The organism is Oscillospiraceae bacterium MB24-C1 (genome assembly GCA_030913685.1).
GTDB lineage: Bacteria > Bacillota > Clostridia > Oscillospirales > Ruminococcaceae > Yanshouia.
On sequence record CP133187.1, the window covers coordinates 115,344 to 346,029 of the forward strand.

General features: G+C 47.6%; 222 protein-coding genes, 6 tRNA genes and 2 pseudogenes (2 of these 230 only partly in view). 160 read left to right on the forward strand and 70 right to left on the reverse strand.

Annotation, left to right across the window (positions count from 1 at the left end):
* The 9 genes and pseudogenes from RBH76_00580 to RBH76_00620 form a co-directional block, all read left to right on the forward strand.
* Positions 1–9 carry the final stretch of an SH3 domain-containing protein gene (locus RBH76_00580; GenBank protein ID WMJ83954.1) on the forward strand. 987 nt of this gene lie to the left of the window's left edge, so the window shows 9 of its 996 coding nt (coding positions 988–996); the start codon falls outside the window, past its left edge; its stop codon occupies positions 7–9.
* 385 nt (positions 10–394) lie between these two features.
* A complete protein-coding gene (locus tag RBH76_00585) occupies positions 395–1,480 on the forward strand; it encodes an ABC transporter ATP-binding protein (protein ID WMJ85174.1) in 1,086 nt (361 codons plus the stop codon).
* A complete protein-coding gene (locus RBH76_00590; protein WMJ83955.1) occupies positions 1,467–2,282 on the forward strand; it encodes an ABC transporter permease in 816 nt (271 codons plus the stop codon). The genes RBH76_00585 and RBH76_00590 overlap by 14 nt, the downstream gene beginning before the upstream one ends.
* On the forward strand, positions 2,279–3,091 hold the full coding sequence (locus RBH76_00595; protein WMJ83956.1) for an ABC transporter permease: 813 nt from the start codon (positions 2,279–2,281) through the stop codon (positions 3,089–3,091). The genes RBH76_00590 and RBH76_00595 overlap by 4 nt, the downstream gene beginning before the upstream one ends.
* Before the next feature lie 208 nt (positions 3,092–3,299).
* On the forward strand, positions 3,300–4,529 hold the full coding sequence (locus RBH76_00600) for a spermidine/putrescine ABC transporter substrate-binding protein (protein WMJ83957.1): 1,230 nt from the start codon (positions 3,300–3,302) through the stop codon (positions 4,527–4,529).
* A gap of 125 nt (positions 4,530–4,654) precedes the next feature.
* A complete protein-coding gene (locus RBH76_00605) occupies positions 4,655–5,539 on the forward strand; it encodes a radical SAM protein (protein ID WMJ83958.1) in 885 nt (294 codons plus the stop codon).
* Positions 5,540–5,624: 85 nt separating this feature from the next.
* Positions 5,625–6,266, forward strand: a complete 642-nt coding sequence (gene cysE, locus RBH76_00610) for a serine O-acetyltransferase (GenBank protein WMJ83959.1) — start codon at positions 5,625–5,627, stop codon at positions 6,264–6,266.
* A gap of 186 nt (positions 6,267–6,452) precedes the next feature.
* Positions 6,453–6,538: transfer RNA gene (locus RBH76_00615), tRNA-Leu, on the forward strand.
* A gap of 104 nt (positions 6,539–6,642) precedes the next feature.
* Positions 6,643–6,932 (forward strand): annotated as a pseudogene (locus RBH76_00620) (CPBP family intramembrane glutamate endopeptidase).
* Positions 6,933–7,369: 437 nt separating this feature from the next.
* Here RBH76_00620 and RBH76_00625 read toward each other — a convergent pair.
* The 4 genes from RBH76_00625 to RBH76_00640 form a co-directional block, all read right to left on the reverse strand.
* Positions 7,370–7,735 (reverse strand): DUF1667 domain-containing protein, encoded by a 366-nt coding sequence (locus RBH76_00625; GenBank protein ID WMJ83960.1) that lies wholly within the window; start codon positions 7,733–7,735, stop codon positions 7,370–7,372.
* Positions 7,736–7,737: 2 nt separating this feature from the next.
* Positions 7,738–9,003 (reverse strand): FAD-dependent oxidoreductase, encoded by a 1,266-nt coding sequence (locus RBH76_00630; GenBank protein ID WMJ83961.1) that lies wholly within the window; start codon positions 9,001–9,003, stop codon positions 7,738–7,740.
* Positions 9,004–9,018: 15 nt separating this feature from the next.
* The gene (locus tag RBH76_00635) at positions 9,019–10,458 is read right to left on the reverse strand and encodes an NAD(P)/FAD-dependent oxidoreductase (protein WMJ83962.1); all 1,440 of its coding nucleotides are present in this window, start codon (positions 10,456–10,458) and stop codon (positions 9,019–9,021) included.
* Between the two features lie 163 nt (positions 10,459–10,621).
* A complete protein-coding gene (locus tag RBH76_00640; GenBank protein ID WMJ83963.1) occupies positions 10,622–11,188 on the reverse strand; it encodes a glycerol-3-phosphate responsive antiterminator in 567 nt (188 codons plus the stop codon).
* Between the two features lie 679 nt (positions 11,189–11,867).
* Between RBH76_00640 and RBH76_00645 the strand changes: the two genes are divergently transcribed.
* From RBH76_00645 to RBH76_00750, 22 genes and pseudogenes are all read left to right on the forward strand, one after another.
* Positions 11,868–12,617 (forward strand): HAD-IIA family hydrolase, encoded by a 750-nt coding sequence (locus RBH76_00645; GenBank protein WMJ85175.1) that lies wholly within the window; start codon positions 11,868–11,870, stop codon positions 12,615–12,617.
* A gap of 456 nt (positions 12,618–13,073) precedes the next feature.
* On the forward strand, positions 13,074–14,147 hold the full coding sequence (locus tag RBH76_00650) for a C4-dicarboxylate TRAP transporter substrate-binding protein (protein ID WMJ83964.1): 1,074 nt from the start codon (positions 13,074–13,076) through the stop codon (positions 14,145–14,147).
* Between the two features lie 46 nt (positions 14,148–14,193).
* Positions 14,194–14,697: a TRAP transporter small permease gene (locus RBH76_00655; GenBank protein ID WMJ83965.1), complete on the forward strand. Its 504-nt coding sequence runs from the start codon at positions 14,194–14,196 to the stop codon at positions 14,695–14,697.
* Positions 14,697–16,001 (forward strand): TRAP transporter large permease, encoded by a 1,305-nt coding sequence (locus tag RBH76_00660; protein ID WMJ83966.1) that lies wholly within the window; start codon positions 14,697–14,699, stop codon positions 15,999–16,001. Before RBH76_00655 ends, RBH76_00660 begins: the two co-directional genes overlap by 1 nt.
* Before the next feature lie 145 nt (positions 16,002–16,146).
* Positions 16,147–16,884 carry an MgtC/SapB family protein gene (locus RBH76_00665; protein WMJ83967.1) on the forward strand — a complete coding sequence of 246 codons (738 nt, stop codon included), beginning with the start codon at positions 16,147–16,149 and terminating at the stop codon, positions 16,882–16,884.
* Between the two features lie 17 nt (positions 16,885–16,901).
* A complete protein-coding gene (locus RBH76_00670) occupies positions 16,902–17,594 on the forward strand; it encodes an MgtC/SapB family protein (GenBank protein WMJ83968.1) in 693 nt (230 codons plus the stop codon).
* 271 nt (positions 17,595–17,865) lie between these two features.
* Positions 17,866–18,354 carry a hypothetical protein gene (locus RBH76_00675; GenBank protein ID WMJ83969.1) on the forward strand — a complete coding sequence of 163 codons (489 nt, stop codon included), beginning with the start codon at positions 17,866–17,868 and terminating at the stop codon, positions 18,352–18,354.
* Between the two features lie 10 nt (positions 18,355–18,364).
* Entirely contained in the window at positions 18,365–20,515 is a 2,151-nt protein-coding gene (locus tag RBH76_00680; GenBank protein WMJ83970.1) for an NHLP family bacteriocin export ABC transporter peptidase/permease/ATPase subunit, read from the forward strand.
* A gap of 12 nt (positions 20,516–20,527) precedes the next feature.
* Complete coding sequence (locus tag RBH76_00685) at positions 20,528–22,720, forward strand: NHLP bacteriocin export ABC transporter permease/ATPase subunit (protein WMJ83971.1); 2,193 nt, start codon at positions 20,528–20,530, stop codon at positions 22,718–22,720.
* Between the two features lie 90 nt (positions 22,721–22,810).
* On the forward strand, positions 22,811–22,960 hold the full coding sequence (locus tag RBH76_00690; protein WMJ83972.1) for a hypothetical protein: 150 nt from the start codon (positions 22,811–22,813) through the stop codon (positions 22,958–22,960).
* 57 nt (positions 22,961–23,017) lie between these two features.
* Positions 23,018–23,236 (forward strand): hypothetical protein, encoded by a 219-nt coding sequence (locus tag RBH76_00695; GenBank protein WMJ83973.1) that lies wholly within the window; start codon positions 23,018–23,020, stop codon positions 23,234–23,236.
* A gap of 95 nt (positions 23,237–23,331) precedes the next feature.
* Positions 23,332–23,571 carry a hypothetical protein gene (locus RBH76_00700; protein ID WMJ83974.1) on the forward strand — a complete coding sequence of 80 codons (240 nt, stop codon included), beginning with the start codon at positions 23,332–23,334 and terminating at the stop codon, positions 23,569–23,571.
* Positions 23,572–23,652: 81 nt separating this feature from the next.
* On the forward strand, positions 23,653–23,874 hold the full coding sequence (locus RBH76_00705; GenBank protein WMJ83975.1) for a hypothetical protein: 222 nt from the start codon (positions 23,653–23,655) through the stop codon (positions 23,872–23,874).
* A gap of 608 nt (positions 23,875–24,482) precedes the next feature.
* Positions 24,483–25,526, forward strand: a pseudogene (locus RBH76_00710) (transporter substrate-binding domain-containing protein).
* Positions 25,527–25,556: 30 nt separating this feature from the next.
* The gene (locus RBH76_00715; GenBank protein WMJ85176.1) at positions 25,557–27,377 is read left to right on the forward strand and encodes an ABC transporter permease subunit; all 1,821 of its coding nucleotides are present in this window, start codon (positions 25,557–25,559) and stop codon (positions 27,375–27,377) included.
* Positions 27,374–28,453: an ATP-binding cassette domain-containing protein gene (locus RBH76_00720; protein ID WMJ83976.1), complete on the forward strand. Its 1,080-nt coding sequence runs from the start codon at positions 27,374–27,376 to the stop codon at positions 28,451–28,453. Before RBH76_00715 ends, RBH76_00720 begins: the two co-directional genes overlap by 4 nt.
* A 242-nt stretch (positions 28,454–28,695) precedes the next feature.
* Positions 28,696–28,995, forward strand: a complete 300-nt coding sequence (locus tag RBH76_00725; protein WMJ83977.1) for an STAS domain-containing protein — start codon at positions 28,696–28,698, stop codon at positions 28,993–28,995.
* Complete coding sequence (locus RBH76_00730; protein WMJ83978.1) at positions 28,992–30,719, forward strand: MATE family efflux transporter; 1,728 nt, start codon at positions 28,992–28,994, stop codon at positions 30,717–30,719. The genes RBH76_00725 and RBH76_00730 overlap by 4 nt, the downstream gene beginning before the upstream one ends.
* A gap of 27 nt (positions 30,720–30,746) precedes the next feature.
* On the forward strand, positions 30,747–31,577 hold the full coding sequence (locus RBH76_00735) for a formyltransferase family protein (protein WMJ83979.1): 831 nt from the start codon (positions 30,747–30,749) through the stop codon (positions 31,575–31,577).
* A gap of 8 nt (positions 31,578–31,585) precedes the next feature.
* The gene (locus RBH76_00740) at positions 31,586–33,193 is read left to right on the forward strand and encodes a SpoIIE family protein phosphatase (GenBank protein ID WMJ83980.1); all 1,608 of its coding nucleotides are present in this window, start codon (positions 31,586–31,588) and stop codon (positions 33,191–33,193) included.
* Positions 33,194–33,604 carry an ATP-binding protein gene (locus RBH76_00745; GenBank protein WMJ83981.1) on the forward strand — a complete coding sequence of 137 codons (411 nt, stop codon included), beginning with the start codon at positions 33,194–33,196 and terminating at the stop codon, positions 33,602–33,604.
* A gap of 83 nt (positions 33,605–33,687) precedes the next feature.
* Complete coding sequence (locus RBH76_00750) at positions 33,688–34,572, forward strand: GGDEF domain-containing protein (protein ID WMJ83982.1); 885 nt, start codon at positions 33,688–33,690, stop codon at positions 34,570–34,572.
* A gap of 369 nt (positions 34,573–34,941) precedes the next feature.
* Here the strand turns inward: RBH76_00750 and RBH76_00755 are convergent, their stop codons facing one another.
* The 5 genes from RBH76_00755 to RBH76_00775 all read right to left on the reverse strand — a co-directional run bounded on the left by RBH76_00755 (position 34,942) and on the right by RBH76_00775 (position 40,353).
* Positions 34,942–35,418, reverse strand: a complete 477-nt coding sequence (locus RBH76_00755; protein ID WMJ83983.1) for a hypothetical protein — start codon at positions 35,416–35,418, stop codon at positions 34,942–34,944.
* 501 nt (positions 35,419–35,919) lie between these two features.
* Entirely contained in the window at positions 35,920–37,029 is a 1,110-nt protein-coding gene (locus RBH76_00760; protein ID WMJ83984.1) for a hypothetical protein, read from the reverse strand.
* A gap of 167 nt (positions 37,030–37,196) precedes the next feature.
* Entirely contained in the window at positions 37,197–38,201 is a 1,005-nt protein-coding gene (locus RBH76_00765; GenBank protein WMJ83985.1) for a Nif3-like dinuclear metal center hexameric protein, read from the reverse strand.
* Positions 38,202–38,277: 76 nt separating this feature from the next.
* A complete protein-coding gene (locus tag RBH76_00770) occupies positions 38,278–39,009 on the reverse strand; it encodes a hypothetical protein (GenBank protein WMJ83986.1) in 732 nt (243 codons plus the stop codon).
* Between the two features lie 177 nt (positions 39,010–39,186).
* Positions 39,187–40,353, reverse strand: coding sequence for a PucR family transcriptional regulator ligand-binding domain-containing protein (locus tag RBH76_00775; protein ID WMJ83987.1), 1,167 nt, complete (start codon positions 40,351–40,353; stop codon positions 39,187–39,189).
* A gap of 207 nt (positions 40,354–40,560) precedes the next feature.
* On the opposite strand from RBH76_00775, the gene RBH76_00780 reads away from it, so the two are divergent.
* The 6 genes from RBH76_00780 (at position 40,561) to RBH76_00805 (ending at position 47,371) form a co-directional block, all read left to right on the forward strand.
* Positions 40,561–41,583, forward strand: coding sequence for a hydroxyacid dehydrogenase (locus RBH76_00780; protein WMJ83988.1), 1,023 nt, complete (start codon positions 40,561–40,563; stop codon positions 41,581–41,583).
* A 17-nt stretch (positions 41,584–41,600) separates the two neighbouring features.
* Entirely contained in the window at positions 41,601–42,605 is a 1,005-nt protein-coding gene (locus tag RBH76_00785) for an NAD(P)-dependent oxidoreductase (GenBank protein WMJ83989.1), read from the forward strand.
* Positions 42,602–43,792 carry a pyridoxal phosphate-dependent aminotransferase gene (locus RBH76_00790; GenBank protein WMJ83990.1) on the forward strand — a complete coding sequence of 397 codons (1,191 nt, stop codon included), beginning with the start codon at positions 42,602–42,604 and terminating at the stop codon, positions 43,790–43,792. Before RBH76_00785 ends, RBH76_00790 begins: the two co-directional genes overlap by 4 nt.
* Before the next feature lie 80 nt (positions 43,793–43,872).
* Positions 43,873–44,544 (forward strand): hypothetical protein, encoded by a 672-nt coding sequence (locus tag RBH76_00795; protein ID WMJ83991.1) that lies wholly within the window; start codon positions 43,873–43,875, stop codon positions 44,542–44,544.
* 94 nt (positions 44,545–44,638) lie between these two features.
* Positions 44,639–45,916, forward strand: a complete 1,278-nt coding sequence (locus tag RBH76_00800) for an FAD-dependent oxidoreductase (GenBank protein ID WMJ83992.1) — start codon at positions 44,639–44,641, stop codon at positions 45,914–45,916.
* 48 nt (positions 45,917–45,964) lie between these two features.
* Positions 45,965–47,371, forward strand: a complete 1,407-nt coding sequence (locus RBH76_00805; protein ID WMJ83993.1) for a hypothetical protein — start codon at positions 45,965–45,967, stop codon at positions 47,369–47,371.
* A 68-nt stretch (positions 47,372–47,439) separates the two neighbouring features.
* Here the strand turns inward: RBH76_00805 and RBH76_00810 are convergent, their stop codons facing one another.
* Complete coding sequence (locus tag RBH76_00810; GenBank protein WMJ83994.1) at positions 47,440–48,888, reverse strand: sigma 54-interacting transcriptional regulator; 1,449 nt, start codon at positions 48,886–48,888, stop codon at positions 47,440–47,442.
* 730 nt (positions 48,889–49,618) lie between these two features.
* Between RBH76_00810 and RBH76_00815 the strand changes: the two genes are divergently transcribed.
* The 4 genes from RBH76_00815 (at position 49,619) to RBH76_00830 (ending at position 54,381) form a co-directional block, all read left to right on the forward strand.
* On the forward strand, positions 49,619–50,032 hold the full coding sequence (locus tag RBH76_00815; protein WMJ83995.1) for a heme-binding protein: 414 nt from the start codon (positions 49,619–49,621) through the stop codon (positions 50,030–50,032).
* Between the two features lie 293 nt (positions 50,033–50,325).
* Positions 50,326–50,814: an NAD(P)H-dependent oxidoreductase subunit E gene (locus RBH76_00820; GenBank protein ID WMJ83996.1), complete on the forward strand. Its 489-nt coding sequence runs from the start codon at positions 50,326–50,328 to the stop codon at positions 50,812–50,814.
* Between the two features lie 46 nt (positions 50,815–50,860).
* Positions 50,861–52,684: an NADH-ubiquinone oxidoreductase-F iron-sulfur binding region domain-containing protein gene (locus tag RBH76_00825; GenBank protein WMJ85177.1), complete on the forward strand. Its 1,824-nt coding sequence runs from the start codon at positions 50,861–50,863 to the stop codon at positions 52,682–52,684.
* A gap of 17 nt (positions 52,685–52,701) precedes the next feature.
* Positions 52,702–54,381: a [FeFe] hydrogenase, group A gene (locus RBH76_00830; GenBank protein WMJ83997.1), complete on the forward strand. Its 1,680-nt coding sequence runs from the start codon at positions 52,702–52,704 to the stop codon at positions 54,379–54,381.
* Positions 54,382–54,813: 432 nt separating this feature from the next.
* Here the strand turns inward: RBH76_00830 and RBH76_00835 are convergent, their stop codons facing one another.
* The 8 genes from RBH76_00835 to RBH76_00870 are packed head-to-tail and all read right to left on the reverse strand — an operon-like array spanning position 54,814 to position 62,225.
* On the reverse strand, positions 54,814–55,950 hold the full coding sequence (locus tag RBH76_00835) for an ABC transporter substrate-binding protein (GenBank protein WMJ83998.1): 1,137 nt from the start codon (positions 55,948–55,950) through the stop codon (positions 54,814–54,816).
* Between the two features lie 59 nt (positions 55,951–56,009).
* Positions 56,010–56,789, reverse strand: coding sequence for an ABC transporter ATP-binding protein (locus RBH76_00840; protein ID WMJ83999.1), 780 nt, complete (start codon positions 56,787–56,789; stop codon positions 56,010–56,012).
* Positions 56,786–57,850, reverse strand: a complete 1,065-nt coding sequence (locus RBH76_00845; protein ID WMJ84000.1) for an iron ABC transporter permease — start codon at positions 57,848–57,850, stop codon at positions 56,786–56,788. Before RBH76_00845 ends, RBH76_00840 begins: the two co-directional genes overlap by 4 nt.
* A gap of 3 nt (positions 57,851–57,853) precedes the next feature.
* Complete coding sequence (locus tag RBH76_00850) at positions 57,854–58,597, reverse strand: DUF364 domain-containing protein (protein WMJ84001.1); 744 nt, start codon at positions 58,595–58,597, stop codon at positions 57,854–57,856.
* Positions 58,587–59,180 carry a nucleoside-triphosphatase gene (locus tag RBH76_00855; protein ID WMJ84002.1) on the reverse strand — a complete coding sequence of 198 codons (594 nt, stop codon included), beginning with the start codon at positions 59,178–59,180 and terminating at the stop codon, positions 58,587–58,589. Before RBH76_00855 ends, RBH76_00850 begins: the two co-directional genes overlap by 11 nt.
* Complete coding sequence (locus RBH76_00860) at positions 59,177–60,190, reverse strand: XdhC family protein (GenBank protein WMJ84003.1); 1,014 nt, start codon at positions 60,188–60,190, stop codon at positions 59,177–59,179. Before RBH76_00860 ends, RBH76_00855 begins: the two co-directional genes overlap by 4 nt.
* Positions 60,187–61,260, reverse strand: a complete 1,074-nt coding sequence (locus RBH76_00865) for a histidine phosphatase family protein (GenBank protein ID WMJ84004.1) — start codon at positions 61,258–61,260, stop codon at positions 60,187–60,189. The genes RBH76_00860 and RBH76_00865 overlap by 4 nt, the downstream gene beginning before the upstream one ends.
* 41 nt (positions 61,261–61,301) lie before the next feature.
* On the reverse strand, positions 61,302–62,225 hold the full coding sequence (locus RBH76_00870; GenBank protein ID WMJ84005.1) for an NTP transferase domain-containing protein: 924 nt from the start codon (positions 62,223–62,225) through the stop codon (positions 61,302–61,304).
* A gap of 385 nt (positions 62,226–62,610) precedes the next feature.
* Between RBH76_00870 and RBH76_00875 the strand changes: the two genes are divergently transcribed.
* A complete protein-coding gene (locus RBH76_00875) occupies positions 62,611–63,591 on the forward strand; it encodes a TylF/MycF/NovP-related O-methyltransferase (protein WMJ84006.1) in 981 nt (326 codons plus the stop codon).
* 238 nt (positions 63,592–63,829) lie between these two features.
* Here the strand turns inward: RBH76_00875 and RBH76_00880 are convergent, their stop codons facing one another.
* Positions 63,830–64,081 carry a hypothetical protein gene (locus tag RBH76_00880; GenBank protein WMJ84007.1) on the reverse strand — a complete coding sequence of 84 codons (252 nt, stop codon included), beginning with the start codon at positions 64,079–64,081 and terminating at the stop codon, positions 63,830–63,832.
* Positions 64,082–64,223: 142 nt separating this feature from the next.
* Between RBH76_00880 and RBH76_00885 the strand changes: the two genes are divergently transcribed.
* The 9 genes from RBH76_00885 (at position 64,224) to RBH76_00925 (ending at position 74,504) form a co-directional block, all read left to right on the forward strand.
* On the forward strand, positions 64,224–66,965 hold the full coding sequence (locus RBH76_00885) for a molybdopterin-dependent oxidoreductase (protein ID WMJ84008.1): 2,742 nt from the start codon (positions 64,224–64,226) through the stop codon (positions 66,963–66,965).
* A gap of 108 nt (positions 66,966–67,073) precedes the next feature.
* Positions 67,074–69,365: a 4Fe-4S dicluster domain-containing protein gene (locus tag RBH76_00890; protein WMJ84009.1), complete on the forward strand. Its 2,292-nt coding sequence runs from the start codon at positions 67,074–67,076 to the stop codon at positions 69,363–69,365.
* Positions 69,366–69,381: 16 nt separating this feature from the next.
* Positions 69,382–69,600 carry a hypothetical protein gene (locus RBH76_00895; protein WMJ84010.1) on the forward strand — a complete coding sequence of 73 codons (219 nt, stop codon included), beginning with the start codon at positions 69,382–69,384 and terminating at the stop codon, positions 69,598–69,600.
* A 2-nt stretch (positions 69,601–69,602) separates the two neighbouring features.
* Complete coding sequence (locus tag RBH76_00900) at positions 69,603–70,148, forward strand: class I SAM-dependent methyltransferase (GenBank protein ID WMJ84011.1); 546 nt, start codon at positions 69,603–69,605, stop codon at positions 70,146–70,148.
* Positions 70,132–70,557 (forward strand): C-GCAxxG-C-C family protein, encoded by a 426-nt coding sequence (locus RBH76_00905; GenBank protein ID WMJ84012.1) that lies wholly within the window; start codon positions 70,132–70,134, stop codon positions 70,555–70,557. The genes RBH76_00900 and RBH76_00905 overlap by 17 nt, the downstream gene beginning before the upstream one ends.
* Positions 70,557–71,687: an aminotransferase class V-fold PLP-dependent enzyme gene (locus RBH76_00910; GenBank protein WMJ84013.1), complete on the forward strand. Its 1,131-nt coding sequence runs from the start codon at positions 70,557–70,559 to the stop codon at positions 71,685–71,687. The genes RBH76_00905 and RBH76_00910 overlap by 1 nt, the downstream gene beginning before the upstream one ends.
* Positions 71,684–71,965, forward strand: a complete 282-nt coding sequence (locus tag RBH76_00915) for a hypothetical protein (protein ID WMJ84014.1) — start codon at positions 71,684–71,686, stop codon at positions 71,963–71,965. The genes RBH76_00910 and RBH76_00915 overlap by 4 nt, the downstream gene beginning before the upstream one ends.
* On the forward strand, positions 71,965–73,296 hold the full coding sequence (locus RBH76_00920; GenBank protein WMJ84015.1) for a radical SAM protein: 1,332 nt from the start codon (positions 71,965–71,967) through the stop codon (positions 73,294–73,296). Before RBH76_00915 ends, RBH76_00920 begins: the two co-directional genes overlap by 1 nt.
* A complete protein-coding gene (locus RBH76_00925; GenBank protein ID WMJ84016.1) occupies positions 73,293–74,504 on the forward strand; it encodes an AMP-binding protein in 1,212 nt (403 codons plus the stop codon). Before RBH76_00920 ends, RBH76_00925 begins: the two co-directional genes overlap by 4 nt.
* 209 nt (positions 74,505–74,713) lie before the next feature.
* Here the strand turns inward: RBH76_00925 and RBH76_00930 are convergent, their stop codons facing one another.
* Positions 74,714–75,604: a succinylglutamate desuccinylase/aspartoacylase family protein gene (locus tag RBH76_00930; GenBank protein ID WMJ84017.1), complete on the reverse strand. Its 891-nt coding sequence runs from the start codon at positions 75,602–75,604 to the stop codon at positions 74,714–74,716.
* Between the two features lie 238 nt (positions 75,605–75,842).
* On the opposite strand from RBH76_00930, the gene ggt reads away from it, so the two are divergent.
* The 5 genes from ggt to RBH76_00955 all read left to right on the forward strand — a co-directional run bounded on the left by ggt (position 75,843) and on the right by RBH76_00955 (position 81,024).
* The gene (gene ggt, locus RBH76_00935; GenBank protein ID WMJ84018.1) at positions 75,843–77,639 is read left to right on the forward strand and encodes a gamma-glutamyltransferase; all 1,797 of its coding nucleotides are present in this window, start codon (positions 75,843–75,845) and stop codon (positions 77,637–77,639) included.
* A 119-nt stretch (positions 77,640–77,758) separates the two neighbouring features.
* Positions 77,759–78,382, forward strand: a complete 624-nt coding sequence (locus tag RBH76_00940; protein WMJ84019.1) for a DUF6305 family protein — start codon at positions 77,759–77,761, stop codon at positions 78,380–78,382.
* 44 nt (positions 78,383–78,426) lie between these two features.
* Positions 78,427–79,704: a TRAP transporter large permease subunit gene (locus RBH76_00945; protein WMJ84020.1), complete on the forward strand. Its 1,278-nt coding sequence runs from the start codon at positions 78,427–78,429 to the stop codon at positions 79,702–79,704.
* Positions 79,705–79,720: 16 nt separating this feature from the next.
* Complete coding sequence (locus RBH76_00950) at positions 79,721–79,867, forward strand: hypothetical protein (protein WMJ84021.1); 147 nt, start codon at positions 79,721–79,723, stop codon at positions 79,865–79,867.
* 11 nt (positions 79,868–79,878) lie between these two features.
* Positions 79,879–81,024 carry a succinylglutamate desuccinylase gene (locus RBH76_00955; protein WMJ84022.1) on the forward strand — a complete coding sequence of 382 codons (1,146 nt, stop codon included), beginning with the start codon at positions 79,879–79,881 and terminating at the stop codon, positions 81,022–81,024.
* Positions 81,025–81,103: 79 nt separating this feature from the next.
* Here RBH76_00955 and RBH76_00960 read toward each other — a convergent pair whose 3' ends face one another.
* Genes RBH76_00960 through pgsB form a run of 5 tightly spaced genes read right to left on the reverse strand, consistent with a single transcriptional unit; the run spans position 81,104 to position 85,824 of the window.
* Positions 81,104–81,721 carry a response regulator gene (locus RBH76_00960; protein ID WMJ84023.1) on the reverse strand — a complete coding sequence of 206 codons (618 nt, stop codon included), beginning with the start codon at positions 81,719–81,721 and terminating at the stop codon, positions 81,104–81,106.
* Positions 81,711–83,114 (reverse strand): HAMP domain-containing sensor histidine kinase, encoded by a 1,404-nt coding sequence (locus RBH76_00965; protein ID WMJ84024.1) that lies wholly within the window; start codon positions 83,112–83,114, stop codon positions 81,711–81,713. Before RBH76_00965 ends, RBH76_00960 begins: the two co-directional genes overlap by 11 nt.
* A 25-nt stretch (positions 83,115–83,139) precedes the next feature.
* Positions 83,140–84,246: a poly-gamma-glutamate system protein gene (gene pgsW / locus RBH76_00970; protein ID WMJ84025.1), complete on the reverse strand. Its 1,107-nt coding sequence runs from the start codon at positions 84,244–84,246 to the stop codon at positions 83,140–83,142.
* Complete coding sequence (pgsC, locus tag RBH76_00975) at positions 84,243–84,677, reverse strand: poly-gamma-glutamate biosynthesis protein PgsC (GenBank protein ID WMJ84026.1); 435 nt, start codon at positions 84,675–84,677, stop codon at positions 84,243–84,245. Before pgsC ends, pgsW begins: the two co-directional genes overlap by 4 nt.
* A complete protein-coding gene (gene pgsB / locus RBH76_00980) occupies positions 84,667–85,824 on the reverse strand; it encodes a poly-gamma-glutamate synthase PgsB (GenBank protein ID WMJ84027.1) in 1,158 nt (385 codons plus the stop codon). Before pgsB ends, pgsC begins: the two co-directional genes overlap by 11 nt.
* A 202-nt stretch (positions 85,825–86,026) precedes the next feature.
* On the opposite strand from pgsB, the gene RBH76_00985 reads away from it, so the two are divergent.
* The 3 genes from RBH76_00985 (at position 86,027) to RBH76_00995 (ending at position 88,302) form a co-directional block, all read left to right on the forward strand.
* A complete protein-coding gene (locus RBH76_00985; protein WMJ84028.1) occupies positions 86,027–86,770 on the forward strand; it encodes a MerR family transcriptional regulator in 744 nt (247 codons plus the stop codon).
* Positions 86,771–86,839: 69 nt separating this feature from the next.
* On the forward strand, positions 86,840–87,559 hold the full coding sequence (locus RBH76_00990; protein ID WMJ84029.1) for an ABC transporter ATP-binding protein: 720 nt from the start codon (positions 86,840–86,842) through the stop codon (positions 87,557–87,559).
* Positions 87,559–88,302 (forward strand): ABC transporter permease, encoded by a 744-nt coding sequence (locus RBH76_00995; GenBank protein WMJ84030.1) that lies wholly within the window; start codon positions 87,559–87,561, stop codon positions 88,300–88,302. The genes RBH76_00990 and RBH76_00995 overlap by 1 nt, the downstream gene beginning before the upstream one ends.
* Positions 88,303–88,577: 275 nt before the next feature.
* On the opposite strand, the gene RBH76_01000 is transcribed toward RBH76_00995, so the two are convergent.
* Positions 88,578–88,652 (reverse strand) — tRNA-Thr (locus RBH76_01000).
* A gap of 346 nt (positions 88,653–88,998) precedes the next feature.
* Here RBH76_01000 and RBH76_01005 point away from each other — a divergent pair.
* The 10 genes from RBH76_01005 to RBH76_01050 all read left to right on the forward strand — a co-directional run bounded on the left by RBH76_01005 (position 88,999) and on the right by RBH76_01050 (position 100,842).
* Positions 88,999–90,354, forward strand: a complete 1,356-nt coding sequence (locus RBH76_01005; GenBank protein ID WMJ84031.1) for a hypothetical protein — start codon at positions 88,999–89,001, stop codon at positions 90,352–90,354.
* Positions 90,351–91,469 (forward strand): glycosyltransferase, encoded by a 1,119-nt coding sequence (locus RBH76_01010; GenBank protein ID WMJ84032.1) that lies wholly within the window; start codon positions 90,351–90,353, stop codon positions 91,467–91,469. Before RBH76_01005 ends, RBH76_01010 begins: the two co-directional genes overlap by 4 nt.
* A 35-nt stretch (positions 91,470–91,504) precedes the next feature.
* Positions 91,505–92,683 carry a glycosyltransferase family 4 protein gene (locus RBH76_01015; GenBank protein ID WMJ85178.1) on the forward strand — a complete coding sequence of 393 codons (1,179 nt, stop codon included), beginning with the start codon at positions 91,505–91,507 and terminating at the stop codon, positions 92,681–92,683.
* Positions 92,661–92,888: a hypothetical protein gene (locus tag RBH76_01020; GenBank protein WMJ84033.1), complete on the forward strand. Its 228-nt coding sequence runs from the start codon at positions 92,661–92,663 to the stop codon at positions 92,886–92,888. The genes RBH76_01015 and RBH76_01020 overlap by 23 nt, the downstream gene beginning before the upstream one ends.
* On the forward strand, positions 92,842–93,552 hold the full coding sequence (locus RBH76_01025; GenBank protein ID WMJ84034.1) for a sugar transferase: 711 nt from the start codon (positions 92,842–92,844) through the stop codon (positions 93,550–93,552). The genes RBH76_01020 and RBH76_01025 overlap by 47 nt, the downstream gene beginning before the upstream one ends.
* Before the next feature lie 189 nt (positions 93,553–93,741).
* Complete coding sequence (locus RBH76_01030; protein ID WMJ84035.1) at positions 93,742–94,257, forward strand: RNA polymerase sigma factor; 516 nt, start codon at positions 93,742–93,744, stop codon at positions 94,255–94,257.
* A 34-nt stretch (positions 94,258–94,291) separates the two neighbouring features.
* Entirely contained in the window at positions 94,292–96,583 is a 2,292-nt protein-coding gene (locus RBH76_01035; GenBank protein ID WMJ84036.1) for a beta-propeller domain-containing protein, read from the forward strand.
* A 245-nt stretch (positions 96,584–96,828) separates the two neighbouring features.
* Positions 96,829–97,278 (forward strand): MarR family transcriptional regulator, encoded by a 450-nt coding sequence (locus tag RBH76_01040; GenBank protein ID WMJ84037.1) that lies wholly within the window; start codon positions 96,829–96,831, stop codon positions 97,276–97,278.
* Positions 97,275–99,005 (forward strand): ABC transporter ATP-binding protein, encoded by a 1,731-nt coding sequence (locus tag RBH76_01045; protein WMJ84038.1) that lies wholly within the window; start codon positions 97,275–97,277, stop codon positions 99,003–99,005. Before RBH76_01040 ends, RBH76_01045 begins: the two co-directional genes overlap by 4 nt.
* Positions 98,998–100,842, forward strand: coding sequence for an ABC transporter ATP-binding protein (locus RBH76_01050; protein ID WMJ84039.1), 1,845 nt, complete (start codon positions 98,998–99,000; stop codon positions 100,840–100,842). Before RBH76_01045 ends, RBH76_01050 begins: the two co-directional genes overlap by 8 nt.
* 76 nt (positions 100,843–100,918) lie before the next feature.
* Here RBH76_01050 and fabZ read toward each other — a convergent pair whose 3' ends face one another.
* The 9 genes from fabZ to RBH76_01095 form a co-directional block, all read right to left on the reverse strand.
* Positions 100,919–101,332, reverse strand: coding sequence for a 3-hydroxyacyl-ACP dehydratase FabZ (gene fabZ, locus RBH76_01055; protein ID WMJ84040.1), 414 nt, complete (start codon positions 101,330–101,332; stop codon positions 100,919–100,921).
* Between the two features lie 5 nt (positions 101,333–101,337).
* The gene (fabF, locus tag RBH76_01060) at positions 101,338–102,567 is read right to left on the reverse strand and encodes a beta-ketoacyl-ACP synthase II (GenBank protein ID WMJ84041.1); all 1,230 of its coding nucleotides are present in this window, start codon (positions 102,565–102,567) and stop codon (positions 101,338–101,340) included.
* A 13-nt stretch (positions 102,568–102,580) separates the two neighbouring features.
* Entirely contained in the window at positions 102,581–103,681 is a 1,101-nt protein-coding gene (locus tag RBH76_01065; GenBank protein ID WMJ84042.1) for a nitronate monooxygenase family protein, read from the reverse strand.
* Positions 103,682–103,729: 48 nt separating this feature from the next.
* Positions 103,730–104,470, reverse strand: coding sequence for a 3-oxoacyl-[acyl-carrier-protein] reductase (gene fabG / locus RBH76_01070; GenBank protein WMJ84043.1), 741 nt, complete (start codon positions 104,468–104,470; stop codon positions 103,730–103,732).
* A 3-nt stretch (positions 104,471–104,473) separates the two neighbouring features.
* Positions 104,474–105,391: an ACP S-malonyltransferase gene (locus tag RBH76_01075; GenBank protein WMJ84044.1), complete on the reverse strand. Its 918-nt coding sequence runs from the start codon at positions 105,389–105,391 to the stop codon at positions 104,474–104,476.
* Positions 105,379–106,323 (reverse strand): enoyl-[acyl-carrier-protein] reductase FabK, encoded by a 945-nt coding sequence (gene fabK / locus RBH76_01080; protein ID WMJ85179.1) that lies wholly within the window; start codon positions 106,321–106,323, stop codon positions 105,379–105,381. The genes RBH76_01075 and fabK overlap by 13 nt, the downstream gene beginning before the upstream one ends.
* A gap of 7 nt (positions 106,324–106,330) precedes the next feature.
* Entirely contained in the window at positions 106,331–106,558 is a 228-nt protein-coding gene (locus RBH76_01085) for an acyl carrier protein (GenBank protein ID WMJ84045.1), read from the reverse strand.
* A gap of 80 nt (positions 106,559–106,638) precedes the next feature.
* Complete coding sequence (locus tag RBH76_01090; protein WMJ84046.1) at positions 106,639–107,601, reverse strand: beta-ketoacyl-ACP synthase III; 963 nt, start codon at positions 107,599–107,601, stop codon at positions 106,639–106,641.
* 4 nt (positions 107,602–107,605) lie between these two features.
* On the reverse strand, positions 107,606–108,106 hold the full coding sequence (locus RBH76_01095) for a MarR family transcriptional regulator (GenBank protein ID WMJ84047.1): 501 nt from the start codon (positions 108,104–108,106) through the stop codon (positions 107,606–107,608).
* Positions 108,107–108,310: 204 nt separating this feature from the next.
* On the opposite strand from RBH76_01095, the gene RBH76_01100 reads away from it, so the two are divergent.
* Together RBH76_01100 and RBH76_01105 are read left to right on the forward strand one after the other, a co-directional pair.
* On the forward strand, positions 108,311–108,856 hold the full coding sequence (locus RBH76_01100) for a hypothetical protein (GenBank protein WMJ84048.1): 546 nt from the start codon (positions 108,311–108,313) through the stop codon (positions 108,854–108,856).
* A 72-nt stretch (positions 108,857–108,928) separates the two neighbouring features.
* The gene (locus RBH76_01105; GenBank protein WMJ84049.1) at positions 108,929–110,404 is read left to right on the forward strand and encodes a nicotinate phosphoribosyltransferase; all 1,476 of its coding nucleotides are present in this window, start codon (positions 108,929–108,931) and stop codon (positions 110,402–110,404) included.
* Positions 110,405–110,584: 180 nt separating this feature from the next.
* On the opposite strand, the gene ptsP is transcribed toward RBH76_01105, so the two are convergent.
* Together ptsP and RBH76_01115 are read right to left on the reverse strand one after the other, a co-directional pair.
* A complete protein-coding gene (gene ptsP, locus RBH76_01110) occupies positions 110,585–112,318 on the reverse strand; it encodes a phosphoenolpyruvate--protein phosphotransferase (GenBank protein WMJ84050.1) in 1,734 nt (577 codons plus the stop codon).
* Positions 112,319–112,375: 57 nt separating this feature from the next.
* Positions 112,376–114,859 (reverse strand): sigma 54-interacting transcriptional regulator, encoded by a 2,484-nt coding sequence (locus RBH76_01115; GenBank protein WMJ84051.1) that lies wholly within the window; start codon positions 114,857–114,859, stop codon positions 112,376–112,378.
* Between the two features lie 453 nt (positions 114,860–115,312).
* On the opposite strand from RBH76_01115, the gene RBH76_01120 reads away from it, so the two are divergent.
* From RBH76_01120 to RBH76_01145, 6 genes are all read left to right on the forward strand, one after another.
* Positions 115,313–115,735, forward strand: a complete 423-nt coding sequence (locus RBH76_01120; GenBank protein ID WMJ84052.1) for a hypothetical protein — start codon at positions 115,313–115,315, stop codon at positions 115,733–115,735.
* 26 nt (positions 115,736–115,761) lie between these two features.
* Positions 115,762–116,238, forward strand: coding sequence for a PTS sugar transporter subunit IIB (locus RBH76_01125; GenBank protein WMJ84053.1), 477 nt, complete (start codon positions 115,762–115,764; stop codon positions 116,236–116,238).
* An 87-nt stretch (positions 116,239–116,325) separates the two neighbouring features.
* Positions 116,326–117,084 carry a PTS sugar transporter subunit IIC gene (locus RBH76_01130; protein WMJ84054.1) on the forward strand — a complete coding sequence of 253 codons (759 nt, stop codon included), beginning with the start codon at positions 116,326–116,328 and terminating at the stop codon, positions 117,082–117,084.
* Entirely contained in the window at positions 117,077–117,922 is an 846-nt protein-coding gene (locus tag RBH76_01135; protein ID WMJ84055.1) for a PTS system mannose/fructose/sorbose family transporter subunit IID, read from the forward strand. Before RBH76_01130 ends, RBH76_01135 begins: the two co-directional genes overlap by 8 nt.
* A 73-nt stretch (positions 117,923–117,995) precedes the next feature.
* On the forward strand, positions 117,996–118,802 hold the full coding sequence (locus RBH76_01140) for a BtpA/SgcQ family protein (protein ID WMJ84056.1): 807 nt from the start codon (positions 117,996–117,998) through the stop codon (positions 118,800–118,802).
* 12 nt (positions 118,803–118,814) lie between these two features.
* Positions 118,815–119,078: an HPr family phosphocarrier protein gene (locus tag RBH76_01145; GenBank protein ID WMJ84057.1), complete on the forward strand. Its 264-nt coding sequence runs from the start codon at positions 118,815–118,817 to the stop codon at positions 119,076–119,078.
* A 219-nt stretch (positions 119,079–119,297) separates the two neighbouring features.
* Here the strand turns inward: RBH76_01145 and deoC are convergent, their stop codons facing one another.
* The 3 genes from deoC to RBH76_01160 are packed head-to-tail and all read right to left on the reverse strand — an operon-like array spanning position 119,298 to position 121,971.
* Positions 119,298–119,957, reverse strand: a complete 660-nt coding sequence (gene deoC / locus RBH76_01150) for a deoxyribose-phosphate aldolase (GenBank protein ID WMJ84058.1) — start codon at positions 119,955–119,957, stop codon at positions 119,298–119,300.
* Between the two features lie 18 nt (positions 119,958–119,975).
* Positions 119,976–120,962 carry an ATP-binding protein gene (locus RBH76_01155; protein ID WMJ84059.1) on the reverse strand — a complete coding sequence of 329 codons (987 nt, stop codon included), beginning with the start codon at positions 120,960–120,962 and terminating at the stop codon, positions 119,976–119,978.
* Positions 120,963–120,972: 10 nt separating this feature from the next.
* Positions 120,973–121,971, reverse strand: coding sequence for a DnaD domain protein (locus tag RBH76_01160; protein WMJ84060.1), 999 nt, complete (start codon positions 121,969–121,971; stop codon positions 120,973–120,975).
* A 293-nt stretch (positions 121,972–122,264) separates the two neighbouring features.
* Between RBH76_01160 and RBH76_01165 the strand changes: the two genes are divergently transcribed.
* The 8 genes from RBH76_01165 (at position 122,265) to RBH76_01200 (ending at position 126,677) form a co-directional block, all read left to right on the forward strand.
* A complete protein-coding gene (locus RBH76_01165) occupies positions 122,265–123,104 on the forward strand; it encodes a PHP domain-containing protein (protein ID WMJ84061.1) in 840 nt (279 codons plus the stop codon).
* A gap of 6 nt (positions 123,105–123,110) precedes the next feature.
* On the forward strand, positions 123,111–123,365 hold the full coding sequence (locus RBH76_01170; protein ID WMJ84062.1) for a TIGR03905 family TSCPD domain-containing protein: 255 nt from the start codon (positions 123,111–123,113) through the stop codon (positions 123,363–123,365).
* Between the two features lie 18 nt (positions 123,366–123,383).
* Positions 123,384–123,950: a hypothetical protein gene (locus RBH76_01175; protein ID WMJ84063.1), complete on the forward strand. Its 567-nt coding sequence runs from the start codon at positions 123,384–123,386 to the stop codon at positions 123,948–123,950.
* A 36-nt stretch (positions 123,951–123,986) separates the two neighbouring features.
* A complete protein-coding gene (locus RBH76_01180) occupies positions 123,987–124,583 on the forward strand; it encodes a DUF4364 family protein (GenBank protein ID WMJ84064.1) in 597 nt (198 codons plus the stop codon).
* 109 nt (positions 124,584–124,692) lie between these two features.
* Positions 124,693–125,166, forward strand: a complete 474-nt coding sequence (locus RBH76_01185; protein ID WMJ84065.1) for a YbaK/EbsC family protein — start codon at positions 124,693–124,695, stop codon at positions 125,164–125,166.
* 60 nt (positions 125,167–125,226) lie between these two features.
* Positions 125,227–125,541, forward strand: coding sequence for a hypothetical protein (locus RBH76_01190; GenBank protein ID WMJ84066.1), 315 nt, complete (start codon positions 125,227–125,229; stop codon positions 125,539–125,541).
* A 76-nt stretch (positions 125,542–125,617) separates the two neighbouring features.
* Positions 125,618–126,106, forward strand: a complete 489-nt coding sequence (locus RBH76_01195) for a hypothetical protein (protein ID WMJ84067.1) — start codon at positions 125,618–125,620, stop codon at positions 126,104–126,106.
* A gap of 64 nt (positions 126,107–126,170) precedes the next feature.
* On the forward strand, positions 126,171–126,677 hold the full coding sequence (locus RBH76_01200; protein WMJ84068.1) for a GNAT family protein: 507 nt from the start codon (positions 126,171–126,173) through the stop codon (positions 126,675–126,677).
* Between the two features lie 81 nt (positions 126,678–126,758).
* Here the strand turns inward: RBH76_01200 and glmS are convergent, their stop codons facing one another.
* The 3 genes from glmS to murC all read right to left on the reverse strand — a co-directional run bounded on the left by glmS (position 126,759) and on the right by murC (position 131,605).
* Entirely contained in the window at positions 126,759–128,576 is a 1,818-nt protein-coding gene (gene glmS / locus RBH76_01205) for a glutamine--fructose-6-phosphate transaminase (isomerizing) (protein WMJ84069.1), read from the reverse strand.
* A gap of 429 nt (positions 128,577–129,005) precedes the next feature.
* Complete coding sequence (locus RBH76_01210; GenBank protein WMJ84070.1) at positions 129,006–129,869, reverse strand: fumarylacetoacetate hydrolase family protein; 864 nt, start codon at positions 129,867–129,869, stop codon at positions 129,006–129,008.
* A gap of 356 nt (positions 129,870–130,225) precedes the next feature.
* Positions 130,226–131,605 carry a UDP-N-acetylmuramate--L-alanine ligase gene (murC, locus tag RBH76_01215; protein WMJ84071.1) on the reverse strand — a complete coding sequence of 460 codons (1,380 nt, stop codon included), beginning with the start codon at positions 131,603–131,605 and terminating at the stop codon, positions 130,226–130,228.
* Between the two features lie 224 nt (positions 131,606–131,829).
* Between murC and spoVG the strand changes: the two genes are divergently transcribed.
* The 12 genes from spoVG (at position 131,830) to RBH76_01275 (ending at position 143,609) form a co-directional block, all read left to right on the forward strand.
* Positions 131,830–132,132, forward strand: a complete 303-nt coding sequence (spoVG, locus tag RBH76_01220; GenBank protein ID WMJ84072.1) for a septation regulator SpoVG — start codon at positions 131,830–131,832, stop codon at positions 132,130–132,132.
* A 62-nt stretch (positions 132,133–132,194) separates the two neighbouring features.
* Entirely contained in the window at positions 132,195–132,611 is a 417-nt protein-coding gene (locus RBH76_01225; protein ID WMJ84073.1) for a hypothetical protein, read from the forward strand.
* Positions 132,612–132,798: 187 nt separating this feature from the next.
* Positions 132,799–133,671 carry a MurR/RpiR family transcriptional regulator gene (locus RBH76_01230; protein WMJ84074.1) on the forward strand — a complete coding sequence of 291 codons (873 nt, stop codon included), beginning with the start codon at positions 132,799–132,801 and terminating at the stop codon, positions 133,669–133,671.
* The gene (locus tag RBH76_01235) at positions 133,671–134,933 is read left to right on the forward strand and encodes an NAD(P)/FAD-dependent oxidoreductase (protein WMJ84075.1); all 1,263 of its coding nucleotides are present in this window, start codon (positions 133,671–133,673) and stop codon (positions 134,931–134,933) included. The genes RBH76_01230 and RBH76_01235 overlap by 1 nt, the downstream gene beginning before the upstream one ends.
* On the forward strand, positions 134,934–135,605 hold the full coding sequence (cmk, locus tag RBH76_01240) for a (d)CMP kinase (protein WMJ84076.1): 672 nt from the start codon (positions 134,934–134,936) through the stop codon (positions 135,603–135,605).
* 1 nt (position 135,606) lies between these two features.
* On the forward strand, positions 135,607–136,224 hold the full coding sequence (locus tag RBH76_01245; protein WMJ84077.1) for a lysophospholipid acyltransferase family protein: 618 nt from the start codon (positions 135,607–135,609) through the stop codon (positions 136,222–136,224).
* Positions 136,214–138,175 carry a bifunctional 4-hydroxy-3-methylbut-2-enyl diphosphate reductase/30S ribosomal protein S1 gene (locus tag RBH76_01250; protein WMJ84078.1) on the forward strand — a complete coding sequence of 654 codons (1,962 nt, stop codon included), beginning with the start codon at positions 136,214–136,216 and terminating at the stop codon, positions 138,173–138,175. Before RBH76_01245 ends, RBH76_01250 begins: the two co-directional genes overlap by 11 nt.
* Before the next feature lie 230 nt (positions 138,176–138,405).
* Positions 138,406–138,963 (forward strand): sigma-70 family RNA polymerase sigma factor, encoded by a 558-nt coding sequence (locus tag RBH76_01255; GenBank protein ID WMJ84079.1) that lies wholly within the window; start codon positions 138,406–138,408, stop codon positions 138,961–138,963.
* Complete coding sequence (locus tag RBH76_01260) at positions 138,960–140,180, forward strand: hypothetical protein (protein WMJ84080.1); 1,221 nt, start codon at positions 138,960–138,962, stop codon at positions 140,178–140,180. Before RBH76_01255 ends, RBH76_01260 begins: the two co-directional genes overlap by 4 nt.
* Positions 140,181–140,347: 167 nt before the next feature.
* On the forward strand, positions 140,348–140,902 hold the full coding sequence (locus tag RBH76_01265; protein ID WMJ84081.1) for a DUF4358 domain-containing protein: 555 nt from the start codon (positions 140,348–140,350) through the stop codon (positions 140,900–140,902).
* A gap of 193 nt (positions 140,903–141,095) precedes the next feature.
* On the forward strand, positions 141,096–142,472 hold the full coding sequence (locus RBH76_01270; protein ID WMJ84082.1) for an MBOAT family O-acyltransferase: 1,377 nt from the start codon (positions 141,096–141,098) through the stop codon (positions 142,470–142,472).
* A 12-nt stretch (positions 142,473–142,484) separates the two neighbouring features.
* Positions 142,485–143,609 carry a DHHW family protein gene (locus tag RBH76_01275; protein WMJ84083.1) on the forward strand — a complete coding sequence of 375 codons (1,125 nt, stop codon included), beginning with the start codon at positions 142,485–142,487 and terminating at the stop codon, positions 143,607–143,609.
* An 80-nt stretch (positions 143,610–143,689) separates the two neighbouring features.
* On the opposite strand, the gene RBH76_01280 is transcribed toward RBH76_01275, so the two are convergent.
* Positions 143,690–144,670 (reverse strand): serine hydrolase, encoded by a 981-nt coding sequence (locus RBH76_01280; GenBank protein ID WMJ84084.1) that lies wholly within the window; start codon positions 144,668–144,670, stop codon positions 143,690–143,692.
* A 300-nt stretch (positions 144,671–144,970) separates the two neighbouring features.
* Here RBH76_01280 and RBH76_01285 point away from each other — a divergent pair, with 300 nt between their 5' ends.
* A complete protein-coding gene (locus RBH76_01285; protein WMJ84085.1) occupies positions 144,971–145,180 on the forward strand; it encodes a DUF378 domain-containing protein in 210 nt (69 codons plus the stop codon).
* A 218-nt stretch (positions 145,181–145,398) separates the two neighbouring features.
* Here RBH76_01285 and RBH76_01290 read toward each other — a convergent pair whose 3' ends face one another.
* Positions 145,399–146,259 carry a patatin-like phospholipase family protein gene (locus RBH76_01290; protein WMJ84086.1) on the reverse strand — a complete coding sequence of 287 codons (861 nt, stop codon included), beginning with the start codon at positions 146,257–146,259 and terminating at the stop codon, positions 145,399–145,401.
* Positions 146,260–146,386: 127 nt separating this feature from the next.
* Here RBH76_01290 and rmuC point away from each other — a divergent pair, with 127 nt between their 5' ends.
* The 12 genes from rmuC (at position 146,387) to thrC (ending at position 156,737) form a co-directional block, all read left to right on the forward strand.
* Complete coding sequence (rmuC, locus tag RBH76_01295) at positions 146,387–147,748, forward strand: DNA recombination protein RmuC (GenBank protein WMJ84087.1); 1,362 nt, start codon at positions 146,387–146,389, stop codon at positions 147,746–147,748.
* Positions 147,745–148,311, forward strand: a complete 567-nt coding sequence (locus RBH76_01300; protein ID WMJ84088.1) for a phosphohydrolase — start codon at positions 147,745–147,747, stop codon at positions 148,309–148,311. Before rmuC ends, RBH76_01300 begins: the two co-directional genes overlap by 4 nt.
* Positions 148,312–148,315: 4 nt before the next feature.
* Positions 148,316–148,798: a Cys-tRNA(Pro) deacylase gene (gene ybaK / locus RBH76_01305; protein WMJ84089.1), complete on the forward strand. Its 483-nt coding sequence runs from the start codon at positions 148,316–148,318 to the stop codon at positions 148,796–148,798.
* 62 nt (positions 148,799–148,860) lie between these two features.
* Complete coding sequence (locus RBH76_01310; GenBank protein ID WMJ84090.1) at positions 148,861–149,331, forward strand: peptidylprolyl isomerase; 471 nt, start codon at positions 148,861–148,863, stop codon at positions 149,329–149,331.
* Between the two features lie 290 nt (positions 149,332–149,621).
* The gene (locus RBH76_01315) at positions 149,622–150,686 is read left to right on the forward strand and encodes a PTS sugar transporter subunit IIC (GenBank protein WMJ84091.1); all 1,065 of its coding nucleotides are present in this window, start codon (positions 149,622–149,624) and stop codon (positions 150,684–150,686) included.
* A gap of 302 nt (positions 150,687–150,988) precedes the next feature.
* The gene (locus RBH76_01320; GenBank protein ID WMJ84092.1) at positions 150,989–151,795 is read left to right on the forward strand and encodes an HAD-IIA family hydrolase; all 807 of its coding nucleotides are present in this window, start codon (positions 150,989–150,991) and stop codon (positions 151,793–151,795) included.
* A 254-nt stretch (positions 151,796–152,049) separates the two neighbouring features.
* Positions 152,050–152,394: a 50S ribosomal protein L19 gene (gene rplS / locus RBH76_01325; GenBank protein WMJ84093.1), complete on the forward strand. Its 345-nt coding sequence runs from the start codon at positions 152,050–152,052 to the stop codon at positions 152,392–152,394.
* A gap of 179 nt (positions 152,395–152,573) precedes the next feature.
* Positions 152,574–153,179, forward strand: a complete 606-nt coding sequence (gene lepB, locus RBH76_01330; protein WMJ84094.1) for a signal peptidase I — start codon at positions 152,574–152,576, stop codon at positions 153,177–153,179.
* Positions 153,180–153,277: 98 nt separating this feature from the next.
* Complete coding sequence (ylqF, locus tag RBH76_01335) at positions 153,278–154,171, forward strand: ribosome biogenesis GTPase YlqF (protein WMJ84095.1); 894 nt, start codon at positions 153,278–153,280, stop codon at positions 154,169–154,171.
* Positions 154,158–154,784, forward strand: a complete 627-nt coding sequence (locus RBH76_01340; protein ID WMJ84096.1) for a ribonuclease HII — start codon at positions 154,158–154,160, stop codon at positions 154,782–154,784. The genes ylqF and RBH76_01340 overlap by 14 nt, the downstream gene beginning before the upstream one ends.
* 37 nt (positions 154,785–154,821) lie before the next feature.
* Positions 154,822–155,196, forward strand: a complete 375-nt coding sequence (locus RBH76_01345) for a YraN family protein (GenBank protein ID WMJ84097.1) — start codon at positions 154,822–154,824, stop codon at positions 155,194–155,196.
* A gap of 44 nt (positions 155,197–155,240) precedes the next feature.
* Positions 155,241–156,737 (forward strand): threonine synthase, encoded by a 1,497-nt coding sequence (gene thrC / locus RBH76_01350; GenBank protein WMJ84098.1) that lies wholly within the window; start codon positions 155,241–155,243, stop codon positions 156,735–156,737.
* 115 nt (positions 156,738–156,852) lie between these two features.
* On the opposite strand, the gene RBH76_01355 is transcribed toward thrC, so the two are convergent.
* The gene (locus tag RBH76_01355) at positions 156,853–157,056 is read right to left on the reverse strand and encodes a DUF1540 domain-containing protein (GenBank protein ID WMJ84099.1); all 204 of its coding nucleotides are present in this window, start codon (positions 157,054–157,056) and stop codon (positions 156,853–156,855) included.
* Between the two features lie 73 nt (positions 157,057–157,129).
* On the opposite strand from RBH76_01355, the gene RBH76_01360 reads away from it, so the two are divergent.
* From RBH76_01360 to RBH76_01480, 25 genes are all read left to right on the forward strand, one after another.
* A complete protein-coding gene (locus RBH76_01360) occupies positions 157,130–157,813 on the forward strand; it encodes a metallophosphoesterase (protein WMJ84100.1) in 684 nt (227 codons plus the stop codon).
* Between the two features lie 84 nt (positions 157,814–157,897).
* The gene (gene tig, locus RBH76_01365; GenBank protein ID WMJ84101.1) at positions 157,898–159,331 is read left to right on the forward strand and encodes a trigger factor; all 1,434 of its coding nucleotides are present in this window, start codon (positions 157,898–157,900) and stop codon (positions 159,329–159,331) included.
* A gap of 295 nt (positions 159,332–159,626) precedes the next feature.
* On the forward strand, positions 159,627–160,208 hold the full coding sequence (gene clpP / locus RBH76_01370) for an ATP-dependent Clp endopeptidase proteolytic subunit ClpP (GenBank protein ID WMJ84102.1): 582 nt from the start codon (positions 159,627–159,629) through the stop codon (positions 160,206–160,208).
* A gap of 58 nt (positions 160,209–160,266) precedes the next feature.
* The gene (clpX, locus tag RBH76_01375) at positions 160,267–161,586 is read left to right on the forward strand and encodes an ATP-dependent Clp protease ATP-binding subunit ClpX (protein ID WMJ84103.1); all 1,320 of its coding nucleotides are present in this window, start codon (positions 160,267–160,269) and stop codon (positions 161,584–161,586) included.
* A 212-nt stretch (positions 161,587–161,798) separates the two neighbouring features.
* Positions 161,799–164,228, forward strand: coding sequence for an endopeptidase La (gene lon, locus RBH76_01380; protein WMJ84104.1), 2,430 nt, complete (start codon positions 161,799–161,801; stop codon positions 164,226–164,228).
* Positions 164,229–164,259: 31 nt separating this feature from the next.
* A complete protein-coding gene (gene yihA, locus RBH76_01385) occupies positions 164,260–164,904 on the forward strand; it encodes a ribosome biogenesis GTP-binding protein YihA/YsxC (protein ID WMJ84105.1) in 645 nt (214 codons plus the stop codon).
* Positions 164,905–165,080: 176 nt separating this feature from the next.
* Positions 165,081–166,379, forward strand: a complete 1,299-nt coding sequence (lysA, locus tag RBH76_01390; GenBank protein WMJ84106.1) for a diaminopimelate decarboxylase — start codon at positions 165,081–165,083, stop codon at positions 166,377–166,379.
* A gap of 113 nt (positions 166,380–166,492) precedes the next feature.
* Positions 166,493–166,792, forward strand: a complete 300-nt coding sequence (locus tag RBH76_01395) for a YerC/YecD family TrpR-related protein (GenBank protein ID WMJ84107.1) — start codon at positions 166,493–166,495, stop codon at positions 166,790–166,792.
* Positions 166,779–167,525, forward strand: coding sequence for a methyltransferase domain-containing protein (locus tag RBH76_01400; GenBank protein WMJ84108.1), 747 nt, complete (start codon positions 166,779–166,781; stop codon positions 167,523–167,525). Before RBH76_01395 ends, RBH76_01400 begins: the two co-directional genes overlap by 14 nt.
* A 4-nt stretch (positions 167,526–167,529) precedes the next feature.
* Positions 167,530–168,399 (forward strand): Hsp33 family molecular chaperone HslO, encoded by an 870-nt coding sequence (gene hslO / locus RBH76_01405; protein WMJ84109.1) that lies wholly within the window; start codon positions 167,530–167,532, stop codon positions 168,397–168,399.
* Positions 168,400–168,539: 140 nt separating this feature from the next.
* Positions 168,540–168,615 (forward strand) — tRNA-Val (locus tag RBH76_01410).
* A gap of 5 nt (positions 168,616–168,620) precedes the next feature.
* Positions 168,621–168,697: transfer RNA gene (locus tag RBH76_01415), tRNA-Asp, on the forward strand.
* 68 nt (positions 168,698–168,765) lie between these two features.
* Positions 168,766–168,841, forward strand: a tRNA-Phe gene (locus RBH76_01420).
* A gap of 3 nt (positions 168,842–168,844) precedes the next feature.
* A tRNA-Gly gene (locus RBH76_01425) sits at positions 168,845–168,920 on the forward strand.
* A 133-nt stretch (positions 168,921–169,053) separates the two neighbouring features.
* Complete coding sequence (locus tag RBH76_01430; protein WMJ84110.1) at positions 169,054–170,412, forward strand: MATE family efflux transporter; 1,359 nt, start codon at positions 169,054–169,056, stop codon at positions 170,410–170,412.
* Between the two features lie 185 nt (positions 170,413–170,597).
* A complete protein-coding gene (locus RBH76_01435; protein WMJ84111.1) occupies positions 170,598–171,341 on the forward strand; it encodes a YebC/PmpR family DNA-binding transcriptional regulator in 744 nt (247 codons plus the stop codon).
* 852 nt (positions 171,342–172,193) lie between these two features.
* A complete protein-coding gene (locus RBH76_01440; protein WMJ84112.1) occupies positions 172,194–172,916 on the forward strand; it encodes a GntR family transcriptional regulator in 723 nt (240 codons plus the stop codon).
* 247 nt (positions 172,917–173,163) lie between these two features.
* A complete protein-coding gene (locus tag RBH76_01445) occupies positions 173,164–174,246 on the forward strand; it encodes a DctP family TRAP transporter solute-binding subunit (protein ID WMJ84113.1) in 1,083 nt (360 codons plus the stop codon).
* A 175-nt stretch (positions 174,247–174,421) separates the two neighbouring features.
* A complete protein-coding gene (locus tag RBH76_01450) occupies positions 174,422–174,829 on the forward strand; it encodes a TRAP transporter small permease (GenBank protein ID WMJ85180.1) in 408 nt (135 codons plus the stop codon).
* 43 nt (positions 174,830–174,872) lie between these two features.
* Positions 174,873–176,153, forward strand: coding sequence for a TRAP transporter large permease (locus RBH76_01455; protein ID WMJ84114.1), 1,281 nt, complete (start codon positions 174,873–174,875; stop codon positions 176,151–176,153).
* Between the two features lie 67 nt (positions 176,154–176,220).
* A complete protein-coding gene (locus tag RBH76_01460; protein WMJ84115.1) occupies positions 176,221–177,369 on the forward strand; it encodes an iron-containing alcohol dehydrogenase in 1,149 nt (382 codons plus the stop codon).
* 72 nt (positions 177,370–177,441) lie between these two features.
* Positions 177,442–178,809 (forward strand): aldehyde dehydrogenase family protein, encoded by a 1,368-nt coding sequence (locus RBH76_01465; protein ID WMJ84116.1) that lies wholly within the window; start codon positions 177,442–177,444, stop codon positions 178,807–178,809.
* A 105-nt stretch (positions 178,810–178,914) separates the two neighbouring features.
* Positions 178,915–179,892, forward strand: coding sequence for a glutaconate CoA-transferase subunit A (gene gctA / locus RBH76_01470; protein WMJ84117.1), 978 nt, complete (start codon positions 178,915–178,917; stop codon positions 179,890–179,892).
* A complete protein-coding gene (locus RBH76_01475) occupies positions 179,889–180,656 on the forward strand; it encodes a CoA-transferase (protein ID WMJ84118.1) in 768 nt (255 codons plus the stop codon). The genes gctA and RBH76_01475 overlap by 4 nt, the downstream gene beginning before the upstream one ends.
* Positions 180,657–180,911: 255 nt before the next feature.
* Positions 180,912–181,910 carry an NADH:flavin oxidoreductase gene (locus RBH76_01480; protein ID WMJ84119.1) on the forward strand — a complete coding sequence of 333 codons (999 nt, stop codon included), beginning with the start codon at positions 180,912–180,914 and terminating at the stop codon, positions 181,908–181,910.
* Positions 181,911–182,097: 187 nt separating this feature from the next.
* Here the strand turns inward: RBH76_01480 and RBH76_01485 are convergent, their stop codons facing one another.
* The 6 genes from RBH76_01485 to RBH76_01510 form a co-directional block, all read right to left on the reverse strand.
* Positions 182,098–182,949, reverse strand: coding sequence for a DegV family protein (locus RBH76_01485; GenBank protein WMJ84120.1), 852 nt, complete (start codon positions 182,947–182,949; stop codon positions 182,098–182,100).
* Positions 182,950–183,102: 153 nt separating this feature from the next.
* Positions 183,103–184,389, reverse strand: a complete 1,287-nt coding sequence (locus RBH76_01490; protein WMJ84121.1) for a sodium ion-translocating decarboxylase subunit beta — start codon at positions 184,387–184,389, stop codon at positions 183,103–183,105.
* 43 nt (positions 184,390–184,432) lie between these two features.
* Positions 184,433–184,840 carry a biotin/lipoyl-containing protein gene (locus RBH76_01495; GenBank protein ID WMJ84122.1) on the reverse strand — a complete coding sequence of 136 codons (408 nt, stop codon included), beginning with the start codon at positions 184,838–184,840 and terminating at the stop codon, positions 184,433–184,435.
* Between the two features lie 59 nt (positions 184,841–184,899).
* Positions 184,900–185,157 carry an OadG family protein gene (locus tag RBH76_01500; protein WMJ84123.1) on the reverse strand — a complete coding sequence of 86 codons (258 nt, stop codon included), beginning with the start codon at positions 185,155–185,157 and terminating at the stop codon, positions 184,900–184,902.
* A gap of 15 nt (positions 185,158–185,172) precedes the next feature.
* The gene (locus RBH76_01505; protein ID WMJ84124.1) at positions 185,173–186,717 is read right to left on the reverse strand and encodes a carboxyl transferase domain-containing protein; all 1,545 of its coding nucleotides are present in this window, start codon (positions 186,715–186,717) and stop codon (positions 185,173–185,175) included.
* Positions 186,718–187,086: 369 nt separating this feature from the next.
* Entirely contained in the window at positions 187,087–187,731 is a 645-nt protein-coding gene (locus tag RBH76_01510) for an aromatic acid exporter family protein (protein ID WMJ84125.1), read from the reverse strand.
* A 235-nt stretch (positions 187,732–187,966) separates the two neighbouring features.
* Here RBH76_01510 and RBH76_01515 point away from each other — a divergent pair, with 235 nt between their 5' ends.
* Positions 187,967–188,803: a MoxR family ATPase gene (locus RBH76_01515; protein WMJ84126.1), complete on the forward strand. Its 837-nt coding sequence runs from the start codon at positions 187,967–187,969 to the stop codon at positions 188,801–188,803.
* 16 nt (positions 188,804–188,819) lie between these two features.
* Complete coding sequence (locus RBH76_01520) at positions 188,820–190,001, forward strand: VWA domain-containing protein (GenBank protein ID WMJ84127.1); 1,182 nt, start codon at positions 188,820–188,822, stop codon at positions 189,999–190,001.
* Positions 190,002–190,334: 333 nt separating this feature from the next.
* Here the strand turns inward: RBH76_01520 and RBH76_01525 are convergent, their stop codons facing one another.
* The 10 genes from RBH76_01525 to clpB all read right to left on the reverse strand — a co-directional run bounded on the left by RBH76_01525 (position 190,335) and on the right by clpB (position 200,978).
* Complete coding sequence (locus RBH76_01525) at positions 190,335–190,796, reverse strand: YhcH/YjgK/YiaL family protein (protein ID WMJ84128.1); 462 nt, start codon at positions 190,794–190,796, stop codon at positions 190,335–190,337.
* Positions 190,796–191,203 (reverse strand): RbsD/FucU family protein, encoded by a 408-nt coding sequence (locus RBH76_01530; GenBank protein ID WMJ84129.1) that lies wholly within the window; start codon positions 191,201–191,203, stop codon positions 190,796–190,798. Before RBH76_01530 ends, RBH76_01525 begins: the two co-directional genes overlap by 1 nt.
* Positions 191,204–191,216: 13 nt before the next feature.
* Positions 191,217–191,828 carry an SIS domain-containing protein gene (locus RBH76_01535; protein WMJ84130.1) on the reverse strand — a complete coding sequence of 204 codons (612 nt, stop codon included), beginning with the start codon at positions 191,826–191,828 and terminating at the stop codon, positions 191,217–191,219.
* Between the two features lie 2 nt (positions 191,829–191,830).
* Positions 191,831–192,844 (reverse strand): ribokinase, encoded by a 1,014-nt coding sequence (locus tag RBH76_01540; protein ID WMJ84131.1) that lies wholly within the window; start codon positions 192,842–192,844, stop codon positions 191,831–191,833.
* A gap of 12 nt (positions 192,845–192,856) precedes the next feature.
* Positions 192,857–193,783: a dihydrodipicolinate synthase family protein gene (locus tag RBH76_01545; GenBank protein ID WMJ84132.1), complete on the reverse strand. Its 927-nt coding sequence runs from the start codon at positions 193,781–193,783 to the stop codon at positions 192,857–192,859.
* 59 nt (positions 193,784–193,842) lie between these two features.
* Complete coding sequence (locus RBH76_01550; protein WMJ84133.1) at positions 193,843–195,138, reverse strand: TRAP transporter large permease; 1,296 nt, start codon at positions 195,136–195,138, stop codon at positions 193,843–193,845.
* Positions 195,135–195,713, reverse strand: a complete 579-nt coding sequence (locus RBH76_01555; protein ID WMJ84134.1) for a TRAP transporter small permease — start codon at positions 195,711–195,713, stop codon at positions 195,135–195,137. The genes RBH76_01550 and RBH76_01555 overlap by 4 nt, the downstream gene beginning before the upstream one ends.
* A gap of 119 nt (positions 195,714–195,832) precedes the next feature.
* Positions 195,833–196,870: a sialic acid TRAP transporter substrate-binding protein SiaP gene (locus RBH76_01560; protein ID WMJ84135.1), complete on the reverse strand. Its 1,038-nt coding sequence runs from the start codon at positions 196,868–196,870 to the stop codon at positions 195,833–195,835.
* 75 nt (positions 196,871–196,945) lie between these two features.
* Complete coding sequence (locus tag RBH76_01565) at positions 196,946–197,953, reverse strand: LacI family DNA-binding transcriptional regulator (protein WMJ84136.1); 1,008 nt, start codon at positions 197,951–197,953, stop codon at positions 196,946–196,948.
* A 418-nt stretch (positions 197,954–198,371) separates the two neighbouring features.
* The gene (gene clpB, locus RBH76_01570; protein ID WMJ84137.1) at positions 198,372–200,978 is read right to left on the reverse strand and encodes an ATP-dependent chaperone ClpB; all 2,607 of its coding nucleotides are present in this window, start codon (positions 200,976–200,978) and stop codon (positions 198,372–198,374) included.
* A gap of 216 nt (positions 200,979–201,194) precedes the next feature.
* On the opposite strand from clpB, the gene RBH76_01575 reads away from it, so the two are divergent.
* The 9 genes from RBH76_01575 to purD all read left to right on the forward strand — a co-directional run bounded on the left by RBH76_01575 (position 201,195) and on the right by purD (position 210,126).
* Positions 201,195–202,139 carry an NAD(P)-dependent oxidoreductase gene (locus RBH76_01575; protein ID WMJ84138.1) on the forward strand — a complete coding sequence of 315 codons (945 nt, stop codon included), beginning with the start codon at positions 201,195–201,197 and terminating at the stop codon, positions 202,137–202,139.
* Between the two features lie 373 nt (positions 202,140–202,512).
* Positions 202,513–203,013, forward strand: coding sequence for a 5-(carboxyamino)imidazole ribonucleotide mutase (purE, locus tag RBH76_01580; GenBank protein WMJ84139.1), 501 nt, complete (start codon positions 202,513–202,515; stop codon positions 203,011–203,013).
* Positions 203,014–203,069: 56 nt separating this feature from the next.
* Positions 203,070–203,789, forward strand: coding sequence for a phosphoribosylaminoimidazolesuccinocarboxamide synthase (locus RBH76_01585; GenBank protein ID WMJ84140.1), 720 nt, complete (start codon positions 203,070–203,072; stop codon positions 203,787–203,789).
* Positions 203,790–203,822: 33 nt separating this feature from the next.
* Positions 203,823–205,256, forward strand: coding sequence for an amidophosphoribosyltransferase (gene purF, locus RBH76_01590; protein WMJ84141.1), 1,434 nt, complete (start codon positions 203,823–203,825; stop codon positions 205,254–205,256).
* 27 nt (positions 205,257–205,283) lie between these two features.
* Positions 205,284–206,321 (forward strand): phosphoribosylformylglycinamidine cyclo-ligase, encoded by a 1,038-nt coding sequence (purM, locus tag RBH76_01595; protein ID WMJ84142.1) that lies wholly within the window; start codon positions 205,284–205,286, stop codon positions 206,319–206,321.
* Positions 206,315–206,929, forward strand: a complete 615-nt coding sequence (gene purN, locus RBH76_01600; GenBank protein WMJ84143.1) for a phosphoribosylglycinamide formyltransferase — start codon at positions 206,315–206,317, stop codon at positions 206,927–206,929. The genes purM and purN overlap by 7 nt, the downstream gene beginning before the upstream one ends.
* Complete coding sequence (locus RBH76_01605) at positions 206,929–207,642, forward strand: IMP cyclohydrolase (GenBank protein ID WMJ84144.1); 714 nt, start codon at positions 206,929–206,931, stop codon at positions 207,640–207,642. Before purN ends, RBH76_01605 begins: the two co-directional genes overlap by 1 nt.
* 21 nt (positions 207,643–207,663) lie before the next feature.
* Positions 207,664–208,839 carry a phosphoribosylaminoimidazolecarboxamide formyltransferase gene (locus RBH76_01610; GenBank protein WMJ84145.1) on the forward strand — a complete coding sequence of 392 codons (1,176 nt, stop codon included), beginning with the start codon at positions 207,664–207,666 and terminating at the stop codon, positions 208,837–208,839.
* An 18-nt stretch (positions 208,840–208,857) separates the two neighbouring features.
* Positions 208,858–210,126, forward strand: a complete 1,269-nt coding sequence (purD, locus tag RBH76_01615) for a phosphoribosylamine--glycine ligase (GenBank protein ID WMJ84146.1) — start codon at positions 208,858–208,860, stop codon at positions 210,124–210,126.
* A 134-nt stretch (positions 210,127–210,260) separates the two neighbouring features.
* Here purD and RBH76_01620 read toward each other — a convergent pair whose 3' ends face one another.
* The 6 genes from RBH76_01620 to RBH76_01645 form a co-directional block, all read right to left on the reverse strand.
* Positions 210,261–210,791, reverse strand: a complete 531-nt coding sequence (locus tag RBH76_01620) for a hypothetical protein (GenBank protein WMJ84147.1) — start codon at positions 210,789–210,791, stop codon at positions 210,261–210,263.
* 15 nt (positions 210,792–210,806) lie between these two features.
* The gene (locus RBH76_01625; GenBank protein WMJ84148.1) at positions 210,807–211,430 is read right to left on the reverse strand and encodes a DnaJ domain-containing protein; all 624 of its coding nucleotides are present in this window, start codon (positions 211,428–211,430) and stop codon (positions 210,807–210,809) included.
* Positions 211,423–212,262 carry a DUF5685 family protein gene (locus RBH76_01630; GenBank protein WMJ84149.1) on the reverse strand — a complete coding sequence of 280 codons (840 nt, stop codon included), beginning with the start codon at positions 212,260–212,262 and terminating at the stop codon, positions 211,423–211,425. The genes RBH76_01625 and RBH76_01630 overlap by 8 nt, the downstream gene beginning before the upstream one ends.
* Before the next feature lie 212 nt (positions 212,263–212,474).
* Complete coding sequence (locus RBH76_01635; protein WMJ84150.1) at positions 212,475–215,192, reverse strand: N-acetylmuramoyl-L-alanine amidase; 2,718 nt, start codon at positions 215,190–215,192, stop codon at positions 212,475–212,477.
* A gap of 23 nt (positions 215,193–215,215) precedes the next feature.
* On the reverse strand, positions 215,216–215,434 hold the full coding sequence (locus tag RBH76_01640; GenBank protein WMJ84151.1) for a hypothetical protein: 219 nt from the start codon (positions 215,432–215,434) through the stop codon (positions 215,216–215,218).
* Between the two features lie 181 nt (positions 215,435–215,615).
* Positions 215,616–216,653 (reverse strand): hypothetical protein, encoded by a 1,038-nt coding sequence (locus RBH76_01645; protein WMJ84152.1) that lies wholly within the window; start codon positions 216,651–216,653, stop codon positions 215,616–215,618.
* A 108-nt stretch (positions 216,654–216,761) separates the two neighbouring features.
* Here RBH76_01645 and RBH76_01650 point away from each other — a divergent pair, with 108 nt between their 5' ends.
* From RBH76_01650 to RBH76_01695, 10 genes are all read left to right on the forward strand, one after another.
* On the forward strand, positions 216,762–217,061 hold the full coding sequence (locus RBH76_01650) for a YabP/YqfC family sporulation protein (protein ID WMJ84153.1): 300 nt from the start codon (positions 216,762–216,764) through the stop codon (positions 217,059–217,061).
* A 9-nt stretch (positions 217,062–217,070) separates the two neighbouring features.
* Positions 217,071–218,243: a sporulation protein YqfD gene (locus RBH76_01655; GenBank protein WMJ84154.1), complete on the forward strand. Its 1,173-nt coding sequence runs from the start codon at positions 217,071–217,073 to the stop codon at positions 218,241–218,243.
* Positions 218,244–218,420: 177 nt separating this feature from the next.
* On the forward strand, positions 218,421–219,386 hold the full coding sequence (locus tag RBH76_01660; GenBank protein WMJ85181.1) for a PhoH family protein: 966 nt from the start codon (positions 218,421–218,423) through the stop codon (positions 219,384–219,386).
* A 28-nt stretch (positions 219,387–219,414) separates the two neighbouring features.
* The gene (ybeY, locus tag RBH76_01665) at positions 219,415–219,924 is read left to right on the forward strand and encodes an rRNA maturation RNase YbeY (protein ID WMJ84155.1); all 510 of its coding nucleotides are present in this window, start codon (positions 219,415–219,417) and stop codon (positions 219,922–219,924) included.
* Positions 219,925–220,818, forward strand: a complete 894-nt coding sequence (gene era, locus RBH76_01670) for a GTPase Era (GenBank protein WMJ84156.1) — start codon at positions 219,925–219,927, stop codon at positions 220,816–220,818.
* A 185-nt stretch (positions 220,819–221,003) separates the two neighbouring features.
* Positions 221,004–221,177: a hypothetical protein gene (locus RBH76_01675; GenBank protein WMJ84157.1), complete on the forward strand. Its 174-nt coding sequence runs from the start codon at positions 221,004–221,006 to the stop codon at positions 221,175–221,177.
* The gene (gene recO, locus RBH76_01680) at positions 221,153–221,902 is read left to right on the forward strand and encodes a DNA repair protein RecO (GenBank protein WMJ84158.1); all 750 of its coding nucleotides are present in this window, start codon (positions 221,153–221,155) and stop codon (positions 221,900–221,902) included. The genes RBH76_01675 and recO overlap by 25 nt, the downstream gene beginning before the upstream one ends.
* A 138-nt stretch (positions 221,903–222,040) precedes the next feature.
* Positions 222,041–224,431, forward strand: a complete 2,391-nt coding sequence (locus tag RBH76_01685; GenBank protein ID WMJ84159.1) for an endonuclease MutS2 — start codon at positions 222,041–222,043, stop codon at positions 224,429–224,431.
* Between the two features lie 162 nt (positions 224,432–224,593).
* Positions 224,594–225,520: a polymer-forming cytoskeletal protein gene (locus RBH76_01690; GenBank protein WMJ84160.1), complete on the forward strand. Its 927-nt coding sequence runs from the start codon at positions 224,594–224,596 to the stop codon at positions 225,518–225,520.
* Between the two features lie 199 nt (positions 225,521–225,719).
* Positions 225,720–226,142, forward strand: coding sequence for a hypothetical protein (locus RBH76_01695; GenBank protein ID WMJ84161.1), 423 nt, complete (start codon positions 225,720–225,722; stop codon positions 226,140–226,142).
* A gap of 111 nt (positions 226,143–226,253) precedes the next feature.
* Here the strand turns inward: RBH76_01695 and RBH76_01700 are convergent, their stop codons facing one another.
* Together RBH76_01700 and RBH76_01705 are read right to left on the reverse strand one after the other, a co-directional pair.
* Positions 226,254–227,426, reverse strand: a complete 1,173-nt coding sequence (locus RBH76_01700; GenBank protein WMJ84162.1) for a DUF3810 domain-containing protein — start codon at positions 227,424–227,426, stop codon at positions 226,254–226,256.
* Between the two features lie 79 nt (positions 227,427–227,505).
* Positions 227,506–227,847 carry a Smr/MutS family protein gene (locus tag RBH76_01705; GenBank protein WMJ84163.1) on the reverse strand — a complete coding sequence of 114 codons (342 nt, stop codon included), beginning with the start codon at positions 227,845–227,847 and terminating at the stop codon, positions 227,506–227,508.
* A 179-nt stretch (positions 227,848–228,026) separates the two neighbouring features.
* Between RBH76_01705 and RBH76_01710 the strand changes: the two genes are divergently transcribed.
* From RBH76_01710 to RBH76_01725, 4 genes are all read left to right on the forward strand, one after another.
* Entirely contained in the window at positions 228,027–229,163 is a 1,137-nt protein-coding gene (locus RBH76_01710) for an AI-2E family transporter (GenBank protein ID WMJ84164.1), read from the forward strand.
* 172 nt (positions 229,164–229,335) lie between these two features.
* Positions 229,336–229,710, forward strand: a complete 375-nt coding sequence (locus RBH76_01715) for a GntR family transcriptional regulator (protein WMJ84165.1) — start codon at positions 229,336–229,338, stop codon at positions 229,708–229,710.
* 2 nt (positions 229,711–229,712) lie between these two features.
* Positions 229,713–230,573, forward strand: a complete 861-nt coding sequence (locus RBH76_01720) for an ABC transporter ATP-binding protein (GenBank protein ID WMJ84166.1) — start codon at positions 229,713–229,715, stop codon at positions 230,571–230,573.
* Positions 230,570–230,686, forward strand: partial view of an ABC-2 transporter permease gene (locus RBH76_01725; protein ID WMJ84167.1) — the start only. The gene runs 507 nt beyond the window's last position; 117 of the gene's 624 nt are visible here — the first part of the coding sequence; its start codon is at positions 230,570–230,572; the stop codon falls past the right edge of the window. Before RBH76_01720 ends, RBH76_01725 begins: the two co-directional genes overlap by 4 nt.

A 230,686-nucleotide genomic window follows, 5' to 3' on the forward strand; every position in this document is an offset into this window, starting at 1 on the left:
TACTATTAATTTTGTTAACAGGGCGGTGAAATGCATGTCATTTTGCCGCCCGATTGCTTGTTTTTAAGAAAACTTTATTCGTAAACGTAAGCATAAGCGAATAAAAGCGACATAAAGCGCAGATTGCGAGGGAAAAGCGCCTAAAATTCGTTAAAATAAAGAAATTTGATTAGATCATTGACAAACATCATGGATATGTTATAGTAATGATTGTATTTTAATGTAATATTTTCAACACAGTGTCGTATGTGCCGACCTACATTTCGCCCGGGCTTTCGCTTGTGCGGGATAGGAAAACCTTTTGCGGGTGGCGGCATGAAAAGGGCTGTGGGGTCATATGGCGACCGACTAAAAACGACCGCCGCTAAGACTTTAATTCCGCAAAGGGGAAATGATCATGGATAATTTAATCGTCCTTCGGGACATCGCTGTGTCGTATGACGGGGAACAGGTTTTAAACCACATCAACCTCGAAATTCGGGACAAAGAGTTCATCACACTATTAGGGCCTTCGGGGTGTGGAAAAACCACCACACTGCGAATCATCGGCGGTTTCGTCGAGGCCACTGAGGGTGATATTTTTTTTGACGGCGTGCGAATCAACGACCTGCCGCCTTACAAGCGCCCAGTCAACACTGTCTTTCAGCGCTATGCACTATTCCCGCATCTCAATGTTTTTGAAAACGTTGAGTTCGGCCTTAAAATTAAAAAAATACCGCAACCTGAGCGCCGCGCCAAAGTTAAGGAAATGCTTGAACTTGTGGGGCTTAAAGGTTTTGAGCGCCGCAATATTAATCAACTTTCAGGTGGTCAGCAGCAACGCATCGCTATTGCGAGAGCGTTGGTCAACCACCCCCGCGTGCTGCTGCTCGACGAGCCGCTTGGTGCGCTGGATCTAAAACTGCGCAAGGAGATGCAGATCGAGTTAAAGCGCATCCAGCAGTCAACTGGTATCACGTTTGTATATGTCACCCACGATCAGGAAGAGGCGCTTACCATGAGTGATCGCGTGGTTGTTATGAAGAGTGGTAACATTTTGCAGATCGGCACACCGCAGGATATTTACAATGAGCCAGTCAGCGCCTTTGTCGCTGATTTTATTGGCGAGAGCAACATCATCCCCGGAATCATGCGCCGTGACTACTGCGTCGAGTTTGCCGGCAACAGCTTTCAATGTGTCGACGTGGGCTTTGACCCCGACCAGCTCGTCGACATTGTGGTGCGCCCAGAGGATATTAAGATTGTCGATGCTGAGCAGGGCATGCTGACGGGCGTGGTCGAGTCGGTCACCTTTAAGGGCGTGCATTATGAGATGCTCGTCGAGGGTGCGGGTACGCGCTGGCTGATTCAAAACACGTTGGCGGCCGAACCCGGCCAGCTGATTGGTATGAACATTCTGCCAAACGACATCCACATCATGGACCGTGAGGAGGATCAGCTGGCTCTGGATATGACGGAGGGCGGCAATGAAAAACAGTAAAATAACAGCCGTTCCTTACCTGATCTGGATTGTACTTTTCACCGTTGTACCGTTGATGCTCGTGACCTATTTTGCGTTCACTACTGAGGACGGTGCCTTTACCTTTGCCAACATTTCGGCGGTCAATGAATATGTTGCGGTGATCTTTCGCTCGATCTGGCTGGCGTTTATCGCCACCATTATCTGTTTGATAATTGCCTATCCGCTCTCTTATATGATTTCGCGCATGGCACCCCGTCGCCAGAGAAGCTGTCTGATGCTGGTGATGCTGCCAATGTGGATGAACTTTTTGCTGCGCACCTACGCGTGGATGACCCTATTAGAGAATACTGGCATCATCAATAAGCTGATGGGCTTATTTGGTGTTGGCCCATTCGCAATGATCAACACACAGGGTGCAGTGGTGCTGGGCATGGTTTACAATTATTTGCCTTTTATGATTTTACCGCTTTATTCGGTGATGACCAAGATTGACAACAGCTTGATTGAGGCCGCGCAGGATCTAGGCGCGTCGTCGCACACCGTATTTTCAGACGTGGTGCTACCACTGTCGATGCCCGGCATCATGACCGGAATCACAATGGTGTTTGTGCCGGCTGTTTCGACCTTTATCATCTCCAGAATGCTGGGCGGTGGCTCCAATATGATGATTGGCGATCTCATTGAGCTGCAATTCTTGGGCAATGCCTATAACCCGAATTTGGGTGCGGCTATTTCGCTGGGTCTCATGATACTCATTTTGTTCTGCATGAGTATGCTCAACCAACTCAATGAAGAGGACAAGGAGGGCATGATTATATGAGACGTCGCAATTCGCTGCTGGGTCGCGGTTATCTTGGCCTGGTCATGGCTTTTCTGTATGCGCCGATTGCGGTACTGATTGTTTTTTCGTTTAACTCCTCAAAGTCACGTGCGCTTTGGACAGGCTTTACACTGGACTGGTATAAAAAGATGTTCACCAACGAGTTGATTTTGTCCTCATTGGCCAACACTCTGATTATTGCGGTAATTTCCGCTGTTTTTGCGACGATTATTGGCACATTGGCGGCCATTGGTATCAACGCAATGAATCGCTGGGTCAAATCGCTGGTTTTAAACATTACCTATATGCCGATTATAAACCCCGAGATTGTCACCGGCGTTTCACTTATGTTGCTGTTCGTCTTTGCGCGCGACCGTTTTGGACTGCCAATTGAGATGGGTTTTCTGACGCTTGTTCTGGCGCACATCACTTTTTCGATTCCATACGTCATTTTAAACGTGCTGCCCAAGCTGCGTCAGATGGATAAAAACATCTACAATGCCGCACTGGACTTGGGGTGTAATCCGTCGATGGCGTTTACAAAGGTGGTCATCCCAGAGATTATGCCGGGCATTATATCGGGTTTTCTGATGGCGTTTACCTTTTCGCTGGATGATTTCATTATCAGCTATTTTGTGTCCGGCACAACCTTTTCGACGTTGCCGATCACGATTTATGCCATGACTCGCAAAAAGGTTTCGCCTGAGATCAATGCGCTTTCTACCGTGGTGTTCATTGTGGTTATGCTCATTCTGATCGCTTCTAATTACGTGGATGCCAAGCGCGATGCTGAGAAAAAGCCATATTGACGTGAAACTGTAAATAATCGCTTGTGATACTGACAACCTACTAAATAGTTGATAACTTTGCAGCAGTTTTTCCGTTGTGCATCGTCTTTGTTGTCGGCGGGCACTAGCCCGCTGTCCTCATCGTTCTTGCGGGACAAAAAAGCTACTCGCCAATTATCGCCTTTTTAGTGGAATATCAGTTTAGCGACAAAGAAATGGAGATAGATAGATGAAAAAAATTTTTGTGCTCATGCTTTCGCTGATGATGGTAGCGCTTTGCAACCTGTCTGTACTTGCCTATGATAATGCCGAGCTGTTTGCCGAACTGGACATGGATTATTACAGCCGCTTTAAGGGGCAGGAAATCAGCATCAATGTTTATAACTGGGGAGAGTATATTTCCGACGGAGCGGATGACTCACTCGACGTCAATGAGGCGTTTGAAGAACTCACCGGCATCAAGGTCAATTACACCTTTTATGCGACAAATGAAGAGCTTTACGCCAAGCTGCGTGCGGGTGGTTCGAGCTATGATGTGATCATTCCCTCCGAGTATATGATTGGCCGTATGGTCAAAGAGGATATGCTAGAAGAGATCAACAAGGATAACATCCCCAATTTGAAGAATATAGATCCCACGCTGCTTAATATGAATTTTGACCCGGACAACGCACATTCCGTCCCCTATACCTGGGGTACGGTTGTGCTCATCTACAACACGGATCTGGTGTCCGCGGATACCGATGTTGAAACATGGGATTTGCTTTGGAACGAAAAGTATAAGGGTAACATTCTTATGTTCAATAACCCCCGCGACGCTTATGGCATCGCGCTTAAAAAACTGGACTTTGGCACCAATCCAGAGAATCAGGAGCAGATCGACAAGGCTACTGCATTGCTGAAGACTCAAAAGCCCATTGTTCAGGCTTATGTCATGGATGAAATCTTTGATAAGATGGGGGCAGGAGAGGCCGCTATTGCACCTTATTATTCGGGTGATGCGATCACCATGATGGATGAAAATCCTGCGCTGGCCGCCGCCTTCCCTCGTGAGGGTACCAACATCTTTATTGATGGCATGTGTATTCCTAAGGGCGCCAAGCAGAAAGAAGCCGCCGAAATGTATATCAACTTTATGTGCGAACCCGCTGTGGGTGCCGCCAACTGTGAGTATATCGGTTATTCCACCCCGAACCTTGCCGCGCTTGAGCTGCTCGACGATGAGATTAAATCCAATATGATAGCCTACCCGACCGAGGAGGTGCTTGCCAAGACTGCCTATTTTGTTCCGCTTGATGACACGCTGAACAAGGCGCTTGATGCCGGTTGGAAACAGCTTTTGGCGGACGATGAGAGCTTTACCTTCTGGCTGGTACCTGCGTTACTGTTGCTTGCGGTGGTCACCAGCATTGTGATTGTAGTGCGAAAGGCTGTTAGGAAAAAACGCGATAATTACTAAGAACCAATAGTTACAGACGGTGGCATGCGACCGTCTGCTTGAAAACAGAGGGAGCCGTTGCTTTAGGCATCGACGCCCTCTTGTTTTTACTTAATGCATGAGACTAGCTGATAGGAGTGGCGGATTTGATTACGATACCGGCTAAAACAATTGTAACCCGCAATAAAAGCACCGCGTGGTTTGGCAGCGAATATAATATGAATATTTACCGCGGATGCTCGCATGGCTGTATTTATTGCGATAGCCGCAGCGCCTGCTACGGAGACGACAATTTTGATACGGTAAAGGTTAAAGAAAATGCCCTTGAAATCATCAAAAACGATTTAAGGCGAAAGGTCAAAAGTGGGGTGGTTGCCACTGGCGCGATGAGTGATCCCTATAACCCCCTTGAAAGAGAGTTGCAATTGACCCGCCACGCGCTGGAGCTTTTGAGCGCTTATGGCTTTGGGGTGACAATCGCGACCAAAAGCGATTTGATTACCCGGGATATTGACGTTCTCAGCGAGATAAAAGAGAGTGCGCCGGTATTATGTAAACTGACGGTGACAACCTGTAACGATAGCCTTGCCCAAAAGCTTGAACCACGCGCACCGGTCAGCTCATGTCGTTTTACCGCCATTGAAGCATTGTCACGGGCCGGTATTTTTACTGGTATTTTGTTGATGCCAGTGCTGCCGTTTTTGGAGGATTCAATTGAAAATATCGAAGGTATTGTCAACCGTGCGGCTGAGAGCGGCGCGCGCTTTATCTATCCTGCGTTTGGCGTGACGCTACGACAAAATCAGCGCGAATGGTATTTTGATGCACTGGAGCAGCTTTTCCCTGGGGCAGGGCTAAGGGTGCGATATACCCGGCGCTATGGCAACAGCTATGAGTGTCGCTGCCCTAATGCTGCTGCGCTTTGGCAACGTTTTACAATGCTTTGTGACCAAAAAGGTATTCTTTATAACATGAAAGATATTATTCGCAGTTATCGCCAGCCCTATCAACAGCAAATGTCACTGTTTTAGTATAGGTTTGTTGCATTGTCGGTAAAAATATGATATATTACGAAGGTTAGCCTTTCTAAGAATATTGAAAGAAGGAGGTTTTACGGTGTTTGAAGGGATAAAACAAGATATCAGAGCTGTTAAGGAGCGCGATCCCGCAGCGAGAAATTCCATTGAAGTACTGCTGCTGTATTCCGGTATACACGCCATTATATTGCACAGGCCGGCGCACTGGCTTTATAATCGCAAAATGTATTTTGCTGCGCGCTTTATTTCTCAGCTATCCCGTTTTTTGACCGGTGTTGAAATTCACCCCGGCGCAAAAATGGGACGTGGTATTTTAATCGATCACGGTTCCGGTGTCGTCATTGGCGAGACGGCGGAGGTGGGAGATAACTGTACCATTTATCAGGGCGTCACCCTTGGCGGAACCGGCAAGGAAAAAGGCAAAAGACATCCCACAATTGGCTCTAACGTAATGATTGGAGCGGGCGCACGTGTGCTGGGCCCGTTGACGGTGGCAGACAACTGTAAAATTGCTGCTAACGCCGTACTCCTCCATGACTTGGCCGAATGCTCCACAGCAGTGGGCGTGCCCGCAAGAACAGTCCGAATTGCGGGGGAGAGGCTCGACCCCTCTAAGCTAGATCATACCCACACGCCGGATCCTATAGCTGCAGACCTGCAAAAGGCGCTTGAGCGTATTACACAACTTGAAAAGCGTATTGGCGAACTGGAAAAAATGTAGCGACCTGCTGGGGGTTTAACAACACTGCTTACTTGATTAAAATTGTATTGCCGGACGCACGTTCCTGTGTCCGGCAATTATTTCTTTTCAAATAAAGTTTTGCTTGCAACTGAAGGCATTTTATTGTATAATACTATTCGTGCTGATGCGATCGAGAGGTTAATTCACCACCCAAATAGTTGGTGTGCCGGCGTGTCGGAATGGCAGACGAGGCGGACTCAAAATCCGTTGGCGGCGACGTCGTGTGGGTTCAAGTCCCACCGCCGGCACCAAAAGAGACATATTTTCCACTAAGGGGAAGGTATGTCTCTTTTTTTGTTGAAATTATGATATAATCATTTATATTTTGTGCGGAGCGCAATAAGGTGATAAAATCATGACAGATAAAAGAATTACAGTACAGTTTACGGTACTGACCTTTTGTATAGCCTATTGTGTCAGGTATTTTGATTTTCTTTAGTCAATTTGGATATAGGGTTTATAATTGAGTTAATACATTACAGCAATTTGGTATGAATATACCTTTTGCAATCTATATCTTATCTCCTGCGATTGCTTCATATATCGTTTAGAAGAAATTATAAAACAGCAGATTCTAAGGAATGGTTAAAAACTGTTTTCTACATTAAAAGTAACATATATCCACATTGGTTCGTTGTTGCAGGGTGTAACCGGCATAATCTCCATCGAAGGGCAAATGACTATATAGCGGATTTTGGCTTGAAAAGCATCAGCTTACAATGGACGCCTATTCTCCTGAAGTATATTTTGATAGCTCTCCAGAAGGAACTTATATGGAGCTTTGGATGCCTGTTGAAAGGAGAATTCCGCGATGAAAATTAATTGGCAATATGGCGTGCACAAATGACTGAAAAAAAGCCCTTTGAGCATATCCATTTGAATGAGCGGTAAAACCTTGTAGGGGTGTAAGTTTTCCTTATGACACATCACCGTTTTCTTTCATGTGGCTGAAACGGCTCTCGTTGCTCAAATAAGCGAATAATAAGGGTGGCAATAGCCACCCTTATTATTATTCACCTTTGAAAACTGCAAATAGCCAGACTCGCAGTTTGAAATTTTGTTTATGGTTACTGAAAAGAAAATTAAAGCACGTTTTTAGTGGCGACTATATTTACACCGGTTTCGGCTACGTTTGTTTTAATTACATCACCAATTCGTATCGGAGCAGAAACAGTGAGATTCTTTATATCTTTGATACAGTCAAATATCTTGTTTTTAGGAATATCCGAAGTTGTTTTTACAGAAACGGTACCGATGTAATTCTTGCTACCTTTAACGCGCACTGTACTGGTTACAATTCGGGTGGGGTTGATGACCTCCTTACGGGCGTATGCGTCACCGCGGGGACAGGTGTGACCCTCAACCTTAACAACGGCAGCGTCATCCATTGTAACCTGCAAGGGACAACCAAGCGGACAGCCGATGCAGGTGAGATTTTGTAATTTCATATTTAGGCCTCCTCTACCCGAATGGTAATTTTGGTGAGGTTAGGATGTCTGTCGAACATCTTTTTAGTAAGGTGCAGCTCCTCCATCTCACCCGGTGCCATCACAGGCCGCTTACGGTTCATCACCTGATCATTATCGAAATAAACGTTGACAAAACGGTTTCTAATAATATTGCCGACGCGAAAACGAACTGTCAGCTGTTCGGGCATGTGAGCCGGATCAATGGTGCTGGGTACCGAGTAGCGAGGGCCGTTCTCGCAGGATATAGGAACTTCATGACGCACTAACTTACATTCCCCAGCAGTCACATATGCCCAAGCATTGCGGCCTGCGGCTGTCGCTTCCTCCGATACAAAGTCGACCAAATCATGAACATGAAGCACATTTCCAGCTGCAAATACACCAGGGATGTTTGTCTCGAGGCTTTCGTTAACGGTAGGGCCATTTGTGACCGGGTTTAGAGAAACACCCATTCCGCGGGAGAGCTCGTTTTCGGGGATGAGACCGCAGGAGAGAAGCAGGGTGTCGCAGTCGTAGTGTTCTTCGGTTCCTGGTATGGGTTTGTTGTGGCTATCCACTTTGGCAAGGGTGACGCCTGTCACGCGGTCTTTTCCTTCAATGTTAACCACGGTATGGCTGAGCTTTAAGGGAATGTCAAAATCGTTAAGACATTGTACAATGTTTCGTTTAAGGCCGCCTGAGTAAGGCATCAGCTCTGCCACAACAAGAACTTTCGCACCTTCAAGCGTCATGCGGCGTGCCATAATAAGGCCAATGTCGCCCGAACCAAGTATGACGACACGTCTACCGGGCAAGAATCCCTCCATGTTAACAAGACGTTGCGCAGTGCCGGCGGAATAGATGCCTGCGGGACGGTATCCCGGAATATTGAGCGCGCCACGGCTACGCTCGCGGCAACCCATTGCAAGAATAATGGCCTTTGCCTGAATCTCAAAGAGGCCATCTTCGCGGTTCATGGCGGTAATAACCTTATCTTTACTAATATCCATGACCATTGTTGTGAGCTTATATTCGATTTTCCGGTCAAGAACCTGCTTTATAAATCGAGTCGCGTATTCGGGGCCTGTAAGCTCTTCTTTAAATGTGTGCAGGCCAAAACCGTTATGTATACACTGGTTTAAGATACCCCCAAGTTGGTCATCACGCTCCAGTATGAGAATGCTGCGTGCGCCCGAATTATATGCTGAAACAGCAGCGGCAAGACCGGCAGGACCACCGCCAATAATAACAATATCGTAGTTCTCCATATTTTATCCCCTTCTTTAAAGCCTGTCTTTGCTGGTGCCGACTATGAGCTTGGAGGCGCCTCCGCATTTGGTTATTTCACTCTGTGGCAATCCTAGCTCGCGGGACAGGATTTCGAGGGTGCGGGGGCTGCAGAAGCCAGCCTGACAGCGACCCATTCCGGCACGGGTTCTGCGTTTAATGCCGTCCAGGCTTTTTGCCCCGAGCGGGCGATGGATTGCATCTAAAATCTCCCCTTCGGTTACGTTCTCACAGCGACAGATGATGTTACCGTAGGCCGGGTTCTCCTTGATGAGTTTTGCATACGCATCCTTCGAAAGGGTTTTGGGGTCTAAAACGCTTTTACGTTTGCCATTAAAGTTGGGATTAAGGTTAAGGTGCAGCTTTTTGCAAAGCAAATTACTTACCAAGATGCCGATGGCGGGAGCAGAGGAGAGACCGGGCGATTCTATTCCGGCGCAGTCAATAAAACGGGGCGCATCTTCTACCTCGCCGATAACAAACTCGTGGCCGTCCTCATGGGCGCGTAGGCCGGCAAAACTGGTGATGACCTGGCGAATGGGCAAATTATTCACCGTGATATTTGCCTTGTTTATTAGATCATTAATTCCTTCCGCCGTGGTATTTGTACCCTCGCGGTCTTGAATATCAATGGCGGTGGGGCCAACAATGGTGTTGCCGTGAATAGTGGGGCTGACCAGTACACCCTTGCCGTATTTATCAGGTAGTTGGAAAATGGTTTTTTCAACAAAACCGACGGTGGATTTGTCGAGGAGGCAGTAATCGCCGCGCCGCGGCGTTATGTGAATTTTCTTGGCGGAAACCATATTATGTATGAAATCTGCGTAGACACCGGCTGCGTTAACCACATATTTAGTCTGAATTTTTCCATGGTTAGTCTCGATGCTCCATACGTTTTCATTATTAGACGCTAATCGCAAAACCTCAGTGTTAAATTTAAATTCAACGCCATTTATATGCGCGTTTTCAGCCAGTGCAATTGTTAATCCAAAAGGACAAACGATGCCGCCGGTGGGAGCGTAGAGTGCAGCAACCGCATAGGGGCTTATATTTGGCTCTAGTGACCGCAATTCTTCTTTGCCGATAATACGAAGTTGCTCAACGCCATTGGCCAAACCGTTCTGGTAAAGTTCGTTGAGGTTGGGGAGTCCATCTTCACTCATGCAAACGACCAGCGAACCGTTGCGGCGGAAAGGAAAATCCAAGTCTTCGCTGAGCGAGCCCATAAGCCGATTCCCCTCAACGTTGAGTTTTGCCATAAGGCTGCCGGAGGCGGCGTCGTAGCCTGCATGTACAATGGCGCTATTAGCTTTAGATGTACCGCAGCAAACGTCCTCACATTTCTCAACCAAACAGATACTTGCGTTGTAGCGAGAAAGCTCACGAGCGATGGCACACCCGGTGACACCGGCGCCTATAATGACGATATCATACACAAACTGTCACTCCTTACAGTAGTTTAAAGGTGAATTGCAAAACTGTATTGTAAAATAAAAAGCCAGGCAGCCCCGTTAACACTTAAAACGGGACTGCCTGACTCACAGCTTTCTCATACTCTGAATGAGAGTCAGAAACAAACAATATATAATTTTTAAAAATTCACATTTGCCAAACCTGTTGATTGGTTGTAGAAATGGCGGTAGCACCAGCTTCAAGAGCGTTCATAACGTCCTCTTTATCTGCAATAAGCCCGCCTGCTAGAACTGGAATTGATGTGATGGCGCAAACCTTACGAATAGTTTTGGGCATAACCCCGGGCAGAATCTCAATAAAATCAGGCTTGACACAATCAAGCTTTTCAAGACTTGAAAGGGCAATCGAATCAATGACAAAAACACGTAAAATGGTGTACATATGTAAATCACGCGCACGGCGAATGAAGCTTTGGCGGGTCGATACGATGCCGTCGGCTGAAGTATTTCGACGGATAAAATCAACAGCTACTTCTTTATTCGATAGTCCGGTGATGAGATCCACATGCACCAACGCAATCTTTCCAACGGCTTTAACTTGCTCAGTAATTTCGCTAATGTTACAAATATCACCAAACAAGATCAACACTACTTGAATGTCTTCCTCAGCTAAGCACTGCTCTAACCCTTCGGGGTCTTTGATGGCTGCAATGACTGGGTTGGCAGCAACCGTATCGTAAAAAAGCTGATCCAAGCCCCATGGCCCCCTTTGATAAACGGCGGTACCGTTATAAAATTAAATAGTTTATTTCTAAGGTACGCTAAGGCAAAATAAAAAGAGTAGCCTGATTAAACGACTTTGTATCGTCGCTTAACCCATGCTCTCTTCTCTGGGTTTACCTTATTTTAAACTAAAACGCCCAATACAAAGCGCCATGTCGCATTAGAAATTAAGCGAACAACTTTTATTTACTTTATCATGTATTAAATAGAAAATCAACACTTCTTTTTAAAATTCTTAAAATAAAATTTTTATTATCTTTGTAATTTCTAACGAATTATAGCCCTTTTAATTTTAAGCCGTTGCAAAAAATGATATATTTGACAATTTAAAATTCATGTGCTAGCATAAAACAAATAGTGAGCGAATGACTGTTTGCTCCAACATAATGAAAGCCTTAGAGTATGAGCAGGGCAAACACGAACGGAACTATTCTGGTGTGTTTGGTCTGCTTTTTAAGTGGGTGCAACAAAAATCAAAGGCGAGAGATAAAAGAAGCTTATTATCACCTAGCCATGAAGGCAGCTGTAACTAGATTGTGATTATGAGACAGTCAATGTTAAAACTGAAACCGGGCTACGCCTGCAGGGAGGAACAACTATTGGACAAGAAACATCTGCTTTTAAGGGAAACGCAGTTATTTGTGCTGGATATGGATGGTACATTTTATCTTGGTGACAATATTTTAGAGGGCGCGCTGGATTTTCTTGATGCAGTAAAAAAGACGGGTAAAGATTATGTTTTCTTTACAAACAATTCTTCAAAATCTCCTGAAATTTATATTCAAAAACTGGCTAAAATGAACTGCCATATTGCGCGCGATCAGATTATGACATCGGGTGATGTGACTATCCGCTATATCAATACCCACTATCCCGAAAAGACAGTTTATCTTGTGGGGACTGAACCACTGGTGAAAAGTTTTAGCAATAACGGTATTAAACTGACCAATGAGATGCCGGATATTGTAGTAGTGGCGTTCGATACCACTCTTACCTATGAAAAACTTGAGCGTGCCTGCACCTTTATTCGGAATGGCGCTATTTTTCTTGCCACCCATTTGGATATCAACTGCCCTGTTGAAGGCGGTTTTATTCCGGATTGCGGCGCTTTCTGTGCAGCGATTTCACTTTCTACAGGCAAACAGCCAAAATACTTAGGCAAGCCATTTGGCGAGACTGTTGATATGGTGTTGGATAAGACCGGTGAAAAGCGTGAGCGAATCGCTTTTGTGGGCGACCGTATATATACAGATGTGGCCACAGGCGTGAATAATGGCGCCAAGGGCTTGTTGGTGTTAACTGGCGAGACAAAATTAGATGATGTCGCCACCAGCAAGGTGAAACCTGATGGTATATATGATTCTCTTGGCGAGATGGGGCGGATGCTGCTGGAGCTTTAAGTAGGAATAACCTCTTGTCATTTCATATTTTTTCCATAAAGAGGAAACAAAACTCGTGAACTGGATTTTCACGAGTTTTACATTTTTGTTTTTGTAGGCAAAAACTGCATTAGAATGCGGGTTTGTGTAAGTTTATGTTAAATTAATGTAAAATATATCCAATTTTTTTTTGTGCAACAAGCCAAAATCATATAATTAAACAAAAAAACATTGCCATTAATTAGGTGATATGATATGATAAAAAATGTTAAGAGAATATGACTTATGCGGAATTTGCTTTAGAGTTGTGAGAAGAGGCAAAATGCAAAAGTGGATCTATTGATGCTCCGCTAATGCGTTTTGCTTTTTTTGTGCGCCATATTGCGCCGTATACCGAATATTCTTGAAATTGCAAATAGATCTCTCTAAAAAGCCGTTTGCAAAAGCAGAAAAACAGATTAAGAAAGGGACGATTACATGAAAAGATTTGCAAAAGCGATCAAATGTTCTGTAGCATTTGTACTTTGCGCAGCTTTGTTGGCGGGGTGTGGCTCCGCAGCAAGCAACAATGTAGCTTCCACTGCCTCTGGCACTGATTCTTCCGCGACAGCCAACGATGATTTTAAGATTACGCTAAAGTTAAGCCACGTTTTCCAACCGGACGAGCAGATTTATAAATCTATGGAGCTGATTGGAAAGCGCATTACCGAAAAGACCAATGGACATGTTACGGTTGAAGTCTTTGGTCAGGGCCAACTTGCTGTTTATGAGGATGCACTCGAACAAGTTGTGCGTGGTGCAAACTTTATTTCTGTAGAAGAACCATCTTATCTGGGCGCTTATGTCCCCGATTTTTCTGCACTTGTAGGCCCTTGCTTATACCAGAGTTATGACGAGTGGGAAGCGATGGGCGAGACCGATCTCGTTAAGGATTTGACCGCTAAGGCTGAAGAAAAGGGTATTCACATTCTTTCCTTGAACTATGAGTTCGGCTTCCGCAGCCTGTGCACCAACAAGGAAATACGTAACCCTGAAGATCTCAAGGGCACCAAGTTGCGCAGCACAAAGAGCCCTCTGTTCATTAACACCATTAACGCTATGGGTGGTGTTGCAACGCCTATGTCCTTTACCGAGTGTATTTCTGCTATCCAGTCTGGTGTTGTTGAAGGGTTTGAAGGTTCAGAATCCACCCTGCAGGATACCGGCGCATGGGAAGTTGTTAAGAAGGTTGCTCTGACTCGTCACTTTATCGCTGTTCGTGGCGTTTATATTAACTCTGATATTTACAACAGCATTCCTGAGGAATATCGCAAGATTATTGATGAAGAATTCGAGTATGGCGCTAAGGAGTGCCGTGCAGCCGTTGAAGCAAGTCATGACTCTACCGTTGAAAAACTCAAGAGTGAAGGCGTTGTGTTTAACGACGTAGATGCCGAAGCTTTTGCTAAAGCCTGCAAACCTGTTTATGATGACCTTGTAAAGAACTCTGGCTGCACCGAAGGCATTTATGAGACTTTATTGAGCGAGCTTGCTAAGATTCGCAAGGCGTAAAAGTAAAGTAAAAATATTTGATTCCGAATCGGAAATGAGTTGAACTATGAAGAAAAACTGGCCTAAACTGATTCTAATGAATCTGGATGCCATTATTACAGGCGGCGGTCTCATCGCCACAACGTCACTGGTGTTGCTCAACGTGTTTATGCGTTATTTCCTCAACAGCCCGATTACATGGTCGGAAGAGGTCGCCACCGCCTGTTTTGTATGGACTATATTTATGGGCGGCGCCGTAACATTCCGGAACAAGGCGCATCTTGGTGTGGATATAGTGGTTAAGCACTTGCCACCCAAGACGCACGCTGTTGTTACGCTTTTTACACATATCAGCACCATTTTAATTCTTGGCGCTCTGACTTACAACAGTATTTTGTATGCTATAAACTCTGCAAATAAGCTGTCAAACATACTGCAGGTAACCATTTTGTGGACTACTGTTCCTGTGGCGCTGGGCTTTGGCCTGTCCCTGATGTGGGCCGCTATCTTTATGGTGCAAGATATTTTGGGGTTTGTTCAAAAGCGTAAGCAGGAAGAGGGGGTGGTGTGATGTCTGAGTTTATTGTTTATCTGCCAATAGTACTGGTGTTTGTCCTGTATTTTGCAGGCATTCCCATCGTATATTCGTTGTTGGGCTCCACCTTCTTTTATTTTATGTTTATTGATACCACCTCGCCGATGGATTTGATTTTGCAAAAGGTGCTAACAAGTTCGCAATCCTTCTCTTTACTAGCAATTCCGTTCTTTGTTATGGCAGGATCCATTATGAATTACTCCGGTATCAGTGAGAAAATGATGGAGTTTGCCGAAGTATTGACCGGCCATATGCGTGGTGGTTTAGCTCAGGTAAATGTGCTCTTGAGCATGTTAATGGGCGGTTGCTCCGGCTCCGCAAATGCAGATGCTGCAATGCAGAGTAAAATGCTTGTTCCTCAGATGGAAGAGCGTGGTTACTCCAAAGCATTTTCAACAGCAATTACAGCGGCTTCATCTGCTGCAACACCTGTTATTCCGCCAGGAGTTAACCTGATCGTTTATGCGCTTTTGGCAAGCTGCTCACTTGGTCGTGTATTTGCATCGGGCTATGTGCCCGGCCTTTTAATGGGACTGGCTTTGATGCTTGGGGTTGCTTATATTTCTAAAAAGCGTAACTATCGGCCCTCTCGTACTAAGCGTGCTAGCCTAAGAGAAATTGGCAAGCAAGCGCTGATCTCTTTCTGGGGGTTGGCATTTCCCTTTGGCATCATCCTTGGCATGCGCATTGGATTGTTTACGCCATCTGAGGGCGGTGCTGTGGCTGTGTTATACACAATAATCATTGGCAAATTTGTGTACAAAAAACTGAGCTTTCGTAAGCACTTTATCCCCATCATGAAGGAGACGATTTCAGGTGCTTCTTCGGTTGTAATGATCATGGTATCCGCAAGCGTGTTTGGCTACTACCTTACATGGCAGAGCATTCCGCAGATGGTTACCCGTGGACTCACTTCTCTCACCACGAATGTTTACGTCATGCTGTTGCTGTGCAACGTAATTTTGCTCATTATGGGTATGTTCCTTGAGGGCGGTGCCGCATTAATGATCATTGCGCCGCTTCTGGTTCCTGTTGTCACCGCAATGGGGGTAGACAAGGTTCATTTTGGTATGATTTGCATTGTCAACATCATGCTGGGCGGTTTAACGCCTCCCTTTGGCTCGATGATGTTTACTACATGTGGCATAACAGGGTGTAAGATCAGCGACTTCTTGCGTGAAAGTTGGATATTCATGTTCGCGCTGTTTGTCGTTTTGATCCTTATAACAATGTTTCCGGCGCTTAGTTTGGCTCTGCCAAATCTTATTTACGGCGCATAAGAGAAGATTCCGGCGGGTGGTTTTAGTTTGTGTACGCAGATTAAAACCAACCGCCGGAATATTAATATCAGACATATTAACCGGTGTGCCATTAACCGAAAGAGATAACACAAAACAATCCCCTATCTTGAAAGGAGGAGTCTCAGTGATAGACACCCCAGCGGAATTACTTACCTACTTAAGGGACATTAATGCAGCATCAACGGCGCTGAGGCTCACCTGTGCCATGCTTTTTGGCGGCTTGATCGGAATTGAACGCGAACGAAAGCGCCGCCCGGCAGGGTTTCGTACATATATGATTGTCTGCCTTGGTGCCACGCTGACAATTTTACTGGGTCAGTACGAGACACTGATGCTGCACACGCGGTGGGCGGCACAGCTGGATATGGTCGGCATTAGCACGGACGCTTCTCGCTTTGGCGCTCAGGTTATAAATGGCGTAGGATTTCTTGGCGCGGGAACCATTATTGTCACGGGACGCCAGGAGGTCAAGGGGCTGACCACAGCGGCTGGGTTATGGGCATCGGCTTGTATGGGGCTCGCCATCGGTGCGGGTTTTTATGAGTGCATGATCGTCGGGTTCATCCTGATTTTCTTGAGCATCAAGGTGTTTCCAATCATCGAAAATGTGTCCCTTACTACGGCGAGATACATGAACATCTATGTAGAGTTTGCGTCGTTGGACGGCATAGGCTCCTTTATACAGTGCATTAAAGGGAACAATATCAAGATATTCGACGTTGATCTTGAAAAGGGGATGGGCGTGGACTTGAGACGTCCGAACGCGGTATTTTCCATCTACCTGCCACGTAAGACGTTGCACACCGAGGTTCTGGCGATGTTGTCTTTGGAGAGCAACGTTTATCTCATCGAAGAAATTTGAGGGAAGGGGGAGATGGAATGTTACCGTGGTTTGATTTCTTACGTGATTTAACGACGGTGTCTGTGACAGCTCGGATGCTTTTAGCGGTCTTTTGCGGCGGGCTCATCGGAATAGAAAGGGAGCACCGCAGGCGGCCCGCAGGCTTTCGTACGCATATTCTAATTTGTTTGGGCGCGGCTATGACGACACTGACCAGCCAGTATTTATTTTTAAATATGGCATATTATACGGATATCGCCCGCCTTGGCGCGCAGGTCGTTGCCGGTATTGGCTTTATCGGCGCAGGTACCATTATTGTGACGCGGCGCAGACGTGTTAAGGGACTGACCACAGCGGCTGGGCTCTGGGCTTGCGCTATCATTGGCCTTGCCTGCGGCGCAGGCTTTTATGAGGGTGCACTGTTTGCAACCTTTCTGGTTCTGCTGGCCGAGATTATCTTTTCAAAGCTGGAATACTGGATGTTGCGTAACTCTCCTGAAGTTAACCTCTATATAGAGTATTCGCAGGGTCATTCGCTGGAAGGTGTGATTAATCATATACGAGAATGTAACATCAAGATTACCGATCTAGAAATCACGCGGGATTCTGAAAGTGAGGGACACCGGGCTTGTGCCATCTTTACCCTTCAGGTTGGCAAGCGGTCACATTGTAAGCAGATGCTGGTGGATGTCATGAGGATGGATGGCATCCTAACCGTGGAGGAATTATAGGCGTAATAAATAGTGATTGATGATAAAGTAGTTAGAACAAATAGTAGGGGGACAGGTTACGCACATCCCTAATGCTTTATAAAAAGTGTATATTTCATTAGCTCCACACGCTTTGAAAAAGGACTGGTTTATACCAGTCCTTTTTTTATTTGAATTATAAACTCAATGAAAATTCACTAAAAATGACAAATATAATACTTTTATGGCCAAATAATGGGTTTTTATGTTATATTAGAATAATAGATAAGTTGTATAATTCTGGAGGGGACTTATGAATCGTTCACTTTTCCGTAAATCTAGCATTCAACGAATAAGCGCACCTGAGCAGCTGAATGATTATATACGTGTATCAAATCCCAGCGCATTTTTAGTTCTTGGCGCTATCATAATTTTGTTTGTCTCCCTTATTACGTGGGGGATTATGGGCAGTTTACCGACCAGTATTGCAACAGTGGGAATTGTCAAAGATGAAAAGCTCCTGTGTTATGTGCCAAGTGATGAGGCCGCTAAAATTAATGTAGGCATGTCGGTAAAAATGCGTAATGATGTAATAGGAACGGTCCGTTCTATATCACGTATCCCAATGTCAGCGGAAGAGGTTGCTGTTGCGATCGATAGTGATTATATTGTTAACGTGCTTTCGCTTTCAGATTGGAACACAGAAGTCAAAATAGATACCCCAGAACCAGATGTGGACAAAATATATAAATTATCAATTATAACAGATGAAATACGGCCAATTGATTTTTTGTTGAACTAGAGGTTAACTTATGAGCAAAGGTTATGTAAAGGTTCCAATAATAATGCAAATGGAGGCTTTGGAATGTGGTGCGGCCTCTCTTGCAATGATTCTTGCATATCATGGTAAATGGTTGCCTTTAGAAAAGGTTAGATTAGATTGTGGTGTATCGCGGGATGGTTCTAACGCTAAAAATATCATTCTGGCAGCTAGAAGCTATGGCTTAACTGCTGCGGGCTATCGATTTGAAATAGAAGATTTACACAACATAAAATTCCCATGCATTATTCACTGGAATTTCAACCATTTTGTAGTATTGTGCGGTTTTAAAAAGAATAGTGCGCTTTTAAACGATCCGGCAAGAGGTATTGTGGAAGTATCAATGAAAGAGTTTGATGAATCCTTTACCGGAATCTGTATTCAGTTTAACCCGACTGAGCATTTTGTTCCTGAAGGCAAGCCCCGCAGCATGATTGCATTTGCCCAAAAGCGCCTTAAAGGAACGCTCGTTCCAATTCTTTTCGTGATGATTACAGGGATGCTGGCTGCAATTATCGGTGTTATCAACCCTGTCTTTTCTCGTGTGTTTATGGATCGCATTTTATCGGGTGAAAGTCCGGATTGGCTATTTTCGTTGCTATTGTCCATGTCCGGTGTCTTGATTATACATATTATAGTTTCGCTCATCAGCACATTTTACATGCTCAAAATACAAGGGAAGTTTGCAATTGTAGCAAATGCGACATTTATGTGGCATGTTCTTAGACTACCAATGGAGTTTTTTGCGCAGCGGATGGCGGGTGATATCGCGACAAGGCAAAACTCAAACGAAGGAATCGCTGCCTTTCTTATGAATCAGCTTGCGCCTGTTTTATTGAATCTTATTATGCTCATTTTTTATCTGACGGTCATGCTGAAGTATAGCTTGCTTTTATCGGCGGTTGGGATTATAACCGTTTTGCTAAATAGCATTGTCGCGCAGATTATTTCCAATAAGAGAATCAATATTACACGGGTTCAAATGCGCGATGCCGGGAAACTAGCCGGAACAACAGTGGCTGGAATTGAAATGATTGAAACGATAAAGGCCAGTGGCGCTGAAAACGGCTTTTTTGAGCGTTGGGCAGGCTATCAGGCGTCCGTTAATACGTCTTCTGTCAATTTCGCCAAGCTTAATCAATATCTAGGCGCAGTACCGACTTTTTTGCTGAGCCTTGCTAATGTTATTGTTTTATTATTAGGCGCAATGCTTATAATGAAGGGCGCATTTACAGCAGGTATGCTGCTCGCATTTCAGGGATTTATGCTGTCTTTTATGACGCCAGTCAATTCAATCATCACAGCGGGACAAAGCATTCAGGAAATGCGTACATCAATGGAACGCGTTGAAGATGTTATGAATTACGAAACCGATGTGACGTACACAGATATTGATCCAAATACTGATACAGAATATGCCAAGCTTTCGGGTGATATTGTTTTAAAGAACGTTACATTTGGTTATTCTCGTTTGGCAGAACCGCTGATTAAGGATTTTAATTTAACACTAAAGCAGGGTTCACGAGTTGCCTTTGTCGGTTTTTCTGGTTGTGGGAAATCAACCCTCAGCAAATTAATTTCGGGGCTCTATAAGCCGTGGAGCGGTGAGATTTTATTTGACGGAAAGCCAATAAATGCAATCACGCGCGAGGTGTTTACAGGCTCCGTCGCAGTTGTCGATCAAGATGTCATCTTGTTTGAGGATACCATTGCTAATAATCTGAAGATGTGGGATAGCTCGATTGAAGATTTCGAAATGATTCTTGCGGCTAGAGACGCGCATATTCATGATATCGTCATGGAGCGTGACGGCAGCTATAATTCAAAAATACTTGAGGGTGGAAAAAACTTTTCCGGGGGACAAAGGCAGCGTTTTGAGATTGCACGTGTTTTGGCGCAAGACCCAACGATTGTTATATTAGACGAAGCGACATCCGCCCTGGATGCAAAAACAGAATTTGAAGTTGTGAAGTCGATAAAGGACAGAGGAATTACTTGCATCATTGTGGCGCACCGGTTATCCACAATTCGTGATTGCGATGAAATAATTGTGATGGACAACGGTATAGTCGTAGAACGCGGAAAACACAGCGACCTTTTTTCGGAAGGCGGGTTATATGCAAAGCTCGTATCCAATGAATAGGATGGTGCAGGTATGGGTTGGTTTGACGAACAAATAAAAACAAGAATAAAAAAAGATAATGAAAACTTTGAAAGTTCATTTATAGATTTATCTTCGGTTGTTATGGGCAAAGGCATCGTTGTATCCACTATAAACAACAACCGTAAAAAGACTAAAAATGCAATAGACGAAATACTCCGGTACTATCACGTGAATTCTACGGACCTGCCGGAACAGATTAAGGACTTAAATGCGCAGCTTGAATATCTTATGCATCCATCCGGTATCATGCGGCGCGAGGTAAAGCTTGAAGGAACTTGGTATAAAGATAGCATCGGCCCTCTTTTGGGGTATACGCAGGATGGCGACACGATTGCCCTTCTTCCAAAGAAAATATCAGGCTATGAATATTTTGATTGGAAAAGCGGAAAAAAGGTTAGCGTTACTAAGAAAAATGCTAGCACGATAAAGCAGGGGGCTATTTGCTTTTATAAGTCCTTTCCAATTAAAAAACTTGCGACTTCTGATTTATTCAAATTTATTTTAAAAGCACTTTCACCGGCGGATTACGCAATGGCAATTCTATCTACTTTAACAGTTACAATCTTGGGTTTATTTATGCCATACGCAAGTCAATTGGTTTTTGAAAAGGTTATTCCCAGTGGAAAAACCAGTGCGCTCTTACCGATCGCTATTTTACTTTTTGGTGTAACATTATCCTCGTCCATGATAACTGTTGCAAAGAGTCTTGTTATGACGCGTATACAGACCAAGGTCAGCGTTGCAGTAGAGTCTGCATCCATGGCAAGAATACTATCGCTACCGGCTGAGTTTTTTAAAAACTATAGCGCAGGTGATCTAACAAGTCGCATCCAGAATGTAAACTTATTATGCGAAATGCTTGCAGAAGTTTTTTTAACGACAGGGTTATCTTCAATTTTATCCATTGTTTACATAGGCCAAATTTTTATATTTGCACCATCACTGGCAATCCCCGCTTTGGCTATTATTCTAACTTCTATTACGTTTTCTGTGGTGTCAACTTTTACGCTATTAAAAGTTAGCCGAAAGAAATTGAAAATTTCAGCGAAAATTCAAGGCTTGGTATTTTCGCTATTTTCCGGTGTCCAAAAAATTAAAATCGCTGGGGCAGAGCGACGGGCTTTTTCAAAATGGGCAGAGACCTATAAAGAGGAAGCGAGGTTGCAGTACGATCCGCCATTATTAATTAAAATAAGCCCTGCTATAACAACAGCCATTGCTATGGCGGGGACAATGGGGCTTTTTTATCTTGCGGCAGTCTCTAAGGTTTCTGTGGCAAATTATTTGGCCTTTAGCGCTTCGTTTGCACTGGTTTCAGGGGCTTTAAATTCGGTATCCGCTATGTCGTTAACCATTGCCAATATAAAGCCTGTGGCTGAAATGATTGAGCCAATTCTTAACGCGGAACCTGAGTTGGCGGCTGGAAAACAGGTATTAGCCCGACTTTCTGGCACAATTGAATTGAATAAGGTGTCTTTTCGTTATAATGAGAAAATGCCATTGGTTATTGATAACCTTTCTTTAAAAATAAGGGCCGGTCAATACGTGGCCATTGTGGGCGAAACTGGATGCGGAAAGTCCACGTTATTGAGGCTTGTGCTTGGGTTTGAAAAACCGCAAAAGGGTGCTATTTATTATGACGGAAAGGATATTCAAAAGATAGATTTAAAGTCGTTAAGACAAAATATTGGTGTGGTAATGCAAAACGGCAAGCTTTTTACCGGTGATATTTATTCTAATATAGTCATATCTGCGCCGTGGCTTCCGCTGGATTCTGCTTGGGAAGCGGCCGAGCTTGCAGGTATCGCCAATGATATACGCAACATGCCGATGGGAATGCATACCATCATTACAGAGGGTAGCGGTGGCATTTCCGGAGGTCAGCGCCAAAGACTTATGATTGCCAGAGCCATTGCTCCAAAGCCCAAAATTCTCATGTTTGATGAAGCGACGAGCGCTCTCGATAATATTACACAACGACAGATTTCTGATTCTCTTGAGAAATTGAAAAGTACCCGAATCGTCATTGCTCATCGTCTTTCAACAATCAAGCAATGTGATCGCATCATTGTGTTTGAAAAAGGGAAGATCGTGCAGGATGGTACTTACGAGGAATTGATGCAAACAAAGGGATATTTTTCAGACTTAGTACGGCATCAGTGCCTTGATGTAGAATATAGTTAAATTTTACAATAATACAATATATTTTTTAATTGAATAAATTATCATATTATTTTATAATTACAGGTAAAAAGTGGATAAGGAGGAAATTAAATGTCAGAAGATAAAAAAACGGCTGAAAAAGTAAAACCGGAACAATCAGGAGCACAGTTAGAGCATATTAAACAGCAGGGTAAGCTTTCGGACGATGAGGTTGAAAATGTTGTGGGCGGCAGAATTCCTTATTATAGAAGATCGGAATAGTAACAAGGCTAATTGTTTATGACGCTTAATATCTACCTATATCAAAAGGAAAATATCATGAAAGAATTGAAAGAGATACTTAAAAATTTAACTCCCGATCAGGTTAGGGAATTAAAAGAATGCAAAACAGTTCAGCAAATACTGGATGTTGCAAAAGGAGTAGAAGTAGTAATTACGTCAGAACAAGCAGGTGAAGTACTGCAAATGATTACACCGCCGGATCGACAGCTTTCAGATGAGGAGATAGAAAACATTACAGGCGGTTGCAGATGGTAGGCACTCTTCCCTCCGGTGATCATAAACAATACTAACAACGAATGCCTGCTTTATGTATAGCAGATGCATACACGCCATAATCTGAAAGGAACACCATGAAAGAATTAAAAGAGATGTTTGAAAATTTAACTCCGAATCAGAAAATCAAATTAAAAGAATGCAAAACGGTTCAGGAAATACTGGGTGTTGCGAAAGTAGAAGAAATAGTAATTACGCCAGAACAGGCAGAAATAGCACTGAAGTTGATAGCGCAGCCACATGAACAGCTTTCGGATGATGAGATTGAAAAAGTAACAGGTGGCTATAACTTTTCAATTGGCGCTCGCGCGCTTTAACAACCTTACTTGCACAATTGACGACATTATTCAATACCTGACCTACATAAAGTGTGTGCAACCATATAAAAGGAGGATGTTATGGGAGAACTAAAAGAAATACTTAATAATCTTACGCCTGAGCAGACAAGCAAAATAAAAGGGTGCAGAACCGCTCGGGAAATACTGGATGTTGCAAAAGTAGAAGCAATAGACATTACGCTTGAGCAGGCAGAAGGCATTCTGAGAATGGCGGCACCATCCTCTAGACAGCTTTTGGACGATGAAATTGAAAAAGTTACAGGCGGCTGTACCTGGATATAGTCAATTTTATTCTGAAGGGTTAAAGATTTATTAAGGAGAGTATTATGAGAGAATCAAAAGAAATGCTTAATAATCTTACGCTAGAGCAGATAAGTAAAATAAAAGGCTGTAAAAATAATGACGGCACCGCATGGACAGCTTTTTGATGATGATATTGAAAAGGTAACAGGCGGCGGTCCTTTTCCTTTTAGAAGGAAGTATCCGGACGGTGAATTTCATTTGGTAACAGAATAGAGAGCTTGTTTTTACTCTTAAATATATGTAAGAAATTACCCTGTGATAAATCATCATGGGGTAATTTTGTAATTTTGGACAATATTATGTATTTTTAGCAAAAATTATTTATTTTTATTAACATTATTGTTATAATAAAAAAATAAAGAATCCATAAAAGCAGTCATTCTTTCTTTAAATTCAATTAATAGTGCGGGGAGTCGATTAATGCTTAATGATTCTGTCGAGAGAAATATTGCTGAAAAGCATGTTAAAACAGCGATAACTATCAGACAGAATTGGTGAAAAGTTGATGAGAGGTGTCGTTTTTGAAAAAAATATGTACTTTTGTGTTGGCCGTTACAATAGCAGCTTTACCGCTCTTTACCGGGTGTATGAACAGCAACGATCAAGGGATCCGTAATGTAGAAGCACTGAATTCATCAAAGTATAAAATTGGTTTACCGCAGGGTGCGGCTGCGATGTATGCAGGCGAAGAATACTTTGATAGCGCTAAAATTACATATTACGCCTCACTGACGGATGGATATACAGCCGTTGAATATGGTAAGCTCGACGGGTTTGTATTCGACAGCCATGCTCTTGAATATGTAGCTGCCAACAATAATAAACTCGCAATTCTTCCTGAATCTATCGGAGATGAAAACATTGTTATTGGTGCTCCGTTCGGAAAAGAAAAGCTTATTGAGCAAGTCAACGAGTTTATCAAACAGTACAAATCAAATGGCACCTATGAAGAAATGTATAATCGATGGATTAAGGGTAAAAATCCGCAGATGCCAGAAATTCAGCACCCTAAAAATCCTGAAATGACTATTGTTGTAGGAACAGAAGGACTCAACGAACCAATGTCTTTTTATGGTAAGGGCGGAAAGTTGACAGGCTTTGATGTTGAATTTTGCGCGCGACTGGCTCTTTATCTTAATGCAGATGTTCAGTTAAAGGCAATGACATTTGATTCGCTTATCGCCTCTGCATCAGGCGGGAAAATTGATTTGCTAATCTCCAACCTTAATGGAACACCGGCGATTCAGGAACAAATGTTGATTTCTGATAGCTACATAGCATCGAAAATATCGGTTCTGGTGCAGAAAGAAAAGATGGCCGCAGATTATTCTGCCATTGATGCATCTGGTATAAAAGGTCAGAAAATCGGAATTGTTACAGGGTCGCCTTATGACAAGCATATCAGCGCACAGTTTCCTGAAAAAGAACTTGTTTACTTTGAAAGTGATACTGATATGATTCAGGCCTTAAAAAGTAAAAAAGTAGATGCGCTTATTACTGAAAAATCGATTGCAAACGGTTACCTTGATAATGCAGATGATCTTAAGGTGTTAGATCATGTCTACGGCGAATAAAAAACGTCGATTGCTCTTGAGAAGAGCAACGCGGCGCTTCGGGACGAACTCAACACAGCAATCACAGAATTAAAAAAAGATGGAACATTGCTGGAGATTCAGAATAAATGGTTTTCGGATGATGACTCAGCAAAAAAACTATCAGATATCGCTTTAACAGGCGAAAAAGGCACAATCATCATGGCGGACGACTTCACATTTTATCCTTATGCTTATGTCAAGGATACGCAAAAGGTCGGATACAGCGTTGATCTTATGCGCAATCTTTGCTTTAAGCTTGGGTATAAGTTGGAAATTAAAAATGTTGACTTTATAGGTATTATTCAAGGATTAAAAAGTGGTCTATATGATGTTTGTTGCTTAACCGAAACAGAGGAACGTGCCGAAAACGCAATTTTTACGGATGTCTGTGCTACATCACCGGTTGTCGCTGTTGTGCGTGATGACGAGAACGGCGCCGTTGCTGTTCCAAAATATTCTGATATTAATGAGCTTGAAGGAAAAAAGTTAGGCGCACAGTCAGGAACCGTTTTTTTTGATACAACGGATAAATATATTAAAAACACCGAGCATGTTTTCTTCAATGATATCACCGGTGAAATTGAAGCTTTGCGTTCGGGCAAGGTGGATGCGCTTACGCTGGACGAGCCTGTTGCAAGGCTATTGGTATCAGAGGTAAAAGAGTTTTCTATGATTTGCGAACCGCTTGAGGGCGATGAATATGGTATTGCTTTAGCAAAAAACAGTCCGCTTACAGATGATGTTAGTCGCGTGATTGAACAGTTTAAGGATGATGGCACGCTAGATGTGATGGCAGAAAAGTGGTTCGCAGCGGATGAAAGCATTAAAGTAATGCCTGAGCTTGACTTTTCAAAGGCAGAGGGCACCGTAAGGTTTGCCCACGACAACGTATTGGTTCCAATGTCGTATGTAGGCGAAGGCGGAATATCTAAGGGATATGATGTTGAGCTTGCAATAAGAATTGCACATGCCTTGAATAAAAAAATTGAGCTTATTCCAACCAGCTTTGATTCCTTGATTCCGATGCTTGCAAGCGGGAAAGCGGATATGGTTGCAGGATGCATGTCAATTACGGACCAGCGAAAAGAGAGCGTTGATTTCGCGACCTCTTATTACAAGGGTGGCATCGTTTTGGTTGTGAAGAATGTTGCCGTGAATACCGCTGATTCAAAAACAAACTTCCTTGCATCGGTTGCTCAAAGCTTTGAGAAGAACTTTATCCGTGAAGACCGTTGGAAGTTGATTGTAGATGGAATTGGCGTGACACTTTTCATTTCTATTTTGTCAGCCTTATTCGGTAGCGTTCTCGGCTTTGCTATTTGTATGCTTCGACGTATGAAAAGCAAGCTGCTTTCGGGTGCTGCCAGGGTGTTTGTTCGTGCAGTTCAAGGCACACCGATTGTGGTATTCTTAATGATTCTATATTACGTTATCTTCGGATCAAGCAATATTAGTGCGACATGGGTGGCTGTGATCGGATTTACGATCAATTTTGCTGCATATGTCTCAGAAATGATTCGCACAGGTATCGATGCTGTGAACAAAGGACAAATAGAAGCCGCTGAAGCAATCGGCTTTAATAAGAGAAAAACCTTTGCCAAAATAACCTTCCCGCAGGCGGCAAAACATTTCCTGCCAGTTTATAAAGGGGAGTTTATTTCGCTTGTCAAGATGACATCGGTTGTCGGGTACATCGCGATTCAGGACTTGACAAAGATGAGCGATATTATCCGCAGCCGTACTTACGAAGCGTTTTTTCCGTTAATTGCTACGGCGGTTATTTACTTTGTCATTGCATATGTTCTGACTTTGCTTATAGATTTTGTAGAATTTAAAATTGATCCAAAACGGAGGAAAAGAATTGTAAAAGGAGTGACTGTAAAATGATTTCAGTTAAAAACCTTAAAAAATCATATGAAAACATCACTCCGCTAAAGGATATTACAACCGAAATCAACCGCGGTGAGGTTATTTCGATTATAGGCCCATCAGGTACGGGCAAATCGACCTTGCTTCGCTGCCTTAACCGCTTAGAAACCCCCACCGCCGGTGAAATAATCATAGATGGCATCAATATCACCCAAAAGGATTGCGATATTTATAAAGTGCGCCAAAAAATGGGGATGGTGTTTCAGTCCTTCAATTTATTTGCGCACTTAATGGTAATTGAAAATATTATGCTTGGCCCTACCAATTTATTAAAGATAAGCCAGCAGGAAGCATTTGACGAAGGAATGCGCCTGCTTCGAATGGTTGGTCTGGCTGATAAAGCATACGCATACCCGGATGAACTTTCTGGTGGGCAAAAGCAACGTGTTGCAATTGCTCGTACGCTTGCTATGAAGCCCGAAATCGTACTGTTTGACGAGCCGACCAGTGCTCTCGACCCCACTATGGTGGGTGAAGTTTTGTCGGTCATACGTTCTCTTGCAAACGAGGGCCTCACGATGATGATTGTCACACATGAAATGAAGTTTGCCCGTGACGTTTCTACAAGAGTTTTCTATATGGATGAGGGGGTTATTTATGAAAATGGAACGCCCCAGCAAATTTTTGAAAACCCTCAGCGTGAAAAAACAAGAGCATTTATTAAACGGCTCAAGATTTTTAAATACGAAATTACGTCACATGATTTTGATTTTATCGGGCTCAATACCCAGATCGAAGAATTTGGTAGAAAGCAACTGATCTCACAAAAACAAATTCATAATATACAGTTATGCTTTGAGGAACTTTGCGTTCAAAACATTTTGCCAACTCTTCCAAAGGCATTCCAGATCACTTTTAGCATTGAATATTCAGAGAACGAAGGTAGCCTTATTCTGCAAATAGCGTATGATGGCGACACGCTTAATCCCATGGAATCCGGCGACGAGATTTCCATTATGCTGATCAAAAATCTAGCCAAGGAGATTGTATATGATTGCTCCGATGGTCGTAATAGTTTGAAAATCAAAATTTGAGGAGCAGCTATATGAGTAATTGATGCTATAAACAATTTGAATCAAAAATACTGCAGCGTGGTCGATGTTAGCCTACATGAATGCGGTGACACACAAGAACAGGAGCAAGCATGGGACGGAATGGAAAAATCGATCATTGCTAATTTTGCGGATGATATCATTATCGGTGTGCAACATAAAAAGGCGGAAATGATTATTAAAAAGTCATTTAAATAGAATATTTTTACTGGAGGAAATTCATTATGACCATCAACAAAAAAGCAAACGGAACTGAATGTGTACTTACTCTGGCAGGGCGTCTGGATACTACGACTGCACCTCAGCTGGAAGCAGAAATAAAGTCATCTGTTGACGGCATCACTTTATTGGTTCTTGATTTTGAAGCACTCGAGTATCTGTCATCTGCCGGGCTCCGTGTGATTCTTGCAGCACAAAAAACGATGAATAAGCAAGGCGAGATGGTGGTTAAACACGTAAATGAAACAATTATGGAAGTGTTCGAGGTCACGGGGTTTACGGATATTCTGACCATTGAGAAATGAGTGGCAAGGACGCATTTACAAGTAAAATATTCCGGAGCCTGTGGATTCCGGCCATCCTGTCCTCTGTGGGATGGGCGCTGAGTGACATTGCCGACGCCGTGGTGGTAGGGCAGCGGATGGGCACGACTGGTCTTGCGGCCATTGCGCTGATACTGCCGGTGTACATGATCAACTGTATGTTTGCACACGGTTTTGGTATTGGGGGCTCGGTGCGCTATTCCAAGCTGCTAGGGGCGGGAAAACCACTGGAAGCGGTGCAGGGTTTCAACCGCATTATGCAGGCGGCGCTGGCCCTCAGTGTACTGACTGCCGTGTTAGGGAACATCTACATCGTTCACTTGCTACGGCTTCTGGGCACGGTGCCAGCTGATGGGGCGCTCTTTGTGGCGACCAAAAGCTATTTGCGGATTTTGCTGACCGCTACACCCCTTTTTTACCTTTCCAACCTGCTTAACTACTATCTGCGTAACGATGACAACGGCAAGCTGGCGGGAATCGGGTCGGTAGCTGGAAATTTAAGCGATATTGGCCTGAACATTTTATTTGTGTTGGTTTTAGACATGGGTACGGCCGGAGCTGCTCTTTCTACTGCTATTGGGCAAATAATAGCGATCCTTCTCTATCTACCGGGAGTGTTTGGCAGGGCGAATATCCTTCAGGTAAAATGGCAAAAGCCGTCGGTTGAATATGCCCTTGGGGTGTTTAAAGAAGGGCTTTCCGGGTCAGCCACCTACCTATTCCAACTTATTTTTCTGTTGATGTGCAACCGTGTGTTAATTCGAGCAGGAAATGAAACGGCGGTCGCGGTATTCGATTTGCTTCAAAACACCTCCTACTTACTTTTGTACTTATATGAGGGTACCAATAGAGCGATGCAGCCACTGGTGAGCACCTACCACGGGGAGCACCGGGAGGCGGGAAAACGTACAGCGCGCAATCTCGCTTTTTTATACGGCGGGACGGTGGGTGTACTTTCTGCGTTGCTGATCTTTTTGTTCCCGGAGCTTGTCTGCCGTTTGTTCGGTATACCCGGCGGCGAGGCAGCAGCCATGGGTGCGTCTGCCTTGCGGCTTTACGCGGTGGGCGCCGTGTTTGCGGGAATCTCACTGCTGTCAGCGGGATATTTACAGTCCTGTAATCGGGAAAAGGAAAGTTTGTTGATTGCTACGCTACGGGGTGGTGCGGTACTGCTCCCCGTGACCTTGCTGTTTTCATGGCTGGGCTTGGCGTGGTTTTGGTGGCTTTTCCCGGTGACGGAAATTCTTTCGCTGATGATTTGGCTGCCTGTCTTACTTCGACACGGCGCAAAGCAGGCACAGCCAGGAATATGGTATGGCGCGGTACGTGGCGGAAATGAGAATATCAGCGTATTGACCGCCGAAGTGGAGGCGTTTTGTGAAACCAAAAATGCGGATATGAAACAAATTTACTATATCACTTTGACCATCGAGGAGATATGCCTAGCGATTCTACAAAATGGTTTTGAAGAACCGGAGAATTGCTGCATTGAGTTGACGCTGGTCGCGGAACAGGACGGTGTGTTCGTCCTGCACATCCGTGACAACGCCGCTTCTTTTAACCCCTTTGCCTTGAACACCCAAAAAGCCAGCGAGGACGGCGCGTTTGATATGGACGCGATGGGGATGATGGTGATTAAAAAGAGGGCACGAGAATTTTTTTATCGACGATATGGTGGGTTCAATTCGTTGGTAGTAAAAATTTGATGGGTTTTAAAGGAAAGAGTCACAAGTATGAAGATCGTTTATTTTGGTTCAGATGTTTTTTTAGATGTGTTCCGCTATCTGCTAGAGCGGCACGAAATTTTGGCGCTCTATACCTACCACAAGGGAGAGGATTACTTCAACGAGGAGAATATTGTGCATTTGGCTCGGCTTCATGAGATTCCGGTGCACTATACTCAAATCAGCGAGGAGGAAATGGTGGAGCGCATAGAGCGGGATGGCTGCAATCTGTTTTTTGTGGCGGAGTATAGCCATAAACTGGCACTTCCAAATAACCCGGGCTTTCGCGGTGTCAATATCCACAGCTCGCTGCTGCCGGAAGGGCGAAGCTATTACCCCATTGAGTGCGCCATGGATCGGGAGTACGCGGAAAGCGGCGTGACGATTCACAAGTTGGCCTCCCATCTGGACTGCGGGGATATTTTGGCGCAGCGGTGCTACACCATTGAGCCAAAGGACGACAGTATCGATCTCTATTTGAAAAGTGCTCAGGGAGCGCTGGAGATGGTGAAAGAAGTGATGGAGGATTTTGAATGGTCATGGCAAAATGCAAAACCCCAGCCGAAAACGTTGTCCTACTGGTATAGGCCTCAGCCGGAGGATATGACCATCCGGCACGAAATGACGGTTGAGGAGGCGCAGGTGGTCTATCGAAAATTCAATAAAATGACAATGGTGGACATCAGCGGGCAGCGCTATTTCGTAGACAGCTTCGCCATGGGGAATTTTTATCTGGGTACCGACGACCAAGATGTTATTTATGTGCGGCACGACCGCGTCCTCTACGGCGTTGCAGATGGACATGTACGGCTTGACCTTCGGGTTGTGCCGACGGAATAGAGGTAGGTATGAAACAAAAACAACGAAAAAAAGGAAAGCTGCAAACCAAGTTCCTTCTAGGTCTTCTGGCACTGGCGGTGGTGCTAAGCCTGGCGCTGGGTACAGTGATTACCCAGAAATACCGATCCAGCATGGAGAGGTATTACGCCAAAGTAGCGTTTGACGAAGCCAAAATTGCGGCAGACACCATAGACGGCGACACCATTCCTAGATATGCTCAAACGTTGACAAAAGACAACTATTATAATGAAATTAACAAATACCTGCTGCGTATTAAGTCTACTGTGGGTTTGAAGTATTTTTATGTAGTCATTCCATATGAGGATCAGATGTACTACATCTGGGATGCAGGAACGGATAATGAGGGTGGAATCTGCGAGATTGGCACCCGGGAGGACTACTATGGAGGCGGCCGGGAAATTATGCGCGGCGCTTTTTTAAATCCTGGAGAGGAAACCATCCTCATCACCAACAATGAGGAGTATGGGTATCTGGCCTCTGCTTATGTAGCCATCCTTGATTCCGCCGGAAACGCGGTTGGCCTGTCCTGCGTGGATGTCTCTATGGATATGATTAATGAGCAGATTAGCGGCTTTATCGCGGCCATTGTATTGATCATAGTCGGCGTGATGCTTTTATTTGTGGTGGGCTATTTCTTCATGATTCGCCTGACGGTGTTACGCCCAATCTATCTTCTGAATCGGGCGGCATCCACCATCACCAGTGAGGAGGTGGAGGCGCTCTCAGACTTTACGGTGGGCATTCAGACCGGTGATGAGTTGGAGTCCCTGTCGGAGGCCTTTGAGCACATGGCCCGCGACTTGTACCACTACATCACAAATCTCACCGCCGTCACCGCTGAAAAGGAGCGGATCGGCGCTGAGCTTAATGTTGCCACTCATATACAGTCAAGTATGCTGCCATGCATTTTTCCCGCATTTCCTACGCGGGAGGAATTTGATATTTACGCTACCATGCAGCCTGCAAAAGAGGTTGGTGGAGATTTTTACGACTTCTTTTTGATTGACAACGATCATCTTGCAGTTGTAATGGCAGATGTTTCGGGGAAGGGTGTTCCAGCAGCACTGTTTATGGTTATTGCGAAGACTTTGATTAAAAATTATTCTCAAGCAGGCCTTACACCTGCAGATGTTTTTACAGCTGCAAATCGGCAGCTTTGCGAAAACAACGAAGCTGGACTTTTTGTTACGGCATGGATGGGTGTACTGGAAATTAGTACAGGAAAGTTCACCTATGTCAATGCTGGACATAATCCACCACTTATTAAACGCCACGACGGAAAATTTGAATATTTGAAATGTCGACCAGGCTTTGTGCTTGCAGGTATGGAAGATATTAAATATCGTCAAAATGAATTAGAGCTGCATGCCGGAGATACCATCTATCTTTACACCGACGGCGTAACCGAAGCCACCGACACATTGAATGCGCTTTATGGTGAAGAACGTCTGCAGAAAATTTTAAACCAAAATGCTTCTGTTGCACTTGTTGATTTGCTCCCGATTGTGAGAGCTGATATTGATCTATTTGTAAAAGGAGCGCCGCAATTTGATGATATCACGATGCTGGGCTTAAGAATCAGTGGAGGAAAGTGAATGAAAGAATTAACAGTAGCAGCCAGCACCGACAAGCTTGAGCATGTTCTGAATTTTATCAATCTAGAGCTTGAATCACATGATTTTCCCATGAAAGCTCAGATGCAAATAGCTATTGTAGTGGAAGAAATATTTATTAATATTGCAAATTATGCTTATTACCCTGCGCAAGGATATGCAACGGTATATTGTAAGATTGAGAGTGATCCACTTTCAGTTACAATTCAGTTTTTAGACAGCGGCAGGCCATATAATCCGCTTGAAAAAAGCGACCCTGATACAACGCTTTCAGCAGAAGAACGCAGCATTGGGGGTCTGGGGATTTTCATGGTGAAAAAAATTATGGATGAAATATATTATCAATATAATGATCAAAAAAATATTTTAACTCTCAAAAAAGTTTGCAGTTAGCAACCAGAAAACGGTTCTGCTGACGAAAAAGACTTATTTTTATGAGTCCCACAAGAATACTATCGATATACGGAGTGCGACAAATGTTCAAAAAAGACGATCTGTTTTTTGAAAAGCTTGAACAGAGTATTGGTTATCTTTATGTGATTGAAGAAAGCACATATTCACTCGTATATATGAGTGAAGCAATGCAATTTTTCGGACAGATGACAAATCGCAATAATAAGTGCTGCTTCGAGATTCTGCATGGCAGAAGTTCGCCATGCCCTTTTTGCCCGCAATCAGTTTCAGAGCAAAAAAGCATGTGTCTTGATGGCTATATATCCAGCAAGAAAAAATGGTTCCAGTATAAAATGATAACATATTCTCCTGCTGAGCAAAAATATCGAATTGTCCTCATGGATGAGGTTGAAAATATGATGAGCCTTAGTTGTGAGGCTGTTGGTCAAATATCAACCTATAAGAATCTATATGAAGATAATATCAAAATAAAAAAACAACTGCTATATGATGCATCACATGATGGCATGACTGGTCTTTACAACAAAGCAAGTTACCTTCGGGATGTTGAGCAGATTGGGTTTCTCAATCAATCATTCGGAATTATTGTCTGCGATGTTAACAACCTGAAATATATCAATGATAGTGTTGGCCACGTGGCGGGGGATAAAATTATTCGAATAACAGCTCGAATTTTGAAATTTGCAGAAAATGACAGCACGAGATGTTACCGGATCGGTGGCGATGAATTTGTCATATTACAAACCCCCTGTAATGCAGAAACAATTGAGAAGGTGGCTGTTGATGTCGAGAAGAGAGTAAAAAAATATTGTGATAACAAACTGTCTGTTGCGGTTGGATGGGCAGCTGGCAAACCAGAAGATGATTTTCAAACGGTTTTTAAATTTGCTGATAAACAAATGTATAAGAATAAAGAAGATAAAAAGAGAATCATGGGTATCCTCTAACAATCAAACCAGCGTACAAAGTGATAATCCATAAATGAAAAGCCGGTCAGCATCTTGAAGATATTAGTGTTTCTATGTGGCAGACCAGTCCTTCGGATTGGACAATATGCCACCCAAAAACGGCACATACAATATGGGCGGTTTTGATATCGTTACACAAAGAGCTTGTCTATGTGATGGATGAACAGGCGGCTAGATCGTCTGTGTACCAAGCCCTATCAGTGGCCCTATACCATGTTGTAAAGACCGGCACTGGGGGGATCGGTGTTGAGATGAACCGATTTCCCCAGTGCCGGTCACTTTTGCTCCTAGGCTAACCGTTGCAGCCGATCGTCTTTTTGATGATCGGCTGCTGTATCAGTTTTCTTTTTAGGCAGTATGTTTTTTAGCAATTATATTGCATATGGATCCTACATCTATGTTAAATATTCCTAAGCCGTCCCAGCTAACGCGCAAAAGCTGTCTCTTTAAAGGCAAAAGGAAGGTCCTGTCGTCTATATGACAGCGAAGGCTGTAAAAGCTCTGTAGAATTTCCTGGGAAAGGATGAGGTTGGTATCAATGTTAACAACAAGGTTTTCAAAATCTCCATCCTCTAAAAGTGGAACCTCAACTGCAACGCCGCCAATGCCCTTCAAGCCTTTTAGATCAGGTTCATAATTGTGGGTAGCATTTCTTCCTGTCGCTGCAATTGGTTGCCCCGGCAGCACCATTGCGTTGTAGTTATAACAATCGCTACCGCAGGTGGTAGATATCTCTGTGCCGGCCTTAATTAAAGACATGCGAAATCGGTGGTGGGGTGCGATGTGGGTTGCAAGATCGGGCACAAGTTCAAAAGCCAGATTCATAATGGTTTAACCCCTTTCATAATTGACACTCTCACTATTGCCAGTATATGAAATAGGCTAAAAGATGTTATAAATTTGCCGGTTTTCAAAATAATATTTTAACTTTATTAAAATTTATTGGATATTTAAAAGTTTGAATATCGCATATATATAATCCTTTTTATCGTGATAATAAAGGCATAGCATGTCGAATTCACAAGTGTTTTTATGCTTTTAGAAGCGGTCTTAATGAGGAATATTCTTAATACAACAAAGGCCACAGGGAGGTTTTCTCCCTGTGGCCTTTGACACTTTGATGATTGTTCCACAACAAATCTCAAAACTATGTATTACATACTATGTCCAAATAACAGCCCTGTGGCGTATTTCCCATTAATTGTGGCACAGAAATTTCCGCTGTTTTTCTCGCTTAACTGAGAATAAATTAGAGGAAATTGTACTTACAAGGAATTACGCGCAAATAGGTAGAGCTGGACAGAAACCTTTAACGATCGTTCTCAATTAAAAGAACAAACCGAATATCTGAGCAAAGATGGCCGCATAAATAAGGCGAACAACACAACCAATAAAAGCAACGCGCATGATTTCACCGTTTTTCAAATCAACAATGCCATTCCATACTGCCGGAACCTGTCCAAGAGGTACCTGAATGGGCCATGCGGAGTTTGCAAGGATGAAGGAACCGACTATTAGTTTCTTAACTTCGGCGGTCGCCGGGACAATGGTTCCGTCGTTGAGATAGGTTCCAAGATTTCTCATTGCAAGTGTGCCGGCAGTGACGATAGTATCAACACCTGTCTGAGGCTCGATACCGATCGCAGCAAGGAGACCGCCGAGGCTTCCGGTGATAATTGGCCAAATACCGAAATACTCCAGTACGCCAATAAGCGCGAACACGACGCATCCGGCGGGGAGTATGAAGAGGAATACCAACTGTGCGCCTTCACGAGCGGAGCCAAAAAGGGTTTCCATCACGCCAGTTTCAGGAGTAAAGCGGGGAAGATCCTTGATATTGGCAGCTTTGGTATCACGCCAGAAAAGTCTTAACAAAGCGGGAATAAGGACAATCGGCAAAAATAATCCTGCAATTAGTACAGGGAAAGGATTGATTCCCGCAGCAGACAACGCGATGATGCCCAACACGATGATGGAAAAAGAGCAGGGGGCATTACACATGGTTGCAATTGCTATCTTCTGCTCATCTTTAGTGCAGCCTGCCTTCATAACAACAGGGCCTGCGATACGGCCGGCAGCATTGACATCGCCCAAAATGTTATAAATAGTGCCAACCACAACTGCGGCGTTAACCTTTAAGACCTTCATGATCGGCAGGAACAAGCGCATGAGAGCATCAGTCATTCCGCAGCGCTCCAAAATGCGTCCTGTCATAACCGAAACAATGATGGCGGCACCAAGCTTTGCACCTCCAAATAGATAGAATTCAAACATTTTGTAGGCGCGAGTGAACATTGCATCGAACATCCCGGAAAACTGCTTGTCAAAGAAGAAGATGCAGATGAGGATAGAAATTAAGAGCCCCAGTCCCACAAACTCGATCGGCTGCCATTTTTGACGTTGCAGAATTTCCTTTTCGGTGGTTGCTACTTTCATGGTTGTTCCTCCTTAAATATTTCTAGCTCATATTGTTGCCGCCGTCTGAATGGTGTGGAACAGCTTCATTCTATACGAAGGTTTCATTATGGGCTATCTTCCCGTTATTGTGGTAGCGCAATTCAATTTACAATGGATCTTCTTTAATTGACTGGAATTAACAAAAGCTACTTGCGGTGCAGATAGTCCTTGGCAATTTTAGTGCCATAGTCCCTAATTTGTGGAGAGCCAATCAAGTCGAGCGGTATGCTGGTCATCCGCTCTCTGAAAATAACCACCTCGACGTCGGGCAGATGGTTTTGCAAAGCGTTAGCAAGCGGGACACCGTTTTCAAATATCTCCATCGCGTGGCAATTTCCACATACAAAGCTTAAACCAAGCTCCTCAGCCTTTGCAATGAGTTCATGCCCGGGATATACTCTGCTGATTGACGCAAGCAGCGTATCAACACCTGGGTTATCCTTCACCAGTCTTTCGAGGTGAGCTGCTGTAAAACCGCAATGAGGGAATATATGAATGACCTTTGTCATCGGAGATTCGGGGGATCCAACCAAAATTTTTGCTCTGGCAGCGACGCAGGTTTCCTCTATCTTGTCACAGCACTTGTGGGTGCGCTCCAATGCAAGCATTTGCTCATCAGATCCTACATTCATCAGGCCATCCAACCGGGTCATCATATCGCCGACCGTCTTGATTTCAGGAAAAACATCGCCCACGTAGACAACGTTTCCTGGTACGTCGCCGTAGTGAACCGAGGCGAAAAACGGTTTGTGTCCATGCAGCCACGGAATACCCGGGTGAAGTCCGTGAAAAGCCTCATGCAACTCAAAGCAGGCAAGGCCGTAGGCGCCAAGGTAATATTTCATCAAAACGCCGCCTGAATTTGATGCATCACTAATAGGATGATGCGCAATAATGGCATCAACACCTGTTGCGGCGGCAAGTTCAATGGCGCTTTCGGTCATAGTCATCAAAACTGCTATTTTTTTGACTTGCATTTCGGGATCTCCCCAGACAAGGCCTGGCATTTCTACAACAGATTTACCAGGTATGTTTGAAGATTTGGTAACGACCCATGGATTTTTGCCTGACGACCAGTCATAAGGGGATTTAAGGCAACGCCCATTTGTCAAGTCATCCAGTGCAGTTAGAACATCCTTTACAAGTGCCATAGTTCGGTTCCTTTCTTTTATGGTGTATGTAAAAATTATACCATAATTTTACCTAACATAAAAAATGCTGCAAAACTTATATGTGGTGGTAATCTGGAGCGCTGATGCAGGAATCAATATATTCGAGCAACTGGTTCATGCCGAACACTGGAACCTGCGCAATTTCTTGAATCATTTTGGTGAACGGTGCATAGTTGGTGCATTCGAGCAGGATAGCGCCGGTGTTGGGATACTGCTGCATATGACGCTTTGTCATTTCTTCGATGCACTCGGCCATCTGTTCCCAATTGCCCTCGGGGTTATCGCCGATAATGAGCTGTGAAAAGGCCGAATCAGGCGACATACCAGTCACGTTAACCGGGATGTTTTTTGCGGACCAGCCAGCCTGATTAAAGTGCGACTCGGTCATTGTGTCGGCGCACTCAGCAAAAATTCCGATCGAGCGATTGCGGTTAAGTACGGCGTAAACCATGGGAGCCAGAAGTAGCGTGGAAGTAAACACGGGGATATTGACCGCATCGGCCAACTGTCGCTGAAAGCCGCCCAAAAATCCACAGCTGGTGGCAATTGCCTTGCAGCCCTGCGCCTCCAGTTCACGAGCAGCGCGGATGAAAGGCTGAAGAAGGCGCTCATTGGCATTTTTTTCGGTCATATTCAAAGGATCCACATCAACGATCTGATAACGCACCGGCATTGAAAACGTTCTGGCGTTTCCAATGTCGCCAATCAGACGAGGAAATACGGTGCGCATCATCAGGATGCCGATATCCTGCCCATAATTCGTATAACCACCCTTAATTGAAGTCATTGTTCCATCTCCCTTTTGTGTTTCAGGACGCATTGATGCATTTTACACAATACTTTTTCGCAGTATGCGCCCTGTTTAATTCAAAATATCAGACGGAATATGTCAAGTCAAATGTTTAACAATAGATTTAGACATTTTGTGGTAAAAGAGTCTGATTGGTATATAGTTTGTCCATGCTTAATAAATAAAATAGTCATGAAAAAGCAGCGCAATGGACATGTAAATGCGGGTGTAGTAGTCATCAAGATTCAGGCCGCCGATTGAAGAGATTTTAGATAGACGTTTAATCAGGGTGTGGCGGTGGACAAAAAGCTGTGCGGCGGTCTGGGTCATGTTGCAATTATTTGAAAGATAAATGCGCAGAGTTTGCATATAATTTGTGTTATTGACCTTGTCGTAATTAAGCAGGACCTGAAGCGGCTGGTTATCAAGCACAACAGAGGAGTCTTTTCGGTGCAGGTGTCCAAACATCTTTATAAGACGAATATTGTCGTAGGAGCACACGCCCCGTCTGGCTTGAATGAGCTGCAAGGTATCCAGAGCTTCCGTCGCGTGATTTAAAGTCGTCATAAGATCGTCGGGAGAACGTAACCGTTCTGCGCCCAGATAATAATTGGTGCCATATTGTTCGGACAGGAGCGTAAACTTGATGTTCAGCCCGTACAACATAGGTAAACAGTTTTCGTGAGAGGAATGTGTCGTAAGAAATACATACTTGTGCTGCGGTAGCTCATGGCACAGGCAGATTCGACTGCGGGACTGGATAAACGAGCAGATTTGAGCCAGGCATTTACGCCAACCCTTTTCCTCCACGTTGGTGTAATTCACGGGGGCTAAAAGCAAAACCTGGACACATTGGTCATCATTTTCAGGGAAAATTTCACTCTGACGGCTTGTAAGACTGCGCTCCAGAAAGAGATAAGATTGCTTCAACACATTGTCCCCCCAGTTTTTTTTGAAATCAGAGGGAATAAGCTGCATCATGGTATGTAGAATTTCAGAAAAGGTCAAATTTTTTGGTAGCGACAGCACAGGGAAATCCAGAGCGTTTGCTTGTTCCAGAATGTACTCGGGAATACTTTCAATGTAATAGCCGATTTGAATGGCGATTCCGCTGACGCCGCGCTTGGCCAGCCGCGCAATCAAATCCTCATGCTGATCCTGTTGTTGTAGACCGCATCCGGTCGAAAATAGCAACTCACCAGGCTGTACAGATTCGGGTGCATCCAATATCTCCATAATGTTGATCCAGTGGATTTCATTTTTGCTACCTTTATGGCCTGCCTGCAGTTTTACATTCGGAAAAACGCGCTGGTTTATAAGATCTTGAATGGTGAACGCCATATTTCTCCTCCTTTTGTATTAAATATTTTAACGAAAATCCAATTATTGTGTTGAAGTACTACAATTATTTATATTATAGTAAAAAATCATAAAAGTCACTAGCAAGACGATAAAATGTCCACCATCTTTATAAAATAGCGTGTATTCTGTCCGTTGTGGAAAGAAACCCCGCCTTGTATAATGATGATAAAAGGAGGAGATATAGCCATGGAATATCGAGTGCTAATTACCGAACCAGTCAACGAAAAAGGTCTAGATTTTTTAAGAGAACAGGGTTACACCCTGATTATAGGAACTGGTCCCGATGAAGAGACTTTGATCAGAGAGTGCCAAGATTGTGATGGTGCGCTCACTCGAAACGGTAAATTCACGCAGCGCGTCTTTGAAAGCTGCCCAAAGCTGAAGGTGGTATCCATGCACGGGGTTGGCGTAGATGGCATTGATGTTGATGTCGCCACCAAAATGGGTATTCAGATTTGCAATGCCGCAGAGTCGAACCAGAGCTCCGTGGCGGAATATGCGGTGGGTTTGATTTTGATGCTGGCGAAGCATTCTGTTACCTATCACAATGGATTAAAAAGCGGCGACATGTCGGTGCGTAAGCTTTACGGCAGTGACGTAAGCGGAAAGACGCTCGGCATCATCGGCATGGGAAACATTGGAACCCAGGTGGCCAGAATGGCGGCAAATGGTCTGGGAATGAAGGTGATCGGCTACAGCCGTCGTATCTCTAAAAAGCAAAAAACTGACTTTGGATATCTGACGCCGGACATGGATGAAGTTATTTCGTCCGCCGACTTTCTCTCGTTACATTTGCCCAGCTCGGCTGGCACCCGTCACACGCTTGATGCGCGTCGGTTGTCTCTGATGAAGGAGAGCGCATTTTTGATTAACACTGGTCGCGGTGAGGTCATTGACGAGGCCGCGCTAATTAAAACGCTTCAGGCCGGTAAGCTGCGTGGCGCTGCACTGGATGTGTTTGAGGGCAATCTTCCCAAGGCTGACAATCCGTTGCTATTTATGGACAATGTCATTGTGACTCCGCATACGGCTGCGTTTACCACCGAAGCGTTGGAGCGCATGTCTTATCAGGCGGCGCTTGGAATTGTTGAGGTGCTTGAGAATCGCCCTGTGACCTATGCGGTCAACAAAATTAAAGATAATTTTGAAGAAAACAAGGACATTGCGGCTGTGATGAACTTCTTCCGCCACGAGTTTAATTATCATTGAAGAGAGGATAAAGAAAAATGCATGTAAGGGTATACGGCGTACAGCCTGATGAGTTGGCAATGTACCAGAAAGCAGAGTCTCAGTATGGCTTTTCGTTTGAGTTCGCAAAAGCACCTCTCAATGAGGACACCGTGGATGAGGTACACGACTGTGATGGCATTATTCTGGTTACCACCTGCCAAGTAACCGAAAAAGTTATAAAGACGCTGGCACAGCGGGGGGTTAAATATTTGGCGACGCGATCCGCCGGTAGCGATCATGTGGATTATGACGCTGTTGTGAAATATGGTTTGCGTTGCGCCAACGTTCCCTTCTATGCTCCTGAAGCAATTGCGGAGCACACCATTCTTATGGCGCTGTGGGTTTTGCGCCATGGGAAAAAGTCCTATGAAATGGTTAATTCCGGTGACTTTACCATGACAGGGCTGAGAGGACGTCAGCTCGGGCAGCTTACTGCAGGTGTCTTCGGCACAGGACGCATCGGGCGTACGACTATGACACTGCTAAAGGGTTTTGGCACCCGCATTCTGGGCTGTGACCCTTACCCGAATGCGGCAGCTGAAAAGCTGTGTACATATGTTTCTAAGGAAGAGTTGCTCAAGGAAAGTGATATCATTTTCCTACATTGCCCACTTACGCCTGACAGCTATCACTTCATGGGCGAGGAGACACTAGCACAAATGAAGCCGGGCGCGGTTCTTGTTAATACTGCCAGAGGTGGACTCGTGGATCATGCGGCGGTTCTTCAGGCACTGGAGAGTGGGAAGCTCGCTGGCTTTGCCTTTGACGTCTACGAAAACGAGGCGGAATTTGTCCGCAAGAAGCGCCCTCTCGACCAGATCGACGATCCGGTCTTCAAGGCGTTGTTCAAGCGTGAGGATACCGCCTATAGCGCGCATGTGGCATTTTACACCGATGGTGCAATTTACAACATGATTGAGGTCACGCTCGATAATCTGAAGGAATATGAAACCACCGGCCAGTGTCGAAATGAAATTAAGATAGAAGGTGGAGCGGTATGAGAGAGATGATTTCTGAAAACGCCAAACGGCTGGAGGCATCTCCAATTCGAGCCGTTTTGGATCGGGCGGCAGCGCTGCGCGGTGAAGGGAAAAAGGTGATTCCATTTAGCGCTGGCGAACCTGATTTTTCAACCCCTGAGACGATCAAGCAGGCCACCATGCAGGCCATTGCAGATAACTACAGCCACTATGCCTCCAACCGTGGTCTCCCTGCGTTGCGCAAAATTCTTTCAGAAAAGCTCGAGGCGGATATGTCCGTCCACTACGACCCCGATTTTGAAATTCTCGTAACCTCCAGCGGGGCGGAAGCACTGAATAACTCGATTTTGACCTTTATTAATCCAGGTGACGAGGTCATCATTCCGACTCCGGCTTTTGTTTCTTATAAAAATCTGGTAAAATATGCGGGTGGGAAGTTTGTAGATATTCCTCTTCGTCCTGAGAGCGGATTTCAGCTTGATGCCGAGGAGATTGAACGGCATATCACGCCACAGACAAAGATGATCATCTTGAATAACCCCAATAACCCCAGTGGTGCTGTTTACGACCGTGATATCCTTGAAAAGGTTGCACAACTGGCTGTAAAACATGATTTGCTGGTGCTCTCCGACGAGATGTACAGCCGTCTGGTTTATGATGGGGCAAAATTTGTTTCGATGGCGTCGTTTCCCGGCATGAAAGAGCGTACCATTGTCGTTAGCGGTTTCTCAAAGTCTTACGCCATGACTGGATGGAGACTTGGCTATATTGCCACCGCCAAAGAATTGGCAGGCTCGGTGCTTAAGTTCCATCAATATTCGACCACTTGTTCACCTACCTTTATTCAACAGGGACTTGTCAATTCACTTGAGCTGCCAGAGACTGAGCAAGCGGTGGTCGACATGCTTTCGGCATTCGCACGTCGCCGCGAGATGATTCTGGAGGGACTCAAGGCTATTGATGGCATCACCCCCGTCATCCCCAAGGGCGCCTTTTATGTGATGGTTGATGTCTCCGCAACAGGACTCAGTGGCATGGAGTTTGCACTCAAGATGTTGGAGGAGTTCCACGTTGCCACCGTCCCCGCCATTGGTCTGGGAGACAGCTGTGGTGATTACATTCGTATTTCCTATGCCGCGTCGGACGAAAACATCCGGGAAGGTCTGCAAAGGATGGACTCCTTTGTAAAATCGCTTAAAAAAGCTTAACGCTGCCAGCTTTTGCTGAAATCGTTTAGCTTAGCAATATGACAATAAAAAAACTATAGGCTCATCGCGGAGGGAACAAAATGAATTTTGCTTTAATTGGCCCGGGACAACTGGGACGCGTGATCTTTCACGCTGCAACTGGTCAGCGGTTGGTAATAGGAAGAAATGCCGCCGAGGCGCAAGTTGTCTGCCCAAATGCAGAACTAGGTTATTCCACCCAGTTGCAAAGCGCCGCGCAATGTCAGATTGTAGCGGTGGCCTTACCGGCGCATGCCTGCGAAGAAGTTTTTGATTCGCTTTGCTCTTTCATGCCGCCTGAAAGCATATTGCTGAACTTTTCAACCAGTTGGGATATTCCGAAAGCGCTCCGTGAAAGATTTCCATCCTTATATCTATTGGACTCAAAGGTTGTGGGATCGGCCTTGGGAATGGCGCGGGGCATGAAAAGTCTGATTGTGCTGGGTTCCACTGACGAGCACACTACCGGCAAGGTACAGATGAGCCTGCCGGGGTTGACGATTCAGATGGGGGACTATCGCTTGGTGAAAAAAGTCAACACCGTGGCGACAAAAACGGCTTTGGCGGCCGCACTTGCTCTGGAAAAAGAACTCTCCGAGCAGGGAATCCCATCGGAAATGGTCAAGGCAGCGACAGAGGGGCTGATGCCCGGCGTATTGATTTCATATAGCCAAGGAACGCTTGGGGAATTTGCGAAGTCTATGATCAACACCCTGAAAAATGAGAGTCGTTAAAAAGCGGATACGTTGGTTTAGGCCAACAGGAATGTATGTGCTCCGATAAAAATGGGAGCGTTTACGATAAAAAAGTTTGAAAGGGGACACATTTATGAAGGTAATCGTAGTTGGCGGAGGTTGGGCAGGTGCTGGCGCAGCTATATCTGCTAGCAATGCGGGAGCACAGGTTACAGTTCTCGAACGTACCGATATGCTACTCGGAACAGGTCTGGTTGGCGGAATTATGCGTAACAACGGACGATTTACAGCCACAGAGGAAGCGATTGCTCTAGGTGCCGACGAAATTTTCAACACAATAGACAATAACTCTCGTCACAAAAACATCGAGTTTCCCGGACATAAACACGCAAGCCTTTACGACATTGCCACCATTGAGCCGGCAATAAAGGCATTACTTAAAGACAAGGGGATAGAGGTTTTAACGCAGGCCAGAGTTAAGGATGTTGAGATGGATGGCGATAAGATTGTTTCGGTCGTTCTCACTAACGACGAAAAGCTTTCCGCCGATGTATTTATCGATGCAACCGGAAGTGCGGGCCCCATGAACAACTGCACCAAATATGGCAACGGTTGTGCAATGTGCGTACTCAGATGCCCCACCTTTGGCGGACGCGTCAGCATCGCAGGTAAGGCAGGCGTAACTGAGAAAATTGGCAAGAAGGCAGACGGCTCTTACGGCGCGATGAGCGGTTCCTGTAAGCTTTTCAAGGAGTCTCTCAGCGAGAATATTATCAATGAGCTTAACACTACCGGTGTTGCCGTCGTTCCCATTCCTGAGGAACTGCGCAAAGGCGAGGGTATTTTGGCAACCAAGGCGTGTCAGCAGTATGCTCTCAAGGAATTTGCGGACAACATCATTCTGCTTGACACCGGTCATGCAAAGTTGATGACCCCTTATTATCCTCTGGATATGCTGCACAAGGTTCCCGGCTTTGAAAATGCGAGATTTGAAGACCCCTATTCTGGCGGAGTTGGAAACTCTATGCGTTATATGGCCCTTGCACCCAGAGATAATGCGCTTAAAGTCAAAGGTGTAAGCAATCTCTTCTGCGGCGGCGAAAAGGCAGGTCTGCTTGTTGGACACACCGAGGCGATCGTGACCGGAACGCTTGCGGGACATAACGCTGTTCGTTGGGCGGCGGGTAAGGCGCTTCTTGAGCTCCCAACCGAGCTTGCTATCGGTGACGCAATCTCTTACGTCAACGAAGCGATGGAAACTGAAGAGGGAATGGGCAAAAAGTACACCTTCTCCGGTTCGGTATACTTTGATCGCATGAAGAAGCTTGGACTTTACAGCGTCGACGTTTCTGAAATTGCTACCAGAGTTGAGAAGGCTGGTCTCACAGGCGTTTTTTCTAAAAAAATTTAATAAAAAATAATCGCGCAGCCACCTAAACTATAAATGGGGTGTGGAAAAGTGGAATATGCACTAACCTATATGCACTATATCTATCTGGCCGTTATTATCATTGTCATCGGTCTAATGATAACCAAGCATGATGTTGTAATTCCTTGTATCTTGGGACTGTTTGTTATTGGTTTCTGCTATCATGACTTTAGCGTTATTGCCGCAGCACAAACCATTTTCAACGGAATGTTGGTCGCAGGAGCGGACCTGTTCGATATCATGCTGATAATAGCGCTAATGACCGCAATGCTCAAGTCGCTGACGAACATGAAGGCCGATAAATTAATGATTGCACCAGCTGCTAAATTACTAAATAAGCCCACCATTGCATTCTGGGTGTTGGCTGCAGTCATGTACATATGTGCGACCTTCTTCTGGCCTACCCCTGCAACTGCATTGGTTGGAACGATCTTGATTCCTATGGCTATGAGCGCCGGACTCAAGCCGACCTTGGCATGCATAGCGATCAATCTTGCAGGACACGGCATGGCTCTTTCTGGTGACCTTGTTCTTCAGGGAGCGCCCGCCATCACTTCCGCTGCAGCAGGCGTTGAGATTGAATCGGTCTTGAAATATGGTGCCATTTTTGCCTTTGCAACTGGCGCGGTAGCATTGATCAGTGCATTTGTGATTAACTATAAAGATTTTTCCTCGGATGATGCTGTCAATATCAAGGCGGATAAACTTAAGGAACAAAAAGAGACGGTTGAAAATGTTCCCCCTTATGCAAAGTTCTTCGCTATTCTGGTTCCAGTTGTTTATATCGGCATTGTCATCCGAATTCTGCTTGGTGCGGCCGTAGATGGCATTACTCCTGTCTTCGGAGGAGATGCCACGGCGTTGCTCGGTGGAACTGGCGCGATGATTTTGGTGGTTTCGACCATCGTGGATACCAAGAAGGATTTTCTTGAAAGGATTGTCGTCTATCTGCGTGAGGGCATGCTTTTTTCGATCAAAATCTTTGCCCCGGTCATTCCGATCGCCGCTTTCTTTTTCATGGGCAATCCCGAAAGCGTTCAAAGTATTTTGGATAGTAACGCACCCGGATTTTTGTTTGATCTCGGCGGTGCCTTTGGAACAGTTCTACCCCTCAGCGCGCCAACATTGGCAATCGGTATCGCTGTTGTAGGCGCTATCACCGGCCTTGACGGCTCCGGATTCTCCGGGCTTCCTCTGGTGGCGGGTCTTGCAGCTGCTTTGGCAGGACCGATTGGGTACAATGTCGCTGTTTTGGCAGGCTTGGGACAGGTGGCAGCCATCTGGGTAGGTGGAGGCTGTCTGAGCGCATGGGCGTTTGGAGCGGTTGCCAGCGCAGGTGTTGCAGGAATTTCCTCGGCAGAACTGGTCAGAAAGAACCTTGTTCCTGTTTTGGGCGGTCTTGCCGTTTCAACGGTTATAGCAATCTTTTTGTTATAACCGGGATCCTGTAGATTGCATATTCTCCGTCAATTCTCCAGTGGGATGAAATAAGCAGAAACGCACCGCTAATTGTTGCGGTGCGTTTCTGCTTTTCTATCATATCGAGAAGGGATATTGAACTCTTTAATCTTATATTGCAGATATCTGCGGGAGATGCCAAGATATTGGGCGGCTTTGGTTCGGTTGTTGTCAAAGCGTTGGAGAGCAGCTAAAACCTCGTCCTCTCCCAGCCCGGAGGAGCGCGGCGAAGGTTGTTTTGGTGCATCATCCTGCGACTGCATATGTATGCTCGTTTCATTCGCTAAAAGGCCATAAGGCATGCTGGTAATTTCAGTGGTTGCGTATGGCGTCATAACAACCATTCGTTCCACAAAGTTACGGATTTCACGAACGTTCCCCGGCCAGTCATAATTTTGCGCCTGTGCAAGCACCTGTTTGGAAAAGCTTTTTTCCATATTGTATTTAGTGCAGAAATAATCTAAAAAATGCTGACAGAGTGGAATGATGTCATCTCTTCGGTTACGAATTGGCGGTATGGTCAGCGGAATCACATGAAGACGGTAATAGAGGTCTTCTCGGAATTTTCCCTCGCGAACCAGTTGATGTAGCATTTGGTTTGTGGCGACGATCAATCGAAAATCAACCTTTTTGGGGCTGATGGCGCCGATTTTCTGCACGCTTTTTTCTTCAATCACCCGAAGAATTTTACTCTGCACGCTCATAGGAAGGGAGTTGATCTCATCCAAAAACAGCGTGCCCCCGTCTGCGGTTTCGATCAGGCCAATCTTACCATCTTTGTTCGCACCGGTAAAGCTGCCTTTCTCGTATCCAAAAAGTTCAGATTCGATTAGGTTTTCTGGAAAAGCTGCGCAATTGACAGTGATCAAAGGCTTATTTTTACGTCCGCTGTGTTCATGAATAAATCGAGCAAACACTTCTTTTCCGCTACCTGATTCACCGTAGATTAGCACGCTTGAATCAAGCGGCGCAATACTTTCAGCGATTGAAAGGAGTTGTTTAAGCTCCTTGCTTTTGACGACAATCCTGGATGCTTGATCCGATGAAGACTGGTTGGTTAACGGCGTTTCGGTTAAAAATTTACTTTGTTTAAGCAGCGTGTGGTAGAGTGTCTCAAAATTCTGGACGTCCTGTAGCATGGTGATCACATATTTGATGTTACCTGCTCCGTCATAGATCGGAGTTCCTGTCACGATCCTCATGCGGGTAGGGCCGTTGATCGTCTGTATGTCATGATAAAATTGCAACCGACTGACTCGCTGCTTTTTTTCCATCACCAAATCATAAACACAGACATCAATAAATTTTGTGAAGTCGTGCACATTCATTTTCAAATATTCACTTCTTGGGATGTTTCTCCAATTAATCATGACGGTATTGACAAAGAGAAAGTTTCCGTCTGCGTCATATACCGCAATTCCAGCATCGACATTATCGAGAACTGCGGCCCAGGGCAGATGTTCTTGTGCACTGTGAAGATGTGATAGTTCTTCCATGCGAGGGTCCCTCCTATGGAAATAATCTTTAAGGCTGCATGGTTGATCTTACCAGCCTTATGGTAATTGTATCATAATAGATCTCAGAGTTGAAGGCAAAAAACGCACTTTAATGCCAAATATGCCTCGCTGCCTATGGTGTATTGAATAGCCCAGGCGGTACGCAACTATTCGTTGTGAGTTTAGTCTCCGAGACAGGAGAACGGAATTTGATTGTCATGGAAGCGATTAAGTGAGATTCACTTTTTAGGTGTAAATTCACATGTTGCAAATTGCACAGTTCACACTTCTCATTTCACACTGTTTTTCAAAAGAATTTGATTATTCTAAAAATCCACCAAATGTTAATGGTTGTTTCAAATAAAAAAATCTGCATTCATTTAGTAAGAAAATACAAATAAAACAATGAGCCATGGTTGGCATAGTTATTGCTAAATAATAGTTATATAGCCAAATTAACCAAATATATGCTATCGAAATAAAGCGAAAAAAGATGTAAACGGTTATAAGCGATTATAAGCAATTATATTGTAGGTTCTGCTCGCGCTGCACAGGAAAATACGTCTAACTTTTAAGCGTTCCAGCGTGAGTTGGAGCGGTGTTGAGCATTTGAAGTAGCGGAATGTTTTTAGAGGTTAATTGAGAAAACGTGGCATTTGCCTCAAGCCATGACCTATCCAAGAAAATGGCGCTCAATTAAATAGAACCAGATAATGAAGGAGAATTATTTATGATTAACAGAATTACGCACGCCCAGTTTACTGCGCTTTGCAGCCATGTCGCAAGCAAAATCGAAACAGAAAAGGGAAAGCCAGTCGTCATTGTCATTGCGGACGAGGCGGGGGAGATTGTCCATATGCTTCACATGGACAATACTCCGGCGCGTAGCGGCATTATCGCATCTGGAAAGGCGTTTACGGCTGCAAAGATGGAACGCACCACCACTGCGTTAGGTAAGCTGTGTGAGGATATGAAAACGCCAGTTTCCGCTTTTTTGATTGAAGGTTTGACTACCCTGCCAGGTGGTACACCGATCTTTGACAAAAACGGCACCTTTATCGGCGCCGTAGGAATCAGCGGACGTTCAGCGGTGGAAGATCAGGCGTTGGCTGATGCTTGTGCGGCATTTCTGGGGACACTTTAACGAAAAAGGCCGTAGAAGGGCTTGTTGAGTCGTTACTTTCAGCAGCAATAAAGGGGCGCATTGCTTACGGCATGTTGTCTTCTATTAGACGGATTCGCTTACAGCAAACGCCCCACAATTTAAGTAAGACGACAGTTTTTTCGGCTCGATCATATTTCTAGCCTTTCAGTCTTGTTGGAGCTTGTGTGGATAGCTGATAGAACGAGATCAAAACGGATGGTATCAGTGTCCAAGATGACAGAGAAAAAGTTTTATGCTGGGTGGGAAGAAAAAATAGTAGGTAGGGGGCCAATATGCTAGATAGAAGTTATTATCAAAAAACTGATGAAATCATGGAGAATTACCCCAAAGAGGAAAGCGCTTTAATTCCTATCATCCAAGATGTGCAAGAGGAATATCACTACCTTCCTCCTGAATTACTGGAGTATATTGCGAAAAAAATCGGCATTACAGAAACCAAGGCCTACAGTGTAGCGAGTTTTTATGTAAACTTTTCCTTCGAACCAAAAGGAAAATATGTCATTAAAATATGTGATGGCACGGCTTGCCATGTACGAAGTTCTATTCCTGTTTTACAGCGTTTATACAAAGAACTTGGACTAACCCCCGAAAAGAACACGACAGAAGATATGCTGTTTACTGTTGAAACGGTATATTGTCTGGGTGCCTGCGGTCTTGCTCCGGCGTTAACTGTCAATGACGTGGTGCACCCCGCTATGACGCCAGAAAAGGCGGCAGCACTGATTCAAGAATTGCGAGGTGCTGAGCATGACAAGGTTTAATAGCTGGGAGGATTTAAACAACTTTCAAAGCGCTATAAAAGCAAACATGGATAGTGCCTCATGCCGCATTTTGATCTGTGCCGGAACTGGTTGTCAGGCTGGCGGTTCTGCTCAGATTTATGCACGCATGTGCCAGTTAGCGCAAACGGTTGACCATGTATCAATTGAATATGGCGCTGAGATTGCGCACAGCCCGCACACTGTTCATATACATAAAAGCGGTTGCCATGGTTTTTGCGAGATTGGTCCATTAATGCGCATTGAGCCGCAGGGCATTTCTTATATGAAGGTTAGTCTCAGCGACTGCGAGGAAATCTTCGAACGCACAGTAAAGAATGGAGAACTGATCCATCGTTTGTTGTATGTGGAAGATGGAAAAGAATATGTTCATCAGGAAGAGATTCCTTTTTATCAAAAACAAACGCGATTGGTGCTCAAAAACTGCGGTCATATTGATGCGGAAAGTGTAGCAGAATCCGTTGCTTACGGCGGCTATCAGTCGCTTGCAAAAGCAATTTTTCATATGAGCAGGGAAGAAGTCATTCAAAACATTCTTGACTCGAATCTACGCGGACGTGGCGGCGGCGGGTTTGTTGTAGGGAAAAAGTGGAAACAAGTTGCTTCCCAAAAAGAATTAACCCGCTATGTGGTCTGCAACGGCGACGAGGGCGATCCTGGCGCTTTTATGGATTGCTCTATTATGGAAGGCGACCCCCACAAGATGATTGAGGGTATGGTGATTGCTGCTTATGCGGTCGGTGCCAAAGAAGGCTATATCTACGTGCGGGCAGAATATCCACTTGCGGTAAAGAGATTAAAAATAGCAATCGTACAGGCGGAAGAAGTGGGTTTGCTGGGCGACAACATTCTAGGAACCGATTTCTGTTTTCACTTACATATTAACCGTGGAGCCGGCGCTTTTGTTTGCGGTGAAGGCAGTGCACTGACAGCCTCAATTGAGGGGAAAAGAGGTATGCCTCGTGTGAAGCCGCCGCGTACGGTTGAACAAGGCTTGTTTGCCAAGCCAACCGTCCTTAATAATGTCGAGACTTTTGCCAATGTACCGATGATCATTGAAAATGGCGCGCAGTGGTACCGAAGCATTGGCCCTGAAAACAGCCCTGGAACAAAAGCCTTTGCTTTGACTGGCAGCATAAAAAATACGGGCTTGATTGAAGTGCCTATGGGCACCAGCCTAAGAGAAGTAATCTTTGATATAGGTGGCGGCATTAGAGGCAGCGCAGGTTTTAAAGCAGTACAAATAGGGGGCCCATCGGGCGGCTGTATTTCCGATAAGGATTTGAACCTCAGTCTCGATTTTGACACGCTAAAACAACGCGGCGCTATGATTGGTTCAGGTGGATTGGTTGTTATGGATCAAAACACCTGCATGGTTGAGGTTGCACGCTTTTTTATGGATTTTACACAGCGGGAAAGCTGCGGTAAATGTGCGCCCTGCCGGGAAGGCACAAAGAGAATGCTTGAGATTCTCAAGCGCATTGTAGCGGGCGAAGGTGAAATGCATGACTTGCAGAAACTGCGTGATCTGGCAGATATGATATCAAATACTGCGCTATGTGGCTTGGGAAAAAGCGCGTCACTACCCGTGATTAGCACCTTAAATGCCTTTGCCGATGAGTACCTTGAACACATTCAGGACAAAAAGTGCCGAGCCGGCGTTTGTCAACAGCTTAAAAAATATAAGATTGACCCAGGAGCGTGCAAAGGCTGCTCGAAATGTGCGCGTCATTGCCCCGTTCAGGCGATTAGCGGTGAATTGAAATCTCCGTTTACCATTGACCAAGAGAAGTGCATTAAGTGTGGTGCATGCCTGACGAATTGCAGTTTTAACGCTATTCATATTGAATGAGCGAAGGAGGGAATAACATGGGATTTATGAAAATTGATGGATTGCAGGTAGCATTTTCTGATGAACCTAATGTGCTTTCGGTCATAAGAAAGGCCGATATCGATATTCCTACGCTTTGCTATCATTCAGAGCTGTCGGTATATGGTGCCTGTCGTTTATGCACGGTCGAGGATGATCGTGGTAAAACGTTCGCCTCTTGCTCAGAGACGCCGAGGGACGGAATGGTTATTTATACAAACACGCCGCGTCTGATGAAATATCGCAAAATGATATTGGAATTACTTTTGGCAGCACATAACCGCGATTGTACCACCTGCATTCGCAGTGGAGAATGTCAATTGCAAAATTTGGCACACCGTATGGGCGTCACACATATATCTTACGACAATAAAAAGACACAATACCCGATTGATATGAGTTCGCCCTCAATTGTCCGAGACCCGAATAAGTGCATCCTTTGCGGCGATTGCGTTCGCATGTGCAACGATGTTCAGGGAATCAATGCGATAGATTTTGCATATCGTGGAACCGATGCACTGGTTACACCAGCGTTTAACAAAAAAATTGCGCAAACAGATTGCGTCAACTGTGGCCAGTGCCGCGTTGTTTGCCCGACAGCTGCAATTAGCATCAACACAAACCTTGAGGTTGTATGGGACGCACTGGCCGACTCAAACACCAAGGTCATTGCTCAGGTTGCACCCGGGGTTCGAGCGGCAATTGGCGATGCTTTCGGTATTCCGCGGGGTGCTAACGCTATTGGTAAGTTGGTTGGCGTTCTACATCGGCTCGGGTTTGACGAGGTGTATGATACGACTCATGGCGCTGATTTAACGGTCCTTGAGGAAAGCAAAGAACTTTTGAAACGCCTAGATTTTGAAGAAAATCTCCCTCTGTTTACCTCTTGCTGCCCGGCGTGGGTGAACTTTTGTGAGAAAAGACATCCTGAATTTTTGCCGAATCTGTCGACCTGCCGATCCCCGCAGCAAATGCTTGCAGCTGTCGTTCAGGAATATTACAGAGAGAAAGATTGCGGTAAAAAAATCGTCTCTGTCAGCATCATGCCATGCACCGCCAAAAAAGCTGAGATACTGCGCGAAGAGTCCAAAACGAATGGCAAGGCGGATGTGGATTATGTCCTAACAACAACAGAGGTCATTACCATGATTAAACGTTCGGGCATTCGTTTTGAAAATGTCGAGATTGAATCGTTTGACATGCCATTTGGCATAGGCTCTGGTGCCGGCATTATTTTCGGAAACTCTGGTGGCGTAACCGAAGCGGTTTTGCGGCACCTTACCGAGGGTCATGACCGTCTTTCTATGGAACAGGTACGCACCAGTGGGGTTCGCGGAGCAGGGAGCATTCGGGAAGTATCTTTTACCTATCAGGGACGCACACTAAAGGCCGCTGTTGTCAGTGGGCTTGCCGAAGTTAATAAATTGCTTAAAAAAATCAAATCTGGTGAAGTCGAGTACCAATTTGTTGAAGTAATGGCTTGCCCTCAGGGCTGCATTATGGGCGGAGGACAGCCTGCCCATGCTGGACAGCATACCAAGGCGGCTCGAATCAAAGAGTTATATGATACCGACATTTCGATGCAGATTAAAAAATCCAATGAAAACCCTTTGGTTCTTTCTCTCTATGACGGTCTTCTCCATGGGAAGGAACATGAACTACTGCACCGTAATATGTAACCACATTTGTTATAGGTGAGTTCATCTATATTGCTCTTTATTTATGTGGGGTGCAGCCCTTTAAAAGCAAATGTCTTATTTCTACCGTAAACTACACAAAAAAGGCTTAGGAATCAATATCCTGAGCCTTTTGCATTAAGAACATTTGCAGGGCGAGAAATCCAGAGAGCGTGTGGTATGGAAAATAAAAAGCCTCCCTTTGTTATCATCAAAGTGCGGTCTAACTGCACAATAATAGCAAAGGGAGGTCTCTGTGGAGGTGTAGACATATGGCTAAAAGCTTACGCAGATTCCAGATTTACCCGAAAGGAAAGCCTCAAAATTCGAAATTTTTTTAAAGACGATGTCGGTAAGCCAATCGAGCGGGGTTTGCGAAAGCTTTCGTTTAAAGAGTCTTTTTAAAGGTCGTAAAACCCGGATAATTCTTGCGTTCTATGCCGCGGAAAGCGAGTCTGCGGTCAGATTTCTATACATTTCTGCGCTCAAGTCGCAGTCATAGAACAATTTATAATAACCTGTGACTTCGGTCTGCAGGTCGTAGTCCACATAATCGGGGTACAGCAACGCGCCCAACCAAAGCATTCCAAGATAGCATTGTACCGACGGCGGGGAGGAAACCCAACCGTAAGGGCCGTCGGGGACTTTGAAGTAGTTACCAGAGGAGATGGCGGAAAGCTGCTGCCAAGCGGTATCGGAACCGACGGTGTCGTAAATGCTGTTAGGGGAGAAGATGATGACCTCTGGGTTCCAGAGCAAGATCTGTTCCAGGTCCACTTCGTTACCCATGCCGGAGGACGCTACCTCGGAAAGGGTGGCAAGGTTCTTGCTGAGCATGTTTATTGTTTGGGCATGAAAAGAACCTTCTGCTATAACGTTGATGCCTTTGTCACCAAGACAGTAGAGTAGCGACTTTCGAGCGCCGTCTGCGTCTACCTTGGCCATCATGGCGGTGATGTCAGTGTAAGCGCTCTCGCACCAGGATGCCAGTTCATTGGCTTTTTCAGCTTTACCGGTCAGCTCGCCCAGCATGCGGTAAGCATCTCCGGCGGTGGTAACAGTGGCATCAATATGTACAAAGGGGATGCCTGTCTGATTGGTGAGAGCGTCCATGTCTTCAACGATGGAACCCTTGGCTTCGCCCACGTCAATCACAACGTCGGGGCCCGCAGCTAGCAAGGCCTCGAGATCCATGGTGCCTTTGCCACCATAAAGCTGACCAAGCTTGGGCAATGCCAGATACTCGTTTTTAATATAAAGAGAGGCATCTTCAGAAAAGTCGGACGCAAATCCCACCATCAGTTCCGGGCAGAGTGGCAGAACGTAGAGTTGTGTCAGCGGTCCAGAAACGGCGATCTTCGTGATCTTTGAGGGAAGGGTAACGGTGCGGCCACAGGAATCAGTGAATTCGCGTGTTTCAGAAGGGGATGTTTCAGGTGCCGGTGCCGCCGCTGATGTTTCTGCGGCAGGCTCAGGCTTGGCGGTTGAGGTCGTTACCGTCTGCCCGCAGCCTGCAAACAAAGCAACGAACAGAGCCAATACCATTAGAATTGCTAAGATGCGTTTTATCATTCTGTTTTCACCCTTTCTTTTTTATAAGGGAATGCCATTGTATCCGCGGGCATTGATCCTTATGTAACCAGAAAACCTGGTGTACAGACGCGGACATGGTCATTAAAGAGGCTGGTGACCTCAACGTCCACGCCGTAGAGTGCGCTTATAAGGGATTTATCCAGCACGTTCTTGGGGGGACCTTCCGTCAGCACCCTGCCGTCCTTTAGCGCTAAAACTCGGTCGGAAAACATATAGGTATGCTGAGGATCGTGTGTGGTTTGGATGACGGTGTAACCCTCGGCGGTCAGCGCTTTCACCTGTGACAGAACATGGATTTGGTTGCCAAAATCTAAATTTGCTGTGGGCTCGTCCAGCATGAGAATGGGCGCGCGCTGTACCAAGGCACGGGCAATCATAACCAACTGGCGTTCACCGCCACTGATACGGTGGAAACAGCGCTGCTCAAGATGGGAGATGCCCATCTTGGCCATTGCCCATTCAACCCGTTCCTGCTCCTCTTTTTGTGGCGTTCGGAATGCACTGAGTCCGGAGGTGGTGCCCATAAGCACAATATCGAAAACGCTGTAATTGAAAGCGGAGCTTGACGATTGGGGTATATAGGCAATGAATTGCGACATCTCGCGTATGGAAAGTGACTTGATGTTGTGATTGTCCACATTAATATTGCCAGTATAATCTCGTATCAGGCCGAGGATGCAGCGGAAAAGCGTGCTTTTTCCGACACCGTTGGGGCCTAGAATCGAAAGGAATTCTCCGGGATTGACGCTAAAACTGATATCTTTTAAAACTTGGTGCTCGCCATAAGAAAAGGACAGGTTTCTGACCTCAACGCTCATGTTCTTTCCCCCCTTCCGGTGACGAGGAAGAGAAAGAGCGGTGCCCCTACAATGGCTGTGAGGATGCCGATTGGAATTTCGGAAGACATTAAGCTACGCGAAATATTATCTACAATAAGCAAGAAAATGCCGCCGCCCAGTATAGACGCCGGCATGAGAAGGCGATAATCGGACCCGACCAACCTGCGCATCATATGCGGGATAATAAGGCCTACCCACTCGATCATACCGGAAACAGATATTGAGGCTGCTGTGATGAGGGTTGCGCAGATCATGACACTTAGCCTGATATATCCTGTGTTTACGCCCATTGCGCGCGCTTCGTCGTCGCCCATCGATAGGACATTGAGCCGCCAACGCAACAGGAATAGCGGCAAAAGCCCCAGAAGCATCGGCCAGAAAACAAAGCCGACCTCTTCTTGGGTTACGCCAGACAGGGAACCCATCAGCCAGTAGGTGATTGCTGGTAACTTGTTGGTTGGGTCTGCGACCAACTTGATAAACGAGATGCCAGCCTTAAACAAGGAACTGATAATGATACCCGCAAGGATAATCCCCAGTACCCTATCGCCCTTGGTGTGCTTGCTAATCCAAAATACGAGGGCGACAGTCAGCAGACTCATCGCAAAAGCTAAAATTGTGATATTCATACTGGAAAGACCAATATAAATGGCTAGAGCAGCACCAAAGCCGGCCCCGGCAGATGCGCCGAGAATATGCGGCGCGGCCATGGGGTTCTGGAAAATACCTTGATAAGATGCACCAGCTGCGGAAAGGCAGGCACCCACCAGCATCGATAAAATGACGCGTGGCATGCGGATGTTCCACACCGCTGTTTCCTGAGCTGTGATCCAGTACGGCTCAATACTAAAGGCTTTTGAGAAGATAATGCCGAAGAGTTCACGAATAGGGACGGGATATCGCCCGATCAGAAAAGAGGCGATAATACAGGCAATCAGCAGGATTGCAAGAAGGGTAATGACGGCGCCGCCGGATATGTAGAACTTTCTTTTTTGGATATCCGATTTTTTGGCGCAGACTGGTATACCCGCTTTTTCCATGGTTCACTCTCCTTTGAGCAGGAATGTCCGGCCAAAGCTAAATGGGGGGCCGGGGGTGCTGCTTTCTGCGTGCTGTCGGATGCCGGGGCGGTTTGTGACAACTAGGCCGGCAAGCCGGTCTATTCCACAGTTCAGCAGCTCGGGGCACATAGGCACTGTCGGCCCCGTCAGGATGGTGTAGGCGTTTTTACACAGCTCCAACAGGTGCGGTAGGGTTTTGTTTACCAGTGAACTACCGGTAATAATCACAATGTCGCATTTAGGCAGCAAAAGATCACAGGCAGAGTCTGGATAATCGCCCTCCTTGGGATGGCGCTCAAGAATATAAACCTGTTTCGCATCTCGGAGGATATGCGATGGCATTTTCAGATGGCCGATGACGCCGACAGTCTTCCCCGTTATATTGAGGCCTTCGGTGGAATAATTATCGTAAGGCTCCTCACAGTCAAGGGTATTCATTCGGTCTAATGTGTTATAGGCGGCGTTCATCGCGGCGACCCCGAAGCCAGCTTCGAGAAGGTTCCAGCTTTTTGCCGCCTTTGCCGCGTCCTTGAGCGGCATTCCTTTGATACCCCCGGGATACATCGGGGGAAAGGTGTCACCGGATGTGGTCATGGCAAGGCCGGTACCGCCATTATCAGCCTCTGCCAACGTCCAGAACGCACCGGACACAGTCTGGGATACCGTGACATTTTCGGGAAGGCCGTGAAGCAGGGTATCATAAAGTTCCCAAAAATTATTCAACATTTGCATACTCCTCCATCCACGCCCGAAGCGTGGCCTGCGCATTTCTATCGCCTCTGCCTGAAGTCTCTAGAATTTCGGCGTCGGGATCCGATTTAAGTGCCGCGCGCAGTTTTGCCGCGATGTCCAAATATTCAGACGGTAGCGATACACTGGTACGAAGGGCTTCTGACGCTGCGGGTGCTTTCAATACACCAACACAGGGAATATTGCTTTCGAGAAATGCCATCAAGGCTTGGCTAAACTCGGGGACGAGTAGCTCATACCCGCCGAACTCATCGATGATTGCGAAGGGCTTTGTCATTGCCTCGGTGAGCAGCCGAACTGCATCCAAACGAAACACATCGTTATTTCTCTGTGCTTTACCACCGGAAAAGTTAAGAAAACTCAAAGCCGTGCACTGTCTGTTTAAGCAGGCGATGGAACAGGCAGGAAGCAGGTTGAAACCGATGAGAAGCCCATTTTTATCAAAAGCACGTTCGGTGACGAAACCGCCCGCGGATTTCGCTAACCCGCCCAGCGCACTTCGTATGAGTGTCGATTTTCCGCAGCCGATCGGCCCGGAAAGAAAAAGCCGTCTTTTCATTTTGCATTGCGCAAAGCGCGCTGCGCTATCATCTGTCCAGCGATAGAAATGGCAATCTCCGCCGGGGTTTCGGCCTTGATAGCAAGGCCGATAGGAGAGGTTATGCGGTCGGTATCCGTTTTAGTGAAGCCCATTTCATAGAGACTTTTGTAAACACTGGCTTTCTTGGCGGCGCTGCCGATAACACCGATATAATAGGCGGGCGTTTTAAGAATCTGCGCCTGAACGGTCAGATCATAAGCGTGTCCGCGGGTCATGATGCAGACGTAATCCTCCTCGCCGATGGTAACGAAATCGGCAATTCTTTCAAAGTCGATTAGCATGACCGATTCGGCCGACGGGATGACAGCGGGATCAGCAAATTCCGGACGGTCGTCCATGGCCACACAGCGAAAATCTACGTGCTGAAGCACCGGCACCAGCTGCTGGGCCACATGACCGCAGCCGAAAATATAAACTCTGCCGGAAGAGTAAATTTGTTCAACATAAAAGTCGCGGCCTTCGCACATCTGCCGCTGGGGATGCCGGGTGAGCATTTTACTAACCCAATCCGGTGCATCAATACCGAAAAATCCTTTCTTTTTGGAGTAGAGCCCCAGTCTGCCGCCATCGGATATTTCAGCGAGGAGCCAGAGATCATCGCCGTCTTTAAAACGGCGCTCCGCTTCCTCTGTGATTCGGAGTGTATCGGCGTCACCTGCGGGGATATAGCGAAAAAGCACATTAACTGCACCACCGCAGATCATACCCAGATTCTGCACGTCATCCTTGGTTAACGAAAAATCATGTTCCCCTGATTGCTTTTCTTTTAAAACGTCGGACGCAATGTGTTCAGAGCGCAACTCCACCGCGCCGCCGCCGATGGTTCCGCAGATACGCCCCTCTTTTCCGATGAGCATCCGCGCGCCTGCGCCCCTAGGCGTGGCACCTGAAGAAGCGATGACGGTGACGAGCACAAGGTCTTCTCCCAAGCGGAGTTTTTCGGCTATGGTTCTGCACATGTTTCTCATATAGCGACATCCTTTCCACATAGTTCATTTATTCTAGCGGCAGTCATAACGGCTACCTCATATCGCTTGTCATGCGCCTTTTGGGCTTCGGCATTGGTACATTTGCTAAAGCTTTCCTCAAAACGTTCACGAAGCGATACCCGTTTTGTCCCTCGGACAAGCTTATCCGCGATGAACACCACCGCGGCCTCGTCGATCCGCGAAACATCGTCCAGGTCGTGGTGCTGTCTGACGACCTCTGCAATTTTGGGATAGCCCAGAGCATGGAGCCAAGCCGCACCCGTAGCGGCATGGTTTTCTTCAAGGCGGGCGATGTCGTGAAGCATGGTGGCTGTAAAAACTAAATCTTCGTCCAGCCCTACGCCCGCATCGCTTAAGGACTGGGTGATGCGTGAAGATTCCTTTGCTACGGCCTCACAGTGGGCGGCAATATCGGGCAGCGCAGCGGCTAAGAGCAGCTTTTTACAGAAAGTGGCATCAGGAACAGGGCGGGGTAGAGTTCCGACGCCATGAGCAAAGAAATGATCGTCTTCATAACTTAACTCTGATATTGAGCCATAGGGAAGCTTTATACTGCGCGCTTTATCCAGTGGTAGCGCTAGGGCAGCACAAAGGAGCGTCTGCATCACCGAGGCGTGCGCTACAACGGCGATGTCGCCAGTCGTCTCTGACAGCGCGCGGCGGACAGCTGCCATAAAACGCTTCTGGCCGCTTTTACGGTCCTCTGCCCCGGGTGGTGAGACAGAAGGGTCTTTACCTCGCAGATCATAAAGCATAGGCCAATGCGCCTGTATCTCATCAAACGTGAGGCCGTCCCACTCGCCGGCATCCATCTCCTCAAGGCCGGGAAGTTCGGTAACCGCTTCGCCGATGAGCGCTGCTGTCTGGCGGCTACGAAGAAGCTTGCTGCAATATACGCCGGACAGCGCCGTATCCTTAAAGGCTACGCCAAGCAGTGTGGCCTGAAGTATGCCGAGGCTACCGAGCGGAAGGTCTGTTCTGCCCAAACACATGCGCGTCCCATTCGGAATATCTGGCATTCCATGGCGAATCAAATAAATTTTACGCATAAGTATTCTCCATAAAATGTATTCTTAATAATGTTTTTAAATTATAAGATGTCGGAAAAATACTTGTCGTACAGTACGCTAACGCTATCTCTGACCTCTTTCTCAAAAAGCTCATAAAGCCTCAGAAGCTGACAGCCGGCCGGGGTCAGCAAACTTTTTCCTCCGTGAGCTCCGCCTTGTTTGCGTACGACAAGGGAATAGCCCAGCTGGGCCTCCACTGAATTGATAATGTTCCATCCAGAGCTGTAAGAAAGCTGCATTTGCTGACATGCGGTACGTACCGATGAAGTCTCACTTACAAGCGTAAGGAGCATAGCGATCTTTTTATCAAAAAACGGTTTTTCCTTTGCTAGCGAAAGCTGAACTTCCGGTCTGATAAGCTGGCTGTTGTGGTATTCCAGCAGAGCCTTGTAGTCATCGGGTGTGTCGGCGTCATGAAGAATTCCGCAGTCGTTTACCTCGATGAATGTCAGCGGAACGCCGCAGCGTAAAATTGCGCCCTGCAGGCCATTTTCACCTTGATCCTCCAGTATTTTTCCAATAACGGAGGAGGACATGAGAATGGGGTGACCCTGTTGCCCTTCGCAGACAGGACAGGCCAAATGCGCACCAGACTCCAAAAGTTGTGTTATGGTGCTTGCAGTGAAAAGCGGGATATCCACCGGCGTGAAGAGTACCGACTTGCATTTGCTTCGCATATAGCCGAGCCCTATTTTTGCCGAATCGAACATCTGGGTAGTTTGGTAGTTTTCGTTGCGCAGAAAAATTACACCGTATTTTGCCAAATGGCGTTCTAATGCCTCTGCATTGTATCCGGTGACAACGACGATTTTGGTAACACCGGCTTGATGCAGTGTAGCGATGATCCGTTGAGCAATGGAAATAGAGCCTATATTGAGCATGGGTTTAAAATCACCCATGCGGGATGACATGCCTGCTGCGACGATAACGGCGCCGGTTTTCATAAAACATATCCCCCTTCGAATTTAAATTATTTATTTTGGCAGAGAAAGTGAATATTATAAAAAACGGATGCATAGCTCTTTTAGATCTATACTATTCTATAAAAAAACGATAGTGTTTTTGTTGGTTATGATCAATTGTTATAAATAACCTGAATTGTTATACCTTGCGACTTAGAATCAAAACTAATTTGCTTTTCTGAAGTATATACTTATAATGCTGCTATGTAAACAGGAATGGAAGAAAAACCCTGTAGAAAAATTCCATAAATACATTGTGCAAAAATAACATATTTTAGAAAAAATCAAGTAAAAAAAGTTGCTTGATGACGGTATAGCGCTTTGCTATAATGAATAAAAAGAAACAGAAAAAAGGGGTGCAAACGCCGTGGAGATTTATGTTTGGGGAACAGGATGCGCCGCCAGCGAGCTTATCGGGAAGGCAATTGCAGCAGAAAACGTGACGGCCTTCGTAGACACTTATGCTCCCCAGACGGGGATGGCGTTTTTTCTGAGTAGGCCGGTGATTACACCTGAAAAGCTAAAAGATCAGGACTATGACCTAGTGATTGTTGCCAGTAGGCATTCTCAAGAAATTATGAAACAGTGCCAGCGTCTGGGGCTGGATCTTTCTCGACTGTTTTTTCTTTACAACAACTATGTTGTGGAAGACCTTAACCAAAACTACGAACTCGTTAAAAGCGTGCTACCAAAGGGTTTTCTCCGCGAGGTTAAAAACCGGTACAGAGTCATTAGAACCGATGGGAGCGGTGACTTGACAAACGGTTGCGGTCAGATGGACGATTATATCCGTCTTAGGACGCTTGAGCTTGCAGCCGCGGAGATCGAACACCGCGGTGTTGCCGGTTCGGTGGCTGAACTGGGGGTTTTCAAAGGCGGATTCGCCAAATGCCTCAACAGGGTGTTTCCTGGCAGGACGCTTTATCTTTTCGATACCTTCACAGGGTTCGACAGTGGCGAAGCTAAGCGGGAAAAAAAGGCGGAAAACTGCAGCGAGGCATTTGTTGAAGCCCATAAAAATACTGGTGAAAAGCGGGTCTTGGACATGATGCCCTACCCTGAAAACGTAGTCGTGAAAAAGGGGTTGTTTCCGGCTTCGCTGAAGGGGCTGGAAGATACATATGTTTTTGTTTCCCTAGACGTCGATTTTGAAGATTCGATCTATAACGGACTTTGTTATTTTTACCCGCGCCTCTCTCCGGGAGGATATATTTTTTTACATGATTACAATTCGCCTCAGCTAAAGGGTGTCAGGGATGCCGTGAACCGATACGAATCTGAAAAAGGCATCCGACTGAGTGCGGTTCCCTTGTGTGATATTAACGGGACACTCGTCATAACCGTCTAAAAAATCACCCCCTGCCATCGGCAGGGGGTGATTTTTTAGACTCTGGCATGCGCATTCGCATATGTCAAGGCAATTATCCCAAAAGTTGTAGGTGAATTTTGGCGACTTACATTTCGGTACAATTTGACCGGGCTATCCAAAATCCGTTAAAATGGAATTATAAAGAAAAGTAGAAAAGAGCGCTATGCAGCTTTTATTGCATTTATTCAATTTCGCTGATGAGACATGCTAGGCGTTTTTATGTATGATTCCCGCAGGAATCTTCGTCGGGGCCAAGACCGGTAAGGTCTTTTAGGCGGTCGATGCCCCTGCCGGAGTAAAAGACAAGTTCAGCGGGAGATCCATCAAGTGTCTCACCCCTGAGTCTAAGGCAGTTGGCAGTTTCATAATATTCTATAGGCAGTTCCCGGCGGTATTTGATTCCGGTCTTTTCGTCGGTGACCTCGACGGTTACCATGGAAGCGGATATTTCATTTGTTTTAGAATCCATGTTGACACTCCTCAAATATATTTTGATGCGCCCATTATATCGTACTTTCCCTCGGATGGGAAGTCCTCTATTTTGTTATCCGGCGCGGATGCGCAAACAATAGATGTTCATGGTGAAAATTACAAAAATAGGAGGAGCAAGAATGGTTAAGAAAACCCTAATGATTAACGGTGTCGAGCGTATATTACTTGTTGAAGGGACTGAGACCCTTGCCTCTGTTCTGCGCGAGCGTCTGCTGCTCACCGGATGCAAGATCGGCTGTGGCGAAGGCCACTGCGGCGCCTGCAATGTCATTATTGACGGTGAGGTTCGGCAGTCCTGTATCGTGAAAATGAACAAACTTAGAGATAATGCCGAAATTACCACCATCGAAGGGATCGGAACTATCGACAACATGCACCCCCTGCAGGTTGCCTGGATGGCTCACGGCTGCGCGCAATGCGGCTTTTGCAGCCCCGGCTTTATTATGAGCGCGAAGGGCCTTCTTGATAATAACCTGAGCCCCACCCGCGAAGAGGTGCGCAATTGGTTTAACAAGAAGCGCAACCTCTGCCGCTGCACGGGCTATAAGCCCTTGGTTGATGCCGTTATGGATGCCGCCGCCGTAATGCGCGGTGAAATGACCAAAGAGGATCTGGTCTTTAAGCCTAATGGAGACAGCATCGTCGGCACCAAGTATATTCGACCTTCCGCAGCACAAAAAGTCACCGGGACATGGGATTTTGGCGCAGATGATGCACTGAAGATGCCAACGGACACCCTGCGTCTGGCGCTTGTGCAGGCAGAGGTATCTCACGCGAACATCAAAGGTATAGACTTCTCCGAAGCCGAGAAGATGCCCGGTGTTTTCAAGATCATCACCCACAAGGATGTTCCCGGCAAAAACCGCATCAACGGATTGGTCATGCTGCCACTTAACAACAAGTGTGATGGCTGGGATCGCCCCATTCTCTGCGACGAAAAGGTTTTCCAGTTCGGTGACGCCATCGCCATTGTTGCGGCCGACACCGAAGCCCACGCCAGGGCCGCTGCGGCAGCCGTCAAGGTCGATCTAGAGGTTCTGCCTGCTTACATGAGCGTACCTGAAGCGCTTGCAGAAGATGCCATCGAAATTCACCCCGGCGTTCCCAATGCTTATTATGAGACCAACTGCATCAAGGGGCCCGACTTTGATTTTGATAGCGCGCCAAACGTGGTGGAGATTGAGAGCTACTGTTCGCGCCAACCGCACCTGCATCTGGAGCCCGACTGCGGTTATGCTTACATCGACGAAGACGGCATGCTGACAGTCCATTCCAAGTCCATCGGCATCCATCTGCACATGCCTATGATTGCGGATGGCATTGGGGTACCCATGGAAAAACTGCGCATTGTTCAGAACCATGCCGGCGGTACCTTTGGATACAAGTTCTCGCCTACCAACGAGGCCATTTTAGGCGTTGCAGCTATGGTCTGTCAGAAACCGGTTTCTCTGGTATTTAACCAGTTCCAGAACATTACATACACCGGTAAGCGTTCGCCTGGCTTTATGAACATTAAGCTGGCGGCGGACGAAAAGGGCAAGTTGCTGGGCTTGTGGGGCAACAACTATATTGACCACGGCCCGTATTCTGAGTTTGGCGACCTGCTGACGCACCGTCTCTCTCAGTTTGTCGGTGCCGGCTACCATATTCCCACCATCCGCAATAAGTCTACCACAGTATTCACTAACCATGCATGGGGCTCTGCCTTCCGCGCCTATGGCTCGCCGCAATCTTTTATGGGTTCCGAGATTGCCATCGACGTACTGGCTGAGAAAATGGGCATGGATCCTTTCGATATCCGTGAGCTCAACTGCTACAAGGAATCTGAACAGTCCACCATCCCCACCGGCTATAAGCCCGATGTTTACTGCCTCGAAGAGATGTACAAGAAGGCCCGCCCGCTGTATGAAGCCGGCAAAAAGCGCGTCGCCGAGAAGAACGCGGCGTCCGACGGCAGATATCAATATGGCATCGGCGTCGCCTCCGGCATCTACGGCTGCGGTCTTGACGGTGTGGACGGTTCCGAAGCATGGGCTGAATTGAATGCCGACGGCACGGTGACCATGTACACCTCCTGGGAGGATCACGGTCAGGGTGCTGACATGGGTACGCTTGTAAGTGCGCATGAAACCCTGCGTCAGGCTGGCATCAAGCCAGAAGACATCAAGCTTGTCATGAACGACACAAAGCATACACCCAACTCCGGTCCCGCTGGCGGTTCTCGCTCTCAGGTCATGAGTGGCAACGCCTGCCGCCTGGCTGCGGAGAGTCTATTGGCTGCCATGAAGAAAGACGATGGCACCTACCGCACCTATGAAGAGATGAAGGCAGAGGGTATCGAGACCAAGGTCAAGGGCAATTGGGTCGCCACATACTGTGCAGCGCATCCTGTTGATCAGGCGACTTCTCAGGGCGAACCGTTCTCCGTGTACATGTACACGCTGTTTCTGCCTGAAGTTCGTGTCGACACCCAGACCGGCAAGGTCAAGGTGGAGAAGTTTACCGTTGTTGCCGACGTGGGCACCATTATGAATAAGCTGTTGGTCGACGGAAACTTCTACGGTGGGCTTGCACAGGGTATCGGCCTTGCGCTTACCGAGGATTTTGAGGATCTCACTAAGCACACCAATCTCTTGCGGTGCGGTATCCCGTATCCCAACGATATCCCCGACGATATCGAGCTACACTATATTGAAACTTATCGCCCAGAAGGCCCCTACGGTGCAGCTGGCTGCGGCGAAGCACCACTGGATGCGCCGCACCCGGCCATCCTGAACGCAATCTATAATGCTACCGGCGCTCGGATTACCCGCGTCCCGGCTAAGCCCGAAGTTGTTCTTGAGGCGTTGAAAAAACTGTAAAAATTTTCTTGGCAATATAAATGCATATGCTATAATAAAGAGGCGGGGAAATCCGCCTCTTTATCCAAATACTGATTGATAATCGCTGTGTTTTACCGGAGGATTGTTATGGCTATGGAAGAACGCTCCACAAGAATCTACAGGCAACAACAGATGCTGTCCAAGGAGGCCCTCACAGAGATTGAGAACCTCTGTATACACGAACAGCCCGCCTACTGTGTGGCTGCGTGCCCCTTTAAGCTGGATGCCAAGCAGATGGTGCGCGCCGTTGCCGGCGGCGATTTTGCAAAGGCACTGGCGCTTTATGAGAAGATTACACCTTTTGTCCATATTCTGTCCGCAGGCTGTGAGGCACCCTGTGAACAGAAATGTAAATTGTGTGAGGCTGGAGAGGGTATCGCGATCCATGAGTTGGAGCGTGCGGTAGCAAGATTCGGTAAATCTCCAAAAAACAAAGGGCTTTTGCGTTTTAAAAAGAGAAAAAGTGTTGCAATATTTGGTTCCTCACTGTTCTCACTCTTTCTTGCCGGAGAACTGGCAAAAAAAGCGTATCCGCTCACCATCTATTGCGATGAACCTGACGCCGCAGCGTTTGTAGCTGCTGGGGCGAGTTTTCTTGACAGCGATGGGCTAAATGCGGAAGTTGAAACCCTACAGTCGATGGATATTACTTTCAGGTTTGGCACCAAGCTAACCGCCCAGTTGTTCGAGCAGAAAAAGACAGCATACGATATTGTTGGCGCATCACCGAGACTACTTAGTGGTTTTTGGCCCGGCTTTGAAGTTGATGAAGCGACGATGCTCTGCAAAGAGGTACAGGTCATTTCGACACCTGTCGGAGCACAGGGCGTCCTCGCTTCGCTATTTGGCGCGAAGAAAGCCGCACTGACGGTGGACCGGCTGGCACAGAATCTTGATCCACGAAGCAGTCGCGGAGACGAGGGCGCTTCGGAAACGGCACTCATAACTAATATGGACAGTGTGGCGGGTTCCTGCCGCATTCACTGCGAGAAGGAAGGATACACAAAAGAGGATGCAATTACGGAAGCAAAGCGTTGCATCCAGTGCAGCTGCACGGAGTGCGTCAAGGGCTGTGTCTATTTACAACACTATAAAAAATATCCCAAGGTACTCACGCGAGAGATTTATAACAACGTCAGCATCATCATGGGCGATCATATGATGAATAAACCGATAAATTCCTGTGCGCTCTGCGGACAGTGTGCCGTCGTCTGTCCCAACGGGTATGACATGGCAGATATATGCCTCATGGCAAGACGCAACATGGTGACCACGGACAAAATGCCGCTGGCTCCCCATGAGTTTGCGCTGCTCGACCAGATGTTTTCAAATGAAGAAGCTTTCCTCTGCAAACCCCAGCCGGGTTTTGCAAAGAGCAAATATGTTTTTTTTCCAGGCTGTCAGGCAGCGGCGATCGCGCCGGATACCGTGAGGGCGGTCTATCTTGACCTCTCCTCTCGGCTCGAGGGTGGTGTAGCGCTTCTTTTGGGGTGCTGTGGCGCGATTTCCGAGTGGGCTGGGCGGTATCAGATGTACGACGAGGCGGTGGCGTTTATCGACGCAAGGTTAAAGGAGCTTGGAAATCCCGCCGTGATTGCCGGCTGTCCCACCTGCAAAAAGATGCTTTCACAACACTACGATGGAGAGATTGTCGGCATCTGGGATGTGTTGGAGGAAATCGGCCTGCCAAAAGGTGCACAGAAAATTTCTCGCCCCGTTGCCATGCACGATTCCTGCGGTGCGCGGGGGGACGCCCACACCCAGCAGACAATTCGGAAACTCGCCGGAAAATTGGGTTGTGAGCTTGTGGAGACGGAATTTTCCGGCGATACCTCGCCCTGTTGCGGATACGGTGGGTTGGTGATGTATGCCAACCGCGAGGTGGCCCATGAGATGGCGCAGATGTGCGTTAACCGTACCGACGCGCCATATATCACCTACTGCATGGCCTGCCGAGACAGGTTTGCCCGAGAGGGAAGGGAATCTCGGCATATTCTGGAACTCATATATGGAACCAATGCCGGTGAGCCGCCAGATATCAGCGAAAAGCGTTATAACAGGCTGATGCTGAAAAACGGGCTGCTGCACGAGATATGGGGGGAGGAAATTTTAGAAATGACATGCGAGTTTCCAATAACATTTATGCCCGAAGCGCTAAAGTTGATGGACGATCGAATGATTCTAAAGGAGGATGTAATTAAAGTCATGGAATCCTTTAGAGAAACCGAGGAAGCCATTTTTGATTCCGAGTCCGGGCTAATGATCACCCGTAAGCGCATTGGCAACGTAACGTTCTGGGTGAAGTATGAAGAGCAGGACGGCGGCTATCTCATCCATAGCGCATATAGCCACAGAATGAAGATTGATTCTAGCCAGTGATAAGGAGGAAGGTGTCATGGCGGATAAGAATTATTATACGATTGACCCTTTGGGAAAGCTTCGGTGCATGAAATGCAACGTGCCCCTCGTTAAGGGTAAGGCGAGATTTATGTATCTGGACAACGGCTTTCCCGTCGAGCTGCCGGTCTGTCCTTCCTGCGGGTTTGTCTATGTACCCGAAGAACTGGCGCTTGGCAAGGTGCTTGCCGTGGAAAAGGCATTGGAGGACAAGTAGAAATGACGAGGCATCCAGGAGGCGAAGCACACACCACCCGTATGCTGGCGCTGGCGGGCGTTAAACCACCCTGTCGTATTCTAGATCTGGGCGCTGGGGATGGGGAGACCGTACGACAGCTTCGGTGCTTGGGTTTTGATGCTTGGGGAATTGACCTTGCCCCGGGCCACGATGTTGAACACGGCGATATCCTCAACGCCTCGTTTTCGGATGAAGAGTTCGATGCGCTGATCACTCAGTGTACGTTCTATGTGACGGGTGACCCGCAAAAAGCATTCCGCGAGAGTCAAAGGTTGCTCCGCCCGGGTGGAAGATTATTGTTCTCGGACGTCAGTTTCGGTGGGCAGGTAACTCTTCGAGCAGCGGCAGAAAGCGCGGGGCTTACAGTTCTGATAATGGAGGACCTGACCAAAATCTGGCGGGAATACTATATCGAAAGCATCTGGAACGGCACGGCGTACGCTATGCCATGCGGGTGTGCAAAAGGCAAGTGTACCTACTGGCTAATGATCTGTGAAAGGGATGTTAAGGATGGATCTGTTCGATAAAATACTTGAGCTTTCACAGCAAGGTTTTTACTGTGCGCAGATTCTTGCAATTCTGGCGCTCGAAGCGGATGGCAAAGAAAACCCCGATCTAATCAGAGCAATGAGTGGCTTGAATGGCGGCATCGGCTTTTCGGGGAAAACTTGTGGCGCGTTGACGGGCGGTGCCTGTGTGCTGTCTTATTTCACTGGCAAAGGTGAGGCGGATGAGCTGGAGGCTCCGGAGAGCAGGGCGATGATACAGGAATACATCAACTGGTTTGAGACCGAATTCGGCGAGGAACACGGCGGTACCGGCTGCGACGAGATATTGGAATGCAACCCTGCGAACCGCCTGGAACGCTGCCCTGGAATCGTCGGTGCGGCTTTTGAAAAGGTGGTGGAGCTGCTTTCGGAAAAAGGAGTGGTCTGATGGATTCGCCGCGTATCTACCTGAATAACGCCGCCACTAGCTGGCCGAAGCCGGACAGCGTGGCGCAAGCTGTGGCGAAGGCAGTTACATCCCAGCCCGGCTCCGCCAACAGGGGTGGTATACAAAAGCGTGACGTATTTGATGAGGCACGTCGTGCTCTGGCGAAAAAACTGGGCATTTCAAACCATCATGGTATTGCTTTGGGATATAACGCCACTTGGGGACTGAATCTGGCGATACTCGGGTTTCCCTTTAAAAAAGGCGATGTTGTGCTTACAACGAAAGCGGAGCACAACAGTGTCTTGCGCCCTTTATATAAGATTGAGCATGAAGGCAGGGCAAAGGTCGTCTATCTGGATACCGACGCCTTTGGTCGTGTGTCTGAAAAAGCCTGGCGGGAAGCGGTGAACAAATATCGTCCCGCGCTCTGTATTTTTAATCAGGCATCCAACGTGACTGGTGCGGTGGTGGATTCTGGAGCGTTAACCGATATTGCAAAAGCTACCGGGGCGGTAGTTCTCATGGACGCGTCCCAGACTTTGGGTTGGACCGATGTCCGGGCTGAGGACTGGGGAACGGATATGGTCGCCTTCACCGGACACAAATATTTGCTTGGCCCTCAGGGTGTCGGTGGGCTTTATGTCCGTCCGGGCGTTGTCCTTGAACCGCTTCTTGTAGGAGGTACAGGCATAAAAAGCGACATGGACACCATGCCGGAGGAGATGCCGTTACATCTGGAGGCGGGAACCGGGAACGAGCCGTCCGTATGTGGCCTAGTAGCGGCGCTTTCATGGGCGGAAGCAAATCCACTTCCAAAACCGAATTGCGAAGCACGGATGCAGCGGCTGAAGGAGGGGATTCAGAGGGCGGGCGCCGTGGTGATCAACCCAAAGGGAGCCTGTACGCCGGTCGTCAGCTTTAATGTTCCCGGGCATAGCGCTGCGGATGTGGGCGATATTCTTACGGAAAGCTATGACATCATTTGCCGCAGTGGGCTTCACTGTGCACCGAGGATTTTTGAGAATTTGGGCTGCAAAAGCACGGTGCGGCTGAGCCTATCTCGCTTTACCACTGATGAAGAAGTAGACGCCGTAATCTCTGCGGTGCGAGATATCAGAGGGATGATATGATTTTTGATAGCTCTAAAACCGAAGATTGTTTTTCGGATTCACAAACATATGAATACCGTTTACCGGTGACGGCACAAACGTTTGTCACGCTTCTCGCCGGATGGAACGTGACGGAAAACCACCGATATCGCAGACCGATGTTCTCGGCAGACAAAAACGGTGTGAACATCAAAGGTGTTTTATCCGGTAATGTTATCAAGGTAAGCTTTCCATATTGCGAATGGGAGGCGGAGAAGGCTGATTTTGAAGGGTGGCTCGGTGGTTTAAAGGAGGAGTAATGGCAAAAGCAATAACAAAAACCCAAAGCGTCTGCCCGGTGTGCCTGAAAGTGATTCCGGCGGAAAAAGTTGAGGGTGACGACGGGAACATCTATCTTAAAAAGACCTGCCCGGAACACGGCGTTTTTAGTGCGCTTATCTGGGAAGGTGGCATTACCGACTACCTGATGTGGGACACCCCCGAAAAAAAACAGGATACGCCGGTATATGCCACCCCTGTCAAGGACGGTTGCCCGTATGACTGCGGTCTCTGTGCGGACCATAAAAGCGCCGGTTGTTGCGTTTTGCTGGAGCTAACGAACCGTTGCAATCTCCACTGTCCGGTGTGTTTTGCCTCGGCGGGAGAGCGGGAAGCTTTTGATCTTTCTATGGCGGAAATCGCCGACCTCTACGATATGCTCATGAAACGAGGTGGCCCTTTTAACATTCAGCTTTCTGGCGGAGAACCCACCATGCGGGACGATCTGCCGGAAATCATTGCGCTCGGAATTACAAAGGGATTTTCTTATTTTCAACTCAATACCAACGGACTGCGTCTAGCATCCGAAGAAGGTTATGCGAAAAAACTTAAAGAAGCCGGACTCTCCTGCGTTTTTTTGCAGTTTGATGGCATGGACGATATGGTCTACGCGGCGCTACGGGGGCAGCCGTTGCTCGAAATAAAGAAAAAAGCAATCGAATGCTGCGTCGTCGCTGGCCTTGGCGTGGTACTCGTGCCAGTTATTGCCCCAGGCATAAACGAGGATCAGGTGGGCGAAATCCTTCGGTTTGCCACGGCGGGAATGCCGGGCATCCGCGGTGTACATTTTCAACCGGTCAGCTATTTTGGGCGCTGCGGGATAAAACCGCCTAAAATGCGGATTACCATCCCCAAAATGCTCCAACTAATATCGGAGCAGACGAGCGGGGAGATGAAGGTCTCTGACTTTAGCGGCGGTGGAGCCGAAAGCCCGTACTGCTCTTTTCATGCGAGCTATATGCGTCGCGCCGACGGGACGTTTAAAGCGCTGTCGCGCCCCAAAAGCGCCAGCTGCTGTAATTCCTCGGCAGACACGAGAAATTTTGTTGCTCGGCAGTGGGGCGGTGAAGTCTGTCCCGTTCCGTGTGACGACAATGATTTTTCAGAAACCTCATCGCTGAGCACGTTTCTGAAAAAGGCCAGGGAAAACACTTTTTCGGTATCTGGGATGCTGTTTCAGGACGCTTGGACGCTGGATCTCGACCGCCTCCGCCGCTGCAAAATCAGCGAGGCGGATCGAGAAAAAGGTATGGTGCCCTTTTGCGCCTATAACCTGACGGATATCAATGGGGAAGGGCTATACAGGAAATGAAGCGATCATATCTGGATATTTGGGTAAAAGAAATAGAGAACCTGACCAAGCTAGAGCGTGAGGATATCGAGAAGTTGCAGCTTGATCGTCTGAACACCCTATTGGAAAAGGAAAAAAGGCGGGGCGGATTTTATGGTCGCTTACCATCGTCCCTTACGAGCCTTGCCGACTTGGCAGCCCTGCCCTTTACGTCGGCATCCGATCTGATGGCCTATGGCGGTAGTATGATGCTGGTGTCCCAGTCGGATGTTCAAAGGGTTTTGACTAGCACCACCAGTGGCACAACCGGCGAGGCGAAGCGTGTTTTTTATACGCCGAAGGATTGTAAAAACACCATCTCATTTTTTGCCGCGGGGCTTTCAGAGATGGTGTCTCATGGTTCTCGCACGATGATTTGCATGCCGTTTTCTGGGCCCTTTGGTCTAGGGGAACTGATTTGCGCCGCAATAGAATCTCTGGGTGCGACGCCGATTCAAGCCGGGGTGAGCCGAACCTACGGCGAGCTTTGCGGTATTCTCCGAGAGGAGAAGCCGGACACCTATGTGGGCATGCCGGCGCATCTTCTGGCTATGCTAAAATACTGTGGGAAAGGGTCTCTTCAAAGGGCGCTTGTCAGTGGTGATGCCTGCGTCACGCCGGTGCTGGACGCCCTTGAAAAAAGGCTTGGAACAAAGCTCTTTCCTCACTACGGTTCCCGCGAGATGGGGCTGGGCGGGGCTGTGACCTGTCCAGCTCACGAGGGGATGCACCTGAGGGAAAACCACGTGATTGCCGAAATCGTAGACGGAAACGGAAATGTCCTGCCGGACGGCGAATATGGCGAGCTGGTGATTACCACCATCGGCATGGAGGCTATGCCCCTTATTCGTTACCGCACCGGGGACTATACCAGAAAACTGAAAGTACCCTGCCTCTGCAAAAGCTGGTTAACACGCATCGACAGTATCGAGCGCAAGGGCGCCAGCTCCGATATTCTGGCACTGGACAAGGCCTTGCTGGGCTTGGATAATGTGGTGGATTTCAAAGCCGTGCAAAAAGACGACACCGTCGTGATTGAAGCACTAACGCTATGGAAAACACAGGGCAGATGCCTTGAGGAAGCGGTGCGTAGTGCGTTACCGGGGATTAAAGTGCGCGCCACCGAGAGGCTATGTGAAAAGTCCGACGTGCCGCTTTACGCGGGCAAGAGGAAAATCATCGAGGCGTAACCCACTGTGTATATCTAAGCTTTTTTAGCAAAACGCAGAATCCGTATATCAAGTAGCACAAATCTATATATCGATAATAATCCGATAGGGTTGATGGTTGAACGCCAAATCAGTTTTTTTAGAGAATAAAAAATAAAAGCTTATTGAACCAAATAAAAACAACTCGGCTGTGATTGCTATAATCGCACCCGAGTTGTTTGTTTTAAAACCTAAAGCATCTTATATTCTTGTAAAAGTCGTCCAACCATACTCAACTGATCCGAAACTCGTGTTTCCATGGGATATCCTCGAAAAGTCTCGACCGTTATCGTTGGAATAACAAGCTCTTTAGAAACCGTTTTATTAATACTACCGTTAGGAGCAGGCGTAAAATAGTTAAATGCCTCACTACACAATGTTCCGTGCTGGGTTTCCAAAATAATTTGCATTAGCAAATCTGATTTTTCACCCAAATCAGTAAAAATCAAAGAACTCCCAAGAAAATCACGCGTCTCCTTTTCTGGACGGGCTTCATGAAGATCCAGAACAAATTCTGGATCAATCCTTTTGATATCTTCAAAAATGGAATTTGCCATCATTTGTGCCAAGTTTCCCTGTACGTTTCCGGGGAAGTTTCTGTTTAAGTCAAGAAAGCCTGCAACATAACGCGAAAGTGGATTTGCAGTTGCACCTTGTCGGTTTGCAGGCGCAAGAATATAGAGTGTGCCAGCCTTGATGCTCGCTTTTTTTAAAAGCTCTCCCGCTCTCCAAGCAGCCTCTTCATCGCCATGAACACCGGCGACAATGTAAATTGAAGCGCCATTTTGCTTTGAACTGATCACCGTGACCTCGTTTTCAAAATCGGTTTCCGCACCGATCAAATAGGAGGTGTGCGCAACCTCATACACATTGGAAAAGCAATCCGCAAAATCCTCAGGAAAAGCGTTCTCGAAATCAATGTTATATTGGGGGTCTATACCGCTAAAATCTGTTGCTGAAACTGTTGATGAAGGTATAAGCTCAACGACTGAAGCGCTTGAAGAAGTTAGATAGCCCGTGGAATTACTGCACGCAATAAGAAGCGACATTCCTAATGGTGCAACGATAGTTTTCCAACTCATTGTAATTCCTCTTTCTTAAAATTTTCAAGAACATCATAGCATAATCGCATAAATAATTATAAAAAAATCTTATGTTTTGTTAAATTGTATAAAACATCACCGTTTTTTTATACATTGTGATCACTGAGAAATAAGAGAAAAAATAGAATATAGACATTTCGTATGTTAAAGTTTAATTAACAAACCGTGTTGTGTAAGAAAACGCAAGCACAAAAATATCGCAAAAGGAGAATTTACAATGAAAAAAAGAGCCTTATCGCTTTTTCTGGCTGTTACAGTAATGGTTTTATCCACAGCATGCCAGAGTGCTCCTACTTCTTCGCAGGCGCCGGTCTCATCTTCTCAAGCTGCAAGCAGTGAAACATCAACACCGCAAGCAGAAACTGATACCTGGAAACCTTACGATGAAAATGGTCAGATCAAGCGCGACGACCGTGACGGCAACGGCGAAAACGGTGTTGTTTCAACTGGAAAATATGAAGCATCTGTAATTGGTGCTGAAGTCATTAAAAATGGCGGAAATGCCATCGACGCTGCTGTTGCAGTAGGATTTGCTCTTGGTGTTTGTGAGCCACAGTCATCTGGTATTGGCGGTGGTGGCTTTATGCTCATTCACAGTGCTAAGACCAATGAAAATGTGTTTATTGACTTCCGTGAAATTGCCCCTGCCGCTGCAAAGCCAGGCATGTGGGAAGTTGATGAAAAGGGCGAGCTTGTTGATGATTCCAAGTGGTTGGGTGGCCCTTCCGTAGGTGTTCCCGGTGAAGTTAAGGGTTTACTCTATGCATTAGAGAATTATGGAACGATGACTCGCGAACAGGTTATGCAGCCTTCCATTGACATGGCACAAAACGGTTTCGAAGTTTCTGCTGTTCTCAATAGAGACTCGATGGAGGAGTTTGAAGTTCTCACCAGATTTAAGGCGTGCGGAGATATCTATTTGAAAGATGGTTTCCCGTATCCTATTGGTTCCACCATTCAGAATCCGGAATTGGCAAAAACCCTTACCATGATTCGCGACAACGGCGACAAGGCCTTCTATGAAGGTGAAGTTGCAGAAGCAATGGTGAAAGCGGTTCAAGAAGCTGGGGGTATTCTTACACTTGAGGACCTGAAAAACTATGAGGTTAAACTCAGAACGCCTGTTAGCGGAACATACCGTGGGTATGAAGTTCTTTCTTCTCCTCCTCCTTCTTCAGGTGGTTCCACAATTATCGAAACCTTAAACATTCTTGAGAACTTTGATCTTAAGAATATGGAGCATAACTCTGCTGAACACTTACATGTTCTCACAGAAGCAATGAAAATGGCTTATAAAGACAGAGGATTCTTTGCAGCTGACACCGACTTCCGTGATGTCCCGCTCAATGGATTAACCTCAAAGGCATATGCTGCTGACCTTGCAGCAAAGATCGACATGGACAAGGCGCAGCTGTTTGAGCATGGTGATGCTTGGAGCTATGAATCTCCACAAACAACACACTACTCCATCATGGACAAAGAAGGCAACATCGTTGCTGTTACAAAAACCATCAACTACGTATTCGGTTCTGGCGTTGTTCCTGAAGGCTATGGCTTCATTATGAATGACGAAATGGATGACTTCGATGCTGAAGTTGGTACAGCCAATGAAGTTGAACCGGGCAAAAAGCCGATGAGCTCAATGTCGCCAACCATCATTTTAAAGGATGGCAAGCCAATTATGACCATTGGTGCACCTGGTTCCCAGCGTATTATCTCTGGTGTCCTTCAGGTTGTCTCCAACGTCATCGATTTTGATATGGACATTGCAGATGCAATCTATGCCCCAAGAATTCATGCTGGTTCTGACTGGACAACCAGCGATGAAACCATCATGTTTGAAACACGAATCGCTGCTGAAGTCAAAGAGAAGCTTGAAGCGCTCGGCCACCCTGTTTTAGAAACTGGAGACTGGATGGATTATCCTTGCGTACAAGCAGTTGTCATGCTTGAGGATGGTACTTTACGTGGCTGCGGAGACCCCCGTCGTGACGGTAAGGCAGTCGGATTCTAAACGTAAATAAAGATTTTAATTGTGAAGGAGTGCATCCGAAATTCGCATTGCGCTCCTTCACAAAAAAATGCAATCGGAATATTCTTGTTTCCGAATATACACAACTTGGAGGAATTATTATGAAGAAAAAATTATTAGCTGTTGTTTTAGCTATGGCATTTGCGGCATCTTTGGCGGCTTGCGGAGGTTCCGATAGCCCCAGTGCATCAGCGGCATCTTCTTCTGCATCAGCTGCACAAGAAATTAAAATTGAAGGCCTTAAAGAGGCGTTTGCAGAGCAACCAATTTTATTAACATCTGTTGGCCAGAGTGCTGATGTTGAGATGGTTAAGGTTATGATCGAGAAAAGCGAGTTAACCTACACGATGAGCACATTGGCAACTCCAGATGATTTGGGCGAAAACAAAACACTTCTGCTTGCAATCGGCGGCTCTTCAAAAGGTCTTGGCGCAGCAGGCATCGACGCAAACCAAGAGATTGAGCGTGTCAAAAGCCTTATTACAGCAGCAGATGAAAAAGGTATGAGCATTATTGCTGTACATATTGGCGGCGAAGCACGCAGAGGCGATCTTTCCGATAAGTTCATTGCCCCTTCTTTTGAAAAGGCAGACTATGCAGTAGTTGTTAAGGATGGCGACAAGGATCAAATGATGTCCAAACTGGCTTCTGATGCAGGCATTCCCATGGAAATTGTGGCTTCAATGGGCGAAGTGGTTACTCCGTTAAAGGCCGCATTCAAATAAACCATTCTTTCCACAATAAAAAATGAATTATCGGAGGAAACACAATGAGTATTGAGCTTATTATTTTCCTCACAATGGTTGCAACATTTATCGGAGGATGCTTCCTTTTGAAGTTACCTGTCAGTATTTCTATGGTAGCTTCTGCTGTTGCCGGCGCACTTGTTGCAGGTGAAGGCCTGCCACTACGTCACCTTGTTGAGGGTATGTTCTCATACGTCGATACGATTCTGGTCATTACCTGCGCAATGATATTTATGAGGGTAGTTCAAGATTCCGGTGCGCTTGACGCATTGGCTTCTTTGATAATCGAAAAGTTTCACAAAACACCTGCACTTTTGCTGTGCCTAATCATGTTGGTCATCATGTTCCCTGGAATGATTACGGGATCATCCACTGCATCGGTACTTTCAGCCGGCTCCATCATGGCGCCCGTCTTAATGCTGATGGGCATTCCGATGTTAGAAACTGCCTGCATTCTTGCCATGGGCGGCGTTCTGGGAATGATTGCACCGCCCGTTAACATTCCCGCTATGATTATCGGCGGTGGAATCGACATTCCTTATGTGGGTTTTGAGCTTCCCTTGGCTTTGCTCACTTTCCCACTTGCCATCTTCAGTGTTCTTTTTTTCGGTTATAAATACGTTAAAGCACTTGATTATCAAGCCATTAAATCAAAACTCAACAACGGCTCCAGAAAAGAGTTTGGCTTTAAGGTTTATATCCCGCTGTTCGTTGCCATTATCCTCATGGTGGTCAACAAAACCATTCCAGCGGTTCCTGACCTTGGAATGCCGTTAGTATTTCTTATTGCTGCAGGCGTTGGCATGTTTACAGGATATAAGATCAACATCGTCAATGTTTGCAAAGAGTCCATCAAAAGCGTTCTTCCTGTTCTGGGAATTCTTATGGGCGTGGGAATGTTCATTCAGATTATGACGCTGACAGGCGTCAGAGGCTTTATCGTAACAAGCTGCCTGAGTCTGCCGAATCTCCTTCTTTATATTGCGATGGCAATTTCCATTCCTTTGTTTGGTTCAGTTTCTTCCTACGGAGCAGCTTCAGTGTTAGGTGTTCCTTTCCTACTTGCATTTATGAGCAAAAACCAAATCGTAACTGCAGCTGCAATCTCTCTCATTGCTTCGTTAGGTGACATGATGCCACCGACTGCTCTTGCAGGAATTTTTGCAGCACAGGTCGTAGGTTTGGAGAAATATACCCCTGTTCTAAAAAAGTGTGTCGTCCCCGCGCTTCTGATTATTGCATGGGCAATATTCTTCATTGTGTTCGCAAACAAGCTCGCACCCTTCATTGTTTTGAAGTAGAAAGGAGTTACTTGCTATGATTACCTTAATTTATAGAGGAATTGTTGGCCTCGTTTTGGTTTTCACCGTTTGGAACCTCTTTTCTGAGAAAAAAATCGTTGATCAGGCTAATGCCGCTCTGGTGGTAATCCCCATGATTCTTCGGTTGCTCATGATAAAGTAAGGAGGCCGACGATGAAAAAGAATCATATAACAGGTGCGGTTTGCCTTGTTCTTGCCTTGGCAATCGCAGCTTACACTGGACTGAATTTTATGGAAATTCGAAAAGTCAGTGAAATACGCCCCTCTGCAAGCTTGACCCAAACACAAATGCTTTCAGAGTATTTCGATGGCATTAAAGGAACCAACGGTGATACCGAAATTTATGTCTTTGAGGGTGAAAAACCTGGTGGAAAGATGCTAATTCTTGGTGGAACCCACTGCAACGAGCCATCTGGATACCTCGCTGCAATCACATTTATAGAAAATGCAAAAGTGGATGCCGGAACTGTATATGTCATTCCATATACCAACCGCAGCTCACTAACGCACAACGACCCTCAAGAGGCTTCACCGCAATATTTGCACATTCCTACCTCCAATGGTGTTCGTGAATTCCGTTATGGATCTCGTGCCAGCAACCCGATTGACCAATGGCCTGACCCAGATGTTTATGTTCATGCAGCTTCAGGGCAAAGACTCTCGGGTTCTGAAACCAGAAACATTAATCGTGCTTATCCAGGAAAGCCAAACGGAACGCTCACTGAGAAAGTCGCATTTGCAATTGCGGAGATGATCAGAAAAGAAAATATTAACCTCACTTTTGACTTACATGAAGCTTCACCGGAATATCCCGTTATTAATGCTACCGTTTCTCACGAAAAAGGCATGAATGTTGCATCTATTGGTGTTATGGAGCTTCAAATGCAGGGAATTGCCATGGCTCTTGAGCCATCTCCAGTGAATTTGCATGGCTTGACCCATCGTGAGCTGGGTGACTATACCGATACTATTCCATTGCTTATGGAAACTGCAAACGCTTCACAAGGACGTTTGCGTGGTGCAACAAATGAAGAAATGGCATTAACTGGTAAAGATAAGGCGTATGTGAAGAGCGAGGCTCTGGGAATGCTTTATGTGCCTTACGATGAAACCGGACATCCGATTGAAGAGCGTGTTGGAAGACATCTTCAGGGAATTTTAGAATATGCTAAATCATATTCTGAAATTTATGCGGATACCCCTATTTCTTATTCTAGCGTACCAGGTTATGAAGAGCTGTTCACTCAAGCGCAGCCAACAGAGCTTGGCGGCCCTCAGCTCGGAAAATACTTAAATTAATCTTACTCATTGATATTTCCCTCTCTTCTTAAAATGCCTTCGGAAACAGCCGTTCCGAAGGCATTTGCTTTTTCTAAATTTAATAGATTTTAAATAATTGCTTTGGTCTTCCAATTTTTCCATAAATATTTTTTGATTCCACAACATTTTCTGAAATTAAATGTTGCAGGTAACGGTAAGTGGTTTGATATGCTAATCCCGTATTCTTGGCAATTTCACCAGCTGTTTGATAATCTGAACATCTGTTAAGGTAATTTACAATTAAAGAACGTGTGGTTGCCCCAATACCTTTCACAGTTGTTTCTTCATGGGAAGGTCTAAGTCGCATTAATTTGATATGTAATTTAATGCGAGAAATAATATCGGGCGCTTTGATTGGTTTCAAAGCAAAATCACTGGCTCCCGCTGCTAAAAATTGATCAGCAATTTGCTGGTCTTCATCAATTGTGAAGACGATAATAGGGACATTAAAATCTATCTCACGCAGTAACTTTACACCTTGAATTCCGTTTATTTCAGGCATATGGTAATCGATCAGAACAATGTCAGGTCGATGTTGCTTGAATAAGCGTAATCCCTCATTAACATCCGGCGCCAAAAAAGACTCCCATTTTTGAAATTCGAACACACTGTTTAATGCGTATCTGATTTGCCCGTCATCATCGATACAAAGGATTTTAATATTCTCATGATACATTAGACAATTCTCCTTTTGGTAAAATAAGCACTACCTTGGTTCCTGTGTTTACAGCGCTTTGGATAGAAACTGTTCCTCCGGAGTTGGTGATTACCTGTTTGACAAAGGCGAGACCTAAACCGTGAGAATCGCGAGTCGAATATCCGTTATTCCATGCGGAATCAATTTCCTTTTTGGTCATTCCCTTTCCGTTATCTGAGACAGAAATCTTGACGAACTGCTGTTGGTCTATTTGATGATCGTCAAGCGCAACCACAATCTTTCCTTTTTCGGAGTCAACGGCATAAAACGAGTTTTCAATCAGGTTTACCAAGGCACGAACAATTCTTATTTTATTGACATGCAACAGCTGCTCTGGAATATTGTTTTTTACTTGCACGAGGCTTGAATATTCTGAAATTGAAATTTGTGAAAGGACAGAGGAGATAACTTCCTTAGTTGGTAAAAGAGAGAAATGATTTTCATATAAAATTTCAGAAATCATATTGCTCATTCTGTCGATTGAATTTTCTATCTGATCAAAGTGCTCTAAAATTTTATTGTCGACTTGCACAGTTTGCGCCGACATCTTTAAAACACTCACCAATACTTGAGCTGATGCAAGCGGAGATTTCAAATCATGAACCAAATGTCGAAGTTCCATTGTCGTTCTGTTTTCAAGTGCCCTCATTCTTGATTCCATTATCATGCGCTCATTCTGCTCTTTCAGCTCACTGATTAGACGAAGCTTGTTTTCATCCCTAATCAAAAAGAACAGCAAAACACCCACAAAAAAGAATAAAAGGAAAAAGACTAAAGCAATAAAATTAAGAGTATCTTCAATTTCAAAAAAAGTTGCAATCATTTTAACTTCCCTGGATGTTTCTCCACGACCAAAGGGAAGATTATTCAGCATGGGCATGACATCAAGAAATTGCATTGCCGCGATAAAAGAGGTGACCATCAACACCTTTTTTATCATACTGACAAGATTATAGTTTGCCTGACTGATCAAAGTGAGCAAGCAAAGTAACGCCAATGCCGGAACGCCAAAATCATAGTGTATGTCATAAAGCTGTTCAATGATAAAATAAATGGGTGGAATAATAACGCAAACAATCAAAGCCTTTAGGAGCATTTTGCATCTGCTTTTGTCTGTAATCACAATCGACTCGGCAATCAGAAATGCGCCACAGTAATGGCCAAGACTACGTAATACGTTTAGGGCAACCAACCGTAAAGCTGTATTCATTAGTAAAACTGGTTGGCATGTCCGAATAGAGTTTACCAAATCCTCAGTGATGTGAAAGGTATCAATTGTCAGAAAACTCGGCATAAATAAACTGAAAAACATCAGAGCAATGCCGATGAACAATGTAGGCTTATGGGTTTTCATCGAAAGTTGTTTAGACATGGTGTTCCTCTATTTTCTACTGCTATTATTTCGAAAGTATATTTTCACTTTCTTTTTTTGCGAAAATCAGTGATTTATATCTTCTCAACGAATGAATCAAGATGAACGAAAGTGTCAGTAAAAATGAAAAAACAATGGTAATGCGATTAAAGCTCACGGTGTGAAACACAGGGCTTTTCCCAACAGGCTCAATGACCATGGGGTCAAATGGCATTGCATATTCAGCAGTGATTTTCTTAATATTCAATAAATTAACCACAGGAATTCCCTCTGCAAGGTACCTGTCAATCAGTCCACTTTTCTCATCAATAATCTTCATGTCAACAACCGGGGTGATTACCCCTTGTGGATGATTATCAGAACCGCTTCCAATTCCAAGGGAAGTTATATTTCCGCCAGCGGAGACAAAACAGTCAGGCTTAAAACGATCAAACAACGCTTTTTTTACTTTGATATTATCGCTATATTGGCTCTGCTCAAACCAATTCAAATCAAGCTGGATGATTCTTGATTTGATCTGCGACAAAAACTCAGGATTCATTCCCAAACCTACGTCACCATCTCCGCCCGCTGTGACCATAATACTATTGGATGAAATCAGACCATCTTGATAAAGGCGGTCTGCTATTTCGGGAAAGGTTAACTGAGGATTGTTCGCGCCATAGGTGGAAGACCCCACAGAGGTGATATAAGCAAGGTGAACATCCATTGCATCACAAGCTGCAATAACGGCAATATTGAGCGAAGGGAAAGAGCCCGAAAAGTTTGCACATACCACATCACCCTCTTTTACGCCCGCATCCACAAGCAATCTGACAACCAATGCCGCCATGTTAGGATCTGCTGTGGTTCGTTTTGCTTCAAGGGAACCAATCGTTGTGGTAATTTCATTAAATTCCTCTCCCAACATTCCCGTTTGGCAAACATCATATGAAAAGATGGGAATATTAAGGGCAGTCTTATATTGCTTCACTGCATTCATGCATTGCTGCATTTGCAAATATGCCTTTTCTTGAATATTTGCGTGAGCATATTGGGCGGTATCTGAATAAATAGAGATTAGCCATACAAAAATTGTGACCATAATAGCAGCTAAAATTAACAAACGAGGATAGCTGTTCTCCCTTTTCATATGGGCAGTACTCCTATCCTGTTCCACATTAAAATCAAAGCAAGAATCCCAGTAACAAGGACAAGAGATGTCACCGATTTGACTGTGCCTTGACGAACACACTCATTGGCGATAATTCCTGGAATCAATGTCCCGATAATTCCCGGGTTTTGTGGGAGAACGCCTGCAAAAGAAATGAGCATGTCAATCAAAACTGCTGTCATGATCATGACAGCAAACTGTCTTCTGCCGTATAAAATCACATATCGACTCAAAATCTTGACCGTGACAATGGTGAGAAAAACAATTACTGCTGTGTATATCACCCGATAAGGATTTTGCAGACATAGCACGAGATAACTTGGAACAATTAAACCTGCGGGGGAAATTCCGGTAAGCTCGGTAAAAATTAAGCTAATCAGGATGCCCAGCAGAATAATTTCATGATACATAGGGCTTGGACTCCTTTCTAATGCGATTCATCAGAAAATGACCCTGGTCGGCAATATTACCTGCCGCAAAAATTACCGTATCTTCATCAAGATTTGAAAAAACCAACTCATCGGCAGAAGAAAACAACTTGACTTCCAAAGGAAAGTCAAGTCTTGAGAGCCTTCGTCTCATGATTTGCTGTGATGCGCCCAAAAGCCAAATGTGTTGGGGATTTAAAAGCTTTGCCAACAACAACATATGCTCCGTTCGATATCCACGGTCCGGGCGATTATTAATTAACAAAATAAGATTTTTAGGCCTACAGCCCAGCTTAGACATAACACCCTCAAAGACGATGTTACTTGATTGTGGATCATTAATAGAAAGCCCATTAATAAACAGAGCGCCCGATGGCAGGCAATGCAAAGAAAGGGCATAAGGATCCCGTTTATAGCTTCTCATTTGACTTATGGCAAACTGTTCTTCAACCCCGAGATAGTTGCAAACAGCAAGCGCAACCGCAACATTTTCAGCAAAGTCAATATCGCAGTATTTAAAGTTTTCCACAGGAACCAAAACGGCTTTCGAGCCAAGCTGTTGTGCGTGACTTTGGATTCTGTTGAAAAAAGGCTTGTCCGTTGTGAACACTACACCGTTCTTTGGTATGGTTGAGCACAGTGAGTCGCAAATTTCATCGAGGGAATATCCCATTTCCTCTGTGTGATCAAGCCGAATATTGGTGATCACACCGATATCTGCGCACATCATGCGGTGCTGTGATATGTATTGAAGGGGTGGAGACACCGCCATACATTCCGCAACAAGAACCTGCGCATTTTGCGTTGCTGCCATTTTCAAAACCATAAGCTGCTCTTTGATATTCGCTTTTCCTACACGCTTAATCAGCGCTTCAACGTTCTCGGTGTCTATGGTCATAGGGAGCGTTCCGGTGGTCTTGCAAAATACTTTTTCGCCACCAGCACGTAATCCTGCATCAATCAATCGCGTCACGGAGGACTTTCCTCTTGTACCGTTGACATAGATGACATGCTTCAATTTTTTTCTGTTTCGCTTCGCGCAAGCTGCCTCCGCAAAAAGGTAACCAAGATAAACGAAAAAAAGAGTAATCGCTAGAATCTGCACAATGGTACTCCCTTTGCATCCCACTTTAATTTTCTATTAGATATACTATTATAAGTATACCATGGATGAGGGTTTTTTGCTATGTTTATTACTATAAATAGATGTTTCCAAGGAACTGTTTGGGTCTTTCATTTATCTAAAAAGAGTACAGTTATATGATAAAACCCTCCACTAATACACCAGACTTTTAATTTATGGTAAAATACAGAATGGGGGTGAGAGCTAGATGCGTACATATAAAACAGCAGAAGTTGCAAATATTATTGGCGTTCATCCAAACACTGTACGCCTGTATGAAGAACTCAGGCTTATTCCTAAGCCAGAGAGATTGCACAACGGTTATCGCATATTTACAGATCTGCACATTCAGCAGTTTCAGTTGGCTCGCACTGCACTTGAGATTGAGGTGCTGCAAAACGGCCTGCGCAAAAAGATTATGGATGTTGTCAAGACTTCAGCAGCGTGCAACTTTGATAAAGCACTTGCTCTCACAAAAGATTATCTGGAACAGATTCACATGGAGCAACAAAATGCATCAGAGGCAATTGAAATAGCGACACAACTTTTGAAAGGAAATGAAATTCAGGCTAGACTTAAGCTCAAACGCAAGGAGGTTTCCGAATATCTGGGCCTTTCGATGGATTGCTTGCGAAACTGGGAAATGAATGGATTATTGCAGGTAAAGCGAAAAGAGAATGGTTACCGAGTTTATACCAATGCGGATATACAGCGACTCAAAATCATTCGTTCTTTGCGGTGTGGAGGTTACTCGCTTGCTGCCATTTTGAGAATGCTTACAGAGCTTTCCGTAAACCCCAATACTAATGTGAAACTTACTTTAAACACTCCGAGACCGGACGAGGATATTATTACGGTTTGCGACAGATTGATTACTTCTTTAACGGCTGCCGAAGCAAATGCACTTGTCATTACACAGATATTAATAGATATGAAAGAAAAATATTTGTAACCCTCCACTTTAACACCAGTCTTTTGACTGGTGTTATTCTTTTTATACAAGAAAAAAGGAGGCTTTCAAATGGGGGAAGTTATCAAGGTATCACAACTCTACAAATCCTACGGGGGATTATCTGTGGTAAGTGGACTGACCTTTTCGGTTGGAAGAGGTGAGGTATTCGGACTACTTGGTGCAAATGGTGCAGGCAAATCCACCAGCATCGAATGTATATTGGGTACGAAAAAACCGGATAGTGGAATCGTATCTATTTTAGACTTAGATCCAAAAATACAACGCAAGCAGTTATTTGAGAAAGTTGGCGTTCAATTTCAAGAAGCAAATTATCAGGAAAAAATCAGAGTAGATGAGCTTTGTCAAGTGACTGCATCGCTTTATCGTGAGTCCGCAAATTACCGGGAATTATTACAAACATTCGGCATTTTGGATAAATCGCAAAACGCTGTTAAAGATCTTTCGGGCGGTCAGCGACAACGACTCTTCATCGTGCTTGCATTGATATCAAAACCTGAAGTTATATTCCTTGATGAACTGACTACGGGGCTAGATGCTAAAGCCAGACGAGATGTTTGGAAGATACTTGCTGATCTTAAATCAAAGGGGTTGAGCATTTTGTTAACGTCTCATTTCATGGATGAAGTCGAGGCGCTATGCGACAATATTTGTATTTTAAAAGCTGGGAAAACTGTATTTTATGGTACAGTTTCTGAAGCGATTTCCCAAAGCCCACATAAAAAACTTGAGGATGCTTATCTTTGGTACACAGAGGAGGAGGTTAGCTAATGAAGACCTTTTACACAATGCTTAAAACTGAGCTGAAATTATCTTTACGTGGAATGGATATGTTTATTTTTGCGATTTGCATGCCGCTTGTATTGCTTGTAATTTTAGGAATGCTCTATGGAAGTAAGCCCGCATATGACGGAGCAAGCTACACGTTTTTGGAGCAGTCCTTTGCGGCGCTTACAACCATTTCTATTTGTGCAGGTGGCGTAATGGGGTTGCCGCTGGTGGTGTCCGATTATCGAAGTAAAAAAATCCTAAAACGTTTTCAAGTTACGCCTATCAGTCCAATTTTAATTCTGTTAGTGCAGATAACAATCTATACGTTGTATGCAGTTGTATCGCTGTTATCACTAATTCTCATCAGCATGGTTGTTTTTGACATACGGTTTCAAGGGACATTGTTGAATTTTCTTGGAGGCTATTTTCTTGTCATGCTGTCGATGTTCAGCATTGGCATGATGGTGGGCGGTGTTGCAAGAGACAGCAAAGTTGCGAGTGCTGTAGCGAGTCTTCTGTATTTTCCCATGATTATTCTATCTGGTGCAACACTACCTTATGAAATCATGCCGATTATGCTTCAAAAGGTATCCGATGTCCTTCCTTTAACACAAGGTATTAAAATTCTAAAGGCAGCATCACTTGGATTACCTTTAGACAGTGTGCTAATTCCATTTATCGCAATGGTAATTTTAGCTGGTGTGTGTATTGGGATTTCTCTAAAATATTTTCGCTGGGAATAGCACTGCACTATTTGTTGCAAAGACGCTGTTTTTCGTTCACCTTGTAGAAGGATTTGAACCTTTATAACCGTCTGTAAGGCACACAGGCCCCACGGCATTTTCCTGTTGAGCAGTACACTTTACTTCGTTATATAAGGCCATCAAGGGGTATGGTTTTACTTGTTTTCTCTGGTGAAAGCAGGATGCGAACCCGAACCCAGCCCCTCCTGTTGTATAGTTAAGATTCAGAGACATAGCAAAAAGCCAGTAAACACAATGTTTACTGGCTTTTTGCATGGAGCTACTGGTCGGATTTGAACCGACGACCTGCGCATTACGAGTGCGCTGCTCTACCCCTGAGCCACAGTAGCATATACGAAAGTCTGGGTATTTCCAACCTCTGCTTTTTATTTGTCATACGAATGTGCCACTCTACCGACTGAGCAATACCAACATTTTTGCTTTGCTGCTTTAGAAATTGGCCGACGCTAATTATAGCATAAGACATAAGTCTTTTCAAGCTGTTGGTTATAAAAATTCTCTTTTTCTCCTCAGAAGGTCAAAGACCCCAATCGGAGCAGATACTCAATATAAAAAGGTAACGCCGGCTAGCGAAATATTATATAAAATTTTATCTTTTATTGATGTGCCCTTCAATATGAATAAGCTGATTTTTCCATCGAATACTAGAATGTAGCATTTGGCTGGAGGTGTGGCATGGACATAGAAGGAATATTACTGACAATAACATTGGCAAACATATTTTTTTTAAGCACGGGGTTGGCGGGCGTTGGCTTTGGATATGCTTCTGAGATTTGCGCCGTGTTACTGCTTGGGGTTCTATTGGTTGGAGCTAGGCGGTTCTTTAGAAACCTAACAGAATTTTTCACAAAAACAAAAAGTGCCGTGCTGATTTCAATGGCGGTTTATCTATCAGCGGATGCCGCCAACTTTTTTATTTTTGGCGATTTGGCGCTTGCGTGGCAAAAATATCGTGTAGTTGTGGTGTTGATACTTTTGTTCGCGTCGCTGTGCATCCTACGGCGTAGGCCAGACCTAACGAGGCTACTGCTGTTGGTGGTGGGGATGTCGTCAGTGGTGGTGTCAATTTGCACACTGGCGTATTATTTTTTGCCGTTCAGGCTACCGCTTTACTACACCGCGCGTTTTTCGATGCGCCGAGATTATAACATGTATGCAACCCAGCTGGTAACAGGCCTCATTGCGCTGGTATTTGGAGTTATTGCCACAAAAAACAAAAAGGCAATGATGGCCTTAACGGCGGCACTGCCTGTTATTTTGGCGGTTAGCGTTTTATCCGGCTCGCGAAGGGTCCTCATTATGCTGCCCGTTGTGTTGCCGGTAGTGACCGTGTCACTTGTTGCAGCGGGCATAAAATTATTTGGCACGTGCAGGGCGGGCGCGGTTATAGGTTGCTTAGTGGTTGTAACGGCGCTCACCGTTGCAGAGACGGCACTATTTCAGCATGGCCTAACACAGATAAATGCACCGGGCAGCCAAACACGAAGTATTGCACAAGCCCCTGCCGTCGAAACAGAATTAAGTGAACGTTATGAAACGATCCGTAGCAGTTCTATTTTAGAAAAACGCAAGGTTATCTGGGGCATAGCAATTGAAGCGCTTTTAAAATATTCTGTCCCAGAGCTGATTTTTGGCCGGGGAGGTGGAGAAAATATCTCATTATACGATAAAACTACCACCCCGTTGGATGCAATTTACCCCGATAGGCAGGCTCGGCTGGGTGCGCTCTCGGCGCACAATATGATGCTGGCTGATTTGCTCGACGGCGGGGTGATCAAGCTTGCTGCCTTATTATATCTCGTCTTTGTATCGGGGATTAGCTGCATTATAATCGCCTTAAAGCGGCCGTTTATTGGGCTGCCCATTGGCATGATTCTGGCGGTGTGCATGATAAACAGCATGGTTTCTAACCGTTTTGGGTTGCTGTACGACCGCTATTTTGTTCTGTTCACGGCGCTGGCAGCAATTGAATATCAAACGGTCAAAGTGCTGATATACGATCGACGAATAAAAGGAGGAAACAGCAGATGAATCACCGAATTGCCATGGTGACGACGGCACATCCGCACGACGATGTGCGAATTTATCACAAAGAAGCCAAAGCACTGGCAAGGGCTGGATGGCGGGTAGAAATTATCAATTCCCATTTTGCCGGAACGGATGAAAACGGCATTCGGTTTTGCAGGGTGGCGTTGCCTGGCGGGCGGCTCTGGCGCATGCTGGGGGCAAGAAAGGCTGCGGTTGAAGCGCTTTTGAAAAGCCGGGCGGATATCTGCGTGTTGCACGACCCAGAGCTGCTGCCGCTACTTTCTTATTTACAGCGTATGGTGATTATCACAGTCTATGATGCACACGAAGATCTTCCAGCTCAGCTGGTTACCAAGCCGTGGATTCCCACACTTTTCAGTGGCACTGCGGCACGATGGGGGCGCAGGCTGCTGACACGGTATTTACCGCTGGCCGATGGGGTATTGACCGCCACCGACGGAATTGCCCAGACCCTGGAGGGACTAAACAACCGAATTTGTGTGGTACAAAACCGACCCACGCAGGAGGATTGCGCCTTGTTTGATGCGGCACGCAACAGCGCCACACCGGTACCGAACGCCGTCTGTTACGCGGGTGCGCTTACGGAACAGCGGGGACTCTACCGTATGATACGCTGCTGTTATGCCGCGGGGGCAACGCTGATGCTGGCGGGGGCATTTGAAAACGAAGCGGTACAAAAAAAAGCAGAAGCCATGCCAGAATATACCTGTGTACAATATCGCGGCGTGCTGGAACGACAAGGTATCGCCGAGTTGTACGCTAAATGCAGCGCGGGGCTCGTGTTGCTGGCCGATACACCTTCATACCGCGAAAGTGAACCTATCAAACTGTTTGAATACTTGTGTGCAGGGCTACCGGTGATTGCTAGCGATTTTTTGCATTGGCGTGAAATTGCGTTGACATCGGGGGTGACCTTTGTTGCCGACAATCAAGACGATGAAGCAGTGTTTGCCATTCGGCAGGCAATAGCCCACCCGGTTGAAGTGGATATTAAAGCAGCTCGGCAAAAATTTGGTTTTAAAGCGGACGAGGATCGGCTTTTGCAATTCTTTGACGCGTTAGAGCAGAAGGGAAGACGGCAACCATCAACATTCTAATAGTTAATCAATATGCAGGTTCACCTGAAATGGGAATGGAGTACCGCCCTTATTACCTGTCGGCGGCACTTACGTGCATGGGGGAGAAGCCTGCAGTTTTAATGGCGAGTTTTTCGCATCTGCGTAAAAAAAATCCTCAAGTAAAAAATGACCTTGTGCTCATGGATCTACAGGGCGTATCTTATTGCGTCCTAAAAACATCTTCCTATATTGGCAACGGGGTAAAGCGAGCGCAAAACGCCATGCAATTTGCCGCCGGATTATGGCGGCACCAGGGCCAACTGGCCAAAATGTTCAAGCCCGGCGTTGTCATTGTTTCCTCCACTCATCCGTTTGATTTTTTTGCCGCCAAGGCGTTGGCTAAAAAAACCGGTTCCGTGCTGGTTTTTGAGGTGCATGATATCTGGCCGCTATCTCTGATCGAACTGTACGGCTTTCCTCAGACACATCCGCTGATGCGTCTTACAGATTATTTAATGCGCTGCGCCCTTGAGCAGAGTGATGCAGTGGTATCACTGCTGCCGAGGTTTGAACGTTATTGCAAGGACCGCAAATTTACACCAAAGCGCATTGCTTATATCCCCAATGCCTTTGCCGAGGAAACGCAGACCGCGCCGCCGCCGGAGCATCTGCAGGCGGTGCGAGAAGCGAAGGAAAACTATTCGGCCGTTGTCATGTACGCAGGGGGCATCGCGCGTGCCAATGCAGTGGACGAGCTTCTAGCCATCGCGGCGCTTTTGCCCTTTGTCGCTTTTGTTTGCGTGGGTGCGGGCGCAGAAAGGGACGAACTTTTTCGCATCAAGACAGATAACGTCATTTTTTTGCCTGCGGTATCGCATCCACAGGTGCAACCACTGTTGCAGCAGGCAGATCTGCTGTGGTTGGGCGTTCGAAATTTGTCGGTTTACCGTTATGGCATTGCCATGAACAAGCTTTATGATTACATGGCGGCGGGGCGTCCTGTTATTATTTCTGCACCTTGCAAATATCACCCTGTTTCTTATGCAAAATGCGGGATAACGGTGCCTGCTTCGGACAAGATACAAACACGAAATGCGATACTTAGAATGATGGCCTTAACCGATAGGCAGCGGCATATAATCGGCATGCGCGGCAGGCGGGCAATCGAGCGGAAATACCGCTATGAGGTAATCGCAGAATATTATCAAACGCTTTTGGAGGAACTGAGCGGTGGGAAGCAGAAAAAGACATGAAAAATCTGTTATCGGCACACGGCAAAAAGGGCTGAAAGTCCTTATAAAATGGTTTGCAGATTCCATAAAGGGTCTGCTGTTCCCGCCTAAGCTATTGGTCAAGCTTAAAGGAGAACCGCAGGCGCTCTATCCACGTATGAGTAGAGGGGAGATCCGCCATGTTACTGCCGCCATTTGCAAAGCTGCCTTTCGTAATGCAAAATGAACAGGTGCAGCTGTTCTATCAAGCATTACGTCAAAAACAGAGTCAGCTTGTAATCAAGCGCATCATGGACATCCTTCTGGCACTGTTCCTGTTGTTGCTGCTGGCAGCACCCATGGCAATTATTGCGGTCATGATATTGGCTGAGGGTAACGGCGGGGTGCTGTTTCGGCAGCAGCGTATCACACAATATATGAAGACTTTTACCATCTACAAATTTCGCACCATGGCGCCGCAGAACAAACCACAGACACGTATTACAGTTCACAATGATGACCGTATCACGGCGCTAGGAAGGTTTTTACGCCGCTACCGGCTCGACGAGCTACCACAGCTCTTTAATATCTTAAACGGCGATATGAGCTTTGTTGGCCCTCGTCCTGAACTGGATTGCTTTGTAGCGTATTATGATGACACTATGCTCTCAACGTTACTGTTGCCTGCCGGGTTGACGTCGCAGGCGTCGCTAAAGTTTTGTGACGAGACTAAATATCTCGATGCCGATGACAGCGAACGGGTCTATAAAGAGCTGCTGTTACCGCGCAAAATGGCACTCAATGTCGCGTATATTACACATTTTTCTCTTGGGGTTGATATTGCAGTGCTTTTTGCGACACTTAGACATTTCCTAAATGCACAGGTTGACGAATTTGATAATAACGAGTAAAATAGAGTGGACATCAAAGTGGGTTTCTTTTAAAACAAGGGAACTCACTTTTTGAGATTATTGGTTTAAAAATGCGCTGTATTTGGGCGCAAAGGTAAAAGATAGAATTTTATTTGCAGCAATGCAATAATAACGGCTCGTTTTCGCACATAATAGGCGAACCGCTGAGATTGGTGGTGTGCAGCTAGAGTGATCGACACAGAAATTGTACGGTCGGCAAAAGAAGGGAACCAAGAAAGTTTTGCCCAGGTGTATGACATGATTGCACCTGAGCTTTATAAAGTTGCGCTTTACACCCTCGGTAATGAGCAGGATGCCGAGGATGCCGTAAGCGAAACCTTTGTGGAAGCCTATAAGGGTATCAAAAACCTCCGAGATGAGGGCAGCTTCAAACGCTGGATGATGACCATTCTTTCAGTGAGGTGCAAACGCCACATTGCTGGCTACATAAAGGAACGTAAAAATATCGACATTGACGATCTTCTTGAAGAACCTAGCGTGCCGGACGGCGTTTCGCCATCCGACAAAATATCAGTCTGGGATGCGGTCGGCACACTTGCTGAAGAAGAAAGACAGATTATTATGTTAGCGACCGTTCAGGGCTACACGACCCGCGAGGTATCGGAGATGTTAGAACTACCTCATGGCACTGTCAGCAGCAAGCTGCACCGGACATTAAGAAAGCTGCGGAGAATTTTAGAATAACCCAAAGCTATGACAAAAGGGGGGACTGCCGTATATGAGCGACCACGAACAGGACAGAATGACAGAAGATATGCAAGATGAACAGCAATGGCTCAGAACGCTTTTACTGCGTGACAGCGAGCGGTTCCAACTGCCCGACTCCTTAAAATCTGAGAATCTTCTGCACAAGCTGGAAACGCTGGAGGCACCAGCGGACGAAGACACCAAGGTGCTTGAAATTAAACCGAAAAAACGTAGCAAAACCATCTATTTTAGATATTTGTCCTATGCGGCCTGTTTAGCAATCGTTGTCTTCGGGTGGTTTAATGCTCGGCAGAGCAACACGATGTCGGCTGCGCCACAAGATTTTGCATCCAAAGCCGCGCCAGCCGAAATTGACGACGCAACGATGTCGGGGCCGGCTATGATGGCTGCTGAATCGTCGATGGTAGAGCCGGAGGTCGAACAGCCAGTGGCTGAAAGCTATTCGCAGGTCTACGACGCGCTGACAACGATTTGGGATAATAGCTACGCCGGTTCTTACGACTACGGTATCGCTAATGACGGTAACGGTGAGCGCATCATGCTTGAAACGCCGGTTGCCGATGCAGCTCCTAAGGCAGATATCGGTGGCGGTAACGGTGTTTACCAAACCAACGTCCAGGTCGAGGGTGTTGACGAATCGGATATTGTTAAGACCGATGGCACCTATATTTATCAATACCGCTTTGATCCCACCACGGGCGGCGCACAGATTGCGATTTCCACCGCAAACGGTTTGAAACTGCTTTCGACCATTTTACTGCCAGAATATGCTGACGCCGAACTGTATCTGAGTGGGGATCGTCTGGTTGTGGTGCAGTCGGTGCCGGCAAAAGAAGCCGAAACACTTGTCGACCCCATCGAGGAAACATTGTCCTCTTATCTGGACGACAGCGCGGCAGCCGACAACCAAAATGCTGCGACTAGGGATTCCGAGAATGTTGTTGTGCCAGATTACTACCGTGACCGTCCCGTCCGCCGTGCGAGATATGTTGCGATGACCGAGGCGCTTACCTTTGATATCAGTAACCATAAGATGCCTAAAGAAATCAGCCATTACCACCAGGATGGCAGTTATGTTTCGTCACGTCTGTCTAATGATACGCTTTATTTGGTCACCAACAAGACAGTCAATGGTGATATTTGGACCGCTTCAGATCCCATTTATGAGTATTTGCCGATAGTGGGTAAGGACGAGAAGGTCGGAGTGCTGCCCGCAGGCGATATCGTTATTCCCCCTTATCTTGAGAATTTAAACTACGCGGTTGTGACTGCGCTTAATATTTCAACACAAGATGCTGACACCAAAGCGGTGTTGGGAATGGCCGACCAGATTATGATGAGTCAGAACAACCTGTATCTGACCGCCAATGTAATGGCTGCCGACAGCCGGAACTGGCGTGACCGTTTTACCGGCATCACGCGTTTTTCAGTGACCAACGGTGGGCTGAAGTATCTTGCGAGCGGCAAGGTTGCGGGATATATAGACAATCAGTTCTCGCTGGATGAATACGGCGGCAACCTGCGCATTGCGACGACGTCGTATAACGACGACGATGAAACGGTCAACAATCTTTATGTGCTCGATGGTTTGCTGCGGCCTGTTGGATCGGTAGAAGACCTCGCAGAGGGTGAACGTATCTATTCGGTGCGCTACGTCGGTGAAACCGCTTATGTTGTCACCTTTCGTGAGACCGACCCATTGTTTGTCATCGATCTTAAAGACCCGGCAAAGCCTGTGGTGAAGGGGCAATTAAAGCTGCCCGGCTTTTCGGAATATCTGCACCCCATCGACCAAAACACCCTGCTTGGGTTGGGCGTGAACACCGTTGTCACCCAACATGGTGGTGTTTTTCAAGATGGCCTTAAATTGTCACTCTTCGATGTCAGTGATCCGACAAACCCAAAGGAAAAGGCCAGCTTCTTGCTGGGCAATGCAGGTAGCACCACCGAGGCACTGCAAAATCACAAGGCGATTATGTACTATCCTGAGCAGAGACTGATAGGTTTTCCGGCCACTATTTATACCGTGCAGGGTGCTTCCGCCAATAATCCATGGTCGGGTTCGCAACAGGTTAGTTTTGCTGGTTATCTGGTGGTTAGAATCGAGGCCGATGGCTTTGAAATTATCGGTACATTGCCCAATGAGGATTCCAGTTCTTCAACGGGATTTATGCGGTATAATTCGAGCAACACCATCTCGCGGGGCATCTATATTGGCAAAACACTTTACACCATTTCTCCCGCGCGGATAATGGCTTATTCGCTTGATAACTTTGAACGGATTGGCGAACTAAAATATTAACAATGATCCGAGCTAAGCTTCGGTCTAAAAAAGCACAGGGTTTTTATATCCTGTGCTTTTTTTTTCGTAGACTAAAACAGGCGGCCTTGCAGTAGATAATAACAATTCCGTAGTGTGGGTGGTTAAATTAACCGAGATAGAATATTCACAAAATATTCATTGATACAGAAAGAAATATCAACCAAGTAAGCGTTAATATAATTAGTATAACTAACTAATTTTTAGCGCTAATGGGGGACGATAGCATGCAGGAACAGCGGTCATATCTTTATCACATCTTTTTCAGAATTTGCCGTCATTTCATGCAGGTGCGGCGCAACAACGGGTTGAGGCCGGGCGAATTTAGTGTGCTTTGGACGATTGAACAGGCGGAAGGTCAGGCGCTGCACCCTGCCGAAATTAGCAAACACATGGGCATTACCCGCCCCTCGCTGACGCCCATTTTGCGGGACTTGGAAGCGCGGGGTCTGATACAATGCCGGATAGATTCTCAGGATGGACGCAGATATTTGGTGGAGATTACCGATAAATGCAGAGAGTTTAGAATAAAGCAAATTAATCGCCATAAGCTATTATTTGACCAATTAATAGGCAATTTGGACCAGCACGAGCTAGAGGATTTCTTACGTATTCTGCACAAGCTGGAAGCCAACTTGCAAAATGAGGGCGAAAATAACGGAGACACATTTTTATGAGCAATATTTTTTCACATCTGAAGTCTTTTTATCTGGAATGTACCTATGCCGTTATAGCAATGGTACTGGCAGCGCTCACTGAGCTGGGGCTGCCCTTTTTGCTAGCTGAGCTGATTAATCAAGGTCTATATTACAACGATACGGCGCTTGTATTGCGACTAGGCAGCATGATGCTGCTGCTGGCAATCATCAGCGTTAGTGGCACTCTTTTAAATAGCTACTTCAGTGCGAAAATTTCGGCCGGGGTCAGCCGAGCACTCCGGCGGCAGATATTTGATAAAATCGAAGGTTTTTCACTCTCTGAAACTGACCGATTTGGTACTGCCTCGTTGATTACACGCTCGACAAACGACGTTACGCAGGTGCAAAACTATATCTATGTGCTGCTGCGGCTAGTGTTGCGCGCGCCAATTATGATTATTGGCGGCGTGACACTGGCTTTTCTCAAAAGTCCGACCCTCTCTATGGTTTTGCTGCTGATGCTACCGGCCCTTTTTTTGATGGTTACCGGAATTGCCCGTCGCGGTATGCCGCTTTCCACAGCGATGCAGCAAAAGCTTGACAACGTAACGCTGGTCATGCGTGAAAAGTTGACCGGTGTCAGGGTGATCCGTGCCTTTGATAATGAAAATTATGAAAAAAAGCGCTTCGATAAGGCGAGCCGCGATTTAACCGAGGCCTCAATTAAAATGAACCGGACGATGGCGTTGCTGTTCCCCGCGGCGAATGTGGTTATGGCAGCAGCTACAGTAGCAATTGTCTGGTTCGGTGCCATTAAAGCGGTACAGGGTACTATAATGGTTGGCGACATCATGGCGATGGTGCAGTATATCACCCAGATTCTTATGTCCATCATGATGCTCTCGATGGTCTTTGTCATGCTACCGCGTGCTATGTCTTCAGTGAAGCGTATTACCGAGGTACTTGAAACCGAAACGCAGATTACTGATCCGGTAGAATGCCGGATAACACCGGGTGAGGGCCGGCTCACTTTTGAGAATGTCAGCTTTCGCTACCCCGGTGCGCAGGATGCGGCGTTGTCCCACATTAGCTTTACAGCGTCTCCAGGGCAGACGACGGCGATTATCGGAAGCACCGGTAGCGGAAAAAGTACGCTGCTGAAGCTGGTGGAGCGTTTTTATGACGCCACCCAAGGGCGTGTATGCATCGACGGGATTGATGTTAGGGACTATTCGCAGCAGGATTTGCGCCAAAAGCTGGGGTATGTGCCGCAAAAAGCGGTGCTGTTTTCAGGAAGTATTGCCGATAATCTGCGTTTTGGATCTCCGGATGCTACCGACGAGATACTGACTGCAGCCGTTGAGACTGCACAGGCCCGAGAATTTGTTTCCGAGCGTGCCGAGGGTTATCAGGCACCGATATCGCAGGGTGGAACGAATCTTTCCGGTGGACAGAAGCAACGCCTTGCCATTGCCAGAGCTATTGTGCGCAGACCCAGCATCTATCTGTTCGACGACAGCTTTTCGGCGCTGGACTTTGAAACCGACGCGCGCCTTCGTGCCGCGCTACAAAAGGATATGGGCAACGCCACTGTGCTCATTGTAGCGCAGCGTGTTTCCACCGTTACGAACGCTGACCAGATTCTCGTGCTGGACGGCGGTGAACAGGTGGGGCTGGGTACGCATAAGGTGCTGTTTAAAAGCTGTGCCGTTTATCGTGACATTGTTAAATCACAGCTTTCGGCGGAGGAAATTGACGATGAGTGAAACCAACAACAAAAACCAAAAGCTGTTTGTCGGTGGAAGGCACGGCGGTAGAACCATGATGGCAACGGCGCGCGCCAAAAACTTTAAGGGCAGCTTTATGCGGCTGGTTGGGTTTTTAAAACCCTATTCCATCTTGCTTTTGGTTGTGCTACTGCTAAATATAATTTCCACCGCTGTCAGCGCGCTGGTGCCAAAGGCGCTTTCCGGTGCGGTCAACGAGATTGCCAGAGGTACACAGGCCGTGCTGACTGGTACGGGAGCAGGCGTCTCTATGGCGCTGGTTGGGCGTGTTCTGACGATTATAGCAGTGATGTACCTTCTTTCTTCCGCTGCGAACTATACTGTGCAATATATTCTCTCGGGGCTAACCCAACGGGCTATGTACGACCTGCGTAAACGGGCGGACGAGAAACTCTCGCGTCTGCCGCTGTCTTATTTTGATAAAAATCCGTTTGGTGATACGCTCTCGCGTGTTACCAACGATATCGACACCATTGCAAACTCGTTACAGCAAAGCTTGAATCAGGCCCTCAGCTCTCTGCTGAGCATTGTCATGGTTTTTGTTGTGATGCTGACCATCAGCCCGTGGCTTACGCTTGCAGGGCTAGGTGCCATGCCGCTGGGTATAATTCTATCGGGGGCACTGATTAAATTCTCGCAGAAGTTTTTTAAGGGCCAGCAAAAGTCGCTGGGCGAATTGAACGGTTATATTGAAGAGACCTACAACGGGCATGAGGTCATCAAGGCATTTGGCAGAGAGCAAGCCTCGCGGCAGCATTTTGCACAACTTAACGACGCCTTGTATGACTACGCATGGAAGGCGCAGTTTTCTTCCGGCATTATGATGCCAGTCATCATCTTTATTACCAACCTTGGCTATGTGGTGGTGGCGATTGCCGGCGGTTATATGATCACCACAGGGAATCTCTTGGTAGGCGATATTCAGGCTATGATACAATATATACGCCAGTTTTCGCACCCTGTTTCAATGGTGGCAAATATTGCGAACATTTTGCAGTCGGCCGTGGCGGCTGCAGAGCGCGTGTTTGAGTTGCTAGATGAACCTGAGGAGACGCCCGACCCTGTCCAGCCAAAAACAATCGCAAACGCCAAAGGCGAAGTACGTATAGAAGACCTGACCTTTGGCTATGGCGACGAGCCGGTGCTTAAAAACATTTCGGTGTGGGCAAAGAATGGTCAGCGGGTGGCCATAGTTGGCCCGACCGGTTCGGGAAAGACAACATTGGTTAATCTCTTGATGCGCTTTTATGAGCCGCAGCAGGGGGGGATCACTATTGATGGCATTAAACTGTCCGATATGACCCGAGCCGAATTGCGCAGCCATTTTGGCATGGTGTTACAGGACACCTGGCTGTTTAAAGGCAGCATTATGGAAAACATTCGCTATGGTCGGCTGAATGCGACCGATGAAGAAGTGATTACCGCTGCCAAGGCCGCCTGTGCGCACCGGTTTATCCGCCAGCTCCCAGATGGGTATGACTTTGAGCTTGGCGAGGACGCCACCAATATTTCGCAGGGGCAGCGGCAGCTGCTTACCATTGCGCGGGCGCTGTTGGCTGACCCGGATATTTTGATTCTAGACGAAGCGACCAGTTCTGTGGATACCCGAACTGAGCAATTGATTCAAAATGCCATGACGACGCTGATGCAGGGGCGCACGTCGTTTGTGATTGCGCACCGCCTTTCCACCATAAAAGATGCCGACGCAATCATTGTCATGAAGGATGGCGAGATTATTGAGCGCGGAAACCATGAAACACTCTTGGCGGCAGGCGGATTTTATAAGAACCTATATCAAAGCCAGTTTGCACATTGAACAAATAACTGGTATAAAAACGTAAAAGCGGAGTCTGGAATAACTAATCATTCCAGACTCCGCTTTTAATATTTAATCAAGCCATCAGCGCAAACGAAAAATCGGCTGAAACCGCCAACTCTCCGTTTACGGTGCCTTTTCCGCTAACAAAGCAGAACGGGCCTTTTTGCTTTGTGATGACACATTCAATGTCAATTGTGTCGCCCGGCAGTACCTTGCGACGGAATTTTACCTTATCCAGACCGGTGTAGTACGGCGTCTTGCCCACAGCATCCTCTGCAAACAGTACACAGCAGGTCTGCGCCATAATCTCACAGAGTACAACGCCCGGCACGACCGGATTCCCCGGGAAATGCCCTTGCAAAAACCACTCGTCGCCCCGCACGGTGTAGCGCCCCGTTGCACGCTGGTCTTCGTGGCGCTCTGCTTCGTCCACTAATAGCATCGGTTCGCGATGGGGGAGAAGCGCTTTGATCGCATCACGGTTCATGGCGCTCACCCCTCAACCTTGCGGAAAGCAAGGCAGGCGTTATGGCCGCCAAAGCCCAGCGAGGTGGAGATTGCCAACGTGACGTCGGCCTTGCGCGCGGTGTTAGGCACATAGTCAAGGTCACACTCTGGGTCGGGTTCGGTATAGCCGATGGTGGGCGGAATCAGTCCATTGTGCAGTGCCAGCACCGATGCGATTGCTTCAATAGCGCCCGCTGCACCAAGCATATGTCCGGTCATCGACTTGGTGGAGCTGATGGCGGCCTTTTTGGCTGCATCTTCGCCCAGTGCCAGTTTGAGTGCCAGCGTCTCGCTCTTATCGTTTAAGGGTGTGCTGGTGCCGTGTGCGTTTATATAGACACAGTCAGTGTCGCTAATCTGTGCCTGAGTCAGTGCGGCCTTGATGGCGCGGCTGGCACCCTTTGCCTCGGGATCGGGCGCGGTGACATGATGTGCGTCGCAGGTGTGGCCGTAACCGCAAATTTCGGCGTAGATTTTAGCACCTCTGGCCTTGGCGTGCTCATATTCCTCAAGGATGAGCGCACCTGCGCCTTCGCCCATAACAAAGCCGTCTCGGTTTTTATCAAAGGGACGGCAGGCGGTCGCGGGGTCGCCGTTCATGGTCAGCGCCATACAGTTGGTAAAGCCCGCCACCGCAAGGGGGGCGATCGAAGCCTCGGTGCCGCCCGCAATAATCGCGTCGGCATAGCCGTCAGCAATGGCGCGATAGGCCTCGCCGATGGCATTACTGCCGGTGGCGCAAGCTGTGACAACCGGCAGGCAGGGACCCTGCGCGTTAAAGCGGATGGCGACGTTACCTGCGGCCAAATTTGAGATCATCATCGGGATCAGCATGGCGGAAACGCGGCCGGGGCCGCTTTTTAACAACTTTTCCTGTTCACGCACCATCGTGGTCAGTCCACCGATACCCGAACCAAAATAGACGCCGAATCGCTCGGGGTCACAAGCAAGTCCACTGTCGTCCATCGCCTGTTGTGCAGCAGCGAGGGCGTACTGCGAAAAAAGATCCAGACGCTTGGCGGCCATTTTGTCCACATAGGGCGTCACATCAAAATCTTTGACCTCAGCAGCGACCTTGACCTTGTAATCCGCGGTGTCAAAGTGGGTAATGAGGCCAATTCCGCTTACACCGGCGGTAATATTCTGCCAAAAAGTCTCAACATTGTTGCCCACTGGGGTAATTGCGCCAAGTCCGGTGATAACAACTCGCTTCATAAAATTCCTCCTTTTACACACCTGCCGATGCGGCAGCGGTAAATTCTTTGTGCAGCATTTCAATAAGACGGTGCACTGTGGTGATGCCCTCTATTTTATAACCATTGGCACCTATAAAGGCAAAGCCCTGATCCAGTTTGCCCTTGCAAGCCGCGAGCAACGCCGCAGAAATGCAATAAGGGGCGTTGTCGACCGTGCAGGACGAAATGCAGTGCCATGGGCAGCTTTTGGGGCAAGTTTCTTTATCTAGCGCCCGCTGTAAAAAGTCGTTTTTAATGGCGCGTCCTGGAAGACCGACCGGGCTTTGGATAATGGTGATATCTTCTTTTTTACAGTTGACATATGCTTGTTTAAAAGTAGGTGAGGCGTCACATTCCTCTGTGGCGACAAAGCGGGTCGCCATTTGAACAGCCGCCGCCCCGCGTGAAAGGATATCGTAAATATCGGCGCCGGAGAAGATACCGCCGCCCGCAATGAGCGGAATGGCGCGCCCGGCTTTTTGCTCCAGCGCGTCTAGTGCGGTGCGCAGCTGAGGAATCAGCGCTTGCAGTTTGAAAGAAGGGTCGTCGATCTGCTCCTGCGTAAAGCCAAGGTGCCCGCCGGCTAGCGGCCCCTCAAGCACAAAACCGTCTGGCACGCGGGCATATTTTTGTTCCCACCAGCGCGATATCATCTTAACCGCCTTGGCGGAGGAGACGATGGGCACCAGTGCAATGTCCGAAGGGGAGAACTTCGGCAGATCAAGTGGTAGCCCTGCGCCGGAGAAAATAACGTCGATGCCGGCCTCAGCCGAAGTTTTGACCATTTGAGCAAAGTCGGTCATCACGTTCATAATGTTGATGCCCAGCAGTCCAGTATCCTCATTGGCCATTTTGGAACGCGCGTCGGCGATTTCTTCCGCAATACCGTCATGAACAGCGCGTTCACGATTGCGTTCCGCAGGCTTGCGTAACATGGCGATGCCCGCTGCCGACAACACACCTACGCCACCCTCATTTGCAACGGCGGAGGCTAGGCGGGCCATTGAGATGCCCACCCCCATGCCGCCCTGTACAATGGGGATGGGTGCGGTATATTTGCCCAGAGTAAGCTGGTGATTGTTAAAGTTGAACATAGTGTCATTTACCTCATTTTCAGCTGCCAAAGCGGTCTGGGCACAGGGTTACATGCACATGCCGCCGTCGATGCGAATAACTTCACCGGTGATATAGGCCGCACCCTCGCTGCAAAGATAAACAGCGAGCGAGGCGACCTCCTCCGGTGTTCCCATCCGGTTCATCGGCACATTTTCAAGTGAGGCTGCCAGCACCTTTTCAGACAGCGCGGCGGTCATATCGGTTTCGATAAACCCGGGGGCAATGGCGTTACAAGTGATACCCCGGCCGGCGAGTTCACGGGCGACCGATTTAGTCAGCCCGATCATGCCGGCTTTGGCGGCAGAATAATTGGCCTGGCCCGCGTTGCCGGAGAGTCCCGATACCGAGGCGATGTTGATGATGCGTCCGGTGCGGCGTTTCATCATAGGGGTGGCACACTGGCGGGTCATCAAAAATGCACCCTTGAGATTGGTCGCGATAACAGAATCAAAGTCCTCATCCTTCATGCGCATGATGAGCCCATCTCGCGTGATACCCGCACAATTGATGAGAATGTCAATCTGCCCCCACTCTTTGAGCAGGGCTGCGACAGTGGTCTTAGTGGCGTCGCTATCGGCGACGTCGCAGCGAATAGCGGTCATCGTATAACCGCTACGCTGCGCTTCTTCGACAGTGGCCTGTGCGGCGGCTTCATTACCAGCATAAAGAATGGCTACCTTGGCGTTTTGTGCAGCCAGTGCCAGCGCAATCGCGCGACCAATGCCACGCGATCCGCCGGTGACGATTGCGGTTTTATTATTAAGCATGGTTCATTCTCCTCTCAGAACCGCCAGGGCGGCGGCAAGAGATTCGGCGTCCTGAACGTTTACAATAGTGGCACCCGGTAGGGTTTTCTTGACAAAGCCCGACAGGGTTTTACCCGCGCCTACCTCCACGAAGGTGTCGTAGCCGTCGGCGGACATAGTTTCGAGCGTTTTCTGCCAGTAAACGGGACGGATCAACTGCTCTGACAACAGCTGCTTATCTGGGGTGACATATGGCGATGCGGTGGAGTTGGCATACACCGGTACCAAGGGCTGCGCAAAAGCATAATGCTCCAGCGCCTTTTGGAGGCCCTCATAAGCAGACTGCATGAAAGGGGAGTGGAACCCGCCGCTTACCGGCAGAGCTAACGCTCGACCGCCCGCTTGCTTCACGGCAGCGATCAGTTCATCTGAACGGTCACGCAGCGTTGCCGCTACGATCTGACCGGGGCAGTTAAAGTTGATGGGATAGCTGTCGCCCACCTGGGCGCAGATTTCTGAGACCTTTTCGGGGGCGAGCTTTAAGATGGCGACCATGCCGCTTTGGCTAGCCTCAGCGGCATCGTGCATGAGCGCGGCGCGCTCACACACCAGTTTAAAGCCGTTTTCGTCTGAAAAACCGCCTGCAAAGGTCAGCGCTGCGACCTCTCCGAGCGAGAAACCTGCCACGCCGTCGGGCGTGATGCCTGCTTCACGGACAGCCTCGGCGGCGGCGAGATCGACGCAAAACAGACAGGGTTGGGTATTTAAAGTAACGGATAATTCCTCGGGGCTGCCCTCAAAGCACTGCTTTGAAGTCTTCGGACGGATTGCGTCTGCCAAATCAAAAATGTGGCGAGCGGCGGGGCTGGTCTCATAGAGAGATTTGCCCATGCCGGAATATTGCGCGCCCTGACCAGCGAATAAGAATGCTATTTTACCCATTTACCCGCACCTCCCAAAAGTGTGGCGGCCTCATCCATCATTTCGGTGATGATGTCAGAGCAGCTCTGCTCTTTTTTCATCATACCGGCAATCTGTCCAGCCATAAAAGTGCCACCCTCGAGATCGCCCTCTTGAACAGCGCGGCGCAATGCACCGACACCTTTAGCTTCGAGCGCATCGGTAGAGACATTTGTGTCGGCTTCCATCTTCATCAGCTCACGGGAGAAGGGGGTCTTCAAGCAACGCACTGGGTGACCCAGCCGCTTACCAGTGGCGATGGTGTCGATGTCTTTGGCTTTGATTATGCGCTCTTTATAGACGGCGTGCACATTGCACTCATGGGCGGTTAAAAAGCGGGTGCCGATCTGAACACCAATGGCGCCCAGCATCATAGCGGCGGCGATGCCGCGTCCGTCCCCGATTCCACCTGCGGCGATAACCGGAATTTTGACGGCGTCGCAAACCTGCGGCACAATAGCCATCGTGGTCAGCTCACCGATATGCCCGCCCGACTCACAACCCTCTGCAATGACGGCAGTGGCGCCGCTGCGCTCGGCCAGCTTAGCAAAGGCAACCGAGGCGACAACGGGCAGTACAGCAATGCCAGCTTCGCGCCACATCGGCATATATTTGGCGGGGGTACCGGCCCCTGTGGTCACAACCTTGACATTCTCTTCTACAACCACCTGTGCCACCTGATCGGCAAACGGGCTCATGAGCATGATGTTGACGCCAAACGGTTTGTTGGTGAGTGTTTTTGCTTTTCTGATTTGAGTTCTAAGCCACTCGGCGTCGGCGTTCATGGCCGAAATCAGCCCCAACCCACCTGCGTTTGAAACGGCGGCGGCCAGTTCGGCGTCGGCAATCCATGCCATGCCGCCCTGAATGATGGGGGCTTCAATGCCAAGCAGCTCACAAAGCGGCGTTTTCATCATAGTCTTACGCCTGCAGGGACTCGATGTAAGCAATCAGGCTCTTGACATCGACAAGGCTTTCGTTCATTTCGAGCTCAAGGTCAAAAACCTCTTCGAGATTCATGACGATCTCAACAATGTCAAGAGAATCGAAGCCGAGTTCTTCAAAGGTGGTGTCTATTTTAATTTCAGATGGATCGATTTCTTTATACTCTGCAAGGACCTTGGCTACTTTTTCAAAATTCTCATTCATACTAAATATTCTCCTTTTAATAAAAATACATTTTAGTTTATGTTGAACGCGCTGTCATAAAGCGCGATGAACAGCTTGAGCTATTCACAATCCCAGCGAAGCACGGCCGAAGCACTTGTCAGCCCTGCGCCGAAAGCACACATAGCTAACAGATCACCTTTTTTGAGCTTTCCGGCTTCGTTGAGCTCGTCGAGCAGTAGTGGAATACAAGCGGCTGAAGTATTGCCATAGCGTTCGATATTAATGCAAAAACGCTCGGGCGCAATTGAAAGCTTAGACTTTGCAAAGTCGATGATACGCAAATTTGCCTGATGCGGTAGTACCCACGTGATATCGGATTCCTGTAGCCCTGCATCGGTAATGGTATTGCGCAGACCGTTGCACATGGCGTTAACTGCGAATTTAAACACGCCCTGTCCGTTCATCGAGACATAAGGTTCGGAATCGTCCGGAATGCGGTCGGGCAGGTTGCCCTTGACATTCGGCACATTGAGCACGTCGATATCGCCCTTTGCTGTCAGCGACAGTGAACGCAGACCGTCGCCCTCGCCAAGCACCACTGCACCCGCACCGTCACCAAACAAGACACAGGTGGAGCGATCGCGCCAGTCAAGTATGCGGCTCATGGCCTCGGCCGCGATGACCAGCACATGCCGTACTTTCTTTCGGGCAAAGTAGCCGGCGGCAACATCTAGCGCATACAAAAAGCCTGAACAGGCTGCATTGACGCCGAAAGCGGGGCAGTCGGCCCCGATGCGGCTTTGTACATTGCAGGCTAGAGAAGGGGTGATGTAATCGTCACTGATGGTCGCGCAAAGAATCAGGTCGATGTCTCCAGCAGTTAAGTTTGCGCGTTCCAGTGCCTTTTCAGCGGCGGCCACTGCGATATCGGTGAGTGATTCCTCCATGCAGATGTGACGCTGCTTAATACCGGTACGGGTGAAAATCCACTCGTCGGTGGTGTCCACAAACTTGCATAGCTCGTCATTGGTTAAGATGCGTTTGGGCACGGCCCGGCCCGTTGAAAGAATTGAAAAGCTCATAAAGCTACTCCTTAGTTGAAAGATCGCTCTGACGACCAATTTCCGTTATCTCGTCAATAAACTGTTTTTCAAAAAACGCGTTCAGTTGGATCATACCTTTGAGCAAATGCGCCTTTTCTTCATCGCCCAAATCCTTTGCCACTGCGCGCACCATATTCTCGTGAAAGCGCATAAAAACAGCGTAAGTTTTATGGCCTAGCCGGGTGAGGTGGATGTAAACCACCCGCCCGTCCTCGGTGGAGCGGCGACGTTCAACGCAACCTTTTTGAACCAGCCGGTTGACAGCGGCGGTGACCGACGGCTGCGTAATGCGTAGATCAGAGGCGATTTCTTTGACGGTGCGGCCCTTGCCCTTGGTTTTACCAATTGTTTCAAGCAGATGCATTTCACTGGAAGAAACGTTAGGTGTACCGGCGCGCTTGATGAATTCGTCTTCAATTTTCAATATGGAACGATAGGCTGTGACCAGCGTTTCGTTAAGTTTGTTCATGAATTCATCGGTCAAATTACTGTCCTCCTAATTTAATTAGATTGTCTATCTAATTATAGTAACACTTGTTACGTCTGTCAATAACAGCTAATGAATTTATAAAATATTCATAATTACTAATTATAAAATTCATGAAGTCAATTTTGGGTTGTCATGACAACATAAAAGGTGTATAATCGACTAAAAATGTGTAATAGAAAAAGGTAAGGCGCGAAAAAAATGGATTTACGGCGAGAAAGAAAGCGAGGTAACCGAGTAATCGGCGTCCTTTTGATTTTGATATTTCTTTGCATGGGTGCCATCGCGGTGATTTTTCTTTCACGCTTTGCGCCGGTTGAAGCTTTCAAAAGTGATATGATAACGGCCGATTTTTCAGCTGTGACCGATATAGATGCCCGGGCAGTTAAGGTTTCCCATGGATTATTCTCAAAAACAGAAGAGAAAAACCCTCCTGATCAGTTCTCGTATGAAATAAAAGAGAAACTGGTCTTTTCTGCTGCGTCCGAGGAAGCGGCGCTGCTGTTAAAAAATCCGCCGCAAAACCAATATTTAATGGTGCTTGAGCTTGTACTCGAAGATTCGGGTGAGGTGGTTTTGCGCACAGGGTCTATTCTGCCCGGGCAGATGATAAAAAGGGCAGCTCTGGATGAAAAGCTTTCTGCCGGAGATTATAAAGCTATAGCTAATCTTTGCGCCGTGGATGCGCAAAACGGGACGCTGGCCGGTGTGCTTGAGCAGCCTGTAACCATTGTCGTCAAATCCTGATGTGCGCTGTTTTGAATGTGGCGTAGTTAGGAGTCTCACATAAAATATCATTGAAATGAGGACGCACCTGCGATGATAGACATTAAAAACGAACGAAACCTGACGATGTTGACCGATTTTTATGAGCTGACGATGGCTAATGGCTATCTGCTCAAAAACATGCAGGACACCGAGGTCGTATTCGACATGTTTTTTCGCAAGATTCCGGACGGCGGCGGCTATGCGATAGCGGCCGGCCTCGAACAGTTAATGCAGTATATCGATAACCTTCAGTTTTCCAAGGAGGATATTGCATTTTTGCGCAGCAAGAACACCTTTTCGGAGGCGTTTTTAAGCTACCTGGAGAACTTTAAGTTTGAATGTGACTTGTGGGCCATCAAGGAAGGGACACCGATTTTTCCCGGTGAACCGCTTGTGGTGGTAAAAGGCCCGGCCATTCAGGCTCAGTTGGTTGAAACGATGGTACTGCTCACCATCAATTTCCAGTCGTTGATCGCTACCAAATCGACGCGCATGAACCGCGTGGCGCAGGGCAGGGCTATCATGGAGTTTGGCTCTCGCCGGGCGCAGAGCTATGACGCGGCCATGCTGGGCGCACGTGCGGCTTATATCGGCGGGTGTAGCTCCACCGCCTGCGTCATCGCCGACCAATATTACAACATCCCCGCCGTCGGCACGATGGCGCATAGCTGGGTGCAGCTATTCCCGGATGAATACTCCGCTTTTAAGGCCTATGCTGAAATTTACCCTGACAATTGCACGTTGTTGATCGATACCTACGACGTGATGCATTCCGGCATGCCCAACGCCATTCGCGTCTTTAATGAGGTGCTGCTGCCACTGGGACATCGCCCGAAGGGGGTCAGAATCGACTCGGGCGATATTGCGTATCTCTCTAAAAAGGTGCGCATCATGCTGGATAAGGCGGGTTTTGAGGATTGTAAAATAGTCGCCTCCAACTCTCTGGATGAATATATCATCCGCGACTTGATTATGCAGGATGCCAAGGTTGATCTTTTTGGCGTTGGCGAAAATCTGATTACCGGCCGCTCTGAACCGGTGTTCGGTGGCGTGTATAAACTGGTTGCCGTACAAGAAGGCGAAAAGCTTGCGCCTCGCATCAAAATCAGCGAAAGTCCCGAAAAAGTGACTACACCGGGTTTTAAAAAGCTTTATCGTCTCTATGACCGCAAAACTGGCAAGGCTTCAGCCGACTATATTACCCTTTTTGAAGAAGAGATAGACGATACGAAGCCGCTTACCATTTTTGACCCCAACGCTATCTGGAAAAAGAAGACGCTTCAGGATTTTGAAGCAGTCAACTTGTTGGAGCCGATTTATGAAAAGGGCAAGCGATTGTACCAGTCTCCCACACTCAAGGAAATACAGGATTTCTGCAAAGTTGAGCTGGGACGTATGTGGGACGAGATCAAACGTTTTGAATTTCCGCATCGCTATTATGTCGACCTTTCAGAAAGTTTGTGGACCTTAAAGACTATTATGTTAAACGATTACGAGCGTAAAATTCGGGAACTGACCCAAAGATGATAATAGAACCCCCCCCGGCAAAGCCGGGGGGGTTCTTAGCTTGTTTAAAAAAGCGGAGAAATTAGATCGAGACACAGTGGAGAGATTAAAACACAAAGCCTTTATAAAAATCTATGAACTGAGAAGGGATCAGGGATTCTTTCGCATAAATCGAAGCATTTTTGCGTGCGATTTTGAATACTAGATATGTCCTCTTGTAGATAGCCATGCTTTCACGACCCCTTCCGCCTGTTTGCCGGTAGGCTGTGCCAGCACTTGTGTTGCAAGTTGGCGGCATTCCTCTGATTTTAGGCCACAGATAAGGTTTTTAATTTTTGGTATTGCAGTGGCGCTCATGCTGAAGTGATCCAGCCCCAAGCCCAACAGAAGCGGAACAGAAAGAACGTCTCCCGCCATTTCTCCACACATGCCAACTGGAATACCTTCGGCGTGCGCATCATAAATCACTTGTGCGATGAGACGTAAGACCCCGGGGTGAAAAGGATTATACAGCCTCGCAACCTTTTGGTTCATACGATCGGCGGCCAGCGAGTATTGCAGCAAATCATTGGTGCCAATGGAGAAGAAGTTTACCAGCTTGGCAGCATCCCGCGCTTGTAGGGCGATGGAGGGTATTTCTATCATGATGCCCAATGGAATATCTTCGCGGAAGGGTTTACCTTCCTGGCGCAGCTCCTCCTTGCACTCTTCCAGTAGCCTTTTTGACGCTTCAATTTCTTCAATACAGCTGACCATGGGCAGCATAATAGCAAGATTACCATGAGCAGAGGCGCGAAGCAACGCACGCAACTGCGGCTTGAAGACATCGCTGCGGTCAAGGCAGATACGCAATGCCCGATAGCCTAAAAAAGGATTGAGTTCAGGTTCCATTTCAAAGTAGGGCAGCTTTTTGTCGCCGCCAATATCCATGGTGCGAACAATTACTTGCTTATCACCCATTTTTTCCACTGCCTGGCGGTAACCCTGATACTGTAACTCCTCAGTTGGAAAATCGTTACTGTCCATGTAAAAAAATTCACTACGGAACAAACCTATGCCATCGCCGCCGTTTTCCAAAACCATGTCAGTGTCTGCGGGGTAGCCAATGTTCCCCTCTACCATTACCCGTGAACCGTCTAAGGTAATAGCGGGTTTTTTTGCGGCATTTTTTAATAACTGTTTTTGCGCGGTATCCTCGGTTTGGCTTTTTTGTGCTATGGCAAGTGTTTCCTCATCTGGCTCCAGAACAATTTTGCCTTCCGCGCCATCCACGATCATAACCATTCCATTTCTGACTGCTTCGCATAGCCCTGTTACGCCCACCACTGCAGGAATTCCCAGACTGCGTGACAGAATAACTGCGTGAGAGGTACGGCTGCCCATTTCACACACCATGGCTAGAACATTTTTTTTATCCATGGAAGCAGTTTCGGAGGGGGTGATATCCTTGCCCACTAAAATACAGGGCTCATTCAAACGCGCCAGACTGACTCTTTTTTCTCCTGTCAGCTCCCGTACCACCAGCTCACTCACATCCAGAATATCCGCAGAACGGGCACTAAGATAATCATCCCCAATTTGGGCAAACTCGTTGGCAATGTCCTGCGCCGTCTGCCACATTGCGGTGGGTGCTGGTAGCAGTTGCTCTTTGATCAGTGCGGCGGCGTTGTCTACCACTTCGGGATCATCGAGCACTGATAAATGTGCTTCAAAAATCTCCGCCTCTTCTGCGCCAATTTCTTTGGTGATCCGATCGGTATTTTCCTTCAGTATAGTTCTTACATCTTCCACGGCTGCCATGAACCTTTGCAGCTCCTTTGGAACTTCATTGCTATTAATTTTTTCGGAGGGCAGGGTGAAGGGGTCGTTAAGATATACTAAGGCTTTTCCTACGGCAATTCCTTCACTGCCTGGGATACCCTGATAGTTCTTCATGGTTGTTGCTCCTTTCGTCAAGCAAAGGGTTGCTTCAATAAAAATCCTTTTTGTCTATTACTCGTTGCCCAAAAAGGGCATAAAAATTTCTGCTACATAACACAGCTCATCGATGGGAATCAGTATTCCAAACACATCACCAACATAGGACATTCTTTGTTGGATAATATACATGAGTGGGCTATTTTCGTTTAGAAATACCCTTGATCGGGGGTATTTTAGTGTTTCGCTGCGGATCACGCGTTCTAACATATGAGAGCAGTGGAAGATAAATTTCAGCGCAATCTCATCGGAATACCCCAACTTTAGGTCATCCAAAATAAAGTCCAGTGCCTCTAAAAGCACATCTGCCGCCTTTCGAGGGTTAAGAAAGGTGAGGGAGGTGGCCAGAATTTCGTTGATGATCCGGTTAAGGAACGAGGAGGTGGGCATCTCTGCCTTCATCTCTTGCTGTGGCAACGGACTGTGCCAGCTTTCGCTCAACAATGTGGCCAACGAAAAGCCGCCCTGTCGTATTTTGTCCGCCAGCAACAGCATTTGGGAAAGATTTGCACCGGACACCGTCTGCGCCTTGATGCCTGTGACGGCAGTGATATGCCGGTGCAGGTCGGTAAGTGGCTCCATATCGGTCATCAGCAATAAGCCCGACCCCTGATCGCATTCTTTGGCTATGGTGGCAAGGCGGTTGAGTAGGTGTTCCATGGTGCTTTGGCCACCAAAGCTGATGCCTCTTGCCAAAGCGCAGCCTGTTACCGCATTCAGGTATTCCGCTAGACCTTCGGCAATGCCCTCGCCATGATGTACTACTAGGACACCGATGCGGCTGGAGGAGCTCCATTTTAGGGCTAAATACAGATAGGTAGCAACGAAGTTTAGTTCGCGGTCGGGCAGCCGCACACCCAAGTTTTCTTCCATTTCCTCTCTCAGGCGGCAAGCGACGGCGTATTCTTTGGGGTTGAGCTGGCGGATGTCTTGGTTTGACTCCACCATACCCAGCTGAGGTTTTTCACCGCGCTCCACGGCATGTTGCAGGTGTAAAATTAAACCGTAAAGCAGGGAGGGGTTTTGAATAACAGCTTGATAATCGGGTTCCTTTGCCAGCGTGTTATGAACAGTTTCGTAAAGTTGTGTGGGAACGGTGGTTCGGAGCTTTTCCAGCTGCCGTACGTTTCCCCCTTGCAAACGGCTGACGCACCGACTGATATAATGGTCGATATCCGCGGGAACAGGCTCTTCTTCTGCTTCGTATTCCATCTTTTCTAGGGTGTCCTCCTCCAGCAAAGGGATGGTTGGAGTTTCACCGGGGACAAACAGCAGAGAGGTTTGGGTAAAACGCTCAAACAGCGCAGTTGCTTCGGCCGACCGTCGAGAAGCTCCCGTTACCAGCTTGGTGATGGAATCCGGTAGGTGGCGATATCCAATCTCCATGATTTTTGAGTCCGGCCTTGTTGTGGAATACTCCAGATAAGCCTTTGAGCATATGATCTTCACTCTGCTTTTCATCTCGCCGATTTGTCCGCTGTAGGGAATTTGGACAAGACACGCTAGAATGTCTTTATGGATTCGAAAGGTGGTTCCGGTTGATGATGCTTCTTTGCTAAAAAACAGCACCAAATGCTGTAAAATCTCCAGAACACTGCGTTCACTTAGATCAGGAAGGTGGATGATGACTGGCATGTTACGCACAAACCTTTGCAATTCTGGCGCAGAAATATCCTGTGTGGTAGCTGCGACAATCATCAAGTTCCCGTACCGCGTGACGGAAGCCTCGCCCAGTCGGCTAAAGATGTTTTTTTCCATGAGGGTGACAAGCAGCTCCTGCACCTTGGGCGAAAGTTTCTGGATACCATCCAGATAAAAAATGCCGCCTGCGGCTTGCTCTATTAAACCTTTTCGGCTTTTTTCTGCTCCAGGTAAAGAGCCTTTGCTGTTGCCAAACAGTTGCGCCATTAAAAGCTGGGGAGAACCGGAGTAGTCCTGACAGTTGAAGGTAATAAAAGGCGCATCTTTTTCCAGCTTCCCCGTTTGAACTCCGTACTCATACATTAAACGTGCAAAGCGGATTTTCCCTACCCCTGCGCTGCCCGTGATGAGGGTATGCAGCCCTCTCGGCGGATAGCATATGGCGGCCTTTGCTTGCTCCACCGCGGTGTGCAGGCTGCCGTCGGCGCCGATATTCTGTTCCAACCGGGTGAAGGGGATGTTTATCGGACTCCCTTTAGTGCTGCCCGCCTCGAGGTAATCTGTCAGCTTTTCTCCAAGCGGTATGATGGTGGGCAAATAGCGCCCTGGGTATGTCTGCGCAAGCATACCTCTGTGCAAAAAGCGCGTGGGTTTGCCAAGGCTTTTTATCAGCTGACCCATTTGGTGCAACTGATTTAGCTCCTTGGATATATTGGCGCGGTTTAGCTGCATCAGATCTGCAGCCTCCTGAGCGGAAATACCAGCAACAAGTTCTAAATTGCCGGTTAACCGCTTAGATGTGTATTCCTTTACCAGCACCAGTACACGTTCTTGCCGGTTCAACTTTTTCTGTTCCATAGCCACCCTCTTGAAATGTGTGTCAACATTATTTTACAATTACAATAGCATTTATTAGCGATTAATACAATATATTTTTCAATATTTCTGATATTTTTTAAATTTTACTTAAAATATGAAACCTGATAGCTAAAAAATAATTATAAAAATAAATGTGTGTTATTTATTATGTTTATTAGTGCTTTTATCGGATTGTTACCTTGGGTTTACGCATATGTGTGTCATTATATTGCTGTCAAAGATCTCTTTGTTGTATTGAATTTCACTTTATTAAGCGAATTCATCTTTTAATACATTGAAATTTGGGCGTTTTGCACTATTGCGCTACCGTTACACATTTTGAACTGTCACTAAAACAGGATTATTAGACAGTCTTTTTTTGCCATGTTAGAATAAATTCATTCAAACTGCAATTTTTCTACAGAGGGCAGTTTTAGTGAGGTGTTTTGGGAAATGTATCGTATTTTATTGTTAAGCCACGGCAATCTGGCAGAAGAGCTGCTGAAATCCGCCGAACTGATCATGGGTGCGCCGCCTGCTGAGGCCGTTGCGACCATCCCACTGCCGCTGGGCAAGGATATGGCGGAATATAAGGCGGAGGTGGAGACGTATGTCTCTGGAGCTGTTGCTCAAGGGGAGTGTCTCATCCTTGCTGACTTAGCGGGTGGAAGTCCCTTTATTACCGCAGCCGGTATTTACCGCACTTATATGGAGGCAGGCAATGTAGATGTTATCACCGGCGTGAATCTTACCATGTTGATTGAAGCGCTTTCCGCACAGGAACACGCTACTTTGGCAGAGGTGAGAAAGATTGTGCTAGAAGAGGGACACGCAGGAATTCAAGCCTTGTCCAGTACGCTGACAGCCCAACAATAACTGTTTTCATGAGAGGAGTATAGTAAATGAAAGTCGTAATGAGTAGAGTGGACGAGAGACTGGTGCACGGACAGGTCATCGCTTCGTGGACCAAAATTCTAAGCATTAAGAATATTTTGGTTATTGATGACGCTCTTGCAAAGGATTCCTTTATGAGTACCGTTCTTTCCATGGCGGCGCCGTCTGGAGTCAAGGTGGAGCTGATTTCAGTGGAGAAGGCTGCTGAAAAAATACAGAACGAGGGTACTGACAATGGTGTGAACACTATGCTATTGTTTAAAATTCCCGATTGTGCCCTTGCGTTGGTTGAAAAAGGCATTGTGCTCAAGGAGCTTAACGTCGGCAATATGGGGGCAGGTCCTTCCAGAAAGTCCATTACCCGCAATGTGTATGCCTCTCCCGCTGAGGTCACCATATTCCGTAAGCTGCTGGATCTAGGCGTAGATGTTTATCTGCAAATGGTGCAGCAGGAAAGTAGAGTCAGCATTGCTGGCAAGCTTTAAAGTCGTATCAACGGCGAAAGTATCCTTTCGCCTTGGAGACCACCGTACTAAGGTTGCGGTGCTTATAAGAAAGAAGGAGTTGGTATCATGCAGTTCGTTCATGCGCTGATCATCGCATTGTTGACATGGCTGGTAGCTACTGCGTTCCCCATGTGGCTGAGATGGTCTATGTACTTTGGTGCACCATTGGTGTCAGGTCTTATCAACGGCCTGTTGTTGGGAGATTTGACCTATGGTCTACAATGTGGCGGCACCATTATGATGGCTTACATTGGTTTGGTCGCCATCGGCGGTTCTCTCCCCTCAGACCTGTCTCTGGCCGGCTATCTGGGCGTTTACATGACCATGGCCTCTAACGCGGACCCTTCTGTAGGACTTCCCATCGCTGTTTCTCTTGGCTTTTTGGGTATCCTTTGCTCTAATGCTAAGATGTCTTTAAACCCAATTTGGGTACATAAGGCAGACAAATATGCTGCCGAGGGCAACACTAAGGGTGTTATCGCTATGAATCTATTCGGTTCACAGGTGGTTCCGTTTATTACCTATTTCATTCCCGCTTTCCTTTGCGTATTACTCGGTGCTCCCTTTATGGAAAAAATGCTGGCTATTGTTCCTGCTCAGGTAATCAGCATCCTCAAGCTCATCGGCTCCATGATTCCAGCCCTTGGTCTTGCTATGCTCATGAACATGATGAACAAAAAATCCACCATTCCCTTTTTCCTGATGGGTTTTGTGCTTGCCGCCTATTTAAAGCTGGATATTATTGCACTGGCTATTTTGGGTGCCGCCTTTGGTATCCTGCATCTACTTTACACTTCTGGAAGGAGGGAACAAGAGAATGTCTGATACTGTAATCACTGAGAACAAAACAAATACCGTAACTCTTGATAAAAAGACACTGCGTAAATCCTGGTGGAATTGGACCTGTTGGGGGCAGATTTGCTACAACTTTGAGCGTATGATGGGCCTAGGATTTTGTCACTCCATGATTCCTATTTTTAAAAAGCTTTATCCAAACGATAAACAAAAGCAGGCGGACGGCATGACTCGCCACCTGACCTACTACAACACCGAAAACACCTGGGGTTGCCTTATTCCCGGCATTGTTGCCGCTATGGAAGAAGAAAAGGCCAATGGTGCACCTGTGGATGACGAGACCATCAGTAACATTAAAACTGCTTTGATGGGTCCTTTAGCTGGTGTAGGCGATGCTATCACGCAGGGCATTGTTAAAGTGATTCTTTTGGCCATTGGCATTGAACTTGCCATGCAGGGTAATGCGCTTGGCCCCATTCTGTACGTTTTGTTGTTTTCTGCTTATGCACTTCTTGTTGGCTATGTCTGCTACATGACTGGTTACAAGATGGGTAAGAATGCGGTGGTGAAAATACTAAGCGGCGGCCTAATTAAAGAGATCACCGAAGGCTGCGGTGCGATGGGCATGATGGTTCTGGGCGGCTTGGTCGCCACTAAAATCAGAATAGCTACCCCATTGACGCTGACCCTTGGCGAGAAAGTAACTGAAATTCAGGCACTGCTTAACCAAATAACGCCTGCGTTGCTGCCACTATCTCTATTCTTTATTGTTTACGCGCTGCTTCGTAAGGGTGTTACCCCCATGAAAGCTATGGGCATCATTTTTGTTTCTGGTATCGTGCTTTCTCTCACCGGAATTTTAGTGTGACAAATATTAATTCTCTGCTGCCGTGCAAACACGCTTAGCAGCTTAACCTAACACAATCGGAGGTATCATTCCCATGCTCATGGAACAACACGAAAAAACATTTGGCACAAAAAAGCCTCTCATTGGCTGCCTACATATGGCTGCATTGCCCGGTAGCTACTATGAAGACCCCACAATGACCTTCCGTGACCATATCAACCGCCTAAAAGAAGATGCCAAGGTGCTGATGGCCGAAGGCTTTGATGCCTGCGTTTTTGCCAACGAAGGCGATAGGCCCTATCTTTCTACCGTTGGCCCTGAAACGGTCGCCGCCTATGTCCGCATTGCCACCGAGGTTGCCGAAACCCTTACCATTCCCTATGGTTGCGGCGTGCTCATTGACCCCATTGCCACATTGGCTGTGGCCAAGGCCATTGATGCCAAGTTTGTCAGAACCTATGTCACGGGAACTTACAACGGCCTGTTTGGATGGCAGACCTTTGACCCCGGCCAGATATTCCGTTACCAAAAGCAAATTGGTGCAGAATCGGTAAAAGTTTATACTTACTTTGAGCCTCATGCCGGAACGGCTATGGATACCCGCCCTGTGGAAAACCAGGTGGATGCAGGCTTGATGAATCTGCCCATCGCTGGTGTATTGATGGGTGGCCCTCGTGCAGGGCTGCCGCCCGAGGCTTCGGCGCTGGGCAAGGTTAAAAGCCGCTTCCCTGAAGCGCCGCTGATCCTTGGTAGCGGCGGCCGTGTGGACAACATTAAAGAGCTGCTAGGCGTTGCCGACGGTGTTATTATAGGCACCAGCATCAAGTACGACGGTGTTCTTTGGAACCAGGTTGACCCTGCCAGAGCGGCAGCTTTTGTAAAAGCTGCCCGTGCACTGTAACAGGGAGGGCCTATGTATACAATTGAAGCGGTCGTTCGGGATGAAGTGGGATTGCACGCCCGTCCTGCCAGCAAGTTTGTCAAGGTCGCTGCCCGTTTTCAAAGCGACATAAAAATCCGAAAGGAAACTGATGAATCCGACTTTAATGCTAAAAGTATCACCGCTGTTCTCCGCATGGGGGCAGTTAAAGATACTAAGGTGGTCATCACGGCTTCCGGACCGGATGAAGAAATGGCGTGTAGATCTCTTAAAGAGCAGATTGAACAACCTACCTAACTTACAAACTCATCCCCCAATATAATAAACGACCGAATTTAGATTAGTCTAAAAAGACTTTTCTAAATTCGGTCGTTGTTTGTGGCGCACTGCACTCTTAGTTAGCAAAGGGCGTTTTGTTTTTCTGGTATAACTTATAAACCACTCGCTAGGCGGTGGTTTTCGGCATAGAAAAAGGGCGTAGCCTTATGTGAGACGACGCCCTTTTGTTTGAAAACTTTAAAGAAGTCCGGCTTCCTTCATCAGTCGGATGGCAGAACTGCTGCCAAGACGGTCAGCACCAAGAGAGAGAAAGGTCAGCATATCGCGGTAAGATTTGATACCACCCGCGGCCTTTATTTTGATGCGCCCCTGCGTTTCTTTGGTAAACAATGAGACATCCGCTTCGGTGGCCCCGCCCGATGAAAAGCCGGTGGAGGTTTTGATATAATCTGCGCCGGCTTTTTCGACGATATGGCACATTTGGCGTTTTTCTTCGTCGGTCAGCAGGCAGGTTTCAATGATAACTTTTAAAATGTGATTGCCCACCACTTCTTTAACAGCACGTATTTCAGCTTCGATTGATTCGAGTTTTCCATCCTTTAAATCGCCGATAGAAATAACCATGTCGATTTCATCTGCGCCCTTTGCAACGGCGTCACGCGCCTCCAGCACCTTGGCCTCGGTCGTCATGGCACCCAGAGGAAAGCCGATGACGGTGCAAACCGGGACCTTGCCTTGCAAAATTGACACGGCTAGCGGAATGTACCGAGGGTTAATACAGACCGAGGCGGTATTGTGCTCAAGCGCTTCCTGGCAGAGCGCTTTAATCTGCGCCTCAGTGGCTTCGGGCTTTAGTAGCGTATGGTCTACGTGAGAAAGCACAGTTTTTGCGTCCATCTTAACTCCTCCCAAAAATCACAGTTGTTTCTTTTTCAGTCGAATGTCCGTACCCTCAAACGGAATGATTCGGTAGCATCCTAGTAGGCGTGAGCGGATACGTTCGCTGTATCGTACAGAAAGCTCGCTCTGTTTTAAGTTGGTGTTGATGATGGTCGCCGCACCCTGCAACTGCCGGGTGTTGATAATGTCATATAGCACCGCCGTTGAAAACGAGGTAGAAAATTCGCTGCCCAAATCATCAAGAACCAGCAACTCACAATCTAACACGGGGCTTAAATAGTCCTGGAATTCCTCGCTGGTTTTGCCAAAGCGCGCCGCTTCCAGCTTGGTCAGCAGTGTGTGAAACGGGACATACATCACGTCATAGCCTTTTTCGATGGCGGCGCAAGCGATGGCGATGGAAAGATGTGTTTTGCCCAGACCTGGTGCACCGATCATTAAGAGGCTGGGCGCAGCGCGCGAAAAGCTATCCGCATACTTGGTGCATTCCAGTAGCGTTTTGTTCATAATGACGCGATCTGACACCGGGGAGCCGTCGGTTGGCGTATCGGAGTAGTAGTGCAGTGAAAAGCTCTCAAAAGTATTATCTGTCAGCGAAGAGACGGCACCGAGGCGCTCGTACATCAGACCTTTTTGAAGCTGCCGGGCGCATTCACACAACCGGCCGTTGTCGTTGCCGGTGTCTTTGCAGATAGGGCAACTATATTGAATCTCCAATGCATTTGCCGCAAAGCCTGCGGTAGAAAGGGCATCTTTAAGCTCCTTTTGCTTCGCGAGGTTAAACTCACGTACTTTCTCCAGCTTTTGCTGTACGTTTTCACCCGAAAGCACCGCGCCGGCAATTCTGGCGGAGGTGCTGGCCATTTCACGCTCCAGCTGCAAAATATGCGGGGCTAGCCGGCTGATGCGTACTCGACGCTCGTTTAACGCCAGCTCGGCACGCTCTCGCCGATCATTTAGAATTTTTCGGCTCATTTCGGCAATTTCTTTCGGATAAGACATGCCGTCACCTCTATTCTTTCATGAATTGTTCGAGTATTTTGCGGTCGAAATCACTTTTTTCAGCACTTTGTGGTACAGCAGTGACCTTTTTGGCGGGGTTGGATTCCAATTTGGCTTGTGCTACGGTTTTGATACCTTTTTCGTTCCAACTGTGCAGGATTTTATTTAAATATCCGAATGCTAGCTTACCGGTGCGTTCCACGGTAATCTCATAGGCGTAACGAATCGTTTCGATATCCATACCCAGCGTATCACACCAGGTGGCAATATAATCTTTTTCGCGCTGGGTCAGGCCACGGTCGTTGATGCCAAAGGCAGTTTTCAGCTTGCCTTCGTTCGTGCGTTTGTGCATCAGAATGTCGATGTGGTGGTCCAGCGCGCTGTCGTCGATGCCGTCGGCAATCCACGAGGCGGCTACTTTTTCGGCATAGCCCATACTGCTTTTACCAATGGTCATACAGTAGTGCACCAGCGTCAGTATGTAATGTGCTGACAGGCCGTAAAACGAGTACAACGCCAACAGAACATCCAGATCGGCCGAGGTCAGTGGCTTACCTAGAATAGACTGCAGCTCATGCACCAGCCCTTGCAGCGTCCGGTCGTGCTCAATAAGTGCAACGGACTCTTCGCGCGGAAAATGTGGCCTGCTGCCGCTGGTGGCATTGGTTGTTGGTAGGGCACTTGTGGCGGGCAACGCAGGTTTGGCAGCCGGAGTAGGTCTTGGTTTTTCAGCAGGTTTGGCCTTGGCGGGTGTGGGCGCGCAGATTTCATCATCCTGCTGTAAAATACCGTTTTCCAGCCAGTAGTTGAGCGCGTCAGAAACCTCTGCAGCCGAAATTCCCAGTTTCGCGGAAATGCTCTGCGCATCACAGCAGTCATCTGGGGCATGTAGGAGCAGCAAAAGGCATTTGAGTGAAACGCCGCTGCAAAGCTTGATGTGGCGTTCTATCACTTGGGCCGGGACGGGGAACATCCGCCGCCAAAGAATGGGGTTTAATGCATAGGCCACAGCGGCACCTCCTTAAATTTGATAAATTTTGAATACTAAACCAATTTAGTGACGATAACGATTATAACATAGAAACCGGTAAAGCGCCATGATTATTCTGCCTATTTTAATGGGTCACGCTTGCCAATGTATCCCTAAAAGGGTATAATAATCGCATGGCGGTTGTGATATCGCTTTAATGTCCAATGGCTCGCCGCTTAGCGCGGCATGCCACCTTTTGATGGACAATTATATCACTGCGCGTTTGGCGCTTGTGGTATAAAAAGGATTATATATTAGGGGTTGAGCTTTGGGTGTTACGCTGGGATTTACACGTTCATACCGCCTGGTCAGACGGTTCGATGGCGGTATCGGAAGTGGTGGCTTTTGCGGCTCGCAGAGGGCTTCGCGGAATTGCAATTACCGATCATGATGCAATGGACATGATTGCCCCGGCGCAGCAAGCGGCAAAAACTGCTGGCATAGACATTGTTCCCGGTGTCGAGCTTTCTTGTATCAACCATGATACTGGACGCAAGGTGCATCTTCTGGTTTACTGCCCTCAGGTGCTTTCACCGTTGGAGCCGTTATTTGAAATGATGGCCGAGCGGCGGCAAAGGGTGGGCGAAGAGATGATTGACCTGTTGGTCAGACACTATCCTGTCACCCGTGAACAAGTGCTGATTCATGCCAAAAACAGTAAAACCATTAACCGTGTGCATCTGCTGCGCGCACTGCTTGAAATGGGCTATTCCGACCGGGTGTACGGTTCACTGTATCAGGCGCTTTTTGGCAAAGAAGGCGTTTGTAGGCGGCAGGTGGATTATATTGACGTCTATGAAGGGGCGAGGGCCGCTCAGGCCAGCGGTGGCGCGGTGGTTTTGGCGCATCCCGATGTGTATGACTCTTTTGACATCGGCGAACGGCTGGCAAAAGCGGGACTCATAGACGGGTTGGAATATAGCTACCCCCGACGCAACCCCGAGCATATCGGAAAACACGACCGTCTGGTGCAGGCTTATGGGCTTATCACCACTGGCGGCACCGACTTCCACGGCTTTTATACCACAACACCGAACCCCATAGGAACCTGTACAACTTCGGAATATGAGCTGGCACAGCTTCATAAACTAATAGAATTAAAGAGGAAATAAAAGACGATGAATTACGAGTTTGCGCCCAAAGGTGTCTGTTCCAAAAAAATACTTTTTGAGTTATCTGACGACGGCATTATTGAAAAAATAAAATTTATAGGTGGATGTCAGGGGAATCTTGCTGGAATTAGTAAGCTTGTTGTTGGCATGAAGGCCTTAGAGGTGATAGAACGCCTAAAGGGAACGACCTGCGGATTTAAAAAAACCTCTTGCCCCGATCAGCTCTCTTGTGCTCTGCAGGAGGCGCTGGATAAAAAATAACCAGAGGATGTGATGTTCATGCTCAGTCGCTATAACGACGACGATGTCAAGATTGCGCCGGACGACCTGTCAAAGCTGTTTGCCTCTGAAAACCCTGTTGCAGATGACAATATTGATCTGTTTTTGCATCAACGCGCCAATGGCAATACCGCTCGTGCGCGCAAGCTTGGTGTGCAGTATGTTGAAGATTTGATCGACTGCGTATGGACTCGTCCGCCCGAGGACGTCAAAAGTGAGGATTTTGATCAGCAGTTAAAATTGCTGTTTGCCTATGCTGTGCACCGCGTTGTCGAGGATCATTCTCCGAATCAGATCGTTGCCAATGCTACGTTGGGTAGCTTTTATGAACATCTTGAGGATGCCGACCAACATCTTTATGGGAAAATTAATAATAACGCAGCGTTTACACTCTATATGTACCTGCATCGTGCGGGGGATGAAAACGCTAAGTCGGTGGGTAAAACCTTCTCCGGGCTGTGCGGCGCTGGAGAGTATTCTGACTGCGTGATCATTGGCGAGAGTGCCTACGGGCGGTTCTTCGGGGCCTGCGCACAGCGCATGTTGAATGCGGGCTTTGTGGAATAGCGCCAAAATCATCTGCCGCGAAAGGGGAGAAGCAATATGAACCAAGGGGTGTTCACCGAGGGAATCGATTATGGCGGGCTGACCACCGACTATGAAATACGTATTCTGATTTGTTGGCTGCTGTATAAGATGAAAATGCCGGTTGCCTCTTCGCAGCTGAGCAGCGCATTATTGGGTGAGAATCTGGTTAATTATTTTGAGGTAACCTGTGCACTGGGCGAACTGCTGTCTTCAGGGCATTTGACCGAGGTTAAGTCTGACGGACATCAGGGCTATGTTTCGGTGACCGAGTTGGGCCGAAAGACTGCCGAAACTTTTTATAAAAGTATTCCACGCACAGTGCGTGAAAAAGCCATTGAAGCCTTAAGCCAATGTGTGTTACAGGAGCGTTTTGCAAAAGAAAATCGTGCAGAGATCGTAGAAACTAACGACGGCTTCAAGTTAGAACTCTCCCTTAACGATGTCGGAAACGATTTGATGGGTGTGTCGCTCTATGCGCCCACCCGCGAGGTTTGTGAAACGATGAAAAAGAATTTTATCTCCGACCCCACGGTGTTATATCGTGCGGTATTATCGGTGCTCATGGGAACCAAGGACAGTGCAATAGAGTTTATCGGCCATGAACCGGTGTAGTATTTTGGGCGGCTGTTGCAATGAAATTGCTGCAGCCCGCTTTTGTTTTATACTGTTATCCTTTTAAAAGGGTTAACAGCAAATATATCATCAGTTTGGGAGTGTCAAAATGTCAATCGCAAAAGTCAGGGATTATTTTAAAAAGCACGGTATAGAGGATCGTGTACTGGAGTTTGAGGTTTCGAGCGCGACGGTGGCGCTAGCAGCACAGGCATTAAACTGCGAGCCGGACCGCATTGCAAAGACACTGTCGTTCAAAATTGGCGAGGATTGCATTCTTATCGTAACAGCGGGCGGGGCGAAGATAGACAACGCCAAATATAAGGCGCAGTTTCACACCAAGGCTAAAATGCTTACCCCTGAGGAGGCGGTGACGCTGGTGGGACATGCTGTGGGCGGTGTATGTCCCTTTGGCGTCAACGACGGGGTGACAACTTATTTGGATGTTTCGCTAAAGACTTACCAGACAGTGTTTCCGGCCTGCGGCAGTGATAACAGCGCCATTGAGCTGACCATCGACGAGCTTGAGAAATATTCCAACAGCAAGGGCTGGATCGACGTTTGTAAGACACCGGCGCAATAAATTCTCAAAGTGAAAGGGCGCAGTATGGATAGCCCAAAAGCATCGATAGGGGGGATATGGATGAAAAAAGCGTTGTTCTATCTACCCTTTATAACGCTTATATTTATGAATATCTTACTTATTGATGCCTTGGGAATTGAGTTGTTCTTCGGGTCACTCTGGCTTTTGGTGCCGTTTTGGGCAAGCGGCGTGCTTTTGAGCCGCAGAAAAGTCTGGGGCAGCCTATTCGGATGTTTACCCGCCGCTTATTTTATTTATCACGGTATGTACAATTGGAAGTCAGGCCAGCTGGAAATCCAAATCAGTATTGTGCTGATAGCCTATTATCTGGTTTGCGGTGCAGCGGTGTTTTGGCAGAATTTAAAAAAGCGTTAGGGTTTAGCGCTAGTTGAACTAATTATTTGCGAGCCTAAAACATACAGAATGCTATGAATTTCAGGAGGTGAAACCTGTGAATCAAAAGCTTCTTCTGCTACCGAAATTAACTTTAATTGCCGGAGTATTCTTGGCAGGCTTAGATTATATCTATCTGCGTGTCGTTGTTTTTATGAATAGGCCGCTAGGCTCATTGTCGCTGGCGCAGGTGGAACGGATGAATGCTGTCTACTCGGTGCTGATATGGATTATCAGCATAACGGCGATCGTTATTATTGGCATGAAGGCACAAAAGCAGCTTAGCCGCGCACAAATTATCAAATCTTCCATGTTGTTGTGTGGTTATTATGTGACTTTTTTAATCTTTCAGAATGTTTTGCAAACACAGGGCGTTTATAATTTGGGGCTTCATGCGCTTTTGGTTTTGCCGGTGAGCGTTTTTTCCTTTGCCAGTGAAATTATGCTTATGATTTTTAAAACTTTTTCTTGGCTATATGTTATTCCTGCTGTCATAATGCCGCTTGTGTTTATTCTATTTGCCAAACCTGACCACCCTGCGCCTTAATGGGAACAACACGGTGGCTATATGAGATGCTGAAACATGGTTCATAAAAAGGGCGGTGAAATATTTGGAATGTACATTGCGTGCATGGCGTATAGACGATGCGGAAGATTTAGCATTGGCTATAAACAACAAAAAGGTTCTTAATAATTTACGGGATGGCTTGCCTTTTCCGTACACAACAAAGGACGCTGAGGAATATATCAGCATGATGCTAAACGCAGATAAAGATAAGGTTTATGCGTTTGCCATCACGGTGGACGACAAAGTCATTGGGAGTATTGGCATTTTTCGTCAGCAAAACATACACGGTAAAACCGCTGAAATGGGCTATTTTATTGCGGAGCCCTACTGGGGGAAGGGGCTTGGAACCTCTGCTGTCCGGCAGGTATATGATCACATTTTTAGCAAAACCGATATTATTCGAATTTTTGCCGAACCCTTTGCAAATAACGTAGCCTCCTGCCGCATTCTTGAGAAATCGGGCTTTGTGTTGGAAGGGATATTACGAAAAAATGCCGTTAAAAACGGGCGGATCCTCGATATGAAAATGTACGCGTTAATAAAAGAGTGAAATATTTCGTTTAATTTTGGAGCATAGAAAAAAGGACGGCATCGTTGCAAAACGGTGCCGTCTTTTAAAACAAAATCTAAATTATTCTACTGTTACCGATTTTGCTAGATTGCGGGGCTTGTCGATGTCACAACCTCTTAAACGGGCGGTGTAATAAGCGATTAGCTGTAGCACAGTGACAGCGACAAACGGCATGAACATGTCATCCAGCGCATCAAGCAGCAAAAGCGTGTCGGCGACATCGTGTGAGACCGATTCACCTTTTTTAGCGACCAATGTCACCACAGCACCTCTGGCTTTAACCTCCTTGATGTTTGAGAGCATCTTGGGGATCAGCTTATCCTGCGTGCACAAGGCGATGACGGGGGTACCATTGGTAACAAGTGATATGGTACCGTGCTTAAGTTCACCGGCCGCACAAGCTTCACAATGAATATACGAAATCTCCTTGAGCTTTAACGAGCCCTCACAGGCAAGCGCCCAATCTAGCCCACGGCCGAGAAAGAACAGGTTTTCGCTGCTTTCAAAGCCTTCGGCCGCGCGCTCAATGGTAGTCTGGTACGAGAAAACGTTGCGAACCGCGTCGGGGATAGCGTTGAGTGACGCGGTGAGTGATGCGGTCTCTCCCGCCGTCAAAAGACCGTTTCCGGCTGCCATAGAAAATGCGATAAGGTAAAAAACAGCGAGCTGTACCGAATAAGCCTTGGTGCTTGCCACCGAAATTTCCGGACCGGCATAGGTGAGGATGACGTGATCTGCCTCGCGTGCGATGGAGGAACCGGCCACATTGACAATCGCCAACGTCGTAACACCCAACGATTTTGCCAGCCGCAGGGCGGCAAGACTATCGGCTGTTTCGCCCGACTGAGAGACAATGATTACGAGATCGTGTTTGCCGATGATGGGAGAACGATAACGGAATTCGCTGGCCAAATCGACCTGGACCGGCACGCGCGCCAGCTTTTCGATGAGGTCACGCCCAATGAGACCGGCGTGCATCGCAGTGCCACAGGCCACAATTTTAATTTGCGAAAAGCGAGAAAAGAAGTCCTCGGGAAGATGGTCGTGCGCAAAACAGGGCAGACCATTTTTAATTCTGGGGGCCAACGTATGGCGCAGCGCGTCGGGCTGCTCGTGAATTTCCTTGAGCATAAAATGCTCGTAGCCTTCCTTTTGGGCTTGGTCAACGCTCCAATTGACGGTTTGCACCACTTTTTGGCACTCGTTACCGTCCAAGTCGAAAACGCGGATGCTGTCAGGGTTTAGCATGGCGATTTCGCCTTCATCCAGCACAAAATAGCGATTGGTATAGCCGATGACCGCCGTGATGTCCGAAGCGAGGAAATTTTCGCCGTCTCCGGGTGCTGCAATCAGCGGGCCGTCTTTGCGCACTGCAAACAGCGTGTCGGGATGGTCAGAGAACATAATGACAAAGGCGTATGCGCCCTCAATTTTAAGAAGTGCTTCCCGAATGGCGTCTATCGGGTCGCCGTGGTAGCAGTAGTCAAGATAGCAGGCGGCTATCTCGGTGTCGGTCTGAGACAAAAAGGTATAGCCCTGATCCAGCAGCGCGGATTTTAGCTCGAGATAATTTTCGATAATGCCGTTATGTACCAACATAACGCGCTCGGTACCATGGGGATGGGCGTTTTCGTCTGTGGGGCCGCCGTGCGTTGCCCAGCGCGTGTGACCCATGCCGCAGGTACCACGCAAGGTTTGCTGTTCCAGCGCTGCCTTCAAATTATCCAGCCGGCCCTCTCGTTTAACGGTGACAAAAGCACTGTTTTCGTTCACAAGAATACCGGCGGAATCATACCCGCGGTACTCCAAACGGCTCAGCCCATCCAGCAGCACGTCGCTGGCGCGGCGATGCCCGGAATATCCTATAATTCCACACATAGAAAAAACTCCTATATTTATATATTAAGATGTCAAATTTTCAGTCCTTGTGCAGTCGGATTTGTCCCGCAGGTTACCCCGCGTCTTTGTCGCCTGCCTTACATTCCCAAGGAGGGGAACGGAGAAGCATCCGCCGAATTTTCGATAACTTCTCTCCTCGTCTTCCGTCCGGCTATATTTGGACGGAACTGGCGCTTTTTAGGCTTTTTCTTTTTTAGGTATCACCCCTTACTTAATTTATTTACTTTGGCTTGACTATCACCTCCCTGACAATGATTTACAGCTATTATGGCACAAAAGTCACAAAACTGCAACCGGATTTATAAAGATGCCCTGCAATTTATTGTCTTGCAGGGCATCTTTATACGACAAAACAAGTTTTGGTTATGCCTAACCCATATTATTCAAATAGGGCTGCCTAGATGCCTGTCATCTGAGTATATTGACCAGCGTGCCTAGATTTTCGATAGAGACCGAAACCTGATCGCCAGACCTTAACCATTTTTGTTTTTCTTGCGGATATCCGAGGATGACCCCGCTTGGTGTTCCTGTGAAAATGATGTCACCGGGCTTTAAAGTCATGTATTGAGAAGCGTAGCTAATAATGGATGCACAATCAAAAATCATATGACTAGTATTGGAGGACTGGCGAACCTCTCCGTTGACCTCACACTGAATATGTAGGTGATTGGGATCAATCTCATCAGCTGTCACGATATAAGGCCCCACAGGCGCAAAATTATCACAGGTTTTGCCCAGCAGCCACTGTGGCGTTCTAAATTGCAGATCGCGCGCAGATAGATCGTTTCCGACAGAGTAGCCGAAAACATAGGAGAGTGCTTCTTCCTTAGATACATTAAAGGCTTCTTTACCCATAATAACAACTAGCTCGGCTTCATAATCAAATTTCTCGGCTGTTTTGGGCAGATGAATGACCTGATTGTGCGCAGCCAGAGCGTTATTAAATTTGCTGAACAATATGGGATGAGAGGGAAGCTCAAAATTACACTCATTGCCATGTTCGGTATAGTTAACGCCGACACACAATATTTTTTCTGGATTGGTGACACAGGGCGCATAGGTGATATTTTCCTCCCGCAGTGTAAAGAGTGCTTCTTTCACAAGCTGTTCCAACGCACGTAGGCCGCTTTCACCGCTTGCAATTACCTGTTCAATTGTGGGTGGTGTTGCCAAAGTACCGTTGATGCCCAAATTTTTTACAGGAATAATTCCGTATTCGCTCTTAATCGCTAAACAGATCTGATTGCCCTCTTTGTAGTTGAGTAATTTCATAATCACACCATCCTTGCCTTACGTCCATTATGTTTTTCGTGGTGGCAAACGGCATAGTACTGCCATTCAATGCTGTCAGGTCGTCTGGTTAAACCAAATTACTGCGCGCCATTGGCAGCATATGTCCACCTTCCTCACCGAGATGAGCCGTCGCTTTCATGCTGCTATTACTATACAATATTGAGTTGGTTCAATCAATAAAGATTAAAGATGCAAGTAAAATCAATAAGGATAATTACAAACGCCCAGTAATGGCATCTTATGCCGGAACAATTGTTTTTGACACCAAAATAAAATCAAAACGGCAGTATAAAACCCTCGGTGGGTGTTATACTGCCGTTTTTATAAAGTGAAATTTATTTTGGAACCGCCATGCCAAGCATCAGTTTGGCGCATTTATATACGTCGCCGCAGCCAAGCGTCAGAACCAAGTCGTTTTCCTGTGCATTGGCCAGCACATATTCAGCGATTTCGTCAAAGGTTTCAAACCATACACTGCCCGGAATTTTAACTGCGAGATCTTCGGTGGTGATGCCGTAGGTGTTTACCTCACGGCCGCCCATGATGGCCGACATCACAACATGGTCGGCAATCGGCAACACCTTTGCGAACTCGTCGAGCAGCATGGCGGTGCGGGAGAAGGTGAACGGCTGAAATACCGCCCAGACGCTGTTATAGTCCAATGACTTTGCGGCTTTTAGCGTTGCAGCCAGTTCGGCTGGGTGGTGGGCGTAGTCATCGGCGATCGTAACGCCGTTTATCGTGCCCAAAATTTCAAAACGTCGGTGCGCACCGGTAAAGGCCGAAAGCCCTTCCGCCAGCTTTTCGGGCTTGGCGCCTGCTTCCAGTGCAGCGGCACAGGCAGCCAAGGCGTTAAGCACATTGTGCTGGCCGGGGATGTTCAGCTGCAAAGCGGTGAGCTTTTTTCCGTTTTTAATCAGGTCAAAATCGCAGCGCGAACCGTTTTTCCATGTGATGTTTTCGGCATAATAGGTGTTTTTATCCGACAGGCCGAAGCTGATGAGTTGTTTGTCAATGCCTTCAACCGCCTTACGAGAATTTTCGTCGTCGCCGTTATAGATGACGATGCGCGAAGTCAATTCACAGAAGCGGCGAAACGATCGAATGATGTTATCCAGCGTTTTAAAATAATCTAGGTGATCAGAGTCGATGTTCAAAACGACGGCAATATCGGGCGAGAGGTGCAAAAAGGTGTCGACAAACTCACAGGCCTCCACCACCATGTTCTGTGAAAGCCCCGCTCGGCCACTGCCGCCGATGGCGTTGACCTTGCCACCGATAACTGCCGAAGGATCAAGGTTTGATGCCAGCATCAGATAGGTGATCATCGAAGTGGTGGTTGTCTTGCCGTGGGTACCCGAAACACACACGCAGTTATTATAGCGGCGTGTAAGCAGCCCGAGCATCTCGCTGCGCTCAATAACCGGAATGCCGCGTTCCCTGGCGGCGACCAGCTCGACATTATCCTGCATGATGGCGGCGGAATACACCACTGCATCAGCGGTTTGAACATTGGCAGCGTCGTGGCCAATTGTGACATGTACCCCCATGGCGCGCTCCTGGTCGATCGTATCGCCTGGGTTGTTGTCGGATCCCGAGATGCTATGTCCCTGTGCCAGTAAAATCTGCACAAGGGGGAACATGCCGGAGCCACCTACGCCGATAAAGTGCAGGTTGTGGTATTGCTTCAAGTTTTCTTCTGTAATAATGGGCATCGCTGCCACCTCCAAAAATCTTTGCTGATCTGTACTCAAATTAGTTTGAGAACAGGATGGGATGGTTTTCAATCATAATTGTGGGCGGGGGAGAATCCTCGTAATCCACCACCGCTGATTTTAAAATGATTTTTATATAACACTAAAATTATAGCACGCAGCCAAAATAAAGTGAATAAATATTTTCCAATCTGCTGATAATAGCGGTGACAGGAGGGACAAAAATGAAGATTACCGACATCCGAATCAGAAGAATATACGAAGAAAGCCGATTGCGCGCGCTGGTATCCCTAACGCTGGGCGATGATTTTGCCATACACGACATCAAGGTTATAGACGGGCCAGAACGCCTGTTTGTCGCAATGCCCAGTCGCCGGGACGAGCAGGGCAATTTCAGGGATATCTGTCATCCCATCACGAGCGAGGCGCGACGAGAGCTGGAGGAGAAAATCCTCAAAGAATATTACACACATATCGAGACGATAGAAAAGCGGGAACATGCCCCTGACCACGCCACCGAAAACTGATTTGCACCAATTTTGAATTTCCCCCATAAGATGAATTATTCTCATCATATGGGGGTATTTTTATGAAAAAACAGCAATTAATAGATGACGAACCGATAACCGGTGCAGATGAACAGGTGCGACAACTGCTGCGTATTGCACGGCTGGAATCGGATCGGCCGCTTCAGGGCTGCAAAGCGCTGGTGTTTGGTGCCAGTGCACAAGCGCAGGGACTGTATGAGGCATTGAAGCGGCGGTGTACAGCGGTACGCATGGCGACTTCGGTCGCTGAGCTGCAAGAAGATGACGGGCGGTTTGAGTTGGCAATTATTCTCGAGCCGATTTCGCACCGCGTACTCGAAAATCTGATGGCGCCGGGCGGCGTAGCCATCGACGCCAACGTGCAGCGCAGCGGGGAATGGGTCATGTATGATAAATCGCTGAGTTTTAAACGTATACGGGTGTTATCTCTGCTGGGGCGGCCCACCAATAATCCATGAGAAACACAGCGATTTTGCGGCGCAAATCATGCGGAATGATGCCGAACTTTACCAAAATGCTTGCATTTAGACTTCAATTGAATCATTTTAAAGCAATTTGATGCAGGTTATTCATATTTAAGTTGCATTTGCTTGATTTTTCGCCAATATCTGCTATACTGTACCTATAAAACAGGAGGTGCGTTTTGTGCATAAAGACTTGATAAGTTTAATTACAAATATGATGCCAAAGCTTTCAAAGGGACAAAAGCAGATTGCTCGATATATTGTAGAACATTATGATAAAGCCGCTTTCATGACCGCTGCAAGACTGGGGCAGGCAGTCGGCGTTAGCGAGTCGACGGTGGTTCGCTTTGCCTCGGAGCTAGGATACGACGGCTATCCGCAGTTGCAGCGCTCTCTACAGGAGTTGATACGCAACCGCCTGACCACTGTTCAGCGCATGGAGCTGACCGGTACGCAGCTTGGCGAAGCTGATATTCTTAACCGCGTGCTGACGATGGATATTGATAAAATCCGCCGCACGCTGGAAGAGGTTTCTCGCGAGGAGTTTGCGGCGACGGTCGACGCGCTTTTGACCGCACACACCATTTACATCCTCGGCATCCGGTCCTCGGCATCTCTGGCAAGTTTTCTGGCATTTTATTTTAATCATGTCTTTGACAACGTACGTCTTGTAACTTCGGCTTCGACTTCAGATGTGTTCGAACAGCTTTTAAACCTTGGCAAGGGCGACGTTTTTATTGGAATCAGCTTCCCGCGTTACAGTAAGCGCACGCTGGCCGCCATGAAGTTTGCTCAAGAGCGCGAAGCCACCACCATATCTATTACCGATTCCAGTCTTTCGCCCATTGCAGAACTGGCAGATTTGCATTTGTATGCGCGTAGCGAGATGGCGTCGTTTGTCGACTCGCTTGTCGCGCCGCTGTCATTGCTAAACGCCTTAATCATCGCAGTCGGCATCAAGCGCAGAGAGGAGACCAGCCGCGCTTACTCCGAGCTTGAACGCATTTGGGAGCGCTATGAGGTTTACACCAAGGCTGATGATAACGATCGCTAATGAATGAGAAATATGATTTTATTGTTGTGGGTGCGGGCGCTGCCGGTTTGATGGCGGCGGGGCAGGCGGCGTCAATGGGCGCCCGTGTGTTGATGCTGGACAAGAATGCACGCGTAGGGCGCAAAATTATGATCACTGGTAAAGGCCGCTGCAATGTAACAAACAACTGCAGCCGAGATCGCCTCATCGAGTCGATGCGCCGCAATCCACGCTTTTTATATAGCGCCTTTGATGCATTTACCTCACAGGATGTCATGCAGTTTTTTGAGGAGTGCGGTGTGCCGCTTAAAACGGAAAGAGGTGCGCGGGTGTTTCCGCAGTCGGACAAGGCAGTCGACATTGTCGATGCGCTGGCCGGCTTTGCAAGAAAAAACGGCGTCGTGTTCCGCCAAAATCGCGTGATCGCACTGCATTGTGAAGATGGACAGGTCACCGGCGTCCAGACGGCGGATGGCGCGCACTATAACGCTGGCGCGGTGTTGTTGGCCACCGGCGGTAAAAGCTATCCGCTCACCGGTTCGACCGGAGACGGCTACAGCCTGGCTCAATCGGCAGGGCATACCATTATGCCGATTGCGCCGTCGCTCACCGCTATTGTTACGTCGGATAAGTGGTGCGCCGAACTGATGGGCCTTTCGCTTAAAAACGTGACACTGACAGTTAAAAAGGGCAAAAAGCAGTCCGTTTCAGAAATTGGCGAGCTGATGTTTACCCATTTTGGCATTTCCGGGCCGCTGGTGCTGACCGCTTCCAGCGAGATTGAGGGGGATGCCTCCGGTTATACCATGACCATTGATCTGAAACCCGGGCTGGATATGCAACAGCTCGATAGTCGCTTACTGCGCGATTTTTCCGAGATGAAAAACCGTGCCTTTAAAAACGCGCTCGACCGTCTGTTGCCCAAGGGCCTGATTCCGATTGTCATTTTGCAATCGGGAATCGACGGAGAAACACAGATTAACGCCATCACAAAAGTGCAACGACACAAGCTTTGTGAAACGCTTAAGGCTTTTGCAATTCGGCCGGTTTCGCTGCGGCCGATCGAAGAGGCGGTTGTTACCCGCGGTGGTGTTAAGGTGACCGAGGTGCAGCCTAAAACCATGGAATCAAAGCTGGTGCGGGGTTTGTACATTGCAGGTGAACTGTTGGATGTGGACGCCGTCACAGGCGGTTTTAACCTGCAGATTGCCTTTTCAACAGGTTATCTTGCGGGAGTTTCCGCCGCGACACAGATTGCGGCGGTAAAAGAGGGGAATTATTGAATGAATAAGACAATTGCCATCGCGATTGATGGCCCGTCAGCGGCCGGAAAAAGTACGATTGCACGCAGCCTGGCGGAAAAGCTAGGGTTTATTTATGTTGATACCGGCGCACTATACCGGTCTATCGGTTATTATGCACATCATCGCGTTGCGGACACCACCGACGCGGCACAGGTGGTACCGTTATTGCCTGAGATCAACATTGAGATGAAATATGTTGATGGGTTGCAGCGTATGCTGTTAAATGGCGAGGATGTCACCGAAGGCATACGCCTACCGGAGATGTCGATGGCAGCCTCCAACGTGTCGGCCATTCCGGCGGTGCGCAGTTTTTTATTGGACTTGCAGCGCGACCTTGCCAAGGCTCACAATGTTGTGATGGATGGCCGGGATATCGGTACCGTGGTGCTGCCCGACGCCCAAATTAAATTTTTCCTGACGGCAACACCACAGGCGCGTGCGCGCCGTCGCTTTTTGGAATATCAGCAAAAAGGGCAGACTGTGGATTTTGAAACGATTTTAGCCGAAACCAAACAACGTGATTATAACGATTCTCACCGTGCGACTGCACCGCTGTGTCAGGCGGATGATGCAGTTTTGATAGACAGCACCGACTTAACATTGCAGCAGACACTTGAACGAATGACCGCCACTATTGAGGAGCGACTTTAAGATGCAGTGGTTTTTTAAACTGGCCAGAGCTGTCGTTAGCTTTTTGCTGCCTATTGCCTTTCATGTTGAGTACGAGGGGTTGCATAATATCCCTCGAAGCGGTAAAGGCTACATTATGGCGAGCAACCATACCTCTTATCTCGACCCAGTGGTGTTGGTGCTGCGGCTAAAGCCGTGGGTGCGCTATATGGCAAAAGAGGAGCTTATGCACATTTCGGGCCTAACATGGCTGTTTCGTTGGCTGGGTATTGTTCCGGTTGCCCGCGGGGCGGGGGATATGTCCGTGATTTCACACTGCGCAGAACTCACCCGCGAGGGTCATGTTTTGGGCATCTTTCCAGAGGGGACGCGGTTTCCGGCGGGGCAGCCGGGCAAGCCGAAGTCTGGTATGGCGCTAATTGCAAAGATGACACAGGCCGATGTATTGCCCTGTGCTGTTACATACGAGCGGCCGCTGCGCTTCCGCAGCCGTATCCGTGTGCGCTTTGGCTCGGTGGTACCCTATTCCGAGCTGGGGCTTGATGAAGATTCTCCGCGTGCCTTAAAGCGTGCGACCAAGCGCGTCTGGGAAGAAATTCTGGCACTGTTAGAGCTGGGGGGAGAGAACCATGCGGGCTAAAATCACGGTTGCTAAAACGGCGGGGTTCTGCTTTGGGGTGCAGCGAGCCGTCGATATGGTGCACAAGGCACTGGATTCAGGCGAGCAGGTTTGTACCTTAGGCCCACTGATTCATAACACCCAGTTTGTACAGGCGCTGGAGGACCAAGGCGTTACGGTAATCCATTCCATTGAAGATAATGCCGAGGGGCGCAGAGTCGTTATACGCTCGCACGGGGTCGCGGCCAAGATTTACGAACAGCTTGAGCGCGCGGGAATATCCTATACCGATGCGACCTGTCCGTTTGTCGCAAAAATTCACAAAATTGCAAGTTTAGTTGAACCGGACGCATTTTTGGTTATTGTCGGCGATCGAAACCACCCCGAAGTACAGGGAATTATGGGGCATTGCAGCGGGAGAGTTTTGGTGATTTCAAGCTGTGATGAACTTATAAATGATACAAATAAAGATATTTTGTCTAAAAACACAGTATATTTTGTAGCGCAGACAACTTTCAATAAAAATGAATGGGAAAATTGTATTCAGTCTGCAAAAAAAGTGTGTACAAATGCAAAAATATTTGATACAATATGTAATGCTACTTCCTTGCGTCAGCAGGAAGCGGCCAAGCTGGCATCGAGTTCTGACGTCATGCTGGTGATTGGCGGCCGGCACAGTTCAAATACGGTCAAGCTTGCAGAAATCTGTAGGCAATTTTGCAGGACAATTGCGATTGAAACTGCAGACGAGCTTGATCCAAAGGATTTTACCGGCATTTATTCTATCGGCATTACGGCGGGCGCGTCTACGCCTGCTTGCATAATTAAGGAGGTACACGAAACCATGAGTGAGATTTTGGAGAATCAGAATCAGGAAGAGCTTAGCTTTGAGGAGATGCTCAATCAGTTTTGTAAAAGTACATACAATGGGGAGAAGGTAACCGGTATTGTTACCAGTATCGAGCCTAACATGATCTCCGTTGATATCGGCACCAAGCATGCCGGTTATGTACCGCTGAATGAGCTTACCGACGATCCCACCGCAAAACCCGAGGACATTGTTAATAAGGGGGACGAGCTCGAACTCTTGGTTGTACGTGTCAACGATGTCGAGGGTACCGTGATGCTTTCTAAAAAGCGTCTTGACGCACAAGCCGGGTTTGAGAAAGTCATGGGCGCTGCTGACAGCGACGAGATTCTCGATGGCATCGTCACCGAGGTCATCAAGGGCGGCGTGTTGGCTCTGACCAACGGTGTTAAGGTGTTTATCCCTGCTTCGCAGGCGACTATGTCCCGCGGCGAGGAGCTTGAAGCTCTCCTGAGAAAGCCTGTTAAGTTTAAGATTCTTGAGGTCAATCGTCAGCGTCGCCGTGCGGTCGGTTCTATCCGTGCCGTATTGCGCGAGCAGAGAAAGGAACTCGAAGAGAAGTTCTGGACTGAGGTTGAGATTGGCAAGAAGTACAGCGGTGTTGTTAAGTCGCTGACCGATTACGGCGCTTTTGTTGATCTGGGCGGCGTAGACGGCATGATCCACATTTCTGAGTTGTCCTGGGGCAAGATCAAGCATCCTTCGCAGGTCGTTAAGGTCGGCGATGAGATCGAGGTTTATGTCAAGGATATTGATGCCGAAAAGAAGAAAATTTCGCTCGGCTATAAAAAAGATGAGGACAACCCTTGGACCATATTGGCTAAGAATTATGCTGTTGGGCAGACCGCCAAGGTTAAGATTGTCTCTCTGACTGCATTTGGCGCATTTGCTGAGCTGATCCCTGGAATTGACGGCCTGATTCACATTAGCCAGATTGCGCGTGAGCGCGTGGGCAAGCCTTCCGATGTTCTGTCGGTTGGACAAGAGGTTGATGTCAAGATCACTGAGCTTGATTTTGAGCGTCATAGAATCAGCCTTTCTATTAAGGCATTGCTTGAAGAGAATGCACCCGAAGAAGATTCGGCTGTCAACAGTGCTGAATAATCTGAATACCAAAAAGTTTAAAACGGGAAAGCAATTTGCTTTCCCGTTTATTTTTCATACTAAATTTGCGAATATCGTTTAATGAATTGCCAACAAGAGCGGTTTTGTGACTTTATTATGTTACATTAATGAAAAATTTGAAATAAATTAATAGAAAATGCAACCAACCAAAAGTTTTCCGTAGTTAATATATGAGGCCTTAAAACAACAGGAGAAGGAGGGGTAAAAGCTTGAATGACCGCGAAATAATTGCGCTATATTGGGAACGGTCTGAAGCGGCTGTTGAAGAAACAGAAAAGAAATACGGCAAGCTGTGTAGGCATATCGCCATGAACATTTTGCAAAATTCGCAGGATGTTGAAGAATGTATTAATGATACCTTTCTCGGCACATGGAATTCTATACCACCGCAAAAGCCGGCTGTACTTTCCGCTTATATCTGCAGAATAGCCCGTAACTGTGCATTGAAGAAATATCATTATAATAATTCGAAAAAGCGAAATAAACAGATTGAAATTTCTTTTACAGAACTTGAAGACTGTATTTCGCAAAATGCCAGTGAAGAAAATTCCTGTGAGACAGAGCTTTTAGCAAAAGCGATTAGTACGTTCCTGCGTACACTCAGCTATGAAAACAGGACCATATTTATGCGAAAATATTGGTTTTTCGACTCTATTTCTGATATTGCGAACCGCTTTTCAATGAGTGAGAGCAAGGTAAAGTCCATATTATTCAGAACAAGAGGCAAGCTTAAAGAATTTTTGATGAAAGAAGGAATCAATATATGAAAAATAATCGAATGACGACTGCTATTGGGATGGTTGACGATGATATAGTTAAAGAGTCTATCAAGGCCAAAGCCGTCCGCCGCAACTCCATTTGGCTGCGCATGGGTGTAGCGGCCGCTTGTGCCGCCTGCGTTTTAGGAATTGCCGGCATCGGTGCGTATGCCTATTATAAGCCCGCTTCATATGTCAGTTTGGATGTAAACCCTTCCATTGAATATTCGCTCAATGTCTTTGATCGGGTACTTTCGGTTAAGGGTGTAAATGATGATGGCGAGAATGTTCTGGAAGAATTCGGACTTAATAGATTACAGAACAAAGCGATTGATAAGGCTATCAGAGAAACGATCAATACGATAGCAAAGCTGGGATATTTTCCTGAGGATAGCGAAGGCGGTGTAGTTGTTGCCGTAGCGGACAATCAGGAAGAAAAGGCCGAGAAACTGTCTGAGAAGCTCAAAGAGATGATAGAGCAAATCGTCGAAGAAGAGGAGCTTGACGTAGAGGTTGAGACCATAGCTGTGGGCGAGGCGCGGGTCCAGGAGGCCAGAAGCTTAGGCGTTACGCCCGGAAAGCTCAACCTGGTTCAAAAGCTTCAAGAAAGTGCAGAAAATGCAGATGACATTGAAGTCGAAGAATGGTTGAACAAATCTGTTAAGGAGATTATGAAGCAAACAAAGGCGAACAAGGCTTTAAGCAAGGGTAAAGACACTGATGACGAAAAAAACTCTGATAAAAACTCAAAAAATAGTTCAGATAAAGTTCTCGACTCAGGCAAACCCAGTAACGCCGGTAATGCTAACAACCCCAACAAACCAGATAAAGACGACAAAAAAGACAAAGATGATTCAGATAAAAACAACTCCAATAATGGAAACAATGCAAATAAACCCGATAAAACGGACAAAAAAGATGATTCAAACAGTAACACAAACGGATCGAATAAAACTGAAAATTCCACTAATAACGGTCAAGCTAAAAAGCAGCAAACCGATACGGATAAAGACAATTCAGGCGATACAGAAGTAGATTCGGATAAAGGCAACAGCGCAGGAAAGTCTGATAATTCCAGCAATAATGGGCAGGCTAAAAAGGTGGAAAATAAAAACGATTCTGACGAGGAAAAAACCTCAAACAATGCGTCTGAAAAAAATTCGGACAAAAGCAACAGCTCAGGGAAATCCAACAGCTCTAGCAAAAGCAAGAACTCAAAAAAATAAGGTAAAATAATTTTGCCATAAAGCGGATTTAATTTTATATTATGTGTATATTGCAATTGGAGAAGGCGAAAATATAATAAGCTGCAATAAATGGCGCAGTTGAGCACACTTATTAATAGGATCGGAAAGCTTTACCGTATTTTTAAAACAATAAGAGGTAGAAACTTATGAAAAGAATTTTATCATTGGTACTTGCAGCCGCTTTTATGCTTTCAGCTACGGCCTGCGGTAGCCAGAAAAATGCTTCTGGAACTATTAAGGATGATAAGTCCATTCAGGATGTGCTTGATACTGTAGATGCTAAATTTAACGAAAAGTATGACTACGATTATGGCGCCATCGCTATGAAAATGCCAGTAGATGACAAGTACCTTTCGGATTTTGTGGATTTGGACACTTCAGCTTATGATGAATATGCAGGCGGTGTTTCAATGTCTATGACCAATTCCGACGCACTTTTTGCAATTAAGGCCAAAGAGGGCAAGGTGGATGTCGTCAAACAGGCGTTGGAAAAGCGACTCGCCGATCTGACTGCTCAATATGAGTTTTATGGCGTTAACGGCTCTTATGACCGTGCAAAAGCGGGCGAGGTGTACGTTAAGGGAAACTATGTGTTTTTAATCGTCGTTGGAATTTTGCCTTCTCAATCTGACGAGAGTGCAGATTTTGCTGCCGATGTGCAACTGACCAAAGACACCATCGACAGCATGTTTAACGCTTAAATAAAATCCTTGATGTTTTAAAGCGTTTCTGTTAAATTATTAGCTGGAAACTTTGTCCGGCTTATGCGCTGAAAAGCCTTCGCAGCCGAATCTGCGGAGGCTTTTCATGCTGTTATAGTGACAACTGCTTTATGCTATAAGCACAAAACAAGTGCAGCGCAGCCTGGTTTTAATTCGACTTTTGGAGGAGCCTATGGTATTTTCCAGTATTCTGTTTTTGTTTTATTTCATGCCGGTGGCCTTTACGATATATTATCTTGCGCCTAAAAGGTGGAAAAACCTAACTTTGCTGATTTTGAGCTTGGTTTTCTATTCGTGGGGCGAAGTTCGCTATTTTCCCATCATGCTGGCGTCAATTATTGTTGATTACACCGCTTCTAACCGAATTGAGCACTTTACAGACAAAAAAGGAATGCGTCGGTTCTGGCTGATGGTCTCGGTGGTTTTTAACCTTGGAATGCTCGGCTTTTTTAAATATGCCGGTTTTTTTGCCCGCAATATCAATGCCGTCACCGGGCTGGGGCTGCCGGTGCTGGAATTGACGCTGCCGCTTGGTATCAGCTTTTATACTTTCCAGACTATGTCCTATACCATTGACGTCTACCGGGGCGACGTTAAAGCTGAACGCAATATCATCAACTTTGGTGCTTTTGTCGTGCTGTTCCCGCAGCTTATTGCGGGCCCCATCGTGCGCTATACCGATATTCAGCGCGAGCTGCGCGAACGTACAATCGATCTGGGGCAGATTTCGCTTGGAGCGCAAACCTTTATAATGGGTTTGGCCAGCAAGGTGCTCATTGCCAACAACGTCGGCGCATTGTGGACCGAGGTGGAGGCGATGGGATTTTCAGGCATCTCTACTCCGCTGGCGTGGTTAGCCATTTTAGCGTTTACATTACAGATCTATTTTGATTTTTCGGGTTATTCGCTTATGGCCATTGGTTTAGGACGGATGCTCGGCTTTGAATTCCCGCAAAACTTTAATTTTCCTTACATCTCAAAAAGTATGACCGAATTCTGGCGGCGCTGGCATATGACACTGGGGTCGTGGTTTCGACAGTATATGTACATTCCGATGGGCGGTAACCGCAAAGGTGCTATCAGAACGGTGTTTAATCTCTTTCTGGTCTGGGCCGCCACCGGTCTGTGGCATGGCGCTTCATGGAACTTTGTCCTTTGGGGACTTTACTTTTTCGTATTACTCATGCTCGAAAAGGCATTTTTACGCCCTGTGTTAGATAAGCATCCTGTTTTTGCTCGTGTTTATATGATTCCGTTAATTATGATTAGCTGGGCGATATTTGCAATAACCGACTTTGCACAGCTGGGGGTGTTTTTTGGCAGACTGTTTGCTTTTTCTGGTGGGCAGGATTGGCGTTACTTTTTGCGCAATTACGGCGTGACCTTTGTGCTGAGTATTCTGTTTTCAACCCCCGCGCTTAAAAAGCACTTTAGACAGCTCGAGCAAAACCGGGCTGCTGCCGCGTTTATTTATGGCGCGCTTTTGATCACTTCGGTTGCCTATCTGGTGGATGCAACCTATAATCCGTTTTTATATTTTAGATTTTAAGGGGGCGAAGTTGTGAAAGATTTAAAACGCTACCCTGTTATCATACTGTTGTTTGGTTTGATCGGCATTTTTTTCATTGCCAACCTCCTGGTACCTGCAAAAACGTTCTCTGAAATGGAAAACCGCTATCTAAACCAGTTGCCAAAGTTCTCGCTGAGTGCGATTATGGATAGCACCAGTAAGGGCTATGCACAAAAATTTGAACAGTATGCAAACGATCAGTTTGCACTGCGCGATCAGTGGATCTCGCTAAAATCGCGCTGTGAGGCACTGTTAGGTAAAACCGAGAATAACGGCATTGTTTACGGAAAAAAAGACTATCTCTTTGAAAAATACAGGACTTTCGACGCACAGCGGTTGGAAAAAAACCTTGGGTATCTGGAGGAATTTTCGGCGCTCAATCCGGATGTGAACAAATATATTATGATCGTACCGGGTTCTTATAATATATTAAGTGATCTGGTGCCTGTGGGACTTGGAAATATCGACCAATTGCCGCTGATTGAAGAGGTTAATAGTAGGTTGGCTAAAAGCGGCTATACCGGCGTGGATGTTTCCGCCAATTTGCTGGCGCACGCGGATGAGGATATTTACTACCGCACCGACCACCACTGGACAACGCAAGGCGCATGGTACGGTTATGAGCGCTTTGCACATGCCATGGGGCTGGCCGCCATCATACCGCAACAGCCTTTGGCGCAAAGCGCTGAGGGTTTTTGGGGCACCTATTATAGCAAGGCCAAAAAGTATGATGCTATGGCGGATACAATCACATGGTACGATCTGCCGGTGAACGGCGTTACGATTGACGGCGAGGCGTTCGATTCGATGTATGACATGTCGGCGCTGGACACAAGGGATAAATATGCGTTGTTTTTGCACGCCAATAACGGTGTGACGGTGATTAAAAACGACAGTGCCCCCGAAGGTGCCGTTATGGTCATCAAAGATTCTTACGCCAACTGCTTTGTGCCTTTTCTGACTCAGAATTTCCACAAGGTGGTTGTTGTTGATTTGCGATCGTTGCCAAAGGGTGTCAACGAGCTGGTGAAGACCGAACAGATACGGAACGTACTAGTGCTATACAGTTTTTCAAACCTATCCAGTGATGCCAATTTACCAAGAATACGCTATTGAGTATATTAAAACAGACCTTCTCCAAAATAGGAGAGGGTCTGTTTTGCAAATTGCTTATAATAAGCAGGTCATAAGTGGTTTTAATATGGGGTGTTTAGTGGCAGGCTCTTTTCGTATAGAAGATAGGCGTCTACTAAATGTGTTGGCTCAGAGCGGCCGTCTCCCACGGCGCCAATGGTGATGATGGCGCGGGTTACCCCCTCGTATTCGCCGACGCTGGCAAGGCAAAGCTGCGCTTCTTCAGTGTAGCCAGTTTTAGCGCCGATGATAGGTTCGGCCTCCCGTTGAAGCTGCTGAATTCGCGGCGTGAGGGTGGAGGTCAAACGCAACCCTTGCGGATGCTGCGCGGTTGTTGTGGTGGTATAGCTAAAGGTCGAAAATGCCTTGGTGAAGTTGTCATTTTTAAGCGCTGCCGTCAAAAGCAGCGAGAGGTCGTAAACCGTCGTATAGTGATCAGGGTCGTGCAGACCAGTTACGTTGGTAAAATGGCTGTTAGTCATGCCAAGCGCATGCGCGCGGTCGTTCATCATGGTGATGCAATCCGCTTGCGAACCGGCAGCCACACGCGCCAACGCACGGGCAGCCTCGGCACCCGACGGCAGTAGTGTGGCGTAAAGCAGGTCGCGCGCTGTAACCGTTTCGCCCATTGTGAAACCGGCCATAGCAGCGTTTTGCTCATAAAGCCCGGCATAATCAGCATATTCCAATGTGACCGATGCGTCCAAGTCGTCGATCTGTTCGACGGCAACCAACGCCGTCATCACCTTGGTCAGCGAAGCAGGATATGCTCTTTCATGCGCATTCTTGGCAAAGAGAATATGACCATCGGCAGGATCAAACAGAATAGCGTTGCTGCTTATTAACGGCAAACCGCCGTTTGTGCGGCCTGCGCCTACGGCCGGTGACACCGGCGCAGCGGCGGTCAGAGGTTCGGAATCAGGTGGCTTTATCACGGTTGAACGCCAGAAGGCCGCGAGAGCGCAGGACACCAATACAAAATAGATAGCTAAAGTCAGAAATAATCGAAAGTTTTTCTTTTTGCCACGTCGTAGTTTTTTCACGATAATTCCTCGATTTTTTATAATTCGGTACCAGTATATCAGAAATCAAACACTAAAACAAATTTGAATACCACGAACGGTGTTAGTACTGCCATCTGATTAAAATAGATGTTGCGACAGATTTCCCCGTCCTGTGTTTTCTTTATTTTAGGCGGATGACAGCCCACTCAACTTTTCGAAATCCGCTTTTTCTGTCTCTGTTTTTATGCCAAGCTTAGTGTTAAACATGGTTTGTATATTTCTTTTAACCTTGGGAAAACTTTCTTTCAACGGTTACGTAACACACAAGGAGGTGGTATTGTGATTAACAAGCTGGCATTGCTGCTGGTAATCATCGGCGCGCTCAATTGGGGACTGATCGGGTTGTTTGAGCTGGATGCCGTCGCATGGTTGTTTGGCACCCAGGGTGCATTGGGCAGTAGAATTGTCTATACGTTGGTCGCGGTTGCGGGCGTTTGGTGCATTTCGCTACTGTTTACAGAACCGCAAAACAAGAGAATTGGTCACTGATGGGAAATTACGTCATTCTTTTACGTAGTCACGATTATAGAAGAGAGTAAAAAACACTTTATTTTCTGGGACCGTTTATCAATTATTTTTTAGCTAGGCGCAGTAATGGTGTCTTGCAGGCGACAAAACGGGCATTCGTGCCCGTTTTTTGCTGTCAAAGCCATCTTTGTTGATGTTAGAGAAATTTGCAGTGGCTTAGGTTGTGGGATATGTCCTCATTATTCGGCGAGAGCGTGTATCAGATCGGTCAGCTCTCGGGTGGCGGTATAGCCCGCCTGAATGCAATCGGACATCAGCGAGAATGTGAACAGTCCAGCATCTTCTGGTAATTTTGGACGGATGAGTAGCCGCTCGCCCCGAACGGTACAGTCACGCAGCCTGCGGCTCATAGCTGAAAGGGAATGCGAGGCAATTTCAAAAATTCCTTCACCGTTGACGGGGGCGTAGTTCTCCGAGATATCGACGGCGATGATGTTGGGTGCGTCGCAGGCCAGCAACAGATTCACCGGCAGGTTGTCGGTCACGCCGCCATCCACCAAAACGCCGCTCATCGAGGTGGGCGGTGCAAAAATAACCGGTACACAGCAGCTGGCGTAGATGGCTTCATATAAGAGTACGTCATGCTCCCACCGGACGTTTGAAAGCGTGTGTATCGGTTTACGCTGAGAAAAGGCGACGGTTTCACCGCTGCTTAAATCGACGCTGGCGATGCAAACAGGCAGCCGAACCTGTGACAGGGCGCACCCCTTTGTCAACTGCCGAAGCATCGAACGCAACCGTTCCCCTTTGAGCAGGCCTGACAGGGTGATGGGGCGCCGCCGGGCCAGTTGGCCTACCGCACCGGCGATGCCCAACACATTAAAATCAATTAGCTTTTCACCGTTTTGTTCCAGTTCACGGCAAATTTTAATCAACTGATCCGGTGTGTAGCCATAAGCGTATAAACCGGCTACAATAGCGCCTGCGCTGCTGCCGGATACGGCACATGGTGTTAGATCGGCTTCCTGAAGAGCGGCCAAAACCCCCACGTGTGCAGCGCCGCGGCATCCGCCGCCTGAGAGTGCAAGTGAAAACGACATGACAATCCCCCAGTTTTACAAAATGACAGATGAAAAGCGCGGTAAAATATGCTATACTTATCTTCTAAATTATCTTATGCCGGTTTTGCCGATCCTACGCCACAGTGCGGGGGTGAAAGGAGCAGATATGGAGCAAATGCAACTTGTGCTGACCATCGTGGCTGCCGTTGCCTCGGTGGCCGCTTTTATCGGGGCAATGTCCGCGGCGTCGCGGGCCAACAATTTGAGCCGCCAGCACCGTGAAGAAAACGAGGCGCTGCGACGCGAATTTGCCGAACAGATGCGCAGTATGCGTCAGGAGATGACCCAGTCGTTACAGTCTACTATAGCAGCGCTTGGGCAGACACTATCAGAGTCGCAACGGCGTTCGGGCGACCTGCAGGATAAGCGCCTGGCGGAATTAAATGAACAGCTGACATTGCGAAACGACATGCTGCAAAAGACAGTACATGAGCAGCTTTTTCGCATTGAAGGCAGAATAGAAACCTTCACGAACCAGTCATCAAAACGCCTTGAGGAGGTGCGAGCCACTGTAGAGCAGCGTCTGGAAGTACTGCGCGCCGACAATACCAAGCAGCTAGATCAAATGCGCCAGACAGTGGACGAAAAGCTGCAAAAGACACTCAACGAGCGTTTGGCACAGTCCTTTGCACAGGTGTCTGAGCGGCTTGAGCAGGTTTATAAAGGATTGGGTGAGATGCAGACGCTCGCCAACGGCGTGGGCGACCTAAAAAAAGTACTTTCTAATGTTAAGACCCGCGGCATTTTGGGCGAAATTCAGCTTGGCGCAATTTTGGAGCAGATTTTATCCCCTGAGCAGTACGAAGCCAACGTATCCACTAAAAAGGGTAGCAACACCGTTGTGGAATACGCGGTCAAGCTACCGGGCGACGGTGAGAACGGCGTTTGGTTGCCGATAGATGCAAAGTTCCCGGGCGACGTTTACGCGGCGCTGATGGACGCTTACGAAAGTGCTGTCCCAGACCGCATTGCCGCTGCGGGTAAGGAGCTTGAGCAACGCATGAAGGGCTGCGCCAAGGATATTCGCGACAAGTATATCGACCCGCCCAACACCACCGATTTTGCCATCATGTTTTTGCCGTTTGAGGGGCTATATGCTGAAGTGGTACGGCGCGGTATGGTCGAGACGCTTTCGCGCGATTTCCGCGTGAACATTGCGGGGCCGACTACGATGGCGGCGCTGCTAAACAGCCTTCAAATGGGCTTTCAGACTTTGGCGATACAAAAGCGTTCCGGCGAGGTATGGCAGGTGCTGGGTGCTGTCAAGACAGAGTTTTCGAACTTTAACGATATCCTGCGTAAAGCACAGGATCGCCTGAGGCTGGCCAATGATGATCTCGATAAGCTGATCGGCACCCGCACCCGCGCGATTGAACGCAAGTTGCGCGGTGTACAGGCGGTGCCGCTTTCAGCGGGGGAGGAGCTTAAGCTGCTTACCGAGCGGGCAGAGGAGTTTGAGACAGTATGAGAGACCCCAATCAGATTAGAACTTACCATGGTATCAATATGGACCCTTTTAATCCCAAACCTTCAGATATTCGCATTGAGGATATTGCACACGCTTTGGCTATGCTGTGCCGTGCAAATGGTCATATCAGCCATTTTTATTCGGTGGCTCAGCACTGCCTCAACTGCGAGCAGGAGGCGCAAGCCCGCGGTCTGGATACTCGTGTACGACTGTTTTGTCTGCTGCATGACGCCACCGAATGCTATGTCTCTGATCTGACAAGGCCGGTCAAGCGCCATTTCCCGCTGTATTATGAGGCGGAGGGGGCGCTGGCTGGGGTGATTTATGACACACTTTGCCAAGTACGACCCACACCGGAGGAGCACAAGCTAATTGGAGCTGTTGATGACTGCCTTTTATACCATGAATTTTTAGCGCTCTGCGGTGTCAGAATGTTTGATGACGAGCCCCGCCGCTTGGGCGCGCTGTGCTTTGACGAGTCGCGCATCGAAATGGTTCGGGAGCAGTATATCGACCGTTATCGTCAACTTTACAGTGCGCTGACGACAGAAAACGGGGGATGATTTTTTGGCACAGGCAAAAACAAACGCTCAGCGCATGCTGGAAAAAGAGAAGCTACCCTATATGGGGCATACCTATGACACGCAGGATGGTTTGCTCGACGGTGTTTCAGTCGCCGACAAAGTGGGCATGCCGGTGGAAATGGTTTTTAAAACGCTGGTTACCCGCGGCGCATCTAAGAATATTTTTGTATTTGTCGTGCCTGTGGCGCTGGAACTAAATCTTAAAGCGGCTGCCAAATCGGTGGGAGAAAAATCGGTCGAGATGGTGCATGTCAAGGAAATTACTTCGCTGACAGGCTATGTCAAGGGCGGTTGTTCGCCGATCGGTATGAAAAAACGGTATACCACCGTTGTGGATATTTCGGCACAAACGCAAGAGACTATCGTTGTCAGCGCGGGGCGCATCGGCGATCAGATTGAGCTGGCCCCGGCACATCTTGAGCAAGTGACGGGCTGCCGCTTTGCGGATATCACCATAAAGACGTGATTACAACCTGTTTGATCCACTGGGCTTGGTCCCGGTTTAAAAAATATCTTGTGGAGGACATTATGGTTACAATAACAATGGAAAACGGCGGACAGATCAAGCTGGAGCTTTCCCCTGAGCACGCCCCGATTACGGTTGCAAACTTTGAGAAGTTGGTTAAGGAAGGATTCTACGACGGCCTGATCTTTCACCGCGTTATCCGCGGCTTTATGATTCAGGGCGGTTGCCCCAATGGTACCGGCACAGGGGGACCTGGCCATCAGATCAAGGGCGAGTTCGCCATGAATGGCGTTAAGAATCCGATTAAGCACACTAGGGGCGTTATTTCGATGGCGCGCAGCCAAAACCCCGATTCCGCTGGTTCGCAGTTCTTCATTATGCACGAGGATGCACCACATCTCGATGGGCAGTATGCCGCATTTGGCAAAGTGGTGGAGGGCATGGATGTTGTTGACGCAATCGCCGGTGTCAAAGTCGATTTTTCTGATCGTCCCAAAACTGAACAGAAAATTAAAAGTATCACGATTGAATAAGAATCGTCCTGATTTTATGGCCGCCTTGGGAAGACCCTTGGCGGCTTCTGTTTTTATTATAAGGGGACTGAATAGTAGCGCGTCATGGTTAAAAGGTTGGGCAGCAAAAATTATCAGGGATTCAGATATTTTGACAGTGCAGTAAAACGGGATTATCACCAAAAGATGCCGGGAGAATCGCAATGTTTTTAACATAAAATAGGTATTGAATTATAAAGAGCTTTCTGATAAAATTGACAACGGTATATATAGGTGTATATACACATCGTTGCCGACTGAGGAGAAAGTTTATGGAATACCTAAAAAAGCTACTCAACAAAATATTTATCGACGGGCTTTCCGGCATGGCGCTGGGCCTCTTTTCAACGTTGATCGTGGGCACTATCATACAGCAGATCGGGTTGTTCATAGGAGGGAACTTAGGCGGCACACTTGTTGTTTTGAGCAAGATTGCCGCGTCACTTACAGGCGCTGGCATCGGCTGCGGTGTGGCCTATAAGTTTAAGGAGCCGCCGCTTGTCGTGCTTTCCGCTGCGACAGCGGGCATGGTTGGTGCGTTTGCGGCAAAAATTGCAGCCGGAACGGTTTTCGTTGATGGCGTCATCCATTTTGCAGGCCCCGGCGAACCGCTTGGTGCTTTTATTGCGGCCTATGCTGGCATTGCGCTCGGGCATATTGTGTCTGGCAAGACGAAGGTCGACATTCTTGTGACGCCAATTGTTTCAATTATTTTTGGCTCCAGCGTTGGTCTGGTTGCTGGCCCGCCTATTTCTGCGTTTATGGCCTGGGTGGGTGGTATCATCAACTGGGGTACAGAGCAGCAGCCTATTTTGATGGGCATTATCGTCTCGGTACTGATGGGTGTGCTTCTGACGCTGCCGATCAGCTCAGCTGCCGTTGGTATTGTGCTAAATCTTTCTGGTATTGCTGCCGGTGCGGCCACTGTGGGCTGCTGCGCCAATATGGTGGGCTTTGCTGTGGCCAGCTACCGCGAAAACAAGCTTGGTGGTTTGCTTGCGCAGGGGCTGGGAACCAGCATGCTACAAATACCAAACATTGTTAAAAAACCGATGATATGGATGCCTGCAATTGTTAGCAGCGCGGTTCTAGGCCCGATTTCCACCAAGCTATTGGGCATGACTAGCAACGCGACCGGCTCCGGGATGGGTACCGCGGGTCTGGTTGGACCGATTATGGCTTATCAGACCATGAGCCCGATCATCGGAAGTGGAACCGCGTTACTTCAGATTGCGGTTATGTACTTTATTCTGCCTGCGGCGCTGTCGTTGATGGTTTCAGAATTTATGCGCAAAAAGGGCTGGATTAAACTAGGGGATATGAAGCTGGATGTCTAAGTGAAACGGGATCCAGATCAGACTATATATTCAGGTTCCGGTAATTAAAACTAAAAGACTACATGGGAGTGGAGGCAAACTGTCTCCACTCTTTTTCTCCAATGTTAGGAGCATATAAATTTTGCTGTATGGCTGATGGACATTCAGTGTAAAATAGAGGTAAATAACCCATTAAATTGGGTGTTTATTTATGTTTCAGGGGAGTTTTTGCAGCACAATACACAAATAAAATATATGATACTTGTCAAATTAATATAAATGAAGTATACTTAAAAATAGTAAAAAAAGTTAGGGGGATAAATATGCTTGATACTTTGGAACAACTGCACGAAAAAAAAGGATTCCTCTGCGATATGGACGGTGTTATCTACCACGGCAACCGTTTACTACCCGGTGTAAAAGAATTTGTTGAATGGCTTTATGCCGCCGAGAAGAGCTTTTTATTCTTAACTAATTCCAGTGAGAGAAGCCCGCTGGAGCTTAAACAGAAGCTTGCGCGCATGGGGCTGGATGTCGATGAAAGCCACTTTTATACCAGTGCGCTAGCAACCGCTAAATTTTTAAGTCGGCAGGCACCGGGGTGTACGGCTTATATCATTGGTGCGCCAGGTTTGTTTAATGCCCTTTACGATGTGGGAATTACCATGAACGATGTCAACCCCGACTATGTTGTCGTGGGTGAGACGCGCAACTATAATTACGAAAGCATCCTCAAGGCGGTGTCACTGGTGCGCGCGGGTGCAAAGCTCATTGGCACCAACACTGACCTGACCGGCCCGTCTGAGAACGGACTTATTCCTGCGTGTCGGGCGCTGGTAGCCCCGATTGAAATGGCGACCGGAAAAAGTGCCTATTTTGTTGGCAAACCCAACCCGCTGATGATGCGCACTGGCTTAAAGCTACTGGGATGTCATTCTAACGAGGCGGTTATGGTAGGCGATCGCATGGATACCGATATTGTTGCAGGCATGGAGACGGGGCTAGACACCGTTTTGGTGCTTAGCGGCGTCACTGACATAGATGAGATGAAAAAGTTCCCTTACCGCCCGACCTACATTCTAGATGGTGTGCGGGATATTCCGCCGATGCCTGAAAAGGCTCAGAAATAATTTCTGGCGTTTCTGCAAACAATGCCAAAGGCTTTGATCACCAGGCGAAAATGTAGAAAAGATAGAGAAAAAATTAAAAACGTCTTGCATTGTCACTGGCTTTGTGATAATATATTCAGGCATGTAGTCGCCGTGTTCCCTTTGCGGCGGGATTTCATGTCGGTGAAGAGCCGGAATGAAAAGCTGACAGTCCTCTGCCGTTTGTGATCCAAGCGGGAATGAATGTCTGTTACAAACTAAGGAGGAAAATTTTCATGGACGCATTAAAGCATTTTTCTAACGCTTGCCTGAAGGAGAAGCCCCCTGTATTTAATGTGGGCGATACCATCCGCGTAGGCGTTCGTATCAAGGAAGGCGAGAAATCTCGTGTACAGGCCTTTGAGGGCACTGTTATCGCCAAGAAGCACGGTGGCATTCAGGAGACCTTTACGGTTCGCCGTATGTCCCACGGTGTTGGTGTTGAGCGTGTTTTCCCGTTGCATTCTCCGGTTGTTGAGACTGTTGAGGTTGTCCGCCAGGGTCGAGTACGCCGCGGCAAGCTTTATTATCTCAGAGACCGTGTTGGCAAGGCGACCCGTGTCAAGGAAGTCAGAAGATAATAGTGATTTATTCAAAAAGGGACCGTGTGTCCCTTTTTGTTTTTTATACGCTTATTATTTTAAAAGCAAAGAGAGACAATATTAAGGCCATAGATGTTAAGCGCTCAGATGGTTGAAATATTAATCAATCTAAATTATTTATATAAAATTAGCATTAAAGTCTTTTTTGGAGGCGTTGTATGCAAGAGCAAACAAACGGCAGAGTTCCGGAGCTAGAAACGGAAAACGTGCAGGCTACATCGGCACCATCGCGCCGTGATCGCATCTTCAAGGAGTTGTACGAGTGGGTTGAAAGTGCGGTGCTTGCAGTTGTTTTTGTTGTGCTGCTGTTCACTTTTGTCGCCCGAACTTCGGTTGTCAGCGGTGAATCAATGATCCAGACGTTGCACAATGGCGATATGCTGGTCATTTCTCGTCTGGGTTTTTCGGCGGATCCCGGCGATATCGTGGTGGCAACCAAGCCTTATTACGCCAATGAACCGATCGTTAAGCGTGTGATTGCCACTGGTGGGCAGAGCGTGGATATCGATTTCACGGAGGGTATTGTGTATGTCAACGGAGAAGCGCTTGATGAGCGCTATACTAATACACCAACCAACCGACAGTATGATATGGACTTTCCTATTACCGTACCGGAGGGCTATTTGTTTTTAATGGGGGATAACCGCAACGGTTCGCTTGACAGCCGTTCGACCGAAATTGGGCTGGTGGACGAGCGGTATGTCCTTGGAAAGGCCTATTTGCGGGTGCTTCCATTTTCGTCGCTAGGCAAGCTTTATAATTGATATTCCATTAAAGACGATATAAGCGGTTCGGTTTCCGTTTTGTAAGCCGGACTTTAAGTGTTTTAATATTAGCATTATCAATAAACAGGAGGAAAACCGTGGCTGAACAACAAGGTAAAACGATACAGTGGTTTCCGGGGCATATGGCAAAGACCCGGCGATTAATTCGTGAGAATATCAAGCTGGTCGACGCCATTGTCGAGCTACGCGATGCTAGAATTGTGCGCGCCAGCCGCAACCCTGAGATAGAGTCATTGACCAAAAACAAACCGCGTCTCATATTGCTCAACAAGTCCGACGTCGCGGACGAGCAGGTGACCCGTGCGTGGTGTGAGTTTTTTCAAAAGAAAAATCTTGCCGTGCTGGCGGCGGATTGCCGTAGCGGGCGCGGATTAAAGCAGCTGGAGCCGATGCTCAAAGAAGTCTGCGCCGAACGTATCGCACAAAACAACCGACGCGGCATGACCAGCCGACCGCTGACGTTGATGATTGTCGGCATACCCAACGTTGGAAAATCGTCGCTGATCAACCGGCTGGCGGGTGCAAAGCGCACAAAGGTCGAAGACCGCCCGGGTGTTACGCGTGGCCGTCAGTGGGTTAAGCTTAATGGTGGTATGGAGCTTTTGGACATGCCCGGCGTACTTTGGCCCAAGTTTGAAGATCAGCGGGTCGGTCGTTATCTGGCCTACACGGGTGCTATCCGCGACCAGATTATGGACACCGAGGATCTGGCTTGTAGTCTTCTGGAGCTGCTTGCAGTGCGTTATACAAAGGCGTTATGTGAGCGTTACCGCTTTGAGCTTGATGACATTGTAGAAAAAAGCGGCTATGACCTCTTGTGTCTGCTGGCGCAAAAGCGTGCGATGCTGGTTTCCGGTGGTGAACCGGATACTTTGCGCGCCTCCATTATGCTGCTGGATGAATTCCGCGGCGGAAAGATTGGACGTATTTCGCTGGAGACACCGGAGGATATTCGACGTGACTATCGTTAAAGAAAAGCCTAACCTTTATGAAATGGAAAATGCACTGCACGAAAGAGGCCTAACCCTGATCTGTGGCATTGACGAAGCGGGAAGGGGACCGCTGGTCGGCCCGGTCTGTGCGGCGGCGGTTATACTGCCGCAAGGGCTGGTCATTGACGATTTGAACGACTCAAAAAAACTGACTGAGAAAAAACGCGATGCGCTTTACGATGTCATTATTGAAAAGGCTGTTTCGTGGGCGGTCGGGTTAGCGACACCGCAGGAGATTGACGAGTTTAATATTTTGCAGGCAACCTATCTCGCGATGCGCCGTGCAGTGGATGGGCTTGCCTGTGTCCCGGACTATGTGCTGGTGGATGGCAATGGTGATCCGCATCTTTCGATATCCACTGAGACGGTGGTTAAGGGAGACAGCCGGGCAGCTTGTATAGCAGCGGCATCGGTGTTGGCCAAAGTCACCCGAGATCGTCTGCTGACTTCACTGGGCGAGCAATACCCACAATACGGCTTTGAAAAACATAAAGGTTACCCCACCAAGGCACATTATGAGGCGATTGCGAAGAATGGTGTCACACCGGAGCATCGCCAATCCTTTTTAAAAACGTTACATAAACATATTTAAGCCGATACGAACATATAACCGCAAGGCGGGTGAATATATGACACAAAATGGGGCGCTCGGTGAACAGTTCGCCGCAGAATATCTGAAAAAGCAAGGGTACCGTATTTTGCAGACCAATTTTAATACCCGCTTTGGCGAAATTGATATCATTGCGCAGAAGGGTGATATTCTGGCCTTTGTGGAGGTTAAAACACGCGCTGCAAGCATGTTGGCCACTCCAGCGGAGGCTGTAACCCCAGCTAAACAAAAAAAATTGATTAAGGCGACGTTGCAGTATCTGCAGACGCACCCCAATGATTTGCAGCCCCGATTTGACGTCATATCAATTATTACCGAGTCTAAAAGCGGCTTTGCTGTTATGGATATTATGCATCTGACCGATGCATTTGAGGCTACAACGCAACAATTTTAATGAACACAGGGGGCCTTGCGGCTGACCCGAAAGGATGGAAGATTATGCAATACACCAGCACAAGAGATAAAACACTTTCGGTATCCTCATCCTTTGCAATCGCCAACGGCATTTCGCCGGAGGGAGGGCTTTACGTTCCCGGTGCTTTACCGAGCGTGGATAAGGCATGGCTGACTGATCTGCTCGAAAAGGAATATCCCGATCGTGCCGAGCAGGTGCTTTCTCTGTTTTTAACCGATTTCACCGCGGAGGAGCTGCGCTCGGCTGTTACCGGCGCTTACACCAACGGGGTGTATGAAGAGGATTGGGCGGCACCGCTTTCCGATTTGTCGGATGGACGATTTGTGTTGGAACTTTGGCATGGCCCCACCTGTGCCTTTAAGGATATGGCGCTGCAATTGCTGCCGCGATTGATGGTACCCGCCGCAAAGCGCGCACTGGATGGCAAGCAGATCATGATTCTGGTGGCGACCTCCGGCGATACCGGCAAGGCGGCGTTGGAGGGCTTTTGCGATGTCAAGGGCATCAAGATTGCTGTTTTTTACCCCAATGAAGGCGTCAGCCCGATGCAGCAGCTGCAGATGGCGACGCAGCGGGGAGAAAACGTGGCGGTTTATGCGATCGAAGGTAATTTTGATAACGCGCAGACCGAGGTTAAAAAGATTTTTACCAACAAGCAAATCATTGAGCGCTTGGCAGCGCACAACACGGTGTTTTCTTCGGCCAACTCCATCAACTGGGGACGCCTTGTGCCGCAGATTGTCTACTATTTCTCGGCCTATGCCGACATGGTTGGATGCGAGTGCATCAAGCAGGGTGACCCGGTAAACTTTGTTGTGCCCACTGGAAACTTCGGTAACATTCTGGCGGGTTATTACGCCAAGAAGATGGGGCTGCCGGTTAATAAACTGATTTGCGCATCCAACAGCAATAACGTGCTGACCGATTTTATTAATGATGGTGTCTATGACGCCAACCGCGAATTTTTCACCACTCTTTCTCCCTCGATGGATATTCTCGTTTCGTCCAACCTTGAGCGCCTGCTGTTTGAGCTGACCGATCGTGACAGCGACCGTGTGCGCGATATGATGGAGAAGCTTTCTACTGAGCGCCGCTATGCGATTGACGACGGAATGAAGACGCGTCTGACTGAGGATTTCTGGGGCGGTTATATTGATGATGCAAGATGTGAGACCGTCATTAAAAAGACGCTGGAGGACGTCGGTTATCTTGTCGACCCCCATACTGCTGTTGCGTTGGGTGTTTATGATGACTATAAGGCGGCCACTGGTGATACGCTGCCAACAGTTATTGTTTCAACCGCTTCTCCCTTCAAATTTGCCGGAAGCGTGCTCAAAGCGTTGGGTGTTGCACAACCAGCTGACGAGTTTGCAGCGGTACGAATGCTTGCAAAAAATACCGGCGTGCCGGTTCCCGAAAGTATTGAAGCGCTTGAAAACAAAAAAATCCGGTTTTCAAAGGTCATTCTGCCCAGCAAAATGCCGGAGGAGATCGAGGCGTTTGCCTCTAACATCAAATAGCCTGTTTTGGTATTAAAACTGCCGTGGCAATGCCATAAAAACGTCGGGCGTTCAAAACCGCATCAACGGTAACTGAACGCTCGACATCAATCGCCCGAAGCAGAGAAAGCCTCGGTTATACTGCCTGATAGCCGGATTTATACGGCGTTTTTGGCCGGAATGTGGCGCACTGTGTTTCGCCGCTGCAGCTTGCTGTACAGCTGTTGGCGGCGGCCGTACCCACTTCTACCGTAGGAGCGGTGCAATGACAAAGATCATCATTATAAGCGCAGTTGACAACATCGCAATAAATGTTATTTTTGTGTTCGCTTTCGCGCATGAATTTCACCTCCTTAAATCAGGCTAAAAACAGTATCTGCCGCGCGGTTTAGATTATTCCAACAGGAGGCCATATGTCAATTTTTACGATGGGTGATCTTCATCTTTCTATTGCCTGTAATAAACCGATGGATATTTTTCCTGGGTGGAAAAATTATGTTGAAGAAATAACAGAAAATTGGAAGTCTCAAGTGTCGGATTCAGATACTGTTGTACTGGCTGGAGATATTTCCTGGGGAATGACGCTGCAGGAAGCCGCCGCCGACTTTGAATATATTGAGGCACTTCCTGGCAAAAAGGTGATTTTAAAGGGGAATCATGACTATTGGTGGAACAGCCGCCGCAAGATGGAGGCTTTTTTTGAAAGCCGGGGTTTAAGTACGTTGTCGATTCTCCATAATAGCTGTGTTGCGGTCGGCGATATTGCCATCTGTGGTACCCGGGGCTGGATGCTGGAGGACTCAACCCCGCACGACCAGAAGGTGACCGCGCGCGAAGAGGGCAGGTTGAAAGCCTCGCTGGAGGCTGCCAAGCCGACGGGGCTAGAGCCGGTCGTCTTCTTGCACTATCCGCCGGTTTTCGGCAATGGTATCTCAGGTGGCATCATCGATTTGCTGCGGGAGTACGGTGTTAAACGCTGCTTTTATGGTCATTTACACGGTGCGGCCTGCGCGCAGGCCTTTGAGGGGAAATATCTCGGTATTGAATTTGCGCTTGTGTCTGCCGACCATCTCAGATTCTGCCTGAAAAGGCTTTGAATTCATAAGTTTTTAATAGTATTTTTGTTAAAATTGTGATATAATGCTAAGATGTAAATGTATACAAACAGGAGGAAGAAATTAATGTCTCTGGTATCATCTAAAAAGGTGGAAACCAACCGTGCAGAGCTCACCGTTGAGGTCAAGGGCGAGCAGTTTGCGCAGGCTGTTGAGGCCGCTTACCGCAAGAATATGAAAAGCATTACCGTCCCTGGCTTTCGCAAGGGCAAGGCACCTCGTGCCATGGTTGAAAAGCTCTATGGCAAGGGCATGTTCCTTGACGAGGCGATGAATGCACTGTACCCCGCCGCCTACTCCGAGGCTGTGGACGAAGCAGGCATTACGCCGGTCGATTCCGCTGAAGTTGAAGTGCTCAGCGCTGATGAAGAGGGCTTTACCTTCAAAGCAACCGTGACCACCAGACCGGTTGCGACACTTGGCAAGTACAAGGGTCTTTCGGTTGATAAAACCGTTCCTCCTGTAACCGAAGAGCAGATTGAAGAGCAGATTGCGCAGATGCGTGAAAAATATGCCCGTGTTATCACCGTTGAGGGACGCGCAGCTCAGGAAGGCGACATTGCCGAAATTGACTTTGAGGGCTTTTCTGACGGCGTTGCCTTTGAGGGCGGCAAGGGTGAGAAATATCCGCTCACCTTGGGCTCTGGTAGCTTTATCCCCGGCTTTGAGGAGCAGATTGTGGGCAAAAATATCGGCGACGAGTTTGATGTCAACGTCACCTTCCCCGAGGGATATGGTGAAAGCAGCCTAGCAGGCAAGCCCGCCTTATTCAAGGTGAAGCTCAACGATCTCAAAGAACGCGAGCTGCCCGAAGTGGACGATGAATTCGCTAAAGATATCAGCGAATTTGACACCATCGCTGCCTATAAGGAAGATATTAAAAAGCGCTTGACTGAGGCTGCACAAAGCAAAGCCGAAGCCGAGGTTGAAAACAAGCTGCTTGAGCAGGTTGTTGCCGATATGACCGTTGAAATTCCCGATTGCATGATCGAAAACCGTATCAACGAACTGGTGCAGGATTTTGGCATGAGAATGAGCCAGCAGGGTCTGAGCATTCAGGACTTCATGCGCTATACCGGTGAAACCGAAGAGAAGTTCCGCGAGACCTTCCGTACCCAGGCTGAGAATCAGGTCAAGACCCGCTTGGCGATGGAGGCGATTGCCGCTGCTGAGAACATCGTGCCTGACGAAAAGGACATTGCTGACGAGTATCAGAAGCTTGCTGAGCATTACCACATGGACATTGAGAAGATCCGTGGCGCTATCAGAGAAAAAGAGCTTGTGGCTGATATTGCCTGCCGCAAGGCACTTGAGACAGTCACTGAAAGTGCTGCTGTTACCGTTGTGGAAGCAGCTACAGCTGAGCCCAAAGCTGAGGAAAAGGTCGCGCAAAAGCCCAAGGCCGCCAAGAAGACCACCAAGAAGGCAGCTGACGACGGTGCAGAAGCGCCCAAGCCCAAGAGAACCCGAAAGGCCAAGGCTGACACTGAAGCCGAATAAGGTTTTCACACCTCATAAACTTTACAGTAAGGACGCCTGAAAACCCGTGCAAACATACGGTTCTCGTACAAAAGAATAGACATCATTGCGGTCAAAAATTCGTTTATCGGTGGCATTAAAGGCCGTGGGCACCAGCCCGCTGGCCTTCCCACCTTTGCAGGACAAATCTCTGCACAAGCTTTGTTGTCTCTTTGATAGGAGAACAGTATAAAAACGGCGTTGGCCGTTTTGATGCCGGGTTTTTAAGTGTTTTGTGCTGTAGCTTTTATACATAATAACAGGAGGTGTTTTTATTATGGCACTAGTTCCAACCGTTATAGAACAAACCAACCGCGGTGAACGCGCATATGACATTTTTTCTCGTTTGTTAAACGACCGCATTATTATGCTTTGTGATGAGGTCAACGATACTACCGCAAGTTTGGTGGTCGCACAACTGTTATTCTTAGAGGGGCAGGACCCCGATAAGGATATTCATCTGTATATTAACTCGCCGGGTGGCTCAGTTACCGCCGGTATGGCGATCTATGATACTATGAACTATATTAAGTGCGACGTCTCAACTATATGCGTAGGTCTTGCGGCCTCGATGGGTGCATTTTTGCTTTCTTCGGGCGCCAAGGGCAAGCGTATTGCGCTACCGAATGCCGAGATTATGATTCACCAGCCCTTGGGTGGTGCCAAGGGTCAGGCGAGTGATATTAAAATTCATGCCGAGTGGATCATCAAGATCAAAAATCGCCTCAACCGCATGATGAGCGAGCAGACCGGCCAGCCGTTAGAAGTCATTGAGCGCGACACTGAGCGCGATAACTTTATGTCCGCCTCTGAGGCGCAAGCCTACGGTCTGATTGACAAAGTAATCGCCCGGCGCTAAATTGAGCGCCAAGGGTGGCATTAGCGTCGCCCAATACCACTTTAGTTAGGAGAACGACATGGCAAGAGAAGATAACAAGCCACTGCGCTGCTCTTTTTGCGGCAAACCACAGGATCAGGTTAGCCGCATGATTGCAGGCCCGGGGGTTTGCATCTGCAACGAGTGCATCGATCTGTGCGTTAGCGTTCTTGAAGAAGAAAACGGCATTATGCGCCGCAAGAAGAACCAAAAGCCTGAGGCTCAGCCGGTGCTTCTCAAGCCCGCCCAGATAAAGGAAGGCCTTGACGAATATGTCATCGGCCAAAACGAGGCAAAAGTTGCGTTGTCGGTGGCCGTTTATAACCACTATAAGCGCATCTATTTTGGTGGAGCAGGCAATATCGAATTACAAAAAAGCAATATTCTGTTGCTAGGGCCTACCGGAACCGGTAAAACGCTGTTGGCGCAAACGTTGGCTAAGATGCTGGGCGTGCCGTTTGCTATCGCCGACGCGACCACGCTCACTGAAGCTGGTTATGTCGGTGAGGATGTTGAGAATATTCTGCTGCGACTGATTCAGGCGGCAGATTTCGACGTCCAGAAGGCGCAGCACGGCATTATCTATATTGATGAGATTGACAAGATTTCACGCAAGAGTGAAAATCCTTCCATCACCCGCGATGTCTCGGGTGAGGGTGTGCAACAGGCACTCCTGAAAATTTTGGAGGGCACTGTGGCAAATGTGCCGCCGCAGGGTGGGCGTAAACATCCGCAGCAGGAGTTTATCCAGATCGATACCTCCAACATTTTGTTTATCTGCGGTGGTGCCTTTGAGGGCGTTGACAAGATCATCGAAAAGCGCGTCGCTACCACAACGATGGGTTTTGGTGCTGATGTTCGCTCAAAAGAACAGACCGACGAGATGATGCAAAAGCTCATCCCACAGGACTTGGTTCGTTTTGGGTTGATCCCCGAGCTGATCGGGCGTCTGCCGGTTATCACGTCACTGCATTCATTGGATGAAGAAGCGCTGGTGCGCATTTTGCTTGAGCCGAAAAACTCGATGATCAAGCAGTATCAGCGTCTATTTGAGCTTGATAATATTGCGTTGGAATTTGAACCGGATGCCTACCGTGAGGTTGCACGGCTTGCCATTGAGCGCAAGATTGGTGCGCGTGGTCTGCGTGGCATTCTTGAAGGCGTACTAGGTAAGCTGATGTTTGACACACCCTCTGATCGCACGATTGAGCGTGTGGTTATCAATAAAGGTTGCATCAACAAAACCGGCGAACCTGCCATTTATAGAAATCCGGACCGGTTACTGACCGAGGAACCCGCGCAGCCGCTGCTGCCGCCCCCTAAAAAACCTAGAGCGCGCAACGCCGGAACGGCTTCTTAACATAGCCACTACCAACTTGTTGCAAGCTTAAATGTAATGGCGAGACCCTTCGGAGGAGACCCCATGTGCAACGATGCGACGGCAGTTGGGAATCCAACGAAGGGTCTTTTTGTAATTTATAACACTTGAAAAATTCACGAGTTATTTAGTATAATATTTTAACAGCTTAGTGGGCTGTTAAATTTAAAGAAGAAAATAAGGAGGTGCCCACTTTGAAAGAGAAAAAAACAGTATTGCAAAACCAGACGATGCCAGCCATTGCGCTACGTGGTTTGGTGCTTTTTCCGAAGATGGTGCTTCATTTTGATATCGGCCGAGAAAAGTCCATCCTGGCATTAAACCACGCGATGGAAAACGACCGCAGAATTTTTCTGACCGCACAGTCCGATGTACAAGATGACAACCCTGGCCCGAAGGATTTATACCAGGTCGGCGTTGTTGCACAGGTTCAGCAGGTGATCCGCGTGCAAGGCAGCGGGTTGCGTGTCATGGCCGAGGGATTGTATCGTGCCAAAATGCTGCGTATTCGGCAGGAAGAACCGTATTTCATTGCCGATATTCGGGCGTTCCCGACACGACGGCTACCGGCTGCGTCTCAGGATATGGCTAGCGCACTGATTCGAACCGTAAAAAATCTGTTCCAGGAATATTGTGAGCTTTCACCCAAGATGCCAAAGGAGCTGGTGCTCGGCGTGATGATGTCGGAGGATCCCGCGCTACTCTCGGAGTATATTGCGGGAAATGTGCCGCTTCCTGTTGAAGAAAAGCAGGAGGTATTGGAGCAGTCGAATCTATTGCGCAGACTTGAAATTCTTGCCGAGATATTTGAGAATGAAAATGAAATTCTCCGGCTTGAGGCTGGCATTTATGAAAAAGTGAAAAGCCGGGTGGATCGCAACCAGAAGGATTATTATCTGCGTGAGCAGATGAAAGTCATTTCTGAAGAACTGGGTGAGGATGATTCGCCCGAAAATGAGATTAACACTTATTTTGAAAAAATAGATGCACTAAAGGTTTCGGATGAGGTGCGCGAGAAGTTGACCAAAGAGGTCAATCGTCTGGGCAAGATGCCGGGCAGCTCGCAGGAAGCGGCGGTGATACGCGGCTATCTTGACACCTGTTTGGAGTTGCCGTGGAACTCGCTAAAGCCAGTGAAGTCCGACATTGCACAGGCTCAAAAAATTCTCAACCATGACCACTATGGTATGGAAAAGATCAAGGAGCGCGTGCTTGAATCGATTGCAGTGCGTGCGCTGGCCCCTAATATCAAGGGGCAGATTCTCTGTCTGGTCGGGCCGCCCGGCGTCGGTAAAACCTCAATTGCTAAGTCAATCGCCAAGGCTACGGGACGCGACTATGTGCGCATCTCACTCGGCGGCGTTAAGGATGAATCGGACATACGCGGACATCGTAAGACCTACATAGGCTCGATGCCTGGACGCATCATTGACGCGATGCGCCGCGCGGGTAGCCGAAATCCGCTTATGCTGCTTGATGAGGTCGATAAGCTCGGCGGCGACTACAAGGGTGATCCCTCGTCCGCGTTGCTTGAGGTGCTTGATTCCGAGCAGAACCACGCATTCCGCGACCACTTTGTTGAGCTGCCGTTCGATTTGTCGGACGTTATGTTTGTCGCAACCGCGAACAGTGCGGATATGATTCCTGCTCCGCTTTACGACCGTATGGAGGTCATAGAGCTTTCGAGCTATACCCGCGAAGAGAAGTTCCATATTGCCAAGGATTATTTGATTCCGAAACAGCGCGAGCGTCACGGGCTCAACGGTCGTCAGGCCAGAATAACCGACGAAGCGCTGTATACTATTATAGACAGCTACACTCGCGAATCGGGTGTGAGACGTTTGGAGCGAAGCTGTGCCTCGGTGTTCAGAAAATGCGCCAAACGCATCGTCGCAAAGGAGGCCAAACAGGTCATTGTCACCCTATCCAACCTCGGCGATCTCCTGGGGCCGAAGAAATATTACCCCGATGCCCTCGCAAACCGCGATGAGGTCGGTGTAGTCAATGGCTTGGCATGGACCTCAGTTGGCGGTGAGATGCTACAGGTGGAGGTTGCCATCTTAGACGGTACCGGCAAGCTGGAGCTGACCGGAAAGCTCGGTGACGTGATGAAGGAATCGGCTCAGGCAGCGGTGAGCTATCTGCGTGCCCACGCCGATGCCTATGGCATCAGCCGCACGTTCCATAAAGATAAGGATATTCACATTCATGTGCCGGAGGGCGCGGTGCCTAAGGACGGCCCCTCGGCGGGCATTACCATCTGTACCGCTCTGCTTTCGGCGCTGGCCGATATTCCTGTAAAGTTTGACGTCGCGATGACTGGCGAAATGACGTTGCGCGGCCGTGTGCTACCGATTGGCGGCCTGCGTGAAAAAACGATGGCGGCGCTGCGCAATAATATCAAGACCGTCGTTATTCCGGCGGATAACGAGCCGGATATTGATGAATTGGATAGCGCGGTAAAAAAGGCTATTCGTTTTGTGCCTGCGCGCAGCATCGGTGATGTTTTGCCTGTAGCACTTTCCGTTATGCCGGCTCCCGTACCCACCCTTTCGGAGGAGGAGTATGCGGTGAATCTGCTTTCTGAGGCTAAGAGTACACCGCGCCACCCCGTCACCTGCTGAATTAATATTGTAAGACAAGGAGCGTTCCCACATGAATTATAACAAGGTCATCTTTGAACGAGCTTTCGGGCTTTCTTCGCAGCTCGTCCCCTGCGATTGTCCGGAATTTGTGTTTACGGGCCGCTCCAACGCTGGAAAATCCTCGCTGCTCAATAAGCTTTTTAACCGCAAGGCGCTTGCCCGTGTAAGCTCCATGCCTGGTAAAACCGCCACCATCAATTTTTACCGCCTGGACGACGTTCGATTTGTCGATCTGCCGGGCTATGGCTACGCCAAGGTCGCAAAGGGCGAGCGGCGGCGGTGGGACGAGCTGATCGGCGGCTATTTTGCACAGGATCGCGATATTGCGTTGGTATTTTTACTTGTAGATATGCGGCATACCCCCTCGACGGACGATATTACAATGGCGAATTATCTTATCGAGAGTGAAACGCCGTTTATTGTGCTGTTGACTAAATCGGACAAGCTCAACAACACCAAGCGCAAAGAGCGTTTGAAGGCTTTTGTTGATGAGTTGCCCTGTGGTAATGAAATTACCATGCTGCCCGTTTCTTCCGAGACGGGCGAGGGGATAGAAGCCCTGCGCGACATTATTGCCGATATTGTCGTCGATACCGATGACGCAGGGGAAGAAGCCGCCCCGGAATGCTGCGGCGAGGAAAACCCAAACTGTTGACACTCCCTGCTTTTTCGCAGCGGATTATATTTTAAAACTGATATTCTATTAAAAAACTAATTTTTGCTGCAGATATTTCATTGCGCATCGGTTCTTGCAAGGCAAAAAATCTGCTCGCTTAATCTAGTCAACTTTTAATGGTACATCAGCATAATTCACGACATGGAGGAATGACAATGTTTGTATCTGAATGCCTGAACATCAATGAAGCGGGGCATCTTACTATTGGGTCTATGGACACGGTAGAGCTTGCGCGCACTTTTGGCACACCGCTTTATGTATATGACGAGGCTACTGTGCGCAAAACGTTGCGCCAGTATAACGATTCCATCAAGAAACATTACGAAGGTAAGGGCATCGTGGCCTACGCCAGCAAGGCATTCGCATGTAAAGAGATGTATCGCATCGCTAATGACGAAGGGTGCGGCATTGACGTCGTTTCTCTTGGTGAGCTTTATACGGCGCTGAGCGTTGGCTTCCCCGCTGATAAGATTTTCTACCACGGTAACAACAAGACCGTTGAGGAGCTTGTCTATGCGGTTGAGCATGATATCGGGCGCATTGTGGTGGATAACCTCATAGAGCTTGAGCGACTTTCTGAAATTGCCATTTCTCAGAATAAGGTTGTGCCGATTCTCATTCGCGTCAAGCCTGGTATCGATGCACATACTCACGACTTTATCCGCACCGGTCAGATTGACTCTAAATTCGGCTTTGCATTAGAAACGGGCGAGGCGCTTGAGGCTGTGCGTTATATTCTGCAGCACAAGGGTGTCTCTTTAAAGGGCCTGCACTGCCATATCGGCTCACAGATTTTTGATATTGCGCCTTTTGAGTTGGCGGCCGAGGTCATGATCGGATTTATGGCACAAATTAAAGACGAGACTGGGCTTGCTCTCACTGAATTAAATCTCGGTGGTGGCTTTGGCATCAAATATGTGCCTGAAAACGATCCGGTACCATACATGGACTACATGGAGAGGGTTTCGAAGTCGGTTCACAAGGCCTGCGCGGAGAAGGGTATGGAGATTCCCTTCATTGCTATTGAGCCCGGCCGTTCGGTCGTGGGACCCGCTGGTATCACTCTGTACACGGTTGGTGGTGTTAAGAATATCCCCAACGTGCGCACCTATGTCTCGGTGGATGGTGGTATGACCGACAATCCCCGCTATATCCTGTATCAGTCCAAGTACGATGTGGTGCTGGCCAATCGTGCCAACACCCCTAAGGACGCTGTTGTGACCATTGCTGGACGTTGCTGCGAGAGTGGCGACCTTGTCGGTGAAGGTATGGCGATTCAGTCCCCAAAGGTTGGCGATATTATCGCCGTGCTGGCAACCGGTGCTTATAACTATTCGATGGCCTCCAACTATAACCGTGTGCCCAGACCTGCAGCCGTTATGGTGCGTGATGGAGAAGCCCGCGAGATTATCCGACGTGAAAACCTTGAGGATTTAGTGAGAAACGATCTTTAATTGTGTTTATTTTGGTAATGGGTCTTGCTTTTACATTGTGAAGTGGTAAAATATAATTACACCTATATGCGCTGCGGCAGTATTACACCAACAAAAATCTTGGAGGTAATTATATGAATCCACGCCTGAAAGAAATGAACGTCGAGTTTTTGTTTGAGGCGATTCTGCGCCTGAACAACATGGAGGAATGCTACAACTTCTTTGATGATCTGTGCACCGTGCAGGAGCTCAAAGCGCTTACTCAGCGTTTGCAGGTGGCTTCAATGCTTTCGGAGGGCAAGGTGTACAGCGATATTGTGGCAAAAACAGGCGCTTCCACCGCGACCATCAGCCGTGTGAACCGCTCGCTCAATTATGGATGCGATGGTTACAAGATCATTTTTGAAAGGCTGGAGAAGGATGGCCTCATATAATGCGTTTGCGCCGTTTTATGATAGGTTCATCAAGCCTGTGGACTATAAAAAGCGCGCTGCATACTTCAACAGCATTATAGCACCACACATCGGGGAGCAGAAATTGCTCCTCGATTTGGCGTGTGGCACCGGCAGCCTTTCGATTGCGCTCTCTCAGCTCGGCTATGAAGTTATCGCGGTTGATGCATCGCCACAGATGCTCTCACTTGCACAGCAAAAAGCATATGATGCTGGGGAGCAAATTTTATTTTTAAACCAACGTATGGAGACGCTGGATCTCTATGGTACAATAGACGCCTGTGTCTGCGCGTTGGATTCTTTAAATCATCTTACCGACCCGCGTGCCCTGCGGCATGCGCTATCGCGCGTATCGTTGTTTTTAGCACCGGGGGGCGTATTTGTGTTCGATATGAACACACCCTATAAACACAGCCATCTGTTGGCCGACAACTGCTATGTTTATGAGGAAGGGGACACGGTGTGCGTTTGGCGCAACAAAACTGACGAGACGCTGTTGACCGAAATTTCGTTGGATTTTTTCACGCGGGAGACTGACGGGCGCTATACCCGCGCTGGAGAAAGTTTTTGTGAACGTGGTTATGCGCTTGAACAGATTACGGATATGCTGACAAACTGTGGGCTGACGCTGACGGCGCTTTATGCCGACGACGGTTTTGATGCACCGAATAATACCTCAGAGCGCTATATTTTTGTGACTAAAAAGGGGAAGTAAACCTATGGGAAAGCTGCTTAGAGCCATCACAACCGACGGGGCCATTTTGGCAACGGTACTTGACTCCACCGACATGTGTAACCGTGCCGAGCAGATACATCAAAGCTCCGCGACGGTGACGGCGGCCATAGGGCGGCTGATGACAGCGGCTTCTATGATGGGTGCCGCGCTTAAAAATGACACCGATACCATTACGTTGCGCATCGCTGGCAAAGGTCCGGCCGGGGCGGTTATCGCCGTTTCGGACGCATTTGGTAATGCGCGCGTTTCGGTGTCAAATCCGGTCGTCGAATTGCCGTTAAACGCTGCCGGGAAGCTGGATGTAGGCGGGGCAATTGGCACTGACGGCTTTCTCTCGGTCATCCGAGACTCTGGCGTTGGCGAGCCGCAGACTGGCTATTCGCCTATTGTTACAGGTGAGATCGGGGATGATTTAACCTATTTCTTTGCCAACTCCGAGCAGGTGCCTACAGTGTGTGCGCTGGGCGTTCTGGTAGCACCCAACCTTTCTGTCCAGGCAGCGGGAGGATATCTGCTTCAGCTGTTACCCGGAGCAGGGGATGACACCATTGAGCAGCTTGAGAAGACGTTGCCCACCGTTGCGGCGGTGTCCACCATGATTAGCGAGGGTCTTACCGGGCGGGATATTTTTGACCGCGTGTTAGCTGGGTTTGAGTACGAGGTTATTGAAGAGCGTGAAGTCACTTACCGTTGCGATTGTTCGCGTGAGCGTGTGGAGCGGGTGCTAATCAGTCTCGGACGAGATGATCTGTCCCTTCTTGCGAATGATCAAGAAACAACGAATGTTGAATGCCATTTTTGTGAAAAAAATTATGCCTTTACAAAGCAACAACTGTTGGATTTACTAAAATAACGCATTAGAATGCGCTTTTTCGCTTCTTTCCTGCAAAATAAAAATTTAATCGCAAAAAAGTGAATATTATTTCAAAAAGGGGTTGACATATTCGCCCTTTTGCGATAAAATAATCATCGTCGCTGAAGTGCGAACGTTGTGGGAGCATAGCTCAGCTGGGAGAGCATCTGCCTTACAAGCAGAGGGTCACAGGTTCGAGCCCTGTTGTTCCCACCACATATGGCCTGGTAGTTCAGTTGGTTAGAACGCTAGCCTGTCACGCTAGAGGTCGTGGGTTCGAGTCCCATCCAGGTCGCCAATTTCTCTATTCATGGCGGAGCAGACAACGTGTCTGTGGATAGAGCTCGGTAACGAGTCGCCGGTTTTGCCTTTGTAGCTCAGTTGGTAGAGCAGAGGACTGAAAATCCTCGTGTCGTTGGTTCGATTCCGACCGAAGGCACCATCCGCGGGTTTAGCTCATCTGGTAGAGCGCCACCTTGCCAAGGTGGAGGTAGCGAGTTCGAGCCTCGTAACCCGCTCCATAGAAATACCACCCAGACTGGGTGGTATTTCTTTTTAGCATATTGATTTATATTACGACTAACAAGGAGACAGAAGCCTTTTGTAGTACTATTATAAAAAATAGTCCTTTGTATCAACATGAGAGGATCAACTATGCCAAATACAGAATTCAGCGATTCTTCACGGCTAGTTTTTAGAATGTCGCTGCCCATCTTTGTGGAATTACTGCTGCAGTTGCTGGTTGGCAATATCGACCAGATCATGATTAGCCAGTATTCTCAAAACTCAGTGGCGGCGATTGGTAACGGCAACCAGATGATGGGTATCATCATCATCTTTTTAAATGTTATGAGTGCTGCGACCTCCATCCTTATCAGCCGTGCATTGGGTGCAAAGGATACGCGCCAGGTGACGGTGGTCTGCAATGTATCGCTGGTGGTGATTATGGTGGTCGGCGCGCTGGCGACCGGTGTGGCGGTGGGGCTACGCAGGCAGCTCTTTAATGCGTTGGGCGTGCCGCCTGAGATTATGGGTGAGGCGAATGCCTACCTTGCGGTTGTGGGGGCCTTTATCATCGTGCAGGGGCTGTACGCCAACTTTGCTGCGATATTGCGTAGCCATGGCCTCGTCAAAGAGGTGATGGTTGTTTCAGTAATTATGAATATAGCCAACATTATGGGCAACGCCATTTTAATTAACGGATTGTTCGGTGCGCCGCGATTGGGCTTGGTTGGTGTGGCGATATCTACCGACATCAGTAAGGTGTTGGGGCTCGTGCTGATCTATCAAGTCTTTCGCAGACGGATTAATGTGCGCTTATCGCGCGCGCATTTGTGCCCCTTTCCGTTTGATGTGCTGCGCCAACTGCTTGGCATAGGGTTGCCATCCGGCGCTCAGGAGGCCTCTTACAGCCTCTCAGAGCTTTTTATTCTTCGATTTGTTAACAGTTTTGGCACGGTGGTCATTGCGACCAGAGTCTATTGCAATATTCTATCGCAAATTGAATATATCTATGTTATCGCCTTGGCGCAAGCGACGCAGATATTGGTAGGCTATTTGGTAGGGGCCAGGCAGTACGACCGTGTGAACAACCGCATCATGAAGACGACCTTGATTTCCATCGGCGTGTCGGTTAGTTTGACCGGTGTGATTTATCTGTTTAGCGATACGTTTTTTTCAATCTTCACAAAGGACCCCTATATCCTTGAGTTGGGCAAAACTATTATATTTATCGAGTTCTTTTTAGAGATTGGGCGCGCAATCAACATTGTACTGATGCGAACTCTTGTGGCAGCGGGTGACGTAGTATTCCCAGTGGTCATAGGCGCAAGCTGCGGTTGGGTTATCGCGGTGATGGGTGGCTATCTGCTGGGGGTACATTTGGGTTTTGGACTGGCGGGCATCTGGGTCGCCAAGGCGGCAGACGAGCTGGTGCGCGGCGCGGCATCAATTATTCGCTTAAAATCAAACGCATGGCGGAAACGGCTCGAGTTGCAGCAGTCAGCCAGTTAAAATCCTAAGAATCGGCGCTGGCAGGAAAATCTTGATTTAGGCTTTCCTAAGACTGCTATTTTTGGTATAATAATATTTATACGATTAATACACCGAAGTGATGTCCGACAGCTCGTCGTTTTATGCACTTGCAAGCTTTTGTCGGATATTAGATCATATGAATACTGAGATTTGAGGGATTATTTATGTCGGGACATTCGAAATGGAGTACCATTAAGCGCAAGAAGGAAGCAACTGATTCTAAGCGTGCCAGCATTTTCACGAAAATTGGTCGTGAAATTGCCGTGGCTGTGCGCGAGGGCGGAGGCGATCCTTCGGTCAATGGCAAGCTCCGCGATCTAATCGCGAAGGCTAAGGCTAACAATGTCCCCAATGACAACATCGATCGATTGATCAAAAAGTGTATGGGTGACGGCGACAAGAGCAATTATGAGGAGATGACCTATGAGGGCTACGGGCCCTGTGGCATCGCTGTAATGGTAGAGGCGCTGACAGATAACCGCAACCGCACGGCGGGCGATTTGCGCCACTATTTTGACAAGTGCGGCGGTAACCTTGGCCAGAGCGGCAGCGTTTCCTTTTTGTTTGAACAAAAGGGTATTATTGCGATTGAAAACGCTGATGGCAAAATCTCGGAGGATAAAATTTTTGAGGATGCCATGCTCGACGGCGTACTGGATATCAAGTATGAGGAGGAAGGCATCGAAATTGCCACCGACCCGCATGAGCTACGTAATGTTCGAGTGGCACTCGAGGCGCTGGGTTATAACTTTGCTTCCGCTGAAGTGGAGTATGTGGCTAATACCTACACCAAGATTGATGACCCTGATATGCAGCTGAAAATGCAGAAGCTTATCGATTTATTAGAAGAGAATGACGACGTACAGGAGGTCTATCACAACTGGGATATGCCGGAGGAAGAGGAATAAACCGCTTTACACTGCGATTATCGGATTTTCTTGTAACTGAAATTATCTTGAACAATGACATATGCATTGCGTAGCAAGATATACAGCTATTTGTCGTTTCTGAACGGTTATTTTTCTATTTGTACGTCATATCATACTTGAAACAAATAATATTTCCCTCTTTAAATTGTGTTTTTAAGCAGTTTGAAGGGGGATTTTTATGCTTTTTAAAGACTGTATTTGTGAGTTCATATTTGAATGTGAGATCAAAAAGTACACATTGAGAATAACTAAAGATTATCGCAATAATTTGAATTTTCTTTAAAGCAACTAGGAAGGCGTCTTGGGTACAATCGCGAGCTAAACTTTCATTATTCAACTTTGCAAACAATATCTAAGAATTTTTGTATAATAGGAAACACACAAGGACGGAACTTTTCTTTTTTTCAAATAAATACTATCACCCCCATTTGTTTTTTATTTCTATAAATGTAACAGAAAATTTAGTAATTTGATTTGATGTCAATTCTTTTCTTCTCAATTGCATATTATAGCAACATGCCAGATGCTGTTTTAGGTTCTCGCAACAGCAAAATATTATCAATTTATAAGAAAAAAATTAAAATACACAAAAATATTAAATATAAGACTGTATCAATATACACAAATCTTTTTTATAACCCTATAAATATAGCTGAAAAATTTGTTGAATGATTCAAAAAATAAGTCCAATGTTTTGTATATTGTAATATAAATGCATAAATATTGTTATTATCAGAATGTCAAAAACTCTTGACAAATTTTAATTTAAATCATATACTTTTCATAAATTATAAAGTCTGATGATATGATGCATTATAGGAGAAGTCGTCTATGCCAATAGTAGAACGTGTAAATGCAACCATGCAGGTTGTAAATTCAATTAAATACAAAATTCAATCCGGCGAGCTTAAAACTGGCGACAAGCTTCCCAAAGAGGCGGATTTAGCAAAAGAACTATGTGTTGGAAGGTCGTCTTTGCGCGAAGGTATAAAAATTCTGATTGCTTATGGTGTGGTAGAATCACGTCAGGGCGAAGGAACATTTATAGTTGATCATACTGCGAAAAATTTCTTTGAATTTATGGGCTTTTTCTCCAATAGAGAAAATATGGCGTATTTCTTGGAGCTGAGGCGGGTCATAGAGATAGGGAATATTATTGCGGTATACGATAAGATACCCGAAGACCTAATTTTTACTTTAGAAAAGTCTGTTGAGGTTTTGGCAGGCTCTTATCCGGTAGAAGCCTATGTTGAAGCGGATAAAGCATTTCATAACTTGTTAATTTCCTATACCAAGAATCCCATGATCATACAAATTAATAACATGATAGGCTCCTTGAGAGAAGATTTGTTATACAAGTTATTTTGTAATAAAGAGATTGTGGATGATGCATACAAGGCGCATACCAAAATTCTCAATGCAATCAAGGCGCATAATTTGAACACGTGCATTTCGGCGGTAAGATCGCATATCGATACAACAGCTATTCATATGAATGCTATTTACGATAATATATCTGTTACGGGCAAAATCAATAACCCTCCCCAAGAATAAGGGAGGAAAAAAGGTCTGATGATAAGATGTAAAAAATAAACAAAAATGACTATAATTATATAATAAAATAACAAATATATGCCATAAGATGGAAAAATTTCTCACATGCGTATTGAGTTGGTTTTAATTCGTTTGCATATCGCTAATGTAAAACAAAGGGAGGGGTTTAATCAAGTTTTTGGCATAGAATATGCGGGCGAAATAAACGGTATAGTTCAAAGGATAGTAAGGGAAAGGAAGATAGATTATGAAAAAAATATTTAGCCGCAAGTTGATACAGAGCATACTCGCAATTATAGTAGTCTCTTCTTTAGTTGCTTGCAGCAGTTCTACTGGATCCAGTGTCGCCAATTCTGGCAGTGCTCAAGAAAGTGCCAGCACCTCAAATGATAAAGTATATACATTTAAATGGGCGCATTCCTCTTCTACTAATGACCGTTTGGCTGTGGCGACCGAAAGAATGATCCAAGAGCTTTCTGAAGCATCTGACGGGCGAATTGAAATAGAGCATTACCCAGCTTCTCAGTTGGGTGCAGAGCGTGAAATTCTTGAAGGAATTGTGCTTGGCACTGTTGATTTTGGCATCATTTCCAGTGGTGTTGTTACTAACTTTAGCCAATCGCTTTATGTTGCTTCAATTCCATACCAAATTGATGAACGTGAAGTAGGTTGGAAGGTTTACGACGGAGAGTTTGGCCAAATGCTGGGCGAGCAGACCGAAAAAGATGTGTCATGGAAGTTCCTGGGCTGGGCAGAGAACAGCCTTAGAATGTTCTCAAACTCCAAGCGGGAAATACAAGTTCCAAATGACATGAAAGGTCTGAAGATAAGAACACAGGAAAACGATATACATATGAAAATTGTCAACGATTTAGGGGCTTCTGCAACCCCGGTTGCTTTTTCTGAGCTATATACGGCATTGCAACAGGGTACGGTGGATGGTCAGGAGAATGGTGTTGCTTTGACCTATTCAATGGGCTTCAACGAAGTTATTAATCATATGACCTATCTGCCCCATATCTACGATCCTTATATTGTTGTCATGAGTAATGACGCATGGAACAGCCTTCCGGAAGATCTTCAGGTGATGGTACAAGAATATGCACGTAAATTCTGTCAGTACGAGCGCGAACTGAACGCACAAAACGACCAAGAATATCTTGAGATTATGAAGAAAGAGACCGGACTTCAGGTTTATACGCCCACTGATGAACAGAAGCAGCTGTTTATTGACGCAACTGCTAATGTGGAAGACATGATTCGTGAAAAGGTTGGCGACGAGCTTGTAGATGCTTATATCAAGGCTGTTCAAGAAGCAAAGGCCAGTTAAAATTCATACAGGGGAACACGTTACATAATAAGCGTGTAACGTGTTCCTAGAATATGCAGACTTTCACCTTGTTCGAAAGGAAAAACTTACTATGAAGCATATAATCGATTTTATTGACAAAACGCGATTTACAAAATTCTGCTCCAGCGTTTTGATGATGTGCTTAGCAGTCATTATGACCATGAATGTCGTTTTGCGATATGTGTTTGGGTTCTCTTTTAACTGGGGCGATGAAATATTGCGATATATGTGCGTTTACATGGCGTTTTTGGGTACGGCGGCCGGCTGGAGATACGGAACACATATTGGTGTAACTATTTTTGTCGAAAAATTGTTTCCGGAAAAAACCCGAAAATATTTTAGATTATTGGCAGATATCATTTCAATTACTTTCATGGCTTTGATTGCGCATTATGGGTACATACTTGTCGAAAAAGTTGCCAGGAGTCATCAGGCATCCGCCGCTCTGCGTGTGCCGATGTATATGATTTACAGTATCATTCCCGTATGCGCGGTGTTTTCTATTTTGCAGATCCTACTTCAGATTTTTAAACATAAGACTTATCTTATGCCGCGCGAATAAGTGCGATACGCTTTCCATTAATTCTACATAGATAGGTGATGTTATGATAGCAACTCTGTTTTTTTCGTTGATTGTACTGATGTTTATTGGCGTGCCGATTGCTGTCAGTATAGGAGTTTCTTCACTGGCAGCTATTGCGGCAGGCGGCAATATGGCACAGTTATTTTTAGTAGCACAAAAAATGGTTACCGCGATAGATTCCACAACGCTGCTGGCCATTCCACTGTTTGTTTTGGCCGGCGTCATTATGGGCAAGGGTGGCATTTCCAAGCAAATTGTTGATTTGAGCTATGAGGCTTTTGGATGGATACCCGGTTCTCTTGGTATCGTTACCGTCATTGCCTGTATGTTTTTTGCGGCTATTTCTGGCTCAGCGCCCGCAACTGTTGCGGCCATAGGCGGAATTATGGTCCCAGCAATGATTGACGATGGTTATCCGGGCGGATTTTCCGCAGCGGTCGCTGCCAGTGGCGGCGTTATCGGTTGCATCATTCCGCCAAGCATTCCGTTTGTTAACTATGCGTTGATCACCGGCGAATCGGTCAGCGAGCTATTTGCGGCGGGTGTGATACCGGGTGTTCTAATGGGCGTTGTTTTGTGCGTTATGGTTAGCATTTATGCACGTAAATACGGCTGGGGCACAAGAAAAAAGGGGATAGATGTAAAATCGGTTTTGTCGGCACTTAAAAACGCAATATGGGCAATTCTCATGCCTGTTATTATTTTAGGCGGCATTTACGGTGGTTTGTTTACTCCCACTGAGGCAGCTGCGGTCGCTTGTGTCTATGGATTTTTAGTTGCCTGCTTTGTTTATAAAGGCATTAAAATAAAGGACATGTATGATATTTCGTTTGAAGCGGTCAATACCTCCGCCATGATTTTATTCATTGTTGCGACAGCCAATGCATTCAGCAACATAATCACAACGCAGCAGGTGCCCGCTAAGCTGTCCCGGCTGGTTCTCAGTTTGACAGACAATTGGGTTGTTATTTTACTGCTGATCAATGTCATTTTGCTTATCAATGGCTGCTTTATGGAAACAACGGCATCAACCTTTATTTATACCCCGATTTTATTCCCACTCATAATGGAGTTGGGTATAGACCCCATCCAGTTTGGCGTCATACTAGTTATGAATATGACGATGGGATTGGTCACACCGCCGCTGGGTATTAATTTGTTTGTTGCGAATGGTCTCGATAAGCGCGTCAATTTTGGCGAACAGGTCAAATATGTCATTCCGTTTTTCATAGGATTGATAGCTGTTTTGATGCTGGTAAGCTATATTCCGGAGATTTCTCTTTTTCTTGTAAGATTATTATGATAGGACTAATGCGCCGATGATAAAAATCGGTACAGCTGACTGCATTACAAAAGGAACGTGATATACTTTGAAAAATTTTAATTTTAGGGTTCCGCAAAACATTATTTTTGGTATGGCAGCGTTAGAACAGCTCCCAAGTATTTTAGAAACTTGTACCAGCCGCTCAGTTTATCTTATTTCAGACCGCGGACTTAAAAATGCGGGTGTGGTTGACCGTATTGTCAAGATCATTTCCGATTCGGGCATTGCTTGCCACGAGTATTTGGATGTAATCCCCAATCCGACTGTGGATATTGTTAACGACGCGGCTCAAGGCTATAAAAGCTCTGGCGCAGATTGCATTATCGCGCTTGGTGGCGGCAGCCCGATGGATGTTGCGAAGGCTGTAGGAGTTTTAGCCAAATACGGTGGAGAAATCACCGATTATGAAGGTGCCCAAAAGGTTCCCGGACCCATTGTTCCACTGATTGCCATTCCTACCACTGCCGGTACCGGAAGTGAGGTTACGGCGTCCTCCGTCATTACCGATGAAGCAAGAAATTACAAAATGGCCGTAATTAGCTACTACCTTTTTCCGGATCATGCAATTCTCGACCCGTCACTGATTACGACTCTTCCGGCACATGTTGCCGCTGCCTGCGGGATAGATGCTTTTATTCACGCCGAAGAGGCCTATGTCTCGAAAATAGCGAATCCCTTTACTGACGCTATGGCTGAAAAGGCGATGGAGCTTATCGGGGGAAATATCCGCAGATTTATTGCTTCACGCGACGACGACGAAGCAGCCTGTGCAATGATGCTTGGGTGTACCTTTGCCGGACTTGCATTCTCTTGGGCAAAGCTTGGCAATGTGCATGCCATGAGCCATCCGGTCAGCGGCTATTTCCATGTGGCACACGGTGTGGCCAACGCTATTTTATTGCCCACGATTGTCGAATATAACGCGTTGGCGGATAAAGGCAGATATTACGTGGTTTATAATTACGTAGCCGAAAAGAAGATAGAAGAAAAAGATTTTACCCCCAAGATGTTGGCGGATGCGTTAAGGCAGCTTAATAAGGATTTGGGTATACCGGCGTCACTTTCAGAGGTCGGTGTTACCGAAGACAAAATTCCGCTAATGGCCATTGATGCAATGAAGAGTGGCAACGTTGCCGTAAATCCTAGACAAACCACTTTAAAAGATGTTGAGGCGCTTTATACCAAGGCCCTTTAAAATGAATTAAGTGTCTTATATTCAATACATGCATTATTATAAAAATTTTTTATTTTTAAAGGAAGGTACCATATGAATACCCAGGAATATCTTGCGTCGTTAGTTGAAGCTGCACGTGCGGCTCAGAAGATTTTTGAAACCTATCCCCAGGAGATAGTGGACAAGGCTGTCTGCGCAATTGGCAAGGTTGTGTACGACAATGCACAAATGCTGGCACGCATGGCTGTGGATGAAACCGGCATGGGAGACTACGAAAGCAAAATCGGAAAGTGCATGGGAAAATCTAAGTCCGTCTGGTATCGCATTAAGGACGAGAAAAGCCGCGGTATTATTGACCGTGATGAAAAAACTGGCATCGTAAAGGTTGCGATTCCCATAGGCGTCGTCGGCGCGATCACCCCTACCACCAATCCCGTTATCACTCCAATGCATAACTCCATGATGAGCCTTAAGTGCGGCAACGCTATTATCATTTGCCCCCATCCCAGAGCTAAAAAGGTCGGCGTCAAAACAGTTGAACTAATGAATGCTGCGCTCAAAGAGCTGGGCATGCCTGATAATCTGATTCAGATTATTCCCGAGCCTACACTGGAGCTTTCCGCCGGGCTGATGAGTGAGACCGATATTTGCATTGCGACAGGTGGCCCGAGTATGGTCAAGGCCGCTTATTCCAGTAGCAAGCCGGCGCTGGGTGTTGGGCAGGGCAACGTACAGGTAATTATCGATAACGATGTCGATATCGCAGAAGTTGCAAAAATGGTGGTTGCAGGCCGCACATTTGATAACGGCATACTTTGCACCTGTGAACAGAATGTCATTGTACCTCGCTCAAAAGAAGCCGAGATGATTGCTGCTTTAAAGGATAATGGCGCTTATTACATAGATAATGAAGAGGAAGCACAGATTCTTCGCGACTGCGCTTTCCCTGGTGGAAGACTTAATAAAGACTTCCCGGGCGCTAGCATTGAAAAGATTGCCGAGCTGACCGGTCTTTCCATTCCTAAAGGTACACGCGTCATCGTCAGCAAAACCAAGGGATATGGCCTTGATGACGTTCTCGCTAAAGAGAAGCTTTTCCCGGTTCTCGCCGTATTCTGCTATGACACATGGGAAGAAGGCGTCGAAATTGCGCGCGCTAATCTCGCAGTAGAAGGCATGGGACATAGTGTTGTGATTCATTCTAATAACAAAGATCATATCGAATATGTTCCGACCCGTATTTCCTGCTCGCGTTATGCGGTCAATCAGGTCGGCGGTACAGCGCTGGGTGGCGCATTGGATAATGGGCTCAATCCTACGACCACTTTGGGCTGCGGAACATGGGGTAACAACTCCATCAGCGAAAACCTTTGGTATCATCATCTCATGAATGTTAGCCGTATTGCATACCGCCAAAAGGATGTCGTTATCCCTACGGATGAAGAAATCTGGGCGTGTTAATAATCTTATGCCCCTCCGTTTCTCTTATTTGTTGTGCGGTTCCGCTCCGTTTTGAGCGGAGCCGTGCAACAAATAGGAAATAGATACAAAAGGAAAGATGAGAATATGAACAAAGTATACACGCTGGAAGAGGCAGTATCAAAGTATGTTCATGACGGCGACCACATGGCCATAGGCGGATTTACGACCAGTAGAAAGCCGCTTGCTGCTATTTGCGAAATTATTCGCCAAGGAAAGACAGATTTTATCGGCGAAGGTGGGCCTGCCGGAAGCGACTGGGATATGCTGATTGGTATGGAGCGAGTTAAGGCTTACATCAATTGTTATACCGCCAATCCTCGATTCTCCAATGTTAGCTGCCGCTTCAGAGCAGCTATCCAAGAGGGGAGGCTGCTGTTTGAGGATTACTCTCAGGACGCGGCCATGATGATGTTTCATGGTGCGGCGCTTGGGCTTGAGTATGTACCAGTTAAAATGATGCTTGGTTCTGGTTTGGAAAAGGAATGGGGAATCAGCGCTGAAAAACGAAAAAGTATCGAAAAGCTGCCTGATGCGAAGTATATCATTCAAGAAAATCCCTTTAAATCGGGCGAAAAGCTGATGCTTCTACCTGTACCTGAAATTGATTTGGCGATCATCCATGTGCAGATGGCTTCGCCGGACGGCACCTGCCGCATTTTGGGGGATACCTACCATGATGTGGATCTGGCTTTTGGCTCCAAACGCACTATAGTCACCTGTGAAGAACTGGTGCCAAACGACGTTATTCGCAGGGAGCCCGGTTTGAATACAATACCCGGCATTGTTGTCGACGCCGTGGTACACCTCCCTTATGGTGCACATCCCTCACAAGTATACGATTATTATGATTATGATAAAGAATTCTATATTGATTATGATATAGCAGGGAAATCCGACGACACATTCCAAGACTTTATAAAGGAATGGATTATGGATGTCAAAGATCACAATGGGTATCTTAACAAACTTGGGGCCACCAGGCTGCTTGATCTTAAGATAGTACCCGGGATCGGGTATCATGTTGATGATGATGTTTTGGCGCAAGAGGAGGCAGACAAATGATTTTTACAAAATCTGAAATACAAGCCTATACCATTGCGCGGATGATCCAAAAGGATCAGGTTGTTATTGTGGGAACTGGACTTCCGCTCGTTGGCGCAATCATGGCAAAAAAAGCTTTTCAACCTAGTTGCACATTGCTTGTAGAAAGCGGTTTGATGGACTTTAATCCGTCTATCGAAATCCCGCGGAGCGTCAGTGACTTGCGTTCAATGGCGCATTGCGCTGTAACTTGTCCGCCTTTTCGTTATCTGGGCTTTCAGGCAAATGAATTAAAAAATAACAGCCAGAGACTGATAGGTTTTATCGGTGGTGCAGCCGTAGACATCTATGGAAATGTTTCCGCGACCAGCATAGGAGATTATTACAAGCCTAAAACCAGATTCCCTGGAAGTGGGGGCGCTAACGGCATTGCCTCGTTTGTCAATACTATTATCATGATGAAGCATGAAAAGCGCCGCTTTGTAAACGAAATGTCTTATATAACTAGTCCCGGCTGGCTTGATGGCCCGGAAGGTAGAGCAAAATGTGGCCTACCAACAAATCGCGGACCAATGGCAGTCGTCTCTGATTTGGGCGTAATGAAGTTCGATGATCAAACCAAGAAAATGTACCTGTATGGTTATTATTCGTTTACCAATCCGCAAGAGGTCATAGATAATACGTCGTTTGAAATTGATGTATCAAGAGCTATAAAACTTCCCGATCCTGATACGATAGCGATTCGTATGCTGCATAAGATTGATCCTGACCGTATATTTCTTTAATATATAGGTGATTATCCCTTTCTTGCAATATACTTTAAAGGATGCTTTTCAGTAGGGGAATTGCATAAGCAGCTCTTAAACTATTTAACAGGGTAGGATAAATCCAATACTTTTCACCTTACGTTAAATCTATTTTGTGTGTGATGTGAAAGTGGTTTTTACAATCTACATAAAATTGACGCATCGCCGAAAAGTGATATAATAAAGAATATGGAGATTGAAGCTGCTAACTATTTTAGGAAATGGGATGATAAAATGTCCTGCTTAACAATGCCGATTACCGTAGGAACGCTTCATTTGAAAAACAGATTGGTAATGCCTGCTATGGCGACTTTTAAGGCTGAAACAGATGGGCGAGTGACGCCTTCTCTTTTGCAGTATTATGACGAAAAAACGCGCGGCGGATATTTGGGCATGGTTATTACAGAACACTGCTTTGTTTCTGCCGATGGCAAAGCCAGCCCCAATCAGCTTTCTGCGGCGGATGATACTGTTGTTTGCGATTTGCGCCGCCTTTGCGATATTATTCACCGGAATAGTACTCCTGTTATCTTACAGCTCAATCATGCCGGAAGTGCCACGACGCAAAGCGCCATAGGTACGCAGCCTGTAGGCCCCTCGGCTGTTATCAATCCCTCAAAGCGAGAGTTGGAAATGCCACGAGAATTGACGCGCGAGGAAATTCAAAAGATCGTGCAGGATTTCGCGGCAGCTGCGGCTAGGGGTAAACAGGCGGGTTTCGACGGCGTAGAGATACACTCCTGTCACGGTTATTTGCTGAATCAATTTTTATCGCCTCTCACCAACAAGCGAATTGACGAATACGGTGGAAAGATTGAAGGCAGGGTGCGCATACATCTGGAAGTGATCCAAGCAGTTCGCAATGTTGTTGGCGTGGATTATCCTATTTTTCTCCGTCTCGGGGCAACCGATTTTATGGAGGGTGGACTGAGCCTGGAGGATAGTATTACGGCAGCGTGTATTTTTGAACGGGCGGGTATCAACATGCTCGATATTTCTGGAGGTATGTGCCGGTATACACTTCCAAGCGTTGACAGCCCAGGTTATTTTTCAGAGTGGTCGCAGGCTGTCAAAAAAGCTGTATCCATTCCTGTAATGGTGGCGGGTGGTGTTAAACACGCCTGTGATGCAGAAATGCTTTTGCAAAGGGATTGTGCGGATATTATCGGCGTCGGACGAGCCATTTTACAGGATTCTGGCTGGGCGCTAAAAGCAATGACCAGTGTGCTTTAAAATTGCCGATATGTTTTAATAGAAAATCAAAAACATCAGCCCTTCAAGAGTATATTGCTAGAACCTTTCAAGAGATACCGAAGAAATGTCAGTTAGCTTTGCTCAATTCTGCAAGGCTAAAAAATGCCTATGTAAAGGTCATGAACCTTTACATAGGCATTTTTAGGTACTTTATCTAGAATAGTTGTTACAGCCGCTGTATGCAGATGCCGATAAGCCCTGGGCCGGTGTGAACGACAAGTGCAGGGCTGATCTGACCTGTAATGTAGTCGGTATAATTAGGCAATAGCGTCTTGATTTTTTCGCCGACCTGTTGTGCTTCTTGCTCGGCACCGCCATGCACAACGGCAATAATATATTTTTCGCTTTTAGATAAAAAATCGAAGGCAAGTGAAATGGCGCTATCCAGCACAGCCTTGCGGCCTCTGGCCTTTTTCACGGTGTAGTAGACGCCCTCTTCATTGCAAGATATCACCGGTAGAATGCCCAGTAGTGAGCCCATTGTGGCCGAAACAAGGCCAATTCTGCCGCCCTTTTTCAGATATTCCAGCGTAGATACACAAAAAAAGACTCGAGCGTTTTCTACTGCCTTGAGCAGGGCATTTTCAATTTCGTCAAGAGAGAGGCCTTGTTCAATAAGTTGTCCCGCACGTATCGCCGTTAAACCAGAGGCGATACCGATATTTTTAGTGTCGATGATACGGCAATCCAGCTGCGGAAATTCCTTGGCCATGACGGTTAACATATTGTGCGTACCGCTCAGGCCGCTTGAAATGGTCACAATAATCACCTGATCATAACCCATGTCACAGATGTTCTGCAGGGCCTGTGCAATTGTTTCTCCGGAGGGTAGAGATGTTTTAGGCACCTCTTGCTCAAAGCGATCGTACACCTCTTGTGCAGTGATGTCAACGCCATCTCTGAAGTGGCCATAGCTGTATTGGATCATTAACGGAACAACAAACATGCCATATTTTTCAACATAAGGCTTTGGAACATCTGAGCAGGAATCGGTGAGCAGTGCAATTTTATGATTCATCTTCATACTCCAAATAAGATATTTAACTTTATTATAAAAAAATAGTGATAATATGTCAATTAAATCAAGTAACCATTTCGGTCGCATTGACGTCATAAAGTAATAAAAGGCATTGGACGCGAGATCCAATGCCTTTTAAATGTACTGTTCAGTTTAGCCAAGGACAGAAAGCAGGATACCGGCTGCAATAGCAGAGCCAATAACACCAGCAACGTTCGGACCCATGGCGTGCATGAGCAAGAAGTTGGAGGGGTTTTCTTTCTGACCAACGACCTGTGACACGCGTGCCGCCATAGGAACAGCGGAAACGCCTGCAGAGCCGATCAGGGGGTTAACGGGTTTGCCACCCATAGAAACGCTTATAACGTTCATCAGTTTTGCAAGCAACACGCCACCAGCGGTACCAACTGCAAACGCAGTAATACCCATAATCATGATACCCAGTGTCTTGGCGTTCAAGAACGCCTCAGCAGTAGCAGTGGAGCCAACAGAAATACCAAGGAAAATGGTGACGATGTTCATCAATTCGTTCTGAGCAGTTTTATTGATACGCTCAACAACACCGGATTCCTTCATCAGGTTGCCAAACATCAGCATGCCGAGTAGCGGCACAGTGGAGGGCAAAATAAGACCAACCAGCGTAGTAACCGCAATCGGGAAGACAATCTTCTCGGTCTTGGAAACGGGGCGCATGCTGCCCATGCTCATGACAATATTACGCTCTTTTTTGGTGGTCAGCGCCTTCATGATCGGCGGCTGAATAACAGGCACCAGCGCCATGTAGGAATAAGCTGCAACGGCAATCGGTCCAAGCAGGTGATCTGCAAGCTTAGCAGTCAGGTACAATGCAGTAGGACCGTCAGCACCACCGATAATGCCGATAGAACCAGCTTCCTGCGGGGTAAAGCCCATCAGAGAAGCGCCGATATAAGCACCGAAGATGCCAACCTGCGCAGCGCCGCCGAGCAGAACGCTCTTGGGGTTGGAGATCAGGGGAGCAAAGTCGGTCATTGCGCCGATGCCCATAAAGATCAGGGGCGGGTAGATGCCAAGCTTAACACCGCGGCCCAGATAATAGAGCAGGCCACCATAGTTGCTCTTTGCGGCATATATCTCAGCGCCGCTTTCAACAGCGCGCTGCACAAGATGCTCGCCCGATACGATCATAGAACTAAACTGCGCGGTTAAATCATTGCCTTTTAGCATTTCGGGCACGGTAGCAAGATAACGCAGGGATTCACTGGGCAGATCGTTGACGCCGCCAAGGGGGAAATTTGCTAAAAACATACCAAATGCGATCGGCAGCAAAAGAAGCGGCTCATACTTTTTGACAATAGCAAGATACATCAAAACGAATGAGACGAGAATCATAACCGCCTGCTGCCAAGAGATATTGTAAAAACCAGTACCTCTTAGAAAATTTATAATAGCTTCAGCCACGTTATTACCTCAAATCTTTTGTAAACTTTGGTTTCCTGCAGTCTTAGGCGATTACAACAAGAACATCGCCGGGCTGAACGGCAGAGCCCTCAGAAACACGAACTTCCGAAACAGTGCCGTCGCAGGGGGCAAAGATTTCATTTTCCATTTTCATTGCTTCAAGGACCAGCACAACCTGACCGTTCTTAACAGCATCGCCGGGCTTAACAAGGTTCTTGAAGATAGTGCCGCTCATGGGCGCAGTAATGGTGTTTGCGCCAGCAGAAACGGGTGCTGCAGCCTTAGGGGCAGGTGCGGCAGCGGGCGCAGGAGCAGCCTTGGGAGCGGCAACAGGAGCCGCAGGAGCAACGGGAGCGGCAGCGCGGACAACAGGTGCTGCTGCGGAGCCGTTAACTTCCTCTACTTCAACTTCATAGGCCTTACCGTTAACAGTAACATTAAACTTCTTCATTAAAACAATTCACTCCAAATCTTGAGATGTGTTGATAACGTACGTAACCCGTCGGCAGGTTAGGCTTTTGGTTTAACGTTGATACTGCCGATATTTTTAGTTCCAAGCATATTGGAAACAGCGGCCAAAATGACAGCAAGGGTTTCTTCTTCTTCCTTGTTGTAGGAGGGAGCGGAAGGGGCGGTGGGGGCAACCGGAACGGTTTTAGGGGCAAGAACCTTACTCATGATAATGATCAAAAACATAATCAAGACTAGAACAATCATAACCGTGCCCATGCCCAAAAGGGTTAAAACGATAGGGGAATTTGGCGCCATAGTAATTACACCTCCTTACACCGGAAAGTTACCATGCTTTTTGGCTGGACGTGATTCGCTTTTGCCTGCAAGCATTGCAAGCGCACTAGAAATGCGCATACGCGTTTCAGCAGGCTCGATCACGTCGTCCACAAAACCGCGTTTTGCGGCCTGAAAAGGATTGGAAAATTCCGCCTTGTACGCCTCGATCTTCTCCGAACGGGTTTGAGCTGGGTCGGCTGATGCTTCAATATCATTCTTGAAAATAATATTTGCGGCACCCTGGGGGCCCATAACCGCAATTTCAGCCGTTGGCCAGGCCAACACCATGTCGGCACCAAGATGTTTGGAGCACATGGCTATATAAGCACCGCCGTAGGCCTTACGAACTACAACGGTAACTTTTGGAACAGTAGCTTCACAGTAGGCATGCAGCAATTTTGCACCGTGACGAATAATGCCACCATACTCCTGATTGATACCCGGTAAAAATCCAGGAACATCAACAAACGTCACGAGCGGAATGTTAAAGCTATCACAAATTGAAACAAATCTACCCGCTTTGTCTGAAGCATTAATATCAAGGCAGCCGGCCATGACGCGGGGCTGGTTTGCAATAATGCCGACTGTCTGCCCATTAATCCGCCCAAAACCTGTGACGATATTTTGTGCATAATAGGCTTGAACTTCAAAGAAGTTCTCATCGTCCACCACAGCAGAAATGACATTTTTAATGTCATATGCTTTGCTGGAAGACTCAGGCACAATAGCTTCTAGATTGCGACACAAACGACGCGGATCGTCCTTTGTAGCGACAATCGGTGCCTTTTCGTGGTTATTTGCGGGCAAAAAGCCAATAAGACGGCGGATAGCCGCAATGGTTTCCTGCTCGTTGGGATATACAAACTGCGCAACACCGGAAATGGTGTTATGGGTGATGGCGCCCCCGAGGTCCTGAGCCGAGACATCCTCGCCCGTAACAGTTTTAATAACCGAAGGGCCGGTGATAAACATGTTGGAGGTTTTATCCACCATGAATATGAAATCAGTCAAAGCAGGGGAATAGACAGCGCCGCCGGCGCAGGGGCCCATGATAACCGAAATTTGAGGTACAACGCCGGACGCCAAAGTATTGCGGAAAAAAATATCGCCAAAGCCTGAAAGCGCATCAACGCCTTCTTGAATTCGGGCACCACCAGAATCGTTCATTCCGATGACGGGAGCGCCCATCTTGATTGCCAGATCTAAAACTTTACAAATCTTTCTGGCATGCATTTCGCCCAGAGAACCGCCCATTACGGTAAAATCCTGAGCATAGACATAGACCAGACGGCTGTCAATGCTGCCATACCCGGTTACAACTCCCTCACCGGGGATTTCAGCGCTGTCCATGCCGAAGCTGGTGCAACGATGCTCGACAAAGGCATCCAATTCGACGAAACTGTCCTTGTCCAGCAACAGGGAAATTCTTTCACGGGCGGTCAGTTTTCCACTCTCGTGTTGCTTAGCAACACGCTTTTTTCCTCCACCCACAAAAATGCGAGACTTTTTCTCGCGCAGATCTTGTATTTGTATCGACACAGAATCTTCATACTCCTCATAAAGATTCTCCACCAAAACACAGCAGAACCCAAAACTATTCTAGCTGCGTTCCAACTAATTTTAAACGTTATTTAAAAAAAAGTCTATACTTTATTGGATAGTCGTTAAACATTCATACATTGTCACTAAACCCAAGAAGAAACTGAATAATATTTTGTCGATTATTTTTGTCTGTTCATCCCTCTAGTGAGGATAATAAGCCAAAAATGCGGTACTTGGTTTTGATAAATAAAACCCCATATTCAAAAGTGAAACAATATATGCTAATTTCAGACAACGGCCCATATCGTGATATATCGCTTGATTTTGCACGAGATGGGTGTATGTTCGTCGGTATACAGCAAAGTGTCAAGAATGATTTTTGCGACGTTCTAGTGCCTCAAGCTGCGCTACATGTGTGTCTATTGAGCGATCAATGCATTCACGCTGCCGCTCCAACGACAGAATTTTTTCGTCCAGTGCCTTTTTTGACATGAAGCGTTCGAACAACTCACGCGGCAGGGCAATGTTCACCAGTATGGACATCATAACACCTATACCTGTGTCCAGCATTCTGTTGAGCGGATAGGTGATATAGTCCTCGTCAGGCGTCAGAAGCATAACAATATAGAAAACAACCGAGCCGGAAGGGATAGAATCGTTCACGCCGAAAAACTGGCTGATTAAAATCATCACTATAATGCCCGTAAACAGAAAGATTGATTCCGAAAGAAGCTCGGAATGTGGAAAAAGCAAAGGGAACTGCTTAAAAAGATAAAAAAACAGCATCCCGGTAAAACCGCCTATGATGGTGCCCCATAACCGGTTACCACCTGTTTTAACGGAGCTTTTTAAATTGGTGTTCATCGCAAACACTGCGCTCATGCAGGCAAAGGTGGGATTGCGGTCGACAATCGCGTAAGTAAGTGCGCAAAGGGTGGCGGCAATGGCTGTTTTAAGATTTCTCATGCCTATTTTGGGAAGAATAAATAACGAATTCTTTTGGGATAACATAAATAAATAACCTCATATTCAATTGTAAAGTATGTAGAAATTATTGGGATATTAACGAAAATATCAGCATGCAGTATAGCAAATTTTCGACATAATATCAAGTTATTATAAGAAATATTGCACGATAATTGGTTGTAATCATCAAATATTTGCTTTGGTGTTTACGCGGAGATTGAAAATATGATATTTTACTATTATTAATGTCTCTAGATTTCTTAAGAAAGTAGGGTTACCGATGTCTGAAAATACCATGACGAAGCGTTTTGAATCCGGCGGCGACTATGTTGCCTCCGAACAGCTGATGAGCGCTGTCAATATTGCAATGGCACTTGAGAAGCCATTGCTGATAAAAGGTGAGCCGGGAACCGGCAAGACCATGTTGGCACAGGCGGTGTCCAATGCGCTAAACCGCCGATTGGTCATCTGGAATATTAAATCCACGACCAAGGCACAGGATGGCCTTTATGTCTACGACGTCGTACAGCGTCTGTATGACAGCCAGTTCGGTGGCGCAGATGTAGCCGATATCAAACGCTACGTCAAACTGGGCAAGCTTGGAGAGGCGTTCTCCGCCGAGGAAGACGTGATCCTGCTCATCGACGAAATTGACAAGGCCGATATCGAGTTCCCCAACGATCTTCTTTGGGAGCTTGATCGTATGGAGTTTCACATTCCTGAAACCGGCGAGACGATCACAGCCAAGAAGCGGCCGATGGTTATCATCACCTCCAACGCCGAGAAGGAACTACCAGACGCCTTTTTGCGCCGCTGCGTTTTTCATTATATCGAATTCCCCAATCAGGAGCTGATGGCGGACATTGTTCGGGTGCATTTCCCGAACCTTGAGAAGAACATGCTCAATGCCGCATTGGCTGCATTTTACCGCATCCGCCAGCTGCCCGCCCTGCAAAAAAAACCTGCTACCTCTGAGTTGGTGGACTGGATTCGCGCGCTGACCCTCAGCGGTATTGCACCTGAGCGCATTGAACAGGACCTGCCGTTTGCTGGCGTATTGCTTAAAAAGAACGAGGATCTGGACACGGTGGAGCGCGCCCGCCGCATCCGTCGATAAACGGGGGATATTACTGATGTTCACGGCTTTTTTTGCCCTGTTGCGCGCAAAAGGGCTGGATGTTTCGTTAAACGAGTGGATGACGCTGATGCAGGCGTTGGATAAAGGTATGGGAAGCTCCGGTTTATCAGAGTTTTATTTCCTATGCCGATCGGTGCTCATCAAGAGCGAGGCCGATTATTTTGATTATCACAAAACATTTTTAGAGTTTTTTGAAAATGTCATCGAACAAAGTAAAGAGCCGCTGCCGGCGGAACTTTTGAACTGGTTAAACCGCCCGGCGGTGACGCCTGATAACTATGACCCCAATGTTGCGCGCGATAACCTGCGCAAGGAGCTTGATGAGATCCGCCGCATGTTTGCTGAGCGCCTTCTTGAGCAGAAGGAGGAACACAATGGGGGAAGCTATTGGGTCGGTACAGGTGGCATGTCGATGTTTGGCAACAACGGCAATAGCCCGACGGGTATTCGCGTCGGCGGGCAGTCGATGCACCGTCGTGCCTTTGAGGTGATGGGCGAGCGAGAGTTTGCTGATTTCAGGCAGGATACAGTCATCACACCACGGCAGTTACAGCTGGCGTTTCGCAAACTTCGACAGTTTTCTAACCTTGACGATGCGCCGCGTGACGAGCTGGATTTGGATGAAACGATACAGGACACCTGCGACAATGCAGGTAAGCTGAAAATTGCTTATAAGCGCCCCCGCAAAAATTCGGTGCGCCTGTTGCTCCTGATGGATTCGGGTGGCTCCATGGACGAACACCGTCGACTCTGTGCTGAGCTTTTTTCGGCAGTGCACCAGTCCAACCACTTTAAAGATTTGCGCATTTATTACTTTCACAACTGTATCAGTAAGTACCTTTACACCTCGCCCGAAATGCGTTACAACGACAAAATTGAAACTGAGCGTGTTTTGGCAGAGCTAACAGGTAACTATAAAACCATCATTTTCGGCGACGCTGAAATGTCGCCATATGAGCTGACTGACCGTTACTACGGAAAAAGCGGTATGGATTGGCTTCACGAAATTAAGCGGAAGTTTAAGCACATTGTGTGGATTACCCCCGATGAGATGCGCTATCGAAAAGGCTCATGGTATCGGGCTTCTTACGACATGATTTCGGATGAGTTTGACATGTATGTTTTGACTATTGAACAGCTTCAGGCTGCATTTAAAAAGCTGATGGTTAATCGATAATATTGTAAAGGGTTAAACTTTACAGTTGTTTTACTGAGTGGAATGCAAATTAATTCATTATAATATTGACCTCACCGGAAACATTTCCGGTGAGGTTTTTTCTAGAAGGCGGCTGTTTTCGCGCTTTTTATTTGACGACATGTACAGCTGAACGGCGGTCTCAAAAACTTTGCTGAAAAATTCAAGGCACCATGCTTCCACATGGCGCCTTGAATTAGAAAAATGAAAGAGAAAAAGATATAAGCAATTTTAGCTTTTAAGAATAAGAATAACGGGAATTACATGAAAAGATGTTGGGTGCCTTGGGCTTGCGCACACACCCAACATACAATTTTATGGCTCGTAATTCAATGCCACTTTGATGAGCGCTTTTTTGACCGGCGCGGACTCCGTTGCCGCCAAGCAGGGGGCGTGGGTCTCGCCAGGGAAGAGCAGCACAAATTGCCCGGCCTTGAGCGTCAGGGTGTCGGCGTTGCCTGCGTAGAACCAAATGTCGTTTTCAGGGTTCGCTTCCAGCTCTTCACCGGCCTGCTCCAACGCACCCACAGCGATTTTCTCCTCGCCAGAGACGATATATTGAATATCGATATAACGGCGATGTGCCTCGAGACGGGCTTGCTCAACAGGCTTGGTGTTGTAACTTTGTATTTTTAAGATGATATCATCGGCGAAAATGGGATAATCACCGGGCTCCAATGACTCCAGATCGTGGCTGTGCAACGCGGCAAACCCGGCGGTGATACCGGCGCCAAGACCTTTGTATTTTTCAGCGTTTATCAGATAATCATAAACCATTATGCTACCCCCACGGTGATTAAAATATTGGCATATACCCGCTTTTCGCCGGTTGAAACAGCCAGGCGGACGCAATTTTCCCCACAGGCATTATAAAATGCACAGCGGTCTAGGGCGTCGAGTGCAATACCGTTGAGGCGGTCGGAAAATTCTCTGAAAATATCAGGCGTGCTACCATCCTCGGGCAACATGACTTCGGCTTTTTCTACGTTAATCTCGCACAGTATGGCATCCAGAACCTGCGTTACGGTCGGAATTCCTGCCGCTACGCCCAGATACACCTTCTCAGCTGTGCCGGATTTGGCATCCAACGGGTAGTTACCGTCGGCAATCAGAATTTTGTCGCCATGCCCGCAGAGGGCTAGTGTCTTCATAATTTCAGGGTTGATACAGCCTTGTTTGCGCATGCGTACAACCCCCTTACTTTTCGTTTTCACGCAGATGGCCGAGCGCGCCGCCCGGATGTCTGCGTACATACTGCTCAGGTGTCATGGCGCGGTCTGCTTGCAACATGACCGAGAGCGCTTGCAACACATAAACTTCTGCCAGAATGGAATTGCGGGGGGCACGGTTTAAAGGTCCACCCTCGGCGCCGACGCCGGCGAAGAGAACCGCCTCACTGTTCTGTGCCAGCCAGGATTTCAGGTTACCAGTGACGCCGATAACCTTACAGCCATTTTTGTGAATGGCGTTTACTGTAGCTTGTAATTCAACAGTCTGGCCACTGTTGGAGATACAGATGATGACATCGCCTTCAACCAGCTGCCCGCAGGAGCCATGCACTGCCTCGGTACCGTGCAGAAAATAGGTGGGTGTCCCGGTGGAGGAGAGCAGCGAGGCCATGTAGGCTGCGACATGCCCCGGCTTACCGATTCCGGTAATATGAATTCTGCCACCAGCTTTTTCGCAATCTTGAATCAGCTTAACGGCCCCTGAGAGTGATTCTGCAGTGACGGTGTCTAAAAATTGATTAAATTCTACTTTTGCGCTATTTTGGAACACTTCTAGCGCTTTGGTTGCAACTTCGGACATACTTAGTTAGCCCCTTTCAATACGCCCAACAGATCCAGCGAAAAATCACTGAAACGACGATTCTTCATCGCTGACAACACCTCTTCATGCGTGGGCAGGGAAGGCATAGCACCCATGCGCGATACAGTGATTGCAGCAGTGTGGCTTGCAAACTGCAGTGCTTGCTCATCGGTGAGTCCTGCGCAAACACCTGCACAAAATGCGCCAACAAATGAGTCTCCAGCCGCTGTTGGGTCGGCGACTGCAACGTCAGGCACACTGGGCCTAAATAAGAAACTATCGGCGGTGGAATCAGACACCACCGCTCCTTTGTCGCCCAGCGTGATGATTACTTTTTTGACGCCCTTTTTGTGTAGCGCAGCGACGGCGGCTTTGAGATTCTCCTCGTTGAGGGCACCATCCGCGTTGCGGATGGTGAAGCCGGTGAGATCGGCCGCTTCGTATTCATTGGGGGAGATGTAGGTTAAATGCGACAGCAGCGCATCGGAAAGCGGCGCAGAAGGCGCGGGATTAAGCATCACCCGAACGCCGTTTTTATGAGCGATTTCTGCCACCAGTTCAACGATAGCCATTGGAATTTCGAGCTGAAGCATCAGCATGTCATACTGTGCAATTTGCTTTTCTAAAAACAAGACCTCATCCGGTGTTATCGTCATATTTGCGCCGGAAACCACAATGATACGGTTGTGGAGCGTTACGCCATCCTTTTGGGTAAGCAGGATGTTGCCAATAGCAGTGGGCGCGGTATCGGTACGAATAATGTGCTGCGTATCGGCGCCAGAAGCATTTAAAGTTGCGATCAGCTGGTCGCCAAACGCATCTCTGCCGGCTTTGCCCACCATGGTGACGTCGGCACCAAGCCGAGCAGCCTGCACGGCTTGGTTTGCGCCCTTACCGCCTGGGGCGGTTCGAAAGCCACTGCCTAACACCGTCTCGCCCTCATTCGGAAAGCGCTCGGTGGAGACAATCATGTCCATGACAAGGCTGCCCACCACAAGAATTTTTGATTTTTTCATGCGAACAGCTCCTTACAACCCCAATTTTTTGCCGAGATATTGCTCCAGTGCAAACAGACTGTCTACTTCCATGCGCGCGTTTTTATCGAAACGGTTGCGGTCCGAGCTTCTGGAAAGCAGGCTCATCGGAATGCCGACGAGATTCATGTGATATTTTGCACTGACAGGGTAGAGGCGCATTTCGATCATTGCAAATTCGGTGAGCAAGTCGGCCATCAACTTAGCTTCTTCAGCTTTCTCGGGGTTATGGGCGTTATCCACTACGAATTTGTAAAGCTGTGGATGATAGTTTGCCATAATGCCGTTATAACCGGCCGCACCGTGCATAAAGCTGTCATAGAAGGAGGCAGCATTAGCGTTAAAGAGTTTTAAGGGGGTGCCGTCTACCGCCTTGATCCGCTCGCGGATCAACTCGTAATCACAGCAGGTGTCCTTTAAAAACACCAGTTTGCCAGAATGCGCGAGCTCACTTAGGCACTTGGTCGAAACCAGACGCTTATACGGCATGGGGCATTCGTAGATGCCAAAAGATACCTCGGGGAAGGCTTTAACCGTTGCCTCGAAGTTTTTCATGAAAACTTCGTCGCCTTCGTTTTTAGGGTCGAGTGCATTGGAAACCATAACATAAGCTTCAACGCCGGTTTTCATCATTGCCTCAATCTCTTTAAGCTGAGTGGGCAGGTCGGTTGCGGTATGGCCGGAAGCAATAACCTGAAGACGGCCATCGGCAGCTTCCATCACAGCTTTGCCGAGATCGACTTTTTCTTGTGGAGTTAAAAACAGCATCTCACTCGACTGACAGACAGCAAAAATTCCGTTGCAGCCTTTTTCCACGTACCAATCCACCATCTTTTGAACGGTCGGAAAATCAATTTTGCCATCCTCAGTAAAGGGGGTAATCATCGTCGGCCAAACGCCGCCACGAATCTGAAATGCCATGCAAAATCACCTCATAATATTATTATATATTGGCATGTCTTTAGGACAGGTCAAGCAGTTTAACCGGTGTAGCCAAGCAGCATTCTCGGCAGGAACAATACAACGTTCGGGAAATAGGTTATGACAATCAGAACCAACAGCATGGCGATAATCATCGGCAGTATTTCCTTGACGACGTATTTTAGGGGTGTGCCGGAGATGCCGCTGGTTATGAACAGGAGCATGCCGAACGGTGGTGTAGACAGGCCGACCATCATATTAAACACGACGACAATGCCGAAATGTACTAAGTCGATACCTAATTGATTTACCAACGGTAACATGATCGGGATGAAAACAACCTGAATAACCGAGGTGTCAATAAACATGCCCAACACCAGCAGTGAAATATTGACAATGAATAGAAAAACATAGGGGTTACTGGTCATTGAGAGAATTAAATCACCGAGTTTTACGGCAATCTGTTCACGGGCCACAATATAGGAAATAGCAGTGGCGGCGCCCACCATCAGTGACGTTGTGCCAGTGGCCTGTACCGTGTCAATTAGCACCTGTTTAAATCCGTCCCAGCTTAAAACACGGTAGGCAAATACAGCGATAATAAGCGCATAAAAACCTGCGACAGCGCCTGCTTCAGTCGGAGTCATAATGCCAGTGTAGATGCCGATAAGCAGAATGATCGGGGTCAGAATAGCCGGAATAGCCTTGATGCAGTAAAGAAGGTATTCACGAAGCACGATGGTGGCACTGCGTGGATAGTTGCGCTTTCTCGCAATAAAAGCGATATAAGCCATAAGTGCAATAGCCAGCAGTACGCCGGGTACCATTCCACCCATGAACAGTGCGCCGACTGAAGCGCCTGAGAGCATCGAGTAGATAACCATGGGAATAGAAGGCGGGAAAACGGGGCCGATGGTGGCTGAAGCCGCCGTAATAGCGCAGGAGAAGCCATCGTCATAGCCTTCCTGACGCATTGCTTCAATTTCCATCTTGCCCAAACCCGCAGCGTCGGCAATGGCAGAGCCGGTCATACCCGAGAAAATCAGCGATGCCAGCACGTTAACGTGGCCTAAACCGCCGCGAAAGCGTCCAACAATGCCTTTTGAAAAACCGAAGATCATTTCGGTAATTTTGCCGGAGTTCATGACATTTGCGGCAAAGATAAACAGTGGTACCGCAATAATGGTATAGTTTGAAAACAGCATGCCCAGCGTTTGCTGCGCCACCATTTTTACGTTTGTTCCGTTGATTAAGAAGTAAAAAGTACAGGCCGAAATCATGCCCAGCGGAATCGGCATTCTTAAAAGGAACATGAGAACAAAGATCAGCAGAAAAACAAAAAGCGCTAAGTTCATTCCAGTCCCTCCTTATTTGCTTGTTCAATGGCTTCTTCATAAGCCGGTTTAGTCTCTTGCAGCAGGCGTTCTTCCGCCTGTTTGCCTCCTAGGCCTGAAAACACCATGAAATCTCGATAAAGCTCAATGCCGATATATAGCAGCATGAGCACCAAAAAAACCATGTAGGGGGCAAAAACATAATTAAGCCCAACTTTAAGGACGCTGGACTTTTGAACTTTCATAAACTTAATATAGTCCCACGTGGGGCTGACCGAAACGATCAGCGCAACAAATATAATGAGATTTCCGAGAAATGCTGACAAAGACTTCAACTTAACAGACAGTACGTCGTAGACTAGCGTAAAGGTGACATGCGTTTTTTTGCGCTGTGCATAACAGGCGCCGAGTAATACCACCCAAACATAGCACATGGAGGTGACCTCCATCGACCAGGGTTTAGGGTCGCGCAAGATGTAGCGAAAGAAAATCTGCATAATAAACACGCCAAACAGCCCTAAAAAGGCCAATACTGGAATGTAAATCTCCACGCAGTCCCGCAGCCAAAGCACAGCTTTTTTTAATAATTGCTTCAAGACGTTCATCCTTCCTCTTCCATGGATGTGCCGAAATAGATGCTTTTTGAGAATACGGGGCATATCGCTATGATATGCCCCGTATCAAAACGTCAACGATACAAGCTCAACAGAAAAATTTAGCCCTGAGCCTTTACCTTCTCAAAGAGATCCTTATCCCAACTCTCGGAGATGTCGCTCTCAAGGTATTTGTTAAGCACGTGGTCGGCAAACGCGTCAACATCTGCCTCATAGACCTTGAGGCCTTGCTCCTTGAGGAAATCGACAACTTCGCTCTCGGTCTTTAGGTTCGTGTCGTCGCAGGACTTACGGGCGGCTTCGACACCTTCCATAACCCAACCCTGCTGCTCAGGGGTAAGAGAATCCCACTTAGCCTTGTTAATGGTGGGCCATACCGAGTCAACCAGATGGTTGGTCAGCGAAATAGATTTCTGAACCTCGTAGAATTTGGCATTCTTAACGGTGGGTAGGGGGTTATCCTGGCCGTCGACCGTGTTGGTAGAAAGCGCCAGATACAGATCGTTAAAGGGGATGGGAGTGGGGTTTGCGCCCATGGCGGTACCAAGGAACACCCACGCATCGGAGTTGGGCATTCTCAGGTTGATACCGTTGAGGTCAGCCGGGGTCTTAATCTGCTTATCCTGACCGAGCGAGATCTGACGGGTTCCCAGATAGAAAGCACCCAGCGGCAGAACGCTCTGCTCGTCAGCGATTTTAGAAAATACTTCCTTGCCGATGTCACCGTTGAGTACCTTGGTCATGTGGTCATAGCTCTTGAAGATGTAACCGGCGGTGAACATCGAGAGCCACGGGCTGTTGGTGGTGAGCCAGGGAGCACTGGAATAGATGATGTCGCAGTCGCCAGCCATGAGCGCAGCGGTTTCGGTGTCCTGATTGAACAGGGTGCCGGAATCATAGCACTCAACGGTGATCTGGCCGTTGGAAACCTTCTCGACGGTTTCTTTAAAAACCTTCTGTGCTTGACCGTGTGCGTCGGTCGGGACAGCCGTGATCGAGAAAATCAGGTTCACGGGCTTTGCCTCAGGAGCTGAAGAACTCGCAGGGGCAGAGCTGGCGGGGGCAGAAGATGAAGCGCCGCCGCATGCGGTCAGGACCAACATCATGACTGCCAAGGTTATAGCAAATACCTTTTTCATTAATCGTTCCTCCTAAGTTTGTCTTTATTATCAACCCATCCCGGATAGGACAGATTGTAACCATATTATGGGCGATTAGGACTTGTGAGATTCACGCAGAACCAACTCGCAAGGCAACGCGATCTGCTGGTTACTGGTGTCCTTGCCTTCGAGTGTTTCAAGCATCATCCGAGCCGCCTCGCACCCCATGAGGTATGGATTCTGAAACGTAGCGGTGACGGGGGAAGTTGTGATGTTCATCCAGTCATAATCGTCAAAGCCTACCACCGAAATATCGTGTGGTACCGAAATATGATGCTCATTGAAGTATTGTAACAGGCCCATTAACAAAACATTATTCGCTGAAAAAACGGCGTCTATTCTGTTATCAAGAAGTGTCTTGACAATATTTTTTCCAGTTTGTAACTGATAGGGCAGATCAATGAAAATAAGATCGTCGTTAATTGGCAGTCCAGCTTCCTTTATGCCCTGAAGATAACCGAGATGGCGGTCGTAGGACGTAGAGAACTCAGAATTGCCGCACAAAAACGCAATGCGCTTTCTGCCATTTTGCGCTAGAAGATGCACGGCCTTACGCGCACCTTCAAGGTTATCGGAGTAGACGCTTGGCAGGCTGCAATTATCGACGCGGCGGTCTACCAACACAATTGGAATGCCAAGTGAGCGAATCTCGGTTAGCGAGGTGGGATCGCGATCAAACGGAACCAACAGCACGCCATCCACCAGTCTTTTTTCCAGTACTTGAAGGTTGGCCAGATGTTTTTCGCCCTCTTGTTCGGAATAGGTGGCGACCATGAGGTCATAACCGCTGGCGTGGAGCTGTTCGCGTGCGCCATTTAAAACGTCGAAGAAAAAGCAGTTTGTCGAGTTGTTCGGCTCAGTGCTCGGTATGATGAGCGCAATAATATGCGAGCGATTGGTTTTGAGCATCTGTGCCGCCAGATTCGGCTTGTAGCCGATTTCTTTGACTGCTTCATCCACAAGTTGCTTACTGTGCTGAGAAACGGCGCGGGTGCCGTTGATAGCGTGGGATACAGTCGTGATAGAAAGGCCGGTCATTTGGGCAATTCTTTTAATAGACAAAAATAACCATTCCTTCCTAATATTTTCACCAAACGTTTTCGCGCAAACGTTTTACATGCTTAGGATAGCATTTGATGAATCTGCATGTCAATCGTTAGCATAACAAAATTTCAATTCATAATATAGTGAAGTTGCTTATACGTGGAATGTGTTTTTGCGTAAATTTATGTTATATAGATGATTGCGACGTGAAAATTGCTACGAAAATATTGCAATACATGCAGAAATAATTTTAAAGCAGAAGCAGCGGTTCGAATTTTGTTTAAGCGGTTGGTTAAGCATAGGGCTTACTGTGCAATTTGCTATGCAAAAGTGAAAAGATTTGGCTTTTCGATATTTTGTGCAGAAAACACAGTTATATATGTAAAACAAAAGGGCGGGAACGGCCCTTCAGCCGTTCCCGCCCTTGCGAGGATTGTTATTTTGGGTTCACTGTTACGTTTAAGCCATCTGCATGGGTATCCACCGTGAGTTTTACCCCATTGGGTACTTCGTCGGCGATAAGCATGCGACCGATAAGCGTCTCAACCCGCGACTGCAAAAACCGTCGCAGTGGACGTGCGCCATAGGCGGGGTCATAACCATTTTCGATAATATACTGCCGCGCGCTATCCGAAAGCTCGACGCTGATCTGGCGTTCGGCAAGCCGCTGTTGTAGCCTATCCATTAGCATGTCGATAATGCCACCGATCTGTGACTTAGAAAGCGGAGTAAAGAAGATTGTTTCATCAATACGATTCAAAAATTCTGGGCGGAAACTACGACGTAGCAGCGCGTGAACCGCTGCATTGGCCTCAGGCGCAATACGCCCGTCTGCGCCGATCGATTCCAGCAGGATATCCGAACCGAGGTTAGAAGTCATAATAATGATTGTGTTCTTAAAGTCAACCGTGCGTCCTTGAGAGTCGGTGATTCTGCCGTCATCAAACACCTGCAATAGGACGTTGAATACGTCAGGGTGGGCCTTTTCTACCTCGTCGAACAGTACGACCGAATAGGGCTTTCTGCGTACGGCCTCGGTGAGCTGTCCACCTTCGTCATATCCGACATATCCGGGTGGAGCGCCGATAAGACGCGATACCGAATATTTCTCCATATATTCGCTCATATCGATGCGGACCATGTTTCGCTCGTCATCAAACAGTGCTTGGGCCAATGTTTTAGCAAGCTCGGTCTTGCCAACACCGGTTGGACCCAGGAACAGGAAGGTACCAATGGGGCGGTTGGGGTCGGCGATACCGGCGCGGGAGCGTAGAATCGCTTCACTAACCCGCTGGACAGCTTCGTCCTGACCGATGACGCGACGGTGCAGCACCTCGGGCAGGGCCAAAAGCTTTTCGCGTTCGCCTTCCACCAGCTTTGCCACCGGAATGCCGGTCCAGCGCCCTACAATTTTGGCGATTTCCTCGTCGGTGACGCGGTCGCGCAGCAGGGTGGCGCCGCCGGACTTCGCTGATTTTTCTTCTTCCGCGGCCAGCTGTCGCTGAAGATTGGGCAGCACGCCATATTTGAGTTCCGCCGCCTTGTTCAGGTCATAATTGCGCTCGGCGGCTTCAATTTGAGCGTTGGTCTTTTCAATTTCTTCTTTCAGACGATGTACGCCGGAGATGGCCTTTTTCTCATCTTCCCACTGTGCTTTTTTCTCGTTCATGTCGTCGCGCAGGCGGGAGAGGTCTTTTTGCAGATTGGCCAACCGCTCTTTGGACTGCGTGTCAGTTTCCTTTTTAAGCGCGGCTTCTTCAATTTCGTACTGAATAATCTTACGCGAAATTTCGTCGATTTCGGTGGGCATTGAGTCAATTTCGGTTCGTAGCATAGCGCAGGCTTCGTCGATAAGGTCGATCGCCTTATCCGGCAGAAAACGATCGGTGATATATCGGTCAGAGAGGGTGGCCGCCGCAATGATGGCGGGATCGGTAATGCGCACACCGTGGTAGACCTCGTAGCGTTCTTTGAGCCCGCGCAGAATCGCGATGGTATCCTCAACACTCGGCTGGTCGACCATAACGGGCTGGAAACGGCGTTCAAGTGCGGAATCCTTTTCGATGTACAGCCGATATTCGTTTAAGGTGGTCGCGCCGATACAATGCAATTCGCCGCGTGCCAGCATTGGCTTTAAGAGGTTACCGGCGTCCATTGAACCTTCGGTTTTGCCAGCGCCTACGATGGTGTGCAGCTCATCAATAAACAGGATGATTCTGCCGTCGCTGGCCTTGACCTCGTTTAATACAGCTTTTAAGCGTTCTTCAAACTCACCGCGGTATTTGGCGCCCGCAACCAGCGCACCCATATCCAGTGAAAAAATAGTCTTGTCGCGCAGTGTCTCAGGCACATCGCCGCGGACAATACGCTGGGCGAGTCCCTCTGCAATGGCGGTTTTGCCAACGCCCGGCTCGCCGATGAGGCAGGGGTTGTTCTTAGATTTACGCGAGAGAATACGAATGACATTTCTGATTTCGTCGTCGCGTCCGATGACGGGGTCAAGCTTACTCTGGCGGGCGCGCTCCACCAGATCATAGCCGTATTTTTTCAGTGCTTCATAGGTCGCTTCGGGGTTATCTGTCGTAACGCGGGTATTTCCACGCACCTCCGACAGCGCCTTTAAATAGGGGTCACTTGCGACGTGAAAGGATTTAAATAAACTTTTCAATGCCGAATTTGGCGTTTCAATCAATGCGAGCAGCAGATGCTCGACCGAGATAAATTCGTCGCCCAAATGCTTTGCGTCGGCCTCGGCATGGTTGAGGGCTTTGTCAACATCCTGTGAAACATAAACCTTCCCAGGCTCCCGGCCAGGGCCGGAAACGCGGGGCAACTTTTCGCATAAGGACAATGCTGCCTGTTGCAAACCCTCGGCGTCCACGCCGGAGGAGGTCAGCACACGCGGAAGAAAACCGCCGTCCTGCGTTAACAGTGCATAGAGCAAATGTTCCTGTTCAATTTGGGTGTTACCATACTGCAAAGCGAGCGATTGCGCGCTTTGAATCGCCTCTGCGGATTTCTGAGTTAATTTATTGGTATTCACAACAATCTCTCCTTCACCTTGTATTGGTTCTATTATAAGCCCACATGCAACCAAAAGTATGAATACACTGTAAATTAATTAGCACTCAATATTAAAGAGTGCTAATGGAATTAATAGAGCCTGTTATATTGAACCAGTGTTATTGTGGCTACTATTAAAATGTGCTATTCTAAAATTATACAAAATGTTCTGAATGATCTGACTGGAGGATTTTATATGAAGCTGGTATTTTTAGAGCCGCTTGGCATTCCGCAGGAAAAGCTAGAGATGATGGCGCACGAAAAGCTAGGCGATCGGGCGGAATTGGTCTTTCATAGCTCTCGTGTAGAGGATTCTGCCACGCTGATCGAGCGCAGTCGTGATGCTGATATCGTGGTGCTCTCAAACTTTAAATATCGCGAGGACGTGCTGTCGCACTGCCCCAATCTTAAAATGATTTGCATCGCCTTCACTGGCGTGGATCATGTGGACATAGTCTATTGCCGTGCGCATAATATTACGGTGTGCAACTGTGCGGGCTACTCCACCGTGGCAGTTGCCGATCTCGTATTCGGCCTGGTCATCGCGCTGCAGCGCCGGCTGATTGCCTGCGATAAGGCTGTACGTGAGGGTGGCACAAAAAATGGGCTGGTCGGTTTTGAGATGGAAGGTAAAAAGTTTGGCGTTATTGGCACTGGCGCCATCGGTCTTAGAGTTGCGAAAATTGCACAGGCGTTCGGCTGCGAGGTTCTGGCTTATAGTCGCACCCAAAAGGACGTTGAGGGTGTGACCTACACCGAGCTTGACACGCTGCTTTCCTCCTGTGACATTGTTTCGCTACATGTGCCGCAGAATGCCGAGACGGTTGGCCTTATCGGTAAAGCACAGCTCGAGCTGATGAAAAAATCCGCTATTTTAATCAACACGGCACGCGGACCCGTTGTGGACAGTGTGGCGCTTTCACAGGCGCTAAAAGATGGTATCATTGCCGGGGCTGGGGTGGACGTATTTGAGACTGAACCACCTATCGCCGAGGATCACCCGCTGTTTTCATCTCCCAATTTAATTGCATCGCCTCACGTCGCTTTTGCTACGGCCGAATCGATGCAAAAGCGCGCTGCGATCGTTATGGACAATCTGGACGCGTATTTGAATGGTGTCCCGCAAAATGTTGTAAAATAGAAAAATGCATTTTCTTTAAGGCTATCTTGCAAAAATATCGTTAAAATGTCTAAAAAAACGATATTTTATTTGTGTTGGATGTGTACACAAGACAATCTTTTTCATAATGTAAACAAGCCATTGAAATTTGACGCCTTATCGTATAAAATGAAATTATTGATGTAACAGGGGGCGAACAGCAATGGCGGCGCTTATCTTTGCAGGATGTCCAAATTCAGGGCCTTTTTGCGCAAAAAGAGGCTTTGTGTACAACGCGCATATGGTGGGCTGCGCACCGTCCGGCTCTCGTTGCAATCATGAATAGAACATAGGTGCAAGCTGCGGCGTAATCCGCAGCTTGTTTCATTTTTCCAGAAAAAGGGAGGTAATTCGAATGAAAAAAGTTGCAATTCTCATGGGCTCCGACAGTGATCTGCCGGTTTTAAAGCCCGCTGTCAAAACGCTGCATCAGTTGGGTGTCCCGTTCTCGGTTCGGGTAATGTCGGCACACCGTACGCCGGTGGAGGCTGCGACCTTTGCCAAATCTGCCCGCGAAGAGGGCTACGGTGTGATTATTGCCGCCGCCGGAAAAGCCGCACACCTTGCCGGTTCACTGGCTGCGCAGACCACGCTGCCGGTTATAGGTGTTCCGGTCAAATCCTCAACGCTCGACGGTCTGGACGCGTTACTTTCCACCGTTCAGATGCCAAGCGGTATCCCCGTGGCTACCGTCGCAATTGACGGCGCACAAAACGCGGCGCTGCTGGCTGCTGAGATGTTAGCACTTTCTGATGACGTACTGGCCCAAAAGCTTGATGACCTGCGCGTAGCGCAGCATGATTCGGTGTTAAAAAAGGATGAGGCGATTGATGTCGCCGCGATTTTGGCAGAATAAAATCAATATCAAAATTCACATTATAACGAACGATGACAAACAGGGAGGATAAGCAAATGAATTATACTAAGGGCGAACAGCTTTACGAAGGAAAGGCCAAGAAGGTTTTTGCTACAAATGACCCGCAAGTCTATATTGTCGACTATAAGGATGATGCCACCGCGTTCAATGGTCTTAAAAAGGGTACTATCGTCGGTAAGGGTGTTATCAATAATAAAGTCTCTAACTTCATGATGAAGCAGCTTGCTGAAAAGGCCAATATCCCGACCCATTTCATTGAGCAAATTTCCGACCGTGAAACGCTGGTACGCAAGGTTTCCATTGTTCCGCTCGAAGTTATCGTTCGTAACGTCTGTGCAGGCTCAATGGCCAAGCGCTACGGCGTTGCCGAGGGTACACCGCTGGCTCGCCCCGCGATGGAATTTTCCTTTAAAAATGATGATCTTGGCGACCCGATGATCAATGACGACTATGCAATTGCGTTAAATCTAGCCACCGAAGAGGAAATTGCGACAATCCGCCAATATGCGTTTGCGGTCAACGAGTTTATGAAAGCCTATCTGCTGGAGTTGGGCATTAAGCTCATCGACTTTAAGCTTGAGTTCGGCAAAACTGATAGTGGTGAAATTATTCTGGCAGACGAAATTTCGCCCGATACTTGCCGCTTCTGGGATGTCAAGACCAATGAGAAGCTGGACAAAGACCGCTTTCGCCGAGATCTTGGCGACGTCGAGAGCGCTTATCACGAGATTTTACACCGCCTGATGGGCGAGTAAGTTTTATCCAAACAGTCGAAAGGCGGTAACGGAATGTTTGATTCTATCCACGAGGAATGCGGCGTATTTGGCATCCGTGCACCAAAGCGCTGCGATGTGGCGGCAAGTGCCTATTATGCGCTTTACGCCCTGCAGCACCGCGGGCAGGAAAGCTGTGGCATTGCGGTGAATACCAAAGGTGTTATTAAATGTCATCGTGACCTCGGCCTTGTGCCGGAGGTTTTTACAGAACGGGTACTTTCTGAACTAGGTACCGGCTCTATGGCGGTCGGGCACACCCGCTACTCCACCACCGGAACAGCTTCACGCGTTAACGCGCAGCCACTGGTTGTACGTCATGTTAAGGGTTCGATGGCCATTGCCCACAACGGTAATATTTCAAATGCGTCGCAGATTAAGCAGGAGCTTGAAATGACCGGTGCAATCTTCCATTCCACTAACGATTCTGAGGTCATTTCCTACGTCATTACGGCGTCGCGCCTGACTGAGCCTTCGATAGAAAAGGCCATTGAGAAGGCGATGTATCGCCTTGAGGGTGCTTATTCCATGGTGGTCATGTCCCCGAGAAAGTTGATTGCTGTGCGCGACCCACACGGTTTCCGTCCGCTGTGCATCGGTCAGACCGAGGACGGTTCAATCGTGTTCACCAGTGAGACTTGCGCGCTTAATACGCTCAACGCAACGTGGCTGCGCGATGTCGAACCCGGCGAAATTGTCGTTGCGGACGACAATGGTATGCGCTCTATTAAAACCCACTGTGGCCAGAACACCGGCCTGTGTGTGTTTGAACTGGTTTATTTCGCCCGGCCCGATTCAGTTATCGACGGGGCCTCGGTGCATGCGGCGCGCTTAAAGGCGGGCGAATTTCTCTGGAAAGAGCACCCTGTGGAGGCTGATGTTGTCATCGGTGTGCCTGATTCAGGGCTGGATGCTGCGCTGGGCTTTTCCAAAGCATCGGGTATCCCGTATGGTGTCGGTTTTATAAAAAACCGCTATATCGGTCGAACCTTTATTCAGCCGAGTCAGGGGCAACGTCAGGATTCGGTGCGCATTAAACTAAACGTGCTGCGTGAGACGGTGGAGGGCAAGCGTGTTGTCATGATCGACGATTCGATTGTTCGCGGTACCACCTGTGCCAATATCGTCAATCTGCTGCGCCATGCGGGAGCCAAAGAAGTGCATATGCGTGTATCATGTCCACCTTTCAAGCACCCCTGCTTCTTTGGTACCGACATTGATAGTACCGAAAATCTGATTGCTTGCCAGATGACCGTTGCGGAAATTGCCGAGAAAACCGGTGTAGATTCACTGGGATATCTCAGTGTTGAGAGTGTGCAAAACATAGCAAAGCCGAAATTTGGGCATTTTTGTGTAGGATGCTTCACCGGGCAATATCCCATTGCAGTTCCGGAATGTGAAGTATATGACAAATTCCAGTTTGAGCTGTCCACCGAAGAAACAGATTGATTTTTTAAGTAAGGGAGACGTTCTGAGATGCAAAACAGCTTTTCCGAAAGCTACCGCGCTGCGGGCGTGGATGTGACCGCAGGCTACAAGGCGGTCGAGCTGATGAAAAAACATGTGGCGCGTACCCGCACCCCCGCCGTTTTAGATTCAATAGGCGGTTTTGGTGGTATGCTTTTGCCGGATCTGACCGGTATATCCCGCCCGGTGCTGGTTTCCGGCACAGATGGCGTGGGTACCAAGCTTAAAATAGCTTTTTTGTTGGACAAGCATGATACGGTAGGCATCGACTGCGTGGCAATGTGTGTTAACGATATTGTTTGCTGCGGCGCAAAGCCACTTTTGTTCTTAGACTATATCGCGCTAGGCAAGAACACGCCTGAGCGTGTGGCCGAAATTGTCTCCGGCGTGGCGGAGGGCTGTGTGCAGTCCGGTTGTGCTTTGGTCGGCGGTGAAACGGCTGAAATGCCCGGCTTCTACAGTGAGGATGAATACGATCTCGCTGGATTTTCGGTCGGTGTCGTGGATCAGAGCAAGATTCTGACCCCCGACAATTGCCGCAAGGGAGACGTACTAATCGCACTCCCGTCATCCGGTGTACATTCCAATGGTTTTTCGCTGGTGCGCAAGGTTTTTGATGTTGAGCATGCCGATCTTGGAAGACACTATGACGAACTGGGCGCTACGATTGGCGAGACGTTGCTGACACCCACTAAGCTGTACGTTAAGTCTGCGCTCGCAGCGATCGAAGCTGGCGGCGTGCGTTCGATTGCGCACATCACCGGCGGCGGCTTCTACGAGAATATTCCGCGCGCCCTGCCCGAAGGGCTCTGCGCCAGGGTTGAGCGTAAGGCCATCCACGTACTACCGATTTTTGATTTGATTGCAAAGACCGGTAATATTCCGGAACGTGACATGTTTAACACCTTTAACATGGGTGTTGGCATGCTGATGGTTGCCGACAAAACTAAAGCAGATGATATTCTTGCTGCACTTAAAGCCTCGGGCGAGACCGCCTATGTCATCGGTGAATTGGCCGAGGGCGAAAAGGGAGTCGAGCTGTGGTAAAGATAGCCGTGCTGGTGTCGGGCGGCGGAACCAATCTTCAGGCGCTCATAGACGCCGAAACGCGTGGCGAGCTCGGCTGCGGAAAGCTGACGCTGTGTATCGCCTCAAATGATAAAGCTTATGCTTTAACGCGTGCCCAGAATCATGGCATGAAAACCGCCGTAGTGTCCAAAAAAGGCTATGACGGTATGGGCGCCTATGCGCAGGCGCTGCTGGATGTTTTACACGCTGAAGGCATTGAGTTGATTATTCTTGCGGGCTTTCTTACCATTCTGCCGACTACGGTTATCGCGCAGTATCGCGACCGCATCATCAATGTACACCCGTCACTGATTCCATCGTTTTGTGGTGAGGGCTTTTACGGCTTAAAGGTGCATGAGGCGGCGCTTAATTACGGCGTCAAGGTGACGGGTGCGACGGTGCACATGGTCAGCGAGGTGGTGGATGGTGGCAGAATCCTGCTGCAAAAGGCGGTTGACGTTTTAGAGGATGACACGCCTGAAACCCTGCAAAAACGTGTGATGCAGCAGGCCGAATGGCAGCTTTTACCCAAAGCCGCCGCCATGCTGTGCGACGACATTGCGCGAGAAAAGGAGAACAAAAACTGATGCAATTGCTGGAGCTTTCAACTATTCTAAAAGAAAATACCTACCCCGGGCGGGGCATCGTCATCGGCAAAAGCGAGGACGGAAATCACGCGGTGATTGCTTATTTTATCATGGGGCGCAGCGAGAACAGCCGTAATCGCGTTTTTACCGAGCGAGATGGCGGTATTATCACCGAGGCGCACGACCCTTCCAAAATGGTGGACCCGTCGCTGATCATCTATGCACCTGTTCGGGTGCTTGCTAACACGACGATCGTGACCAACGGTGACCAGACCGATACGATATACGATTTTATTATGGCTGGAAAATCCTTTGAAGAAGCGCTACGCACCCGTACCTTTGAACCGGATGTGCCGAACTTTACGCCACGTGTCAGCGGCATTGTCGAGCCTTGCGACGGGGATTTTTCTTACAAAATGTCAATTTTAAAAAGCTGCGGCGGAAATCCCGATTCCGTTGAACGGTTTTTCTTTGAGTACCTCCAGCCGGTTGCAGGTCAGGGGCGGTTCATCCACACTTATAAGTGCGACGGTAGCCCCATTCCATCCTTTGAGGGGGAGCCTGAGGCAGTGGCTATTCGCGGCGACATCGACGCCTTTACCGCGTCGCTTTGGGAAAGCCTGAACCTTGATAACAAGGTTTCGCTCTTTGTGCGCACCATTGCGCTTGCAACAGGAGAAACCGAGACACGCATCATCAATAAGCACTGCTAAGCCAAAGGAGGAACGGATGCAATGGCAAAAGAACTGGAATTGAAATACGGCTGCAACCCCAATCAAAAACCTTCGCGCATTTTTATAGCCGAAGGGGAACTGCCGATTGAGGTGCTAAATGGCCGACCGGGCTATATTAATTTTCTGGATGCCCTAAACAGCTGGCAGCTGGTTAAAGAGCTTAAAGCAGCTACCGGGCTGCCTGCGGCGACATCGTTTAAGCATGTCAGTCCGGCGGGCGCGGCGGTAGGGTTGCCACTGGATGAGACACTGCGCAAGATTTATTTCACTGGCGACGAAGAACTTTCGCCGATCGCTTGTGCCTACGCGCGGGCTAGAGGCGCCGACCGTATGTCATCCTTCGGCGACTGGATTGCTCTTTCAGATGTCTGCGATATCACAGCGGCAAAGCTGATTCAGCATGAGGTCTCGGACGGCATTATCGCCCCTGGTTACACTGCCGAGGCGCTCGAAGTGTTAAAATCCAAACGTAAGGGCGGCTATAACATCGTCAAGATCGACCCGGATTATATCCCCGCGCCGGTTGAGCACAAGGATGTTTTCGGCATTACGTTCGAGCAGGGGAGAAACGAGCTGAAAATTAACGCTGACATGCTGGATAATGTCGTTACCAATAATAAGGAGCTGCCCGAAAACGCCAAGGTTGATCTGGTGTTGGCGCTGATCACACTCAAGTACACCCAGTCCAATTCGGTCTGCTACGCTAAGAGCGGACAGATCATCGGCGTGGGCGCAGGTCAGCAGTCGAGAATACACTGCACCCGTCTGGCGGGTAGCAAGGCAGATATCTGGTGGTTGCGTCAGCATCCCAAGGTGCTTGCGCTGTCGTTTAGATCCAATCTGGCACGCGCCAACCGCGACAATGCCATTGACGTTTATATATCGGACGATTATGAGGATGTGCTGGGCGCAGACGTTTGGGCCGATACCTTTACCGTATGCCCCGAGCCGCTGACGGCTGCCGAAAAGAAGGAATGGCTAACCAAGCTGACTGGGGTATCGCTAGGCAGTGACGCGTTTTTCCCATTCGGAGATAATATCGAACGCGCGCGCCGTAGCGGTGTTTGCTATGTCGCGCAGCCGGGTGGCTCCATCCGCGACGATCAGGTCATCGCCACCTGCAATAAGTACAACATCGCAATGGCGTTCACCGGCATCCGTTTGTTCCATCACTAAGTTTTAGGAGGCGCGCTTATGGATATTCTGGTTGTAGGCTCGGGCGGGCGGGAGCACGCCATCATTAAAAAGCTGAAGGAATCACCCAAAGCTGGGCGCATCTACGCGGCTCCCGGCAACGGTGGTATCGCCGCCGATGCCGAGTGTGTGGACATTAGAGCGACCGACATCGCAGGTGTGACAGCGTATGTAAAAGATAATGAGATCGACTTTGTTGTCGTTGCCCCCGATGATCCATTGGTACTTGGCATGGTGGATGCGCTTAATGAAGCGGGTATTCCCGCGTTCGGACCGACTGAGGCCGCTGCCGCCATCGAAGGCAGTAAGGTTTTTTCAAAATGGCTGATGAAAAAGTATGACATTCCCACCGCAGCGTATGAGTCGTTTGACGACGCGAATGCGGCGATTGCCTATTTAAAACAGCAGAACAAATACCCCGCGGTTATTAAAGCTGACGGCTTGGCGCTGGGCAAGGGTGTTGTCATTCCTGAAAGCGAGGAAGAGGCTGTCAAAGCCGTACGCGCGATGATGGAAGACGGCGCATTTGGCGAAAGCGGCCGCCGCGTCGTCATCGAGGAGTTTTTAACCGGTATCGAGGTTTCGGTGCTGGCCTTTACTGACGGCAACATTGTTGTGCCGATGGCCTCTTCGATGGATCACAAGCGGGCGCATGACAACGACGAGGGCCTTAACACCGGTGGCATGGGTACTATTGCACCCCATCCGATGTATACCCCCGAATTACAGGCACGCTGCATGGAAGAAATTTTTATGCCGACCATTCGGGCGATGAAACAGGAGAATCGCGAATTTCGCGGGTGCCTCTATTTTGGCTTGATGCTCTGTGCTGACGGCCCACGTGTGATCGAATACAACTGCCGTTTTGGCGATCCTGAAACACAGGTGGTGCTACCGCTGCTTGACGGCGATCTGCTCGATATTATGCAGGCGACTGCTGAGGGGCGGCTTGCAGATGTGAAAATTGGCCAGAAATCAGGTGCTGCCGCCTGTGTGATTATCGCCAGTGGTGGATACCCGGTCTCGTATCAAAAGGGCTACGCCATCCATGGACTGGATGAAAAGGGTGGCGCAGATGGTGTAACGGTGTATCACGCGGGCACGACGTTGGAAAACGGGGTTTTTAAGAACAACGGCGGGCGGGTGCTTGGTATGACCGCAACAGGTGACACGCTGAAGGACGCGCTGGATAAGGCATATGCTGCCACGGTAGGTATCGGCTTTGAAAACAGCTTTTACCGGAGCGATATCGGTAAAAAGGTGTTATAAATGGTCGATTGATGTGTATGCTGGTTGAAAACAAGCATATATTAAGCCGGGGTCACGTTTTAAAGCGTAGACCCGGTTATTATAGTGAATATGAAAAAAGTGCTGACGTTAATATATAGTCGTCAGCACTTTTTCTATTTGCGAAAGAGAATTTTTCGGATTCTAAACAGATATAGCATTGTAATATTGCGAAGCGTTAGTTCATAGATGGCAAAGAACAGATTACCTGCCCCCAACAGCAGCCAGCCGAATCCTCCGGTCAGTTCGTCCATCAAATAATACAGACCAAAAATATAGATTACAACAAAATATCCGGCAAGGATGGCAACATTAAAAATCGTAACTTTTAGCAACATGCGCAATAGCTTAAACTTCAAGCGGTCTAGCTTAAACTTTAAAATAGGGTAATAACCGAAAAAGGCTATAAACATCAACGCGGCCTCGCGGTCGGGCACCATGAGCAAGGAAAGCAGCGAGACAACGGCATAGGTAATGCCCGCCACCGGCAATCCCAGTTCCATCGCGATGGGAATCAGCGCGATGCCAGCTAGCGCAGGTATTGCATAGGTTGCAAAGGGAACCAACACTGTGCCTAGCATGATAACCAAGCAAAGCGCGGCGCTTAAGCCGCCCAGGGCGACCTGCGTACTACTTTTATGAGACACAGCAGCTATACCTCCTTAGAAGCAATAGCAGCGGCAGCAGGTGTTGCAAAGACAGTTGGCGCAAATCAGTGTTGAGCAAAGGCTGCAGGGGTCACAAGCGGAATAGGAGTAACCACCGCCGTGACCAAACTGGCGCTGCGCATTAATTCGCTCATAGGCGGCGCGGTACTCGTAATTTTGCGGGTCCATAGACACAGCTTTTTGCAGATAAGTCAGCGCATCTTCTAAAAAGCCGCGAGCCAGCAAGACATTGCCCTTTAAAAAATTCCACTCGGCGTCGCGCGAGGCAGCGGGCGTGCCGTCCAATAACTGCTCGGCATCAAAAATGCGGCCCGCATTGATCAAGCGGCGAATATCGGAAAACTGACCGCCGCCTTGATAGCCACCATAGCTGCCGCCACTGGGCCTTGACTGTGGTTGACCATAAAACCCACCCTGTGCTGAAGCATTTTTGCGCCGGTCCTGAATGGCATCATAAGCGGAGTTGATCTCCGACATCTTTTCAGAGGCCAAGTCGGCAAGCGGGCTGCCCGCATAATTATCAGGGTGATATTTTTTTGCAAGTGCACGATAGGCCTGTTTAATTTCATCATCGGTTGCAGAAGGGGGCACGCCCAGCACCTGATATGGATCATTCATGGTTATTTCCCCTTTCAAGCAAACGCTCCGCCGTGGCTGGCAGACCGAGAAAAATAATGTTATCAAGAATCTCTTTAAAATATCTGGGGGAGAGCAATGCGTAGGCGTTAGCCGCCTCGGCCATAGTCAGACGCAACATGGCGGCATGCTCGTCCGGATTCGGTTGTGATTTAAGCGGATTAAATCGATTGTGCCGAATATCGCCCTCTAAGTCGTCTATGGCGTCGCACAGATAGATAAACCGACCCAACATATAACCCAGACGCTTTAAAATGCGCTGGCTGGCGGGCTCGTCACTGATCATGCCGAGAATTTCTGAAAGCGCGGTAGCGGTTGGGTCACAGGACATGTCCACCGTGGCAGCGTTACCCAATGCCTCTACCTGCTGCTGTGCCAGTGTCATTTCGTGTGCCCGCTCGGCGGCGGTAGGCTGGACAACCCAAACCTTTTTTGCGGCGTTAGACGAAAATGGCAGTAGCATTCGCCAGCCTAAAGACATCGGAAAGCTTGAGTCGATTTTATTATCAAGACATTTTTCATGTAGTAAAAGTATTGCCATTTCGCAGGAAAATTCAACAGCGGAGGAATATTCCAGATGCGGCCGCTTTTTAACCGGGTTCAACGGACAATGCTGTGGTGCAAAAGCTGGCGTCTCGTCGCCCAGTGCAGCATAAAGCATAGCAATAAAGGTAAAGTCGTAGCTAAGTGTCAGACGTGCCACAGGACCAAAGCGTTTTGAAAGTCCGCGGCAAACACCGCAATAAACCGCTTTATAGGTATCCAGCTCACAAACCTTCAACTGAGGTTCCAGTGGCTTGATATAACCGAACAAAGCGTTTCCCCCAATCCACCTGTTAATTTAACATATCAATTTTACTGCAAACCCCGTTGTATGTCATGAAGAATTTATGAATTCGCCACTGGTTCTAAGATAATTCTTTGTGTTTTAAGGTTAAATTCTTTCAAAATTTTAAATAAAAATTAAAAACAAACACCGCATGCCTAGTGTAAAGGTATGCGGTGCTGCGTGTTTTATAGCGGCTTTTATGATGCCGTAGCAATGAGGTTTAACATCGCCAGCGCCAACGCATCCGCTGTCTTATGGATTTCAGTGAGGTTGCAGACGTTTTTAAATTCGGTCGGATTGGGCATAAAACCAATTTCGCAAAGAATACTCGGGGCATAGCGCATGCGGGTTACAGTGTAATAACTCCAGTCGGAGAAGCGGTAGTCGCGGGCATAGACATTGTCAGCGATACCGCGCGTCGCTGCCTCGGCAAAATCGCGACTAAATGGTTCATAATAATAGGCCTCGACACCGCTGTTGATGTTGGCGTCCTGTGATTCGGCCACGCTGTTGTGGTGTAGAGACATGAAAAAGTCCGGTAGGGTATTTTGCGCCGTTTCCATGCGGTCATAAAGCGAAAGGGTTGTGTCGCTGTCAGTGCGGGTCATGACCACCGTTGCGCCAAGCTGCTCCAAACGCTTTTTCAGCATCTGTGCATTCGCGAGGTTCACATCGCGCTCATAGGGGCCGGATGCTCCTAGCACCGACGGTGCGCCAGAGTCGGTGCCGCCGTGGCCAGGATCAAGCACCACGACAACGCCCGTCATTGGTTTGCCCGGTATATCCGAAATCTTGGGCGCGTACTTGGCGTAAAGTATAGCATCGTTGCCATGATTTAGAATATCGATACCCCAAACCTTTTTAGCGTCACGCGGGGTCAAGGTACAGGTTAGACCATTACCATCATTTGTCCATTGTATTTTTGAAAACAACGCGCTCTCTGTGGGTGGCGAATTGAGATTGACGGTTGCGTTAGCTTGGTGCAGCGTGACGGTGCAGCGGCCGTCCTCATCATCCACAAAGGTGTAGGGGACGCCGCCAAGGCCAGTCAGAACAAACTGTTCGGCGCGGTCGTTGTGCTGCTCACTGACGGCGGTCAGCACAAGCGGAGCAGCGACGCTGCTGTCCACGACTTCAACAGTAGCTTTTTTGATGTAGCCGCCGGAAGCAAGCGCATAATATTCACCCATCTGGTCGGTGATTTCTTCGACGACGCCGGCCTTGTAGACCGATTTATAGTTTCCTTCGGCGACCGATTCGTCGGGAAATACCGATGCCACAAATTCTGTTACGCGGATAAAGGCTGTCGCACCGTGTCCAAGCAAATAGACATTGCCACCCGAGACGGCTGTTTCGCCGCCCTCGATACGATAGGTGACAGGGCCGAGATTTTTAACTTCTTTATTCCCAGCACCATTTAGCGTCATGCTGCCAGAAAAAACGGCAGGCACATCGGGGTCTGCCACTGCATTTTGCTTTAACGCAACAGTGGTGTCGCCCAGTGTTGCTGTCACGGTTTTTCCCGCGGGAGCCACGCAACTGATGGCAAATTCCACACCGTTATAAGCAAGCAGCGAACTTCGGGGTGTCATGGCGGTCACATTGATGGTGGTCGCCGCCGGGCCGCTGCCGTCCGGTCGGGTGATAGTTACGGTCTCGCTTCTGTCGCCTTGTTGTAGTACAAAGGTATTATCACCGTATTTTAGAGAAACTAAAACGGCAAACACGCCGTCATTGGTGCTGCGCTCGATCGTCTGCCCATCCAGCGTCAACGGCAGGGCGGGGTCGGAGGTGCCTGTGATGCAATAGCTTGCGGTGTTTACGGTTATGGCGCTTGTCGGGCGCGTAACCGAGAGAGATTGCAACGGTGCATAATTTAATGCCGTTGGCTGATAGGCGTTATCGATCGCCGCAGAAGCGAGCAGGTCGCCCGCAAAATCGGTGCGACTCCGAGCGGCGCTATAGTTGGTAACCACTCGTGCGGCGACACCGCTTTGTACAGCGTCAAATCCTTGGGCCGAAAGCTGTACCGCTGAAAGCGCGCTGTTATTCAAGTCGATGACGGCGGTTAGTTTTTCGCCCGCAACACGTTGCCATTCTGCAAGGCGGTTGGCATAGCCGCTGTCGGTGGGGTTAACCTCAGCTTTAATTGTAGGTAGCACAATGTCAGAAAGGGCAATTGCTGCTGAATAATCCCCCTCAAGAGCGGCGTCGGGGAGCATGAGACCGATCTGTGTGCGACCGTCGATCGCTTCGCGGCAGCTTTGTATCAGGCTTGTTACTTCGCTTTGCATGTCATCGGTGGCGTGGGTGTTTTCAAGGATGATACCACCGAGTTCGTAACGCTTGGCCATAGCGCCCAAATCTTTTGCGTTAAGCTGAATGGTCTGTACATTATCGGGTGCAAGCAGATAATGCTCGCCGATAGAAGTTGTTAAAGAAGGGTCTTTTATAGCGGGATGTTTCTTAGCAAGTTGTGACAGATCGCCACCCAACGAATAAGGGTCAACCACGGCGTAGACTGAAAGCCCTTTTTTTGTGGCAGCTTTTATCATCTCTTTCATCGGGTCGAAAAGCGTAAACGTGCCCTGCTCTTTGAGTAAAAATTGGCTTCGGGGGAATATGGATGATTTGTAAAGTGATTCGCCTTCACTTCTTGCTTCAAAAAAAATTGCATTGTAGCCTGCGTTATGGGCGTACTGGATGATATCGTTTATTTCCTTTCGCAGTGCCTTGGTGGAAAGCTCCGGTTGGGAAGGAAAATCCTTGTTTTGATGTGATTTTACCATTAGACCGTTCAACGGCAATGCAGTCGTTATATCATTTGGGTCAAAGCTCAACCTGTTGCAGGCAGTTAGCGGGAGAACGCCGATGATTACCAACACTGCCAACAGCACAGAAATTGTTTTTTTCAATGGTATGCTCCTTATATAGGTTCTCACAGCTCAAAGTCGCTTGGGTCAAATTTAGCGAGTTTAGGTTGCGGTTTTGGAACACGGCTGAGTGGGTCATAGACAAATTTCCGGCAGGCATAATCCGGTGTGACGACACCGCGCCGCGCACACAAAATAGCGGATTGATCCTGCGTAAAGGTGCCATATTCACAATAGCTGCACGACGGTGTGATATTGTTGCCAAAAAGCTTGCGCTTAAACATTTTTCTACACTCCCTTGTTCTGGCGGCATTTTCGCAGCAGCATTCGAAAAAGTGTTAAAACGATGGGCGCCGTTACGCTGCCAACTGGCAAGCGGGGCGGTGTGACCAGGTTGTTTAGACATAAAATTTGTAGTGCTGCTCTAGTGTTATTTTAGCACAGATCAGGGATTCTCGCCAGCGGTCACCGCTTGATTTTTACGGTGGGAAACTCCAGCTTTTTTAGTGATATCAATAGCATAGCCACAATACAAACCGCGCCAAGAAGGCGATCACACGACCAAACAGCCATTGGCGGTGTTGTTCTGGCTATGGTTGAAATGACAGTTTTATCAAACATAAGCAGCGCTCGGAAAACAGCGGCGTTAAGCAGACCGGCCAGCAGACGCGCACGCCAGAATCCGTTTGCTGGAATAGAGGCTTGACGCGCCAGTGCAAGCACCTGAAATCCGACCGAAAATCCGCCAAAACCTATAAAAAATGCAAGAAGCAAAAGGCCGACCACGCCACCGAGTTGTGTGGCGATAGTGCAACCGAGCGTCACCTCTAAAATGGCAGCTAGTAATTTTAAGCGTGTGTCAAATGCATTTAAGAGCGAAAAGATGACCGAAAAGGCTAAGACAAATGCAAAGATGGTCAGCATAGCCGAAGCCGTGCCAGAAACAGCGGCGACAAAGGCATCAGCAAGGGAGTCGAGCCTTGTTCTGGGGGATGTGGGCGTAGTTTTCTGGTTGCTGCGGCAGAGCAGCGCACAGAGTATAAGCGAAGAAACCATCTGAGAAATGAGCAGCATTCCACCAATGTGGCGTGAGCCCAGCATCGACTGCCCCACGGCCAGCACTAAAAAGGCTGGGCCGGGGTTGACGCAGCAACGCAACATCCGTCCGGCGGCCTCGCGTGGCATCAGCTTTTGCTGCACCAGCGTGGTCAGCGTGTGTGCACCTGTTGGATAGCCGCCCAAAAAAGAGGCCAGCCAGACATCGCACAATGCATCGGGCAAACGCAGTAACCTAAATACGGGAGAGAGTAATTTTGCGGGCAATAAAAGCCCACCCGAAAGCGATAAAAATGACACCACAATCATGAACGGGAACAATGACGGCAGCAACACCTGCATACAGAGCCGTACCCCCTCGGTGATGCCCTGTGCAGCCACAGTGGGATGTGCAAAAAGCGCCGCAATCACTGCAAGACCAAATAAACCTGCTAATATCCGTTTCATTCACAACACCTCGCATCCTAACGCTATTCTATGGTTGCAAACAATCGCATATCACGGTTTGCCCGCCCATATAGTATTTTGAAGGAATGAAGTTGGAGGTGTTCAGGTTTGAAGCGAAGAATGAAACTGCAAACACCGGGTAAACAACCGATGAAAACCGCCATTTCTCGCGTGCTGGAACTGCCGGAAAGCACCCTAACGGGCGGGCTGCATATAGAGATGCATTCGAACCATGAGGCTGTGGTGGAAAACTGTCGTGGCGTGTTGGAATACACACCACAGATCATCCGCCTCATAGCGGGGGGCATGGTAATCAAATTTTCGGGACGGGGGCTGGCCATCGGCAGTCTCAACCGCAATATCACCGTCGTCTCGGGCGTTATTACCGCGGTTGAATTCTTGTTATGAGGTGCTGCTATGTTTTTCATCGTATTAGTCAGATGGCTGCGTGGCACGGTGACCTTTTTGATTACTGGTGCCTTTCCAGAAAAGCTGATAAACCTCTGTCTGCGCAATGGGCTGCCTGTCTGGGGCGTTAAACACCTGCCAGAAGGAATTGAGGCGAGCACCAACGCCGATCAATATCATCGCCTGCGGCCAATGGCGCGCCAGACCGGTACAAAAGTACGTATTGCCAAAAAGTCGGGTCTGTGGGTTTATCGGCACCGCTATCGCCGCCGAAAAGGTTTTCTGGCTGGGTTACTGTGCGCCCTATTGGTGCTGATAGCTGCCTCGCAGTTTATCTGGCGGGTGGATATTAATGGCTGTGTTACGATACCGGAAGAGGAGTTGCGCGTCGTATTGGAGGAGTTGGGTGTCAAACCGGGGGTGCGATCCGGCAAGATCGACGCGCGAACACTCCAGCAACAGCTACGACTCATTGATGGGCGCATTGCATGGATTGCCATTAACATCGTAGGCAGTACGGCTCAGATTGAACTGCGCGAGCGGGATATTCCACCCGACCCAATTGATCCGGATGAGCGGGTCGGTAACGTCGTTGCCACCTGCGACGGTCAGATTCGCTATATGGAGGTTTATGAGGGGCAGCCGGTTGTCAAAATTGGCGACACAGTTAGCGCTGGCGATATCATTGTCAGCGGCATTATGGAGGATCAGTATGGCAACCGCCAGTTTAAATATGCTCGGGCCAAGGTTCTGGCGCACAGTTATGAGGATCAGGACATAGCAGTGCCATTAAAGCAGCCGACATGGGTGCCAAACGGCAGTCCTAAAATCAAAAGCTATCTTGAATGGGGATCAATTCGCATACCGCTGTTTTTTCCGTTAAAAATGAAGGAGCAACCTTATTCAATAACATGGCAGCGAGAGACGCTGATTGCCTCCGAAAATCTTTCGGTTTTAAAGCGCACTACGACGCCAGTACAGCTCCAGACGAACGAAATCACCGAGTTAGAGGCCAAGGAATATGCTATGCGACAGTTAAACGCCCTGCGGGAGAACACCCCCGATTCAAAGGTTCTTACCCGGGAAATTGAGGGATGGTGTGAAAACGGCGTCTATTATCTAACCGAGCGCGCGTTGGTTGAAAAGGATATTGCAAGAGAAATGGAAATTCTACGACATTAAGGTCATTTTTTTACAGGTTTTCTGTGACAAATATCCATGAATGTGCTATACTTTTATAGTGTATAGATTGCCCAAGAAGGCACTACGTTCAATGGGTACTCTGTGCGGCTGCCCGGCCTTTAAAAGGTGCGGGACGTTATTTTGATGGATGCCATCTTTGGCAGAATGGATGATGAAATGATTGAACAGCTGATCAATGTTGAACGAATGGAGCATACTCTGGCACTGTTTGGCAGCTTTGACTCCAACGTCAGGCTGATAGAGGAGACCTACGGCGTCAGCATCCTTTTGCGCGGCACCGACATTAAAGTCACCGGCGAGGCGGAGCAGGTCTGCCTCGCCGTTAAGGTTATCGAGGCGCTGATATCGCTGATTAACACCGGCGAGGCGCTCACCGACCAGAATATTCACTACGTCATGTCGCTAGTCAGCGATGGGCAGGAGGAAAAGGTCGTCCAGCTCACCGACGAAGTGATCTGTATTACGGCAAAAGGCCGACCGTTAAAAGCAAAAACTCTTGGTCAAAAGAAATATGTTGATGCTATCCGCAAAAATACCATCACGTTTGGTGTCGGTCCTGCGGGTACCGGCAAAACCTATCTGGCGGTGGCGATGGCGGTGCGAGCCTTTCGGGCACACGACATCAATCGCATTATTTTGACCCGCCCGGCTGTCGAAGCGGGTGAGAAGCTCGGCTTTCTGCCCGGTGATCTGCAAAACAAGGTCGACCCTTATCTCAGGCCGCTTTACGATGCACTCTTTGACATGCTTGGGGCTGAAAATTATCAGCGCTATGTCGAGCGCGGCAATATCGAGGTGGCACCGCTTGCCTATATGCGTGGCAGAACGCTCGATGATTCGTTCATCATTTTGGACGAGGCACAGAACACAACGCCTGAGCAGATGAAAATGTTGTTAACCCGTCTGGGGCAGAATTCCAAGGCGGTTATCACTGGCGACATTACCCAAATTGACCTCGCAGATAAAAAATCCGGTCTGGTGGAGGCTGTGCGCGTATTGAAGAATATCAACGGCATTGATATTGTCCACCTTTCTGAAAAAGATGTGGTGCGCCACCGCCTTATTCAAGAGATTATCAAGGCATATGAACGTTATTACAACAACCCGCCGTCAAGGCATTAGGACGCTTTAAATTTGGGAGGAAACACGATTGGCTAAGGCAAAAGTATATATTTCAAACCGACAAAAGAAGATTAAAATGCCCACGGGTGCGCGCCTGCTGATTAAACGCTGCTGCAATGCGGTGCTGACTGCCGAGGAAATGGAAGCGTCCGCTGAAATCAGCGTCAGCCTTGTGGATAATGAAAGCATTCGGGAATTAAACGCCTCTTACCGAAACAAGGATTCAGCAACCGATGTGCTATCCTTCCCAATGGGCGAAAAAGGGAACTACGATATCAACGAGGAGACAGGTGCCAGCATTTTAGGTGACATCGTCATTTCGATGGAGCGTGCAGTAGAACAGGCGCGCCTTTATGGCCATTCGCTTGAGCGCGAGCTCGGTTTTTTAACCGTACATTCCATGTTCCATCTGCTGGGTTATGACCACGAAACCGACGGCATTCAGGCGCGTATTATGCACGAAAAGGAAGAGGCGGTGCTTCAGGGCCTGGGACTTTCCCGGGATGAAACCTTTATCACCAGGGAAGAGGAAATTTAAATGACCAAGAATATTTTTGTGTCGATTGTCGGCCGGCCCAACGTCGGCAAATCGTCGCTTTTAAACCGTCTGTTGGGTGAGAAGATTGCGATTGTTTCGGACAAGCCCCAAACGACCAGAAACCGCATCACAGGCGTGCTGACCGAAGGGGAGACACAGTACGTCTTTATCGATACGCCAGGGCTGCACAAGCCGAAATCGAAGCTTGGTCAGTTTATGGTCAAACAGGCGGGCGCATCCGTTTCTGACGTGGATGCCGTCATTCTGGTGACCGAGTGGGATGGCAGCGTAACCACCGCCGAAAAGCAGCTGGTCGAAAGCATTAAAAGTAGCCGAGTGCCTGCTGTGCTGGCTATTAACAAGGTGGATGCATTAGCGCAAAAAGAGTTGATGTTAAAGAAAATTGCCGAGTTTGCAAGTCTTTGCACTTTTGACGCGGTTGTGCCAATTTCAGCGCTAAAAGGCGAGGGTGTCGCGACACTTTTAAAGGAACTGGAGCCTTTTTGCTGTGAGGGAGAACACTTTTTCCCCGATGATACACTGACCGACCAGCCCGAGCGCGCGGTGGTGGCAGAAATTATTCGCGAAAAATTGCTGCGGAATATGCGCGATGAAATTCCACATGGCACAGCGGTTGTCATCGAGAAGATGAGCGAGCGTGAAGACGGCAGCCTCATCGACATTGATGCAACCATCGTCTGTGAGCGCGACGCGCACAAGGGCATTATTATTGGCAAGCACGGCACAATGCTTAAAAAAATCGCAACTGAGGCACGGCTTGATATTGAACGCTTTTTGGATGTACGTATCAATTTACAGTGCTGGGTCAAGGTGCGAGAGGGTTGGCGTGACAGTGACACCCAACTTAAAAATTTCGGGTTTCGGGAGCAATAAATAGTTTCCAAGTCCGTTTGCGGTAAAGATCCGCAATATATTCATTATTGAAATTATTGTTATATGGACAGACGGCAAAAAATCTTCATCTGTCCACTCACTCAAATTTAAGAAGTTGTCTATTAACGAAATATTTCCGACGATAATTTCAATTGTCCCGGAAAAACTAATTTCGGAGGCGATTTATGATGGACAACACAAAAGCCTGGGAAGCATTTTTTAGCACCGGTCTCGTTTGTGATTATCTGCAGTATGCAGCAGAAAGCCGTCAGACAAAGCCGATGCAAGACGGTTTAGTGCGACAGAATGAAAACAAAGGGGAGATAAAAACGCCATGCAGTGTGTCACGCACGGAATAATCATTCGTGCCAAATCGGTAGGCAACGATCGTTTGCTCACCATTTTGACCAGTGATTATGGCGTTATTTCAGCCGCCGCGCGGGGAGCAAACAAACCCCGCGGTCGGCTGACCTCTTCTACCGAGTTGTTTTGTTATTCCAAGATGGTGCTATTCCGTTACAGGGACAGCAACACCGTCGATTCTGCGGAGGTTGAGCAATCTTTTTTTGCGCTACGGCAGAATATTGTGGCGCTCTCGCTCGCCTCTTACATAGCTGAGCTTTGTTGTGAGCTTGCCCCCCCCGAAGAGGCCGCCCCCGAATACCTACGGTTGGTTTTAAACACGCTGCACTTACTGAGCAAGGGCAAAAAATCAGTGTGGCTTTTAAAGCCGGTTTTTGAGCTACGGCTCATGACTATGGCGGGGTTTATGCCCGATTTAACCGGCTGCGCGGTTTGCGGCGAATTTGGCGAGCAAGATGGGGAACACATGTGCTTTTCAATCGAGACGGGCGCACTTTACTGCCAAAACTGCAATAATCCCGAGTTTCGGGCCGAACCGATATCGGAAGGAGTACTTGCGGCGATGCGTCACATCATTTACAGCCCCGTTGAGAAACTGTTCTCCTTCTCGCTGCCGGAAGAAGGGCTGCGTATCTTAACACGTATTTGTGAAAGCTACATGCTCTACCACCTTCAGAAACAATATCGTTCGCTGGGGTTTTTCTATTCTGTTGCGGAATAATATTTTGCGGCAGAGTGGATGTAACTGCAGCTTGTCAAAAGCTTTGTTTTGGCTCTTTAAGTCACCTTATGAACGCACCCCAATGTGTCAAAGCTTGCAAGGCTTGCTTGATAGCTGTGGTTTTTCGGAGGACTTTTTATGATTTTATCAAAACATATAACGACACTGGAGCTGCCGCGCGTACTCGAACAGCTGGCCGACTGTACCAGTTGCGACGACAGCAGGCGGCTGGCACTTTCAATTGAGCCGGTTTGCCAGTATGAAAAAGCGGTCAGACTTTTAAACCTGACGGTGGCAGCAAACACCCTGTCTAATAAATACGGCTACCCGGTCATTTATCGCATGGTCAACTGCGCGGGGGCGTTAAAGCGCGCCCAGCTAGGTAGCAGGCTTTCTCTGCGCGAGTTGCTGGATATCACGCTTGTGCTGCGCACCATGCGGTCATTAGATAGTTGGAAACAGCAGTCTAAAGAGATACAAACCGCTTTGGATAGCCTGTTTGAATGTTTGTTTCTCGAACGCAGTTTAGAGAATCGTCTGACTTCTGCCATCGTCTCGGAGGAGGAGCTGGATGATAATGCGTCGGCGTTGCTGTCCGATCTGCGCCGCAATATCCGTAGCACAGGGCTTCGGGTACGTAGCCAGCTGGATAACATGATCCGCTCGACCACCTATCAGAAATATTTGCAGGAGTCAATTATCACCATTCGAGATGGGCGGTTTGTCATTCCGGTTAAGGCCGAGTATAAAAATGACGTCAAAGGTCTGGTGCACGATACATCTTCTAGCGGTGCGACCTATTTTATCGAGCCGATGAGTGTTGTCGAGCTTAACAACGAAATTCGCGTACTGCAAAGTAAGGAGCAGCAGGAGGTTGACCGCATCATCGCGGAGCTGTCGGCACTGGTCGGCGAACATGCCGATGCCATTTTGTCGGGTTACGATGCGGCGGTTACGCTCGACCTTTACTTCGCCAAGTCGCGGCTTGGCGACCGGATGCGTGCCTACATCCCTACACTGACAGATAGCGGAGAAACGGTGCTTAAAAAAGCGCGCCACCCGATGATCGAGTATGAGCGCGCTGTACCCATCGATATTGCCGTGGGCAGGGATTACGATACACTTGTCATCACCGGCCCAAACACCGGCGGTAAGACGGTTGCGATTAAAACGCTGGGCCTGTTGACGTTGATGGCAATGTGTGGGCTGATGCTGCCGGCCTCAAGCGACAGTATTGTCTCGGTCTATGATCAGGTGCTTGCCGACATCGGTGACGAGCAGTCGATTGAGCAAAGCTTGTCCACTTTTTCGTCCCATATGGTCAACATCATTGCTATTACCGAGACGGCTAACTGGCGCTCGCTTGTGTTGCTAGATGAGCTGGGTGCGGGTACCGATCCGGTTGAGGGCGCGGCGCTGGCGGTTTCGATTATTGAGACATTGCGGAAAAAAGGTGCAAAAGTTGCCGCTACCACCCATTATTCCGAAATCAAGATGTATGCACTTGAAACCGATGGTGTTGAAAACGCCAGCTGTGAGTTTGACGTGGCTTCGCTGCGGCCCACTTATCGGCTGCTCACTGGCATTCCGGGGCGTTCCAATGCGTTTTTAATCAGTGAGCGGCTTGGCCTGTCTATGGATATCATCGAACGTGCCAGATACTTTGTTTCAGCCGAGAACACCCGCTTTGAAGATGTCGTCACCGAGCTGGAAGCTACCCGTCAGCAGCTAGAGCAGGAAAAGCTCGCCGCAAAAAAGCTGAGGGAGGAGGCCGAGCAGATTCGGCGCGATTCACTTCAGACGCAGAAACGGCTGGAACAAAGCACCGAAAAAGAGATGGCTCGCGCCCGTGAACAGGCTAAGCGTATTATCGAAGAAACGCGGCTACAGGCCGATATCCTGTTTGAAGAACTGGACGCCATTAAGAAGGAAAAGGATAAGGATGCTTTTTCGGATTTATTGATGCGCGCCAAGCGGGATTATCGCGGCGCAATGAAGGACTTGGAGCGTGTTTCAGATCCTGTCTCTGCCAAGAGCGCCGCAGAAGGTGACTACGTTTTGCCGCGTCCGCTTGAAAAGGGCGACATTGTTTTTGTTCGCATTTTGAACAAAGAGGGCATCGTACTCAAAAAGCCCGAGGGTCAGTCGGTGCTGGTGCAGGCAGGACTGATTAAAACCTCGGTTCCTATTTCTGAGATTATGCTCGGTGGGCAGAAGAAGGAGCAAAAGCCACGCGGTAAGGGTGCCGTTGGCATACGGGGCGTGGCTTCACGTGCCACCCGTGATATAAAAACCCAACTGGATTTGCGCGGGCAGGATTCTGAGCAGGCCATATTGGAACTTAACGCCTTTATCGATAGTGCCGTCATGTCAGGTGTGCAAACAGTGCGCATTATTCACGGCAAGGGAACGGGGGTTCTGCGCGCGGCCGTTGCACAGCGGCTAAAGAACCACCGCAATGTTGCCAGTTTTAGACTGGGTCGCTATGGTGAAGGTGAGAACGGTGTTACAATTGCAGAAATAAAATAGCAGGTTTTTCTGTAAATATTTCTATTAAGCGACAAATTTTATGGTTTCAAGCCAAAATCAGTGGACATTCTATCAAATCATATGTTAAAATATGAACGTTATTATCGGATAAATTTTACTATATGCATTGCATGGCTTTAAGATATGAGGAGGGGCATTTGAATGGTTGCAAGAGGCGGTTTTACTCAGGCGATGCGCGATTTAATAGGTGATGCCGCGGAGAAGTTGGATGTTTCTACCGATGAAGCGCGTCTTTATCCGGAGCAGTATAATAAGAACAGCTCGCAGAAGGAAATGACTACCAGCAGCCCGGCGATGGCGCTAACCCCACAGAGTACATTGGGAACAATTGGCGCAGACGCATTTAAAGTCCCAGAGATAAAGGAGGAGCCCGTCATGGAAAAAGCAGCCCCTGTCACAGCTGAAGAAATTACTTCTACCACTACCATTTCAAAGGGTACCGTCATCAAGGGTGACATTATTTCCGACGGCGATATTGAGCTGTGCGGTAGCCTGAACGGCAATCTCAAGACCAAAGGCAGTTTGCGGGTTAGCGGCGGGCTGATTGGCGATGCAGCGGCCCAAGAAATGACTTTTTTGAACAGTGAAGTGCGTGGTAGTATGACCTGTACGACAGAGGTGACCATTGACGAATCCTCGGTGCTTTATGGCAATGTACAGGCAGAGAGCATTGTATTAAACGGTAAAATCCGCGGCAATATCAAGGTTAAAAAGGGCGCAGTTTTGCAAGATAGTGCTGTGCTGTGGGGCAATCTGGAAGCAGGTTCAATTTCGATTGATCAGGGCGCAAAGCTCGAGGGTGAAGTTAAGATTATCTTTGACAAGGCCTGCAAGGATCTTTTCGACGATAAAATTTCCGTCGGCGGTACGAGACCGGCTGCGACTGCTACGCAGAACACGCAGTCGACTGTGGCTACCGCACCTTCCGCTACACCGGTTTCTTCTCCTGTTGCTTCGGCCACTGCTGCATCAACTGCCTCTGCAACGGCCCAGAACCCGGCACTCAATGCTTTACGAAACTCCATCAACAACGCTTCGGCTGGTTCTAAAACACCGTTTAATGTTTAAAGCGCGGTTGCGTACATAAATATAATATTCTGTGACGATTAACCCCCGGTCGTTTGATTTCCTGTCAATCGGCCGGGGGTTTAACTGCACACAATTCTATTTTTAGCAATGAATAGCAACATCCAACCGTATTGCAAAGTAGCGATTCTTCCTTCCGGCCGAGTTTTACTTGCCAGCCTTATAAAAGGAGTATCTTTGTATGAAAGAAACAAAGCGAAAAAATATTCTTGATTTGCCCTACAGCTTGCACGATGCGCATGTGAATCGCATTGATATCGTACCTGAACAGGTGACGTTATGGTTTGACGCGGGGTTTTATAAACCGATGAATGGTGACGGTCTACCGGTGAAAGGATATGTCACGTTTGAAGATGTTGATTTTGATTTTTGTTATGCTTATCTTATGGATTCGACAATCGACTGTGGACAATTTACAGGTAAAAAATTCGTTTTAACTCAATTTGCAAAGTGCTTTCCGAATATAGATTTTGAGATTATAGATGAAACCTATGGTTATAATCAATCGAAATTTTCAGGCTTTTTTTATGAGGGAGAAAAAGTAAAGGAATGTATCATTGAAATTTATCATTTTGGGGCGATGACCTATCTAACGGAGGAATAACTGCTTAAAGCTCCGGCCGCCCCCATTGTTAAACGGGAACGGCCGGGAATTTTAGAATAAGCTGAACTTCTCGCTGGATACTGCATCAATTATCGCGCCATATTGGCTAATTTACGTTAAACCGTGCGACTGGCGATATTGCGCCAACAACAGATCTACCATTCTGCCGTAGCTTTGAGTACCGTCCGCAAGGTTATTCGCTTTTAAATAAGTATCGTTAATGGTGTTTGAAGCCTTGGAGGCAGGAGTGTTATAATACTTGACCCAATATTGATGTATTGCAGCCATGTCATTGGCCAGAGCCGGGCTGTATTTTTCCCGCAGGGCAAAATAACGTTGGCTGTCTGCGCGATAAAGGGCGTTCATGCTTTGCATAAGCGCCACATATAAGCCGCTATATTGCAGGTTGATATCCGACGATTTTAAGCAGGCAAGATACCCAATAAAGTTGGCTTCATCTTCGCGCATAAACCCACAGGTGTGCGCCAGCTCATGACAGGCGGTGAACGCCATTTCGGCCGGTGGCATATGTACATTGACGTTTGCTTCAGCTGTATAGGGGAAATAAAAACCGGTCAGATTGAAAATTGAAAGAATTTCCGAAAACAACATCGGTTTTGGCGATCCAAGTGCCTTGCCCAAAAAGGGGTAGTCTGCATCTAGCATGTTGAAGGCCTCGAGAGCCTTTTGCGATAGCTCTGAGAACGGCTTGTCAATCTCATTTACCAGTAGACGTGCGGCGTTGGTTTTTTCAATCAGCTCGTTACAAAGGGCTTCAAGCTCAGAAACGCTGGACGCTCTAATCACCAGCCCCGACTGATCGGCAAAGGTTAATCGGTAGTAATTTGGCGCGCAGGTTAGCGTAAATAGCAACAATATCAGCGCGAGCAACGCTGCGGTTACGCGCAGATAAATTCCCACAAGCTTTAAGCGCTGTGGATAAATAAACAACAGTACCGGTAGCGCCAAAATAGCTAGTGCCACAGTGGCTGATAGCCCCCACAGGATAATGCCCGCTAGTGAAAAGGGGAGATGGCGGCTGATTAAACCGGATAAATACGAAATTTTGCGGAATATATTACGCGAATAAATCGATTCGATAAATGTGGCGGGCAACACACGGATCAGCAGCAGTAAAATAGCGCTGATAGCTAAAAGAATAAGGCTTATTTTAAATGTGCGTATGTACTTGAGGATTCGGTAAAAAGGTTTTTGCCGTGGGATAAAAATTGTTCTGCTGCCCATTGCGCTAAAATCCTTTCTGGGGTATTCTAAAACCCCCACACCTTGGGCGATTCTCCTTAAAAAGCTAACCGCTTGCTTTTAGCGAAGTTCTGTTGATTTTAAATTTTAAGAAAACGTTCTAAAGCAATACGATGGTGATACCGTCGTTGCCGCGTGAATAATCACGATCTTTTGTCAGGGCAGGACATTTGGCAGTGATCTGACGAGAAGCTTCGCTAAACGGTGAAAAGTCTTCGCCCTTTACATAGCCTTTTATGGCGCCAGAACGCTGTTTTTGTGCCAAAAGCTTTTGAACATCAGCTTTTATAGCACCGCCTTTTCCGCTTGAGCCATAACCGTGAATAATCTTAATGGCTTTATCTCCCCGCATTTTAGCGGTTTGAAGTGCGTTGTTTAAGCGACTGCGAGCCATTTCTACAGTGGGCATTCCTTGCTCAAGATTCACGATTCGGCAGTTCATGTCGGGCTCCTTCCGGTGTTTTGCATTGTAAGGCAGTTGCCTGCAAAAGGTGAAATTTTGGATATCAATAGGGTTAAAATTAACCTATAGTTTATCATATCATAAATTTGTTTTGCTTGCAATTTCAGACGTATGCTTCTATAATTAGACAAAATTATAACTATAAAGAGGAAATATTCATGCAAGATAAGCGCGAACTCAAAAGATGGCTGCTGTTAATCACCTATGCTACACTAATGACAGCCCTGATTATAAAGCTAGACGCTGCCGTCGCTGTGTTAAAGCAGTTGTTTTTGCTGCTAATTCCGGTGTTTGTGGGCGGTGCGCTGGCCTTTGTGCTGAAAAGGCCGTTTCATCTCGTATGTGCTTGGTTAACAAAAAATCTTTCGAGCCGGTTTAAACGCTTGGCCTCGCCCCTTGCGCTACTATTCGTTTACAGCTTGTTGTTTGGGTCACTGGCTTTGATTGTGTCGGTTTTAGTGCCGCAACTTGCGGAAAGCCTGCGATTATTGAGACAGAACGCCGAAGCATTTGCGCCTACGCTAACCAAATGGGCACAGCGTATGCAAAATGATTTGTGGGTTTTAAATATCGATTTTTCACCGTATTACGATACGCTCCAAAAGCTGCCCGAATGGTTGGGGCAAATTTTGCTTGGTGCAGTTCCACAGCTTTTTTCCGTGACCAATAGCGTGGTGCGCAGCATCGTCAATCTGGGGTTAGGGTTGGTGTTTTCAGTCTATCTGTTGCTTTATCATAAAACTTTGGCACAGCAGACCGAACGGCTACTCAAGGCGCTGACGTCGGATAGGGTTTATTCGGCTTTGATGCACGCAGGTGGGGTGACCAGTCACACCTTTACGCGCTTTGTGGTTGGCCAGCTGACCGAGGCGCTGATTCTTGGTTCTCTTTGCTTTGTTGGCATGATCCTGTTTCGCTTTGAATATGCGCTACTCATCAGCGTCTTGATCGGGCTGACCAGTCTGGTGCCAATTGTAGGTGCGTTTGTAGGCCTCGTACCAGCGGTGTTCATTCTGCTCATGATCAGTCCCAGACAAGCGCTGGGATTTCTGGTGTTTATTATTGTGTTACAGCAGGTGGAGGGGAATTTGATTTACCCACGTGTGGTGGGAGGCTCTATTGGCCTGCCGCCGCTGTGGATATTGCTAGCCATTACGGTTGGCGGCGGCATGTTCGGCATTTTGGGCATGCTTTTGGCTGTTCCAATCACCTCGGTAATTTATCAATTGATGGGCGAAGCAATAGCCCACCAATTGGCGCAAAAACAATCAAAACCCGAATCATCAAAATCTTAATACATGGTACGGCGAGGCCGGGGAATGACTGTTAAAGTTATTTCCCGGCTTCTTTTTATATAAATATTTCGAGTGCGCAGGCTAAATTTTAAAAAAGCATTGACTTTTTAGGAATTTCGAATATACTGTACATATACAATATTAACAGTAATGACAGATTGGAGGGACAGACGTGGATATCATCATCAGCAACGCCAGCGGAAAGCCCATCTACGAGCAAATAACCGCTCAAGTGAAAAACTTTATTCTTTCCGGGGAGTTGCGCGCCGGCGATGCGTTGCCCTCGATTCGGCTGCTGGCCAAAAATCTTCGCATTAGCGTTATCACCACCAAGCGCGCCTATGCGGAATTAGAGCGGGATGGCTTTATTGAGACGGTTGCTGGAAAAGGTAGTTTTGTCTCAGCGAGAGACGCCCAGCTCGTTCAGGAGCATCAGTTGCGCGAAATAGAAGTACACCTGCAGGCCGCCGTTGAAATGGCACTTGAAAGCGCCGTTAGCGTCGAACAGCTCTGCGAAATTATCACATTGCTATATAAAGGAGATTGACCGTGGAATATGCTATTAAAGCCGAAGGGCTCGTTAAGAATTACAGTGCGTTTTGTCTAAATAATGTCGATATTGCATTACCCAAAGGCAGTATTATGGGATTAATAGGGGATAATGGCGCGGGTAAAACTACACTAATTAAGCTGCTTCTTAACCTGATAAAGCGCGACGCGGGCAGCATTTCACTGCTGGGGCTCGACCCCATTGAGAACGAGCGCGCAGTCAAAACACAGATTGGCGTAGTATTTGACGAATGCTGCTGGTCGGAGCTGCTTTGTCCTGCCGAAATTGAAAAGATTCTTAAAAGACTGTATCCCACCTGGGATACCAACCTGTTTTACAGCCATCTTGACCGGTTCTCGCTGCCCGCCAAAAAGAAAATCAAAACCTTTTCTCGCGGGATGCGTATGAAGCTTTCGGTGGCGGCTGCGCTGGGTTCCTCCCCAAAGCTGCTACTGCTCGATGAGCCAACCGGTGGCTTAGATCCGATTGTCCGAAACGAAATCCTGGACCTTTTTATGGAGTTCATACAGGATGACGAACATTCCATCCTGATGTCCTCGCACATCACGACGGATCTGGAAAAAGTGTGCGACTACATTTGCTTTCTGCATCAGGGCGAAGTGCTGCTCTGTGACCAGAAAGATGACCTGCTCGAACACTATGGTATTCTGCGCTGCGGTGCAAATCAGTTGGCACAGGTTCCGCAGGAGTTTGTCATAAAGGTTATTTCGCATCAATTCGGCTGCAACGCGTTAGTACAAAATGCGACTAAACTTCGGCGGCAACATCCAGAGCTGACGGTGGACTATGCAACGCTAGAAGATATTATGCTATTTCATGTCAAGGGGGAAAAACAATGAGGGGTCTTCTGCTAAAAGATATTCTGATGCTTAAAAGCTATGCCAGGACGCTTGGCGCTTTAGTTATCTTCTATCTTATTTTTGGTATCGTCTGGGACAATGTCTTCTTTTTT

Bases quoted from the DNA above. Each gene is read 5' to 3' on its own strand.
- RBH76_00590 (WMJ83955.1), top strand. From the start codon at position 1,467: ATGAAAAACAGTAAAATAACAGCCGTTCCTTACCTGATCTGGATTGTA.
- RBH76_00595 (WMJ83956.1), top strand. From the start codon at position 2,279: ATGAGACGTCGCAATTCGCTGCTGGGTCGCGGTTATCTTGGCCTGGTC.
- RBH76_00600 (WMJ83957.1), top strand. From the start codon at position 3,300: ATGAAAAAAATTTTTGTGCTCATGCTTTCGCTGATGATGGTAGCGCTT.
- RBH76_00625 (WMJ83960.1), bottom strand. From the start codon at position 7,735: ATGAAATTACAAAATCTCACCTGCATCGGCTGTCCGCTTGGTTGTCCC.
- RBH76_00630 (WMJ83961.1), bottom strand. From the start codon at position 9,003: ATGGAGAACTACGATATTGTTATTATTGGCGGTGGTCCTGCCGGTCTT.
- RBH76_00645 (WMJ85175.1), top strand. From the start codon at position 11,868: ATGGATGGTACATTTTATCTTGGTGACAATATTTTAGAGGGCGCGCTG.
- RBH76_00650 (WMJ83964.1), top strand. From the start codon at position 13,074: ATGAAAAGATTTGCAAAAGCGATCAAATGTTCTGTAGCATTTGTACTT.
- RBH76_00655 (WMJ83965.1), top strand. From the start codon at position 14,194: ATGAAGAAAAACTGGCCTAAACTGATTCTAATGAATCTGGATGCCATT.
- RBH76_00660 (WMJ83966.1), top strand. From the start codon at position 14,697: ATGTCTGAGTTTATTGTTTATCTGCCAATAGTACTGGTGTTTGTCCTG.
- RBH76_00670 (WMJ83968.1), top strand. From the start codon at position 16,902: ATGTTACCGTGGTTTGATTTCTTACGTGATTTAACGACGGTGTCTGTG.
- RBH76_00675 (WMJ83969.1), top strand. From the start codon at position 17,866: ATGAATCGTTCACTTTTCCGTAAATCTAGCATTCAACGAATAAGCGCA.
- RBH76_00680 (WMJ83970.1), top strand. From the start codon at position 18,365: ATGAGCAAAGGTTATGTAAAGGTTCCAATAATAATGCAAATGGAGGCT.
- RBH76_00685 (WMJ83971.1), top strand. From the start codon at position 20,528: ATGGGTTGGTTTGACGAACAAATAAAAACAAGAATAAAAAAAGATAAT.
- RBH76_00690 (WMJ83972.1), top strand. From the start codon at position 22,811: ATGTCAGAAGATAAAAAAACGGCTGAAAAAGTAAAACCGGAACAATCA.
- RBH76_00695 (WMJ83973.1), top strand. From the start codon at position 23,018: ATGAAAGAATTGAAAGAGATACTTAAAAATTTAACTCCCGATCAGGTT.
- RBH76_00700 (WMJ83974.1), top strand. From the start codon at position 23,332: ATGAAAGAATTAAAAGAGATGTTTGAAAATTTAACTCCGAATCAGAAA.
- RBH76_00705 (WMJ83975.1), top strand. From the start codon at position 23,653: ATGGGAGAACTAAAAGAAATACTTAATAATCTTACGCCTGAGCAGACA.
- RBH76_00720 (WMJ83976.1), top strand. From the start codon at position 27,374: ATGATTTCAGTTAAAAACCTTAAAAAATCATATGAAAACATCACTCCG.
- RBH76_00725 (WMJ83977.1), top strand. From the start codon at position 28,696: ATGACCATCAACAAAAAAGCAAACGGAACTGAATGTGTACTTACTCTG.
- RBH76_00730 (WMJ83978.1), top strand. From the start codon at position 28,992: ATGAGTGGCAAGGACGCATTTACAAGTAAAATATTCCGGAGCCTGTGG.
- RBH76_00735 (WMJ83979.1), top strand. From the start codon at position 30,747: ATGAAGATCGTTTATTTTGGTTCAGATGTTTTTTTAGATGTGTTCCGC.
- RBH76_00740 (WMJ83980.1), top strand. From the start codon at position 31,586: ATGAAACAAAAACAACGAAAAAAAGGAAAGCTGCAAACCAAGTTCCTT.
- RBH76_00745 (WMJ83981.1), top strand. From the start codon at position 33,194: ATGAAAGAATTAACAGTAGCAGCCAGCACCGACAAGCTTGAGCATGTT.
- RBH76_00750 (WMJ83982.1), top strand. From the start codon at position 33,688: ATGTTCAAAAAAGACGATCTGTTTTTTGAAAAGCTTGAACAGAGTATT.
- RBH76_00755 (WMJ83983.1), bottom strand. From the start codon at position 35,418: ATGAATCTGGCTTTTGAACTTGTGCCCGATCTTGCAACCCACATCGCA.
- RBH76_00760 (WMJ83984.1), bottom strand. From the start codon at position 37,029: ATGAAAGTAGCAACCACCGAAAAGGAAATTCTGCAACGTCAAAAATGG.
- RBH76_00765 (WMJ83985.1), bottom strand. From the start codon at position 38,201: ATGGCACTTGTAAAGGATGTTCTAACTGCACTGGATGACTTGACAAAT.
- RBH76_00770 (WMJ83986.1), bottom strand. From the start codon at position 39,009: ATGACTTCAATTAAGGGTGGTTATACGAATTATGGGCAGGATATCGGC.
- RBH76_00775 (WMJ83987.1), bottom strand. From the start codon at position 40,353: ATGGCGTTCACCATTCAAGATCTTATAAACCAGCGCGTTTTTCCGAAT.
- RBH76_00780 (WMJ83988.1), top strand. From the start codon at position 40,561: ATGGAATATCGAGTGCTAATTACCGAACCAGTCAACGAAAAAGGTCTA.
- RBH76_00785 (WMJ83989.1), top strand. From the start codon at position 41,601: ATGCATGTAAGGGTATACGGCGTACAGCCTGATGAGTTGGCAATGTAC.
- RBH76_00790 (WMJ83990.1), top strand. From the start codon at position 42,602: ATGAGAGAGATGATTTCTGAAAACGCCAAACGGCTGGAGGCATCTCCA.
- RBH76_00795 (WMJ83991.1), top strand. From the start codon at position 43,873: ATGAATTTTGCTTTAATTGGCCCGGGACAACTGGGACGCGTGATCTTT.
- RBH76_00800 (WMJ83992.1), top strand. From the start codon at position 44,639: ATGAAGGTAATCGTAGTTGGCGGAGGTTGGGCAGGTGCTGGCGCAGCT.
- RBH76_00810 (WMJ83994.1), bottom strand. From the start codon at position 48,888: ATGGAAGAACTATCACATCTTCACAGTGCACAAGAACATCTGCCCTGG.
- RBH76_00815 (WMJ83995.1), top strand. From the start codon at position 49,619: ATGATTAACAGAATTACGCACGCCCAGTTTACTGCGCTTTGCAGCCAT.
- RBH76_00820 (WMJ83996.1), top strand. From the start codon at position 50,326: ATGCTAGATAGAAGTTATTATCAAAAAACTGATGAAATCATGGAGAAT.
- RBH76_00825 (WMJ85177.1), top strand. From the start codon at position 50,861: ATGGATAGTGCCTCATGCCGCATTTTGATCTGTGCCGGAACTGGTTGT.
- RBH76_00830 (WMJ83997.1), top strand. From the start codon at position 52,702: ATGGGATTTATGAAAATTGATGGATTGCAGGTAGCATTTTCTGATGAA.
- RBH76_00835 (WMJ83998.1), bottom strand. From the start codon at position 55,950: ATGATAAAACGCATCTTAGCAATTCTAATGGTATTGGCTCTGTTCGTT.
- RBH76_00840 (WMJ83999.1), bottom strand. From the start codon at position 56,789: ATGAGCGTTGAGGTCAGAAACCTGTCCTTTTCTTATGGCGAGCACCAA.
- RBH76_00845 (WMJ84000.1), bottom strand. From the start codon at position 57,850: ATGGAAAAAGCGGGTATACCAGTCTGCGCCAAAAAATCGGATATCCAA.
- RBH76_00850 (WMJ84001.1), bottom strand. From the start codon at position 58,597: ATGTTGAATAATTTTTGGGAACTTTATGATACCCTGCTTCACGGCCTT.
- RBH76_00855 (WMJ84002.1), bottom strand. From the start codon at position 59,180: ATGAAAAGACGGCTTTTTCTTTCCGGGCCGATCGGCTGCGGAAAATCG.
- RBH76_00860 (WMJ84003.1), bottom strand. From the start codon at position 60,190: ATGAGAAACATGTGCAGAACCATAGCCGAAAAACTCCGCTTGGGAGAA.
- RBH76_00865 (WMJ84004.1), bottom strand. From the start codon at position 61,260: ATGCGTAAAATTTATTTGATTCGCCATGGAATGCCAGATATTCCGAAT.
- RBH76_00870 (WMJ84005.1), bottom strand. From the start codon at position 62,225: ATGAAAACCGGCGCCGTTATCGTCGCAGCAGGCATGTCATCCCGCATG.
- RBH76_00880 (WMJ84007.1), bottom strand. From the start codon at position 64,081: ATGGATTCTAAAACAAATGAAATATCCGCTTCCATGGTAACCGTCGAG.
- RBH76_00885 (WMJ84008.1), top strand. From the start codon at position 64,224: ATGGTTAAGAAAACCCTAATGATTAACGGTGTCGAGCGTATATTACTT.
- RBH76_00890 (WMJ84009.1), top strand. From the start codon at position 67,074: ATGGCTATGGAAGAACGCTCCACAAGAATCTACAGGCAACAACAGATG.
- RBH76_00895 (WMJ84010.1), top strand. From the start codon at position 69,382: ATGGCGGATAAGAATTATTATACGATTGACCCTTTGGGAAAGCTTCGG.
- RBH76_00900 (WMJ84011.1), top strand. From the start codon at position 69,603: ATGACGAGGCATCCAGGAGGCGAAGCACACACCACCCGTATGCTGGCG.
- RBH76_00905 (WMJ84012.1), top strand. From the start codon at position 70,132: ATGGATCTGTTCGATAAAATACTTGAGCTTTCACAGCAAGGTTTTTAC.
- RBH76_00910 (WMJ84013.1), top strand. From the start codon at position 70,557: ATGGATTCGCCGCGTATCTACCTGAATAACGCCGCCACTAGCTGGCCG.
- RBH76_00915 (WMJ84014.1), top strand. From the start codon at position 71,684: ATGATTTTTGATAGCTCTAAAACCGAAGATTGTTTTTCGGATTCACAA.
- RBH76_00920 (WMJ84015.1), top strand. From the start codon at position 71,965: ATGGCAAAAGCAATAACAAAAACCCAAAGCGTCTGCCCGGTGTGCCTG.
- RBH76_00925 (WMJ84016.1), top strand. From the start codon at position 73,293: ATGAAGCGATCATATCTGGATATTTGGGTAAAAGAAATAGAGAACCTG.
- RBH76_00930 (WMJ84017.1), bottom strand. From the start codon at position 75,604: ATGAGTTGGAAAACTATCGTTGCACCATTAGGAATGTCGCTTCTTATT.
- ggt (WMJ84018.1), top strand. From the start codon at position 75,843: ATGAAAAAAAGAGCCTTATCGCTTTTTCTGGCTGTTACAGTAATGGTT.
- RBH76_00940 (WMJ84019.1), top strand. From the start codon at position 77,759: ATGAAGAAAAAATTATTAGCTGTTGTTTTAGCTATGGCATTTGCGGCA.
- RBH76_00945 (WMJ84020.1), top strand. From the start codon at position 78,427: ATGAGTATTGAGCTTATTATTTTCCTCACAATGGTTGCAACATTTATC.
- RBH76_00950 (WMJ84021.1), top strand. From the start codon at position 79,721: ATGATTACCTTAATTTATAGAGGAATTGTTGGCCTCGTTTTGGTTTTC.
- RBH76_00955 (WMJ84022.1), top strand. From the start codon at position 79,879: ATGAAAAAGAATCATATAACAGGTGCGGTTTGCCTTGTTCTTGCCTTG.
- RBH76_00960 (WMJ84023.1), bottom strand. From the start codon at position 81,721: ATGTATCATGAGAATATTAAAATCCTTTGTATCGATGATGACGGGCAA.
- RBH76_00965 (WMJ84024.1), bottom strand. From the start codon at position 83,114: ATGTCTAAACAACTTTCGATGAAAACCCATAAGCCTACATTGTTCATC.
- pgsW (WMJ84025.1), bottom strand. From the start codon at position 84,246: ATGAAAAGGGAGAACAGCTATCCTCGTTTGTTAATTTTAGCTGCTATT.
- pgsC (WMJ84026.1), bottom strand. From the start codon at position 84,677: ATGTATCATGAAATTATTCTGCTGGGCATCCTGATTAGCTTAATTTTT.
- RBH76_00985 (WMJ84028.1), top strand. From the start codon at position 86,027: ATGCGTACATATAAAACAGCAGAAGTTGCAAATATTATTGGCGTTCAT.
- RBH76_00990 (WMJ84029.1), top strand. From the start codon at position 86,840: ATGGGGGAAGTTATCAAGGTATCACAACTCTACAAATCCTACGGGGGA.
- RBH76_00995 (WMJ84030.1), top strand. From the start codon at position 87,559: ATGAAGACCTTTTACACAATGCTTAAAACTGAGCTGAAATTATCTTTA.
- RBH76_01005 (WMJ84031.1), top strand. From the start codon at position 88,999: ATGGACATAGAAGGAATATTACTGACAATAACATTGGCAAACATATTT.
- RBH76_01010 (WMJ84032.1), top strand. From the start codon at position 90,351: ATGAATCACCGAATTGCCATGGTGACGACGGCACATCCGCACGACGAT.
- RBH76_01015 (WMJ85178.1), top strand. From the start codon at position 91,505: ATGGAGTACCGCCCTTATTACCTGTCGGCGGCACTTACGTGCATGGGG.
- RBH76_01025 (WMJ84034.1), top strand. From the start codon at position 92,842: ATGTTACTGCCGCCATTTGCAAAGCTGCCTTTCGTAATGCAAAATGAA.
- RBH76_01035 (WMJ84036.1), top strand. From the start codon at position 94,292: ATGAGCGACCACGAACAGGACAGAATGACAGAAGATATGCAAGATGAA.
- RBH76_01040 (WMJ84037.1), top strand. From the start codon at position 96,829: ATGCAGGAACAGCGGTCATATCTTTATCACATCTTTTTCAGAATTTGC.
- RBH76_01045 (WMJ84038.1), top strand. From the start codon at position 97,275: ATGAGCAATATTTTTTCACATCTGAAGTCTTTTTATCTGGAATGTACC.
- RBH76_01050 (WMJ84039.1), top strand. From the start codon at position 98,998: ATGAGTGAAACCAACAACAAAAACCAAAAGCTGTTTGTCGGTGGAAGG.
- fabZ (WMJ84040.1), bottom strand. From the start codon at position 101,332: ATGAACCGTGATGCGATCAAAGCGCTTCTCCCCCATCGCGAACCGATG.
- fabF (WMJ84041.1), bottom strand. From the start codon at position 102,567: ATGAAGCGAGTTGTTATCACCGGACTTGGCGCAATTACCCCAGTGGGC.
- RBH76_01065 (WMJ84042.1), bottom strand. From the start codon at position 103,681: ATGTTCAACTTTAACAATCACCAGCTTACTCTGGGCAAATATACCGCA.
- fabG (WMJ84043.1), bottom strand. From the start codon at position 104,470: ATGCTTAATAATAAAACCGCAATCGTCACCGGCGGATCGCGTGGCATT.
- RBH76_01075 (WMJ84044.1), bottom strand. From the start codon at position 105,391: ATGGGTAAAATAGCATTCTTATTCGCTGGTCAGGGCGCGCAATATTCC.
- fabK (WMJ85179.1), bottom strand. From the start codon at position 106,323: ATGAAAACGCCGCTTTGTGAGCTGCTTGGCATTGAAGCCCCCATCATT.
- RBH76_01085 (WMJ84045.1), bottom strand. From the start codon at position 106,558: ATGAATGAGAATTTTGAAAAAGTAGCCAAGGTCCTTGCAGAGTATAAA.
- RBH76_01090 (WMJ84046.1), bottom strand. From the start codon at position 107,601: ATGAGCTTTTCAATTCTTTCAACGGGCCGGGCCGTGCCCAAACGCATC.
- RBH76_01100 (WMJ84048.1), top strand. From the start codon at position 108,311: ATGGATTTACGGCGAGAAAGAAAGCGAGGTAACCGAGTAATCGGCGTC.
- RBH76_01105 (WMJ84049.1), top strand. From the start codon at position 108,929: ATGATAGACATTAAAAACGAACGAAACCTGACGATGTTGACCGATTTT.
- ptsP (WMJ84050.1), bottom strand. From the start codon at position 112,318: ATGAAGAACTATCAGGGTATCCCAGGCAGTGAAGGAATTGCCGTAGGA.
- RBH76_01115 (WMJ84051.1), bottom strand. From the start codon at position 114,859: ATGGAACAGAAAAAGTTGAACCGGCAAGAACGTGTACTGGTGCTGGTA.
- RBH76_01120 (WMJ84052.1), top strand. From the start codon at position 115,313: ATGTATCGTATTTTATTGTTAAGCCACGGCAATCTGGCAGAAGAGCTG.
- RBH76_01125 (WMJ84053.1), top strand. From the start codon at position 115,762: ATGAAAGTCGTAATGAGTAGAGTGGACGAGAGACTGGTGCACGGACAG.
- RBH76_01130 (WMJ84054.1), top strand. From the start codon at position 116,326: ATGCAGTTCGTTCATGCGCTGATCATCGCATTGTTGACATGGCTGGTA.
- RBH76_01135 (WMJ84055.1), top strand. From the start codon at position 117,077: ATGTCTGATACTGTAATCACTGAGAACAAAACAAATACCGTAACTCTT.
- RBH76_01140 (WMJ84056.1), top strand. From the start codon at position 117,996: ATGCTCATGGAACAACACGAAAAAACATTTGGCACAAAAAAGCCTCTC.
- RBH76_01145 (WMJ84057.1), top strand. From the start codon at position 118,815: ATGTATACAATTGAAGCGGTCGTTCGGGATGAAGTGGGATTGCACGCC.
- deoC (WMJ84058.1), bottom strand. From the start codon at position 119,957: ATGGACGCAAAAACTGTGCTTTCTCACGTAGACCATACGCTACTAAAG.
- RBH76_01155 (WMJ84059.1), bottom strand. From the start codon at position 120,962: ATGTCTTATCCGAAAGAAATTGCCGAAATGAGCCGAAAAATTCTAAAT.
- RBH76_01170 (WMJ84062.1), top strand. From the start codon at position 123,111: ATGAATTACGAGTTTGCGCCCAAAGGTGTCTGTTCCAAAAAAATACTT.
- RBH76_01175 (WMJ84063.1), top strand. From the start codon at position 123,384: ATGCTCAGTCGCTATAACGACGACGATGTCAAGATTGCGCCGGACGAC.
- RBH76_01180 (WMJ84064.1), top strand. From the start codon at position 123,987: ATGAACCAAGGGGTGTTCACCGAGGGAATCGATTATGGCGGGCTGACC.
- RBH76_01185 (WMJ84065.1), top strand. From the start codon at position 124,693: ATGTCAATCGCAAAAGTCAGGGATTATTTTAAAAAGCACGGTATAGAG.
- RBH76_01190 (WMJ84066.1), top strand. From the start codon at position 125,227: ATGAAAAAAGCGTTGTTCTATCTACCCTTTATAACGCTTATATTTATG.
- glmS (WMJ84069.1), bottom strand. From the start codon at position 128,576: ATGTGTGGAATTATAGGATATTCCGGGCATCGCCGCGCCAGCGACGTG.
- RBH76_01210 (WMJ84070.1), bottom strand. From the start codon at position 129,869: ATGAAATTACTCAACTACAAAGAGGGCAATCAGATCTGTTTAGCGATT.
- murC (WMJ84071.1), bottom strand. From the start codon at position 131,605: ATGCCCATTATTACAGAAGAAAACTTGAAGCAATACCACAACCTGCAC.
- spoVG (WMJ84072.1), top strand. From the start codon at position 131,830: ATGAAGATTACCGACATCCGAATCAGAAGAATATACGAAGAAAGCCGA.
- RBH76_01225 (WMJ84073.1), top strand. From the start codon at position 132,195: ATGAAAAAACAGCAATTAATAGATGACGAACCGATAACCGGTGCAGAT.
- RBH76_01235 (WMJ84075.1), top strand. From the start codon at position 133,671: ATGAATGAGAAATATGATTTTATTGTTGTGGGTGCGGGCGCTGCCGGT.
- cmk (WMJ84076.1), top strand. From the start codon at position 134,934: ATGAATAAGACAATTGCCATCGCGATTGATGGCCCGTCAGCGGCCGGA.
- RBH76_01245 (WMJ84077.1), top strand. From the start codon at position 135,607: ATGCAGTGGTTTTTTAAACTGGCCAGAGCTGTCGTTAGCTTTTTGCTG.
- RBH76_01250 (WMJ84078.1), top strand. From the start codon at position 136,214: ATGCGGGCTAAAATCACGGTTGCTAAAACGGCGGGGTTCTGCTTTGGG.
- RBH76_01260 (WMJ84080.1), top strand. From the start codon at position 138,960: ATGAAAAATAATCGAATGACGACTGCTATTGGGATGGTTGACGATGAT.
- RBH76_01265 (WMJ84081.1), top strand. From the start codon at position 140,348: ATGAAAAGAATTTTATCATTGGTACTTGCAGCCGCTTTTATGCTTTCA.
- RBH76_01270 (WMJ84082.1), top strand. From the start codon at position 141,096: ATGGTATTTTCCAGTATTCTGTTTTTGTTTTATTTCATGCCGGTGGCC.
- RBH76_01290 (WMJ84086.1), bottom strand. From the start codon at position 146,259: ATGTCGTTTTCACTTGCACTCTCAGGCGGCGGATGCCGCGGCGCTGCA.
- rmuC (WMJ84087.1), top strand. From the start codon at position 146,387: ATGGAGCAAATGCAACTTGTGCTGACCATCGTGGCTGCCGTTGCCTCG.
- RBH76_01300 (WMJ84088.1), top strand. From the start codon at position 147,745: ATGAGAGACCCCAATCAGATTAGAACTTACCATGGTATCAATATGGAC.
- RBH76_01310 (WMJ84090.1), top strand. From the start codon at position 148,861: ATGGTTACAATAACAATGGAAAACGGCGGACAGATCAAGCTGGAGCTT.
- RBH76_01315 (WMJ84091.1), top strand. From the start codon at position 149,622: ATGGAATACCTAAAAAAGCTACTCAACAAAATATTTATCGACGGGCTT.
- RBH76_01320 (WMJ84092.1), top strand. From the start codon at position 150,989: ATGCTTGATACTTTGGAACAACTGCACGAAAAAAAAGGATTCCTCTGC.
- rplS (WMJ84093.1), top strand. From the start codon at position 152,050: ATGGACGCATTAAAGCATTTTTCTAACGCTTGCCTGAAGGAGAAGCCC.
- lepB (WMJ84094.1), top strand. From the start codon at position 152,574: ATGCAAGAGCAAACAAACGGCAGAGTTCCGGAGCTAGAAACGGAAAAC.
- RBH76_01345 (WMJ84097.1), top strand. From the start codon at position 154,822: ATGACACAAAATGGGGCGCTCGGTGAACAGTTCGCCGCAGAATATCTG.
- thrC (WMJ84098.1), top strand. From the start codon at position 155,241: ATGCAATACACCAGCACAAGAGATAAAACACTTTCGGTATCCTCATCC.
- RBH76_01355 (WMJ84099.1), bottom strand. From the start codon at position 157,056: ATGCGCGAAAGCGAACACAAAAATAACATTTATTGCGATGTTGTCAAC.
- RBH76_01360 (WMJ84100.1), top strand. From the start codon at position 157,130: ATGTCAATTTTTACGATGGGTGATCTTCATCTTTCTATTGCCTGTAAT.
- tig (WMJ84101.1), top strand. From the start codon at position 157,898: ATGTCTCTGGTATCATCTAAAAAGGTGGAAACCAACCGTGCAGAGCTC.
- clpP (WMJ84102.1), top strand. From the start codon at position 159,627: ATGGCACTAGTTCCAACCGTTATAGAACAAACCAACCGCGGTGAACGC.
- clpX (WMJ84103.1), top strand. From the start codon at position 160,267: ATGGCAAGAGAAGATAACAAGCCACTGCGCTGCTCTTTTTGCGGCAAA.
- yihA (WMJ84105.1), top strand. From the start codon at position 164,260: ATGAATTATAACAAGGTCATCTTTGAACGAGCTTTCGGGCTTTCTTCG.
- lysA (WMJ84106.1), top strand. From the start codon at position 165,081: ATGTTTGTATCTGAATGCCTGAACATCAATGAAGCGGGGCATCTTACT.
- RBH76_01395 (WMJ84107.1), top strand. From the start codon at position 166,493: ATGAATCCACGCCTGAAAGAAATGAACGTCGAGTTTTTGTTTGAGGCG.
- RBH76_01400 (WMJ84108.1), top strand. From the start codon at position 166,779: ATGGCCTCATATAATGCGTTTGCGCCGTTTTATGATAGGTTCATCAAG.
- hslO (WMJ84109.1), top strand. From the start codon at position 167,530: ATGGGAAAGCTGCTTAGAGCCATCACAACCGACGGGGCCATTTTGGCA.
- RBH76_01430 (WMJ84110.1), top strand. From the start codon at position 169,054: ATGCCAAATACAGAATTCAGCGATTCTTCACGGCTAGTTTTTAGAATG.
- RBH76_01435 (WMJ84111.1), top strand. From the start codon at position 170,598: ATGTCGGGACATTCGAAATGGAGTACCATTAAGCGCAAGAAGGAAGCA.
- RBH76_01440 (WMJ84112.1), top strand. From the start codon at position 172,194: ATGCCAATAGTAGAACGTGTAAATGCAACCATGCAGGTTGTAAATTCA.
- RBH76_01445 (WMJ84113.1), top strand. From the start codon at position 173,164: ATGAAAAAAATATTTAGCCGCAAGTTGATACAGAGCATACTCGCAATT.
- RBH76_01450 (WMJ85180.1), top strand. From the start codon at position 174,422: ATGACCATGAATGTCGTTTTGCGATATGTGTTTGGGTTCTCTTTTAAC.
- RBH76_01455 (WMJ84114.1), top strand. From the start codon at position 174,873: ATGATAGCAACTCTGTTTTTTTCGTTGATTGTACTGATGTTTATTGGC.
- RBH76_01465 (WMJ84116.1), top strand. From the start codon at position 177,442: ATGAATACCCAGGAATATCTTGCGTCGTTAGTTGAAGCTGCACGTGCG.
- gctA (WMJ84117.1), top strand. From the start codon at position 178,915: ATGAACAAAGTATACACGCTGGAAGAGGCAGTATCAAAGTATGTTCAT.
- RBH76_01475 (WMJ84118.1), top strand. From the start codon at position 179,889: ATGATTTTTACAAAATCTGAAATACAAGCCTATACCATTGCGCGGATG.
- RBH76_01480 (WMJ84119.1), top strand. From the start codon at position 180,912: ATGTCCTGCTTAACAATGCCGATTACCGTAGGAACGCTTCATTTGAAA.
- RBH76_01485 (WMJ84120.1), bottom strand. From the start codon at position 182,949: ATGAATCATAAAATTGCACTGCTCACCGATTCCTGCTCAGATGTTCCA.
- RBH76_01495 (WMJ84122.1), bottom strand. From the start codon at position 184,840: ATGAAGAAGTTTAATGTTACTGTTAACGGTAAGGCCTATGAAGTTGAA.
- RBH76_01500 (WMJ84123.1), bottom strand. From the start codon at position 185,157: ATGGCGCCAAATTCCCCTATCGTTTTAACCCTTTTGGGCATGGGCACG.
- RBH76_01510 (WMJ84125.1), bottom strand. From the start codon at position 187,731: ATGTTATCCCAAAAGAATTCGTTATTTATTCTTCCCAAAATAGGCATG.
- RBH76_01515 (WMJ84126.1), top strand. From the start codon at position 187,967: ATGTCTGAAAATACCATGACGAAGCGTTTTGAATCCGGCGGCGACTAT.
- RBH76_01520 (WMJ84127.1), top strand. From the start codon at position 188,820: ATGTTCACGGCTTTTTTTGCCCTGTTGCGCGCAAAAGGGCTGGATGTT.
- RBH76_01525 (WMJ84128.1), bottom strand. From the start codon at position 190,796: ATGGTTTATGATTATCTGATAAACGCTGAAAAATACAAAGGTCTTGGC.
- RBH76_01530 (WMJ84129.1), bottom strand. From the start codon at position 191,203: ATGCGCAAACAAGGCTGTATCAACCCTGAAATTATGAAGACACTAGCC.
- RBH76_01535 (WMJ84130.1), bottom strand. From the start codon at position 191,828: ATGTCCGAAGTTGCAACCAAAGCGCTAGAAGTGTTCCAAAATAGCGCA.
- RBH76_01540 (WMJ84131.1), bottom strand. From the start codon at position 192,844: ATGAAAAAATCAAAAATTCTTGTGGTGGGCAGCCTTGTCATGGACATG.
- RBH76_01545 (WMJ84132.1), bottom strand. From the start codon at position 193,783: ATGGCATTTCAGATTCGTGGCGGCGTTTGGCCGACGATGATTACCCCC.
- RBH76_01550 (WMJ84133.1), bottom strand. From the start codon at position 195,138: ATGAACTTAGCGCTTTTTGTTTTTCTGCTGATCTTTGTTCTCATGTTC.
- RBH76_01560 (WMJ84135.1), bottom strand. From the start codon at position 196,870: ATGAAAAAGGTATTTGCTATAACCTTGGCAGTCATGATGTTGGTCCTG.
- RBH76_01575 (WMJ84138.1), top strand. From the start codon at position 201,195: ATGAAGCTGGTATTTTTAGAGCCGCTTGGCATTCCGCAGGAAAAGCTA.
- purE (WMJ84139.1), top strand. From the start codon at position 202,513: ATGAAAAAAGTTGCAATTCTCATGGGCTCCGACAGTGATCTGCCGGTT.
- RBH76_01585 (WMJ84140.1), top strand. From the start codon at position 203,070: ATGAATTATACTAAGGGCGAACAGCTTTACGAAGGAAAGGCCAAGAAG.
- purF (WMJ84141.1), top strand. From the start codon at position 203,823: ATGTTTGATTCTATCCACGAGGAATGCGGCGTATTTGGCATCCGTGCA.
- purM (WMJ84142.1), top strand. From the start codon at position 205,284: ATGCAAAACAGCTTTTCCGAAAGCTACCGCGCTGCGGGCGTGGATGTG.
- RBH76_01605 (WMJ84144.1), top strand. From the start codon at position 206,929: ATGCAATTGCTGGAGCTTTCAACTATTCTAAAAGAAAATACCTACCCC.
- RBH76_01610 (WMJ84145.1), top strand. From the start codon at position 207,664: ATGGCAAAAGAACTGGAATTGAAATACGGCTGCAACCCCAATCAAAAA.
- purD (WMJ84146.1), top strand. From the start codon at position 208,858: ATGGATATTCTGGTTGTAGGCTCGGGCGGGCGGGAGCACGCCATCATT.
- RBH76_01625 (WMJ84148.1), bottom strand. From the start codon at position 211,430: ATGAATGATCCATATCAGGTGCTGGGCGTGCCCCCTTCTGCAACCGAT.
- RBH76_01640 (WMJ84151.1), bottom strand. From the start codon at position 215,434: ATGTTTAAGCGCAAGCTTTTTGGCAACAATATCACACCGTCGTGCAGC.
- RBH76_01645 (WMJ84152.1), bottom strand. From the start codon at position 216,653: ATGAAACGGATATTAGCAGGTTTATTTGGTCTTGCAGTGATTGCGGCG.
- RBH76_01655 (WMJ84154.1), top strand. From the start codon at position 217,071: ATGTTTTTCATCGTATTAGTCAGATGGCTGCGTGGCACGGTGACCTTT.
- RBH76_01660 (WMJ85181.1), top strand. From the start codon at position 218,421: ATGATTGAACAGCTGATCAATGTTGAACGAATGGAGCATACTCTGGCA.
- era (WMJ84156.1), top strand. From the start codon at position 219,925: ATGACCAAGAATATTTTTGTGTCGATTGTCGGCCGGCCCAACGTCGGC.
- RBH76_01675 (WMJ84157.1), top strand. From the start codon at position 221,004: ATGATGGACAACACAAAAGCCTGGGAAGCATTTTTTAGCACCGGTCTC.
- recO (WMJ84158.1), top strand. From the start codon at position 221,153: ATGCAGTGTGTCACGCACGGAATAATCATTCGTGCCAAATCGGTAGGC.
- RBH76_01685 (WMJ84159.1), top strand. From the start codon at position 222,041: ATGATTTTATCAAAACATATAACGACACTGGAGCTGCCGCGCGTACTC.
- RBH76_01690 (WMJ84160.1), top strand. From the start codon at position 224,594: ATGGTTGCAAGAGGCGGTTTTACTCAGGCGATGCGCGATTTAATAGGT.
- RBH76_01695 (WMJ84161.1), top strand. From the start codon at position 225,720: ATGAAAGAAACAAAGCGAAAAAATATTCTTGATTTGCCCTACAGCTTG.
- RBH76_01705 (WMJ84163.1), bottom strand. From the start codon at position 227,847: ATGAACTGCCGAATCGTGAATCTTGAGCAAGGAATGCCCACTGTAGAA.
- RBH76_01710 (WMJ84164.1), top strand. From the start codon at position 228,027: ATGCAAGATAAGCGCGAACTCAAAAGATGGCTGCTGTTAATCACCTAT.